This is a genomic window from Candidatus Pantoea symbiotica, from assembly GCF_056491525.1.
Map to the genome: position 1 here is coordinate 576,715 of NZ_JBSZHR010000002.1, position 230,686 is coordinate 807,400.

197 protein-coding genes, 3 tRNA genes, 3 rRNA genes and 1 pseudogene (2 of these 204 running past the window's edge) are annotated in these 230,686 nt (G+C 55.0%); 129 read left to right on the plus strand and 75 right to left on the minus strand.

Annotation, left to right across the window (positions count from 1 at the left end):
• The 3 genes from ACXIZX_RS03205 to ACXIZX_RS03215 form a co-directional block, all read left to right on the plus strand.
• Positions 1 to 911, plus strand: partial view of an invasin domain 3-containing protein gene (locus ACXIZX_RS03205; protein ID WP_479403582.1) — the 3' end only. The gene continues 3,910 nt to the left of window position 1, outside the view; 911 of the gene's 4,821 nt are visible here — the last part of the coding sequence; its start codon lies off the left edge, out of view; it ends in the stop codon at positions 909 to 911.
• A gap of 222 nt (positions 912 to 1,133) precedes the next feature.
• Positions 1,134 to 2,291, plus strand: a complete 1,158-nt coding sequence (locus ACXIZX_RS03210; protein ID WP_061718082.1) for a CdaR family transcriptional regulator — start codon at positions 1,134 to 1,136, stop codon at positions 2,289 to 2,291.
• Positions 2,291 to 3,520 carry an alginate lyase family protein gene (locus tag ACXIZX_RS03215; RefSeq protein ID WP_479403583.1) on the plus strand — a complete coding sequence of 410 codons (1,230 nt, stop codon included), beginning with the start codon at positions 2,291 to 2,293 and terminating at the stop codon, positions 3,518 to 3,520. The genes ACXIZX_RS03210 and ACXIZX_RS03215 overlap by 1 nt, the downstream gene beginning before the upstream one ends.
• Positions 3,521 to 3,561: 41 nt before the next feature.
• Here ACXIZX_RS03215 and ACXIZX_RS03220 read toward each other — a convergent pair whose 3' ends face one another.
• The 4 genes from ACXIZX_RS03220 to map form a co-directional block, all read right to left on the minus strand.
• A complete protein-coding gene (locus tag ACXIZX_RS03220; protein WP_008108490.1) occupies positions 3,562 to 3,951 on the minus strand; it encodes a DUF3461 family protein in 390 nt (129 codons plus the stop codon).
• Between the two features lie 293 nt (positions 3,952 to 4,244).
• On the minus strand, positions 4,245 to 5,069 hold the full coding sequence (gene dapD, locus ACXIZX_RS03225; RefSeq protein ID WP_008108489.1) for a 2,3,4,5-tetrahydropyridine-2,6-dicarboxylate N-succinyltransferase: 825 nt from the start codon (positions 5,067 to 5,069) through the stop codon (positions 4,245 to 4,247).
• 187 nt (positions 5,070 to 5,256) lie between these two features.
• Positions 5,257 to 7,911 (minus strand): bifunctional uridylyltransferase/uridylyl-removing protein GlnD, encoded by a 2,655-nt coding sequence (glnD, locus tag ACXIZX_RS03230; protein WP_479404839.1) that lies wholly within the window; start codon positions 7,909 to 7,911, stop codon positions 5,257 to 5,259.
• 70 nt (positions 7,912 to 7,981) lie between these two features.
• Positions 7,982 to 8,776: a type I methionyl aminopeptidase gene (map, locus tag ACXIZX_RS03235; RefSeq protein ID WP_008108487.1), complete on the minus strand. Its 795-nt coding sequence runs from the start codon at positions 8,774 to 8,776 to the stop codon at positions 7,982 to 7,984.
• 318 nt (positions 8,777 to 9,094) lie between these two features.
• Between map and rpsB the strand changes: the two genes are divergently transcribed.
• The 21 genes from rpsB to ACXIZX_RS03340 all read left to right on the plus strand — a co-directional run bounded on the left by rpsB (position 9,095) and on the right by ACXIZX_RS03340 (position 33,341).
• Entirely contained in the window at positions 9,095 to 9,814 is a 720-nt protein-coding gene (gene rpsB / locus ACXIZX_RS03240) for a 30S ribosomal protein S2 (protein ID WP_007893898.1), read from the plus strand.
• 182 nt (positions 9,815 to 9,996) lie between these two features.
• Positions 9,997 to 10,848, plus strand: a complete 852-nt coding sequence (gene tsf, locus ACXIZX_RS03245; RefSeq protein WP_179452004.1) for a translation elongation factor Ts — start codon at positions 9,997 to 9,999, stop codon at positions 10,846 to 10,848.
• A 154-nt stretch (positions 10,849 to 11,002) separates the two neighbouring features.
• Positions 11,003 to 11,728, plus strand: coding sequence for a UMP kinase (gene pyrH, locus ACXIZX_RS03250; RefSeq protein WP_007893903.1), 726 nt, complete (start codon positions 11,003 to 11,005; stop codon positions 11,726 to 11,728).
• A gap of 142 nt (positions 11,729 to 11,870) precedes the next feature.
• Entirely contained in the window at positions 11,871 to 12,428 is a 558-nt protein-coding gene (gene frr, locus ACXIZX_RS03255; RefSeq protein ID WP_036649587.1) for a ribosome recycling factor, read from the plus strand.
• 114 nt (positions 12,429 to 12,542) lie between these two features.
• The gene (gene ispC, locus ACXIZX_RS03260; protein ID WP_193372753.1) at positions 12,543 to 13,745 is read left to right on the plus strand and encodes a 1-deoxy-D-xylulose-5-phosphate reductoisomerase; all 1,203 of its coding nucleotides are present in this window, start codon (positions 12,543 to 12,545) and stop codon (positions 13,743 to 13,745) included.
• Between the two features lie 166 nt (positions 13,746 to 13,911).
• Entirely contained in the window at positions 13,912 to 14,664 is a 753-nt protein-coding gene (gene ispU / locus ACXIZX_RS03265) for a (2E,6E)-farnesyl-diphosphate-specific ditrans,polycis-undecaprenyl-diphosphate synthase (protein ID WP_007893909.1), read from the plus strand.
• Positions 14,665 to 14,682: 18 nt separating this feature from the next.
• A complete protein-coding gene (gene cdsA, locus ACXIZX_RS03270; RefSeq protein ID WP_008108481.1) occupies positions 14,683 to 15,540 on the plus strand; it encodes a phosphatidate cytidylyltransferase in 858 nt (285 codons plus the stop codon).
• A 12-nt stretch (positions 15,541 to 15,552) separates the two neighbouring features.
• Positions 15,553 to 16,902: a sigma E protease regulator RseP gene (gene rseP / locus ACXIZX_RS03275; protein ID WP_008108480.1), complete on the plus strand. Its 1,350-nt coding sequence runs from the start codon at positions 15,553 to 15,555 to the stop codon at positions 16,900 to 16,902.
• Positions 16,903 to 16,953: 51 nt separating this feature from the next.
• A complete protein-coding gene (gene bamA, locus ACXIZX_RS03280; RefSeq protein WP_008108479.1) occupies positions 16,954 to 19,365 on the plus strand; it encodes an outer membrane protein assembly factor BamA in 2,412 nt (803 codons plus the stop codon).
• A gap of 95 nt (positions 19,366 to 19,460) precedes the next feature.
• Positions 19,461 to 19,961 (plus strand): OmpH family outer membrane protein, encoded by a 501-nt coding sequence (locus tag ACXIZX_RS03285; protein ID WP_007893920.1) that lies wholly within the window; start codon positions 19,461 to 19,463, stop codon positions 19,959 to 19,961.
• Between the two features lie 3 nt (positions 19,962 to 19,964).
• Positions 19,965 to 20,990, plus strand: a complete 1,026-nt coding sequence (gene lpxD / locus ACXIZX_RS03290; protein ID WP_479403584.1) for a UDP-3-O-(3-hydroxymyristoyl)glucosamine N-acyltransferase — start codon at positions 19,965 to 19,967, stop codon at positions 20,988 to 20,990.
• Between the two features lie 190 nt (positions 20,991 to 21,180).
• On the plus strand, positions 21,181 to 21,636 hold the full coding sequence (gene fabZ, locus ACXIZX_RS03295) for a 3-hydroxyacyl-ACP dehydratase FabZ (RefSeq protein ID WP_007893924.1): 456 nt from the start codon (positions 21,181 to 21,183) through the stop codon (positions 21,634 to 21,636).
• Positions 21,637 to 21,639: 3 nt separating this feature from the next.
• The gene (lpxA, locus tag ACXIZX_RS03300) at positions 21,640 to 22,428 is read left to right on the plus strand and encodes an acyl-ACP--UDP-N-acetylglucosamine O-acyltransferase (RefSeq protein ID WP_101762042.1); all 789 of its coding nucleotides are present in this window, start codon (positions 21,640 to 21,642) and stop codon (positions 22,426 to 22,428) included.
• 3 nt (positions 22,429 to 22,431) lie between these two features.
• A complete protein-coding gene (lpxB, locus tag ACXIZX_RS03305; protein WP_008108475.1) occupies positions 22,432 to 23,580 on the plus strand; it encodes a lipid-A-disaccharide synthase in 1,149 nt (382 codons plus the stop codon).
• A complete protein-coding gene (gene rnhB / locus ACXIZX_RS03310) occupies positions 23,573 to 24,199 on the plus strand; it encodes a ribonuclease HII (protein WP_179452007.1) in 627 nt (208 codons plus the stop codon). Before lpxB ends, rnhB begins: the two co-directional genes overlap by 8 nt.
• A gap of 31 nt (positions 24,200 to 24,230) precedes the next feature.
• The gene (gene dnaE / locus ACXIZX_RS03315) at positions 24,231 to 27,713 is read left to right on the plus strand and encodes a DNA polymerase III subunit alpha (RefSeq protein WP_179452008.1); all 3,483 of its coding nucleotides are present in this window, start codon (positions 24,231 to 24,233) and stop codon (positions 27,711 to 27,713) included.
• Between the two features lie 12 nt (positions 27,714 to 27,725).
• Positions 27,726 to 28,685, plus strand: a complete 960-nt coding sequence (accA, locus tag ACXIZX_RS03320; protein ID WP_179452009.1) for an acetyl-CoA carboxylase carboxyl transferase subunit alpha — start codon at positions 27,726 to 27,728, stop codon at positions 28,683 to 28,685.
• Between the two features lie 374 nt (positions 28,686 to 29,059).
• On the plus strand, positions 29,060 to 31,207 hold the full coding sequence (locus tag ACXIZX_RS03325; RefSeq protein ID WP_179452010.1) for a lysine decarboxylase LdcC: 2,148 nt from the start codon (positions 29,060 to 29,062) through the stop codon (positions 31,205 to 31,207).
• 65 nt (positions 31,208 to 31,272) lie between these two features.
• Positions 31,273 to 31,662 (plus strand): VOC family protein, encoded by a 390-nt coding sequence (locus tag ACXIZX_RS03330; protein WP_008108470.1) that lies wholly within the window; start codon positions 31,273 to 31,275, stop codon positions 31,660 to 31,662.
• Between the two features lie 54 nt (positions 31,663 to 31,716).
• Positions 31,717 to 33,018, plus strand: coding sequence for a tRNA lysidine(34) synthetase TilS (gene tilS / locus ACXIZX_RS03335; protein WP_479403585.1), 1,302 nt, complete (start codon positions 31,717 to 31,719; stop codon positions 33,016 to 33,018).
• 14 nt (positions 33,019 to 33,032) lie between these two features.
• On the plus strand, positions 33,033 to 33,341 hold the full coding sequence (locus ACXIZX_RS03340; RefSeq protein WP_479404840.1) for a c-type cytochrome: 309 nt from the start codon (positions 33,033 to 33,035) through the stop codon (positions 33,339 to 33,341).
• A 39-nt stretch (positions 33,342 to 33,380) separates the two neighbouring features.
• On the opposite strand, the gene rof is transcribed toward ACXIZX_RS03340, so the two are convergent.
• Both rof and ACXIZX_RS03350 read right to left on the minus strand, forming a co-directional pair.
• On the minus strand, positions 33,381 to 33,644 hold the full coding sequence (gene rof, locus ACXIZX_RS03345) for a Rho-binding antiterminator (protein ID WP_008108461.1): 264 nt from the start codon (positions 33,642 to 33,644) through the stop codon (positions 33,381 to 33,383).
• Positions 33,631 to 33,831: a YaeP family protein gene (locus tag ACXIZX_RS03350; protein ID WP_036622231.1), complete on the minus strand. Its 201-nt coding sequence runs from the start codon at positions 33,829 to 33,831 to the stop codon at positions 33,631 to 33,633. The genes rof and ACXIZX_RS03350 overlap by 14 nt, the downstream gene beginning before the upstream one ends.
• 214 nt (positions 33,832 to 34,045) lie before the next feature.
• On the opposite strand from ACXIZX_RS03350, the gene arfB reads away from it, so the two are divergent.
• Positions 34,046 to 34,456: an alternative ribosome rescue aminoacyl-tRNA hydrolase ArfB gene (arfB, locus tag ACXIZX_RS03355; protein ID WP_008108459.1), complete on the plus strand. Its 411-nt coding sequence runs from the start codon at positions 34,046 to 34,048 to the stop codon at positions 34,454 to 34,456.
• A gap of 30 nt (positions 34,457 to 34,486) precedes the next feature.
• Here arfB and proS read toward each other — a convergent pair whose 3' ends face one another.
• The 6 genes from proS to metN form a co-directional block, all read right to left on the minus strand.
• The gene (gene proS, locus ACXIZX_RS03360; RefSeq protein ID WP_154154053.1) at positions 34,487 to 36,205 is read right to left on the minus strand and encodes a proline--tRNA ligase; all 1,719 of its coding nucleotides are present in this window, start codon (positions 36,203 to 36,205) and stop codon (positions 34,487 to 34,489) included.
• 89 nt (positions 36,206 to 36,294) lie between these two features.
• Complete coding sequence (gene tsaA / locus ACXIZX_RS03365; protein ID WP_479403586.1) at positions 36,295 to 37,002, minus strand: tRNA (N6-threonylcarbamoyladenosine(37)-N6)-methyltransferase TrmO; 708 nt, start codon at positions 37,000 to 37,002, stop codon at positions 36,295 to 36,297.
• Entirely contained in the window at positions 36,999 to 37,400 is a 402-nt protein-coding gene (rcsF, locus tag ACXIZX_RS03370; protein WP_061718072.1) for an Rcs stress response system protein RcsF, read from the minus strand. Before rcsF ends, tsaA begins: the two co-directional genes overlap by 4 nt.
• 128 nt (positions 37,401 to 37,528) lie before the next feature.
• Entirely contained in the window at positions 37,529 to 38,344 is an 816-nt protein-coding gene (locus ACXIZX_RS03375; protein WP_008108451.1) for a MetQ/NlpA family lipoprotein, read from the minus strand.
• A gap of 37 nt (positions 38,345 to 38,381) precedes the next feature.
• A complete protein-coding gene (locus ACXIZX_RS03380) occupies positions 38,382 to 39,035 on the minus strand; it encodes a methionine ABC transporter permease MetI (protein ID WP_008108449.1) in 654 nt (217 codons plus the stop codon).
• A complete protein-coding gene (gene metN / locus ACXIZX_RS03385; RefSeq protein WP_479403587.1) occupies positions 39,028 to 40,059 on the minus strand; it encodes a methionine ABC transporter ATP-binding protein MetN in 1,032 nt (343 codons plus the stop codon). Before metN ends, ACXIZX_RS03380 begins: the two co-directional genes overlap by 8 nt.
• Positions 40,060 to 40,246: 187 nt before the next feature.
• Here metN and gmhB point away from each other — a divergent pair, with 187 nt between their 5' ends.
• The 7 genes from gmhB to dkgB all read left to right on the plus strand — a co-directional run bounded on the left by gmhB (position 40,247) and on the right by dkgB (position 47,412).
• A complete protein-coding gene (gmhB, locus tag ACXIZX_RS03390; RefSeq protein WP_008108445.1) occupies positions 40,247 to 40,807 on the plus strand; it encodes a D-glycero-beta-D-manno-heptose 1,7-bisphosphate 7-phosphatase in 561 nt (186 codons plus the stop codon).
• Positions 40,808 to 41,215: 408 nt separating this feature from the next.
• Positions 41,216 to 42,755, plus strand: a 16S ribosomal RNA gene (locus ACXIZX_RS03395).
• 89 nt (positions 42,756 to 42,844) lie between these two features.
• Positions 42,845 to 42,919 (plus strand) — tRNA-Glu (locus ACXIZX_RS03400).
• Between the two features lie 213 nt (positions 42,920 to 43,132).
• Positions 43,133 to 46,039, plus strand: a 23S ribosomal RNA gene (locus tag ACXIZX_RS03405).
• A 105-nt stretch (positions 46,040 to 46,144) separates the two neighbouring features.
• A 5S ribosomal RNA gene (gene rrf / locus ACXIZX_RS03410) occupies positions 46,145 to 46,260 on the plus strand.
• Together the 16S, 23S and 5S rRNA genes with 2 tRNA genes alongside form the textbook arrangement of a ribosomal RNA operon.
• 102 nt (positions 46,261 to 46,362) lie before the next feature.
• Positions 46,363 to 46,439 (plus strand) — tRNA-Asp (locus ACXIZX_RS03415).
• A gap of 169 nt (positions 46,440 to 46,608) precedes the next feature.
• Positions 46,609 to 47,412 (plus strand): 2,5-didehydrogluconate reductase DkgB, encoded by an 804-nt coding sequence (gene dkgB / locus ACXIZX_RS03420; protein WP_479403588.1) that lies wholly within the window; start codon positions 46,609 to 46,611, stop codon positions 47,410 to 47,412.
• Positions 47,413 to 47,427: 15 nt separating this feature from the next.
• On the opposite strand, the gene yafC is transcribed toward dkgB, so the two are convergent.
• The gene (gene yafC, locus ACXIZX_RS03425) at positions 47,428 to 48,336 is read right to left on the minus strand and encodes a DNA-binding transcriptional regulator YafC (protein ID WP_479403589.1); all 909 of its coding nucleotides are present in this window, start codon (positions 48,334 to 48,336) and stop codon (positions 47,428 to 47,430) included.
• A 99-nt stretch (positions 48,337 to 48,435) separates the two neighbouring features.
• Between yafC and ACXIZX_RS03430 the strand changes: the two genes are divergently transcribed.
• Together ACXIZX_RS03430 and ACXIZX_RS03435 are read left to right on the plus strand one after the other, a co-directional pair.
• Complete coding sequence (locus tag ACXIZX_RS03430; RefSeq protein ID WP_479403590.1) at positions 48,436 to 49,614, plus strand: MFS transporter; 1,179 nt, start codon at positions 48,436 to 48,438, stop codon at positions 49,612 to 49,614.
• Positions 49,615 to 49,762: 148 nt separating this feature from the next.
• Positions 49,763 to 50,566 carry an endonuclease/exonuclease/phosphatase family protein gene (locus ACXIZX_RS03435; protein ID WP_008105211.1) on the plus strand — a complete coding sequence of 268 codons (804 nt, stop codon included), beginning with the start codon at positions 49,763 to 49,765 and terminating at the stop codon, positions 50,564 to 50,566.
• Positions 50,567 to 50,705: 139 nt separating this feature from the next.
• Here the strand turns inward: ACXIZX_RS03435 and mltD are convergent, their stop codons facing one another.
• Both mltD and gloB read right to left on the minus strand, forming a co-directional pair.
• Positions 50,706 to 52,079 carry a murein transglycosylase D gene (gene mltD, locus ACXIZX_RS03440; protein ID WP_479403591.1) on the minus strand — a complete coding sequence of 458 codons (1,374 nt, stop codon included), beginning with the start codon at positions 52,077 to 52,079 and terminating at the stop codon, positions 50,706 to 50,708.
• Positions 52,080 to 52,150: 71 nt separating this feature from the next.
• Positions 52,151 to 52,906, minus strand: coding sequence for a hydroxyacylglutathione hydrolase (gene gloB / locus ACXIZX_RS03445; protein ID WP_479403592.1), 756 nt, complete (start codon positions 52,904 to 52,906; stop codon positions 52,151 to 52,153).
• Between the two features lie 40 nt (positions 52,907 to 52,946).
• Between gloB and ACXIZX_RS03450 the strand changes: the two genes are divergently transcribed.
• Positions 52,947 to 53,681 carry a class I SAM-dependent methyltransferase gene (locus ACXIZX_RS03450; RefSeq protein ID WP_061723590.1) on the plus strand — a complete coding sequence of 245 codons (735 nt, stop codon included), beginning with the start codon at positions 52,947 to 52,949 and terminating at the stop codon, positions 53,679 to 53,681.
• Here ACXIZX_RS03450 and rnhA read toward each other — a convergent pair.
• Positions 53,666 to 54,233 (minus strand): annotated as a pseudogene (rnhA, locus tag ACXIZX_RS03455) (ribonuclease HI). The gene ACXIZX_RS03450 and the pseudogene rnhA sit on opposite strands and share 16 nt — an antisense overlap.
• Here rnhA and dnaQ point away from each other — a divergent pair.
• Positions 54,187 to 54,918, plus strand: a complete 732-nt coding sequence (gene dnaQ, locus ACXIZX_RS03460) for a DNA polymerase III subunit epsilon (protein WP_154183866.1) — start codon at positions 54,187 to 54,189, stop codon at positions 54,916 to 54,918. The pseudogene rnhA and the gene dnaQ overlap by 47 nt on opposite strands.
• 134 nt (positions 54,919 to 55,052) lie before the next feature.
• Positions 55,053 to 55,129: transfer RNA gene (locus tag ACXIZX_RS03465), tRNA-Asp, on the plus strand.
• 91 nt (positions 55,130 to 55,220) lie between these two features.
• Here the strand turns inward: ACXIZX_RS03465 and ACXIZX_RS03470 are convergent.
• Positions 55,221 to 56,714 carry an NCS1 family nucleobase:cation symporter-1 gene (locus ACXIZX_RS03470; protein ID WP_179451772.1) on the minus strand — a complete coding sequence of 498 codons (1,494 nt, stop codon included), beginning with the start codon at positions 56,712 to 56,714 and terminating at the stop codon, positions 55,221 to 55,223.
• Between the two features lie 145 nt (positions 56,715 to 56,859).
• On the opposite strand from ACXIZX_RS03470, the gene ACXIZX_RS03475 reads away from it, so the two are divergent.
• From ACXIZX_RS03475 to puuE, 3 genes are read left to right on the plus strand one after another with little or no spacing between them, the layout of a single operon-like run.
• The gene (locus ACXIZX_RS03475; RefSeq protein WP_008105218.1) at positions 56,860 to 57,582 is read left to right on the plus strand and encodes a GntR family transcriptional regulator; all 723 of its coding nucleotides are present in this window, start codon (positions 56,860 to 56,862) and stop codon (positions 57,580 to 57,582) included.
• On the plus strand, positions 57,579 to 58,310 hold the full coding sequence (gene hpxA / locus ACXIZX_RS03480) for an allantoin racemase (protein ID WP_479403593.1): 732 nt from the start codon (positions 57,579 to 57,581) through the stop codon (positions 58,308 to 58,310). Before ACXIZX_RS03475 ends, hpxA begins: the two co-directional genes overlap by 4 nt.
• Before the next feature lie 29 nt (positions 58,311 to 58,339).
• Positions 58,340 to 59,299, plus strand: coding sequence for an allantoinase PuuE (gene puuE, locus ACXIZX_RS03485; RefSeq protein WP_179451770.1), 960 nt, complete (start codon positions 58,340 to 58,342; stop codon positions 59,297 to 59,299).
• A gap of 592 nt (positions 59,300 to 59,891) precedes the next feature.
• On the opposite strand, the gene hpxZ is transcribed toward puuE, so the two are convergent.
• Genes hpxZ through ACXIZX_RS03505 form a run of 4 tightly spaced genes read right to left on the minus strand, consistent with a single transcriptional unit; the run spans position 59,892 to position 63,456 of the window.
• Positions 59,892 to 60,275 carry an oxalurate catabolism protein HpxZ gene (hpxZ, locus tag ACXIZX_RS03490; protein ID WP_479403594.1) on the minus strand — a complete coding sequence of 128 codons (384 nt, stop codon included), beginning with the start codon at positions 60,273 to 60,275 and terminating at the stop codon, positions 59,892 to 59,894.
• A 2-nt stretch (positions 60,276 to 60,277) separates the two neighbouring features.
• Positions 60,278 to 61,675 (minus strand): AtzE family amidohydrolase, encoded by a 1,398-nt coding sequence (locus ACXIZX_RS03495; protein ID WP_479403595.1) that lies wholly within the window; start codon positions 61,673 to 61,675, stop codon positions 60,278 to 60,280.
• On the minus strand, positions 61,672 to 61,857 hold the full coding sequence (hpxX, locus tag ACXIZX_RS03500) for an oxalurate catabolism protein HpxX (protein WP_061723592.1): 186 nt from the start codon (positions 61,855 to 61,857) through the stop codon (positions 61,672 to 61,674). The genes ACXIZX_RS03495 and hpxX overlap by 4 nt, the downstream gene beginning before the upstream one ends.
• Before the next feature lie 12 nt (positions 61,858 to 61,869).
• Positions 61,870 to 63,456: a gamma-glutamyltransferase family protein gene (locus ACXIZX_RS03505; RefSeq protein ID WP_479403596.1), complete on the minus strand. Its 1,587-nt coding sequence runs from the start codon at positions 63,454 to 63,456 to the stop codon at positions 61,870 to 61,872.
• A gap of 226 nt (positions 63,457 to 63,682) precedes the next feature.
• Here ACXIZX_RS03505 and hpxU point away from each other — a divergent pair, with 226 nt between their 5' ends.
• The 11 genes from hpxU (at position 63,683) to ACXIZX_RS03560 (ending at position 74,495) form a co-directional block, all read left to right on the plus strand.
• Positions 63,683 to 64,522, plus strand: coding sequence for a MurR/RpiR family transcriptional regulator HpxU (hpxU, locus tag ACXIZX_RS03510; RefSeq protein ID WP_479404841.1), 840 nt, complete (start codon positions 63,683 to 63,685; stop codon positions 64,520 to 64,522).
• Positions 64,523 to 64,714: 192 nt separating this feature from the next.
• Complete coding sequence (locus ACXIZX_RS03515) at positions 64,715 to 65,500, plus strand: transporter substrate-binding domain-containing protein (protein ID WP_008105226.1); 786 nt, start codon at positions 64,715 to 64,717, stop codon at positions 65,498 to 65,500.
• A 3-nt stretch (positions 65,501 to 65,503) separates the two neighbouring features.
• Positions 65,504 to 66,169, plus strand: a complete 666-nt coding sequence (locus ACXIZX_RS03520; RefSeq protein ID WP_061717544.1) for an amino acid ABC transporter permease — start codon at positions 65,504 to 65,506, stop codon at positions 66,167 to 66,169.
• A complete protein-coding gene (locus tag ACXIZX_RS03525; RefSeq protein ID WP_061717543.1) occupies positions 66,169 to 66,825 on the plus strand; it encodes an amino acid ABC transporter permease in 657 nt (218 codons plus the stop codon). Before ACXIZX_RS03520 ends, ACXIZX_RS03525 begins: the two co-directional genes overlap by 1 nt.
• Positions 66,806 to 67,537: an amino acid ABC transporter ATP-binding protein gene (locus ACXIZX_RS03530; protein WP_479403597.1), complete on the plus strand. Its 732-nt coding sequence runs from the start codon at positions 66,806 to 66,808 to the stop codon at positions 67,535 to 67,537. Before ACXIZX_RS03525 ends, ACXIZX_RS03530 begins: the two co-directional genes overlap by 20 nt.
• A 21-nt stretch (positions 67,538 to 67,558) precedes the next feature.
• Positions 67,559 to 68,794 carry a pyridoxal-phosphate-dependent aminotransferase family protein gene (locus tag ACXIZX_RS03535; protein ID WP_479403598.1) on the plus strand — a complete coding sequence of 412 codons (1,236 nt, stop codon included), beginning with the start codon at positions 67,559 to 67,561 and terminating at the stop codon, positions 68,792 to 68,794.
• Entirely contained in the window at positions 68,791 to 70,056 is a 1,266-nt protein-coding gene (gene hpxK / locus ACXIZX_RS03540; RefSeq protein ID WP_479403599.1) for an allantoate amidohydrolase, read from the plus strand. Before ACXIZX_RS03535 ends, hpxK begins: the two co-directional genes overlap by 4 nt.
• Positions 70,057 to 70,058: 2 nt before the next feature.
• Positions 70,059 to 70,553, plus strand: a complete 495-nt coding sequence (uraD, locus tag ACXIZX_RS03545) for a 2-oxo-4-hydroxy-4-carboxy-5-ureidoimidazoline decarboxylase (protein WP_479403600.1) — start codon at positions 70,059 to 70,061, stop codon at positions 70,551 to 70,553.
• Positions 70,550 to 70,885: a hydroxyisourate hydrolase gene (uraH, locus tag ACXIZX_RS03550; RefSeq protein ID WP_479403601.1), complete on the plus strand. Its 336-nt coding sequence runs from the start codon at positions 70,550 to 70,552 to the stop codon at positions 70,883 to 70,885. Before uraD ends, uraH begins: the two co-directional genes overlap by 4 nt.
• A gap of 270 nt (positions 70,886 to 71,155) precedes the next feature.
• Positions 71,156 to 73,354: a catalase/peroxidase HPI gene (katG, locus tag ACXIZX_RS03555; RefSeq protein ID WP_154195080.1), complete on the plus strand. Its 2,199-nt coding sequence runs from the start codon at positions 71,156 to 71,158 to the stop codon at positions 73,352 to 73,354.
• Positions 73,355 to 73,634: 280 nt separating this feature from the next.
• On the plus strand, positions 73,635 to 74,495 hold the full coding sequence (locus ACXIZX_RS03560; RefSeq protein ID WP_479404842.1) for a flagellin N-terminal helical domain-containing protein: 861 nt from the start codon (positions 73,635 to 73,637) through the stop codon (positions 74,493 to 74,495).
• Between the two features lie 36 nt (positions 74,496 to 74,531).
• Here the strand turns inward: ACXIZX_RS03560 and ACXIZX_RS03565 are convergent, their stop codons facing one another.
• The 7 genes from ACXIZX_RS03565 to fadE all read right to left on the minus strand — a co-directional run bounded on the left by ACXIZX_RS03565 (position 74,532) and on the right by fadE (position 98,951).
• Entirely contained in the window at positions 74,532 to 75,299 is a 768-nt protein-coding gene (locus ACXIZX_RS03565; RefSeq protein ID WP_479403602.1) for an amidohydrolase, read from the minus strand.
• The gene (locus ACXIZX_RS03570) at positions 75,287 to 76,447 is read right to left on the minus strand and encodes a pyridoxal phosphate-dependent aminotransferase (RefSeq protein ID WP_479403603.1); all 1,161 of its coding nucleotides are present in this window, start codon (positions 76,445 to 76,447) and stop codon (positions 75,287 to 75,289) included. The genes ACXIZX_RS03565 and ACXIZX_RS03570 overlap by 13 nt, the downstream gene beginning before the upstream one ends.
• A gap of 285 nt (positions 76,448 to 76,732) precedes the next feature.
• A complete protein-coding gene (locus ACXIZX_RS03575) occupies positions 76,733 to 83,305 on the minus strand; it encodes an Ig-like domain-containing protein (RefSeq protein ID WP_479403604.1) in 6,573 nt (2,190 codons plus the stop codon).
• Positions 83,306 to 83,484: 179 nt separating this feature from the next.
• On the minus strand, positions 83,485 to 87,129 hold the full coding sequence (locus ACXIZX_RS03580; RefSeq protein WP_479403605.1) for a hypothetical protein: 3,645 nt from the start codon (positions 87,127 to 87,129) through the stop codon (positions 83,485 to 83,487).
• 168 nt (positions 87,130 to 87,297) lie between these two features.
• Positions 87,298 to 91,305, minus strand: a complete 4,008-nt coding sequence (locus ACXIZX_RS03585; RefSeq protein WP_479403606.1) for a hypothetical protein — start codon at positions 91,303 to 91,305, stop codon at positions 87,298 to 87,300.
• 174 nt (positions 91,306 to 91,479) lie between these two features.
• Entirely contained in the window at positions 91,480 to 96,342 is a 4,863-nt protein-coding gene (locus ACXIZX_RS03590; protein ID WP_479403607.1) for an Ig-like domain-containing protein, read from the minus strand.
• A gap of 161 nt (positions 96,343 to 96,503) precedes the next feature.
• On the minus strand, positions 96,504 to 98,951 hold the full coding sequence (gene fadE / locus ACXIZX_RS03595) for an acyl-CoA dehydrogenase FadE (protein ID WP_154183154.1): 2,448 nt from the start codon (positions 98,949 to 98,951) through the stop codon (positions 96,504 to 96,506).
• A gap of 243 nt (positions 98,952 to 99,194) precedes the next feature.
• Here fadE and lpcA point away from each other — a divergent pair, with 243 nt between their 5' ends.
• Entirely contained in the window at positions 99,195 to 99,773 is a 579-nt protein-coding gene (lpcA, locus tag ACXIZX_RS03600) for a D-sedoheptulose 7-phosphate isomerase (protein ID WP_061717531.1), read from the plus strand.
• 51 nt (positions 99,774 to 99,824) lie between these two features.
• Positions 99,825 to 100,592, plus strand: coding sequence for a class II glutamine amidotransferase (locus ACXIZX_RS03605; RefSeq protein WP_008108933.1), 768 nt, complete (start codon positions 99,825 to 99,827; stop codon positions 100,590 to 100,592).
• Here the strand turns inward: ACXIZX_RS03605 and dpaA are convergent.
• Positions 100,563 to 101,306: a peptidoglycan meso-diaminopimelic acid protein amidase gene (gene dpaA, locus ACXIZX_RS03610; protein ID WP_479403608.1), complete on the minus strand. Its 744-nt coding sequence runs from the start codon at positions 101,304 to 101,306 to the stop codon at positions 100,563 to 100,565. The genes ACXIZX_RS03605 and dpaA overlap by 30 nt on opposite strands.
• 244 nt (positions 101,307 to 101,550) lie before the next feature.
• On the opposite strand from dpaA, the gene dinB reads away from it, so the two are divergent.
• Positions 101,551 to 102,606 (plus strand): DNA polymerase IV, encoded by a 1,056-nt coding sequence (dinB, locus tag ACXIZX_RS03615; protein WP_154153766.1) that lies wholly within the window; start codon positions 101,551 to 101,553, stop codon positions 102,604 to 102,606.
• Between the two features lie 46 nt (positions 102,607 to 102,652).
• Here dinB and pepD read toward each other — a convergent pair whose 3' ends face one another.
• The gene (gene pepD / locus ACXIZX_RS03620) at positions 102,653 to 104,113 is read right to left on the minus strand and encodes a beta-Ala-His dipeptidase (RefSeq protein WP_479404843.1); all 1,461 of its coding nucleotides are present in this window, start codon (positions 104,111 to 104,113) and stop codon (positions 102,653 to 102,655) included.
• 255 nt (positions 104,114 to 104,368) lie between these two features.
• Here pepD and gpt point away from each other — a divergent pair, with 255 nt between their 5' ends.
• The 3 genes from gpt to crl all read left to right on the plus strand — a co-directional run bounded on the left by gpt (position 104,369) and on the right by crl (position 106,704).
• Positions 104,369 to 104,830 carry a xanthine phosphoribosyltransferase gene (gene gpt, locus ACXIZX_RS03625; protein WP_008108942.1) on the plus strand — a complete coding sequence of 154 codons (462 nt, stop codon included), beginning with the start codon at positions 104,369 to 104,371 and terminating at the stop codon, positions 104,828 to 104,830.
• Between the two features lie 121 nt (positions 104,831 to 104,951).
• Positions 104,952 to 106,199, plus strand: a complete 1,248-nt coding sequence (gene frsA, locus ACXIZX_RS03630) for an esterase FrsA (RefSeq protein ID WP_154153760.1) — start codon at positions 104,952 to 104,954, stop codon at positions 106,197 to 106,199.
• A gap of 103 nt (positions 106,200 to 106,302) precedes the next feature.
• Positions 106,303 to 106,704 (plus strand): sigma factor-binding protein Crl, encoded by a 402-nt coding sequence (gene crl / locus ACXIZX_RS03635; RefSeq protein ID WP_008108946.1) that lies wholly within the window; start codon positions 106,303 to 106,305, stop codon positions 106,702 to 106,704.
• A gap of 87 nt (positions 106,705 to 106,791) precedes the next feature.
• Here crl and ompC read toward each other — a convergent pair whose 3' ends face one another.
• The gene (gene ompC, locus ACXIZX_RS03640) at positions 106,792 to 107,883 is read right to left on the minus strand and encodes a porin OmpC (protein ID WP_008108948.1); all 1,092 of its coding nucleotides are present in this window, start codon (positions 107,881 to 107,883) and stop codon (positions 106,792 to 106,794) included.
• 246 nt (positions 107,884 to 108,129) lie between these two features.
• Here ompC and proB point away from each other — a divergent pair, with 246 nt between their 5' ends.
• The 3 genes from proB to ACXIZX_RS03655 all read left to right on the plus strand — a co-directional run bounded on the left by proB (position 108,130) and on the right by ACXIZX_RS03655 (position 111,582).
• Positions 108,130 to 109,233, plus strand: coding sequence for a glutamate 5-kinase (gene proB / locus ACXIZX_RS03645; RefSeq protein ID WP_008108950.1), 1,104 nt, complete (start codon positions 108,130 to 108,132; stop codon positions 109,231 to 109,233).
• Between the two features lie 10 nt (positions 109,234 to 109,243).
• A complete protein-coding gene (proA, locus tag ACXIZX_RS03650) occupies positions 109,244 to 110,497 on the plus strand; it encodes a glutamate-5-semialdehyde dehydrogenase (RefSeq protein WP_479404844.1) in 1,254 nt (417 codons plus the stop codon).
• Positions 110,498 to 110,850: 353 nt separating this feature from the next.
• Positions 110,851 to 111,582: a S24 family peptidase gene (locus ACXIZX_RS03655; protein ID WP_008108954.1), complete on the plus strand. Its 732-nt coding sequence runs from the start codon at positions 110,851 to 110,853 to the stop codon at positions 111,580 to 111,582.
• A gap of 73 nt (positions 111,583 to 111,655) precedes the next feature.
• Here the strand turns inward: ACXIZX_RS03655 and ACXIZX_RS03660 are convergent, their stop codons facing one another.
• Positions 111,656 to 111,955 carry a hypothetical protein gene (locus ACXIZX_RS03660; RefSeq protein ID WP_154191670.1) on the minus strand — a complete coding sequence of 100 codons (300 nt, stop codon included), beginning with the start codon at positions 111,953 to 111,955 and terminating at the stop codon, positions 111,656 to 111,658.
• A gap of 42 nt (positions 111,956 to 111,997) precedes the next feature.
• On the opposite strand from ACXIZX_RS03660, the gene ACXIZX_RS03665 reads away from it, so the two are divergent.
• The 7 genes from ACXIZX_RS03665 (at position 111,998) to ACXIZX_RS03695 (ending at position 116,381) form a co-directional block, all read left to right on the plus strand.
• A complete protein-coding gene (locus tag ACXIZX_RS03665) occupies positions 111,998 to 112,276 on the plus strand; it encodes a transcriptional antitermination N peptide (RefSeq protein ID WP_179451755.1) in 279 nt (92 codons plus the stop codon).
• Between the two features lie 182 nt (positions 112,277 to 112,458).
• Positions 112,459 to 112,926: a lysozyme family protein gene (locus ACXIZX_RS03670; RefSeq protein WP_061717525.1), complete on the plus strand. Its 468-nt coding sequence runs from the start codon at positions 112,459 to 112,461 to the stop codon at positions 112,924 to 112,926.
• Positions 112,923 to 113,273, plus strand: a complete 351-nt coding sequence (locus ACXIZX_RS03675; RefSeq protein WP_008108960.1) for a DUF7940 domain-containing protein — start codon at positions 112,923 to 112,925, stop codon at positions 113,271 to 113,273. The genes ACXIZX_RS03670 and ACXIZX_RS03675 overlap by 4 nt, the downstream gene beginning before the upstream one ends.
• Positions 113,270 to 113,563, plus strand: coding sequence for a hypothetical protein (locus tag ACXIZX_RS03680; protein WP_061717524.1), 294 nt, complete (start codon positions 113,270 to 113,272; stop codon positions 113,561 to 113,563). The genes ACXIZX_RS03675 and ACXIZX_RS03680 overlap by 4 nt, the downstream gene beginning before the upstream one ends.
• Before the next feature lie 202 nt (positions 113,564 to 113,765).
• Positions 113,766 to 115,511, plus strand: coding sequence for a glycosyl hydrolase family 28-related protein (locus tag ACXIZX_RS03685; protein WP_179451754.1), 1,746 nt, complete (start codon positions 113,766 to 113,768; stop codon positions 115,509 to 115,511).
• A 175-nt stretch (positions 115,512 to 115,686) separates the two neighbouring features.
• Positions 115,687 to 115,980 carry a type I toxin-antitoxin system antitoxin YafN gene (gene yafN, locus ACXIZX_RS03690; protein ID WP_179451753.1) on the plus strand — a complete coding sequence of 98 codons (294 nt, stop codon included), beginning with the start codon at positions 115,687 to 115,689 and terminating at the stop codon, positions 115,978 to 115,980.
• Positions 115,977 to 116,381, plus strand: coding sequence for a type II toxin-antitoxin system YafO family toxin (locus ACXIZX_RS03695; protein WP_218889167.1), 405 nt, complete (start codon positions 115,977 to 115,979; stop codon positions 116,379 to 116,381). The genes yafN and ACXIZX_RS03695 overlap by 4 nt, the downstream gene beginning before the upstream one ends.
• Before the next feature lie 575 nt (positions 116,382 to 116,956).
• On the opposite strand, the gene ACXIZX_RS03700 is transcribed toward ACXIZX_RS03695, so the two are convergent.
• The 5 genes from ACXIZX_RS03700 to ACXIZX_RS03720 all read right to left on the minus strand — a co-directional run bounded on the left by ACXIZX_RS03700 (position 116,957) and on the right by ACXIZX_RS03720 (position 123,448).
• Positions 116,957 to 118,027, minus strand: coding sequence for an ABC transporter ATP-binding protein (locus ACXIZX_RS03700; RefSeq protein WP_179451752.1), 1,071 nt, complete (start codon positions 118,025 to 118,027; stop codon positions 116,957 to 116,959).
• On the minus strand, positions 118,020 to 119,789 hold the full coding sequence (locus ACXIZX_RS03705) for an ABC transporter permease (RefSeq protein ID WP_008108966.1): 1,770 nt from the start codon (positions 119,787 to 119,789) through the stop codon (positions 118,020 to 118,022). Before ACXIZX_RS03705 ends, ACXIZX_RS03700 begins: the two co-directional genes overlap by 8 nt.
• Before the next feature lie 74 nt (positions 119,790 to 119,863).
• Positions 119,864 to 120,952 carry an ABC transporter substrate-binding protein gene (locus ACXIZX_RS03710; RefSeq protein WP_179451751.1) on the minus strand — a complete coding sequence of 363 codons (1,089 nt, stop codon included), beginning with the start codon at positions 120,950 to 120,952 and terminating at the stop codon, positions 119,864 to 119,866.
• Positions 120,953 to 121,122: 170 nt separating this feature from the next.
• Positions 121,123 to 121,815, minus strand: coding sequence for a response regulator (locus ACXIZX_RS03715; protein ID WP_179451750.1), 693 nt, complete (start codon positions 121,813 to 121,815; stop codon positions 121,123 to 121,125).
• Complete coding sequence (locus ACXIZX_RS03720; protein WP_179451749.1) at positions 121,808 to 123,448, minus strand: ATP-binding protein; 1,641 nt, start codon at positions 123,446 to 123,448, stop codon at positions 121,808 to 121,810. Before ACXIZX_RS03720 ends, ACXIZX_RS03715 begins: the two co-directional genes overlap by 8 nt.
• A gap of 1,024 nt (positions 123,449 to 124,472) precedes the next feature.
• On the opposite strand from ACXIZX_RS03720, the gene ACXIZX_RS03725 reads away from it, so the two are divergent.
• From ACXIZX_RS03725 to ACXIZX_RS03740, 4 genes are all read left to right on the plus strand, one after another.
• Complete coding sequence (locus tag ACXIZX_RS03725; RefSeq protein WP_479403609.1) at positions 124,473 to 125,450, plus strand: glycosyltransferase family 2 protein; 978 nt, start codon at positions 124,473 to 124,475, stop codon at positions 125,448 to 125,450.
• A 16-nt stretch (positions 125,451 to 125,466) separates the two neighbouring features.
• Positions 125,467 to 126,774 (plus strand): oligosaccharide flippase family protein, encoded by a 1,308-nt coding sequence (locus ACXIZX_RS03730; RefSeq protein WP_179451747.1) that lies wholly within the window; start codon positions 125,467 to 125,469, stop codon positions 126,772 to 126,774.
• Positions 126,771 to 127,766, plus strand: coding sequence for a glycosyltransferase family 2 protein (locus ACXIZX_RS03735; RefSeq protein ID WP_008108972.1), 996 nt, complete (start codon positions 126,771 to 126,773; stop codon positions 127,764 to 127,766). Before ACXIZX_RS03730 ends, ACXIZX_RS03735 begins: the two co-directional genes overlap by 4 nt.
• A gap of 379 nt (positions 127,767 to 128,145) precedes the next feature.
• Entirely contained in the window at positions 128,146 to 129,435 is a 1,290-nt protein-coding gene (locus ACXIZX_RS03740) for an HAAAP family serine/threonine permease (RefSeq protein WP_479403610.1), read from the plus strand.
• A gap of 741 nt (positions 129,436 to 130,176) precedes the next feature.
• Here ACXIZX_RS03740 and ACXIZX_RS03745 read toward each other — a convergent pair.
• The 3 genes from ACXIZX_RS03745 to dbpA all read right to left on the minus strand — a co-directional run bounded on the left by ACXIZX_RS03745 (position 130,177) and on the right by dbpA (position 134,547).
• Entirely contained in the window at positions 130,177 to 131,733 is a 1,557-nt protein-coding gene (locus ACXIZX_RS03745; protein ID WP_008109601.1) for a methyl-accepting chemotaxis protein, read from the minus strand.
• 331 nt (positions 131,734 to 132,064) lie between these two features.
• Positions 132,065 to 133,027 (minus strand): chemotaxis protein, encoded by a 963-nt coding sequence (locus ACXIZX_RS03750; protein WP_008105989.1) that lies wholly within the window; start codon positions 133,025 to 133,027, stop codon positions 132,065 to 132,067.
• Positions 133,028 to 133,167: 140 nt separating this feature from the next.
• The gene (gene dbpA / locus ACXIZX_RS03755) at positions 133,168 to 134,547 is read right to left on the minus strand and encodes an ATP-dependent RNA helicase DbpA (RefSeq protein ID WP_479403611.1); all 1,380 of its coding nucleotides are present in this window, start codon (positions 134,545 to 134,547) and stop codon (positions 133,168 to 133,170) included.
• Positions 134,548 to 134,945: 398 nt separating this feature from the next.
• Here dbpA and ACXIZX_RS03760 point away from each other — a divergent pair, with 398 nt between their 5' ends.
• Entirely contained in the window at positions 134,946 to 135,143 is a 198-nt protein-coding gene (locus ACXIZX_RS03760) for a hypothetical protein (protein ID WP_008105993.1), read from the plus strand.
• A gap of 206 nt (positions 135,144 to 135,349) precedes the next feature.
• On the opposite strand, the gene ACXIZX_RS03765 is transcribed toward ACXIZX_RS03760, so the two are convergent.
• Together ACXIZX_RS03765 and ACXIZX_RS03770 are read right to left on the minus strand one after the other, a co-directional pair.
• The gene (locus ACXIZX_RS03765; RefSeq protein WP_479403612.1) at positions 135,350 to 136,711 is read right to left on the minus strand and encodes an amidohydrolase family protein; all 1,362 of its coding nucleotides are present in this window, start codon (positions 136,709 to 136,711) and stop codon (positions 135,350 to 135,352) included.
• Positions 136,712 to 136,799: 88 nt separating this feature from the next.
• Complete coding sequence (locus ACXIZX_RS03770) at positions 136,800 to 137,660, minus strand: LysR family transcriptional regulator (protein ID WP_008105998.1); 861 nt, start codon at positions 137,658 to 137,660, stop codon at positions 136,800 to 136,802.
• Between the two features lie 87 nt (positions 137,661 to 137,747).
• Between ACXIZX_RS03770 and ACXIZX_RS03775 the strand changes: the two genes are divergently transcribed.
• The 5 genes from ACXIZX_RS03775 to yniD all read left to right on the plus strand — a co-directional run bounded on the left by ACXIZX_RS03775 (position 137,748) and on the right by yniD (position 141,732).
• Positions 137,748 to 138,920 carry a cyanate transporter gene (locus ACXIZX_RS03775; protein ID WP_479403613.1) on the plus strand — a complete coding sequence of 391 codons (1,173 nt, stop codon included), beginning with the start codon at positions 137,748 to 137,750 and terminating at the stop codon, positions 138,918 to 138,920.
• A 176-nt stretch (positions 138,921 to 139,096) separates the two neighbouring features.
• Entirely contained in the window at positions 139,097 to 139,840 is a 744-nt protein-coding gene (gene lldR, locus ACXIZX_RS03780) for a transcriptional regulator LldR (RefSeq protein ID WP_479403614.1), read from the plus strand.
• A gap of 23 nt (positions 139,841 to 139,863) precedes the next feature.
• Positions 139,864 to 141,054, plus strand: a complete 1,191-nt coding sequence (gene lldD, locus ACXIZX_RS03785; RefSeq protein WP_479403615.1) for an FMN-dependent L-lactate dehydrogenase LldD — start codon at positions 139,864 to 139,866, stop codon at positions 141,052 to 141,054.
• A gap of 62 nt (positions 141,055 to 141,116) precedes the next feature.
• Positions 141,117 to 141,545: an OsmC family protein gene (locus ACXIZX_RS03790; protein ID WP_008106008.1), complete on the plus strand. Its 429-nt coding sequence runs from the start codon at positions 141,117 to 141,119 to the stop codon at positions 141,543 to 141,545.
• A 79-nt stretch (positions 141,546 to 141,624) separates the two neighbouring features.
• Entirely contained in the window at positions 141,625 to 141,732 is a 108-nt protein-coding gene (gene yniD / locus ACXIZX_RS03795; RefSeq protein ID WP_021507251.1) for a small membrane protein YniD, read from the plus strand.
• 114 nt (positions 141,733 to 141,846) lie between these two features.
• Here the strand turns inward: yniD and ACXIZX_RS03800 are convergent, their stop codons facing one another.
• Positions 141,847 to 142,080 (minus strand): hypothetical protein, encoded by a 234-nt coding sequence (locus ACXIZX_RS03800; RefSeq protein ID WP_008106011.1) that lies wholly within the window; start codon positions 142,078 to 142,080, stop codon positions 141,847 to 141,849.
• Between the two features lie 111 nt (positions 142,081 to 142,191).
• Complete coding sequence (locus ACXIZX_RS03805; protein WP_007887091.1) at positions 142,192 to 142,362, minus strand: hypothetical protein; 171 nt, start codon at positions 142,360 to 142,362, stop codon at positions 142,192 to 142,194.
• A 213-nt stretch (positions 142,363 to 142,575) separates the two neighbouring features.
• On the opposite strand from ACXIZX_RS03805, the gene ACXIZX_RS03810 reads away from it, so the two are divergent.
• On the plus strand, positions 142,576 to 142,743 hold the full coding sequence (locus ACXIZX_RS03810; protein ID WP_179451740.1) for a hypothetical protein: 168 nt from the start codon (positions 142,576 to 142,578) through the stop codon (positions 142,741 to 142,743).
• Between the two features lie 33 nt (positions 142,744 to 142,776).
• Here the strand turns inward: ACXIZX_RS03810 and ACXIZX_RS03815 are convergent, their stop codons facing one another.
• Positions 142,777 to 143,157, minus strand: a complete 381-nt coding sequence (locus tag ACXIZX_RS03815; protein WP_479403616.1) for a winged helix-turn-helix transcriptional regulator — start codon at positions 143,155 to 143,157, stop codon at positions 142,777 to 142,779.
• 99 nt (positions 143,158 to 143,256) lie between these two features.
• Here ACXIZX_RS03815 and ACXIZX_RS03820 point away from each other — a divergent pair, with 99 nt between their 5' ends.
• On the plus strand, positions 143,257 to 143,988 hold the full coding sequence (locus tag ACXIZX_RS03820; protein ID WP_479403617.1) for an SDR family NAD(P)-dependent oxidoreductase: 732 nt from the start codon (positions 143,257 to 143,259) through the stop codon (positions 143,986 to 143,988).
• A 41-nt stretch (positions 143,989 to 144,029) separates the two neighbouring features.
• On the opposite strand, the gene ACXIZX_RS03825 is transcribed toward ACXIZX_RS03820, so the two are convergent.
• A complete protein-coding gene (locus tag ACXIZX_RS03825) occupies positions 144,030 to 144,677 on the minus strand; it encodes a lysostaphin resistance A-like protein (RefSeq protein WP_479403618.1) in 648 nt (215 codons plus the stop codon).
• A gap of 218 nt (positions 144,678 to 144,895) precedes the next feature.
• On the opposite strand from ACXIZX_RS03825, the gene ACXIZX_RS03830 reads away from it, so the two are divergent.
• The 3 genes from ACXIZX_RS03830 (at position 144,896) to ACXIZX_RS03840 (ending at position 148,620) form a co-directional block, all read left to right on the plus strand.
• A complete protein-coding gene (locus ACXIZX_RS03830; protein ID WP_479403619.1) occupies positions 144,896 to 147,484 on the plus strand; it encodes a bifunctional diguanylate cyclase/phosphodiesterase in 2,589 nt (862 codons plus the stop codon).
• A gap of 347 nt (positions 147,485 to 147,831) precedes the next feature.
• Positions 147,832 to 148,131 carry an I78 family peptidase inhibitor gene (locus tag ACXIZX_RS03835; protein WP_179451736.1) on the plus strand — a complete coding sequence of 100 codons (300 nt, stop codon included), beginning with the start codon at positions 147,832 to 147,834 and terminating at the stop codon, positions 148,129 to 148,131.
• A gap of 171 nt (positions 148,132 to 148,302) precedes the next feature.
• Complete coding sequence (locus ACXIZX_RS03840) at positions 148,303 to 148,620, plus strand: hypothetical protein (RefSeq protein ID WP_008106025.1); 318 nt, start codon at positions 148,303 to 148,305, stop codon at positions 148,618 to 148,620.
• 12 nt (positions 148,621 to 148,632) lie between these two features.
• Here ACXIZX_RS03840 and ACXIZX_RS03845 read toward each other — a convergent pair whose 3' ends face one another.
• A complete protein-coding gene (locus tag ACXIZX_RS03845) occupies positions 148,633 to 148,884 on the minus strand; it encodes a biofilm development regulator YmgB/AriR family protein (protein WP_008106027.1) in 252 nt (83 codons plus the stop codon).
• 392 nt (positions 148,885 to 149,276) lie between these two features.
• Between ACXIZX_RS03845 and ACXIZX_RS03850 the strand changes: the two genes are divergently transcribed.
• Positions 149,277 to 150,581, plus strand: a complete 1,305-nt coding sequence (locus ACXIZX_RS03850; RefSeq protein WP_479403620.1) for a multidrug efflux MFS transporter — start codon at positions 149,277 to 149,279, stop codon at positions 150,579 to 150,581.
• On the opposite strand, the gene ACXIZX_RS03855 is transcribed toward ACXIZX_RS03850, so the two are convergent.
• Entirely contained in the window at positions 150,520 to 153,600 is a 3,081-nt protein-coding gene (locus tag ACXIZX_RS03855) for a beta-galactosidase (RefSeq protein ID WP_479403621.1), read from the minus strand. The genes ACXIZX_RS03850 and ACXIZX_RS03855 overlap by 62 nt on opposite strands.
• Before the next feature lie 253 nt (positions 153,601 to 153,853).
• On the opposite strand from ACXIZX_RS03855, the gene ACXIZX_RS03860 reads away from it, so the two are divergent.
• The 7 genes from ACXIZX_RS03860 to ACXIZX_RS03890 all read left to right on the plus strand — a co-directional run bounded on the left by ACXIZX_RS03860 (position 153,854) and on the right by ACXIZX_RS03890 (position 160,368).
• Complete coding sequence (locus ACXIZX_RS03860) at positions 153,854 to 153,997, plus strand: hypothetical protein (RefSeq protein ID WP_008106033.1); 144 nt, start codon at positions 153,854 to 153,856, stop codon at positions 153,995 to 153,997.
• A 312-nt stretch (positions 153,998 to 154,309) separates the two neighbouring features.
• Positions 154,310 to 154,564 (plus strand): anti-adapter protein IraP, encoded by a 255-nt coding sequence (gene iraP / locus ACXIZX_RS03865; protein ID WP_008106035.1) that lies wholly within the window; start codon positions 154,310 to 154,312, stop codon positions 154,562 to 154,564.
• A 102-nt stretch (positions 154,565 to 154,666) separates the two neighbouring features.
• Entirely contained in the window at positions 154,667 to 154,969 is a 303-nt protein-coding gene (locus tag ACXIZX_RS03870; RefSeq protein ID WP_008106038.1) for a PsiF family protein, read from the plus strand.
• A gap of 286 nt (positions 154,970 to 155,255) precedes the next feature.
• Positions 155,256 to 156,779 carry a sodium:solute symporter family protein gene (locus ACXIZX_RS03875; RefSeq protein WP_061717499.1) on the plus strand — a complete coding sequence of 508 codons (1,524 nt, stop codon included), beginning with the start codon at positions 155,256 to 155,258 and terminating at the stop codon, positions 156,777 to 156,779.
• A 1-nt stretch (position 156,780) separates the two neighbouring features.
• On the plus strand, positions 156,781 to 157,554 hold the full coding sequence (locus ACXIZX_RS03880; protein WP_479403622.1) for a glucosamine-6-phosphate deaminase: 774 nt from the start codon (positions 156,781 to 156,783) through the stop codon (positions 157,552 to 157,554).
• The gene (locus ACXIZX_RS03885) at positions 157,547 to 158,716 is read left to right on the plus strand and encodes an N-acetylglucosamine-6-phosphate deacetylase (protein ID WP_479403623.1); all 1,170 of its coding nucleotides are present in this window, start codon (positions 157,547 to 157,549) and stop codon (positions 158,714 to 158,716) included. The genes ACXIZX_RS03880 and ACXIZX_RS03885 overlap by 8 nt, the downstream gene beginning before the upstream one ends.
• A gap of 125 nt (positions 158,717 to 158,841) precedes the next feature.
• Positions 158,842 to 160,368, plus strand: a complete 1,527-nt coding sequence (locus ACXIZX_RS03890; protein ID WP_479403624.1) for an FAD-dependent oxidoreductase — start codon at positions 158,842 to 158,844, stop codon at positions 160,366 to 160,368.
• A 46-nt stretch (positions 160,369 to 160,414) separates the two neighbouring features.
• Here the strand turns inward: ACXIZX_RS03890 and proC are convergent, their stop codons facing one another.
• A complete protein-coding gene (gene proC, locus ACXIZX_RS03895; protein WP_479404845.1) occupies positions 160,415 to 161,227 on the minus strand; it encodes a pyrroline-5-carboxylate reductase in 813 nt (270 codons plus the stop codon).
• 147 nt (positions 161,228 to 161,374) lie between these two features.
• On the opposite strand from proC, the gene ACXIZX_RS03900 reads away from it, so the two are divergent.
• Positions 161,375 to 161,818 (plus strand): YaiI/YqxD family protein, encoded by a 444-nt coding sequence (locus tag ACXIZX_RS03900; protein ID WP_008106050.1) that lies wholly within the window; start codon positions 161,375 to 161,377, stop codon positions 161,816 to 161,818.
• Here the strand turns inward: ACXIZX_RS03900 and ACXIZX_RS03905 are convergent, their stop codons facing one another.
• Complete coding sequence (locus ACXIZX_RS03905) at positions 161,819 to 162,511, minus strand: DUF2076 domain-containing protein (RefSeq protein ID WP_179451729.1); 693 nt, start codon at positions 162,509 to 162,511, stop codon at positions 161,819 to 161,821. It lies immediately after the preceding gene.
• 283 nt (positions 162,512 to 162,794) lie between these two features.
• Between ACXIZX_RS03905 and aroL the strand changes: the two genes are divergently transcribed.
• From aroL to ppnP, 7 genes are all read left to right on the plus strand, one after another.
• On the plus strand, positions 162,795 to 163,319 hold the full coding sequence (gene aroL, locus ACXIZX_RS03910; protein WP_008106055.1) for a shikimate kinase AroL: 525 nt from the start codon (positions 162,795 to 162,797) through the stop codon (positions 163,317 to 163,319).
• 108 nt (positions 163,320 to 163,427) lie between these two features.
• A complete protein-coding gene (locus ACXIZX_RS03915; protein WP_008106056.1) occupies positions 163,428 to 163,619 on the plus strand; it encodes a YaiA family protein in 192 nt (63 codons plus the stop codon).
• Positions 163,620 to 163,976: 357 nt separating this feature from the next.
• Entirely contained in the window at positions 163,977 to 164,729 is a 753-nt protein-coding gene (locus tag ACXIZX_RS03920) for an IclR family transcriptional regulator (RefSeq protein WP_154191709.1), read from the plus strand.
• Positions 164,730 to 164,917: 188 nt separating this feature from the next.
• Positions 164,918 to 166,477: an OPT/YSL family transporter gene (locus ACXIZX_RS03925; protein WP_479403625.1), complete on the plus strand. Its 1,560-nt coding sequence runs from the start codon at positions 164,918 to 164,920 to the stop codon at positions 166,475 to 166,477.
• A 15-nt stretch (positions 166,478 to 166,492) separates the two neighbouring features.
• Positions 166,493 to 167,425, plus strand: a complete 933-nt coding sequence (locus ACXIZX_RS03930; protein ID WP_061717490.1) for a DUF1177 domain-containing protein — start codon at positions 166,493 to 166,495, stop codon at positions 167,423 to 167,425.
• Between the two features lie 2 nt (positions 167,426 to 167,427).
• Positions 167,428 to 168,105 carry an AroM family protein gene (locus ACXIZX_RS03935; RefSeq protein WP_479404846.1) on the plus strand — a complete coding sequence of 226 codons (678 nt, stop codon included), beginning with the start codon at positions 167,428 to 167,430 and terminating at the stop codon, positions 168,103 to 168,105.
• 104 nt (positions 168,106 to 168,209) lie between these two features.
• Positions 168,210 to 168,494, plus strand: coding sequence for a pyrimidine/purine nucleoside phosphorylase (gene ppnP / locus ACXIZX_RS03940; protein WP_008106067.1), 285 nt, complete (start codon positions 168,210 to 168,212; stop codon positions 168,492 to 168,494).
• Between the two features lie 153 nt (positions 168,495 to 168,647).
• On the opposite strand, the gene rdgC is transcribed toward ppnP, so the two are convergent.
• Entirely contained in the window at positions 168,648 to 169,559 is a 912-nt protein-coding gene (gene rdgC / locus ACXIZX_RS03945; RefSeq protein ID WP_008106069.1) for a recombination-associated protein RdgC, read from the minus strand.
• 145 nt (positions 169,560 to 169,704) lie between these two features.
• Between rdgC and mak the strand changes: the two genes are divergently transcribed.
• On the plus strand, positions 169,705 to 170,616 hold the full coding sequence (gene mak, locus ACXIZX_RS03950) for a fructokinase (RefSeq protein WP_008106071.1): 912 nt from the start codon (positions 169,705 to 169,707) through the stop codon (positions 170,614 to 170,616).
• Between the two features lie 54 nt (positions 170,617 to 170,670).
• Here mak and eat read toward each other — a convergent pair whose 3' ends face one another.
• The gene (eat, locus tag ACXIZX_RS03955) at positions 170,671 to 172,035 is read right to left on the minus strand and encodes an ethanolamine permease (RefSeq protein WP_061717487.1); all 1,365 of its coding nucleotides are present in this window, start codon (positions 172,033 to 172,035) and stop codon (positions 170,671 to 170,673) included.
• A gap of 259 nt (positions 172,036 to 172,294) precedes the next feature.
• On the opposite strand from eat, the gene ACXIZX_RS03960 reads away from it, so the two are divergent.
• Both ACXIZX_RS03960 and qhpR read left to right on the plus strand, forming a co-directional pair.
• Positions 172,295 to 173,299 (plus strand): phosphotransferase enzyme family protein, encoded by a 1,005-nt coding sequence (locus ACXIZX_RS03960; RefSeq protein WP_479403626.1) that lies wholly within the window; start codon positions 172,295 to 172,297, stop codon positions 173,297 to 173,299.
• A 151-nt stretch (positions 173,300 to 173,450) separates the two neighbouring features.
• Entirely contained in the window at positions 173,451 to 174,542 is a 1,092-nt protein-coding gene (qhpR, locus tag ACXIZX_RS03965) for an AraC-like transcriptional regulator QhpR (RefSeq protein ID WP_312663729.1), read from the plus strand.
• Here qhpR and ACXIZX_RS03970 read toward each other — a convergent pair.
• Positions 174,472 to 174,891 (minus strand): cell envelope integrity TolA family protein, encoded by a 420-nt coding sequence (locus tag ACXIZX_RS03970; protein WP_479403627.1) that lies wholly within the window; start codon positions 174,889 to 174,891, stop codon positions 174,472 to 174,474. The two genes, qhpR and ACXIZX_RS03970, sit on opposite strands and share 71 nt — an antisense overlap.
• A 154-nt stretch (positions 174,892 to 175,045) precedes the next feature.
• Between ACXIZX_RS03970 and ACXIZX_RS03975 the strand changes: the two genes are divergently transcribed.
• The 3 genes from ACXIZX_RS03975 to ACXIZX_RS03985 are packed head-to-tail and all read left to right on the plus strand — an operon-like array spanning position 175,046 to position 176,744.
• Complete coding sequence (locus ACXIZX_RS03975) at positions 175,046 to 175,723, plus strand: CsgG/HfaB family protein (RefSeq protein WP_154153655.1); 678 nt, start codon at positions 175,046 to 175,048, stop codon at positions 175,721 to 175,723.
• Between the two features lie 11 nt (positions 175,724 to 175,734).
• A complete protein-coding gene (locus ACXIZX_RS03980) occupies positions 175,735 to 176,094 on the plus strand; it encodes a DUF4810 domain-containing protein (protein ID WP_154153651.1) in 360 nt (119 codons plus the stop codon).
• Complete coding sequence (locus tag ACXIZX_RS03985; protein ID WP_479403628.1) at positions 176,091 to 176,744, plus strand: DUF799 domain-containing protein; 654 nt, start codon at positions 176,091 to 176,093, stop codon at positions 176,742 to 176,744. Before ACXIZX_RS03980 ends, ACXIZX_RS03985 begins: the two co-directional genes overlap by 4 nt.
• A 77-nt stretch (positions 176,745 to 176,821) precedes the next feature.
• On the opposite strand, the gene ACXIZX_RS03990 is transcribed toward ACXIZX_RS03985, so the two are convergent.
• Together ACXIZX_RS03990 and sbcD are read right to left on the minus strand one after the other, a co-directional pair.
• Positions 176,822 to 180,499 (minus strand): SbcC/MukB-like Walker B domain-containing protein, encoded by a 3,678-nt coding sequence (locus ACXIZX_RS03990; protein WP_479403629.1) that lies wholly within the window; start codon positions 180,497 to 180,499, stop codon positions 176,822 to 176,824.
• Entirely contained in the window at positions 180,496 to 181,701 is a 1,206-nt protein-coding gene (gene sbcD, locus ACXIZX_RS03995; protein ID WP_479403630.1) for an exonuclease subunit SbcD, read from the minus strand. Before sbcD ends, ACXIZX_RS03990 begins: the two co-directional genes overlap by 4 nt.
• Before the next feature lie 197 nt (positions 181,702 to 181,898).
• Between sbcD and phoB the strand changes: the two genes are divergently transcribed.
• The 6 genes from phoB to proY all read left to right on the plus strand — a co-directional run bounded on the left by phoB (position 181,899) and on the right by proY (position 189,786).
• Entirely contained in the window at positions 181,899 to 182,588 is a 690-nt protein-coding gene (gene phoB, locus ACXIZX_RS04000) for a phosphate response regulator transcription factor PhoB (RefSeq protein ID WP_007887040.1), read from the plus strand.
• A 20-nt stretch (positions 182,589 to 182,608) separates the two neighbouring features.
• Positions 182,609 to 183,919 carry a phosphate regulon sensor histidine kinase PhoR gene (phoR, locus tag ACXIZX_RS04005; protein ID WP_008106091.1) on the plus strand — a complete coding sequence of 437 codons (1,311 nt, stop codon included), beginning with the start codon at positions 182,609 to 182,611 and terminating at the stop codon, positions 183,917 to 183,919.
• A 526-nt stretch (positions 183,920 to 184,445) separates the two neighbouring features.
• Positions 184,446 to 185,372, plus strand: coding sequence for a PstS family phosphate ABC transporter substrate-binding protein (locus ACXIZX_RS04010; protein ID WP_479403631.1), 927 nt, complete (start codon positions 184,446 to 184,448; stop codon positions 185,370 to 185,372).
• Between the two features lie 165 nt (positions 185,373 to 185,537).
• Positions 185,538 to 186,641 (plus strand): cobalamin-independent methionine synthase II family protein, encoded by a 1,104-nt coding sequence (locus ACXIZX_RS04015; RefSeq protein WP_479403632.1) that lies wholly within the window; start codon positions 185,538 to 185,540, stop codon positions 186,639 to 186,641.
• 402 nt (positions 186,642 to 187,043) lie between these two features.
• Positions 187,044 to 188,363: a branched-chain amino acid transporter carrier protein BrnQ gene (gene brnQ, locus ACXIZX_RS04020; RefSeq protein WP_061717476.1), complete on the plus strand. Its 1,320-nt coding sequence runs from the start codon at positions 187,044 to 187,046 to the stop codon at positions 188,361 to 188,363.
• A gap of 67 nt (positions 188,364 to 188,430) precedes the next feature.
• Positions 188,431 to 189,786: a proline-specific permease ProY gene (gene proY / locus ACXIZX_RS04025; protein ID WP_008104005.1), complete on the plus strand. Its 1,356-nt coding sequence runs from the start codon at positions 188,431 to 188,433 to the stop codon at positions 189,784 to 189,786.
• 328 nt (positions 189,787 to 190,114) lie between these two features.
• On the opposite strand, the gene ACXIZX_RS04030 is transcribed toward proY, so the two are convergent.
• From ACXIZX_RS04030 to ACXIZX_RS04040, 3 genes are all read right to left on the minus strand, one after another.
• Positions 190,115 to 190,924: an inositol monophosphatase family protein gene (locus tag ACXIZX_RS04030; RefSeq protein ID WP_479403633.1), complete on the minus strand. Its 810-nt coding sequence runs from the start codon at positions 190,922 to 190,924 to the stop codon at positions 190,115 to 190,117.
• Between the two features lie 191 nt (positions 190,925 to 191,115).
• On the minus strand, positions 191,116 to 192,366 hold the full coding sequence (locus ACXIZX_RS04035) for a mechanosensitive ion channel family protein (protein WP_479403634.1): 1,251 nt from the start codon (positions 192,364 to 192,366) through the stop codon (positions 191,116 to 191,118).
• 92 nt (positions 192,367 to 192,458) lie between these two features.
• Positions 192,459 to 193,040 carry an ACP phosphodiesterase gene (locus ACXIZX_RS04040; RefSeq protein ID WP_479403635.1) on the minus strand — a complete coding sequence of 194 codons (582 nt, stop codon included), beginning with the start codon at positions 193,038 to 193,040 and terminating at the stop codon, positions 192,459 to 192,461.
• A 230-nt stretch (positions 193,041 to 193,270) separates the two neighbouring features.
• Here ACXIZX_RS04040 and queA point away from each other — a divergent pair, with 230 nt between their 5' ends.
• Genes queA through secF form a run of 5 tightly spaced genes read left to right on the plus strand, consistent with a single transcriptional unit; the run spans position 193,271 to position 198,713 of the window.
• A complete protein-coding gene (gene queA / locus ACXIZX_RS04045) occupies positions 193,271 to 194,341 on the plus strand; it encodes a tRNA preQ1(34) S-adenosylmethionine ribosyltransferase-isomerase QueA (RefSeq protein ID WP_061717470.1) in 1,071 nt (356 codons plus the stop codon).
• A gap of 38 nt (positions 194,342 to 194,379) precedes the next feature.
• Positions 194,380 to 195,504 carry a tRNA guanosine(34) transglycosylase Tgt gene (tgt, locus tag ACXIZX_RS04050; protein ID WP_061717469.1) on the plus strand — a complete coding sequence of 375 codons (1,125 nt, stop codon included), beginning with the start codon at positions 194,380 to 194,382 and terminating at the stop codon, positions 195,502 to 195,504.
• Positions 195,505 to 195,528: 24 nt separating this feature from the next.
• Positions 195,529 to 195,861, plus strand: coding sequence for a preprotein translocase subunit YajC (yajC, locus tag ACXIZX_RS04055; RefSeq protein ID WP_008103990.1), 333 nt, complete (start codon positions 195,529 to 195,531; stop codon positions 195,859 to 195,861).
• 25 nt (positions 195,862 to 195,886) lie between these two features.
• Entirely contained in the window at positions 195,887 to 197,734 is a 1,848-nt protein-coding gene (gene secD / locus ACXIZX_RS04060; RefSeq protein ID WP_071531647.1) for a protein translocase subunit SecD, read from the plus strand.
• A gap of 10 nt (positions 197,735 to 197,744) precedes the next feature.
• The gene (gene secF / locus ACXIZX_RS04065) at positions 197,745 to 198,713 is read left to right on the plus strand and encodes a protein translocase subunit SecF (protein WP_008103986.1); all 969 of its coding nucleotides are present in this window, start codon (positions 197,745 to 197,747) and stop codon (positions 198,711 to 198,713) included.
• Positions 198,714 to 198,834: 121 nt separating this feature from the next.
• On the opposite strand, the gene ACXIZX_RS04070 is transcribed toward secF, so the two are convergent.
• Complete coding sequence (locus ACXIZX_RS04070) at positions 198,835 to 199,398, minus strand: SadB/YajI family lipoprotein (protein ID WP_179451714.1); 564 nt, start codon at positions 199,396 to 199,398, stop codon at positions 198,835 to 198,837.
• Between the two features lie 14 nt (positions 199,399 to 199,412).
• Positions 199,413 to 199,853, minus strand: coding sequence for a peptidoglycan-binding protein LysM (gene lysM, locus ACXIZX_RS04075; RefSeq protein ID WP_008103980.1), 441 nt, complete (start codon positions 199,851 to 199,853; stop codon positions 199,413 to 199,415).
• 206 nt (positions 199,854 to 200,059) lie between these two features.
• Between lysM and nrdR the strand changes: the two genes are divergently transcribed.
• The 5 genes from nrdR to thiL all read left to right on the plus strand — a co-directional run bounded on the left by nrdR (position 200,060) and on the right by thiL (position 203,638).
• On the plus strand, positions 200,060 to 200,509 hold the full coding sequence (nrdR, locus tag ACXIZX_RS04080; protein WP_008103978.1) for a transcriptional regulator NrdR: 450 nt from the start codon (positions 200,060 to 200,062) through the stop codon (positions 200,507 to 200,509).
• A gap of 3 nt (positions 200,510 to 200,512) precedes the next feature.
• Entirely contained in the window at positions 200,513 to 201,616 is a 1,104-nt protein-coding gene (ribD, locus tag ACXIZX_RS04085) for a bifunctional diaminohydroxyphosphoribosylaminopyrimidine deaminase/5-amino-6-(5-phosphoribosylamino)uracil reductase RibD (protein ID WP_479403636.1), read from the plus strand.
• 88 nt (positions 201,617 to 201,704) lie between these two features.
• Positions 201,705 to 202,175 carry a 6,7-dimethyl-8-ribityllumazine synthase gene (gene ribH / locus ACXIZX_RS04090; RefSeq protein WP_008103973.1) on the plus strand — a complete coding sequence of 157 codons (471 nt, stop codon included), beginning with the start codon at positions 201,705 to 201,707 and terminating at the stop codon, positions 202,173 to 202,175.
• 19 nt (positions 202,176 to 202,194) lie between these two features.
• Positions 202,195 to 202,614 (plus strand): transcription antitermination factor NusB, encoded by a 420-nt coding sequence (nusB, locus tag ACXIZX_RS04095; RefSeq protein WP_007887007.1) that lies wholly within the window; start codon positions 202,195 to 202,197, stop codon positions 202,612 to 202,614.
• Between the two features lie 46 nt (positions 202,615 to 202,660).
• Entirely contained in the window at positions 202,661 to 203,638 is a 978-nt protein-coding gene (thiL, locus tag ACXIZX_RS04100) for a thiamine-phosphate kinase (protein ID WP_061717466.1), read from the plus strand.
• A gap of 63 nt (positions 203,639 to 203,701) precedes the next feature.
• Here thiL and ACXIZX_RS04105 read toward each other — a convergent pair whose 3' ends face one another.
• From ACXIZX_RS04105 to xseB, 4 genes are all read right to left on the minus strand, one after another.
• The gene (locus ACXIZX_RS04105) at positions 203,702 to 204,676 is read right to left on the minus strand and encodes an aldo/keto reductase (protein WP_479403637.1); all 975 of its coding nucleotides are present in this window, start codon (positions 204,674 to 204,676) and stop codon (positions 203,702 to 203,704) included.
• A 92-nt stretch (positions 204,677 to 204,768) separates the two neighbouring features.
• Positions 204,769 to 206,634, minus strand: a complete 1,866-nt coding sequence (gene dxs / locus ACXIZX_RS04110; protein WP_061717464.1) for a 1-deoxy-D-xylulose-5-phosphate synthase — start codon at positions 206,632 to 206,634, stop codon at positions 204,769 to 204,771.
• A 19-nt stretch (positions 206,635 to 206,653) separates the two neighbouring features.
• Positions 206,654 to 207,553, minus strand: a complete 900-nt coding sequence (ispA, locus tag ACXIZX_RS04115) for a (2E,6E)-farnesyl diphosphate synthase (RefSeq protein WP_008103965.1) — start codon at positions 207,551 to 207,553, stop codon at positions 206,654 to 206,656.
• Positions 207,553 to 207,795, minus strand: coding sequence for an exodeoxyribonuclease VII small subunit (gene xseB, locus ACXIZX_RS04120; RefSeq protein ID WP_176971261.1), 243 nt, complete (start codon positions 207,793 to 207,795; stop codon positions 207,553 to 207,555). Before xseB ends, ispA begins: the two co-directional genes overlap by 1 nt.
• A gap of 236 nt (positions 207,796 to 208,031) precedes the next feature.
• On the opposite strand from xseB, the gene thiI reads away from it, so the two are divergent.
• Positions 208,032 to 209,480, plus strand: a complete 1,449-nt coding sequence (thiI, locus tag ACXIZX_RS04125) for a tRNA uracil 4-sulfurtransferase ThiI (RefSeq protein WP_154153612.1) — start codon at positions 208,032 to 208,034, stop codon at positions 209,478 to 209,480.
• A gap of 35 nt (positions 209,481 to 209,515) precedes the next feature.
• Here the strand turns inward: thiI and yajL are convergent, their stop codons facing one another.
• Positions 209,516 to 210,124 (minus strand): protein deglycase YajL, encoded by a 609-nt coding sequence (gene yajL / locus ACXIZX_RS04130; RefSeq protein ID WP_479403638.1) that lies wholly within the window; start codon positions 210,122 to 210,124, stop codon positions 209,516 to 209,518.
• Positions 210,078 to 210,998: a 2-dehydropantoate 2-reductase gene (gene panE / locus ACXIZX_RS04135; protein WP_479403639.1), complete on the minus strand. Its 921-nt coding sequence runs from the start codon at positions 210,996 to 210,998 to the stop codon at positions 210,078 to 210,080. Before panE ends, yajL begins: the two co-directional genes overlap by 47 nt.
• A 125-nt stretch (positions 210,999 to 211,123) precedes the next feature.
• Here panE and ACXIZX_RS04140 point away from each other — a divergent pair, with 125 nt between their 5' ends.
• Positions 211,124 to 211,615 carry a YajQ family cyclic di-GMP-binding protein gene (locus ACXIZX_RS04140; protein WP_008103954.1) on the plus strand — a complete coding sequence of 164 codons (492 nt, stop codon included), beginning with the start codon at positions 211,124 to 211,126 and terminating at the stop codon, positions 211,613 to 211,615.
• Here the strand turns inward: ACXIZX_RS04140 and ACXIZX_RS04145 are convergent.
• On the minus strand, positions 211,612 to 213,384 hold the full coding sequence (locus ACXIZX_RS04145; protein WP_479403640.1) for a sigma-54-dependent Fis family transcriptional regulator: 1,773 nt from the start codon (positions 213,382 to 213,384) through the stop codon (positions 211,612 to 211,614). The genes ACXIZX_RS04140 and ACXIZX_RS04145 overlap by 4 nt on opposite strands.
• Before the next feature lie 275 nt (positions 213,385 to 213,659).
• Between ACXIZX_RS04145 and exaC the strand changes: the two genes are divergently transcribed.
• Both exaC and adhP read left to right on the plus strand, forming a co-directional pair.
• Positions 213,660 to 215,180 (plus strand): acetaldehyde dehydrogenase ExaC, encoded by a 1,521-nt coding sequence (exaC, locus tag ACXIZX_RS04150; RefSeq protein ID WP_154153606.1) that lies wholly within the window; start codon positions 213,660 to 213,662, stop codon positions 215,178 to 215,180.
• 30 nt (positions 215,181 to 215,210) lie between these two features.
• A complete protein-coding gene (gene adhP / locus ACXIZX_RS04155) occupies positions 215,211 to 216,251 on the plus strand; it encodes an alcohol dehydrogenase AdhP (protein ID WP_061717460.1) in 1,041 nt (346 codons plus the stop codon).
• A 33-nt stretch (positions 216,252 to 216,284) separates the two neighbouring features.
• Here the strand turns inward: adhP and ACXIZX_RS04160 are convergent, their stop codons facing one another.
• The 8 genes from ACXIZX_RS04160 to ACXIZX_RS04195 all read right to left on the minus strand — a co-directional run bounded on the left by ACXIZX_RS04160 (position 216,285) and on the right by ACXIZX_RS04195 (position 225,091).
• Positions 216,285 to 217,649, minus strand: coding sequence for an MFS transporter (locus tag ACXIZX_RS04160; protein WP_008103947.1), 1,365 nt, complete (start codon positions 217,647 to 217,649; stop codon positions 216,285 to 216,287).
• Positions 217,650 to 217,779: 130 nt separating this feature from the next.
• On the minus strand, positions 217,780 to 218,667 hold the full coding sequence (gene cyoE / locus ACXIZX_RS04165; RefSeq protein WP_008103945.1) for a heme o synthase: 888 nt from the start codon (positions 218,665 to 218,667) through the stop codon (positions 217,780 to 217,782).
• 11 nt (positions 218,668 to 218,678) lie between these two features.
• The gene (locus tag ACXIZX_RS04170) at positions 218,679 to 219,008 is read right to left on the minus strand and encodes a cytochrome o ubiquinol oxidase subunit IV (RefSeq protein WP_007886986.1); all 330 of its coding nucleotides are present in this window, start codon (positions 219,006 to 219,008) and stop codon (positions 218,679 to 218,681) included.
• Positions 219,008 to 219,622, minus strand: a complete 615-nt coding sequence (locus ACXIZX_RS04175) for a cytochrome o ubiquinol oxidase subunit III (protein WP_007886985.1) — start codon at positions 219,620 to 219,622, stop codon at positions 219,008 to 219,010. Before ACXIZX_RS04175 ends, ACXIZX_RS04170 begins: the two co-directional genes overlap by 1 nt.
• Complete coding sequence (cyoB, locus tag ACXIZX_RS04180; protein WP_008103943.1) at positions 219,622 to 221,604, minus strand: cytochrome o ubiquinol oxidase subunit I; 1,983 nt, start codon at positions 221,602 to 221,604, stop codon at positions 219,622 to 219,624. Before cyoB ends, ACXIZX_RS04175 begins: the two co-directional genes overlap by 1 nt.
• Before the next feature lie 4 nt (positions 221,605 to 221,608).
• On the minus strand, positions 221,609 to 222,535 hold the full coding sequence (cyoA, locus tag ACXIZX_RS04185) for a cytochrome o ubiquinol oxidase subunit II (protein WP_008103941.1): 927 nt from the start codon (positions 222,533 to 222,535) through the stop codon (positions 221,609 to 221,611).
• 435 nt (positions 222,536 to 222,970) lie between these two features.
• Positions 222,971 to 224,458, minus strand: a complete 1,488-nt coding sequence (gene ampG / locus ACXIZX_RS04190; protein WP_277965849.1) for a muropeptide MFS transporter AmpG — start codon at positions 224,456 to 224,458, stop codon at positions 222,971 to 222,973.
• Between the two features lie 54 nt (positions 224,459 to 224,512).
• Positions 224,513 to 225,091 carry a lipoprotein gene (locus ACXIZX_RS04195; protein WP_007886975.1) on the minus strand — a complete coding sequence of 193 codons (579 nt, stop codon included), beginning with the start codon at positions 225,089 to 225,091 and terminating at the stop codon, positions 224,513 to 224,515.
• 267 nt (positions 225,092 to 225,358) lie between these two features.
• Between ACXIZX_RS04195 and bolA the strand changes: the two genes are divergently transcribed.
• The 5 genes from bolA to lon all read left to right on the plus strand — a co-directional run.
• Positions 225,359 to 225,673 (plus strand): transcriptional regulator BolA, encoded by a 315-nt coding sequence (gene bolA / locus ACXIZX_RS04200; protein WP_008103937.1) that lies wholly within the window; start codon positions 225,359 to 225,361, stop codon positions 225,671 to 225,673.
• Between the two features lie 302 nt (positions 225,674 to 225,975).
• Entirely contained in the window at positions 225,976 to 227,280 is a 1,305-nt protein-coding gene (gene tig, locus ACXIZX_RS04205; RefSeq protein WP_008103935.1) for a trigger factor, read from the plus strand.
• A gap of 335 nt (positions 227,281 to 227,615) precedes the next feature.
• Entirely contained in the window at positions 227,616 to 228,239 is a 624-nt protein-coding gene (gene clpP, locus ACXIZX_RS04210) for an ATP-dependent Clp endopeptidase proteolytic subunit ClpP (protein ID WP_008103933.1), read from the plus strand.
• Between the two features lie 129 nt (positions 228,240 to 228,368).
• The gene (gene clpX, locus ACXIZX_RS04215; protein ID WP_008103932.1) at positions 228,369 to 229,640 is read left to right on the plus strand and encodes an ATP-dependent protease ATP-binding subunit ClpX; all 1,272 of its coding nucleotides are present in this window, start codon (positions 228,369 to 228,371) and stop codon (positions 229,638 to 229,640) included.
• 188 nt (positions 229,641 to 229,828) lie between these two features.
• Positions 229,829 to 230,686 carry the 5' end (the start) of an endopeptidase La gene (lon, locus tag ACXIZX_RS04220; protein ID WP_008103930.1) on the plus strand. Its footprint extends 1,497 nt past the window's final position, so 858 of the gene's 2,355 nt are visible here — the first part of the coding sequence; the start codon lies at positions 229,829 to 229,831; the stop codon falls past the right edge of the window.

Consider the following 230,686-nt stretch of genomic DNA (forward strand, 5'->3'; position numbering starts at 1 on the left):
AGAACATCACGTTCAGCACTAGCCTACCAGGCAGCACACTGAGCAGCGTGACAGACAATGGTGATGGTACCTACAGTGCGACCCTGAGCAGTACTTGGGCAGGCACCGTAGATATCTCGGTTTACCTGGGAGGAACGAGCTTCCATGTTTATACCGGCAGCGTGAAGGTGAAGCCGGTTCCAGTTGATTTGACGTGGGCGATTGATAGCCAGCGTAAAAATATCGGCGACACTATACAACTCACCATTACCGCGAAACGCAAAGGCACCAATACCCTTGCGCCTAACACGAGAATTTCGTTTGCGGCAGTAAATGTGGTTAACCGACAAAATGCAGCTGTTACCAGTGGTGAATTGGTACTTAATGGCAGTGCAATATCAGCTTATCAGGGGGTGACTAACGGAAGTGGCCAGTTGGCGATTGCAGTAACTGATCCTGCTGGTACTGGGGTGAAAACTACATTGCAGGCCAAATCAGAGAATGGTGATAGCGAGAATCAGGATGTGATCTTTAATGTCATAACCAGCCCGGATACTGCTTCGGCCAATATGTGGGGACATATGACAGATGCGTTAACGGCTAATGGTATGACTTTCCGACGTCCTTATTTAACTTCAGAGAAGGCGGGTAGTAGCAAGTATGAAGAAAATAATGAGAGCTGGAGTACTTATTCTTATGTTGATGCCACAGCAATGTGTACGGTAGCGACTGAAAGTCAAATGACTCAGTTTTATCAGGCTTATCCTGCAGGTGGTATAAATACGCAACATGGTTGGCCAATATTAAGCGTTTACCGTACATCAACGCGAGATGTTGGGGGACAGCATTTGTACATTTATATGAGTACGGGGAGAACGGCATATTCAGCGAATAGTGATAATTTATATTACAAAGTGAGTTGTAAGTTATAAAAATTAATTATTTCTGGAGATAATTTCGTTATTTCCAATGAAGATGAAAAAACCGGCTTATGGCCGGTTTTTTTCATTTTAAAAAAGTCAGGTTAGTTGATGTGTAGAATGTGAAGCTTGCCACAAATAATGCATTCTTCTCACGGCTATGTGCAGTTGCACAATGTCAGCGCCTTAACGGATGCGTATTCTGTCTGTTCGTCCTTATCTCCGGAGTGTTTGATGGCCACCTATCATCTCGATGCGCGACTGGCTCAGGATATTGTTGCCCGCACCATGCAAATTATTGATAGCAATGTCAACGTGATGGATGCGCGTGGCCGCATCATCGGCAGTGGCGATCGTGAACGTATTGGCGAATTGCACGAAGGCGCGCTGCTGGTGCTGTCACAAGGCCGCGTGGTGGACATCGACGAAGCGGTGGCAAAACATCTGCACGGCGTGCGTCCCGGCATCAATTTACCGTTGCGTATTGATGGCGACATCGTCGGCGTAATCGGTTTGACCGGCCAACCCGCAACGCTGCGTCATTACGGCGAGTTGGTGTGTATGACCGCTGAAATGATGCTGGAGCAGGCGCGTTTGCTGCATATGTTGGCGCAGGACAGCCGCTTGCGTGAAGAGCTGGTGCTGAATCTGGTACGCAGCGAAACCTTATCGCCAGCGCTGAGCGAATGGGCGCAGCGGCTCGGCATCGATCTCAATCAGCCGCGCGTGGTGGCGGTGGTGGAAGTGGACAGCGGCCAGCTTGGCGTCGATAGCGCCATGTCCGAGCTTCAGCAGTTGCAAACGCTGCTGACCACGCCGGAGCGCGACAACCTGATTGCGATTGTTTCACTCACCGAAATGGTGGTGCTGAAACCGGCACTGAATGCGCATGGCCGCTACGATCAGGACGATCATCGTCGTCGCGTGGATCAACTGCTGCAACGCATGAAAGAGAGCGGACAGGTGCGGATGCGTATCGCGCTCGGCAACTACTTTACTGGTCCCGGCAGCATCGCGCGTTCGTACCGTACCGCGCGCACCACCATGATGGTGGGCAAACAGCGCATGCCGGAACAGCGCAGCTATTTTTATCAGGATCTGGTGCTGCCAGTGCTGCTCGACAGTTTACGCGGCGGCTGGCAGGCCAACGAACTGGCGCGCCCGCTGGCGAAGCTGAAAAGCATGGATAACAATGGTTTGCTGCGGCGTACATTGGTGGCGTGGTTTAGCCATAATGTGCAACCCAGCGCTACGGCGCGCGCGCTGTTTATTCACCGCAACACGCTGGAGTATCGCCTCAATCGTATTTCCGAGCTCACCGGTCTCGATCTGGGCAACTTCGACGATCGTTTGCTGCTGTATGTAGCGCTACAACTGGATGAGCAAAGTTAATGAGGAACCTGTGGATTACGCTGCTGTGGCTGTATAGCGTGCTAAGTGTGGCTAACGATCCGGCTTTCCTCTCTTTAAACGATCTTCAGCGGATTAAGCAGCAGCTAGCACATCATCAAGCTGCGCCGCCCACGATCGATGCCTGGCATCAGTTAAAGCAGCAGGCGGATAACGCGCTGAAACACCCCAATCCCAGCGTCACCGATAAAGGTTTGCTGCCGCCGAGCGGCTCGAAGCAGGATTATTTAAGCCTGAGCGCCTATTGGTGGCCGGACGACAGCAGCGCCGACGGCTTGCCGTGGCAGCGTCGCGACGGTGAAGTGAATCCCGCCAGTAAGAATGAACAAAGTGATGGTGTGCGGCTGGCGCGCTTTACTGCTGATTTTCAGGCACTGACGCTGGCCTGGTATTTCTCTGGCGATCAACGTTATGCCGATAAAGCGCTAGCGATGATGCGCCACTGGTTTATCGATCCCGCCAGCCGCATGCATCCGAATCTAAACTTTGCACAAGGCATTCCGGGCCGATCCGCAGGCCGCCATGATGGCGTGCTGGATGGACGCTACTTTGCCACGCGCGTGGTGGATGCGCTGACTTTGCTGCGTAGTGCGCCCGGTTGGCAGCCAGCCGATCAGCAGGCGATGCATTTTTGGTTTAGCGAGTATCTGCAATGGCTGCGGCACAATCCTTTAGCGCTACAAGAAGCGGCGGCGGCGAATAATCATGGCAGTTGGTATTGCACGCAGGTGGCGGGCATTGCCTGGTATCTGGGCGATCGTGAGACGGTTAAAGCGATGGTGGAATTGGCGCGCAGTAAAATTGCGCTGCAAATCCGTGCCGATGGCAGCCAGCCCGCCGAGTTAGCGCGCACGCGATCCTTCCATTACAGCTACTTCAATCTGCAGGCGCTTACTGCATTGGCGCAGTTGGCCGGTAAAGCGGGATTGGGTGATTTATGGCATAGCAGCCAACAGCAAAGCGGCACGTTGCTGGCTGCGGTGGACATGATGGCGCCGTACAGCGATGCCAGTAAAGTCTGGCCGTGGAAGAACCGCGATCGGGTGAGCCAGCGCATCATTCCGCTGCTTTCAATGGCTGATAACAGTTTGCAGCAGCCGCGTTATCAGCAGTGGATCAGGCAGACGCAATGGAAAGATCAAAGCAGCGGGGCGGTGATGCAGGCACAGCGCGATACCTGGCTGCTTTCACTGCCTTATCAGCAGCCATAAAAAAGGCCAGCATTAGCTGGCCTGTTAGCATAAGCGAACAATTATTTATTGCGGGTCAGCTGGTCGAGGTCTGATTCGATCTCAGCGATCTTGTTAGAGACCACGCTTTCCAGATGGCGCAGATCCGCCAGAATTTTACGCTTCAGATCCACTTCAACCTGGTCGCGCTGGCAAATCTGGTCCAGCTCATCGATCACGTAACGCAGGTTCGGGCTGATTTCCTGCACTTCTTTGTAACCCTGGCTGGTGTGATCGGCGACTACGGTTTTGCGCTGACGTGGATATTTGAATTTCACGCTTTTAGCGAAGAATTCACCTTTGTCTTTGCGGAAGTAAATTTTAAGAATGTCGTTGTTAGCTTCCTGACGCAGGCTGTAACGGTCGATGTCTTCAGGAGAGCTGATACCTAAGCTTTTCAGGTTGTCGTACATAGCGTTTATATTCCATCTAAGAGTGGGTGAGCGCGCAGGACTATCATCATCATTCGGGATGCAGCAGAAACGCGGCAACCGGAACGCTTACGGCATACTTAATCAACTGTAGACACAAAAACCGGGATGAACAGTGCGCGACCGGAGTTAACTTGGCGCGGATTATGAACTGTTTGAAAAATAAACGCACGTGTTAATTCGCGGCGCGAAACAGGTAATTCAGGCGGGAGTGTAAACAAATAATTACGGGCCTGTAGCCAGGCCCGTCGGGAAGATTTACAGGCAGGAAAAACTTAGTCGATGCTGCGCAGCAGTTCGTTAATGCCTGTTTTGCTGAGGGTTTTAGCGTCAACTTTCTTCACGATCACCGCGCAGTACAGGCTGTAGCTACCGTCTTTTGACGGCAGGTTGCCTGAAACCACCACGGAACCCGCCGGTACGCGACCGTAATGCACTTCGCCGGTTTCGCGGTCAAAGATTTTGGTGCTCTGGCCGATGTAAACGCCCATTGAGATCACTGAACCTTCTTCAACAATGACGCCTTCAACGATTTCTGAACGTGCGCCGATGAAGCAGTTATCTTCGATGATGGTTGGATTCGCCTGCAGCGGCTCCAGCACGCCACCGATACCCACGCCGCCAGACAGGTGAACGTTTTTACCGATCTGCGCGCAAGAACCCACTGTCGCCCAGGTATCAACCATGGTGCCTTCATCAACGTAAGCGCCGATGTTGACGTAAGAAGGCATCAACACGGTGTTACGCGCGATGAATGCGCCCTGACGCACAGCGGCCGGTGGCACTACGCGGAAACCGGCGTTTTTGAAACGCGCTTCATCCCAGCCAGCAAACTTCATTGGCACTTTGTCGTAGAAGCGAGTTTCAGAACCTTCCATGACCTGGTTGTCGTTGATGCGGAACGACAACAGCACCGCTTTCTTCAGCCACTGATGCGTTACCCACTCACCGTTGATCTTTTCAGACACGCGCAGTTCACCGCTATCCAGCAGGCCGATAACCTGGGTGATAGCATCGCGGGTCGCGCTATCTACGCTAGATGGCGTGATGTCGGCGCGGCGCTCAAAGGCAGATTCGATAACGCTCTGTAACTGTTGCATATTTATTTCCTGATTCTGTCAAAGCGGAATGCACGCCAAATGGCGTACATAGTTAAATTACCTGGCAAGCATCATTCATGATGCAGGAAGGCGGCGACGCAGCGAATCCCCGGGAGCATACATCAGTATGTGACCGGGGTGAGCGAGGAAAGCCAACGCACCTGCAACGTGAAGGATGAAAGCCAGGTCACAGTTTATCGTTTGGATTAAGGGCCTCTGTCAACCTCTGTTGCAACACATTGCGCATTTCTACCCCAAGTGCACGCCGCTCACTATCGGCCAGGATGAAAAGATCCTCAACCCGTTCACCAATCGTACTGATGCGTGCGCCATGCAGCGAAACCCCCAAATCAGCGAACACTTCACCCACGCGCGCCAGCAGGCCGGGCTGATCGAGCGCGACCAATTCCAGATAGCTGCGGCGGTCGGTGTGCGTCGGCAGGAAATTGACTTCGGTATCGACACTGAAATGTTTGAGGCGCGCGGACTGACGGCGCGTACGCGGCGGCACCCAGTCGTTTTGCGTGATGGCTTGTTCCAGCGCCTGAATGATCAGCGGATGGCGATCGGCGGCCAGCGGGCTGCCATCTGGCTCCAGCACAATAAAGGTGTCCATTGCCATGCCATCGCGGCTGGTAAAGATCTGCGCATCATGCACGCTAAGATTACGGCGATCCAACTCGCCGGCGACCGCTGCAAACAGGTGCGGGCGATCCGGGCTCCAGATAAAGATTTCGGTACCGCCGCGCGTGGCCTGCGGGCTGACCAGCACCAGCGGTTTGTTGAGATCGTGATGAATCAAATGGCGCGCATGCCAGGCGAGCTGATTCGGCGTGTGGCGCAGGAAATAGTCGGCGCGGCAACGGCTCCAGATATGGTGCAAACGCTCTTCGTCGAGGTTTTCCATGCGCAGCAGCGCCAGTGCTTGCAAGCGATGATGACGTACGCGTTCGCGCAGATCCGGGCTATTTTCCATGCCGCGGCGCAGCTGTTTTTCGGTGGCGAAGAACAGCTCACGCAACAGGCTCTGCTTCCAGCTGTTCCACAAGCTTTCATTGGTGGCGCAGATATCGGAAACCGTCAGGCACGCTAAATAGCGCAGGCGGTTTTCGTTCTGCATCACTTCGGCGAACTGCTGAATTACAGTCGGATCCTGAATGTCGCGGCGCTGCGCGGTGACTGACATCAATAAATGATGGCGAACCAGCCAGGCAACCAGCTGCGTTTCACGGGAGTTGAGGCCGTGTAATTCGGCAAAGTCGAGCGCATCCTGCGCGCCGAGAATCGAGTGATCGCCGTTGCGGCCTTTGGCGATATCGTGCAGTAGCGCGGCCATCAGCAGCAGTTCCGGTTGCGGCAGACGCGGCCAGAGTTCAACGCACAGCGGATGCATCGGGCGCGTGGCCTCGTCGGCAAAACTTTCCAGCTTTTGCAGCACGCGAATGGTGTGCTCATCCACCGTGTAAGCGTGGAACAGATCGAACTGCATCTGGCCGACGATGTTGCCCCACAGCGGCGTATACGCCCACAACACGCTGTGACGATGCATCGGCACCAGCGCGCGCTTTACCGCGCCCGGATGACGCAGAATCGCCATAAAGGTTTCACGCGCTTCAGGAATCTGGCACAGCGGCTGTTTCAGATGGCGGCGCGCATAGCGCAACTGCCGCAGCGTGGTGGAGTAAATACCTTTGATATTTTCGTTACGCACCATCACGTAGAACATACGCAGGATAGCTTGCGGCTCACGTTCAAACAGCGTGAGATCGCGCAGGTCAATGAGGTCACCGCGAATCTGGAAGTCATCATCAATATTGCGCGGCTTTTCGGTGGTCGACAGCGCCAGAATCGCTTCATCGAACAGCTGCAGCAGCATCTGATTGAGTTCGCCGATGCGGCGCGTAACGCGGTAGAAGTCCTTCATCATGCGCTCAACCGGCTCGTTAACCTCGCCCAGATAGTTGAGGCGTTGAGCGACGGTCAGCTGGCGATCGAACAGCAGGCGGTTGTCATAACGCGGCAGCGTTAAGTGCAGCGCAAAACGAATGCGCCACAAAAATTCCTGACACTCGTTGATTTCATTGCGTTCCGCTTCGGTGATAAAGCCGAATCCGACCATTTCATCCATGGTGGTGGCGCCAAAGTGACGGCGCGCCACCCATTGCAGCGTGTGAATGTCGCGCAGGCCGCCGGGGCTGCTTTTAATATCCGGCTCGAGGTTGTAGCTGGTGCCGTGATAGCGCTGGTGGCGCTCCTGCTGCTCTTCAATTTTGGCGGCGAAGAAGCGCGACGACGGCCAGAAGCCATCGCTGAAGATGTTCTTTTGCAGTTCGAGAAACAGCGCTACATCGCCGGTGAGCATGCGCGATTCGATAAGATTGGTGGCGACCGTAAGATCGGATAAGCCTTCCAGCAGGCACTCTTCCAGCGTACGTACGCTATGACCGACTTCCAGCTTCAAATCCCACATCAGCGTTAGCAGCTCGCTGGTGCGCTGCGCGGCTGCGTCATCCAGCGGCTGGCGGCTGAGGATCAGTACATCAATATCGGAGAGCGGATGCAGTTCGCCGCGACCATAGCCGCCAACGGCAACCAGCGCGATCTCTTTCATCTGGTCGAAACCAAAGAAGCGCCACAGGCGACGCAATAAGCGGTCAATAAACAGCGTGCGTGCATCAATCAGGGATTCGATATCGGTGCCCGCATCAAATGCGATGCCAAGATGCTGCTGGAATTGCTCAAGATACTGTTTGAGCTTGTCGCGCGTCAGGGCGTCATCGGGCCAGCTGGCGGGGGAATCGGTCAGGCCTTTGTGTACTGCTTCGGTCACGCTACCACTCATCAACATGCCTCTTCATTACGCACATAAAAAAGGCCAGCTATAAGCCGGCCTGGTACTGTCAGCGAGATGACTACGCGACGTTTTCGAGCACCGCTGGAATGGTGTCGTCTTCACGCAGCGTCAGAATCTCACAGCCGTTTTCTGTCACCACAATAGTATGCTCATACTGCGCGGACAAGCTGCGATCTTTGGTTTTCACGGTCCAGCCATCCTTCATGGTACGGATGCGGTAATCACCGGCATTGACCATCGGTTCGATGGTAAAGGTCATGCCTGCTTGCAACACTACGCCGCTGTCATCCGCGTCGTAATGCAGGACCTGCGGCTCTTCATGGAAGCCTTTACCGATGCCGTGACCGCAATATTCACGCACCACTGAGAAATCTTGCGCTTCGACATACTGCTGAATCGCACGGCCCAGCTCACGCAGACGAATTCCCGGCTTCACCAGACGCAACGCGATATAGAGACTTTCTTGAGTAACGCGACACAGGCGCTCGCCCTGAATGGTCGCTTTACCGACGATGAACATTTTTGAGGTATCGCCGTGATACTCATCCTTGATCACCGTGACATCGACGTTAACCACATCGCCATCTTTCAGCACGCGATCGTCGCTCGGAATACCGTGACAGACCACTTCATTCACCGAAATACACACCGATTTCGGGAAGCCGTGATAGCCGAGGCAGGCGGAAATCGCCTGCTGCTTCTGCGTGATGTGTTCGTGGCAGAGACGATCCAGTTCACCGGTGGTGACGCCAGGCACCACGTGCGGTGCAATCATCTCCAGCACTTCAGCCGCAAGACGGCCCGCAACGCGCATTTTTTCGATTTCTTCAGGGGTTTTAATTGAAATAGCCATTAAATTAATCCGCAATCGTCGAAATTTTCGACAATAATGAGTTCTGTGGCAGTCATGTTAGCAGCCAGCAAAAGGGCTGCCAAATGGCGATTGTCTGCGCCTGCGGCGCTCAACTACTATTGGCGTATTCCTGCGCATTGTGGTATAAAGCGCGCCGACGATTCTCTGTCACCGACGTTTGGCTGGCAGGAAACGCATAAAACTCATTATGTGTACTAAAACACACATGTATCGACACATACGCCGGGGTGCCTTGAAAGAGGTCGGTCGTATGGGATACATGGAGGCCCAACCCCAAATCAAACTTTAGAGGTAATCATGGCAACTGTTTCAATGCGCGACATGCTCAAGGCTGGTGTTCACTTTGGTCACCAGACCCGTTACTGGAACCCGAAAATGAAGCCATTCATCTTCGGCGCACGTAACAAGGTTCACATCATCAACCTCGAGCAGACTGTGCCAATGTTCAACGACGCTCTGGCTGAGTTGAAAAAGATCTCTTCCCGTAAAGGTAAGATTCTGATCGTTGGTACTAAGCGCGCTGCTGCCGAAGCGGTTAAAGAGTCAGCTCTGAGCTGCGACCAGTTCTTCGTAAACCACCGCTGGTTGGGTGGCATGCTGACTAACTGGAAAACCGTTCGTCAGTCAATCAAACGCCTGAAAGATCTTGAGTCTCAGTCTCAGGACGGTACTTTCGACAAACTGACCAAGAAAGAAGCGCTGATGCGCACTCGCGAACTGGCCAAGCTGGAAAACAGCCTGGGCGGTATCAAAGATATGGGCGGTCTGCCGGATGCACTGTTCGTTGTTGACGCTGATCACGAGCACATCGCTATCAAAGAAGCAAACAACCTGGGTATCCCAGTATTTGCTATCGTTGATACCAACTCTGATCCAGACGGCGTTGACTTCGTTATCCCAGGTAACGACGATGCGATCCGTGCTGTAAGCCTGTACCTGACTGCCGTTGCCACTACCGTGCGCGAAGGCCGTTCACAGGATCTGGCTGAGCAGGCTGAAGAAGCTGCTGAAGCTTAATAAGGTTCGCTCTTTCTGAGAGCCCTTAGACATCAGATGTTATCTGTTAAGGGGGCCGTTCAGGCCCCTTTATTTTATCTAAGTCTGTCACGCTCACTGCAGAGCGAGCGGGGCAGAGTAAATTTTCCGCAACAAGTTTCTGACAGTGTGTGAGCACACAGAGACGAATCGAGGATTCTGGAATGGCTGATATTACCGCTGCATTGGTAAAAGAACTGCGTGAGCGTACTGGCGCAGGCATGATGGACTGCAAAAAAGCGCTGACCGAAGCGAACGGCGACATCGAGCTGGCGATTGAGAACATGCGCAAATCTGGCGCAATCAAAGCCGCTAAGAAAGCAGGCAACGTTGCTGCTGATGGCGTGATCAAAACCAAAATCGCTGACGGCTTCGCGGCGATCCTGGAAGTAAACTGCCAGACCGACTTCGTTGCTAAAGATGGCGGTTTCCAGACGTTTGCTGACAAGGTTCTGGATGCAGCTGTCGCTGGCAAAGTTACCGATGTGGAAGTTCTGAAAGCGCAGTTCGAAGAAGAACGCGTAGCGCTGGTTACGAAAATCGGTGAGAACATCAACATCCGTCGTGTTGCTATCCTGGAAGGCGCTGAGCTGAACAGCTATCAGCATGGCGCACGTATCGGTGTGGTTGTTTCTACCACCGGTGCTGACGAAGAACTGAGCAAGCAAGTTGCTATGCACATCGCTGCAAGCAAGCCAGAGTTCGTTAAGCCAGAAGACGTGTCTGCAGACGTGGTTGAGAAAGAGTACCAGGTTCAGCTGGACATCGCCATGCAGTCTGGCAAGCCAAAAGAAATCGCAGAGAAAATGGTTGAAGGCCGCATGAAGAAATTCACCGGCGAAGTTTCTCTGACCGGTCAGGCTTTCGTTATCGATCCAAGCAAAACCGTTGGCCAGGCGTTGAAAGAGAAAAACGCTGACGTCATCAACTTCATCCGCTTCGAAGTGGGTGAAGGCATTGAGAAAGTTGAAGCTGACTTCGCAGCAGAAGTTGCTGCAATGTCCAAACAGTCTTAATGGTCCGAAAGAACCGCCACAAGGCGGTTCTTTTTTGTCTGCGATTTAGTGCAGCACTTTCAGTCTCATCCCAATAGCTTTTCTCGCGGGCTTTGCGGATGATCGACCAGATTTTACTTCTCCTTTTCATCATATCTTCCAGGAAGAACTGACCATGGCGACCAACGCAAAACCTGTATATCAACGTATCCTGCTAAAACTGAGTGGCGAAGCACTGCAAGGTGCCGAAGGTTTTGGCATCGACGCGAGCGTGCTTGACCGCATGGCGCAAGAGGTTAAAGAGCTGGTTGAATTGGGCATTCAGGTGGGTGTGGTTATTGGTGGCGGTAACCTGTTCCGCGGCGCAGGTCTGGCCCAGGCGGGCATGAACCGTGTGGTCGGCGACCATATGGGCATGCTGGCAACAGTAATGAATGGCCTGGCAATGCGTGATGCGCTGCACCGTGCATATGTCAATGCGCGCTTGATGTCAGCGATTCCGCTGAACGGCGTGTGTGACAACTACAGCTGGGCAGAAGCGATCAGCCTGCTGCGCAATAACCGCGTCGTGATCTTTGCGGCCGGTACTGGCAACCCGTTCTTTACCACTGACTCTGCAGCTTGTCTGCGCGGCATCGAAATCGAAGCCGACGTGGTACTGAAAGCCACCAAAGTAGACGGCGTCTACTCTGAAGATCCGGTGAAAAACCCGGATGCCACGCTTTATGACCAACTGAGCTATGCAGAAGTGTTGGATAAAGAGCTCAAAGTGATGGATCTCGCCGCCTTTACGCTGGCGCGTGATCACAAACTGCCTATCCGCGTCTTCAACATGAACAAGCCTGGCGCGTTGCGTCGCGTCGTGATGGGTGAAAAAGAAGGCACCCTGATTACGCATTAATACCCGACGCACGTTAAAATAAGGTATATTCTTTTGCCGCGATGCTCCGGCATCGCGCAGCAATTAGGATGATCGATGTTTATCGATACCGCTTCCGGTTAGCCCGGAAATGGCCAGGTCAACCGAATTCAAGGGTTTCAACGTGATTAACGACATTAAAAAAGATGCAGACACGCGCATGGAAAAATGTGTGGATGCATTTAAAAACAACATCAGCAAAATCCGCACCGGCCGTGCTTCACCTTCACTGCTCGACGGCATTGTGGTTCCTTATTACGGTACACCTACGCCGCTGCGTCAGCTGGCTAGCGTGACGGTAGAGGATTCACGTACGTTGAAAATCAACGTATTTGATCGCTCGCTGAGCGCTGCTGTTGAGAAAGCGATTATGACGTCTGATTTGGGTCTGAACCCAAGCTCAGCCGGTAGCGATATTCGTGTGCCGCTGCCAGCGCTGACCGAAGAGCGTCGTAAAGATCTGATCAAGATCGTACGTGGCGAAGCTGAGCAGGGCCGTGTCTCTGTACGTAACGTCCGTCGTGACGCGAACGACAAGATCAAAGCGCTGCTGAAAGACAAAGAGATCAGCGAAGACGACGAACGTCGTACGCAGGATGAGATCCAGAAAATGACCGATGCGCACATCAAGAGTGTTGATGCGGCATTGGCCGATAAAGAAAAGGAACTGATGGACTTCTAATTCCATCAACTGCTTTTCAAAACGCCGTTCAGAGACGTGTTCGACTCTGGCGGCGTTTTACATTGTGTCCGGCGCCGTTGCGGGCACCCTCCACGACTTCACAGGGATAGCATGATGAAGCGATTAACTCTGCTGGGTTCGACCGGCTCCATTGGTACCAGCACGCTGGCGGTGATTGCCGCAAATCCTGAACTTTATCAGGTGACCGCGCTGGTGGCCGGCCAGAATGTGGCGTTGATGGCTGAGCAATGCCTGCAATTCCAACCTCGCTATGCTGCGATGTCCGACGAGAAATCTGCACAAGCGCTGCGTGAGCGACTGAAAGCACTCAACGTTAATACCGAAGTGCTCTCCGGCGTTCAGGCAGCCTGCGAACTGGCCGCGCTGGATGATGTGGATCAGGTGATGGCGGCGATTGTTGGCGCCTCAGGTTTACAGCCTACCATGGCTGCAATTCGTGCCGGCAAAACCGTGCTGCTGGCCAACAAAGAATCGCTTGTCACATGCGGCCGTCTGTTTATGGAGGCGGTACGCCAACATCAGGTGCAATTGCTACCCGTCGATAGTGAGCACAACGCCATTTTTCAGAGTTTACCCGCTTCCATACAGCATCAGTTGGGGTACGCTGATCTGCGGGGGAACGGCATCGAGTCGATTCTCCTTACGGGATCGGGTGGTCCTTTTCGTGACACGCCATTAGCCGATTTAGCCGGTATGTCGCCGGATCAGGCTTGTGCGCATCCGAACTGGTCAATGGGGCGTAAAATCTCCGTTGATTCGGCCACCATGATGAATAAAGGTCTTGAATACATTGAAGCCCGCTGGCTGTTTAATGCGACTGACGCGCAGATGGAGGTGATCCTGCATCCGCAGTCTGTTATCCATTCGATGGTGCGTTATTGCGACGGCAGCGTGCTGGCGCAACTGGGCTCTCCGGATATGCGGACGCCTATCGCGCACAGCATGGCATGGCCAGCACGTATCTCTGCGGGCGTAACGCCGCTCGACTTCACTCGCATGAAGTCGTTGACGTTTGCCGAGCCGGACTACGAGCGCTATCCCTGCCTGAAGCTTGCGATTGATGCCTGTGCTACAGGCCAGGCCGCGACGACCTCGCTGAATGCAGCGAATGAAGTGGCGGTGGCAGCTTTTCTGCAGCACCAGATTCGTTTTACCGATATCGCCGCCATCAACAGCGAAGTGCTGGCGACCCTGAGTTGTCAGGAGCCAGGCAGCATTGACGAGGTGATGGAGATCGATCGGTTAGCGCGCGTGCGTGCCAATGAATTGTTGCCGCGCTTTCGTTTAGCAGGTTGATAGTTCCCGCTATTTGTTCGCTCTGGGTGAAAATGGTATAGTCGCTCGCTCGCGTTTCACAGCCCGACATTGTTTCGATGTCATCTGGCGTGTTTGCCGGAGTTTGCTGCAGGCGCAATGTATTCAGAAACCACAGCATTTCTGATGAAAGGAATTATTACGCGTTATGTCGTCCAACAATCACAACACAATCGATGACGAGTCGTACTGCACGCCACGTCACGTGGCCATCATTATGGATGGTAATGGTCGCTGGGCAAAAAATCAGGGCAAACTGCGTATTTCAGGCCACAAAGCCGGGGTAAAATCAGTACGCCGGGCTGTCAGCTTTGCGGTTAGCCATAAACTGGAGGCGCTCACGCTTTATGCGTTCAGTAGTGAAAACTGGAGCCGTCCGATTCAGGAAGTGACAGCATTAATGGAGTTGTTTGTCTGGGCGCTCGACAGCGAAGTTAAAAGCCTGCACAAGCACAATGTGCGTCTGCGCATTATTGGTGATATCAGCCGTTTCAATAACCGTATTCAGGAACGCATTCGCCGCGCCGAGGAACTGACTCAGCAAAATAATGGACTGACCCTTAACATTGCTGCCAACTATGGCGGCCGTTGGGATATTATCCAGGGTGCCAGAAAATTGGCCGAACAGGTTCAGGAAGGTTTATTGCGTCCTGACCAGATTACCGAAGAAAGCCTGGCTCCGTATCTGTGTATGCAGGAGCTGGCGCCAGTGGATTTAGTGATAAGGACCGGGGGAGAGCATCGGATTAGCAACTTCCTGCTGTGGCAAATCGCCTATGCTGAGTTTTGGTTTACCGATGTTCTTTGGCCTGATTTTGATGAAAACGTTTTTGAAGGTGCACTGAATGCATTCTCTACGCGGGAGCGACGCTATGGCGGTACTGCACCAGGCGGCGCCTAAGCAATTTGGGGGTAACCTTTGCTGAAGTCTCGTCTGATTACCGCGTTAATTTTGATTCCGCTGGTGATCGCTGCACTGTTCTGGTTACCCCTGTCCGGTTTTGCGATTATCACTATCATCATCTGCATGCTTGCCGCCTGGGAATGGGGGCAGTTTGCCGGCATGAAAACGCGTCAGCAACGTATCTGGCTCGCCGTGCTATGCGGTCTGTTGCTGTCCGCGATGCTTTTTACTCTTGAACCCTATCAACGCAATCTGCACCAATTCCAGATGGAAGGCTCGCTCTGGGCATCGCTGGGATGGTGGATTGTTGCGCTCATCTTAGTGCTGTTCTATCCGGCTTCTGCTGCATTGTGGCGTCATTCACGTGCGCTGCGCCTGTTGTTTGGTGTGCTCACCTTGATTCCGTTCTTCTGGGGCATGATGGCGCTGCGTCAGTATCATTACGATACCGATCATTTCGCGGGCGCATGGTGGCTGCTGTTCGTGATGTTCCTCGTCTGGGGCGCAGATTCTGGTGCTTACATGTTTGGTCGCCTGTTTGGCAAACACAAGCTGGCTCCGAAAGTCTCTCCGGGTAAAACCTGGGAAGGTTTCTTCGGTGGCCTGTTGTCATCTGCCATCATCGCCTGGCTGTTTGCCCTGCTGGCACCGCTTTCGGTGGCGCCGGGCACGCTGATCATCTGCGCAGTAATTGCCACGCTGGCATCGGTATTGGGCGACCTGACAGAAAGTATGTTTAAGCGTGAAGCGGGTATTAAAGACAGCGGTAACTTGATTCCGGGGCACGGTGGTATTCTCGATCGTATTGATAGCCTGACTGCTGCGGTGCCGGTGTTTGCCTGCCTGCTGCTGTTGGTGTTCCGCACCCTCTGAGGATAGCCGACGATGTTGAGTATACTCTGGAGTTTTGCCGCCTTTATCGTGGCGCTGGGCGTGCTGATTACCGTGCACGAGTTTGGCCATTTCTGGGTGGCGCGCCGCTGCGGTGTCAAAGTCGAACGTTTCTCGATTGGCTTTGGTAAAGCGCTGTGGCGTCGCAGCGATCGTCAGGGCACCGAATATGTCATCGCGCTGATTCCTCTCGGCGGCTACGTCAAAATGCTCGACGAACGCGTTGAGAGCGTTCCCGCTGAACTGCGTCATCAAGCCTTCAATAATAAAACCGTGCTGCAGCGTGCTTCGATCATCGCAGCCGGTCCTATCGCCAACTTCATCTTTGCCATCTTCGCTTACTGGGTCGTGTTTATTCACGGCGTGCCGGGTGTACGTCCCGTAGTTGGTGAAATTCTGAACGGTTCCGTCGCTGCCGAAGCGCAAATTACCTCCGGTATGGAACTTAAAGCGGTAGATGGTATCGAAACGCCTGATTGGGATGCTGTGCGTATGGCGCTGATCGGTAAAATCGGCGACAGCGATGCCACGCTTACCGTCTCGCAATTTGGCGAAGAAGCCACGCAGCAAAAGCAATTAAATTTGCGCGATTGGCAATTTGAGCCTGATAAACAGGATCCGGTGGTCGCTTTAGGTATTCGTCCACGTGGGCCGCAGATTGAAACGACCTTAGCTGAAGTTCAGGCAAACTCACCGGCAAGCAATGCTGGTTTGCAAGCGGGCGATAGGATCGTTAAAGTCGATGGTCAGCCATTGTCTCAGTGGCAGGCTTTTGCGGCACAGGTGCGGGATAATCCGGGCAAAAACATGGCGCTAGATATCGAGCGCAACGGCGAACCTGTGGCGTTGACGTTAACGCCGGAAGCGAAACCGGGCAAGGAAGCGGAAGGCTTCGCGGGTGTAATACCGCGTGTGATTCCGCTGCCTGATGAGTACAAAACGGTAAGGCAGTATGGGCCTTTTGCGGCGATCGGCGAAGCCAGTGTAAAAACCTGGCAGTTGATGAAGCTAACAGTCTCCATGCTGGGCAAGTTGATAATCGGGGATGTGAAGCTGAATAACTTGAGCGGGCCGATTTCGATCGCGCAGGGTGCCGGGTTGTCAGCAGAGTACGGGGTGATTTATTACCTGATGTTCCTGGCGCTTATCAGCGTCAACCTGGGCATCATTAACCTGTTCCCTCTGCCGGTTTTAGATGGTGGTCATCTGCTCTTTCTGGCGATCGAAAAGATCAAAGGTGGACCGGTGTCCGAGCGAGTTCAGGACTTTAGTTATCGCATTGGCTCAATCTTGCTAGTGCTGTTAATGGGGCTTGCACTTTTCAATGATTTCTCTCGTCTGTAATAGCTGGAACGCATACAGACGCGGGATGTGTTAGGAAAACGCATAACAACGATGGCGATGAAAAAGTTGCTCATAGCGTCGCTGCTGTTTAGCAGCGCCACCGTTTACGGTGCAGACGATTTCGTAGTGAAGGACATTCATTTCGAAGGTCTCCAGCGAGTCGCCGTCGGCGCGGCTCTGCTCAGCATGCCGGTACGTGTCGGTGATACGGTGAATGACGATGATGTCAGAAACACCATTCGCTCACTGTTCGCCACCGGTAACTTTGAAGATGTGCAGGTTCTGCGTGACGGTACAACCCTGATTGTTCAGGTGAAAGAGCGTCCGACCATTGCCAACATCACTTTCTCCGGCAACAAAGCGGTGAAAGAAGATCAGCTGAAACAGAACCTCGAAGCTTCTGGCGTGCGCGTTGGCGAAGCGCTGGACCGCACCACGCTCTCTTCAATCGAGAAGGGCCTGGAAGACTTCTACTACAGCGTCGGTAAATACACCGCCAGCGTCAAAGCCATTGCTACGCCGCTGCCGCGCAACCGTGTGGATCTCAAATTCGTCTTCCAGGAAGGCGTTTCAGCACAGATCCAGCAGATCAACATCGTCGGCAATAAAGCGTTTAGCTCTGACGAACTGATCTCACGCTTCTCACTGCGTGATGAAGTGCCATGGTGGAACGTGGTGGGCGATCGCAAATACCAGAAGCAGAAGTTAGCGGGCGATCTCGAAACCCTGCGCAGCTTCTATCTGGATCGCGGTTATGCGCGTTTCAACATCGATTCAACGCAGGTGAGCCTGACGCCAGATAAGAAAGGCATCTACATCACCGTGAACATCAACGAAGGCGATCAGTACAAGATTGCCGGCGTGATCGTGAACGGCAGCATGGCGGGCCATTCTGCTGAAATCGAAAAGATGACCAGAATTCCAGCGGGTGAGCTGTATAACGGCACCAAAGTCACCCAAATGGAAGATGACATCAAGAAATTGCTGGGCCGCTACGGTTACGCCTATCCGCGCGTAATGACGCAGCCAGAAATTAATGATGCTGACAAAACCGTCAAGCTGCATATCAACGTAGATGCGGGCAACCGTTACTACGTGCGTAAAGTGCGCTTTGAAGGTAACGACACCTCAAAAGATTCAGTGCTGCGCCGTGAAATGCGTCAGATGGAAGGTGCCTGGTTGGGCAGCGACCTCGTCGATCAGGGTAAAGAGCGTCTGAATCGTACCGGTTACTTCGAAACCGTGGATGTGGATACGCAGCGCGTTCCAGGTGCACCAGACCAGGTTGATGTGGTCTACAAGGTGAAAGAGCGTAACACCGGTACCTTCAACTTTGGTGTCGGTTACGGTACTGAAAGTGGCGTGAGCTTCCAGGTGGGTGTGACCCAGGAAAACTGGCTCGGCACCGGTAACACCGTTGGCATCAGCGGTACCAAAAACGATTACCAGACCTATGCTGAGTTCTCGCTGACCGATCCGTACTTCACAGTCGACGGTGTGAGCCTTGGCGGTCGTTTGTTCTATAACGACTTTAAAGCCGATGACGCGGATCTGTCTGACTATACCAACAAAAGTTATGGTCTCGACGGTACGCTGGGCTTCCCGGTCAACGAAAACAACACCCTGCGTGTTGGTTTAGGTTACGTGCATAACGACCTGTCCAACATGCGTCCACAGGTGGCGATGTGGCGTTATCTGGATTCAGTCGGTCGTCATCAGGGCTTGAATGATGATGGTGATTTCTCTGCAGATGATTTCACCTTCAACTACGGTTGGACCTATAACACCTTAGACCGCGGCTTCTTCCCAACGCGCGGTAACCGTACCAACCTGAACGGTAAAGTGACGATTCCAGGCTCTGATAACGCGTTCTACAAAGCGACATTGGATAGCCAGCAATATGTGCCGCTGAACCGCGATGGTACGTGGGTAGTATTAGGCCGTGGCCGTGTTGGATATGGTGACGGACTTAATGGTAAAGAGATGCCGTTCTATGAGAACTTCTACGGCGGTGGTTCGAGCACAGTTCGTGGCTTCCAGTCCAATACCATTGGTCCTAAAGCTGCGTATCTGAACGATGGCTCGTCAACCTGTAATCTCTCAGATCCAAACGGCGTCTGTAAGTCGGATGATGCGGTTGGTGGTAACGCCATGGCGATTGCCAGCCTTGAGCTGATCACGCCAACGCCGTTCCTGAGCGAGAAGTATGCGAATTCCGTGCGTACTTCGGTGTTTATGGATGCCGGTACCGTTTGGGATACCAAATGGCAGAACACCGCGGAAACACGCGCGGCGGGTGTGCCAGATTACAGCGATCCTAATAACATTCGCGTCTCTGCCGGTGTGGCACTGCAGTGGATGTCGCCGTTAGGACCGCTGGTATTCTCATACGCCCAGCCGATGAAGAAAGTCGAGGGAGACAAGTCAGAGCAATTCCAGTTTAACATTGGTAAAACCTGGTAAGGCTCTGAGCAGGGAAGTGAAAATACCGTCTTGCACGCGTGCTGCCTGATAATGCGGCACGCTGCAAACACACACGTTGAGGTAAGGAGTTTATAGTGAAAAAGTTGTTCTGTGCTGCTGCTCTGGGTGTTGCGTTAGCTGCTTCTGCGGGTGCCCAAGCGGCTGATAAAGTTGCCGTCGTGAACCTGAGCCAGGTTTTCCAGCAGTCTCCGCAGCGTGCTGCTGTTGCTAAACAGCTTGAAGGTGAATTCCAGAGCCGCGCCTCTGACCTCCAGTCTCAGCAGCAGAAGATCCAGCAAGAAATTCAGGATCTGCAGCGTAATGCATCGACCATGAAAGCGAGCGACCGCACCAAGAAAGAGAAGCAAATCTCTTCTGAGCGTGCTGCCTTTGAACAAAAAGCACAGGCTTTTGACAAAGACAACCAAACTCGTCAGATGCAGGAGCGTAACAAGCTGCTGGCTAAAATCCAGACCGCTGTTCAGTCTGTAGCGAAAAGCGAAGGTTACGATCTGGTTCTGGACTCTCAGGCCGTGCTGTACTCTTCTTCTGATGCTAAAGACATCACTGCTGACGTTGTAAAACAGGTTAAATAATTGATGTCATCAATTCGACTGGCTGATTTAGCCCAGCAGTTGGATGCAGAATTGCACGGAGATGGCGATATCGTCATCTCCGGCATTGCTTCTATGCAATCCGCCACAACTGGCCAAATCACTTTTCTTGCAAACAGCCGCTACCGCGAGCAGCTCGCTACTATCCAGGCTTCAGCCGTGGTGCTGACGGAAGCGGATCTGGAGTGGTGTAAAACGGCCGCCCTGGTGGTGAAAAATCCTTACTTAACTTATGCCCGCATGGCACAACTGCTGGACACCACGCCGCAGCCCGCGCAGAATATCGCGCCCAGCGCGGTGATCGATGCAACGGCTAAGCTGGGTAAGAATGTTTCGGTAGGCGCAAATGCGGTGATCGAGTCCGGCGTAGAGCTGGGTGACGACGTCGTTATTGGCGCAGGATGTTTTGTTGGTAAGCAGACGCGCATCGGTCGCGGCTCACGTTTGTGGGCTAACGTCACGATTTATCACGAAATCCATATTGGTCAGGATTGTCTGATTCAGTCCGGCACCGTCATTGGTGCTGATGGTTTCGGCTATGCTAACGATCGCGGCAATTGGGTGAAAATCCCGCAGCTGGGTACCGTAGTGATTGGTGATCGGGTAGAAATTGGTGCCTGTACCACCATCGATCGCGGCGCGCTGGATAACACTCTGATCGGCAATGGTGTTATCATAGATAACCAGTGTCAGATTGCGCACAACGTCGTGATTGGTGATAACACCGCAGTTGCGGGTGGTGTGATCATGGCGGGTAGTCTGAAGATTGGACGTTACTGTATGATTGGCGGCGCCAGCGTCATTAACGGCCATATGGAAATCTGTGACAAAGTGACCGTAACGGGCATGGGCATGGTAATGCGCCCCATCACAGAGCCAGGCGTGTATTCGTCGGGAATTCCACTGCAACCCAACAAAACCTGGCGTAAAACAGCAGCGCTGGTGATGAACATCGATGAAATAAGCAAACGCTTAAAAGCCATCGAACGTAAGGTCGACAAAGACGACTAAACGCATCCCACGCTACTCGCTTTCATAACAAGAAGTGTATTTTCTGCCACCTTGGCTAACCCGAGAATGGCAGCAGGTATCGTAAGAAAGCGAAACGCCCCGAACTAATTTGCGGCCTGCGGAAGATCATTTTGATCGGTGCAGGCCGTGTTATTGTTGCCATCAGATTTTTTAGGACAGGAAGAGTATTTTGACTACTGAAACGCATACTCTGAAAATTGAAGAGATTTTAGAACTGCTGCCACACCGCTATCCTTTCTTGCTGGTTGATCGCGTGCTGGATTTTGAAGAGCATAAATATCTGCGCGCGGTGAAGAACGTTTCTGTTAACGAACCGTTTTTCCAGGGACATTTCCCTGGTAAGCCGATTTTCCCAGGCGTTCTGATTCTGGAAGCGATGGCGCAAGCGACCGGCATTCTGGCGTTCAAAAGCGTTGGAAAACTGGAACCAGGCGAACTCTATTACTTCGCTGGTATCGATGAAGCACGTTTCAAACGTCCGGTTGTGCCGGGCGATCAGATGATCATGGAAGTGACCTTCGAGAAAACCCGTCGTGGTCTGACGCGCTTTAAAGGCGTGGCGACCGTGGACGGCAAAATTGTCTGTGAAGCGACCATGATGTGTGCCCGTAGCCGGGAGGCATAATAAGTGATTGATTCAACCGCCAATATCCATCCCAGTTCTGTCATTGAAGAGGGTGCCGTTATCGGCGCCAATGTTCACATCGGTCCGTTCTGCTTTATCGGTGCCAATGTGGAAATTGGTGAAGGAACGGTTCTCAAATCGCACGTGGTGGTGAACGGCCATACGCGTATCGGCAAAGACAATCAGATCTACCAGTTCGCTTCCATTGGTGAAGTGAACCAGGACCTGAAATATGCGGGCGAACCGACGCGCGTTGAAATTGGCGATCGTAACCGCATCCGCGAGAGCGTGACCATTCATCGTGGCACCACGCAGGGCGGCAATGTGACCAAAGTCGGCAGCGATAACCTGCTGATGGTGAATGCTCACATCGCGCATGACTGCGTGATCGGCAATCGCTGCATCTTTGCTAACAATGCCACGCTGGGCGGTCACGTCACCGTTGATGATTTTGCAATTATCGGCGGCATGACGGCGGTACATCAGTGGTGCACCATTGGTGCTCACGTGATGGTTGGCGGTTGTTCAGGCGTCGCGCAGGATGTGCCGCCTTATGTCATTGCGCAGGGCAACCACGCAACGCCATACGGTATCAACATCGAAGGTCTGAAGCGTCGCGGCTTTAGCAAAGAAGCGCTGCATGCCATTCGCAACGCGTACAAACTGCTGTACCGCAGCGGCAAAACGCTGGATGAAGTGAAACCAGAGATTGAAGAGCTGGCGAAACAACACAGCGAAGTGCAGCCTTTCTATGACTTCTTTGCCCGTTCTACGCGTGGATTGATTCGTTAATCCATGTCAGCGCGTCCCCTAACGATTGCCCTGGTCGCCGGAGAAACCTCCGGCGATATTCTTGGTGCAGGTCTCATCCGTGCGTTAAAAGCGCGCCATCCTGATGCGCGCTTTGTTGGCGTGGCCGGTCCGCTGATGCAGGCCGAAGGCTGCGAAGCCTGGTATGAGATGGAAGAGCTGGCGGTGATGGGCATCGTCGAAGTGCTGGGACGCCTGCGGCGTCTGCTGAAAATTCGTCGTGACCTGACGCAGCGCTTCACCGAACTCAAGCCGGATGTGTTTGTCGGCATTGATGCGCCGGATTTCAACATTACGTTGGAAGGGAGCCTCAAGCGCGCGGGCATTCGCACAATTCATTACGTCAGCCCTTCCGTTTGGGCGTGGCGTCAAAAGCGCGTATTCAAAATCGGCCGCAACACTAATCTGGTGCTGGCATTCCTGCCGTTTGAAAAAGCGTTCTACGATCGTTTTAACGTACCGTGCCGCTTTATCGGCCACACCATGGCTGATGCGATGCCGCTACAGCCCGATAAGCTGGCGGCGCGCCGCGAGTTAGGTATTGCTGAAGAGGCGATTTGCCTTGGCTTGTTGCCGGGCAGTCGTGGTGCGGAAGTGGAAATGCTCAGCGCCGATTTCCTGCGCGCCGCGCAGTTGCTGCGTCAGCGCTATCCAACGCTGGAAATCGTGGTGCCGCTGGTGAACGCCAAACGCCGCGAGCAGTTTGAGCAGATCAAAGCGCAAGTTGCGCCTGAACTGCCGATGCATTTGTTGGATGGCAAAGGTCGTCAGGCGATGCTGGCCAGCGATGCCGCTATTCTTGCATCTGGCACCGCCGCGCTGGAGTGCATGCTGGCGAAATGCCCGATGGTGGTTGGCTATCGTATGAAGCCGTCGACCTTCTGGCTGGCAAAACGTTTGGTAAAAACGCCGTATGTTTCCCTGCCAAATCTGTTAGCCGGTCGCGAGCTGGTGAAAGAGTTGCTGCAGGACGAATGTCAGCCCGAAGCGTTAGCTGCGGCGCTGGAGCCGCTACTGCACGCGGGCCCTGAGCGCGAAGCGCTGCTGAAAACCTTCACCGAGCTGCATCAACAGATTCGCTGGAATGCCGATGAGCAGGCGGCGGATGCGGTACTGGAGATCATCAATGGCTGAATTTATCTATCCCAACGCGCAGCTGATTGCTGGCGTTGATGAAGTCGGACGCGGCCCGCTGGTTGGCGCAGTGGTGACGGCGGCGGTGATCCTTGATCCCGCCAACCCGATTGTCGGACTGGCCGACTCGAAAAAGCTCTCCGATAAGCGTCGTCTGGCGCTGTATGACGAGATCAAAGAGAAGGCGCTGGCCTGGAGTCTTGGCCGAGCCGAGCCAGAAGAGATCGATCAGCTCAATATTTTGCATGCCACCATGCTGGCGATGCAGCGCGCGGTCGCGGGTTTGCACATTGCGCCGGACTTCGTTCTGATCGATGGTAACCGTTGTCCCGCGCTGCCGATGCCCTCGCAGGCGGTGGTGAAGGGCGATAGCCTGGTGAAAGAGATCAGTGCTGCTTCGATCATCGCCAAAGTCACGCGCGATCGTGAAATGGCCGAGCTGGATCTGCTGTTCCCGCAATATGGCTTTGCGCAACACAAAGGTTATCCAACCGCGCTGCATATGGAAAAGCTGACGCAGCACGGCGCCACACCTCATCATCGTCGCAGCTTTGCGCCGGTGCGTAACGCCTTGATTGATGCTGACGTGCTGGCAGCCCGCCAGCCAACTACGCTTTAATAGCCTGACGCTGTTTTAACCGGAAACTGATATGGCTGAACCTCGTTTTATACATCTGCGCGTCCACAGCGATTACTCCATGGTTGATGGTCTGGCGAAAACCGGACCTTTAGTCAAAAAGGCGGCTGCGCTGGGCATGCCGGCGATCGCGATTACCGATTACATCAACCTGTGCGGGCTGGTGCGTTTTTACGGTAGTGCGCATGGCGCGGGGATCAAGCCGATTGTTGGTGCTGACTTCCAGGTCGCCAGTGACTTGATGGGCGATGAGCTGACGCAGTTAACTCTGCTGGCGGCCAATAACACCGGTTATCAAAACCTGACCTTGCTGATTTCGCGTGCGTATCAGCGTGGTTACGGCATTGCGGGCCCCATCATCGATCGTGACTGGCTGCTGGAGCTGGGCGAAGGCCTGATTCTGCTGTCTGGCGGACGTCGTGGCGATGTGGGCCGCAGTCTGCTGCGCGGCAATAGCGCGATGGTCGCGCAGTGTTTGAGCTTCTATCAGGAACACTTCCCGAATCGCTATTATCTCGAATTGATGCGCACCGGTCGCGCCGATGAAGAGGCCTATCTGCATGGTGCCGTCGAACTGGCAATTGCCGAAGGTATTCCCGTCGTTGCCACCAACGAAGTGTGCTTCCTCAATGAAGAAGATTTTGATGCGCATGAAATCCGCGTGGCGATTCATGACGGCTACACGCTGGACGATCCCAAGCGTCCGCGCAATTACAGTCCTCAGCAATATATGCGCAGTGAAGAGGAGATGTGCGAGCTGTTCTCGGACATCCCGGAAGCGCTGGAAAATAGCGTAGAGATTGCTAAGCGCTGTAACGTGACGGTGCGCCTCGGCGAGTATTTCCTGCCGCAGTTCCCCACCGGTGATATGAGCACCGAAGACTTCCTCGTGGCGAAGTCGCGCGAAGGCCTGGAAGAGCGTATGGAATTCCTCTTCCCGGATCCGGCGGTGCGCGCTGAAAAACGCGTGGAATATGATGAACGTCTGGAGATTGAACTCACTGTTATCAACCAGATGGGCTTCCCCGGCTACTTCCTGATCGTGATGGAGTTTATCCAGTGGTCGAAGGACAACGGTATTCCCGTTGGTCCAGGCCGTGGTTCGGGTGCCGGTTCATTAGTGGCGTATGCGCTGAAAATTACCGATATCGATCCGCTGGAATTTGACCTGCTGTTCGAACGCTTCCTGAACCCGGAACGTGTCTCGATGCCCGATTTCGACGTCGACTTCTGCATGGAGAAACGCGATCAGGTGATCGATCACGTGGCCGATATGTATGGACGTGATGCGGTATCGCAGATCATTACGTTCGGTACCATGGCAGCGAAAGCGGTTATTCGCGATGTGGGACGTGTACTCGGCCATCCGTACGGTTTTGTTGATCGTATCTCTAAGCTGATCCCGCCCGATCCTGGCATGACGCTGGAGAAAGCCTTCCTGGCTGAACCGCAGCTGCCGGAGATCTACGAGGCAGATGAAGAGGTGAAAGCGCTGATCGACATGGCGCGGAAACTGGAAGGTGTCACGCGTAATGCCGGTAAACACGCCGGTGGTGTGGTGATCTCGCCGACCAAAATCACCGATTTTGCGCCGCTGTACTGCGATGAAAACGGGCAATTCCCGGTTACCCAGTTTGATAAGAATGACGTGGAATATGCTGGGCTGGTGAAGTTTGACTTCCTCGGCCTGCGTACGCTTACCATCATCGACTGGGCGCTAAAGATGATTAACCCGCGCCGTGAAAAGCAGGGTTTGCCACCGATTGATATCGCCGCCATCCCGCTGGAAGACAAAAAAAGCTTCGATATGCTGCAGCGCTCGGAAACTACTGCGGTGTTCCAGCTTGAATCGCGCGGCATGAAAGATTTGATCAAACGTCTGAAGCCTGACTGCTTCGAAGATATGATCGCACTGGTGGCGCTGTTCCGTCCGGGACCGCTGCAATCGGGCATGGTAGATAACTTCATCGACCGTAAGCACGGCCGCGAAGAGATTTCTTATCCGGATATTCAGTGGCAGCACGAAACCCTGAAACCGGTGCTGGAGCCGACCTACGGCATCATTCTGTATCAGGAACAGGTGATGCAGATCGCGCAGGTGCTGTCGGGTTACACGCTGGGCGGCGCGGACATGTTGCGTCGTGCGATGGGTAAAAAGAAACCGGAAGAGATGGCGAAGCAGCGTTCGGTGTTCCAGGACGGTGCGGAGAAGATGGGCGTCGACGGCGAACTGTCGATGAAAATCTTCGATCTGGTAGAGAAGTTCGCCGGCTATGGCTTTAACAAGTCGCACTCCGCTGCTTACGCATTGGTTTCTTACCAAACGCTGTGGCTGAAAGCGCACTATCCGGCAGAGTTCATGGCGGCCGTAATGACCGCCGATATGGATAACACTGAGAAAGTGGTTGGCCTGGTTGACGAATGCTGGCGCATGGGCCTCAAAGTGCTGCCGCCAGACATCAATTCAGGACTCTACCCGTTTCACGTTAACGATGAAGGTGAGATCGTGTACGGCATCGGCGCGATCAAAGGCGTGGGTGAAGGTCCGATCGAAGCAATCATTGAAGCGCGTAATGAAGGCGGTTACTTCAAAGAGCTATTTGATCTCTGTGCTCGCACCGACACCAAAAAGATTAACCGTCGCGTGATGGAAAAACTGATCATGTCGGGCGCGTTCGATCGTCTCGGCCCGCATCGCGCGGCCTTGATGAGTGCGCTTGGCGATGCCTTAAAAGCGGCCGATCAGCATGCCAAAGCCGAAGCCATCGGCCAGGCCGATATGTTTGGCGTGCTGGCGGAAGAGCCGGAGCAGGTGGAGAAATCCTACGCCAGCATCACGCCGTGGCCTGAACAAATTCAACTGGATGGCGAACGTGAGACCTTGGGTCTGTATCTCACCGGACATCCAATTAATCAGTATTTGAAAGAAATTGAGCGTTACGTCGGCGGCATGCGCCTGAAAGACATGCATCCGACAGATCGTGGTAAAGTAACCGTTGCGGCGGGGCTGGTGATTGCCGCCCGCGTGATGGTTACTAAACGCGGCAACCGAATTGGTATTTGTACGATTGACGATCGTTCTGGTCGTCTTGAAGTGATGTTATTTACCGATGCGTTAGATAAATACCAGCAGTTGCTGGAGAAGGACCGTATCCTGATCGTCAGTGGACAGGTCAGCTTTGATGACTTTAGCGGTGGCCTTAAAATGACCGCTCGGGAAGTTATGGACATCGACGAAGCGCGGGAAAAATACGCGCGCGGACTTGCTATCTCGCTGACGGACAGGCAAATTGATGACCAGCTTTTAAACCGTCTCCGCCAGTCTCTGGAGCCTCATCGCTCCGGGACCATTCCGGTGCATCTCTACTATCAGAGAGCCGATGCGCGAGCGAAGCTACGCTTTGGTGCAGCGTGGCGTATTTCGCCCAGCGATCGTTTACTCAACGATTTGCGGTCGTTAGTAGGATCGGAGCAGGTGGAACTGGAGTTTGACTAAAACAGGAACATTATGAGTCTTAATTACCTGGATTTTGAACAGCCAATCGCAGAGCTTGAAGCGAAAATCGACTCGTTAAAATCGATTGGCCGTTCGGATGAGAAACACGATATTAATTTGGATGAGGAAGTGCAGCGTCTGCGCGAAAAAAGCGTTGAGCTAACCCGTAAAATCTTCTCCGATTTAGGCGCATGGCAAGTGGCGCAACTCGCGCGTCATCCGCTGCGTCCTTATACACTGGACTATATCCGCAACGCGTTTGATGATTTCGACGAACTGGCTGGCGACCGTGCTTATGCCGATGATAAAGCGATTGTCGGCGGTATTGCCCGTCTTGACGGTCGTCCAGTGATGATCATTGGTCATCAGAAAGGTCGCGAAACCAAAGAGAAAATCCGTCGTAACTTCGGTATGCCGGCACCAGAAGGCTACCGCAAAGCGCTGCGTCTGATGGAAATGGCTGAACGTTTTAAGATGCCGCTGATCACCTTCATCGACACGCCGGGTGCTTATCCGGGCGTGGGTGCAGAAGAGCGCGGTCAATCTGAAGCGATCGCCCGCAACCTGCGTGAAATGTCTGGCCTGAAAATTCCGGTGATTTGTACCGTAATCGGCGAAGGCGGTTCCGGTGGTGCGCTGGCCATCGGCGTGGGCGATAAAGTCAATATGCTGCAGTACAGCACCTATTCGGTTATTTCACCGGAAGGTTGTGCGTCGATTCTATGGAAAAGCGCCGACAAAGCACCGCTGGCTGCGGAAGCGATGGGTATCACAGCTGAGCGTCTGAAAGAGCTGAAGCTGATCGATTCCATCATTCCTGAGCCGCTGGGTGGCGCGCATCGTCATCCAGTTGATATCGCTGTCAGCTTGAAAAAGCAACTGTTAGCGGATCTGGCCGATCTCGATGTGCTGAGCACCGAAGAGTTGCTCAACCGTCGCTATCAGCGCCTGATGAACTACGGTTACGCTTGATACATCAAACTGAAGCAAGAAGCGGACCTCGGTCCGCTTTTTTTATGTCTAACGTACACCATCCTGACCAGCCATTCGTAGGGTAGCCATTCATGGCTACCTGGTCGACGATTTCGCTGTGACTTCGGTGCAAGGTCCAGAAAAGACCAGCCCGATCGCAAAGAATAACTGCATCCGTGCAGATCGGCCTCGCCATCCATGGCTCGGATGCTTTGCTCTTCGGGCTGGTCTTTCCTGTCCCCTCAGGCTTTATCATGGCTTTTCTGGAACATTAGCATTCGGTTGCAATTACTCAACAGCAGAGCATTCCAGGTTTATCCGCGCGCGCTTTTCGCTATCCTTATTCAGTGCCACAACACCACAGGAGGTGAGCATTGAATATTATTGCGATCATGGGACCGCACGGCGCTTTCTACAAAGATGAGCCTATTCGCGAACTGGATGCTGCCCTTAAGCTGCAAGGCTTCCAAACCGTTTACCCCAATAATGCCAGCGACCTGCTGAAGTTGATTGAACACAATCCGCGTATCTGCGGAGTGATTTTTGACTGGGACGATTACAGTCTGGCGCTGTGTAGCGACATCAATCAGCTCAATGAATATCTGCCGCTGTATGCCTTCATCAACACCCATTCGCAAATGGATGTCAGCATCAACGAGATGCGCATGGCGCTGCACTTCTTCGAATATGCCTTGAGCGCTGCCGATGACATCGCGCTGCATATTCGTCAGTACACCGATGAGTACATCGATAACATAACGCCGCCGCTGACCAAAGCGTTGTTCACCTACGTCAAAGAGGGCAAATACACCTTCTGTACGCCAGGTCACATGGGCGGCAGCGCGTTCCAGAAAAGCCCGGTGGGCAGCTTGTTTTATGACTTCTTCGGCTCGAACACCTTAAAAGCGGATGTCTCGATCTCGGTAACGGAATTGGGTTCGTTGCTCGATCACACCGGCCCGCATCTGGAAGCGGAGGAGTACGTCGCGCGCACCTTTGGCGCCGAGCAAAGCTATATGGTGACCAACGGCACCTCGACCTCGAACAAAATCGTCGGCATGTATGCGGCGCCTGCGGGCAGCACGGTGCTGATAGACCGTAACTGCCATAAATCGCTGACCCATTTGCTGATGATGAGCGACATCATCCCGATCTGGCTCAAACCGACGCGCAACGCGCTGGGCATTTTGGGCGGCATTCCACAGCGTGAGTTTACGCGTGACAGCATCCAGCAAAAGGTCAACGCCACGCCGCGCGCCAGCTGGCCGGTGCATGCGGTGATCACCAACTCAACCTATGATGGCCTGCTGTATAACACGCAGTTCATCAAACAGACGCTGGATGTGCCATCAATCCACTTCGATTCTGCGTGGGTGCCGTACACCAATTTCCATCCAATTTATGCCGGTAAAAGCGGCATGAGCGGCGACCGTATTCCCGGCAAAGTGATCTATGAAACGCAATCGACGCACAAACTGCTGGCGGCGTTCTCGCAGGCTTCGCTAATTCATATCAAAGGTGATTACGACGAGCACACCTTTAACGAAGCCTACATGATGCATACCACCACATCGCCGAGCTACGCGATTGTCTCGTCGATTGAAACTGCAGCGGCGATGCTGCGCGGTAATCCGGGTAAGCGATTGATCAACCGCTCGGTTGAACGTGCGCTGCATTTCCGTCGTGAAATTCAGCGCTTACGGGAAGAGTGCGAAGGCTGGTTCTTTGATATCTGGCAGCCGGAGCAGGTCGATCAAGCCGAATGCTGGCCGATCCAGCCGGGCGAAGAAGATTGGCACGGTTTCACTCATGCTGATCGCGATCACATGTATCTCGATCCGATCAAAGTCACCATTCTGACGCCGGGCATGAGCGAGCTGGGCAAGATGGCGGAAGAGGGCATTCCAGCCGCGCTGGTGGCTAAGTTCCTCGATCAGCGCGGTATCGTGGTGGAGAAAACCGGGCCGTACAATCTACTTTTTCTGTTCAGCATCGGTATTGATAAAACCAAAGCGATGAGCGTGCTGCGTGGGCTGACGGAGTTTAAGCGCGCATACGATCTCAATCTGCGGGTGAAAAACATGCTGCCGGATCTCTATGCTGAAGATCCCGACTTCTACCGCAATATGCGCATTCAAACGCTGGCGCAGGGCATTCATCAGTTGATCCTGCAACACGATCTGCCGCGCCTGATGTTGAAAGCGTTCGACGTGCTGCCGGAGATGAAGATGACGCCGCATCAGGCATTCCAGCGCCAGGTAAAAGGTCAGGTGGAAACGGTGGATATTCGCGAGCTGGTGGGTCGCATTTCTGCCAACATGATTCTGCCGTACCCGCCAGGCGTGCCGGTGGTGATGCCGGGCGAGATGATTACGGAACAGAGCCGTTCCGTGCTCGATTTTCTGCTGATGCTCTGCACTATTGGTCGACACTATCCCGGCTTCGAAACCGATATTCACGGTGCAACGCTGACGGAAGATGGCCGCTATCTGGTGCGCGTATTGCGTGAAGAAGTCGGATAATCACCTCTTTCCAACGCCGCTTTTGCCACGTAGGGTAAGCGGCTTATGTGAAAACCGGAGTCGCTATGCTGCAGATAAAACAGATCCACCACATCGCCATTATTGCCACCGATTATCAGCGCAGTAAGGCGTTTTACTGTGATGTGCTGGGTTTTGAATTGTTGGGTGAATATTACCGCGCCGAGCGCGACTCGTGGAAAGGCGATCTCGGCCTTAACGGGGTTTACACCATCGAGCTGTTCTCTTTCCCATCGCCGCCGCCACGCGTCAGTGGGCCGGAAGCCTGCGGCCTGCGCCATCTGGCGTTTTGTGTTGAGGATGTTGAGCAGTCAATTGCGGCGCTGGCGGAGAAGGGCGTGACGTGCGAGCCGATTCGTATTGATGCGTTAACCGGTAAAGCCTGCACCTTCTTCCCCGATCCGGACGGTTTGCCGCTGGAGCTGTATCAGGCGTAAACTAGCGTCCGCCGCGAGCCGCAATTCGGTGGCTCGCCCGGACGGAACGCGCTCATGTCTTTATCTCATCTTGCTTCGCTGCTGACACCCGACGCTGGCTATGTGCTGGCGTTCAGTGGCGGACTCGATTCCACTGTGCTGCTGCATCAATTGGTCTGCTGGCAACGTCAGCAGCCAGCATTGCGTGTGCGCGCGTTACACGTCCATCATGGTCTGAGCCCGAATGCCGATAGCTGGGCGCTGCATTGTCAGCATGTTTGCCAGCAGTGGCAGATTCCCTGTGAAGTGCTGCATGTGCAGGTTGATGGTCGCGCCAACGGCATTGAAGCGGCCGCCCGCGAGGCGCGCTATCAGGCGCTGTTTCAGCAGCTGCAACTCGGTGAGCACTTACTTACCGCTCAACACCTCGACGACCAGGCGGAAACGCTGCTGCTGGCGTTAAAACGCGGCAGCGGACCGGCGGGTTTGGCCGCGATGCCGCCGCAGCGCAGCGTTGGCGATCATTGGCATCTGCGTCCGTTGCTCGACGTTAGCCGTCAGCAACTGGAAAACTACGCTGCCGATCATCAGCTGCGCTGGATTGAAGATGAAAGCAACGCCGATAGCCGCTATGACCGCAACTTCCTGCGTCAGCAGGTTCTGCCGTTGCTGCAGGCCCGCTGGCCGCACTTCAGCGCCGCCAGCGCTCGCAGCGCCGCGCTCTGTGGTGAGCAAGAGCAACTACTCGACGAGTTGCTGGCGGAACAGCTGGCGCAGCTTAGCGATGCGCAGGGCGCGCTGCACTTCCCACCGTTAATGAACATGAGTGAAGCGCGGCGTCATGCGCTGTTACGCCGCTGGATTGCCCAACAGGGCGGCGCGATGCCTTCGCGTGAGGCGCTGAAACGCATCACCGATGAAGTCATCAACAGCCGTGAGGATGCTAAACCCTGTTTGCGCTTCAGCGCTTTTGAGCTGCGCCGCTATCGGCAGAAACTCTATTGGTTAACGCCACAGCCTTCACTTAGTCAGCACTCGCTAACCTGGCAAGACCGCACACAGCCGCTCGATTTACCGGCCGGTTTAGGTTCGCTGCAGGCGAATGCGTGGATTGCCGAGCTGCGTCAGCCTGCAGCGGATGAAACGATCACGGTCCGCTTCCAGGCGCAGGGTTATTATCACTTGCAGGGGCGCGCAGGTGGCCGCGAGATGAAGAAGCTATGGCAAGAGTTGGGCGTTGCGCCCTGGCTGCGCGAACGTATCCCGTTGATTTACTTTAACCAGACGCTAATTAGCGCGCCGGGGTTGTTTATTACCTGTGAAGGCGCTGCCAGCAATGAGCAAGGCTGGCAGGCGATCTGGTCACCACAACAATAAAATGGAGAGCAATGATGAAACTTTGGATGGCAGCGACGTTATTCGCTGCGGCGCTGCCGGTGTTGGCCGACGGCGATGTCAATGCAGGCGCGCAAAAAGCGGCAAGCTGCATGGCGTGTCACGGTGCCGAGGGCAAAAGCGCGGTGCCGCTCTATCCTAATCTGGCCGGGCAGCATGCGCCTTATCTGCTGCATTCACTGCAAGCTTATAAAAAAGGCGAGCGTAGCGGTGGCCAGGCGGAAGTGATGAAAGCGTTTGTGGCAGGATTGAGCGATCAGGATATGGCAGATTTATCGGCGTATTACAGTTCGTTAAAGCCTTAAGCGAGGTGGGCGGGATGTGAGTCCCGCCCGAGAGAGGTTTTACTCGTCTTCGCTAACGACGACGGTGCCCAGCTCCGGATGGGTGAAGCTGGCGATGTGGTCGAGCCGCACTTCGCGGGTCTCGCCTGAGAGATCGACGGCAAGGTACTCAACGTTTTTACGTGAGACCATGTCCACGGCTTTCGCCTTGAGCTGATCGCCGTTTTTTAACTCTAACGACAGCGTCCAGTTTTTTTGGCAGGCGAGTTCGAGGTTGTCGTAATCATCGCAGTTGATGGGTTTATAGGCTTCATTCGTCAACATAGTCGCTCACCAATAAGTTTGCAGCGGCATACGCTGCTTGTTCCCTGAGAGAAGAGTTTAGCGCAGAATCAGCGGCAATATCGTTGAGAGCCTTCAACGCACAACCTATGGCGTCTGGCACATACCCAAGGTCGCCGCTACCAATTTCGGCATACTTCTGGCGAACTAACTCACAATACTTTTGCACATACACCTCCTCAGCAGAGTTGATACTCTGGATGATAGGCGACTATATCACAGGAATTTCATGGAAATCAGCCCGGTCGTCACGGGAATGATGCAAGGAAATGGGCAAAAGTGACATTTCGCGCTGGTCTCATGCACGCAGCGTGCGCACAAAAGGTTAAGTTGATGAACAGGTTATTACAGGACGCAACGTCGAGCCAAACGGCAGGTGACAGATGATTGTGCTGTCTCGATCGGTTTCACTTGCAGATAATGAAGTGGAGCTCAGTGCCATCCGTGCGCAAGGTGCCGGTGGCCAGCATGTGAATAAAACCTCCACGGCGATTCACCTGCGGTTTGATATCCATGCATCGTCGCTGCCGCCGTTCTACAAAGAGCGACTGCTGGCGGCGAGCCATCATTTGATCACCGCAGAGGGTGTGGTGATTATCAAAGCGCAGGAGCATCGCAGCCAGGAAATGAATCGGGAAGCGGCCGTGCAGCGGCTGATTAATCTGATTCAGGAGTTAACCACGGTGGAAAAGGTTCGGCGTGCAACCAAACCCACGCACGGCTCCAAAGTGAGGCGGCTGGAAGGTAAAACCCGGCGCAGTAACGTGAAGGCGATGCGCGGAAAGGTGCAATAAAAAACGCCTCCAGTTGGAGGCGTTTTAGCGTTACTTGTTCAGGGCTTTCGCCAGGAAGTCGACGATGTCATGTTGCTTAATCATCTGCTTCTCGCTGGCGGTACGCGCCTTGTACTCGATCTCTTCGTTATCGAGATTACGATCGCCAATCACGATGGTGTGCGGCACGCCAATCAGCTCCATATCCGCAAACATCACGCCTGGACGCTCTTTGCGGTCATCCAGAATCACGTCAATGCCTTTGGCACGCAGCGTGTTGTACAGCTCTTCAGCCAACTGCTGCACACGGAAAGACTTGTGCATGTTCATTGGCAGAATCGCTACTTCAAACGGTGCTAATGCTGCAGGCCAGATGATACCGCGCTCGTCATTGTTCTGCTCAATCGCAGCCGCTACAACACGCGTGATACCGATACCGTAGCAGCCCATGGTCATCACCTGGTTACGACCATCTTCGCCTTGTACTGCCGCTTTCATCGCTTCGGAGTACTTGGTACCCAACTGGAAGATGTGGCCTACTTCGATACCGCGTTTAATCTGCAGCGTGCCTTTGCCGTCTGGGCTTGGATCGCCTTCCACTACGTTACGGATATCTTCCACACGTGGTTCTGGCAGATCGCGTCCCCAGTTGATGCCGCTCAAATGCTTGCCATCAATGTTAGCGCCGGCGCAGAAGTCGCTGGTTTTCGCCACGGTACGATCGGCGATCACTGGCATGGTTAAACCGACCGGGCCGAGTGAGCCTGGACCGGCACCGAGCAGCGCGCGAATTTGTTCTTCGCTCGCCATCTCCAGCGGTTCAGCGACGATATCCAGCTTCTCGGCTTTGATTTCGTTCAACTGATGATCGCCGCGCAGCAGCAGGGCAACCAGCGTATGGCCGCTCTCTTCGCTGGCTTTGACGAACAGCGTCTTAACGGTTTTTTCAATCGGCAGCTGATGTTGCTCGACCAGCTCAGCGATAGTCTTAGCGTTTGGCGTATCGAACTGCGTCATGGCGGCTGTTGCCTGCGGACGCTCGCCAGCCGGCGCTAAGGCTTCGGCTTTCTCAATGTTGGCCGCGTAATCGGATTCGCTGGAGAAGATCACGTCATCTTCACCGCTCAGCGCCAGCACCTGGAATTCATGTGATGCGCTGCCGCCGATAGAACCGGTGTCAGCTTGTACGGCGCGGAAATCCAGGCCCATACGGCTGAAGCTTTGGCTATAAGCGCGGTACATCGCGTCATAGGTTTCCTGCAGCGATTCCTGCGTGGTATGGAACGAGTAAGCATCTTTCATGATGAACTCGCGTGAACGCATCACACCAAAACGCGGGCGCACTTCATCGCGGAATTTGGTCTGGATCTGATACAGATTGATCGGCAACTGCTTGTAAGAGCTCAGCTCGTTGCGGATCAGATCGGTGACCACTTCTTCGTGGGTTGGACCCAGCACGAAGGGACGTTCGTGACGATCTTTAACGCGCAGCAGCTCCGGGCCGTACTGCTCCCAACGGCCGCTCTCTTCCCACAGATCGGCAGGCTGAACCACCGGCATGGAGATCTCAATCGCACCGGCGTTGTTCATCTCTTCACGCACGATGTTTTCAACTTTTCGCAGCACGCGAATACCGGTCGGCAACCAGGTGTAAAGACCAGAAGCCAGTTTGCGGATCATGCCGGCGCGCAGCATCAGCTGGTGGCTGATCACTTCTGCATCGGAAGGTGTCTCCTTCAGAGTGGAGAGCAGATATTGAGTAGTACGCATTGATTACGATTCCATTTATACGGAAGGAGACTGACAAAATTTTTCTGGCGGCTAGTGTACCAGCGAGAACAATCACTCAAAAGCGCGTTTTAACGGGGATCGAGGGCGATCACCTCGGTTCCTGCCGCATCAATGCGCCAGCGCACGTTAAAGTCGAGTAGCCAGGCGGCATATTCACGATCTTCGGTCTCACCTTTACGGTAAGCCGGACGCGGATCCTGCGCCAGCACCTCAATGATGAAACGCGCTAACTGCGGATAGGTTTTCTGCTGCTGTTGAAGCTGACTCTGCGCCAGCGGCGAAAAGCGTACCGGCATACTGGCATCAGGTGCCGCCTGCGCAAATCCGGCGCGCGCATCTGGCAGCGCTTCGGCAAATGGCAGATAAGGTTTGATATCCACCACCGGCGTGCCATCGACTAAATCGAGGCTGCCGAGCTGCAAGATTACCTGCTGCTTCTCGCAGCGAATGCCTTTTAACTCAACCAGCGACATGCCGACAGGATTGGGGCGGAAGGTTGAACGGGTGGCAAACACGCCCATACGCGCATTGCCGCCGAGGCGCGGTGGACGTACGGTCGGACGCCAGCCACCTTCCATGGTTTGGTGAAACACAAACAGCACCCACAAATGACTGAATTCTTCGAGCCCGCGCACCGCTTCCGGCTGATTATAAGGCGGCAGCAGATGCAGCTCGCCGCCGCCGTCCTGCACCAGACCGGGCTGGCGCGGGACGGCAAACTTCTCTTTCCACGGCGAACGAATCACGCCGATTTGCGCGAAGGCAAAGTCACTCATTGATTCGAGACTTTCAGTGCAGAGCCCTGACAAATGGCCTGGCGATAGCATCCCGGCGTGCTGGTGACAATTTCACACTTATGCAGCAGGACAGCATTGGCTTTCATGCCAGCCGCTCGGATCTGCAGGCGCTTACGCGCAGTGTTGATGTTAGGAGGCGAATCCTGGCTGCTGCTCTGGCAATCTTCAGCGGACACTTCGCCCAAATCGCGGAACGGGTTGCTGACCAGATCGGCCGCATCGGTGTAGATCTTCACCGGCGCAGGACGTGGAGTCGGTTTGCGTTCTGGCTCGCTGGATGCCTGTTGCGGGCGAGAAGGAGCACTGCTTATCGGGTGATATTCACGCACACACCCGGTTAGCATCAATGCCAACAAGCAGAGCGGTAAAAAACGCATGGCAACATCCTCAAGTAATAAAAAGTGGCGTTATTGAAACAAGGACGACAATAAATAACAAGTCAGGTGCAATTTATGGCAAAAGAAAGGGCGGCCGAAGCCGCCCTGCAAGGCATGAAAGGTGAAAATTACCAGCCTTTCACTGCGCCGCCGTTGAAGATCTTGTTGGCCGCTTCAGACACTTCGTCTGACTGGTAAGCCTCAACAAACTTCTTCACGTTCTCAGCGTCTTTGTTGTCTTCACGGGTCACGATCAGGTTCACGTAAGGTGAATCTTTGTCTTCCACGAAGATGCCATCTTTCGCTGGCGTCAGACCAATCTGGCTAGCGTAAGTGGTGTTGATCACCGCCAGAGCGATCTGCTGATCGTCAAGTGAACGTGGCAGCTGCGGCGCTTCCAGCTCAACAATCTTCAGTTTTTTCGGGTTCTCGGTGATATCCAGTGAAGTTGGCAGCAGACCAACGCCATCTTTCAGCTTGATCAGGCCCACTTTCTGCAGCAGCAGCAGAGAACGTCCCAGGTTGGTTGGATCGTTCGGGATGGCGATCTGTGAACCGTCCTGCAGCTCATCCAGTGATTTGATTTTCTTCGAATAGCCGGCGATTGGGTAAACGAAGGTGTTCGCCACCGCAGTCAGCTTGTAGCCGCGATCTTTGATCTGCTGATCCAGATACGGTTTGTGCTGGAAGGCGTTAGCGTCGATATCACCTTTGCTCAGCGCTTCGTTTGGCAACACGTAATCGTTAAAGGTCACCAGCTCAACGTCGAGACCATATTTCTCTTTCGCCACTTTCACCGCAGTTTCAGCAACCTGCTGCTCAGCACCGACGATCACACCCACTTTAATGTGGTTTGGATCTTTTGCTTTCTGATCGCATCCTGCCAGCGCAATTGCGCCAATCAGAGCACCCACAGCGGCAATCTTTTTAAATGTAAAAGACATATCCCTTCCTTAATAGAGGACTATCGATGTTGCTTGCTTACTTATGGGACACAGCACGTACGATGCGGTCGCCACAGAATTGGATTAAATAGACCAGCACAACCAGCAGAACCAGCACGGTGTTCATCACAGTCGCGTTATAGCCGATGTAACCGTATTGGTAGCCAATCTGACCCAAACCGCCAGCGCCAACCGCTCCGCCCATTGCGGAGTAGCCAACCAGCGTAATCAGGGTAATTGTAGCGGCATTCACCAGACCTGGCAGCGCTTCCGGCAGCAGGACTTTACGCACGATTTGCAGTGGCGTGGCGCCCATGGCGCGTGATGCTTCGATCAAACCGGTTGGCAGCTCCAGCAGGGCGTTTTCCACCATACGTGCAATAAACGGCGCGGCGCCCACAGTCAGCGGCACGATAGCGGCTTGCAGGCCAATCGAGGTTCCGACGATGGCGCGGGTGAACGGAATCATCCACACCAGCAGGATAATGAACGGAATCGAACGGAAGATATTCACCAGCGCCGACAGCACGCGATAAAGCGCGTTGTTGGCCAGAATCTGGCCGGGACGCGTCACATACAGCAGCACGCCCACCGGAAGACCGAGGACAAAACCAAAGAAACCAGAGACAAAGGTCATCATCAGCGTTTCCCAGACGCCGCGCGTCAGTAACCACATCATCGCTTCAGACATAACCCAACACCTCTACTTTCACATGATTTTCTTTCAGCCAGGCAATTGCGGCTTGTGTATCTGCTTCACTGCCATCCATCTCAGCCAGCATGATGCCGAACTTCACGCCACCGGCGTAATCCATCTGCGCACTGATAATGTTGTTATTAACGTTGAAGCGACGGGCCGCTTCAGACAGCAGCGGAGCATCAACCGATTTGCCGGTGAATTCCAGGCGCAGCAGCGGCACGCTTTCGGCCGTTGCCTGTGGCGCCATGCGTTGCTGGTAATCGTCGGGGATATCCAGATGCAGCGTTGACTGAATGAATTGCTGCGCCAGTGGCGTTTTAGGATGCGAGAACACTTCGCTCACGCTGTCTTTCTCTATTAACTCTCCATTGCTGATGACCGCAACCTGATCGCAGATGCGTTTCACCACATCCATTTCATGGGTGATCAATAGAATGGTAATGCCGAGACGACGGTTTATGTCTTTCAGCAGCTCCAGAATCGAACGCGTGGTGGCAGGATCCAGTGCGCTGGTGGCTTCATCACACAGCAGCACTTTTGGATTGCTTGCCAGTGCACGGGCAATCGCGACACGCTGCTTTTGTCCGCCAGAAAGATTTGCTGGCCAGCTATCATGCTTGTCAGATAATCCCACCAGATCCAGCAATTCGCTAACGCGCTTCTTTATCTGTTCGCGTGAAAGATTGCCCAACTCCAATGGCAGCGCCACGTTGCCGGAGACGGTGCGGGAGTTCATCAGGTTAAAGTGCTGGAAAATCATGCCAATCTGGCGGCGTGCCAGCGTCAATTGACCAGATGAAAGGGTAGTTAACTCCTGGCCATCAACCAGCACGCGTCCAGACGTTGGGCGCTCCAGCAGATTGACGCAGCGAATCAATGTACTTTTACCGGCACCGGATGAACCGATGACGCCGTAGATCTGACCTGCAGGCACGTGCAGGCTGACGTTGGACAGCGCCTGAATGATGCGTGAACCTTGCTGGAACACTTTGGTGATATTTTCGAGTTTAATCATTAGTTTATTTATTATCGTGTTGCATAGTCCGTGGTGTATCGGGCTTCACTCAGCAGGGCTGTGCGAAATTTGGATGGATGTTAAGGCATCCAGACGGCTAAATCAATGGAAGTCATTCAAACTGCCATTCTCTCGCTATACGCAATCATGCGATACTTAGCGACACATTTTCAGCAGGAGTTTCTACGTGGCGAATAAAGTCCCGGCTATTTTTCTTGATCGTGATGGCACATTGAATGTCGATCACGGCTATGTTCATGAAATCGATAATTTCGAGTTCATTGATGGCACCATCGAAGCGTTACAGGCGCTGAAGAAGATGGGCTATGCGCTGGTACTGGTGACGAACCAGTCGGGCATTGCGCGTGGCATGTTTACCGAAGATCAGTTTATGCAGCTCACCGAATGGATGGATTGGTCGCTGGCCGATCGCGATGTTGATCTGGATGGCATCTATTTCTGTCCGCATCTGCCCGATGCCACAGTAGAAGCGTATCGCCAGCAGTGTGATTGCCGTAAGCCGCAGCCGGGCATGTTGCTCTCCGCGCAGCAGCATCTGGATATCGATATGGCTTCTTCTTATATGGTAGGCGACAAAATAGAAGATATGCAGGCGGCGTTAGCTGCGGGTGTAGGTACGAAAGTACTGGTACGCAGCGGTAAGCCGGTAACGCCAGAAGGCGAAGCAGCGGCAGATTGGGTGATTAATAGTCTGGCAGAGCTGCCTGCACGCATCAAAAAGGCCTAAAAACGGGCCTTTTGCGCAAATTTCAAGCGAACGGCAAAAAACTTGAAATTTGCACTTGTCAGTTCCGAATAACTCCCTATAATGCGCCACCACTGAGACGGCAAAGCGGCAACGCAGACGGCTCAGCAGGGAGTGAAGAAATTCATCCCGCCGGATGAAAACGCTGAAAAAAGTGTTTGACTCCGAAGGAGAGTAGCGTAGTATACGCCACCTCGCGACAGACGGTTCAGCCGCTGCTCGCAACGCTCTTTAACAATTTATCAGACAATCTGTGTGGGCACTCGCAGGATTGATATCAGCGTCTCCGGACGTAAAAAATATCAAAGCCTCACGAGTGAACACATAATGAAATTCATTATGACGTTTTACAGATGAGCACCGCTGAACTTGTTTCAGCAAATCAAACTTAAATTGAAGAGTTTGATCATGGCTCAGATTGAACGCTGGCGGCAGGCCTAACACATGCAAGTCGAACGGTAGCACAGAGAGCTTGCTCTCGGGTGACGAGTGGCGGACGGGTGAGTAATGTCTGGGAAACTGCCCGATGGAGGGGGATAACTACTGGAAACGGTAGCTAATACCGCATAACGTCGCAAGACCAAAGTGGGGGACCTTCGGGCCTCACACCATCGGATGTGCCCAGATGGGATTAGCTAGTAGGTGGGGTAATGGCTCACCTAGGCGACGATCCCTAGCTGGTCTGAGAGGATGACCAGCCACACTGGAACTGAGACACGGTCCAGACTCCTACGGGAGGCAGCAGTGGGGAATATTGCACAATGGGCGCAAGCCTGATGCAGCCATGCCGCGTGTATGAAGAAGGCCTTCGGGTTGTAAAGTACTTTCAGCGGGGAGGAAGGCGGTGGAGTTAATAACTTCACCGATTGACGTTACCCGCAGAAGAAGCACCGGCTAACTCCGTGCCAGCAGCCGCGGTAATACGGAGGGTGCAAGCGTTAATCGGAATTACTGGGCGTAAAGCGCACGCAGGCGGTCTGTCAAGTCGGATGTGAAATCCCCGGGCTTAACCTGGGAACTGCATTCGAAACTGGCAGGCTAGAGTCTTGTAGAGGGGGGTAGAATTCCAGGTGTAGCGGTGAAATGCGTAGAGATCTGGAGGAATACCGGTGGCGAAGGCGGCCCCCTGGACAAAGACTGACGCTCAGGTGCGAAAGCGTGGGGAGCAAACAGGATTAGATACCCTGGTAGTCCACGCCGTAAACGATGTCGACTTGGAGGTTGTTCCCTTGAGGAGTGGCTTCCGGAGCTAACGCGTTAAGTCGACCGCCTGGGGAGTACGGCCGCAAGGTTAAAACTCAAATGAATTGACGGGGGCCCGCACAAGCGGTGGAGCATGTGGTTTAATTCGATGCAACGCGAAGAACCTTACCTACTCTTGACATCCAGAGAACTTAGCAGAGATGCTTTGGTGCCTTCGGGAACTCTGAGACAGGTGCTGCATGGCTGTCGTCAGCTCGTGTTGTGAAATGTTGGGTTAAGTCCCGCAACGAGCGCAACCCTTATCCTTTGTTGCCAGCGGTTCGGCCGGGAACTCAAAGGAGACTGCCAGTGATAAACTGGAGGAAGGTGGGGATGACGTCAAGTCATCATGGCCCTTACGAGTAGGGCTACACACGTGCTACAATGGCGCATACAAAGAGAAGCGACCTCGCGAGAGCAAGCGGACCTCATAAAGTGCGTCGTAGTCCGGATCGGAGTCTGCAACTCGACTCCGTGAAGTCGGAATCGCTAGTAATCGTAGATCAGAATGCTACGGTGAATACGTTCCCGGGCCTTGTACACACCGCCCGTCACACCATGGGAGTGGGTTGCAAAAGAAGTAGGTAGCTTAACCTTCGGGAGGGCGCTTACCACTTTGTGATTCATGACTGGGGTGAAGTCGTAACAAGGTAACCGTAGGGGAACCTGCGGTTGGATCACCTCCTTACCTGAAGATACCTTCCCGCGCAGTGCTCACACAGATTGTCTGATAAAAAGTAATGAGCAAGACGGCTGCGAAGTCGTGACACTACTCGTGTCCCCTTCGTCTAGCGGTTAGGACTCCGCCCTTTCACGGCGGCAACAGGGGTTCGAATCCCCTAGGGGACGCCACTTGCTTGGTGACAGGTGAAAGGTGTCTCCACGAAGTATCTCAAAACTGACTTAACCGTCATGTTTGAGATATTGCTCTTTAACAATCCGGAACAAGCTGAAAATTGAAACGACGTATCGTATTCATTCTCCGTAATAAGAATGAAGCTGCGATATGTTCGAGTCTCTCAATGCCTGCAGTCTGCAGCGTTGCAAAACGCCTGTGGGTTGTGAGGTTAAGCGACTAAGCGTACACGGTGGATGCCCTGGCAGTCAGAGGCGATGAAGGACGTGCTAATCTGCGTAAAGCGTCGGTAAGGTGATATGAACCGCTACAGCCGACGATGTCCGAATGGGGAAACCCGGTGCACTCAGTGCATCATCGCAACATGAATACATAGTGTTGCGAGGCGAACCTGGGGAACTGAAACATCTAAGTACCCAGAGGAAAAGAAATCAACCGAGATTCCCCCAGTAGCGGCGAGCGAACGGGGAACAGCCCAGAACCTGAATCAGTTTGTGCGTTAGTGGAAGCGTCTGGAAAGTCGCGCGATACCGGGTGATAGCCCCGTACACGAAAGTGCACATACTGTGAGTTCGAAGAGTAGGGCGGGACACGTGGTATCCTGTCTGAATATGGGGGGACCATCCTCCAAGGCTAAATACTCCTGACTGACCGATAGTGAACCAGTACCGTGAGGGAAAGGCGAAAAGAACCCCGGCGAGGGGAGTGAAACAGAACCTGAAACCGTGTACGTACAAGCAGTGGGAGCCTCATTTATGGGGTGACTGCGTACCTTTTGTATAATGGGTCAGCGACTTATATTCTGTAGCAAGGTTAACCGTATAGGGGAGCCGCAGGGAAACCGAGTCTTAACTGGGCGTTAAGTTGCAGGGTATAGACCCGAAACCCGGTGATCTAGCCATGGGCAGGTTGAAGGTTGGGTAACACTAACTGGAGGACCGAACCGACTAATGTTGAAAAATTAGCGGATGACTTGTGGCTGGGGGTGAAAGGCCAATCAAACCGGGAGATAGCTGGTTCTCCCCGAAAGCTATTTAGGTAGCGCCTCGTGAACTCATCTTCGGGGGTAGAGCACTGTTTCGGCTAGGGGGCCATCCCGGCTTACCAACCCGATGCAAACTGCGAATACCGAAGAATGTTATCACGGGAGACACACGGCGGGTGCTAACGTCCGTCGTGAAGAGGGAAACAACCCAGACCGCCAGCTAAGGTCCCAAAGTCATGGTTAAGTGGGAAACGATGTGGGAAGGCACAGACAGCCAGGATGTTGGCTTAGAAGCAGCCATCATTTAAAGAAAGCGTAATAGCTCACTGGTCGAGTCGGCCTGCGCGGAAGATGTAACGGGGCTAAACCATGCACCGAAGCTGCGGCAGCGACGCTTAGGCGTTGTTGGGTAGGGGAGCGTTCTGTAAGCCGTTGAAGGTGTCCTGTGAGGGGTGCTGGAGGTATCAGAAGTGCGAATGCTGACATAAGTAACGATAAAGCGGGTGAAAAGCCCGCTCGCCGGAAGACCAAGGGTTCCTGTTCAACGTTAATCGGAGCAGGGTGAGTCGACCCCTAAGGCGAGGCTGAAAAGCGTAGTCGATGGGATGCAGGTTAATATTCCTGCACTTGGTGTTACTGCGAAGGGGGGACGGAGAAGGCTAGGTTATCCGGGCGACGGTTGTCCCGGTTTAAGCGTGTAGGCTGATATCTTTGGTAAATCCGGGATATCTTAAGGCTGAGGCGTGATGACGAGCCACCACGGTGGTGAAGTAACTGATGCCCTGCTTCCAGGAAAAGCCTCTAAGCTCCAGGTAACACGAAATCGTACCCCAAACCGACACAGGTGGTCAGGTAGAGAATACCAAGGCGCTTGAGAGAACTCGGGTGAAGGAACTAGGCAAAATGGTGCCGTAACTTCGGGAGAAGGCACGCTGGCGCGTAGGTAGAGGGACTTGCTCCCCGAGCCGAAGCCAGTCGAAGATACCAGCTGGCTGCAACTGTTTATTAAAAACACAGCACTGTGCAAACACGAAAGTGGACGTATACGGTGTGACGCCTGCCCGGTGCCGGAAGGTTAATTGATGGGGTTATCCGCAAGGAGAAGCTCTTGATCGAAGCCCCGGTAAACGGCGGCCGTAACTATAACGGTCCTAAGGTAGCGAAATTCCTTGTCGGGTAAGTTCCGACCTGCACGAATGGCGTAATGATGGCCAGGCTGTCTCCACCCGAGACTCAGTGAAATTGAAATCGCTGTGAAGATGCAGTGTACCCGCGGCAAGACGGAAAGACCCCGTGAACCTTTACTATAGCTTGACACTGAACATTGAGCCTTGATGTGTAGGATAGGTGGGAGGCTTTGAAGCGTGGACGCCAGTCTGCGTGGAGCCAACCTTGAAATACCACCCTTTAATGTTTGATGTTCTAACGTAGGCCCGTGATCCGGGCTGCGGACAGTGTCTGGTGGGTAGTTTGACTGGGGCGGTCTCCTCCCAAAGAGTAACGGAGGAGCACGAAGGTTGGCTAATCCTGGTCGGACATCAGGAGGTTAGTGCAATGGCATAAGCCAGCTTGACTGCGAGAGTGACGGCTCGAGCAGGTGCGAAAGCAGGTCATAGTGATCCGGTGGTTCTGAATGGAAGGGCCATCGCTCAACGGATAAAAGGTACTCCGGGGATAACAGGCTGATACCGCCCAAGAGTTCATATCGACGGCGGTGTTTGGCACCTCGATGTCGGCTCATCACATCCTGGGGCTGAAGTAGGTCCCAAGGGTACGGCTGTTCGCCGTTTAAAGTGGTACGCGAGCTGGGTTTAGAACGTCGTGAGACAGTTCGGTCCCTATCTGCCGTGGGCGCTGGAGAATTGAGGGGGGTTGCTCCTAGTACGAGAGGACCGGAGTGAACGCACCACTGGTGTTCGGGTTGTCATGCCAATGGCATTGCCCGGTAGCTAAGTGCGGAAAAGATAAGTGCTGAAAGCATCTAAGCACGAAACTTGCCCCGAGATGAGTTCTCCCTGACTCCTTGAGAGTCCTGAAGGGACGTTGAAGACTACGACGTTGATAGGCCGGATGTGTAAGCGCAGCGATGCGTTGAGCTAACCGGTACTAATGACCCGTGAGGCTTAACCTTACAACGCCAGAGGCGTTTTGGTCTGAGAGACCGGATATTTTCAGCTTGTTTACGGATTAAAGAATCAGCGGAAGCGGATGTTATTCGTTTTTGCAGCAGAATTTGCCTGGCGGCTTTAGCGCGGTGGTCCCACCTGACCCCATGCCGAACTCAGAAGTGAAACGCCGTAGCGCCGATGGTAGTGTGGGGTCTCCCCATGCGAGAGTAGGGAACTGCCAGGCATCAATTTAAGACCCGCTATCGGGTTGTGACCTTCCCAGTGACGCGGGAAGGGCGAAACACCTGACATCAGAACGATTGTCTGATATCAGTACAGAATCGGTGGAGCGGTAGTTCAGTTGGTTAGAATACCTGCCTGTCACGCAGGGGGTCGCGGGTTCGAGCCCCGTCCGTTCCGCCACTTAATTGATAAGCCCTGACTGAAAAGTCAGGGCTTTTTCATGTTTGCAATTCCGCTATAATTGTTGATAAAAAATCAAAATTCTTCTGCTTATAAGCGGATTTTTCAGCAACAATAAACCTGCCAGAATAGTTCCCATCGAAACATAACGCTATCCGATGAGGAAATCATGACAATTCCCGCCTTTGGTTTAGGTACTTTCCGTCTGCAAGAAGATGTTGTAATCCATTCAGTTAAAACTGCTCTGGAACTTGGCTATCGCACAATTGATACCGCGCAAATCTATGAAAATGAGGCGGCTGTAGGTCAGGCGATTGCTGAGAGTGGCGTAGCATGTGACGACTTGTTCGTTACCACCAAAATCTGGATTGAGAATCTTGATGCTGAGAAGTTGATTCCCAGCTTGAAAGAGAGCTTGGCAAAACTGCGCACCGATTATGTCGATCTCACCTTGATCCACTGGCCTTCTCCAGAAGGGGCGATATCGGTGAAAGAGAGCATGTTGGCATTGATGGCAGCAAAAGAAGCAGGCCTGACGCGTCAGATTGGTATCTCAAACTTCCCAATCGCCTTGATGAAAGAGGCGATTGACGCGGTTGGTGCGGAAAATATTGCCACTAACCAGATTGAGCTGCATCCTTTCCTGCAGAATCGTCAGGTGGTTGATTTCGCTCAAAAGAATGGTATTCACATCACTTCTTACATGACATTAGCTTATGGCGAGGCGCTGAAGGATCAGGTAATCAACGCAATTGCACAGAAGCACAAAGCTACTCCAGCTCAGGTGGTTCTGGCATGGGCGATGAAGTTAGGTTACGCGGTGATCCCGTCATCCACCAAACGTGAAAACCTGGCGAGCAACAAGGCAGCAGTTGATCTGCAGCTAGATGATCAAGATATGGCAAATATTGCCGCGCTGGATCGTCAGCAGCGTTTAGTGAGTCCTGAAGGTCTGGCACCAGACTGGGATTGATCGCTACTTACCTCTTCAGCCCTGCACTCGCCAGGGCTGATCTTTAACCCATTCACTTAGAAAATCGATAAACGCCCGAACGCGCTGACTAACTCCCAAGTCGCTGTAATAGACCGCGTTAAAGGGCATCTCGACTGGAACGCGATGTTCAGCTAGCAGTTCAATAAAAGTGCCATCCGCTATCTCTTTATCCACCATAAAATCTGATAAACACGCGATACCTTGATCGCCTAGCACTAGCTGTTTGAGCGTTTCGCCGCTGTTAGATGACATACCCGGCGTGATGTCATAAAGCTCGCCACCTTCCTCTGCGACAGGCCAGCGATTTAAGCGTGGCGTTTCAACGAAGCCAAGGCATTCATGCTGTACTAAATCTGCTGCCGATGCTGGTACACCATATTTCGCCAGATAAGCCGGCGTCGCCACTAATTTGCGATAGCTAATAAAGAGCAGACGAGCGCGCAATGTGGAATCCGTCAAGTTGCCGGCGCGAATCGCCACATCGACTTTACGTTCGATGAGGTTAATAAAGCTCTCCGAAGAGATCAGCGATAGCGTGACGTCTGGATAGCGCTCACGAAAGGGTTTAATCATCGGCAGCAACAGATGCAGAATCACGGGCGTAGCTGCATCAATACGTAGCACTCCCTGAGGCGCCAGCTGACGCTCAATCAACTCGCTCTCGGCGGTCGACATTTCCTGCATCAACTTTTGTACGCGGCGAAAATAGTGCTCGCCTTCATGAGTGAGCGCTAGCTGACGCGTAGTACGCGTCAAGAGCGAGACACCCAGCTTGTTCTCCAGCTTTTTAACCGTGCGGCTTACTGCTGAATTGGCCATCTGCAACTGTTCTGCTGCACGACTAAAGCTGCCGCTCTCCACCACAGCGATAAACACCTTAAGCTCATCTGACGATGCCTTCATTATCCCTCCAAAAGCAAAAGTCTATTCTCACTTTGCATCTTTTTGTCATTAAAGCATGAGGCAATACTAACGCCCATCAAAACTTCATGGGAGTTAATCATGCCACTTGCACTTTGGGCGCTGACAATCAGTGCCTATGCGATCGGAACGACAGAATTTGTTATTGTCGGGCTGATCCCAACCATCGCTGAACAACTCAGTATTACGCTGCCTTCCGCAGGAATGCTGGTCTCTATTTATGCTTTGGGCGTTGCCGTTGGCGCGCCGGTGTTGACTGCTTTGACCGGTAAGTTAGCGCGTAAGCAATTATTAATGGGATTGATGGTGCTCTTTACCGTTGGCAATCTGGTTGCCTGGTTGGCACCAAACTATGAAACGCTGGTCATTGCCCGACTGCTTACCGGCCTGGCTCACGGTGTGTTCTTCTCTGTCGGCTCGACGATAGCGACCAGCCTCGTGAGCAAAGAGAAGGCGGCGAGTGCCATTGCCATCATGTTTGGCGGTTTGACCGTAGCGTTGGTAACTGGCGTGCCGTTGGGTACGCTCATCGGGCAACACTTTGGCTGGCGTGAAAGTTTCCTGGCTGTGTCATTGCTGGGCATCATCGCTCTGGTGGCAAGCCAACTGCTTATCCCGCGTAACATTGCTCAACCACCGGTAACAACGCTGGCCCAGCAGGCTCGCGTGATGATCAATCCACGTCTGCTGCTGATTTATGCGATTACCGCACTGGGTTATGGTGGCGTATTTACTGCCTTCACATTTCTTGCGCCAATGATGCAGTCGCTGGCTGGCTTTTCACCTACCGCAGTGAGTGTGATTTTGCTGGGTTATGGGGTGTCGGTCGCTATCGGCAATATCTGGGGCGGTAAGTTGGCCGATCGCCGTGGCGCGGTTCCTGCTTTAACACTGATCTTTATGGCGCTGGCCATTTTACTGATGGTGTTCCAGTTCACCGCCAGCATGCACTTTATGTCAGTGGCAACAGTATTAGTTATGGGCATCTTCGCCTTTGCTAACGTGCCGGGTTTGCAGGTTTATGTGGTGCAGAAAGCTGAACATTATGCGCCAGGCGCGGTAGATGTTGCATCAGGCCTCAATATTGCGGCCTTCAATATCGGTATCGCTCTGGGTTCCACGGTAGGTGGTTATATTGTCGAGCATTATGGGCTGGCACAGACACCGTGGGTTGGTGCGGTGATTGTGCTTGGCGCGCTGCTGCTGGTGCGATTGAGTGGTCAACTCGACAAACCTCAAACGGCGATAGCGATGGAATAGCACGCGCAAAAGCCTGCCAACTGGCAGGCTTTTGCATTGGTATGCTGTGAGGCGAATTCCGACAATCAAGAACACCAATTGAAACCCCGCGCTAAAATCCCTATAACAGTCAGGTGAAGTACGAGTCGTAAACCAGTCAGGCGGGAAAGTGCGGAAAAAAACTTATTCAATGCGTTATGTAGCAGGTCAGCCAGCAGAGCGGATCTTTCCGCCGGGGGCAATGCTGCATCTTGGGCAGGCATTACCGCCTGGCGCACCTTTGCCAGCCGATCCCACACTGCGAGTCTTAGTCTGGAATATCTTCAAGCAACAACGCGCAGACTGGATGTCGGTGCTGCAAGGTTTTGGCAAAGATGCCCACCTTGTTCTACTGCAGGAGGCGCAAGCTACACCCGAACTGGTCAAATTCGCCACCAGTAACTATCTCGCGGCCGATCAGGTGCCAGCCTTTGTTCTACCGCAACATCCTTCTGGCGTCATGACGCTGGCATCTGCGCATCCTGTTTATTGCTGCCCACTTCGCGAGCGTGAACCGTTGCTGCGTTTAGCCAAATCTGCGCTGGTCACGGCATATCCGTTGCCGACTGGCGAAATGCTGATGGTAGTAAATATCCATGCAGTCAATTTCAGTCTCGGTGTCGATGTCTACAGCAAACAACTCGGGCCGATTGGCGAACAGATTCAGCATCATCGCGGCCCGGTGATCATGGCGGGGGATTTTAACGCCTGGAGTCGTCAGCGTATGAATGCGCTGTATCGCTTTGCGCGGGAGATGTCACTGCGTGAAGTGAACTTCACCGATGACCATCGTCGCAAAGCTTTCGGTCGCCCACTGGATTTCGTTTTCTACCGCGATATGAAGGTCAGTGAGGCTTCAGTGCTGGTGACGCGCGCATCAGATCACAATCCGCTATTGGTTGAGTTCAACTCTCTCTACGGTATCGAGCGTTAAGCCAATACGCTCTAGCTCCCATCTAGCAACAATCGAAGTCATACTGCGAAGGGTAAGTTAGTGCCTGAACAGGCGATATGCAGAATTTAGCGGAAGCAGAAAATGAAAAAGGCTGACAAAAGTCAGCCTTTTCGGGGCATTAGGTATCAGGTGTTGCGCTATTATTCACAAACAGCGTGAGCTTGTCGCCCGGCTGAATGTCTTTAGCATCACTGTTCCAGCGCATAACATCTTTGGTATTCACACCGTGACGTTTTGCAATACTGGCAAAAGAATCACCCTTACGTACACGGTAGGTGATGCTGTTGCCGTTATCAGCCAATTGCGTGCTCGCTTTGCCGCTCACGGTCAGAGTCTGACCGGTACGAACAGAAGCGCTGCGCAGATTGTTCTGCTGTTTCAGTGCACTGACGCTTACGCCAAGCTTGCTGGCAATACCAGACAAGGTGTCGCCTTTGCGTACCGTGTAGCTGTTTCCTGCCGCGCTGACTTTCGCCATCTCGGTAGGCTGCACGGAAGCGATATCACCTGAAGCCAGTGAATCGCGCAACTTAGCAACGTTGGACTTCGGCACCATAATGTAGTGCGGTCCATTTGGCGCTGTGGCTCCGTTTTTATAACCGGCATTAAATGTCTTCAGCTTGCTGAGAGACATACCGGCCATATCGGCGGCCTGCGTCAGTTCAATCTGCTGTCCCACCTCTACGCGAGCTAATGCACGGCTCTCGTTCGGGGTCGGCAGTTTGATACCGTAACGCTTGTTGTTCTTGAGAATCTCACTCAAGGCCAACATTTTAGGTACGTAAACCGTAGTCTCGCGTGGCAGCGATAAATTCCAGAAGTCAGTCGGCTTACCGCGCGCCTTATTCTGTTTCATCGCCTTCAGCACACGTCCTTCACCGCTGTTGTAGGCGGCGATGGTCAGTAACCAGTCACCGTCAAACATACCGTTCAGACGCTGCATCATATCCAGCGCTACTTTGGTCGAGGCCACCACATCGCGGCGTCCGTCGTACCATTGGTTCTGTTTCAAACCATAGTTTTTGCCCGTTTGTGCAACAATCTGCCAAATGCCGGCGGCATTCGCAGAAGATGTTGCGTGTGGGTCAAAAGCGCTCTCCACTATGGGTAGCAGTACCAGTTCCATCGGCATTTTACGTTTCTGTATCTGCTCGACTATCCAGTACATGTACGGCTCTGCCCGTAATGTTACATCGTGGAGATAGCTCTTATTTTTTAAAAATTTTGTTTTTTGTTCGCGGATCCGGCTGTTTTCCGGAATCCCCATCTTCAACTCGTCACTAATGTGATTCCAGAGATCAGTATCTTCTGCGAGGCTTGTTCCATCATCCTGCCATCGCGGCGACAACAATCGATCTCCGTACTTTCCATTTTCACCTTGACCAGCTGAAGACAGACTCTGGGCATGCTGTACGGGGATATTGGCGTCATTCCTTGATGCCTGACATCCCATCAGCAAGACCGAGGCGAGTAAGATCGCTTTAGCCTTCATGTGTGTGTCAATAGTTCGCTTAAAAGACGAGCAACTATACGTGACGGTCCACCACAACACAACCTCAAATATCAAAAGCGGTCTTTCTTCTCGCGTAGATCGGCGAAAGTTTGCCATAATGCTGACGATGACACATTAGTGCCTAAAGCCTGTTGTAAATCAGCGTCTTGCGTGCGTAAAAATAAATTTATTTCCCGCTCTAAGGCCAGTTTTGTCGGTAAAGTAATGCGGTTTTCTGCGCGTAAGTCCTTAATTTGCTGATACCTTGCCAAAATTTTAGGGTCATGGGGCAGAATAGCCGCAGCAAACTTCATATTGGATAAAGTGTACTCATGCGCACAGCAAACAAGAGTATCTGCAGGGAGTTGATTAAGCTTTTGAAATGATTCGAACATTTGTTTTGCGGTGCCTTCAAATAAACGTCCGCAGCCACCGGAAAACATCGTGTCTCCACAGAAAAGATAAGGAGAGCTGAAATATGAGATATGTCCTAAAGTGTGACCAGGTGTTGCGATGACACGGAAATTAAGCCCAAGAACTGTAAATTCATCGCCTTCGGCCACAATATGCTTTGCCCCTTTATCTGCAGTTTCCTGTGGACCGAAAACCGCCAAATCGGGATAGTGCTGCAACAGCTCATCCACGCCGCCGACGTGATCGTGATGATGATGCGTCAGAAAAATCGCCACGGGTTGCCAATGATTAGCCCTGATTTTATCCAGCACCGGCTGTGCTTCGCCGGGATCGACAATCAGACAGTTATTGTCATCGTCCGTCAGTGTCCAGATGTAGTTATCCTGCAATGCGGGAATGCTGGTAAGATTCATAAACACCTCTCAGGTCGTAGAAAAAGGAAAATGGTAGAGCATGAAGCCGGCTAAAACACGCCAAATCCTGACTGCACCGCGCTCCTGGCGCGATATGCCAATGGGAGACTATTTTCGCGACGCGCTCACTCAGCAACTGCAGCCTTATCTCGGGAAGCTGTATGGCTTTCATATGCTTAAAATTGGCAGCCTCAGCGCAGAAATCAACACCAGCCAGTGTGCCATATCGCATCAGGTGAATGTGGGCATTGAGGGCGATGAGTTACAGGTTATCGCCAATAACACACAATTACCCTTTGAATCTAAATCAGTTGATGCCTGTTTGCTGGCGCACACGCTGGCGTGGAGTCAGGATCCGCATCGTGTGTTGCGCGAGGTGGATCGGGTATTGATCGATGATGGCTGGATGATCATCAGCGGCTTCAATCCTTTCAGTCTATTAGGGATCAGCAAAGGCATTCCGGGATTACACTCGCGCGCGCCGTGGAGTGGACGCATGTTCAGCCAGGTTCGTCTGCTCGACTGGCTGGGCCTGCTGAATTATGAAGTAGTGTACCGTACCCGTTTTCAGGTGGTGCCGTGGCATCGGCAGGGCGGCAGGGTGATCAGCGCGCATTTACCGGCGCTCGGTTGTTTGAACATTGTGGTGGCACGTAAACGCACGTTCCCGTTAACGCCCACCAAAATGAAGAAGAATCTGAGCCAAAGCCAGCTACGTCAAACGGTTAACGTTACGCGCCAGTTTCGTGAAGTGAAGGATCAGGATTCAACCTGATAGCCGATATCATCCTGGGTAGGATTTCCCGCGGCGCTGCGCGCCAGTTCGTCGCAGCGTTCGTTCTCCGGATGCCCCGCGTGACCTTTTACCCATTCCCACTTAATTTCATGGTTGCTGAGCGCCACATCGAGGCGTTTCCACAGATCGACATTTTTTACCGGTTTTTTATCGGCGGTTTTCCAGCCGCGCTTCTTCCAGTTGTGGATCCAGCTAGTGATGCCTTGACGAACATATTGGCTGTCGGTGCTAAGCACCACCTCACACGGCTGTTTTAACGCTTCAAGCGCCACGATAGCCGCCATCATCTCCATGCGATTGTTGGTGGTGAGGCGATAACCCGTACTGAACTCTTTTTCATGCGCACCATACCGCAAAATGGCGCCGTAGCCGCCGGGACCGGGATTGCCCAGGCAAGATCCATCGGTGAATATTTCTACCTGTTTGCGCATCTCTGGTAGACTTCCTTCTGACAAAACGCCAAGTCTGACATAAAACGAGTCCTATGAGCACTGCAAATAACCGCCAGATCGTCCTCGATACCGAAACCACCGGCATGAACATGATCGGTGTGCATTATGAAGGACATCGCATCATTGAAATTGGTGCGGTTGAGGTGATCAACCGTCGCCTGACCGGCAACAACTTCCACATGTATCTGAAGCCCGATCGGCTGGTGGATCCGGAAGCGTTCGGCGTTCACGGTATCGCCGACGAATTCCTCGCCGATAAGCCGATGTTTGCGGATATCGCCGACGAATTCCTTGAGTACATCCGTGGCGCGGAGCTGGTGATCCATAACGCATCGTTCGATATCGGCTTTATGGATTACGAATTCGGCATGCTGAAGCGGGATATCGGCAAAACCGAAACCTTCTGCCAGATCACCGATAGCCTGGCGATGGCGCGTAAGATGTATCCCGGCAAGCGCAACAGCCTCGATGCGTTGTGCAACCGTTATGAGATAGACAACAGCAAGCGTACGCTGCACGGCGCACTGCTCGATGCCGAGATTCTGGCCGAAGTGTTCCTGATGATGACCGGCGGTCAGACTTCGCTGGCCTTTTCACTCGATGGTGAGCAGAACAATCAGGGCGGCGGTGAGAACATTCAGCGGATAGTGCGCCCGAGTTCAGGTCTGCGCGTGGTCAGCGCCAGCGATGAAGAGATTATTGCGCACGAAGGTCGTCTGGATTTAGTGCAAAAGAAGGGCGGTAGCTGCCTGTGGCGTGTGTAAAACGGCTGATTTTGCGTGGAAAATCGACGTTAAGCTGAAAAAAACGCCAAACGAAACATTCCCACATAAAAAGCGTTGACGGGTACGAGAGCTGCTATTAATATGCGCCTCGTTCTCGACGGGGAACAAAGCGCGGAGCGGTAGTTCAGTTGGTTAGAATACCTGCCTGTCACGCAGGGGGTCGCGGGTTCGAGCCCCGTCCGTTCCGCCAATCTATTTAAAGAAGCCGATGCAGATATGCATCGGCTTTTTGCTTTTTACAAACCGGCGTAGGGTCGCCATTCATGGCGACCATTACCAACTTAATCCTTCTGCACCGCCACCGTCGCGCGATACGCCGCCACAGACTCTTCGCGGTCCGCGCGCGCCAGCCAGCGATAGCAGCCCGCACCCAGCGCCACGCCGATAAACCAGCTAAAGTTCGCCACCGCATGCAGTGAAGGAATGAAGCTGATCACCAGACAAATGCCCACCGACGGCAGCAGCGCAGCAATTGCTTTCGGGTTGAAGCCGCCGCGATACCAGTAACGTCCTTTTGGCGTGTCATCAAACAGATCATCAACATAGACTTTGCTGCGTTTAATCAGATAGAAATCAGCCACCAGGATGCCGAACAACGGCCCAATGAACGAGCCCAATACATCCAGCGTGTAGTGAATCAGTTCTGGCGACTGAAACAGGTTCCACGGCGTCAGTAACACCGAGCCGACTGCAGCAATCATGCCACCCGTACGGAAGCTGATTTTCTGCGGCGAGCAGTTAGAGAAGTCGAATGCCGGCGAGACAAAGTTCGCCACGATGTTAATACCGATGGTGGCGATAATCATGGTCAACAGGCCAATCGCCACCGCCACGTCGTTACCCACCATGCTGACGGTCTCAATCGGATCGGTGATCATTCTGCCGAACAGCGATTGGGTACCGGAAACAATCACTACGGTGACAATCGAGAACAGCAAGAAGTTGAACGGTAAGCCCCAGCGGTTGCCGCGACGAATTTCGCCCATGCTTTTGCCGTAACGTGAGAAGTCACCAAAATTCAGCAGCGGACCGGAGAAGTAAGAGACCACCAGCGCAGTGGCGGTGATCATCTGCCAGGTTTGCTCGCCGGTGCTCAACTGCTTGCTGGCCAGCGTGAAGGAGATACCGTCAAAACCGGTTTTGTATACAATCCAGCCCGCCAGCGCCACCATCACCACGTACACCGCCGGACCGGCGACATCGATAAAGCGTTTGATCGCGCTCATGCCGTGCCAAAACACCATCGCCTGCAGCAACCACATCACGCCGAAACAGCACCAGCCCAACTGTGATAAGCCGAGCCAGCTGCTTTGCGTCATGCTGCTCAGGGCTGGGAAGAACTTCAGCAGCACCAGCATCAGCGCATTAGCCGCCAGATAAGTCTGGATGCCGTACCACGCGAAAGCGATCAGCCCGCGGATAATCGCCGGGATATTCGCGCCGAACACACCAAATGCCTGACGCGAAATCACCGCGTAGGGCACGCCCGCCATCTGGCTCGGTTTGGCCACCAGATTGGCGCAGAGCTGCACAATGCAGATGCCCACTAACAAGCACAGCAGCACCTGCCAGCTCGCCAGCCCAAGGGTAAAGAAGCTGGCGGCCACCACATAGCCGCCCATGCTGTGCACGTCCGACATCCAGAAAGAAAAGATGTTGTACCACGACCAGTTCTGGTCGCGCGTCGGCGCCAGATCTTCGTTACACAGGCGTGGACTGTATTGCGCGTTGGCTTCAGAGGCCACCGCAGAGGTCACTTCAGAATGATTTGGCATGAAACCTGCTCCTCTCTACATCATGGAATAATAATCACATCGTGAAACGGTATTGCAGGATCCAGGCCAGAATTGATTTCTTGTATACAAAAAATTAATTTCACGTATACGATGTGCAGCACACAGTCACTTACCGGAGCAGGTAATGAAGAGTGAAACAGGCCAGAAAACGGCTGCCGATCTGAACGATCGCGATGAACCTATCTATCAGGCGCTGCTGACCGCCATCGTTGAGCATCAGTTGCCGCCGGGCAGTAAATTGCCGGAAGAAGCGTTATCAGACGTCTTCGGCGTGAGCCGCACCGGCATCCGCAAGGTGCTGCAGCGCCTCGCCGCGGTGCAAATGATCACCTTGTCGCCCCGACGTGGTGCACAGGTGGCGACGCCGGGCGTTGATGAAGCCCGCGACATCTTTGCCACCCGCAGTTTATTAGAGTGCGCCAATTTGCCAGCGGTGCTGAGCCACGTACAGGCACCGCACTTAGCGGCGCTTGGCGTGCTAATTGAAGAAGAGCAGCAAGCACACGACCAGCACGATGGTGCTGCCGCGATTCGTCTCTCCGCCGCTTTTCATATTCAGCTGCAGGCGATCTCCGGTAACGAAGTGCTCACCGATATGGTGACGCGCCTGACGCAGCGTTCGTCGTTGGTGATCGCCGCTTACGGTGCACCGTGGCAGCGCGGCTGCCGTTGCGATCATCACGATCGGCTGGTGGATCTGCTGCGGCAAAAAGATCTGCCGGCGTTGACTGCCGCACTACAGCATCACTTCGAACACATTGTTGCCAGCCTGCACTTTGAGCGCAGCGGCGAAACCTTGCCTGATTTCACCCGGTTATTTGCCGGTAACAAAGGAGCGGCATCATGAGCCTGATTCAGGTCATCAATCCGAACACCAGCTTAGCGATGACGGAAACCATTGGCGCCGCCGCGCGCACCGTTGCCGCGCCGGGCACCGAGATTCTGGCGGTGTGTCCAACGCACGGCGTGGAATCGATTGAAGGTCATTTTGATGAAGCCATCGCAGCAATTGGCGTGCTGGAGCAGGTGAAGCGCGGCAAAGCGCAAGGCGTGAGCGGCCATATCATTGCTTGCTTCGGCGATCCGGGATTGCTGGCGGCGCGTGAACTGGCGAGCGGGCCGGTGATTGGCATCGCGGAAGCGGCCATGCACACCGCCACGCTGGTGGCGACGCGCTTTTCGATTGTCACCACCTTGCCGCGTACGTTGGTGATAGCGCGCCATCTGCTGCAGCAATATGGCTTCACTCACCATTGCGCTGCGCTGCACGCCATCGATCTGCCGGTGCTGGCGCTGGAAGACGGCAGCGGCGTGGCGCAGGAGAAAGTACGTCAGCGCTGCATTCAGGCCAAACGCGAAGATGGCAGCGGCGCGATTGTGTTGGGCTGTGGCGGCATGGCCACGCTGGCGCAGGATCTCACTAAAGAGCTGGGCATTCCGGTGATCGACGGCGTCAGCGCCGCAGTAAAAATGGTGGAGTCGTTGGTGGCGTTAGGCTTTGGCACCAGCAAGCACGGCGATCTCGATTATCCCCTCGAAAAACCGCTCAGCGGAGTCTTTCAGCACCTAAACTAACCACTGGTTGAGCGACAGGAACTTACAGAATGAATGATGTATCTGGAAAGAAAGAGTACAGCTTCAACAAAAACTATCCACGCGATCTGATCGGCTATGCCGGCAACCCGCCGCATGCGCAGTGGCCGGGCAAAGCGCGCGTCGCGGTGCAGTTTGTTCTTAATTACGAAGAGGGTGCCGAGAACAACGTGTTGCATGGCGACGCCGGTTCCGAGCAGTTTCTTTCCGATATTATCGGTGCGGCCAGTTACGCCGATCGTCATATGTCGATGGATTCGCTGTATGAATACGGCTCGCGCGCCGGGTTCTGGCGCATCCACAATGAGTTTCAAAAACGCGGTTTGCCGCTGACGGTATTTGGCGTGGCGATGGCGCTGGCACGTCATCCGGACATCGTCGAAGCGATTAAAGCGGCGGATTACGACGTGGTGAGCCACGGCTGGCGCTGGATCCACTATCAGGCGATGGACGCCAAAACCGAGCGCCAGCACATGCAACAGGCGGTGGACGTGTTAACCGATCTGTTCGGTAAAGCGCCAACCGGCTGGTACACCGGCCGCGATAGCCCAAACACCCGACGTTTAGTGGTCGAGCAGGGCGGTTTCAGCTATGACAGCGACTATTACGGCGACGATTTACCGTTCTGGACGCAAGTCACTTGTCAGGACGGCACGGTCAAACCGCACCTCATCATCCCTTACACGCTGGAGTGCAACGACATGCGCTTCGCCTCGCCGCAGGGCTTCAACACCGCGGAGCAGTTCTTTACCTATCTGCGCGACACCTTTGATGTGCTGTACGAAGAGGGCGAAACCGCACCGAAGATGATGTCGATTGGCATGCACTGTCGTTTGCTGGGACGTCCGGGGAAATTCCGTGGCTTGCAGCGCTTCCTCGATCACATTCAGCAGCATGAAGATGTGTGGGTGTGTACGCGGCAGCAGATCGCCGATCACTGGATCGAAACGCATCCGGCACCAACATCCTGAGTTTGTAGGGTCGCCATTTATGGCGTAATGCTTGTCAGTTAAGAAAGCATGTTGCTTTGAATAGGTAGCTGGCTCTGCCACATCTGCTGCGTCACGGGCCGTCCTCGCGCCGCTTACGCGGTACCTTCGGCTTCCACGTTGTGCCAACGGACCGTTCGCGGATCGGCCGTCCTGGCCGGCCCCGAACTGCCTCACGCATCCATGCGTGAGGCTCCTGGCCCAACGTAAAAGCCTCAGCGCTGCGAATAGCCCTTATGCCGCAGCAGACGCGTCAGCGCCTCTGGCAAAAGTGCCCTTTTCAACAACACGCACTGAAGCTTGGGAGCAGGCCGGGGACGCTTTTGGGCAGGCAATCCGCAGCGCTGAACGAAGCGAGGAAGCCAGGAGAGCCCGCAGGACGCGGGCGAAAGGCGGAGCCGGGACAAGGATGTCCCGTCTCCGCCGGTCCGTCAGGCAGACGAGCGAAGTGAAGGTACCGCATAAGCGGCGCGAGGACCGCCGGAGCAAAAGTGGCATCGGCCTGCGCAATCGGCGTTGGCTTATCTGACGAGCATTACGCCATATATGGCGACCGATTTATCCCGCTAACAGCTCAAATCATCAAACTCACCTGCGCCGCGACAATCCGCCAGCCGCACGGCAATCGCACCCACGTCTGCTGCTGGCGTCCAATCTTCTCCACGCCTTCACGCGTAAACTCGGTGCTGCACACCGCATAGTCATCGCCAAAAGTGGTAATCACCGTATTACGTAACTCGCGCTCCAACCCTTTCGGCGGACGTGCCGCGCGAAAAGCGCGAATCTCATCAATGCCATACAGATTCTCGCCCGCGCCCAAACGCACGGTGCGTTTGTCGTGCCAGAACAGCTCATCCAGCACCTCAACGTCATTGCTGATCAACGCCTGCTCGTAGCGGTAAAAGGCGGCGGTGACTTCGGCGAGCACTGCCGGGCGATCGATATGTTCAGGTGTCATCTTCAGGCATCCATTAAGGTGGTTTGTGGCAGCGTCAGCCCTTGCTGTTGCAGCGCCCAGGCGGCGCGCAGTGCCAGATGTTCTTTAAACGGTGCGGCGATCAGCTGTAAACCAATCGGCAAGCCGCTGGCGGTTTGCAGCGGCACGGTACAGACCGGTAAGCCAAGGAACGAAATCGGCTGGGTCAGCATGCCCATGCTGGCGCGCGTCGGCAAATGCTGGCCGTTGATGTGAATGGTTTCCTGGCCGATGGTGGTGGCGGTACACGGTGTGGCGGGTGCAATCAGCACATCGAACTGCTCAAACAGCGGCAGCACCTGCTGCTGGAAGTGACGGCGGAAACGCTGCGCCTGCACGTACCACGCCGAGGGCAGCATCGCTCCGGCCAGCAAGCGTTCACGTGAGTTGGGCTCGAACTGCTCGGGCTGCGTGCGCAGCATAGGCAAGTAATGATTACCGCCTTCTGCGGCGGTCATGATAAAGGCCGCCGAACGGGCGATCTCTGCATTCGGTAAAGTCACTTCGTCGATTGCCTGCAGTGCTTTAGCCGCAACGGCCACGGCGGCGCGCGCTTCATCGCTGCACCAGGTTGAGAAGAACCCGCCGAGTACCGCGCTGCGCACGCCTTCTGCGCCCTTGTTAAGCCCGGCGCTGGCTGGCGCAACGGGCTGCGCGGCCTGGAAGGCATCGCTGGCGTCGGCACCTTGCAAGGTGTCGTACACCAGGCTCAAATCTTCAACCGAACGGGCAAATGGGCCGATGTGATCGAGGCTGGCGACAAACGGATGGCTGCCGCTGCGCGACAGGCGGCCAAAGGTCGGTTTCAGGCCGAAGATGCCGCACAACGAAGCGGGCACGCGGATCGAGCCGTTGGTGTCGGTGCCGAGCGAGAAGTGCACCAAACCCGCCGCCACCGCCGCTGCCGAACCGCCGGACGATCCGCCCGCCACGCGGGTTAAATCGCGCGGGTTGTGCGTCGCGCCGTAATGGGTGTTTTCGGTGGTAAAACCGTACGCATAGGCATCCATATTCAGCATGCCGGAGAGCAGCGCGCCAGACTGACGCAGTTTGCTCACCGCCCACGCATCCTCGCGGGCCGCCGCGCGTTCGCTGAACATGCTGGCTCCAGCTAAGGTGCTGTGTCCGGCGACATCAAACAGGTTTTTCACCGCGTAAGGAATGGCGGCTAACGGCGGCAAGGTTTCGCCGCGCTGGCGCTGCTGATCGATCTGATCGGCTTCGCGCAGCATGCGCTGACCGGTGACTTCGGTCCAGGCGTTGATCGCCGGATTATGTTGTTCAATCGCCGCGAGCGTATGTTGCGCGATATCGCGGGCGCTGATCTCGCCCTGGCTCAGCGCCTGCTGCAGGGCGTTAATCGATAATGACGACAGTTTCATGGATGAAAGACTCCCGCCACTTCCAGTCGATCGTCGAGCGGCAGCGCCATCAGCGGCTCGGCCATTGCGGCGATGCGGTTGAACTGCGTCAGCAGCTCGGCGCGACGCGCATCATCCAGCTCCAGCGCCAGAATCTGCTCCATTTGGGCGATATAGGTGGCCCAGTCCGGTTGTGAACTCATCAATTATCTCCGTTAGAAACCGGCGGCGCTGCCGTTGCTGCGCGGATCGAACGCGCCTTCCAGCATGCCGTTGTTGTGTCTGACGATCGCACCTGCATGGCCGACCACTTCACTGAAATCGGGTAGCAGTTCAACCTCATGGCCGAGTGCGCGCAGCTGCTGCACCGTTTCCGGTGCGATGCGCGCTTCAAGCTTGAGCGAATCGGATGATTGTCCCCATGTGCGACCCAGCAGCCAGCGCGGCGCGCTCACCGCCTGTTGCAGCGGATGCCCCTGAATCACGTGACGGGTGAAAATCGCCGCCTGGGTTTGCGGTTGGCCGTCGCCGCCCATCGAACCGTACACCATGGTGCGGCCATCTTTGAGACGCGCGGCGGCGGGATTAAGGGTATGGAACGGCTGTTTGCCCGGCTGCAGCGCCAGCAAATGATCGGGCTGCAGGCTGAAAGCGGCCCCCCGGTTTTGCCAGGTGATGCCGGTGCCAGGCAGTACCACGCCGCTGCCGAATTCGTGATAGACGCTCTGGATAAACGAAACGGCCAGCCCGCTGCTGTCCATCACGCCCATCCACACGGTGTCGCCCGGTCCGCGCCCGGTGCCCCACGCAGCGGCTTGATGCTCGTCCACCTGCGCCGCCAGCGTGCTGAGATGTTCAGCATCCAGCAGGCTCTGTACATCAATGTCGATGTGGCGCGGATCGGTGATGTGCTTGTCGCGCAGCGCAAAGGCTTTTTTGGTGGCTTCGACGATGCGGTGCACGGTTTGTGCTTCATTGGCGTCAGCCATATTAAGTCGATCGGTAATGCCGAGGATCGCCAGCGACACCAAACCCTGCGTCGGCGGCGTCATGTTCCAGATATCGCCTTCACTGTGCGCCAGATGCAGCGGCGTGCAGCGGCGGGCTTTATGCGTCTGCAAATCTTCCAGCGTGATTGGCATCCCCAGCGCGCTCATTTCGCGCGCCAGATGGTGCGCCAGTTCACCGCGATAAAAACTTTCGAGTCCGTGATCGCACAGCATGCTGAGCGTGTTCGCCAGCGCCGGTTGGGTGAAGCGGCTGCCTGCAACCGGAACGCTGCCGTCCGGTAAAAAGGTGGCGGCAAAACCGGGTTGATGCTGTAACTCATGCTGTTTGGCGGCGGTAGCGGCGGCCTGCGAGGCGGTGACCGGAATCCCGTCGGCGGCATAGCGAATCGCATCGCGCAGCAAGCGGGTTAATGGCAGTGGCGTAGCGCCGAGTTCCTGCGCCAGCGTCAATGCTTCCTGCCAACCGCTCACGGTGCCGGCAACGGTTAGGGCGGCTTTGGGTCCGCGATGCGGAATATGCGTTTCGCCGTGATAGAAATCGAGATGCGCCAGTGAACCGGCCGCGCCGCTGGCGTCAATGGCGATGGGATCGCCGTTTGGCGGTACCACCAGCCAGAAGCCGTCGCCACCCAAACCGTTCATGTGCGGGTAAACCACGGCGATAGTGGCAGCGGCGGCCACCATCGCTTCCAGCGCGTTGCCGCCTTCGCGTAGTACCGCTAAAGCGCTTTCGCTGGCGAGATGATGGGGCGTAACGGCCATGCCTAACGGCGCCATGTTGCTCTGTATCATAGTGATTGTTTCTCTTGTTCTCTTTTAAGCACTCTGTTTAATCACCGCACATTCCGTAGCGGCGCGATTTATCGCGCAATAAATTGCGCCGCTACGGAATGTGCGAATTCGTGAACATCTGCAAATACTGCATAAATCTAAGCAAGAGCTGTTCCAGTTTTGGTCGGACATCAATCTGGATCGATTTATGCTAGCTTGTGGTGAAACGAAAGTTACAGGACCGATGATGAAACAACTTGATGAACGCCTTCGTAGTCACTATCCGCAACTGTCGCCGCAGGAGCAGCGCATTGCCGACTTCGTGTTTGACCATTTTGATGACCTGATCAGCTACAACAGCGCCGAGCTGGCGCGGCTGAGCGGCGTGTCGAAGGCGACGGTTAGCCGTTTGTTCAAGCGTCTCGGTTACGAGAAATACAAGGACATGCGCGATGAGCTGCGCATCCTGCGCCAGAGCGGCATGCCGCTCACCGACAATCGTGATGCGGTGCAGGGCAACACCTTGCTGTCGCGCCATTATAAGCAGGAGATGGCGAATCTGACGCAGTGGGTTAACAGCATCGATCCGCAGCAGTTTGGCGAGGTGATTAGTGCGCTGGGCGCGGCAAAACGGGTGTTTATCATCGGCATGCGTAACGCCTATCCGGTGGCGCTGCACCTGCGTCAGCAGCTGATGCAGGCGCGTACGCAGGTGCATGTGCTGCCGCAGCCGGGCCAGACGCTGGGCGAAGAGCTGGTGGATATCACGCCCGACGATATCGTGGTGGTGATGGCGTTTCGTCGCCGTCCACGCATCATTCGTCCGCTGATGCAGCAGCTGCAGCAGAGCAACATCCCGGTGCTGGCGCTGTGTGAGCCGCAGGCGCAGGGGATTATCACGCTGGCGCGCTGGCAGCTTTGTGCGCCACTCGACAGCGTTTCCGCCTTTGATAGCTACGCCTCCGCCATGAGTCTGGTTAACCTGCTGGCGAATGCGTTGCTGCATGAAATGTTGTCGCAGGGCCGTCAGCGCATCCATCAAATTGCCGATCTTTATCAACATCTCGACGAGCTGGAACACCGATAACGGGCGCCATCATGGTGCAGTGCACTATTTTTGATCGTTAATCCCAACGGGCGCAATGCCCGTTTTTGCTGCCAGTAACGCGGTAAATTCACGTTTTTTCTCCTTTCTTCTCCCAGCACTGCGGTTGGCACATTAGTTGCAGAATGATTCGTCAAGAATCTTTTGTTTCACGTAAACTCACCGGGGTGCATAATGAAAAAAGTATTATTAGCGGTAGCGGGCGCGGCATTGCTGATGGCGCAGGTCGGGAGTGCGATGGCCGATCAGCTGCAGGATATCCAGAAGCGCGGCGTGATCCGGGTGGCGGTTCCGCAGGATTTCCCGCCGTTCGGTTCCGTGGGTACTGACCTGCAACCGCAGGGCTACGATATCGACATGGCGAAGTATCTCGCCAAACAGATGAAACTGAAGTTGCAGCTGGTGCCGGTTTCCAGCGCCAACCGCGTGCCGTATCTGCAGACCGATAAAGTCGATCTGGTGATCTCCAGCATGGGCAAAAACGCCGAGCGCGAAAAAGTGATCGATTTCACCCAAGCGTATGCGCCGTTCTTCCTCGGCGTATTTGGTCCGAAAGGTGAAACCCTGAAAGATGCGGCAGCGCTGAGCGGAAAATCCATCGGCGTCACGCGCGGTGCAGTGGAAGATATGGTGTTGAGCGATATCGCGCCTAAAGACGCCCAGGTGAAGCGTTACGAAGATAACAACACCACGTTGTCGGCCTACCTTTCCGGACAAGTGCAGTACGTTGCCACCGGTAACCTGGTTGTCGCCGCCATTGCGCGTCAGAACGCAGCAAAAGCACCGGTTGCCCAGTTCATGCTGAAAGATTCACCGTGCTACATCGGCCTGAAAAAAGATGAGCCGGCGCTGAAAGAGAAAGTGAATGCGCTGATTGAGCAGGGCATCAAAGACGGCACGCTGAACAAGCTGTCGGAAGAGTGGCTGAAAGCGCCGTTGCCAGCCAACCTCGGCGCATAAAGCATGGCGCAACTTAACTTTGCCGATCTCTGGCCGCACTGGCCAGAGTTGCTGGCCGGATTATGGGTCACGATTCAGATCACCGTACTCGCCACCGTGGGCGGCGTCAGCCTCGGGATTCTCGGCGCAGCATTGCGCAGCGGTAAACCGAGCTGGGCGAGCCGCATCTGGGGCCTGTATGTCGAGCTGATCCGCAATACGCCGTTTGTGGTGCAGCTGTTTTTTATCGTGTTTGGTTTGCCCAATTTGGGTCTGAAACTGACGGCGGGCGAAGCGGCGCTGTTGGCGATGTTGATTAACCTGGGCGCTTACAGCACCGAAATTATTCGCGCCGGGATTCAGGTGACGCCGCGCGGCCAGTGGGAAGCGGGGCGCGTGCTGGGATTGACCCGCACGCAAACCTTTATCCGCGTAGTGCTGCCGCCGTCGCTGCAGCGCATTTATCCTGCGCTGGTCAGCCAATGCATCATTGTGATGCTCGGTTCATCGGTGGTGTCGCAGGTGTCGTACGAAGAGTTGACCTTCGCCGCCAACCTGATTCAGTCGCGCACCTTTTTGAGTTTTGAAGTCTATTTCGTGACCACGCTGATCTATCTGGCGTTGTCGATTGCCATGCGCCAACTGCTGCTGGCGCTGGGACGTAAATGGTTGGGAGCGCAGCCGGCATGATGACGCAATTTACCGACTGGGACATCCTGCGCAACCTGCTGCTGGCAGCGCGCTGGACAATTTTACTCTCGCTGGTGGCATTTTTTGGCGGCACGCTGGTGACTTTACCGCTGCTGTTTATGCGCCTGCTGAAACGCAAATGGCCGATGCGCCTGGTGCGCGCTTACACCGAGCTGTTTCAGGGCACGCCGCTGCTGATGCAGCTGTTCCTCGCTTTCTTCGGCGTCGGCTTGTTCGGCATCGATGTAGCGCCATGGACCGCCGCCTCGCTGGCCTTAACGCTCTACACCAGCGCGTTTTTGCTGGATATCTGGTACGGCAGCATTCGCGCCCTGCCAAAAGGGCAGTGGGAAGCGTCGCGCTGTCTCGGCCTGACCTTTGGTCAAACGCTGTTTCGCGTGGTGGCGCCGCAGGCGATTCGCATCGCTATCGCGCCTACGGTTGGGTTTGCCGTGCAGGTGATCAAAGGCACCGCGCTGGCTTCGATTATCGGTTTCGTCGAGCTGACCAAAGCCGGCACCATTTTGAATAACGTGACGTATGAGCCGTTCAAGGTGTTTGGCCTGGTGGCGCTCGGTTACTTCCTGATGTGTTATCCGCTGTCGCGTTACAGCCAGTACCTGGAGAAAAAATTCAATGCCGCTCATCACCATTAATCAGGTACAGAAGTACTACGGCGACAACCACGTCTTGAAAGGTGTGGATCTCGATGTCGATCACGGCGAAGTGATCTCGATTATCGGCCGCAGCGGATCGGGCAAAAGTACCTTGCTGCGCTGCATGAACGGGCTTGAAGGCTATCAGGAAGGCAGCATCAAACTCGGCGGCATGACGATTACCGACCGCGAATCGCAGGCGCGTGAAATCAGCCGCTCGGTCGGCATGGTGTTCCAGAACTTCAACCTGTTCCCGCACATGACGGCGCTGGAAAACGTGATGCTGGCGCCGCGCCGCGTGTTGAAGAAAAACCAAGCCGAATGCCGTGAACTGGCAACGCAGATGCTGGAGAAAGTCGGCCTTGGTGAGCGTATCAATTACTACCCGGCCAATCTGTCAGGCGGTCAGCAGCAGCGCGTGGCGATTGCCCGTGCGCTGGCGATGCAGCCCAAAGTTTTACTCTGTGACGAGATCACCTCCGCGCTCGATCCCGAGCTGGTCGGCGAAGTGCTGAAAGTGCTGGAGCAGCTGGCCGCCGAAGGCATGACGCTGATTCTCGTCACCCATGAAATGAACTTCGCCCGCGACGTGGGCGATCGCGTGGTCTTTATGCATCAGGGGCGCGTCTGGGAACAGGGCGACAGTAGAACGCTGTTCGCCAATCCGCAAACGGCGGAGCTGAAGCAATTTATCTCCACGGTCCGCCTCTAAGTTTTCTTTAAGGAATACAACATGGATATCAGCCAATTTTCGCAAATCAATCCGCCCCAGCGTCTACTGATGGGACCGGGCCCGATCAACGCCGATCCGCGCGTGCTGCGCGCCATGTCGAGCCAGCTGATTGGCCAGTACGATCCGGCGATGACGCACTACATGAACGAAGTGATGGCGCTGTACCGTGGCGTATTCCGCACTGAAAACCGCTGGACGATGCTGATCGACGGCACTTCACGCGCCGGTATCGAAGCGATTCTGCTGTCGGCGATCCGTCCGGGCGACAAAGTGCTGGTGCCGGTATTTGGCCGTTTCGGTCATTTGCTGTGTGAAATCGCCCGCCGCTGCCGCGCGGAAGTGCACACCATTGAAGTGCCGTGGGGCGAAGTGTTTACGCCGGATCAGATCGAAGACGCGATCATAAAAGTGCAGCCGCGCCTGCTGCTGACCGTGCAGGGCGATACGTCCACCACCATGCTGCAGCCGCTGGAAGAGCTGGGCGCGATCTGCCAGAAATATGGCGTGCTGTTCTATACCGATGCCACCGCGTCGCTCGGCGGCAATGCGCTGAAAACCGATGCGTGGGGCCTGGATGCGGTATCGGCTGGCATGCAGAAGTGCCTCGGCGGACCGTCCGGCACCTCGCCGATCACCCTGAGCCCGCAGATGGAAGCGGTGATCCGCAAGCGCAAATGCGTGGAAGAGGGCATCCGCACCGCCGATCATCAGGATGGCGATGACGAGATGATCTACTCCAACTATTTCGATCTCGGCATGATCATGGATTACTGGGGCCCGGAACGCCTTAATCACCACACTGAAGCCACTACCGCGCTGTTTGGCGCGCGTGAATGTGCGCGTCTGATGATGCAGGAAGGATTAGATAACGGCATCGCGCGCCACAAGCTGCACGGCGATGCGCTGCTGAAAGGCATTCAGGGCATGGGCCTCGAAACCTTTGGCGATTTAAAACACAAGATGAATAACGTGCTCGGCGTGGTGATCCCGCAGGGTGTGAATGGCGATCAGGTGCGTAAGCTGGTGCTGGAAGATTTCGGTATCGAGATCGGCACTTCGTTTGGTCCACTGCACGGCAAAGTGTGGCGCATCGGAACCATGGGTTACAACGCGCGTAAAGATTGCGTGATGATGACCTTAAGCGCGCTGGAAGCGGTGCTGAATCATGTGGGTTTCCGCACCACGCAAGGCGCAGCGATGCAGGCGGCGTGGGATCTTTACGGGAGCCGCGCATGAATAAAAGCCTGATGACCGCCAGCGAGGCGCAGATCGCCGCCGCTCGCGTCATGGCGCGCTGTGATGCGCTGGCTGAGATCAGTGAAAGCGAAGATGGCCTGACGCGCGTTTATCTGTCGCCGGAACAGCTGCGCGCCAACGCGTGCGTCGGCGATTGGATGCAGGCTGCGGGCATGACGACCTGGCAGGATGCGGTGGGCAACATTTGCGGTCGCTACGAAGCGGCGCAGCCGGGCGCGCAGGCGCTGCTGCTCGGTTCGCATCTGGATACGGTGCGCAACGCCGGTCGCTATGACGGCATGCTCGGCGTGTTAAGCGCTATCGAAACCGTGCAGTGGCTGCACGATCGGCAGCAGCGTTTACCGCTGGCGATTGAGATTGTCGGCTTCGGCGACGAAGAGGGCACGCGCTTCGGCATTACGCTGCTCGGCAGCCGTGGCATGACCGGCAGCTGGCCGGAAAGCTGGGTGACGCATCCGGATGGCAATGGCATCACGGTGGCGGAAGCGATGCAGGATGTCGGCTTCGATGCGGCGAAAATTCTCGATGCGGCGCGTGATGTCAATGAGATCGCCGCCTATCTGGAACTGCATATCGAGCAAGGTCCGTGCCTTGAGCAGGAAGATTTGGCGTTGGGCGTGGTGACGGCAATCAACGGCGCGCGTCGTCTGAATTGCAGTTTTATCGGTGAAGCCGGCCATGCGGGCACCGTGCCGATGACGCATCGCAAAGATGCGCTGGCCGCTGCCGCCGAATGGATGGTGTTTATTGAACACACCACGCAGGAGCATGATCCGCAGCTGGTGGCGACCGTCGGCACGCTGAGCTGCTTGCCGGGCGCGGTCAACGTGATTCCCGGTGAAGTACAGCTGTCGCTCGACGTGCGCGGTCCGCAGGATGAGCCGCTGGAGCGTTTGCTCTCCACGCTGCTCACTCAGGCGCAGGCGATTGCGCTGCGTCGCGGCTTAACCTTCAGCTCCAACACGTATTACCAGATTGCCGCCACCGCCTGTGATGCGTGCTTGCAGCAGGCGCTGAGCCACGCGGTTGAAACCGTGCAAGGGCGCAGCCTGTCGCTGCCAAGCGGCGCGGGACACGATGCGATTGCTATCGCCGAGCGCTGGCCGGTTGGCATGCTGTTTGTGCGCAACCATCGCGGCATCAGCCATCATCCGGCGGAATCGGTACAAACCGCTGATGTGGCGCTGGGCGTGCAGGCCTATCTGCAAGCGGTTTGCGATATTGCACGCGCGAAGGAATAACGATGGATTTGATCAGCTTTAATCAGTTGTCACCTGAAGCCGCGCAGGCGGCGATTGCCCACTGCGTGGCGATTCCCGGCTGGCAACAGGCGCTGGTGGCGGCACGGCCTTATGCCGACGTTGCGGCTTTGCAGGCAGAAGCCGATCGCCTGGCGCAGTGTTGGCAAGCCGCTGAGCTTGAGCAGGCGCTGAGTGCCCATCCGCGCATTGGCGACAAAGTGGCGGGCGCGGACAAAGAGGCCACGCTGTCGCGCAGTGAGCAGTCGGCTATGCAGCAGGCGGACGGTGCGTTGCAATTGGCGATGCTGGCGGGCAATCAAACCTATGAGCAGCGGTTTGGCCGAGTGTTTCTGATTCGCGCCAAAGGGCGCAGCGGCGAAGAGATGCTGGCGGAATTGCAGCGTCGGCTTAACAACGATGCAGCGAGTGAACAGCGTGAAGCGCTGGCGCAGCTGCGTGAAATTACCCTGTTGCGGCTAAAGGAGAGCATCACATGAGCACCATTACGACGCATATTCTCGATAACGCGCTGGGCAAACCGGCGATTGGCGTGGCGGTTTCGCTCGAGCAAAATAGCCCGGAAGGCTGGCTGCCGCTGGTGGAAGGGAAAACCGACAGCGACGGACGCATCAAAGATCTGACGCCCGAACCGCTGGCACCGGGTCATTATCGTTTGACGGCGGAGATCGGCGACTACTTTGCTGCCGAAGGGCGCGATGCGCTTTATGTGAGCGCGCAGATCGATTTTGTGATTGGTGCCGCAGGCAGCCATTATCATCTGCCGTTTCTTATCTCGCCGTGGTCGTGGTCGACCTATCGCGGCAGCTGATCCGCGTTTAATCACGGCCGGTGCGCATAAATGCGCACCCTACAAAACCGAAACCGGCCTATTGCCGCATAAATTCCCATATCTGGCCCTTGTAGGGTCGCCATTCATGGCGACCTGGTCCACACCCATTTTGCGAAGCGCATCACGCGCTGCGCTTGAAAGCCAGTAACTATCAAAACCTTCGGTTCATCCAAATATATTCTTGGCTAAAGTGCAGCTAATCTTAGTCGCATATAAGAAAGCAATGTGAAGCCAATGGAGCCGATAAACATGAGCACGCACGACAATAACGATAATGCAGCAGCCGCAGGTAAATGCCCCTTTCATCACGGGGCGTCTGAAGAGAAAAGTGTTCTGGCGCGCGGCGCCGGTGGCGGGACATCTAACCGCGACTGGTGGCCCAATATGTTACGCGTCGACCTGTTAAACCAGCACTCCAACCGTTCCAACCCACTTAGTGACAACTTCAACTACCGCGACGAATTCAGCAAGCTGGATTACTCCGCATTAAAAGCCGATATCCGCGCACTTCTCACCGATTCGCAATCCTGGTGGCCAGCCGACTGGGGCAGCTATATTGGGCTGTTCATTCGCATGGCGTGGCACAGCGCGGGTACCTATCGCACCATCGATGGTCGCGGCGGTTCTGGTCGTGGTCAGCAGCGTTTCGCTCCGCTGAACTCGTGGCCGGATAACGTCAGCCTCGATAAAGCGCGTCGCCTGCTGTGGCCGGTGAAGCAGAAGTACGGTCAGAAAATTTCCTGGGCCGATCTCTACATTCTGGCGGGCAACGTCTCGCTGGAAAACGCGGGATTCCGCACCTTCGGCTTTGGTGCCGGTCGTGAAGACGTGTGGGAACCGGATATGGATGTGGATTGGGGCCACGAAACCGAATGGCTGGCGCATCGCCATCCAGAAGCGCTTGCCAATGCACCGCTGGGCGCCACTGAAATGGGCCTGATCTACGTCAACCCCGAAGGTCCGGAAGCCAGCGGCGATCCTAAATCCGCAGCACCAGCAATTCGTGCCACCTTCGGCAACATGGGCATGAACGACGAAGAGATCGTGGCGCTGATTGCTGGCGGCCATACCTTGGGTAAAACCCACGGCGCGGCAGAAGCCAGCCACGTTGGCGTTGATCCGGAAGAGTCACCGATTGAAGCGCAGGGCCTTGGCTGGACCAGCAGCTACGGCAGCGGCGTAGGTAAAGATGCCATCACTTCGGGTCTGGAAGTGGTGTGGACGCAAACCCCAACGCAGTGGAGCAACTACTTCTTTGAGAACCTGTTCAAATACGAATGGGTACAGACGCACAGCCCAGCGGGCGCAATCCAGTTCGAAGCGGTTGATGCGGAAGCGATTATCCCGGATCCGTTTGATCCGGAGAAAAAACGTAAACCCACCATGCTGGTAACCGATCTGACGCTGCGTTTTGACGAAGAGTTCGGCAAGATTTCGCGCCGCTTCCTCAACGATCCGCAGGCGTTCAATGAAGCCTTTGCCCGCGCGTGGTTCAAACTGACGCACCGCGATATGGGACCAAAAGCGCGTTACATCGGTCCGGAAGTGCCGAAGGAAGATCTGCTGTGGCAGGATCCGTTACCGCAGGCGATTCATCAGCCAACGCCGGCCGATATCAGCGAGATTAAAGCGCGCATTGCTGCTTCAGGTTTGAGCGTCAGCCAGCTGGTTTCAGTGGCCTGGGCTTCAGCTTCAACCTTCCGTGGCGGCGACAAACGTGGCGGTGCCAACGGCGCGCGTCTGGCATTAGCGCCGCAAAAAGATTGGGCGGTGAATGCCAGCGTAATCAATGATGTGCTGCCAACCTTGCAGAAGATTCAGCAGGAATCAGGCAAAGCCTCGCTGGCCGATGTGATTGTGCTGGCGGGAAGCGTAGGTATCGAACTGGCCGCTTCAGCCGCTGGCGTGGCAACGCAAGTGCCGTTTACGCCGGGCCGTGTTGATGCGCGTCAGGATCAAACCGACGTTGAGTCGTTCAACTTCCTGCAGCCGCTGGCCGATGGTTTCCGCAACTATCGTCGCAGCCCGAAAGGTTCTTCAACCGAAACGTTGCTGTTAGATAAAGCACAGCAGCTGACGCTGAGCGCGCCAGAATTGACGGTGTTGATTGGTGGTCTGCGTGTTCTCGGCACTAACTTTGACGGCGGCCAGCACGGCGTGTTCACTGACCGCGTTGGCGTGCTGAGCAATGACTTCTTCGTCAATCTGCTCGACATGCGCACCGCGTGGAAAGCCACCGACGAAAGCGAAGAGCTGTTTGAAGGCCGCGATCGTCTGAACGGTGAAGTTAAGTTTAGCGCCACACGTGCCGACTTAGTGTTTGGATCGAACGCTATCCTGCGCGCGTTGGCCGAGGTTTATGCCAGCAGCGATGCGAAGCAGAAGTTCGTGACTGACTTCGTCGCCGCATGGACCAAAGTGATGAATCTGGATCGCTTCGAGCTGTAATCACCAGCAGAAGCTATTCAACTTCAAAGCAAGGCAGCCGAAAGTGGCTGCCTTATTTTTTGCTGTTATTTCACTTAATGTCGAGATTATTGAAATTTTACGCTAAAAAAACAGCGTAATAATGCTGCCTGCTCGGGCGAAAATCGTAAGACCTGACTCAAACCGGTTCTTAAAGGATTCGAACACTAAAATACGCTCACTCCTGTGACGCTCTTAAGTAGGTGCGCAAAAGGCCCACAACGGAGCAACAACAGTAGGATAAATAATTATGAAAATATCGATGTATACCAATGCTATAAGCATGACTTCAACTCGATCGCTGGGCAAAGCCACTGATGCGCTGAGCGTTGCCATGCAGCGTTTGGGAACCGGCAAACGTATTAACAGTGCGGCTGATGATGCGGCAGGTCTGCAAATCGCCACCCGCTTGCAGTCACAATCCAATGGCATGACCGTGGCGAAGCACAATATCGCGCGTTCGAGTGCGATGATGTCGCTGGGTGAAGGCGCGCTGGAAGAGGTGACCAACGTGCTGCAGCGCATGAAGGAGCTCTCTACTCAGGCAGCCGATGACAGTTTCAGCGCTGAAGATCGTAGTGCGATGCAGTCAGAGTACGACGCGTTGTTCAGCGAAATGGATAACATCATGCGTAATACTCGTTACGGATCTGAGCCGTTATTGCAGAGCGTGATCCCGCCGGAAGTAAAAGGCAAGTTCACTTCTACCGTGCAATTCCAGATTGGTAGCTCAAGTGATGAAGTGCTGAAAGTAAACCTGGATAGCAAGCTGCAGGGTTCTGTGGATGCGATGTTAAACCTGGTGACCGTTCCGGGTAACCCAGGTGCGCTGGAAGATGCGACAACGGCGAACGACAACATTGATCTTGTCAGTGAAGCGTTGGAAAAAGTGCAGTCAGTACGCAGTGATTTCGGTTCTAATATCAACCGTTTGCAGTACACCGACGCTAACCTAAGTAATATGCGCGACAACACCGATATTAACATCGGTACTATTGTCGATGCAGATTACGCCATGGAAGTGACGAAAATGACACGCATGAACATGCTGATGCAAAGCAGCCAGGCAATGTTAAATCAAGGCAATGGCATCGCGAAAATGGCGTTGAATTTGCTGGGATAGTGCATTGAAACGCAGGGAACATCTCCCTGCGTTGTTTTATAAGGTAAAGTTATCTGCGTCGCGCCATGCCGGAAAACGCTCACGGTAAGCTTGCAACTCTTCGAGTGACAACTCCGCATCCAGACGCGCGCGCGCAAACGGCTCGCCAGCCGCCAGAATCTCACCCTGTGGCGAAATGATCCGGCTATCCCCACTGTATTGATGCTGATTGCCATCGCTGCCGACGCGGTTACAACCTGCAACATAAGCCTGATTTTCAATGGCACGCGCTAACAGCAGCGACTGCCAGTGCAAGGCGCGCGGTGCCGGCCAGTTAGCGACATACAGCGCCAAATCATAATCATTGTGATTGCGGGAAAACACCGGGAAGCGAAGGTCGTAGCAAATTTGCGGCAGAATACGCCAGCCGCGCCACTCAAACACTTCACGCGTTTCGCCCGCCACATAATGCTGATGTTCATTGGCCATGCGGAACAGATGACGCTTGTCGTACTGATGCAGCGTGCCGTTCGGTTCGACCAGCAAGAAGCGGTTTACCGCGCCTTTTTCCGTCTGGATCGCCGCACTGCCGCCGACTAGCGCGTTGCTGGTTTGTGCGTGCGCGTGCAGCCAGGCGACGACTTGATCCTGCGGCAGCGAACTTTCGGCGGCTTCCATAGCAAAACCGGTGGTGAACATCTCCGGCAACAGAATGATGTCGCGGCCTTCAATGCCTTTCAGCACGCCATCGAAGTGACGCAGGTTGGCTGCGCCATCCATCCAGCTCAGGGTTTCCTGCAGAACGGTAATTTTTAAAGCTGACATAGGCGCTCCGCAGCGGCGTCGAGTGTCGCCTCTTGTTTGGCAAAGCACAGGCGAATCAGCTTGTGCGGGAAGGGTTCGGCGCAGAATACCGACAGCGGAATCGCCGCCACGCCGACTTCTTTGGTCAGCATCTGGCAGAAACTCACGTCATCCAGATCGGAAATCGCGCTGTAATCCACCAGCAGGAAATAAGTGCCTTCACACGGCAGCACCTTGAATCGGCTGGCGGAGAGCTTCTGAATAAAGCGATCGCGGCGCGCGCGGTAGAACTCTGGCAGTTCACGATAGTGCTCAGGTTCCTGACGCAGCATATCGGCAATCGCCAGTTGCGCCGGTGTGTTCACCGAGAAAGTCAGATACTGATGCACTTTGCGGATTTCAGCGCTGATCGCCGCCGGTGCGATGCAGTAACCCACTTTCCAGCCGGTCATGTGGAAGGTCTTGCCAAATGACGATACCGCAATCGAACGTTGACGCAGTTCAGCATGCGCCAATACGCTGGCGTGGCCCGCTTCGGCGAAACAGATGTGCTCATACACTTCATCGCTCAGCACATAGATTTCCTGCTCTGCAATTGCCTGCCACAGCTCGGCGTAATCGCTTTTGTGCCACACGGTAGCGGAAGGATTGTGTGGTGTGTTCAGAATCACTAAGCGGGTTTTGCTGCTCAGCAGGCTACGGAATTCGTGCCAGTCAACGCGGAAACCCGGCGGCTGCAGGGCGATGCGTTTTAACACGCCGCCCGCCAGCTGCACGGCAGGCGCGTAGCTGTCGTAGCTTGGGTCGAAGCAGATCACTTCGTCACCGGGACGCACCAGTGCGGTAATCGCGGCGTAGAGCGCTTCGGTCGCGCCTGCGGTGATGGTGATATCGCTGTTAACGTCAGGCGTGTGGTCGTAAAGCGCAGCGGTTTTCTCAACAATCGCTTCACGCAGTGGCAATGTTCCTATCATTGGAGCGTATTGATTGGCGCCCTGGCTGACGTGGAAGGCCAGACGTTGTTGCAGGTAGCGTGGGCCGTCGAAATCGGGGAAACCTTGCGAGAGATTGATGGCGTTGTATTGCTGCGCGAGTGCGCTCATTTGCGTAAAAATGGTGGTACCGAGCGCCGGTAATTTGCTCTCGGGGATCAGGTTGTGCTGCGTCATTGTTTATGGCCTTAAGCGCGAATGTCGTTGCGGAGTCACCTTGTGTTGTCGTCACTATAAACAGGATAACAATTCAGGGCAATCCAGACGCTTAGAGGTCCAAATCAATATTGGTCGTTATTATTGAGTTTTGCCGATTAGCGATGAAAATTGCTGGTGATTCTGCAGGGTGCGCATAAATGCGCACCCTACGAAAAACGCGCCAATCCTTTGTAGGGTCGCCATTTATGGTGACCGAAAGACGCTTAACTGACGAGCATTACGCTATTAATGGCGACCCGCACATTACATGAGTTCCGTTTTCAATCCGGCCTGAATCAAAATTTCAACATCTGAGTTTTGATTGTGCCACACGTGATACTCAACGCCTGAAGAGGTAATAGTGCCCTTGGCCACTACCCATTCGTTAGCATCAAAGTTTTCCAGCTGACGGGCCAAAATCGCGCTATCACCTTCGTTACCCTTCACCTGAATCTGCTTCTTATCATCATCAATGAACAGGGCATGCTGTCCCAGAGCCAGCACATCTTCGGCACTGAGTGTTAGCTGATTATCACCGTCGCCACTGAGATCAATGGTGTTGAGGGTAGATAAACTTTTTTGCAGTGCTGACAGATCAAGTGATTGATTGCTGCCGGTTATGTTCAGCGTGTTAATCGCCAGTGGAGCATTATCATCCAACGTTACGCCATGGATGCCACTTCCATCCCATTCGGCATTTACAGCAATGTCGTTGACGGAGAAGGTCGACTTGTTATCAATAACGATGGTGAATTGGGGTGACCACGCGCTGGTATTACCGGCTTGATCGGTGTACTGAATGCGGAAGTCCCAGGCTTCATCATATAAAGGTGTCGCCGGTGTCCAGAACCAACTCCCATTAATGGTATCGGCCTGCACGGTCGCTGTTCCTAACCAGGCACCATTATCAATGCCATATTGAATGGTTACCGTGGCCCCTTTTTCAACATGGCCTTCAAGGGTTGGCGTACGATCTTTGGTTTTACCGTAATGGCCTACGTAACCACCCCAATTATCCCAGGTGACAGATGCCGTTTCTATGGCGGGTGCGGTAGTAGATTTATCCAACACCACATTTTTACTCTGCTCAGCGAGAACATTATTTTTGCTGTCAGCGACCTGAAGCTTATATTGCCAGTTACCTGAGTGCGCAGCATTATCCCTTGCCGTCCATGTTGTACCGGTGACAGTGGCTTTAGACCAGGAAACGCCGTTCCAGAAGTTCAGGGTTTCACCTGCGCCCAGTGCTTTACTGAGCGTGCCCGTTACATTACGTCCTGCGGTTCCATCATTGGTAATGAAGTCGGTTTGGCTGGTACCCGTATCCTTATCCATTTGCGAAAGCTTGATGGTAACGTTATTGGCATAGATAAATTCCCAGTCAGCAGACGAGGAACTCAGGAAGGTTCCCACTCCCATTTTCACATTGATTTTATGTAAGCCGACACTCAGGCCACCCGCATATTCCCATTCCCAATCACCTTTGGCGTCAGCTTTAACACTATCGATACGAGTGGCGCCATCATAGATGTAAACCACACTTTTAGGGTGTGCTTTACCTGCAAATTCGGGACTCCAGTCTGCGCTAGTGGCACCTGAAGGAAGTGCGACATTTTTGACATCATCGAAGGCTTTCTCAATGGTCGGTGGCGCAACGATGGTTATGGGGTAATAAACCTCTGGAGATATTCCGTGAATAGCAACAAATACATCACCAGGCGGAATGATCACAGTAGGCTTCCATTCCCATTGGCCATCACTGGACACGATTACAGTACCTTGGTCTAACGCTCTCGAGTTTTTATCCACGATATATACGTCGATTTTTTTGTTGGGCGTTGCGGTACCTTTGATCGTCGGCTGCTGGTCATCAGAATATCCGTTCTCTGGCACTTTATCGCTGCCACCCACGTAATCCCAAACTTCGAAGCTTGCTTTAATTTCGAGTGTCACAGTTTGCTTCACTGGCACTGAAACATTCCCGGCGACATCAACAGTGCGCACCTGATATTCCCAGTTGCTGGTGTGTACTTTATCATCGGTGAACCGCCATGCCGCCGAGCCATATAGCGTGGCTTCCTTCCAGGTTTTCCCGCCATCAAGCGAGTATTCAACCCTATCACCTGAGCTGTGTGGCTTAGCGAGTGAACCGTGAACCAGGCGATTTTTACTGCCATCGCTGGTTATCCAGTCTCGAGCTCCCACGCCATCATCTTTCTCCATATATTCAAATTTTGGATTGTTATCTGAAGGCGTGATGTCATAAATGACCTGGAACTCTTTCTCCGGCGAGAAATTCCCATCAGCATCAACAACGCGCAATTTATAGATCCAGTCGGCTGTGTGCGCGGTCGCATCCTGTGCTTTCCAGTTCTTACCGGTGACAGTGGCATTAATCCAGGCGCTGCCATTCCAGAACTGCAGCGTTTCACCAGCGACGAGTTTGCGGCTGATCTTGCCTACAACTTCACGGTTGGCTGAGCCATCATTGGTTATCAGGTCGGTCTGACTGATACCGGTATCTTTCTCCATGCTCGTGAGCGTGAAGGTGATCGGCTGAATGTTGATGTACTCAAAGTCCCACGGAGGGGAGAAGTCGCTCTGGAAGGCGTCTTTCTCCATTTTCACCGTGATGCTGTGCTTGCCGACGCTCATGCCTGTGGCATGTTCCCACTCCCAGGCTCCATTGGTATCCGCTGTGACGCTGCTTATCAGCTTGCCGTTGTCGTAGATATAGACAAGGCTGCCCGCTAGCGCTTTGCCATACAAACGTGGCGCGCTGTCATCGGTGGTTGCGCCGTTAGTCAGCCATTCTGAGGTTTGCCCGGCGTCATCAAAGGCTTTTTCAATGGTTGGGCCTTCAACGAGATTGAAAGTGTAAATCGCTGATTCAGCGCCTGATTTCTGACTTATTGCGATTACTTCCGTTTTACCCAGCGGCCATGGCGTGGGTGATGTCCATTCCCAGTTACCTTTGCTGTCCACAACAGGATAAGGTTTGGCAAATATATGCCCGGTTCCCGTTCCACTTTTATCCAGCAGGAATATAAAAATCTTATCCCCCGGTGTACCCGTACCTTTGAGCCTTGGGGTAAGGTCATCCGAATAACCATTCTGCAGCACGACATTACTGCCACCTACGTCATCCCAAACTTCAGTAATAGCTGGAGCTGCGTCGCCAAGTATCACGCTTTGTTTAACCGGCGTGGTGGTATTCCCCGCGATATCGGTGATGCGCACCTGATATTCCCAGTTGGTGGTATGCGCGTTGTTATCGGTAAAGCTCCAGAAGAGATTGTTTACCGTCAGCGGGTGCCAGGTCTTACCGCCATCGAGCGAGTACTCGGCGATATCACCGGTGTCGAGTTTTTTGTCAAAGATGCCTGATACGCTGCGTCCGGCGCTGCCATCGGATGTCTGCCAGTCGCCAGTTGTGCCATTGTCTTTACTCATCTCAACAAAGAACGCCTGAACAGCTGAAGGCGTGGTGTCCAGAACGACCTGGAAATCCTGCTCTGGCGATACGTCACCGAGGCTGTTGACCACGCGCAGTTTGTATTCCCAGTCGGCGCTGTGGGCCGTGGCGTCCTGCGCTTTCCAGCTCATGCCGGTAACGGATGCGTTGACCCAGGCGCTGCCATTCCAGAACTGCAGCGTTTCTGACGCGGAGAGCGCGCGGCTGAGCGTGCCGGTGACTTCGCGGTTGGCTGAACCATCGTTGGTGATGAAGTCGGTCTGGCTGCTGCCGGTGTCCTTCTGCATGCTGGTAAGGGTAAAGCTGACCGGCTGCATGCTGACGTATTCAAATTCCCACGGCTGCGAGAAGTCGCTCTGGAACGCGCCTTTCTCCATTTTCACCGTGATGCTGTGCCTGCCGACGCTCATGCCGGTGGCGTGTTCCCACTCCCAAGCTCCGCTGGCGTCTGCGGTAACGCTGTCAATCAGTGAACCGTTGTCGTAGATATAAACCAGGCTGTCAGGCAGCGCTTTACCGTACAGGCGCGGGGAGCTGTCATCGGTGGCATCGCCGTTAGCCAGCCAGTCTTTGTTCTGGCCGACATCATCAAAGGCTTTATCAACGGTTGGGCCACTGACCAGAGTGATGGTGACCGGTGCTGAAATTAAAATTGGGTCCAGGCTGACGAGGTCAAAAGAGACTTCCCCCAGTGGTAACGGTGTTACAGGCGTAAATTCCCACGTCCCGTCGGCATTAACAATAACCGAACCAATGCTGTCTATAGGACTGCCATTATAAACAGCATAAACATGTAACAGCTGGCCCGGATGAGCGATGCCTTTTAGTGTTGGCGTAAGGTCATCGGAATAACCGTTATCAGGCACTAAATCGTTACCACCAACGTTATCCCATACCTCGATTATTGTCGGGACAACATATTCTAACGTCACCGCCTGTTTCGCCGGAGTAGTCACGTTGCCGGCAATATCGGTGATACGCACCTGATATTCCCAGTCACCAGTGTGCACACTGCCGTCGTTAAAGCTCCAGCTGTTGTCAGCGGCGACGCTGAGTGTCAGCCAGGTCTTACCGCCATCGAGTGAGTACTCTGCGATGTCTCCGGCGCTCAGCGCTTTGTTCAGCGTGCCGTGTACGGTGCGCCCGGCGCTGCCGTCGGTGGTTTTCCAGTCTCGAGTATCTCTACCGTCATCTTTGGTCATGTGATCGAAGGTGACCTGCACGTCAGATGGCGTGGTGTCTAATACCACCTGAAAATCCTGCTCTGGCGATACGTCACCGAGGCTGTTGACCACGCGCAGTTTGTATTCCCAGTCGGCGCTGTGCGCCGTGGCGTCCTGCGCTTTCCAGCTCATGCCGGTAACGGAGGCGTTGACCCAGGCGCTGCCGTTCCAGAACTGCAGCGTTTCCGTAGCGGAGAGTGCGCGGCTGAGCGTGCCGGTGACTTCGCGATTGGCTGAACCATCTTTGGTAATGAAGTCGGTCTGGCTGCTGCCGGTATCCTTCTGCATGCTGGTAAGGGTAAAGCTGACCGGCTGCATGCTGACGTATTCAAATTCCCACTGCTGCGAGAAGTCGCTCTGGAACGCGCCTTTCTCCATTTTCACCGTGATGCTGTGCCTGCCGACGCTCATGCCGGTGGCGTGCTCCCACTCCCAGGCACCGCTGGCGTCTGCGGTAACGCTGTCAATCAGTGAACCGTTGTCGTAGATATAAACCAGGCTGTCAGGCAGCGCTTTACCGTACAGGCGCGGGGAGCTGTCATCGGTGGCATCGCCGTTAGCCAGCCAGTCGGTATTCTGCCCGGCATTATCAAAGGCTTTATCGACGGTTGGGGCAGATACCAGGTTGAGCGTAACGGGATCCGAAGCCAGTCCTGTCTTTGTCACCATATCAAAGGTAATTTCACCCAGCTGTAGTGCTGTTGATGGCGTCCACTCCCATGTGCCGTCTGCTTTGACGAGCACCGATCCTATTTTTTTGCTGTTGCTTTCGTTGCTGTAAAAGGCATAAACATCGAGCGTGGCTCCGGGCTGTCCGGTGCCTTTCAACGTTGGCATGAGATCGTCGGAATAACCGTTATTAGCGACCAGATCGTTACCGCCGTGGTTGTCCCACATTTCAGTAATGACGGGCATAATTTCAGCCAGCGTCACCGTCTGTGTGATCGGCACGGTAACGTTGCCGGCGATATCGGTAATGCGCACCTGATATTCCCAGTCGCTGGTGTAAGCGGCGTTATCGTTAAAGCTCCAGCTGTTGTCGGCAGCGACGCTGAGCGCCAGCCAGGTTTTACCGCCGTCGAGTGAGTATTCAATGATGTCGCCAGCGCTCAGCGCTTTGTTCAGAGAGCCATATACCGTGCGTCCGGCGCTGCCGTCGGTGGTTTCCCAGTCACGCGCATCGGTACCATCGTCCTTATCCATATGCCCGAAGGTAACCAGCACGTCGGATGGCGTGGTATCCAGCACTACCTGATGACTCTGCTCCGGCGTGGCATTGCCTGCCGCATCAACGACACGTAATTTGTACTCCCAGTCGGCGCTGTGCACGGTATCGTCCTGCGCCTGCCAGTTCATGCCGGTTACGGTGGCATCGACCCACTTGCTGCCGTCCCAGAACTGCAGAGTTTCGGAGGCGGCGAGGGCGCGGCTCAGCGTACCTTCCACGCTGCGTCCTTCAGAGCCGTCTTTGGTGATAAAGTCGCTGCCGCTGCTGCCGGAGTCTTTGTCCATGCGGTCAAAAGTGAATCCAACCGGTATCAAACCTGCGGAGGTCCAGCTTACGTTATCGATGTGGAAGCCGTAGTCACCGACACCCGGCTCATCGCCAGTGATGAGCTCTGCGCGGGCAATTAACATACCGGCGGGGGCGGTGAAGCTGAGGGTCTTGATATCAAATTGTTTGGCGGTGACGGAGCCGGTGTAGAAGAGCTTTTCACTGCCAATAAGGTTGCCATCAGCATCGTAAAAGTTAATCACCGTACTGTGGTTATGCAGGGCAAAGTAATCAAAGCTAAATTCGGACATGCCCTGAGAGCCAAGGCTGAAGTTGATGGTGCTTTTTTCACCCACCAGCAGGGTTTTGGAGTTGTAGCCGTACCAGTTGAATTCGGCGATTTCAAGGCGACTATTGTGATTCTGGATGATCAAACCCGTCTCAGTTTCGAGCTGGGCGCCGATGGCTACCTTCTGTACGCGCTCTTCATCAAAGCTTTCCCCGATCGGCGAGGCAGAGGCCAGCAACGTAGCATCGGTTACCGGTGCGGCGGAAACGGCCGGATCAAGGATATCGCTGGATGACTGAGGCAGTTCATCCTGCTCGGTACCGTAAGGGTTGTAACGATTCTTTTTGAAATCCATTTTCTTAACCATTGAATTGAGATAATGGCCGGTATCCTAAACAGGCAAAAAAAATACGCCGTACAGACATGTCTGTTATCCGGACAATATATTTTTGCGCGGGAGACTTAAGAAATGGCGAAGAGGGTAAAAGAGAATACGCGCAGTGGAAGAGGTTCCTGCTGCGCGTAGTGGCGTGATTAGTGATTGATTAGATTGGTTGTTACGCCGCTCTGTACCAGCAGTTCAGCATCGAGCGCGCTGTGCTGCCAGACGGCGTAAGTCACACCACCGACCGTAACGTTGCCGCTGCTGCTCCAGTCGCCAACATCACTTTTGTCGGGCAGGAGATCTGAGAGGTTTATTTTGTCGCCGGCATTGCCTTTCACCACCATCTGCACGTTGCCTGAGATGTTGAACAGATCTTTGCCGCCCTGTTGCAGAATATCGCCCAGCGACAGGTTGAGGGTGTTATTGCCGCTGCCGGTAATATCGATCACCTCCATTGACTGAATCTTGCCGAGGAAAGAGGTGAGATCCAGCGTCTGATTCGCCCCTGCCAGCTTCAGCGTATCGATGCCGCCGTTGCCGTTGAATATCTCAATTTTGCTCAGGTCGCTGACCTTATTAACGATGAAGATATTATCCAGGTTATCACCCACGGAAATAATGTCGCCGTTAAGCACGGTCTGAGTTGTTTCAGTCGACACAATCTTATCGTCATAAACCCAGAAGTTCAGGTTATCAATAGCCAGAACATCACCTGAAGTTGCCGGAATAAATTTTATGGAGGTAAATTCTTTTCCTGCTGGCAGATCTACTGTCAGATATTGGTATTTACCATTGCGCATGTAGGCAGTGTAGTTATAGGCCAATTTTCCATCATCATAGAATTCAACTCTAATATCCCCGAGCGTTAAATCTTTAATCTCGAAGGTCATTTTATTGCTTTTTTTACCATGATTTAGCATCAACGTTACAGGATCTCCCACGCAGGTTATACCCAGTGTATTGGTGGGATATTGCATGCCCTGTTCTTTAGCAATACCAGTAATTCCATGATTAGCCGATGAGCCAGACCAAATAATGCTGAACAAACCAAAGTCATAGGCTTTATTTTTGACCGGATGATTAAAAGCCTTCTGATCTTCAAAATCGAAGATCAGCGGCGTACGGGAGAAGTAGTCCGACACGTTGCCGTGCGCGTCCATGAAGGCGGCGCGGTACTCCGCCGACAGGCGGCTGTTGGCCGGCAGCGTAACGACGGCCTGGCCCGCCTGGATATCGGCAGCGGTCAGGGTGTAAAAGGCGTTTTTGCCGTCGATGTGGACGATAATCCTGTCGCCGGCCACCACGCCGCTGTTCTTCAGGCTGACGGTCAGCCTGTCGCCTTCGCGGTTAATCAAATCCGGATGATCAGGCGGCGTGGCGTCCATGCGCACCTGATGCGGCGTGCCTTCGTAGGTGTTGCCCGCGCGGTCGGTGATGCGCGTCTGTACCGTCCAGTCTGCGCCGTGGTCTTCGTTATCCTGCCAGCTCCACCTGTTGCCATCAGTCAGGGCGTCGTGCCAGGTGAGGCCGCCGTCGGTGGTGACCTCCACGCGCGCGCCGGTTTCCGCGGCGGCGAAGGTGCCCCAGTAAATGCGCCCGGCGCGGCCGTCGCTGGTGTAAAGGTTCTGCACGTCCAGCCCGCTGTCTTTGCCCATCCCGGCGAGAGCGGCGGCGTCCGGCAGCACGAGGTCGAGCACCACGTTCTGCGTCTGCTCGTGGAACGGGACGCCGCCGGGGTTGAGGACGCGCAGTTTGTACTGCCAGTCGGCGGCGTGGGCGGCGTCGTCCAGCGCGCTCCAGCTGAGGCCGCTGACGCTGACGCTGACCCAGCGCTGGCCGTCCCACATCTCCAGCGTCTCGCCCGCGCTGAGAGCGCGGCTGAGGGTGCCTTCGACAAGGCGCCCGGCGCTGCCGTCATTGGTGATGAAGTCGGTGGCGCTGATGCCGGAGTCTTTGTCCATGCGCTCGAAGGTGAGGCTGACCGGCGGCGGCGGGAGCAGCACGGCGGTCTGGCTGACCGGGGCGGCAATATTGCCGGCGACGTCGTGGATGCGCACGAGATAAACCCAGTCCTGGCCGTGGGGGGCGGGGTCGGTGAAGGACCAGCCGAGGCCGTTCAGGGAGGCGATCTGCCAGCTGACGCCGCCGTCGAGAGAGTATTCGACGACGTCGCCGGGGCTGAGCGCGCGGTCAAGTTTTCCGCTGACGAGGCGTCCGGCGGAGCCGTCGCTGGTGCGCCAGTCGCCGGCGATGCCGTCATCCTTCTCCATGTAATCAAAGGTGACCCGCACCGGTGAGGGCGGGGTGAGCAGCACGTCCTGATGCTGGTCCTCAAGCGTGCTGCCGGTGGCGTCGACCACGCGCAGCCTGTAAGTCCAGCTGCCGCCGTGCGCCGCGTCGTCCTGCGCCTGCCAGTTGAGGCCGGTTGCGGTGGCATTCACCCACGCGGTGCCGTTCCAGAACTGCAGGGTTTCGCCGGCGTTGAGCTCGCGGCTCAGCGTGCCTTCGACCCGGCGGCCGGCGGAGCCGTCGCGGGTGATGAAGTCGCTGTCGCTGGCGCCGGTGTCTTTTTCCATGCGGTCAAAGGAGAGGGTGATGTCGAGCGGCAGCAGGACCACGTCCTGCACCGCCGGAGCGGCGACGTTGCCGGCGATATCGGTGAAGCGTATCAGATACTGCCAGTCGGCGTTGTGGTCGTCGGGGTCGGTGAAGGACCAGTCCAGCCCATTCAGGGTGAGCGTATGCCAGGTTTTGCCGCCGTCGTACGAGTATTCGGCGACGTCACCGGCGTCGGGCGTGCGGTCGAGCGAGCCGCTGACGAGGCGGCCAGCGGAGCCGTCGGCGGTGCGCCAGTCGTCCGCGACGCCGTCGTCCCTGCTCATGCGCGCGAAGATAACCTGCACCGGCGGCGGCGTGACGTCGAGCACCACCTGATGGCTCTGCTCCGGCGTGGCGTTGCCGGCGGCGTCCACCACGCGCAGCCTGTACTCCCAGTCGGCGGCGTGCGCGGTGCCGTCCTGCGCCTGCCAGCGTATGCCGTTCACGCTGGCGGCCACCCACCTGCTGCCGTCCCAGAATTCCAGCGTTTCGTTCGCGCTGAGGGCGCGGCTCAGGGTGCCTTCCACCTGGCGCCCGGCGGAGCCGTCTTTGGTAATGAAGTCGGTGGCGCTGGTGCCGGTGTCCTTCTGCATCAGGTCAAAGGTGAAGTTCACCGGCAGCGGGCCGGCGGCGGCCCACCTGACGTTGTCGACGTGGAAGCCGTAGTCGCCGACGGCGGGCTCGTCGCCGGTGACCAGCTCGGCGCGGGCAATCTGCGTGCCTGCCGGAGCGGTAAAGCTCAGGGTTTTAATGACGAACTGTTTGGCGGTGACGGAGCCGGTGTAGAGCAGCTTTTCGGAGCCAATCAGGGTGCCGTTAACGTCGTAAAAGTTCATCACGGTGGTGTGGTTGTGCAGGGCAAAGTAGTCGAAGCTGAATTCGGACATGCCCTGGGCGCCGAGGGTGAAGTTGATGGTGCTCTTTTCACCCACCTGCAGCGTCTTAGAGTTGTAGCCAAACCAGTTGAACTCGGCGATTTCGAGGCGGCTGTTGTGGTTCTGGATAATCAGGCCGGCCTGGGTCTCGAGCAGGGAGCCGCTGCTGATCTTCTGACTGCGTTCGGCGTCGAAGCGCTCTTCCGGGACCGCCGTAGCCGGTGCGGCGGAAAGGGTTGCTGTGCGGCTGGTTATGGGCTGATAAGGCAGTTCATCCTGTTCCGTGCCGTAAGCGTTGGAGCGGTTTTTTCTGAAATCCATTTTTCCTGACCATTAGATAGAGGTAATGAGCGTTATCCTAAGTAATGAGAGGAGATGTGCCGTACAGACCTGTCTGATTGCCGGTGGGTATATTTTTAAGGTGCAAGCTTAAGATATGAGAAATGATAATAATGTAGCGAAACAGAGCTTCGCTACATTTAGGGATGATCAGTGATTGATAAGGGTTGTCGTTACACCACTTTGTACCAGCAGTTCAGCGTCGATCGCGCTGTGCTGCCAGACGGCGTACACCACGCCGCCGACAGTAACATTGCCGCTGCTGCTCCAGTCGCCAACGTCGCCATTATCCGGTAGTAAATCGGAGAGGTTAACCTTATCCCCGGCGTTGCCTTTCACCACCATCTGCACGTTGCCCGACAAGTTGAACAGATCTTTGCTGCCCTGCTGCAGGACATCACCCAGAGAAAGGGATAGGGTATTATTGCCGGTTCCGGTCAGATTAATGATCTCAGTTGACTGAATTTTTCCAGCTAATGCGGTCAGATCCAGATTGATGTTTTTACCGGTAAGTTGCAGCGTATCAATGCCGCCCTGACCACGCAGGAAAAAGTCATTGCTGTTAAAATAGCTGGCATCACTGAGCTGGAATACATCATCGCTGTCGCTGCCCATATAAAGGGTGTTTTGATTGATTATTTGAAGATGTAAAGGTGCTTCCGTATAGCTCTGAGGGATATAATCAACATAACTTAATTTAACATCATCAAGCCATACATAAGACCATTGTGAATAGTTTAACGTAAACTTGAGTGATGAAAATACTTCTCCATAGGGCAATTCAAACGCAATGGTTGTGATGTCAGCCGATTGCGTACCTGCCTGAGTTAATGTTCTCACTACCTTTCCTGCGGCATCGTAAAACGTAGCCGTGATAGTTTCATGGAGATTTAGATCACCCACCAGGAAGGATATTCTGTTTGCAGGTTTATTATTCTTTAAATCGATTTTATATGAGGTGTCGCCGCCACCATTAGCGATTTCAAGTGCCATGCTGGTCGGTGGCTTACCTATTCCACCTTGGTTCGTGTTACCAAACCGATTTTTAAACTCGCCATTAGAAACAGAAAGAGCTTTGAGGGTAAATGCATCAAAAATAAATTCATCACCTGTTTTTATTGCAGTGGCACTTTTTTTATTGAAACTTTCAAGATATTCACTCTTTAATTCCGGCTTTAATACTCTCCAGTTTGAATTGTTTCCTACCATATCAATATAGCTAGCGCGTATATCCTTTGGATTACCCACTTGAGATGAGTCCAGAGCAACAATGGCCTTTCCTGATGCAATATCTGCGGCAGATAAATTAACCACTACTGATTTGCCATCAATCATAAATTGCAGAGTTTCACCCGTTACCGCCGTGGCTGGCAGTGTTGCTGCAAGCTGTTTTCCGTCCCATGTAATCTCAGGCGCATCAACATTAACCCTATGATAGTGCAATGTTTGTTGCTGTTCTTTACCGAAACTATTCGCATTGGCAACTCGCGCTTTAATCACCCAGTCAGCGTTGTGAATGCCGTTATCGACCGCAAACCATTTTTTGCCGTCATGTTGGGCGTCATGCCAGGTTACACCATCATCGAATGACACCTGCACTTTTTCACCAGGTTTAAGCGCTTCACTGATAGAACCATGAACCAGTCGCCCAGCCGCGCCATCTCGTGTCAGGAAGTCCGCGTCACGAGCCGCAAAACCACTGTCCTTAGATACGGCATCAATAGTGACTTCAGCCAGCACGGACTCAAGCATTGCCTGCTGCTTATGGGGCGATGAGATGTTCCCCGCCACGTCCGTGATACGGACTTGATATTCCCAATCGGCAGAATGTTCAATATCGTCAACAAATGACCAGTTAACACCGTTAACGGTCAGTGTCTTCCAGGTCATGCCGCCATCGAGGGAGTATTCAATAAGGTCACCAGCACTGAGCGCTTTGCTAAGAGTTCCGTAAACGGTTCGGCCTGCGCTGCCATCGCTGGTACGCCAGTCGTTAGCGATACCGTCATCTTTCTCCATGCGCTCAAAATGGATCTGCACATCGGACGCGGTGGTATCAAGCAATACATTCTGCAGTTGGTCATGAACCGTTGTGCCCGCAGCGTCAACGACGCGCACCCAATAATCCCAGCGACTGTGGTGCTCAATATTGTCCTGTGCCTGCCATGTCAGACCGTTCACGGTGGCCACTACCCATTGAGTACCATCCCAGAACTCCAGCTTTTCGCCCGGATTAAGCAGGCGGCTGAGCGTGCCTTCCACCTGACGACCGGCGGAGCCGTCGCGGGTGATGAAGTCGTTGTCGCTGATTCCAGTATCTTTTTCCATGCGGGTAAAGGTGAGGCTGATAGCGCCGGGTAGCAGTAACACATCCTGAGTGACCGGAGCCGCGACGTTGCCGGCGATATCAGTGATGCGCACCTGATATTGCCAGTCTACGGCATGTGCACCGCCGTCGGTGAAGGACCAGTTGAGGCCGTTCAGGGTGAGCTTATGCCAGGTTGTGCCGCCATCCAGCGAGTACTCAATGAGGTCGCCGGGGTTGAGCGCGCGGTCAAGCTTTCCGCTAACGAGGCGGCCAGAAGAGCCATCGGTGGTTTGCCAGTCGTCCGCAATGCCGTCGTCTTTACTCATGCGTTCAAAGATAATCTGCACGTCGGACGGCGTAACGTCGAGCACCACCTGCTGGCTCTGCTCCGGCGTGGTGTTGCCGGCGGCATCCACTACGCGCAGCCTATATTCCCAGTCGGCGGCATGCGCGGTGTTGTCCGGCGCCTGCCAGGTCAGGCCGCTGACGATGGCATTTACCCATTTTGAACCGTCCCAGAACTGCAGGGTTTCGGAGGCGGCGAGGGTGCGGCTCATCGTACCTTCCACCTGGCGCCCGGCGGAACCGTCTTTGGTGATGAAATCCGTGTCGCTGCTGCCGGTGTCCTTCTCCATCAAGTCGAAGGTGAAGGTGATATCGCCTGGCAGCAGGACCACATCCTGCACCGCCGGAGCGGCGACGTTGCCGGCGATATCGGTGAAGCGTATCAGATACTGCCAGTCGGCGTTGTGGCCGTCGGGGTCGGTGAAGGACCAGTCCAGCCCGTTCAGGGTGAGCGTATGCCAGGTTTTGCCGCCGTCGTACGAGTATTCGGCGACGTCACCGGCGTCGGGCGTGCGGTCAAGCGAGCCGCTGACGAGGCGGCCGGCGGAGCCGTCGGCGGTGCGCCAGTCGTCCGCGACGCCGTCGTCCTTGCTCATGCGCTCGAAGATAACCTGCACCGGCGGCGGCGTGACGTCGAGCACCACCTGATGGCTCTGCTCCGGCGTGGCGTTGCCGGCGGCGTCCACCACGCGCAGCCTGTACTCCCAGTCGGCGGCGTGCGCGGTGCCGTCCTGCGCCTGCCAGCGCATGCCGTTCACGCTGGCGGCCACCCACCTGCTGCCGTCCCAGAACTCCAGCGTTTCGTTCGCGCTGAGGGCGCGGCTCAGGGTGCCTTCCACCTGGCGCCCGGCGGAGCCGTCTTTGGTAATGAAGTCGGTGGCGCTGGTGCCGGTGTCCTTCTGCATCCGGTCAAAGGTGAAGTTCACCGGCAGCGGGCCGGCGGCGGCCCACCTGACGTTGTCGACGTGGAAGCCGTAGTCGCCGACGGCGGGCTCGTCGCCGGTAACCAGCTCGGCGCGGGCAATCTGAGTGCCGGACGGGGCGGTGAAGCTCAGGGTTTTAATGACGAACTGTTTGGCGGTGACGGAGCCGGTGTAGAGCAGCTTTTCGGAGCCAATCAGGGTGCCGTTAACGTCGTAAAAGTTCATCACGGTGGTGTGGTTGTGCAGGGCAAAGTAGTCGAAGCTGAATTCGGACATGCCCTGGGCGCCGAGGGTGAAGTTGATGGTGCTCTTTTCACCGACCTGCAGCGTCTTAGAGTTGTAGCCAAACCAGTTGAACTCGGCGATTTCGAGGCGGCTGTTGTGGTTCTGGATAATCAGGCCGGCCTGGGTCTCGAGCAGGGAGCCGCTGCCGATCTTCTGACTGCGTTCGGCGTCGAAGCGCTCTTCCGGAACGGCTGCGGGCGCTGCTGCCATAACGGCAGTGGAGACGGAGGTCTGCGCCACGGGCAGTTCGTCCTGCTCCGTGCCGTAAGGGTTATAGCGGTTTTTTTTAAAATCCATTTTTCCTGACCATTAAGTAGAGGTAATGGTCGCTATCCTAAAGAGGACAGGAAATAGCGCGGTCCAGACATGTCTGGTATCAGGCAAAAATATTTTTGCGGCGGGGACTTAAGAAATGGCGGGGAAGGAAAATTAGAACGCGCAGCGGGAGGTTTCCCACCGCGCGTGGCATGATTAATGATTAATTACGTTGGTGGTGACGCCGCTCTGCACCAGCAGTTCAGCGTCAAGCGCACTGTGCTGCCAGACGGTGTAGACTACCCCGCCGACCGTAACATTGCCGCTGCTGCTCCAGTCGCCAACGTCGCCATTATCCGGTAGCAGATCGGAGAGGTTAACCTTATCCCCGGCGTTGCCTTTCACCACCATCTGCACGTTGCCGGACATATTTAACAGATCTTTGCTGCCCTGCTGCAGAATATCGCCCAGCGACAGATTGAGGGTGTTATTGCCGCTGCCGGTAATATCAATCACCTCCATCGACTGGATTTTGCTGAGGAAACTAGTGAGATCCAGCGTCTGATTCGCACCTGAGAGTTTCAGCGTATCAATGCCACCGTTGCCGTTGAGCATCTCGATTTTGCTCAGGTCGCTGACGTTATGCACCACAAAAATGTTGTCCAAATTATCGCCCACGGAAATGAGATCGTCTTTTACTATGTTCTGAACGGTCTCGGTTGGCAGTATCTTATTTGTCGAAGAGTGGAAATTAAAATTGTCCACCTCATATTCATCGGAGGAGCCTCCAGGAAAAATTATGCTGGTGAATTTTTTTCCAGCAGGCAAGGTAATTGTCACAGTTTGGGAACCACTCTTAGTGTTAGTAATTCTGTGAGTGTGGATTTTTGTCGCGCCGTCATAAAATTCCAGATCCATACTGGTTCGGTTTAATCCCCCAATAAAGAAAGAAACCTTATTGCTTTTAAAACCGTTATTGAGTTCCATCTTCATCGCAGAACGCCCATCATTAAGCAGCTCATGTGAATCCCAATTAACAATACCATTAAAATTACTATTACCTGACCATGTAAGACTAACCAGGCCAATGTCATAAGTCTTTCCGGCGGTTACGCCCTGGAATAACGGAGCATCTTCAAAATCAACAATATATTCCTTACGAGAGTAATAGTCCGATATGTTGCCGTGTATATCCATAAAGGCGGCGCGATATTCTGCCGACAGCGGGATGTTAGCAGGCAGCGTGATGACGGCCTGACCCGCCAAAATATCGGCATTGGTTAAGGTATAGAATGCATTCTTATTATTGATATGCACGATTATCTTATCGCCTGCCACCACGTTACTGTCTTTCAGGCTGACAGTCAGGTAATTGCCTTCCCGATTAATCATCTCCGGTGCATTAGGCTGCGTGGTATCCAGTTGCACTTGATGCATGGCGCCTTCGGTGCTCTTTCCGGACTTATTTGTGACGCGCGTCTGCAGCGTCCAGTCTGCAGTGTGCGCCGCGCTGTCCTGCCATAGCCATTTGTTGCCGTCAATCAGCGCCTCGTGCCAGGTGAGTCCACCGTCGGTGGTAACTTCAACCCGTGCGCCGATGTCTGTTTCGTCGAAAGTTCCCCAGTAGATGCGCCCTGAGCGCCCATCGTTGGTGAACAGGTTATGTGAGTCCAACCCGCTGTCTTTGCCCATACTGGACAGCAGAGCCTCCTCTGGTGGCGGTCCTTCAAGCACAACTTGCTGCTTTTGCTCGATAATTTCATTATTGCTGAGGTCAGTAACGCGTAACTTGTATTCCCAGTCGGCGTTGTGCTCGGTGTTATCCTGTGCCTGCCAGACCAGTCCGTCCACAGCGGCGAGAACCCAGGCTTTACCGTTCCAGAATTCAAGTTTTTCGCTTGGGAAAAGGAGGCGGCTTAGCGTGCCTTCAACCTTACGTCCGGCGGAACCGTCCTCCGTGATGAAGTCGGTGGCGCTGCCGCCGGTATCCTTATCCATGCGGGTGAAGGTGAGGGATATGTCGGTGGCGAGCAGCGCCACGTTCTGAGTCACCGGCGCGGCGACGTTGCCGGCGACGTCGGTGATGCGCACCTGATACTGCCAGCCTTTGTCATGGGCATCCGGGTCGGTGAAGGACCACGCCAGTCCGTTCAGTGTGACGAGCCGCCAGGTGAGGCCGCCGTCGAGCGAGAACTCAACGACGTCACCGGCGTTCAGCGCGCGGTCAAGCCTGCCGGACACGGTGCGCCCGGCGCTGCCGTCGGAGGTTTTCCAGTCGCCAGGGGTGCCGTCGTCCTTCTCCATGCGCTCGAAGGTGATGTTCACGGCAGACGGCGTGACGTCGAGCACCACGCTCTGTGCCTTCTCGTGCAGGGCCTTGCCGACGTCGTCGGTGATGCGGACTTTATACTGCCAAGTGGCCGCGTGCGACGTCGTGTCCTGCGCCTGCCACGTCATGCCGCTCACGGTGGCGCTGACCCAGGCCGTGCCGTTCCAGAACTCAAGCTTCTCGCCCGGCTCCAGCGCGCGGCTGAGGGTGCCCTCGACCTGGCGTCCGGCGGTGCCGTCTTTGGTGATGAAGTCGCTTGTGCTGCTGCCGGTGTCTTTATCCATGCGCTCAAACGTCGCCTGCACGGGCAGCGGCTGGATGAGTGTCACATTCTGGGCGAGGTCCTGCAGGGTGCTGCCCGTGCTGTCGGTAACGCGCAGCTTGTACTGCCAGCTGACCGGGTGCAGGCGGTCGTCCTGAGCCTGCCAGGTTGTGCCGTTCACGGTGGCGTTAATCCACTGCACGCCGTTCCAGAACTTCAGGGTTTCGCCCGGCAGGAGAGCGCGGCTCATTGTACCTTCGACCAGGCGTCCGGCGGAGCCGTCCTTCGTGATGAAGTCGGTATCGCTGTCGCCGGTGTCCTTATCCATGCGGGTAAAGGTGAGGCTGATGGCGGTGGTGAGCAGCACCACTTCCTGCACCACCGGTGCAGCGACGTTGCCGGCGACGTCGGTGATGCGCACCTGATACTGCCAGTCTTCGCTGTGCGCGCTGCCGTCGGTGAAGCTCCAGCTCAGGCCGCTTACGGTGAGCTTCAGCCAGGTGGCACCTCCGTCGAGGGAGTACTCGATGACGTCGCCAGGGCTGAGCGTGCGGTCAAGCTTACCACTGACGGTGCGCCCGGCGGAGCCGTCGGTGGTTTGCCAGTCGTCCGCCATGCCGTCGTCTTTACCCATGCGTTCAAAAATAACCTGAACGTCAGAAGGCGTGACGTCGAGCACCACTTCCTGAGTCTGTTCGTGAAGAGTGCTACCGGCGACGTCGGTGATACGCAGCTTATACTGCCAGGTATCGCCGTGCGCACTGGTATCCTGTGCTTGCCAGATCATACCGTTGGCTGTGGCCTTCAGCCAGGCGGAGCCGTTCCAGAACTCCAGGGTTTCATCCGGCTCCAGAGTGCGGCTGAGCGTCCCCTGTACGAGGCGTCCGGCGGAACCGTCTCTGGTGATGAAGTCGGTACCACTGCTACCGGAATCTTTCTCCATTCGCTCAAAAGTGGCCTGAATGGGGAGAGAAGGGGTGAGCACTACATCCTGGTGCCGATCTTCCAGCGTACTACCGGAGGCGTTAATCACGCGTACTTTGTAGGTCCAGCTGCTGCCGTGCGCGGTGTCATCTTGTGCATGCCAGCGCAGGCCGTTGGCGGTGGCCTCCACCCACTGGGTGCCATTCCAGAACTCCAGTTTTTCACCCGGTTCTAGCAGACGGCTGAGGTTACCTTCCACAATGCGTCCGGCAGATCCGTCTTTAGTGATGAAGTCGGTTGCGTTGGGCCCGGTATCCTTATCCATGCGGTCAAAGCTGAGGCGTACCGGAGGTGGCAGCAGCACCACATCCTGCACCGCAGGAACGGCGACGTTGCCGGCGACATCGGTGATGCGCACCTGATACTGCCAGTCGGCTTTATGACCGTCCGGGTCGGTGAAGGACCAGTCCAGCCCGTTCAGGGTGAGTTTGTGCCAGGTTTTACCGCCGTCGGTGGAGTATTCGGCGACGTCGCCGGCGTCGGGCGCGCGGTCAAGCTTACCGCTGACGGTGCGGCCGGCACTGCCGTCGGTGGTTTTCCAGTCGTCGGCGATGCCGTCGTCTTTGCCCATGCGCTCAAAGATAACCTGCACCGGTGATGGTGTGACGTCGAGCACCACCTTCTGGCTCTGTTCTTGAGTGGTTTTACCGGTGTTATCGACCACGCGCAGTTTGTATTCCCAGTCTGCGGCGTGGGCGATAGCGTCTTGAGCCTGCCAGGTCAGACCGCTGACGCTGGCGGTCACCCATTTCGAGCCGTCCCAGAACTCCAGCGTTTCGTTCGCGCTGAGTTCGCGGCTCAGGGTGCCGTTTACCTGGCGACCGGCGGAGCCGTCGTTAGTGATGAAGTCGGCGGCGCTGGCGCCGGAGTCCTTCTGCATCTGGTCGAAGGTGATGTTAACCGGCAGCAGATTGGATGCACTCCACCTGACGTTGTCGATGTGGAAGCCGTAGTCGCCGACGGAGGGCTCGTCGCCGGTGACCAACTCGGCGCGGGCAATCTGGGTGCCGGACGGGGCGGTGAAGGTCAGGGTTTTGATGACGAACTGTTTGGCGGTGACGGAGCCGGTGTAGAGCAGCTTCTCGGAGCCAATCAGGTTGCCGGCGGCGTCGTAGAAGTTCATCACGGTGGTGTGGTTGTGCAGGGCAAAGTAGTCGAAGCTGAACTCGGACATGCCCTGCGCGCCGAGAGTGAAGGCGATGGTGCTTTTTTCGCCGACCAGCAGGGTTTTGGAGTTGTAGCCGAACCAGTTGTACTCGGATACTTCGAGGCGGCTGTTGTGGTTCTGGATAATCAGGCCGGCCTGGGTTTCGAGCTGCGTACCGGTGCTGATCTTCTGCAAGCGCTCGGCGTCAAAGCTCTCTTCGGGGGTTGCGGCGGTGGTTGCTGCATACGCGCTGACGTGCGCGTCGAAGACGGTCTGTGTGTGCGTATCAGAAAGCGGCTGCGGCAGTTCGTCCTGCTCCGTGCCGTAAGGGTTATGGCGGTTTTTCCTGGAATCCATTTGTCTGAACCATTATTGATGAGGTAATGGCCGGTATCCTAAAGAGGCGGGAAAATAGCGCCGTGCAGATATGTCTGATATGCAATGAAAATATTTTTACTACCAGAGCTTAAGAAATGGAAAAGTGAAGAGGCAGCGAATTTCTTCGCTGCCTGAGGATATTACGCCGCTTCACTTGCGCGGGACGGTTTACCTGCTTTGGGTTGAACGGGCACTGCCAGCGCTTCCGGCGCAAAATCATCGACGTTAATCGCTTTCAGGCGGCTGGCTTCAGCACGGATCAGCACCTGCGCTTCGCTCTCATCAATCCAGCCCTCTTTCAGACCACGCTGCGCCAGCGCATCCAATCGGGTGAACGACAGGTGTTTTTTCTGCTGCTGGCATAGACGATCGTGAATCACTTCGGCGGCCATCACATCCTGCAGCGCCTGCTCCAGCTGACCCGCCGGATTATGTGCGCTTGGTGCCAGATACTGGCCACGGCCCAAGCGGGTACGCGTCGCGGAAGGCAATTGCAGCAGTTTCGCCAGTTTGTGATCCAGTTTATCGGATGGTGCCGGGCAGTGATGACCACCGGCGAAAATCACCAATCGCAGCGCACCGGCCACCATGCGGTTCGGGAAGTTGCGCAGTAAATCATCCATCGCCACTTCGGCCTGATGCAGCGCATCCTGTACGCCCCAATGTACCAGCGGCAAATCAGCTTCGTTGCGGCCTTCGTCCTCATAGCGTTTCAACGTAGCCGACGCCAGATACATCTGGCTCAACACATCGCCGAGACGCGCCGAGATGCGTTCACGACGTTTCAGGCTGCCGCCCAGCACCGCCATCGACACATCTGACAGCAGCGCGAGGTTGGCACTCAAACGGTTGATATGCTGATAGTAGCGGCGCGTGGCGTCGCGGGTTGGCGTGGCGCTGGTGCGACCGCCGGTTAAGCCCAGCCACAGGCTGCGCACTTTATTGCTGCCAACGTGGCCAATATGGCTGAATAGCGCGCGATCAAAAGTCACCAAATCGTTTTTCGCTGCGGCATTCATCTCTTCCAGCACCCAAGGATGGCAACGGATGGCGCCCTGGCCGAAGATAATCATGCTACGTGTCAGGATGTTAGCGCCTTCTACGGTGATGGCGATTGGTGCGCCCTGATAAGCACGCGCCAGGAAGTTGTTTTCGCCCAGCATAATGCCTTTACCGCCAGCGATATCCATCGCGTCGATAATGGCGCGCTGACCGCGATGGGTGCAGTGATACTTCACAATCGCCGACAGCACCGCCGGTTTTTCACCGAGCATAATGCCGCTAGTGATCAGCGTCGCGGCAGCGTCCATCACGTAAGCGTTACCGGCAATGCGCGCCAGAGGCTCTTCGATCCCTTCCATTTTACCGATAGATACTTTGAACTGACGGCGGATGTGCGCATACGCACCGGTCGCCAGCGCAATGCTTTTCACGCTGCCGGTTGAGTTCGAAGGCAGCGTAATACCGCGACCCACTGACAGACACTCCACCAGCATGCGCCAGCCTTGACCGGCCATTGACGGGCCGCCAATGATGAAATCGATCGGTACGAAGATGTCTTTACCGCGCGTCGGACCGTTCTGGAACGGCACATTAAGCGGGAAGTGGCGCTGGCCAATCTCTACGCCAGGCGTGTGCGTTGGGATCAGTGCGCAAGTGATGCCGAGCTCTTCGGTATCGCCCAGCAGATGATCCGGATCGGAGAGTTTGAACGCCAGACCCAACACGGTGGCGATCGGTGCCAGCGTTATATAGCGCTTGTTCCAGGTGAGGCGCATGCCCAGCACTTGCTGACCTTGCCATTCACCCATACATACCACGCCGGTATCGGGAATCGCGCCGGCATCCGATCCCGCTTCCGGGCTGGTCAAGGCAAAACAAGGGATCTCATCACCGCGCGCCAGACGTGGCAGGTAATGATCTTTCTGCTCATCGGTACCGTAATGTTGCAGCAATTCGCCTGGGCCGAGTGAGTTGGGTACGCCGACGGTGATCGCCAGAATGCCAGAGACGCCCGCCAGTTTCTGCAGCACACGCGCCTGCGCATAAGCGGAGAACTCGAGGCCGCCATACTCTTTCTTGATGATCATGGCGAAGAAGCGATGCTGTTTCAGATACGCCCACAACTCCGGTGGCAAATCGGCCATTTCATGGGTGATTTCGAAGTCGTTCGCCATGCGGCACGCTTCTTCCACCGGGCCATCAATAAAGGCTTGCTCCTCTTCGGTCAGGCGCGGCTGCGGGTAGTTATGCAGCTTCTGCCAGTCCGGTTTGCCGCGAAACAGATCGCCTTCCCACCATGTGGTGCCGGCGTCGATCGCCTCTTTTTCGGTGCGTGACATAGGCGGCATCACTTTCTGGAAGCTGTGCAGCGCCGGTTTGGAGAACATGCTGCGGCGCATCACTGGCAGGTTGAACGGCAGCAGAATGATCGCTAGCGGCAGCAGCATCCACGGTGTCCACACGTCAGCGGCCGCCAGCGCGCCAGTCCACAGCAGCAGAATCACGCTGCTCAGCTGAAGAGAAATTTGGTGGTAGAACAACACGCTAAGCAGGATTAGCGTCGCAACGATTGAGGCAACCAACATAATGAACCACTCCATAAGTAGTAAGAGGTCTGACCTGTTATGGGTGTAGGTTTAGAATATGGGGCAAAATTTATCAATCTGTTTACATCGCAATTACAACACATCTCACAAATTCGTTGCACGATGCGCAACAACTGCCAAACTTCCTCAAAGCGCCGCGCTTTTACTGAATGCAGGCGCTTTGCGGCGTAGCCCCATTCCGTTAAACTTGCCGGGTCAATCTTTCCTCTAAAGGACATCCCTATGTATCAGGACATTATTCGCTCAGAACTCAATGAAGCAGCCGATACGCTTAACAACTTCCTGAGTGACGAAGCCAACATTCACGCGATTCAGCGCGCCGCAGTGCTGCTGGCCGACAGCTTCAAAGCGGGCGGCAAGGTGCTCTCCTGCGGTAACGGCGGCTCGCACTGCGATGCCATGCATTTTGCTGAAGAGCTGACTGGGCGCTATCGTGAAAACCGTCCTGGCTACCCGGCGATTGCCATTTCTGATGTCAGCCATCTCTCTTGCGTCAGCAACGATTTTGGCTACGACTATGTGTTCTCGCGCTATATCGAAGCGGTTGGTCGCGAAGGTGATGTGCTGTTGGGCCTCTCAACCTCCGGTAACTCCGCCAACATCATCAAAGCGGTGGAAGCTGCGCGCGCGAAAGGCATGAAAGTGATTACTCTGACCGGTAAAGATGGCGGCAAGATGGCAGGTTCAGCGGATATTGAAATTCGCGTGCCGCACTTTGGCTATGCCGACCGCATTCAGGAGATTCATATCAAAGTGATCCACATCCTGATGCTGTTGATTGAAAAAGAGATGGTTAAGTAATGATGCGTTCCTCTCGCCGTGTGCGAGAGGATCTAACTTAAGGCGGTTGCTATGTGCGAATTGCTCGGGATGAGCGCCAATGTCCCCACGGACATCTGTTTCAGTTTTACCGGTCTGGTGCAGCGTGGCGGTGGAACCGGGCCGCACAAAGATGGTTGGGGCATCACGTTCTACGAAGGAAAAGGGTGCCGCACCTTCAAAGATCCGCAGCCGAGCTTTAACTCGCCGATTGCCCGTTTGGTGCAGGAATACCCGATCAAATCGCATTCCGTGGTGGCGCATATCCGCCAGGCGAATCGCGGGGAAGTGTCGCTTGAGAATACTCATCCGTTCACGCGTGAGCTGTGGGGCCGCAACTGGACCTACGCACACAATGGCCAGCTTAAAGGTTATCGTCAGTTGGATACCGGGCCATTCCGCCCAATTGGTGAAACCGACAGCGAGAAAGCGTTCTGCTGGATGCTGCACAAACTGACCGAGCGCTATCCACGCACGCCGGGCAACTGGCCAGCGGTGTTCCGCTACATTGCCGAGCTGGCAGCAGAAATGCGTGAGAAGGGCGTGTTTAACATGCTGTTATCGGATGGGCGCTACCTGATGGCGTTTTGTTCGACCAATCTCTACTGGATTACGCGCCGTGCGCCGTTTGGCAAAGCCACGCTGCTCGATCAGGATGTGGAGATTGATTTTCAGCAGCAGACGACGCCGCAGGATGTGGTGACGGTGATTGCCACGCAACCGCTGACAGGCAATGAAACCTGGCACCGGATAGTGCCAGGCGAGTGGGCATTATTTTGCCTGGGTGAGCGCCAGGAATGATTTCGAGGCAGCATCCGGTGTAGCGATCACCGGCGTGCTGTTCACCGCATATTGGCCGGTGGCCGTCACATTCACCGTTGGCGGCACACGGTACTTGGCAAAGTACGCATAGCCCGGCTGCAGTTCACGCCAGAAGTTAATGTAGGTCGAGTATTTATGACGCTGCATATTGCTGTCGGTCATACGGAACGGATAGATGTTGACCTGAATTTCTTGCTGACCATTGCGCAATGCGGCGTTGGTGTAGGTGAAGATCTCATCCATTGACGCATTGGTCATCGCGTAGCAACCAATCGATACGCAATCACCGTGAATCATTAAATAGTTACCGTCATAACCTTTAGCGCGATCGTATTGATTCGGGAAACCGGTGTTAATAGCGCGATAGAAACGGCTATCCGGTTTCAACTGATTCAGCTTGACGTTATAAAAGCCTTCCGGACTTTTGAAATCGCCCTGACGACGTTTAGGTCCTAAACCGCCAGAGAAATTACAGATGCGATAGCTGTCCAGCAGACGATATTCATTACCGATTTTGCCGTACAGTTCCAGCGTACGCTCTTCCTTGAAAATCTGAATAAAAACGGGGGTGCCAATTAGTTGTTTCTTTAACTCTTTGCTCACCGGAGCCAGCGGTTGCGTAGGCTCGGGGTTAATTGCCCAGCTAAGGACTGGCATAAGAATCATCGCAAGCGTTAATGCGATTCTGCCCATTCTGTAGATACCTTGAATTGAAGAGAGACGATGACGCTGAGCGTCCGGGTATTGCATTATCGGAAATATCCGCTATCGCAGCGCAACATTAACATTGTCTGGCTTTTAATCAAGCCAGTGTCCGAGAAAATGGCGCGTTCCTAAAAGGAATACGACCACTAATTTGTAAACTTTAATCTCTCTCTCAACAATTATTGCCGATATTTTTCGCTGCTGTATACTTATCCAGTGCTCAGGAGGGCGTATGCGCAAAATTATTCATGTCGATATGGACTGCTTTTACGCAGCGGTTGAGATGCGCGACGATCCCTCTTTACGTGATATTCCGATCGCCATTGGCGGCAGTCGCGTGCAGCGTGGTGTGATCAGTACTGCTAACTATCCAGCCCGCAAATATGGCGTGCGCAGCGCAATGCCGACCGGCATGGCGCTCAAACTTTGCCCGCATCTGCGGCTGCTGCCTGGCCGCTTCGATGCCTATAAAGAAGCCTCCCGCCAAATCCGCGACATCTTCTCGCGTTACACCTCGCTGATTGAACCGCTCTCACTGGATGAAGCCTATCTGGATGTTACCGATAGCCTGCATTGCCACGGTTCGGCGACCTTAATGGCGCAGGCGATTCGCGCTGATATTCTGCGTGAAACCGGGTTAACCGCTTCAGCCGGGATCGCGCCGATCAAGTTCCTCGCCAAGATCGCCTCCGATCTCAACAAACCCAACGGGCAATATGTGATAACGCCTGACGCGATGTCCGATTTTTTACTCACGCTGCCGCTGAGCAAAATTCCTGGCGTCGGTAAAGTGGCGACCAAAAAGCTGGAAGAGATGGGATTGCGTACCTGCGCTGATGTGCAGCGTGCCGATCTGGCTTTGCTGCTCAAACGCTTTGGCAAGTTTGGCCGCATCTTGTGGGAGCGCAGCAACGGCGTTGATGAGCGCAATGTGGTGGTTGAGCGCGAACGCAAATCGCTTGGCGTTGAACGCACGCTAATGGAAGACATTCACAGCTGGGAGCAGTGTCTGGAGATTATTGATTTTCTCTATGCTGAGTTGGATCGCCGCTTAACCGCCATCAAGCCGGATAAACAGATCGCCCGGCAAGGTGTGAAACTCAAGTTCAATGATTTCCAGCAAACCACGCAGGAGCATGTCTGGTCGGTGCTGAATAAAGAAGACATGATCACGATTGCACGTCAGGCGTGGGACGAACGCAGAGCAGGGCGCGGCGTACGGCTGGTGGGATTGCATGTCACGATGGTGGATCCTCAGCTGGAGCGGCAGTTGGTGCTGGGGTTGTAGGCATAAAAAACCCGACCGAAGCCGGGTTTGTCGCGAAATTCAAAACTTACGCTTTTTCTGGCACCACGCTGAGCAGCGCAGTCAGCAGTTTCCAGTACAGACCCACGCTTTCAATGTGAACCTGCTCATCCGGCGAATGCGGGCCGGTGATGGTTGGGCCAATCGAAACCATATCCATGTTCGGATACGGTTTTTTGAACAGACCACACTCCAGACCGGCGTGAATCACCTGAATGTTCGGCGTTTTGCCAAACAGCGCTTCGTAGGTTTTACGCGTCAGCGCCATCACCGGTGAATCGGCATCAGGCTGCCAGCCCGGATAGCCGCCTTTTGGTGCGCTTTTCGCCCCGGCCAGTTCGGCCAGCGAGGTCAGAACTTCAACCACCCAATCTTTGCCGGTATCGATCAGTGAACGAATCAGGCAGATGATTTCGGCATTGCTCTGGTCCATAGTCACCACGCCAACGTTGAGCGAGGTTTCCACCACGCCTTTCGCCACGTCGGAGTTACGGATCACACCGTTTGGTGTGGCGTTGAGCAGGTTGAGGAAACGATCGCGGCTGTCAGCGTTCAGCGCCTGGCCTTGATGCGCCAGCGACTCAGCGACAACGGCGATGTTCTTCTCTTTCACGCCCAGTTCGTTCAGCAGCGTTGCCTGGAAATGGGCCGCAGCCGATTTCAGTTCGTCAACTTTATGGCTGTCGATCGCCAGCGTAGCGAAAGCTTCACGCGGGATAGCGTTACGCAGCGTACCGCCGGTAAATTCGATCAAACGCACATCGAGTTCACGCGCGTGTAGCGCGAGGAAGCGTGCCAGCAGTTTGTTGGCGTTGCCGAGACCATGATGAATGTCGGCACCGGAGTGACCGCCTTTCAGGCCTTTCAGCGTCAGCTTCAGGGTTTCATAGCCCGCAGGAATCGCTTCACGCGTCAGTGGTAAGGTGGTGATGAAGTCGATACCACCGGCGCAACCCATGTAGATCTCACCTTCCTCTTCCGAGTCGGTGTTGATCAGAATGTCGGCCTGCAGCCAGTTCGGCTGTAAACCAAAGGCGCCGTCCATCCCCGATTCTTCGGTCATGGTCAGCAGCACTTCAATCGGACCGTGGATCAGGCTGTTGTCAGCCAGCACCGCCAGCGCAGACGCCATACCAATGCCGTTATCCGCGCCCAGCGTGGTGCCGCGTGCTTTCACCCATTCGCCATCAACATACGGCTGAATCGGATCTTTGGTGAAGTCGTGCACCGTGTCATTGTTCTTCTGCGGCACCATATCGAGGTGCGCCTGCAGCGCCACCGGCGTGCGTTTTTCCATACCGGCGGTAGCGGGTTTACGAATCAGGATGTTGCCAACCTGATCGCGCTCAACCCAAAAACCTTGCTCTTTTGCCCAGCCGACAATGTATTCGGCCAGTGCTTCTTCGTGGTAAGAAGGGTGCGGAATGGAACAGATTTTGGCAAAAATATTCCACAGCGGTTGGGGTGAAAGTTGCGACAATTCAGACACCATGCATCTCCTGTGTCAGCGTGGCGGACAGACCGCACGCACGCGGGTTTCCAGTAAAAATCGTCGTCAGAACATCTGACGTGATGGGCCTGAGAATATCACTGTTTCTCGCCGGGTGCGTAATCAGGCGCGCTAAAAACCTGCAACCAGTAAGACAGATGCTGGTTTTTAAGGCGTCAGATCCTTATAATCTCGCGCAACCTTTTCCCCCTTGCATATTTTTTAAGCCAAGTTTCTTGGCCGGGATTCCTTTATATGAGCGAAAAATACGTCGTAACCTGGGACATGTTGCAAATCCATGCCCGTAAACTTGCCCAGCGCCTGCTTCCTGTGGAACAGTGGAAAGGTATCATCGCGGTAAGCCGTGGTGGTCTGGTTCCGGCATCGCTGCTGGCGCGTGAACTCGGTATTCGCTACGTCGATACCGTGTGCATCTCCAGCTACGATCACGATCATCAGCGCGAAATGAAAGTGCTGAAGCGTGCCGAAGGCGACGGTGAAGGCTTCATCGTGATTGACGACCTGGTGGATACCGGCGGCACCGCGCAAGCGATTCGCGATATGTATCCAAAAGCGCGTTTCTGCACCATCTTCGCCAAGCCAGCTGGTCGTGCGCTGGTGGACGACTATATTGTCGATATCCCGCAGAACACCTGGATCGAGCAGCCTTGGGACATGGGCGTGGTCTACATCCCGCCAATCGTCAAAGGCGCCTGATTGATGCATCGCAAACAACGCCCGGTTATGCCGGGCGTTGTGCTTTCTGCGCCTCGCGCGCGTATCACGGGTGCAGTACACTCTTAGCCATCGCCACGTTGTTGGCAGGAGAATAGCTGAGATGTCTGATAAAAACCTGAGCGAAGAACTGTTCAAACCGCGTTTTAAACACCCGGAAACCTCCTCATTAGTGCACCGCCAGCATCACGCCGCCGTGCAGGTGCATAACGCCCTCGAAGGCGATACGCAGCGCGGCTGGTATCGCATGCTGAACAAGCTGTTGTGGACGTGGCGCGGGTTGTCGCCGCAGGAGATCAGCGAAGTGCTGGCGCGTATTGCAGTGAGCGAGTTCGAACGCACCAATGAAGCCTTGCTCGATACCGTGATTGGTTATCGCGGTGGCAACTGGAATTATGAGTGGTCGAAGCAGGCGGCCATCTGGCAGCAGCGCGCGTTAGAAAGCGAGAACCATGACGACGCAGGCCAGCATTGGCTGCACGCTGCCAATCTATTCAGCCTCGCGGCTTATCCTTACATTAAAGGCGATGAGCTGGCGGATCAGGCGCAGGTGCTGGCCAATCGCGCCTACGAAGAGGCCACGCAGCGTCTGCCGGGCGAACTGAAATCCCTGACCTTCCCAATGAGCGGCGGCAGTCCGGTAACGGGCTTCCTGCACATGCCTGCGCAGGCCGAAGCGCCATATCCCACGGTGCTGCTGTGCGGCGGCCTTGATTCGCTGCAGAGCGATCACTATCGCCTGTTCCACGACTATCTCGCGCCGCGCGGCATCGCCATGCTGACGCTGGATATGCCGTCGGTAGGATTCAGTAGCAAATGGATGCTCAATCAGGATACCAGCCAGGTGCATCAGCAGGTGCTGCGTGAACTGAGCAATGTGCCGTGGATCGATCACACTCGCGTGGCGCTGCTGGGCTACCGTTTCGGTGCCAATGTGGCGACGCGTCTGGCCTATCTGGAAGTGCCGCGAGTCCGCGCGGTGGCGACGCTGGGTGCGATGGTGCACAGCGTGTTTGTCGATGCGCAACAACAGCAGCAATTGCCGGATATGTATATGGATATGCTGGCGAGCCGCCTGGGGATGTCTTCTACTTCCGACAGCAATCTGCGCATTGAGCTCAATCGCTACTCCCTAAAAGTGCAAGGCTTACTCGGCCGCCGCACGCCCACGCCGATGCTGGCGGCTTATTGGCCGGATGATATTTTCGGTCCGGAAGCGGACGCGCAGTTGATCGCTAACTCATCCTCGCAGGGCAAGACGCTGGCGATTCCGGCCAAGCCGGTTTTTGCCAGTTTTGACAAAGCGCTGAATCAAATTTGTGACTGGCTGGAAAAACAGTTGAAAAGCTAGCTGGCGAAATCCCTGAACTCTGCTACTACTTATATCCGGGATTTTCCATTTTTAGGTTTAATGGAAAGCTGGAAGTGCAATTTAAAGGGTTAAGGGAAAATAGATGACATTACCGAGTGGTCACCCCCGTAGTCGCCTGCTTAAGCGCTTCACCGAATTGGGGCCGTATATCCGTGAAGGCAAATGTGAAGAGACACGCTTTTTCTTCGATTGCCTGGCTGCGTGTGTCAACGTCAAGCCTGCACCAGAGCTGCGTGAGTTTTGGGGCTGGTGGATGACGCTGGAAGCCTATGAAGATCACTTCACTTACGAATATCATTTTGGCCTGTTTGATAAAGCGGGTGATTGGGGCGCGGCAACCATCAAAGGCAAAGAGAACAATGCCAAAGTGGAAAGCACGCTGCGTAATTTCCATGAGCGCTTGAAAGCGATGCTGCTGGAACAGAAACTCGATCTGCGACCGGCGGAAGGCTTTAAAGAAGAGCCGGTGAAACTGAGCGCCTGATGAGTATTTAAGGGTTTAAACAGGAAAGAGCCGGTGATGAGCCGGCTCTTTTTTTATAGACACAGCGAGGGTACAGCTACAGCTAAATCAGAACTGGTAGGTTAAGCCAACCGCCACAACGTCATCGTTGTTCAGGTTCAGCTTGTTGTTGTCATCCAGCTGGTTGATTTTGTAATCCACGAAGGTCGACATGTTTTTGTTGAAGTAGTAAGTCATGCCCACGTCGATGTATTTAACCAGATCCTCGTCACCAATCCCTTCGATGTCTTTGCCTTTGGTCTGGATATAGCCAAGGGACGGACGCAGGCCGAAGTCGAACTGATACTGCGCGACCACTTCGAAGTTCTGCGCTTTGTTAGCAAAACCACGGGTGCCGATTGGCGTCATGTTGCGGGTTTCGGTGTAGATAGAAGCCAGGTAGATGCTGTTAGCGTCATACTTGATACCCGCGCCCCATGATTCCGCTTTATCACCGCTACCCAGCGCTTGCAGCTGCTGCTGGTTAGTACGGTCAGAAGAGGTGATGGCAGACATCAGGCTGATGCCGGTGTCAGCGATGGTGTAACCCAGTGACGCACCGTAACCGTCGCCGTTCTGACGAGAAGTATCGGTGATGCTGCCACGGGCGTTGGCGCTGGTAGAGTCGTTTTTGCCCTGATATTGCAGCGCGAAGCGCAGGCCATCAACCAGACCAAAGAAGTTGCTGTTGCGGTAAGTGGCCACGCCAGTTGCACGCGCAGTCATGAAGTTATCGGTACGCGCCGTACCGTCACCGCCGAACTCTGGGAATACGTCAGTCCAGGCTTCTACGTCGTACAGCACGCCGTAGTTACGACCGTAGTCGAATGAACCGTATTGACCGAATTTCAGACCGGCAAAGCCCAGACGGGTTTTGTTGCCTGCGTTGGCGTCTGAACCTTCAGAGTTGTTTACGTTGTACTGATATTCCCACTGACCGTAACCGGTCATCAGGTCATTAATCTGCGTCTGGCCTTTGAAACCGATACGCACGTAAGATTTGTCGCCGTCGCTTGACGCGTTATCGCTGAAGTAGTGTTCAGCTTTAACACGGCCGTAGAAGTCCAGTTTATTACCATCTTTGTTATAAACTTCTGCGGCGTTTGCGGTGGAAGCCAGTGCCAGCGCTGATACAACTAATGCCAGTGTGCTCTTCTTCATTTTGCTATCAATCCCAATGAGTAAAATTTGTTGTACCCGTGAAAGGTTTTGTAAAACACGGAACTTTTTACCGGTAGGTGATGAAAGTTTTATGACAGTTTTTCGGATTTCTTGTTAATCGCGAACTTTTGGTCTACCGCATTGTCAGGGGATTTTTGTGCTTTTCCCCTTGCTGTTGTTGGCTTCCTTGCTCACTCCTGATAAAACGTCCCTTCGCAGATTTTTTTCTTACATGGCAGGAAAAACATGAGTGGCAGTCAGACCCTTGTGGTCAAGTTGGGTACTAGCGTCCTCACCGGCGGTTCGCGTCGGCTGAATCGGGCGCACATGGTGGAGTTGGTTCGTCAGTGTGCGCAGTTGCACGCGGCAGGCCATCGCATTGTTATCGTCACCTCTGGCGCAATTGCTGCCGGACGCGAACACCTTGGTTACCCCGAACTGCCACCTACCATCGCCTCAAAGCAGCTGTTGGCTGCGGTGGGGCAGAGCCGTTTGATCCAGCTGTGGGAACAACTGTTCTCGATTTACGGCATTCACATCGGGCAGATGCTGCTGACGCGCGCCGATATGGAAGACCGTGAACGTTTCCTCTACGCGCGTGACATGCTGCGCGCGCTGCTCGACAACCACATCGTGCCGGTGATTAACGAGAACGATGCGGTGGCGACCGCCGAAATTAAAGTGGGCGACAACGACAATCTGTCGGCGCTGGCGGCAATGCTCGGTGGCGCAGATAAGCTGCTGCTGCTGACCGATCAGCAAGGGCTGTTTACCGCCGATCCGCGCACCAATCCAGAAGCGGAGTTGATCAGCGACGTGCACCAGATTGACGATGCGTTACGCACGCTCGCGGGCGGCAGCGTGTCTGGCCTCGGAACCGGCGGCATGGCGACCAAACTGCAGGCGGCGGACGTCGCTTGTCGCGCGGGGATCGATGTGATCATCGCCGCTGGCAGTCGTCCGGACGTGATCAGCGATGTGCTGCATGGCAAACCGGTCGGCACGCGTTTCCACGCGCAGCAGTCGCCGCTGGAGAACCGTAAGCGCTGGATCTTTGGCGCACCGCCGGCAGGCGAAATCACCATTGATGATGGCGCGCTGGCCGCGATGCTGGAGCGCGGCAGTTCGCTGCTGCCAAAAGGCATCCGTGACGTGCAGGGCAATTTCTCGCGCGGTGAAGTGATCCGTATTCGCAACCTGCAAGGGCGTGATATCGCCCACGGCGTCACGCGCTATAACAGCGATGCCATGCGCATGATTGCCGGTCATCACAGCCAGGAAATCGGCGAGATCCTCGGTTACGAATATGGCCCGGTAGCGGTACACCGCGACGACATGATCGTCAGTTAAGGAGCGGATGATGTTAGAAGAGATGGGTAAAGCGGCGCGTGCTGCGTCGTACAAACTGGCGGAACTCTCCACCGAACAAAAAAATCAGGTGCTGCTGAGTATCGCCGATCGTCTTGAAGCGGAAAGCGCGGACATCCTGGCGGCGAACGAGCAGGATCTGGCGGATGCGCGCCAAAACGGCATGAGCGAAGCGCTGCTCGATCGCCTGACGCTCAACCCGCAGCGCCTGAAAGGCATTGCCGATGACGTGCGTCAGGTGTGTCGTTTGGCCGATCCGGTTGGTCAGCTGATTGACGGCGGCCAGCTCGATAGCGGCCTGCGCATTGAACGTCGTCGCGTGCCGCTCGGCGTGGTTGGCGTGATTTATGAAGCACGTCCTAACGTGACTGTTGATGTGGCATCGCTGTGCCTGAAAACCGGCAACGCGGCGATTCTGCGCGGCGGCAAAGAGACCTATCGCACCAACGCCGCCACGGTGCGCGTGATCCAGAATGCGCTGACCCAGCACGGTTTACCGGCGGGCGCGGTGCAGGCGATTGAAAACCCGGATCGCGAGCTGGTGAATCAGCTACTGAAGCTCGATCGCTACGTCGATATGCTGATCCCACGCGGCGGCGCGGGTTTGCACAAGCTGTGCCGTGAAAACTCCACCATTCCGGTAATCACCGGCGGCATCGGCGTGTGCCATCTCTATCTCGATGAAACCATGGAGACTGAGGCGGCGCTGGAAGTGATCGTTAATGCCAAGAAGCAGCGTCCAAGCGCCTGCAACTCGCTCGAAACCTTGCTGATCCATCGCGATCAGGCGGACAACTTCATTCCTGCCTTCCTGCAGCGCATGGCACAGGAGAAGATTGCGCTGCACGCCGACGAAAATGTGCTGGCGCTGCTGCAAAACGGTGCCGCCGAGGTGGTAGCGGTGAAAGCAGAAAATTATGATGACGAATGGTTGTCCAACGATCTGAACGTCAAGCTGGTGGCGGATATCGGTGAAGCCATCGCGCATATCCGTGAACACGGCACGCAGCACTCTGATGGCATTCTGACGCGCAGCATTGGCAACGCCAATCGCTTCGTCAACCAGGTTGACTCATCGGCGGTATACGTTAACGCCAGCACACGCTTCACCGACGGCGGTCAGTTTGGCCTTGGGGCCGAAGTGGCGGTGAGCACGCAGAAGCTGCACGCGCGCGGTCCAATGGGACTTGAAGCGTTGACCACCTACAAATGGATTGGGTGGGGCGACGATACGCTGCGTCGTTAATGTTCGCCTCTGCATGACAATGGGCACCGAAAACGGTGCCCATTTTTTTTGCTTTCGATCCACTCATTCCAAGAGCTTTTTGATTTATTTCTGTCATCTATGGCGGGCTCGCGGCTTTTCACCCATTTTTTCCTTTAGATGCTGGTCTTATAGCTACAGAACAATCCTGAAAACCCCTGTCAGAACAAGCGATATAGCACTGAACACTGGTTTCGGCCTAAGCGAAAGGGATAATGATTGTCCAGCTTCATTGATAAAAGCGGTTGGGTAGTAAACTGCCGGTAATATAAAATGAACTGGTAGCAAAAATGAAAATAACATTCAGTCTTTTACTGAAGGCAGATTATTAACTGATGGTTAAAAAAGAGAGTACGAGACAAGCATTCACTGCCAGGCTGATTGCCGCATGCGAAAGCGCGGGAATTGTCGGACATGGACGAAACAAACAGGTTGCGCTTGCGCTGCAAGAGAGGGGATGCAAGATCTCAACGCCGGGGGTGTGGAAATGGTTTAACGGACAATCGATACCTGATGATAATAATTTACTGGCGCTTAGCCAGTTACTCGACGTGCGCGTTGAGTGGCTGCAATTTGGCATGGAAAAACCGGCCGCTTTGCTAACGCAGCGCAGTTTGGTGAATCCACAGCATCTGTTTCGCGTTGAAAGTTTGGATATCGGCCAGCACGGCGTGCGCAGTAGTTCTACGCGCGATGAACTGGTGGAGACCATTCAAGCCATTGAATATGGGCTGGAAGAGGCGCGGGTGCTGTTTAACGGCCGCCCGGCCGAGAATATTCGCCTCATCGCACTCAATAGCGATTCGATGGCTGGCACCTTTGCGCCGCGCGATCAGCTGTTTGTCGATATCAGCGTGCATCGCTTCGACGGCGATGGCATTTATCTGTTCACGCTTGACGATCAGCTCTATCTCAAACGCCTGCAACTTCAGCACAAAAAAGTCGCAGTGATCTCCGATAACAAGCGCTATGAAACCTGGTATCTCACGCTGGAAGAAGCCAGGACGCTGCAAGTGGTGGCGCGGGTGATCATGAGCCAGGCGCGGGATTATCAAATTCTAGGCTGATCACAAAACGCCAGATTGCGACAAAAAAATATTTTGGCTGAAATCATAAATTTAACTGATGGTAAATAAAAAATTAACCATTGGTGTTTGCCAATGCATTAGAACCTGTTAATAATTTGAGCATGGATGGACAACATATCTGCTCACGGATGAGCCCGCTCTTAAACAATTGAGGCGCTGCACAAGCGCGATACATACCATCCAAAGTTAGTGAACTTTGGGATGGGGTGGATACGCACTTTGCAGCGTTGTCAGTTGCCCTCTGTTTTTCACTCTCCTCTACTTCACCCTGGCCGCGAATGCAGCCGGGTGAGTTGACGTCGAGTATTTTCCAGAGGAACAGCGAACGCGTCGGCATCAGCCGCATCGCCATGCCTGCCACCCCATCGCCAAAGACTCATTAACAGGAGGAGTTATGGCGATTATCCAGTACGGGAAGTCAGTATTTACCGGCAATGCACGCACGCGCCGCCATCGGCGACGCCAGTCCCTCAGCCGCCTTAAGCGCAGCATCGATAGCGCACTCGGCATCGAATACGAAAATGTCACCCTGCGTACTGCTGAGCGTATCTGCCAGCGCCAGACGCTGTCGCGCGTTGATTGCGCCGTGTTAGCGCCCGTTCGCGTTCAGCAGGAACAGGCGAGCGCTGATAACTGCTGTTTGCCCCATGTTTATTTGTACGCCGTGCGCTAAACCTGCATCACTTTCCCCAGTTTTAAACGGAACGTTTCATTGTTGCTCACTGTTTAACCATTCTTGAGCGTTTCGCTTATCTGACAACGCGCTCAATGTTTTAAACGATCAGCAAGATTTATGTTTTTTGCCGTTTTGCGCAGCCATTTTCGGACTGTTGCGCCCGTCAAAGAGGAATTTCTATGAGCCAGATTATTGCCATCCTGAATTTTGAAGAGGGTTACCGCGAAGCGCCTTATCTCGACACGCAGGGTTTCCCCACGGTCGCGGGCGGCATTCGCATTGGCCCCAAAGGTGCCTCGCTCAGCAACTACATCTTCCAGGTGCCGCGTCCGGTGGGCGATGTGTGGAAGCAGTGCATTGTCGAGGGCAAGGTGCAGCAGATGCATCAACGTGCGCTGGTGCAGCAGGCGCTGGCCAAATGCAATGAAGCGCGCTGCGATGTGCTGATCAGCATGGGCTATCAACTGGGTATTGATGGATTGGCGATGTTCCGCGGCATGCTCACCGCGATTACCCAGGGCGACTTCAACAGTGCGGCGAACGCCATGCTCGATAGCCTGTGGGCGCGTCAAACTTCGGGCCGCGCGCGGCGCCATGCCGAAGTAATGCGCAGCGGCACCTACGACATCTATCGGGGGCTGCTATGAATCTGAAATTGTTGATTTTTATCATTGCGGTGCTGCTGGTGATCATTGTGGTGTTGATCATGCAGCGCTTTACCACGCTGGAGTTCGTCAAACATGCGCGGCTGTTATTCAAAACCTGGTCGGTGTGGCTGGCGTCGCTTGGTTCGATGCTCAGCGCTTGGGTGCAATCGTTTCCCAGCGCTGCGCTTGATGCCTGGAACAGCATGCCACCCGATGTGAAAGAGATTCTGCCGCACAACTATTTGGGGCTGATTGGTGCCTTTATGGTGGCGATGGGCGTGATTGCTCAGTTCGTCCGCCAGAAAGGCCTTAACCAGCAGAAAATCGCCATGGAGGAAAAAGCATGACACTTCTCACCACATTGCTCGGCGGCAGCTGGCATTGGCTGGCCGCGCTGGCGGGCGTGATTGCCGCGCTGGTCGCCAGCTACTTCGGTGGCAAGAAAATCGGCAAGGTGCAGCAAGCATCCAAATCCGCCGTCGAGCGCGCCGATAAAGCCGCGGCGCAAGCGGTAGCGGTTAACCAGCAGCAGCAACAGCTGCGCGAGGAGGCCAAACGTGTGGAAGCCAGCAACCTTAATCTTGATGACGCTGCTGCTCGCGACAAGTTGCAGCAGTCGAAATATCACCAGCCCTGAAGCCCCCGTCGTCATCGACTCAGCCTGTACCCTTTTTTCCCCGATTTACACCCACGGCAATGACGCCGAGCGCATGGACATTCGCACCGTGCGCGCCATCAACAATCACAACGATCTTTGGGATCAGCACTGCGGCCAACCGGCTCACTAACGCTGCTCTCTTGCATTTGCATTACCTACCCGAAAAGCCGAGGAGGCTATAATGATCGAAGTTAACTCTTACGCAGAACTGCGCACCACTGTTCCGGCCAAAAACGGCGATCTGGCATTCTTACGTCGCTACAACGCGGACTCCACCTTTCACGGTGGCGGTGATTTTACCGGTTTTATCGGCACCACAACGGCGGTTGAAGATGGCGGTACGCTGGTGATCGGTAACGGTTTTTACTGGAAACGCGTGATTAACGATCCGTCGGATATCAACGTGTATCACTTCGGTGCCAAAGGCGATGGTTACGCCAACGATACCGATGCCTTTAATCGCATGCTGGCGTGGACGCAAAACTATTCGGGCAATATCACCGCGTTGCCGGTGCGTTTCCCAGGCGGTAAATTCCTGATCAGCCCGATCGACATCAGCGGCACCGAGCGCGCCTTCTTCGGTTTGCAAGGTGATGATGTGGAGCTGGGTTCGCTGCCGCGTACCACCATTATTTCCGACAAAAGTGCCAACACGGTGTTCAAGGTGAAGGCGCGTCGTACCTCCATTCGAGGTATCGCGTGGAACGGCCAGGCATCCGCCGATATCACCACCAACAAAAGCACCATTACCTCCGATATGTGCAGCAACGTGCAGCCGTTCTTCGAAAACACCTGCATCGAAGGTACCACCGTCAATATCTACTGTTTCCGCGCGCAGAATAACGGCGGTACGGTGATTAAAGTGCTGGATACCCTCGACAGTAAATTCGACCAGATTTACACCCTGTATACCTATGCGCGCGTGTTTGATGTTGGCTGGTCAAACTCGCCGAAAGGCGCGTGGGATCACTCCACGGCGATTGAGCTGTGTAACTGTAACTTCCAGACCGGTTATGGCGACGCCACGCTCTTCATGCCGCGTGTGACGCAGGGGATTATTCGCAACGTGTGGATCGAACACACGCGTAATCCGGGCGATCTCTCTGACGGCGGCTGGACGGTAGATACGCTGAACATTGAGGATTGCGGCACGCCGTTGAATCTCAACAATGCGCGCGTGGTGATCCGCCAGCTCAACCTGCAATCCGGTGCGAAACTCAGTCTGGATGCCGCCGCCGGACGTTGGTTGTCCACCTTTGAATATGGCTATCGTCGCGACGAAAACTACGGCACCTTCATGACCGGATCGCTGCGCGCGGGCTATTACAGCGGCTACAAAATTACCAATAACACCGATACCGATAACTGGTACCGCGTCGGGCAGCTGTTCTTCCCGAACGCCAATCAGCAGTGGGTGATGGAGTTTATTGGTAAAGCGGATGCCACCCAGCCCACCGGCACCGCCGGTTCGCCGGTCAACGTGGCGGCGACCGGTAAAACCTGGGTCAATCTGCAGCGCCTGGAAACGGTGTGGGCCGATGCCTATCACATGGGGCAACCTGCGGTGCTGGATATTCGCTACAGCCGCGTCGGCACCACCTATGCGGCGGTGTGGGTAAAACTGCGCGCCAACAGTGGCGATACCATGCTGAACCTGAAATGTACCGGTCCAACGCGTTTTGATACCGGTTCCTGCTCGCTGTTCCAGCAGGACTTCTCGGTGGTGACCGATACCACCAAGCTGGGCGGTTTCAAACCGGCGGCACGTTTTGGTCTGCATAACGGATTGGCGGGAATTGGGGCGAATGAGAAAGGGGTGCTAACCGTCGCGACGGCAGCCGGCACGCCGACCAACGCCACCGCGCCGACGGGCTTTGTGCTGGTCAACATTAACGGTGTCGATCGTAAACTTCCTTATTACGATTGAGGGCTGGCATCTTTTTGGCGAGGCTTCGGCCTCGCTTTTTTTGTTTTAGACGGAATAACGGCATTTTTACTTTAAGTCCGTTAAATCACCTCCGTATAATTTTTAAACACAAAAATTGATGTACACTTTGATGTGCATTATGCTGTGTTTAATAAATATGATGAGAGGTAATTTTATGGAACGCATTCTCGCAGAAAAATCGATAAACATTACTGAGTTGAGGAAAAATCCCGCTAAGTATTTCATTGATGAGCCGGTTGCCGTTCTCTCCAATAACCGACCCGCAGGTTATATGATCAGTGCTGAGGTGTTTGAAGAGCTTATTGATCTGTTGGAAGAGAAACAGGGAAAGGTGCATACCGTGGCGCGATTCAGACCCAACGCTAACCGCTTAAGTGATATTGCGGAGAGTGGAGAGAAACTGCTGCAAGGCGCTTCTGACAAGGATTTGACAGAGTTCACCGAATGAGCATAAGGGTTTTTAAATCAACCTTGATCCGCCAGCAATTGAGTCCGGAAGAGCTTGATGATTTGGCGGCGGATTTTCTTTCCTACAAAAAAGACGGAGAGTTGCCCGATACATTTGGTCGGGATGCTCTTTATGATGATGACCGAACCTACCCATTGGTAAAAGAAGAACAGGTGGCTCACATTCATCTTGCCGATGCGGAGGCACCTTTTCCCAAATTCTTACGTCAGTTCAAACGCACCAGCGATCAGGCCCATTTGGTTTATTGCCGGGGTGCGATGGATGCAGATGCCTATTTACTGATGATCATCCTAAAACCCGAAGCGCATAAAATGGCGCGCAATAATAACAATATGCACAAGATCGGAATGATGGCCGAAGCGTTCAGGATGAAGTATTAAGTTATTGAAATTCCCTCAATGCTTTTCAGTTAAGAAATCATTTTGCTTTAAATCTGGTGCGGGCGCTGACACATTTGCTGCGTCACGGGCTGTCCTCGCGCCGCTATCGCGGTACCTTCGGCTTTCACATTGTGCCTGACGGACCGTTCGGGGATCGGCCGTCCTGGCCGGCCCCGAACTGCCTCACGCATCCATGCGTGAGGCTCCTGGCCCAACGTAAAAGCCTCAGCGCTGCGAATAGCCCTTTTGCCGCAGCAGACGCGCCAGCGCCTCTGGCAAATGTGCCCTTTTCAATAACACGCACGGAAGTTTCAAAGCAGGCCGGGGCCGCTTTTGGGCCGGCAATCCGCAGCGCTGAACGAAGCGAGGAAGCCAGGAGAGCCCGCAGGACGCGGGCGAAAGGCGAAGCCGGGACATGGAAGTCCCGTCTTCGCCGGTCCGTCAGGCAGACGAGCGAAGTGAAGGTACCGCGCTAGCGGCGCGAGGACCGCCGGACCAAAAGTGACCCCGGCCAGCGCTTTCATCGTCGGATTAACAAACGAACATTAAGATATGCATCGTGACCCGTTGGTCCTTTACCCTTTCGGGAAGATCCACACATGGTTTTCCGGCAACGCCAGATGGCAGTGCTGCGGATCGCGCACCTCGGTGCCGTAGGCGCGAATCACAAAATCATCGCCTGAGGTGCGGAACAAATATTCCCAGCGATCGCCGAGATACATGCTGGTGAGCAGCGGCAGTTCCAGCTGATTTTCGCCCGGCCCTTCAACCAGTTTCACGCGCTCGACGCGGATCACCGCCGTGGCTTCCTGGCCGTTTTGCACGCCCGCGCCCGCCAATCCCCACAACGCCCAGCCTTTGCCCTCGATGCGCGCTTTGCCGTCGCGCAGCTCGGTGATTTTGCCGTGCAGCCGGTTGTTGCTGCCCATGAACTCGGCGGTGAACAGGGTTTTCGGCGAGCCGTACATCTCCTGCGGCGTGCCTTGCTGTTCGATTTTGCCGTTATTGAGCAGCAAAATACGGTCGGAAATCGCCATCGCCTCATTTTGATCGTGCGTCACCATCAACGCCGATAAGCCCAGCTTGATGATCAGCTCACGCAGGAACACGCGCGCCTCTTCGCGCAGTTTGGCATCAAGGTTTGATAACGGTTCATCCAGTAGGATCACCGGTGGGTTGTACACCAGCGCACGGCCAATCGCCACGCGCTGCTGCTGACCGCCAGAAAGCTGGTGCGGATGGCGTTTGCCAAGGTGGCCGAGGCCAAGCTGGTTCAACACATCCTGCACGCGTTGGGTGATCTCCGCTGTCGCCACTTTGCGCAGCTTCAGCGGATAGGCCACGTTCTCAAACACGGTTTTGTGCGGCCACAGCGCGTAGGACTGGAACACCAATCCCAGATTACGTTCTTCCGCTGGGATCTCACTGCGCGGCGTGCCGGCGTAAACCGTGTTGTTGCCAATCACAATGGTGCCCTGAGTCGGCTTCTCCAGCCCGGCGACCGCGCGTAGCAGCGTAGTTTTACCGCTGCCGGACGGCCCAAGCAGGGAAACCACTTCGCCGCGCTGCAAATTCATCGACACGCCTTTCAGCACCGGATTGTCGCCGTACGTTAAGTGCAGGTTCTCGACCGATAATTCAATCATGTAATTTGACTCCAAATCGCAGGGCAATACCCAATCCAACCACGACCAGCAGGATATTAATAAAGGAGAGTGCGGCAACGATATCAATCGCGCCCGCCGCCCACAGGGAAACCAGCATTGAGCCGATGGTTTCCGTGCCGGGCGAAAGCAGATACACGCCGGTGGAATATTCGCGCTCGAAAATCAGGAACATCAGCAACCATGAGCCAATCAGGCCGTAGCGTGATAACGGAATGGTGACGTGACGCGTGATCTGTCCGCGCGTAGCGCCGGTGCTGCGCGCCGCCTCTTCCAGTTCCGGCCCCACTTGTAATAGCGTTGAGGAGATCAGGCGCAGACCATACGCCATCCACACCACGGTGTAGGCCAGCCACACGCTGAAGATGGTGCTGCGCAGCGAACGCAGCCAGACGATCAGGTGATCGCGCAGCCACTGCGACCAGACGAAATCCGATAGCCAGCCCGATTTGAGCGAGTTATCCAGCCACATCGGCAGGAACAGGAACACCCAGAGAAACGCCAGACCGGCCAGCAAACCCGGCACCGCACGCGGCACCAGCACGCTGTAATCGAGGAAGCGCGTAGTGTTATCGGGTTTACGGTGCATGGCGATACCAATAAACAGATAACAACCCACCGCCAGCGCGCCGCCGATCACGCCGATCGCCATTGAGTTGACGATTGCGCGCAGCAGGTTGGGCTGCGCCCAGATGGTCTGGAAGGTCTTGATCGACAGCTCATCCCAGATCGAAACGCCAACGCCCCAGTTAGAGATAAACGCACGCAGCACCACGCCCAGCAGCGGCACGCCAATGGTCACCGTCAGCCAGAACGCCACGACTGCGCCCGCCACCCAGCGCCATTTGCCCAGCGGCAGCGCACGCGCCTGCGAAGCTTTACCTTTTACGGTGACAAAGCGATTGGCGGTGCGCATCAGGCGGCGTTGCAGCATCACCAGCGGAATGGTGATACAGATCAGCACTACCGCCACCGCAGCCATCAGGTGATAAGACGGCGTGCCGAGTTTATTGGTCAGCTGATAGAGATAGGTGGCCAGTACCATGTTGCCTTCGGGATCGCCCAGCACCAGCATCAAACCGAACACTTCCAGCCCAAGGAAGAACAGCAGCACGATGGCATACAGAATTGACGGGCGTACCATCGGCAAACTTACCGCCGTCATCACCTGCAACGGCGAAGCACCCGAAATACGCGCGGCTTCTTCCACATCCGATCCCACGCTGCGCAGGGCGGAAGAGATATACAGATAGGCGTGCGGGACGTGCGTCAGGCCAGCGATCACCACGATGCTCGACATGTCGTAGATATTCCACGGCACGAACCCGAGTAGTGATTGCGCCCACAGCGAGAAGAATCCCACCGGGCCCGCCGCCACCACATAACCAAAGCCCAGCACCATCGGCGAGACAAAAATTGGCACGAGGATCAGCGGCTCAATGATGCGTCTGCCGGGTAAATCGGTACGCACCATCAGGAACGCCAGAATACCGCCCAGCGGAATGGCGATGATCACCAGCCCAAAGGCGAGAATAAATCCGCTGCGCAGCGCTTTGTAGAAGTCGGGATCGGTGAAAATAAATTCAAACGATTCCAGGCTCCACTCTTTCGACGGCGCAAAGAACGGCGCGGACAAGAAACTTTGTATGACGATAAACGACAGCGGAACGTAGATAACCAGCGCGGTTATCAGCACCACAACGCCGCGCGGCAGGCTTTGCCACTTTCTATGCAATGCACGCATATTGAGACCCTGAATGGCGAAATCAGATAAGAGAAAGCTGAGCGCGGCGCAGTCGCCGCGCTTGATAACGGCGGTTATTTACCGGCGGCTTCGCGCCACTGTTTGATGTAATCCAGACGTTTTTTCGGTTGCAGATATTCCAGCAGGCTTTCATCAACCGGGATCGGTTTCAGCGCGTTGCCCAACATTTTGGTCATACCATCAATGTCGTTTTTGCCTTCAATATCGTTGCGCAGGGAAGGGATGTCGGCCTGATTAGCCAGAATGCTTTGTCCTTTCTCAGACAGCACATAATCGAGCCACAGTTTGGCGGCATGGCTGTTTTGCGCTTGCTGGCTGATGAACGAAACGCGTGACAGCACCAGCGTGTAATCCTTCGGATAAGAGATGCCCAGCGACGGATCGGTTTTAGCGCGCGCTTCAGCGTAAGAACCGAGGATGTTGAAGCCGATCAGGTTTTCACCGGATGAAACCCTTTCCATCATGGTGCCGGTGGAGGACTGCACGGCTAAACCGCCTTTCGCCACGTCGGCCAGCGTTTTGAAGTAGTTGGGATCGGCTTTGTAATCCTGCACTGAAAGCATGAAACCAAGTCCCGATTTCTCAATATCGTAAGTGGTAACTTTGCTCTTGAATTTGTCGGTCTGGCTGGCGATCAGTTTGGCCAGCGCGGCGTGCGAATCAGGCACATCACCGGCCGGGATCAGACGTTTGTTATAGATGAACACCACCGGTTCGTAGGTGGTGCCGTAGGCTTTGTTGTTCCACACCGCCCACTTCGGCAGCTGCGCCAGTTCAGGTGATTTGTACTCCTGCGCGTAGTCGGTCGCCAGCTTCAGACCGGTATCCATTGAGGAGCTCCACACCACGTCGCCGCTGGTGCCGCCCGAGGCTTGTTCGCTGATAAAACGGTTGTACAGCTCGGTGCTGTTCATATCGTTATATTCAACTTTGATGCCGGGATAGGTTTCTTCAAAACCTTTGATCAGCGGCCCCGCAGCTTTGGTATCAGTGGTGGAGTAAACCACCACTTTGCCTTCTTTGGTGGCGGCATCAATCACGCTTTGATAATCCGCTGGATAGCCTTGCGGCGGGGCAGCAACCGCTGACATAGACACAAAAACAGTTGCAGCAATCAGAGACAGAGGGAAAGTGTTCGACATTATAATTAACCTTTTAGTTACATTTGAGGAACTAAAGGTCAACATAGCCTATCGACTTTTCCACACAAGAGGTGACGGATTGTTATCTTCACGAAGTGTGATTGTTGGCGTCGTTTAGGCAATTAACACCATAAAAACCACGACAGGCCGCGCGCGAGATCTGCGCCAGATCACAGGATTTTGCGGTACAGCCGTCGCGGATGGCCGATGTTGCCGTACTGCATTTCGACGCCAATAAAACCGATCTCCACGCAATATTCCAGGTAGCGACGACCGGTGGTTTTACTGATGCCAACGCGCTCAACCACCTGTTCAACTGACCAGCTACTTTCCGGTGCAGCGCTAAAAAAGCTCTTCACCCGATCCAGCGTAATGGTTTCAATCCCTTTGGTCGAAGGCGCTGACGGCGCATCACTGGTTGGCAAATTAAACAGCTTATCCAGCGCCTGCTGATCAACGTTTTTCATCTGGCGCATGGTCTGCACCTGCAGCATAAAGCGTTCCAGCGAGGCGCGCAGACGATGGAAAAACACCGGTTTCAGCAGGTAGTCGAATGCGCCGCTGCGCATCGCGTGGCTACAGGTTTGCATGTCGCTGGCGGCGGTGATGAAAATCACCGAGCACTCAAAGCGTTTCAGCAGCGGATCGTCAATCAGCGTAACGCCCTGACCATCCGGCAAATAGTTATCGAGCAGCAGCAGCCGTGGCTGGTGTAACGCAATCAACTCGCGCGCCTGCGCCAGCGTGGCGGCGATGCCGACCACGCGCAGATGAAAGTTCTGCTCAATATATTCACGATGCAGATCGGCCAGATGCGGCTCATCTTCCACAATCACCACATCAAGCGGCTTAGCATTATTCATGAGAAAGTCCTGTTAACGCGGCGGGCTGGAACGGGATAAACACCGAGAAAATGGTGCCCTGCGGTGAGTTGTCGCTGATCTCAATGCTGCCGCCTGCCTGCTTCACATAACCCGCCGCCAGATAGAGGCCGATGCCGTGTTCTGCACCAAGCATATCGTCGCCACTGGAAGGTTTACTGGTGACGCCTTGCTCAAACAAGTGCGGTTTGATGCTGTCATCGATGCCGCAACCCTGATCGGCCACTTCGATTAACAGCTCCTGATTACGACCGGAAATATATAACTCAACCGGTGTCGCGGGCTTTCTGGCGTTGAGCGTGGCGTCCACCGCGTTATCCAGCAGGTTGCCGATCACCGACATCAACGCCGTTTCACTCAGCGCGGCAGGAATGCGGGTTAGCTGGCAGGCGGGGTCAAATTTCAGCTCGACGCCTTTTTCCCGCGCGCTAACATATTTCCCCAGCAGCAGCCCACACAGTGCGGGCGAGGTGAAGCGCGCCGAGACAAAATCCAGCACCTGCTGCGCGCCAGCAGATTGCGCATGGATGTAGCGCATCGCGTCGTCATAGCGCTGCATCTGCAGCAGGCCGACCAGCGTGGCGGTCCAGTTCAGCTGTTCATGCCGCATTATGCGTAAATTGTCCGCGTAGCGTTTTACCTGGCTGAGCTGGCTGCTCAATGTGTTGATGTCGTTTTTATCGCGGAAGCTGCACACCCAGCCGCCTGGCTCGCCGGGTTCCAGCTCAATCGCTACCCGGTTAACGATCACCTGACGCTGATTGAGCACGGTGATGTGGTCGTGGGTTTTCACCTCATGCTGGCTTAAAAACGCCGGATGGATTTGCAGCACCTGATCCAGCGGTTTCCCCAGCAGTTCACTCTCACTCTGCTGGATATCCAGCAACTCACGCGCAGCGCGGTTAATGAGAATCAGCTGCCGCTCCGCATTCACCGCAAACACACCTTCATACATCGCTTCCAGCAGCGCTTTTTGTTGCAGCACCAGCAGGGCGATATCTTTCGGCTCCAGCCAGAACATCTGTTTTTTTAGGTTGCGGCTAAACATCCACGAAAAGATAAACAGCAGCAGCAACAGCGCCACACCATACAAGCTGGCCTGCCACAGCAGGCTGACGTTGATATTGGCAATATAGGAGGTGAGATAACCCACTGAGACAATGCCAATTACCTGATGCTGCGCATTAAAGATCGGCGCCTTACTGCGGAGCGACACGCCGATGCCGCCTTTGCGCACCGAGATGATGGTTTTGCCCTGCAGCACTTCGGCATTGTCGCCGCCAATCATCGGTAAATTGAGGCGCTCCGGTGATTCCGAGTGATAGAGATGCTGTTCTTGCGTGTCGCCAATCACGATGTAGCTGGCATCGCTTTGGTTACGCAGCGGCTGGATCAACGCCGCGATACCGGCGATATCGCGGCGCGCCACTTTCTCCGCCAGACCGGGCATCAGCGCAATCTCACTGGCCTGGACCCGCGCGCGCTGCCCCAAATCGTGATGCAGTTGACGATCGATAAAATGAAACAGAATGGTGCCCAGCAAGGCGAGTAGCAGGCAGGAAAATAGCACCAGCGACAGGAAGAGTTTTACCTGGAAAGATAATCTGCGTTTCATACAACCTGCAGTAAAGGAAAACTGGAGAGAGGCATGGCTGGAGACTAGCACGCGAAAATGCGTGCTGTGACAGGCTAACATCAGAGTTGTGAACTGGCTTCAATCCCGGCGCGGCTTAGGCGCTGGTTTCTGTTGGCACGATGTCAGAGATATTCCCATCTTATTCCTGGTGATCGCCTGCTGCGGCGCTAATCAATGAATAAAAAACCAATTCACCACGGCTAATCTATGCGCCGCTATTTAATCCATCCTTTCTCTGAGTAAATTCCGTTTTAACCCGGCAGCCATTGACCTTATAACCCCGAGTGGTGAGAATGCCGGGAAAAGTTTTGAATTAGATCGCAAATTTTGGGCATCAAGCCTCTTGCAGTGCGGCTGCGATAGCCGTACTGAATTAACGCCACTTGCACTTATCGGCGCGCGAATGACGCGCCAGCGTTATTAAAGTGCAGGGCATACAGCAAATATCGTTAATGTCGTGACGTTCGTTGAGAAGGCCCGTCTTTGGATGCACCTTCTCAGCCCCGGTCGGCATTTCTTGTTTTTGGTGATGAGCACGATAAAGACGCCAGCGTTTTTTAACGTTCATTACCAGGCAGATAAAAATTTAATTTAAGTACGTCATGATTGGCGTGGTAATGGCGTTAAGCCAAATTACCAAAAGAAAAAACGTAACTGGCTGAAAATTAACTGAACTCTTATGAGCGCAGCGCAGCCTCTTTACGCCAAAAATAGGGGTTTCACTGTGGTCAGTATACAGGTAGCTGCAAGCCTGGGGCGGTAGCCTGCCTTGTTTAGCTGACGAAAACAGAATGAAACTGCACGGTTTATTTGGCGATTATCTTATTTAGTGAACTTTTTAGAGAGAATTAAAGGCCAGTTTTATTTGACCTGAGGAAACTCTGAAATAGACAAGCAACAAATGTTAAGCCGGGCGCAAGCAACGCGCAGTGTTAATCACTGCAATGTTCATAGATTACTTTTTTCGCCCGCAACTTTTACTCCGACAGAGTCCAGAGGTTATATGCAAAATCCCGTTAACGACGTTTTAATCAGCGTCATCGTGCCGGTGTATAACGCCGCGGCGTATCTGGAACGATGCATTGATAGCCTGCTTCAGCAGGAAGAGAGCCGTTTTGAAGTGATATTTATTAACGACGGCTCCAGCGATAACTCGCTCGCGATATTACAGAATTACGCCCATTACCCGCATTTTCATATCATCGACCAAGCCAATGGCGGCGTCTCGTCGGCGCGCAATCAGGGCATTCGTGCCTCGCGCGGCAAACTGCTGTGCTTTTTAGACGCCGATGATTTTCTGCCAGCCAGCGCGTTTGCCACCTATGTGCGGCTGATGCAAAACAACATCGCGATGGTGGTCGGCGAATCGCAGCACTTCACGCCGCAAGGCGAGCCGCTCGATTTCCCGGCCAACACCACTGACGCGCGCCAGCTGACCGCTTCGGCGGCGATCAACGATCTGCTCTATTTCAATCCGCGTCACGGTATCTGCGACAAGGTGTTTCGTGGTGATGTGATTCGTCAGCATCAGCTCAGTTTTAACGAAGAGATTTATAACTTCGAAGATCTGCTGTTCGTGATCAATTACCTGCATCTGCAACAGGATCGTCAGGTGATCTTCACCCAGCAAGTGGTTTATCACTATGTGGAATCCACCAACTCCGCCACGCGATCGGCATTACGGGAAAAGCATTTCTCCTTTGCGCGCTCGTTTAATGGCATGCAGGCGTTTTTATCCGCCCAGCATAATCGCTGTTATTACCATCTCTATTTAAAAGTCACCTCATCTTATATCTATAAAGCGCTGCACAGCGACGGATTCAGCCGCGCCTTTATTGATGAATATATCTCGCTCTACCGCCGCAGCTTTAAGTCCTATTTCACATCAGGATTGATGCTCAATCCGTGGAGCCTGTACTTTGCGCTGTTTTTTGTCAGTCCACGACTGGTATCGCGTCTGCGCCGCCTGGCACAGAAATAAACGCTGAGGTTAAGTTGTGAAAGATAAATTAAAAAACTCCATGTGGATGATCGCTGAAAAGCTGATTGCGGTATTCGGCCTGATATTTGTCACCTCCTATGTGGCTAAATACGTTGGGCCCACCACTTTCGGCATTATCTCGATCTCGATGCTGGTATTTCAGTTCATTCAAAGCATCGCGCTAATGGGCAGCGATGTGATTCTGCTGAAACGCTTATCGCAAAATCATCACTCTGGCATGCGCTTAATGATGGCGACCTTTCTGCTGGTGCTGGTGATTTATGGCGTGCTGGCGGCCAGCGGCATGTTGATTATGGGCGAAGAGTGGAGCGCTGAAGCGCTGGTGTTTATCTGCGCGGCGGCGATTGCCTGTCTTTTCTCTTCGCTCGATTTGGTCAATATCTACAACGAGGCGATGCTCAATGCGCGCCTGAATGTGATCGCCAATCTGGTGGGTTTGGCCATCAGTTTAACCGTGCGCTTCTTTATTTCGTATTACGGACTGGATCCGCAGCTATTATCGATTCCTATCGTGCTGGCGACCTTTATTCCGTTTGCCATCAAGCTGGCGATATTCCTGAAATATCATCGTCAGGTGCCGATTCCGGCACTGCGCCAGATGAAGAAATATTCACGCTATATGGTGGCGTCAGGTATTTCACTGGTGTTTTCCGTAATTGCGGTGGCAATTTATACCCGCGTCAATCAAATCAGCGTGTCGTATTTCCTTGGCGTGAAAGAGGCAGGAATTTTCTCCGTTGCGCTGACGCTCGCTACCGCGTGGGTATTTTTACCCAATGCGTTGCTGGCTTCCTTTTTCCCAGCGTTCTTTGCCGAGCGTGACGATCGGCAATCAATTATCAAAGCGCAGAAATTACATCTGCTGGTGATTGGTGTCTCTTCGCTGGTGATTCTGGCGATTTGGTTATTGTCCGGATGGTTTATCCGGGACTTCTACGGTGCGGAGTATCTCGATGCGGTAGCGCCAACGCTGTTACTCAGCGTCGGTGCGATGTGCGCGGTGCTGAGCAGCGTGATGGATCGTTTCATTATTAAGTACAACGGATATCGCTATTTAGTGAAGAAAACCTTCGTGGTGTTATTAATTTGCGTGGCCTCCTCTTTATTATTGGTTCCTTACTTCGGTTTAAATGGCGCGGCCATGAGCGTGGTAGTAACCGAGTTTTTATCGTTCTCCCTGCTTAATTACTTTTTCCCTGCTCAACCGGTAATGCGTATTCACCAAATCTTTATCAACCCCAGGAAACTATGGCTGTTATTCAACAATATCAAAACCTCAGACAGTAAAGAGAGTTTATCATGAATGAAAAACCACTATTTAGTCTTATCATTCCCGTCTATAACTCACAAAAAACCATTAAACGTACCTTGCTGAGCGTGCTTAAACAGACGTTCAGCAGTTACGAAGTGATTGTGGTTAATGATGGTAGCAGCGATACAACCGCAAATATTCTGCAGGAGTTCAGCGCATATTCGCAGGTCACGGTAATTCACCAAATCAATGCCGGTGTCAGCGCTGCTCGAAACAGCGGAATGCAGCAGGCCAGCGGTGAATATGTGTTATTCCTTGATGCGGATGATTGGGTGGACGATAACTTCCTGATGATCTTCAAACAGAATCTCGATGCCTGGCCAGCGGAGTCTGTCGATTTGATGGTGGGAAACCTCAACGACAACCGCGTAGGCAAAGTGTCGCAGGCGGGCTTCTTCAGCAACGAGGACATTCCTTATGTGCTTGGTGAGCTGGAGATGAGTGATAACATCGGTTATCTGCATAACAAATGTTATCGCCGTCAGATTATTGAGGAGCTGAACCTGCGCTTTTTGGAAGGTATCTCCATGAGCGAGGATTTGTTGTTTAACCTTAAATTCTTCAGCTGTATTAGCAATTTCCTGGTCACGCCGGGCGCTGCTTATCATTATGAAGATGTGGAGGGTTCATTATCGAAGCGTAAAGTGCAATACAGCGAACTGAAAGTGCGTAAACAGTTTCTCACCGCACTGTATGATTCGATCATCAGTAAATATCAGTCCAGCAATCTCGATTATTTCCTCAAGGGCATTTCCAAACGTGTGCTCGCGCTGGATATGCAAATCGTGACCGCTATGTATCACTCTTCGTTTTCACCTGCGGATATTGCCCAGGAAATTAATGAAATAAAGCGGGGTAAATACTCAAAAGGTATTTTCATTCTGCTGAATAAAAATGAAAAATTGAAGTACATGATTATGAATTTGAATACACTCACAGCGTACTATTTTCTTTATGCACTCTACAGGATGCGCGCATTCTGATTTGAAATTCTCCCGGTGTTAGTCTCTGGACGCATTTGTTGTACAGAGGCTAGTTGCCGGGGGAGTTTCACCCGATGTTATCAGCTCTACCCGTGGCAACAGCCCAGCGTTGCCACACCTTTCCACTCTCCGCACGTCTTTCTGCACACTCTCCGTTTCTCCTTCTTGCACTCATCCCGCGTCTCATGTCAAATAGCGCCCCATGCAATCGATTGCGCGCATGTTTCGTGCATTTAGTGCGGCGTAAAACATCAGGATGCGTGAATTTCATCTCATGAAGCGTCATCCTTTGCGTTCCGGCCGGGCGGAGCAGCCTGCCATGATTAGCAGCCATCCTTGTGGCTGCGTGTTGATAAAGCTTGAAATTCTGGAGAGACAGATGGACAACTCACAAACCGGTACGCTTGGCACCGTTGAGACGGCGGCTAAGGGCTGGCGTAAGAGTGATACCGTGTGGATGCTGGGTCTGTACGGTACGGCGATTGGTGCGGGCGTGCTTTTTCTGCCGATTAACGCCGGTGCAGGCGGGCTGATTCCGCTGATTATCATGGCGATTCTTGCCTTCCCGATGACCTATTACGCGCACCGCGCGTTAACGCGCTTTGTACTCTCCGGTAAAAATCCCGGCGAAGACATCACCGAAGTGGTGGAAGAGCACTTCGGCGTGGGCGCTGGCAAGGTCATCACTTTGCTCTACTTCTTTGCCATCTATCCGATCCTGCTGATGTACAGCGTGGCGATCACCAATACCGTCGATAGCTTTATCGTGCATCAGCTGGGGCTGGTTTCGCCGCCGCGTGTGCTGCTGTCGCTGATTCTGATCATCGGCATGATGACGGTGGTGCGCTTTGGCGAGCAGATGATTGTGAAAGCGATGAGCATTCTGGTGTTCCCGTTTGTGGCGGTGCTGATGCTGCTGGCGGCTTATCTGGTGCCGCACTGGCATGGCGCGGCGCTGGAAACGTTATCGTTAAACGCGAATGTAAGCGGCCACGGCATTCTAATGACGCTATGGCTGGCGATTCCGGTGATGGTGTTCTCCTTTAACCATTCGCCGATCATCTCCTCTTTTGCCGTGGCTAAGCGCGATGAGTACGGCACAGGCGCGGAGAAGAAGTGTTCGCGCATTCTGGCAAACGCCCATCTACTGATGGTAGTGACGGTGATGTTCTTTGTCTTCAGCTGCGTGCTGAGCCTGTCGCCCGCCGATCTGCAGGCGGCGAAAGATCAGAACATCACCATTCTGTCTTACTTAGCCAACCACTTTAATGTGCCGATGATTGCGTGGATGGGGCCGATTGTTGCGATGGTAGCGATCACCAAATCATTCCTTGGGCATTATCTGGGAGCGCGTGAAGGTTTTAACGGCATGGTGGTGAAGTCACTGCGTAGTCGCGGAAAAACCGTCACGCCGCAGCGCCTGAATCGCCTGACCACCGCGTTTATGCTGCTGACCACCTGGCTGGTGGCGACGCTGAACCCCAGTATTCTGGGCATGATTGAAACGCTGGGCGGGCCGATCATTGCGATGATTCTGTTCCTGATGCCGATGTACGCCATCCAGAAAGTGCCGGCGATGCGTCAGTACAGCGGGAAGATCAGTAACGTGTTTGTGGTGATTGTCGGCGTGCTGGCGATTTCGTCGATTGCCTGGTCGCTGGTGAGTTAGCATTGTAGGGTCGCCATTCATGGCGCTCAGTTAAGCATTGAGCGACTTTCGTTCGCCATGTGCTGAGGCAGTTGCAGCACCTTCGTGCGGCGACCGAGCAGAGAGCGCCTGGCCGCGCCCTCTGCACTCCCGGGCCTTGCGCCAGCCCAACCCGCCGCTGCGCGGTACCTTCACTCATTCACGATTCCTGACGGACCGGTGTCGATTCGCTCTTGCTCAGCGCCACCTCTCGCCGCATCCATGCGGCTCGCCCTGGAATCCCTCATTCGCTCAGCGGTTTGGGATGTCGCCTCAACACCGTCGCTGCAGCAGCCGTGCCTATTCTTAACTCAAAATCGCTATAAATCCCGTAGGGTCGCCATTCATGGCGACCTGGTACGCATGAATGCGCACCCGACGAAAAACCATTTTGGGCAATGTCATCGCAGGCGGCGGTGTGGGGCGCCATCCGCAGCGCCGAGCGCAGAGTGACGGCCAGGATGAGCCGACAGGACGTCGGCGAAAGCGCGGCATGAGCCAGGAAGGCGAATCCGAGCGGTCCGTCAGGCCGGAGGGATAAGCGAGGGAACAGCGAGGACGGCGCAAGGCGCGGATTGCTAAGGTCCGCGCCTTCGGACCTTAGCCCGGCCGCCTGCTTCACGCATTCTGAAACTGCCAGATGCTTAGCGGGCGGAACCCCTGCGATGTCAGCGCGCTGCTTATCTGACAAGCATTACGCCATTCATGGCGACCTGTTTATCTTTACACCGCCGCCGTTTTAAACACACTCATCGACTGCGCCAGACGATCGGCCTGTTCCTGCAACGCCTGCGACGCCGCTGAGGCTTCCTGCACCAACGCGGCATTCTGCTGCGTCACCGCTTCCATCTGCGTAATCGCCGAGTTGATCTCGCTAATCCCGCTGCTCTGCTCGCTGCTGGCAATGGTGATTTCGCTCATGATATCCGCCACGCTTTTCACGCTGTTAACCACTTCACCAATGGTTGAACCGGCGTGCGTCACCAGACGGCTACCTTCATCAACCTGCGCCACAGAATCTTCGATCAACACCTTAATCTCTTTCGCCGCAGACGCCGAACGCGCCGCCAGATTACGCACTTCGGTGGCCACCACGGCGAAACCACGGCCTTGTTCACCGGCGCGTGCGGCTTCGACGGCGGCGTTAAGAGAAAGAATGTTGGTCTGGAAAGCAATGGAGTCGATCACGCTGATAATATCGACGATCTTCTTCGAAGAGAGCGTAATCGCTTCCATCTTCTCGATCACCTGTTCCATCACCACACCGCCTTGCTTCGCCACGTTGGAGGTATTGGCCACCAGCTGATTGGCTTCACGCGCGTTCTCGGCGTTGTGCTTGACGGTGGCGGTCATCTGTTCCATCGCTGAAGCGGTCTCTTCCAGCGAGCTGGCCTGCTGTTCGGTACGCGACGAAAGATCGATGTTGCCGCTGGAGATCTGATTTGATGCCACGGCGATGGTATCGGAACCGGCGCGTACATCGGAAACGATGGTCAGCAAGTTGTCGTTCATCGCCTGCAGCGCCTGCATCAGCACCGCCGTTTCATCTTTACCGCTCACTTCTATATGTGAACTCAGATCGCCTGCCGCCACTTTCCCGGCGATTTCCACCGCTTCATTCAGCGGACGCACAATCGAACGCGTCAGCATAAAACCGAGCACGATGGCGGCCGCAATGGCGATGGCGGAGAAGATCAGCGTCATCTCAATGGCTGATGAGCCGTTATCAATAATTCGTGCGCCTTCCTGCTCCAACTGCTGTGACTGCGAGTTAGCAAATGCCACGGCGCTATCGAGAAAGGCATTCTGCGTGCTGGTAATGGATTTCAGCACATAGGCGCTGGCGGCATCAGCATCGCCCGCACGTACCAGATCCAGCAGCTCTTTCTTCTCGGCTTCAAACTTGTCGCTGGCGGCTAACAGACCGGCAATCTTCTTTTTACCCACTTCAGTCACCTGCACCGCTTTGATTTTATTCATCGCGCTGTTGGTTTTATCGGTGGCGTCCGCCAATTGCTGGTAGCGTTTTTCGTTGAATTGCGGGCGCGTGGTATCAATTACGATGCCACGCAGATATTTGATCTGTTCGTTCACGCCGTCACGCACGTCAAAGCCGAGGCGTACTTTCATATAGCGATCTTCAACGATCGAGGTAATGCCGGTTTTGATGTTATTGATTTTGGTAATCGACGTGACGCCGACGATGACCAACAGTGCCACCACTAAACCAAAGGCGATGCCCAGACGGACGCCGACCTTCATATTTTTTAAGCTCAACATTGGATCTCCCCGTAATGCCAAAAATTGATGTTTTCAAGACGGACAAGCAGGCAAGGCGCCCGCATCAGGTTGATGTTTTGTAAGATGAAAATCGTTGCGCAGCGTGACAAAACTGGTATGGCAGCACCGGCGCAAGCGCTATCAGTTATCGGTTGTTAATGTTTTAACTTTAATTTTTTAGAGGTACGTCACAGAAAGGTTAATGGTATTGAAGTTGATTTTTTGTTGGATCTAAACGTGAAGGGTTTTGCGGTCGCCATAAATGGCGACCCTACGACATATGGGCAGGGTTTTCGTAAGGTGCGCATTTATGCGCACCTGGATATGGTAATTAACGCGGCTTTTTCAGCACGCCGTGAATGACATTCGACAGCTCGTTGATTTCGAACTTCGCCACGTAACCATCGGCGCCGACTTTACGCACGTGATCTTCGTTGGCGCTGCCGGAGAGCGACGAGTGGATCACCACCGGAATCTGGCGCAGGTTGTTATCGCGCTTGATGTTGCGCGTTAAGGTAAAGCCATCCATTTCCGGCATTTCGAGATCGGTCAGCACCAGTGCGATTTTGTCGTGGATCGACTCACCGTTGGCTGCCGCTTCTTTCTGCATCTCGTTAATTTTGATCCAGGCTTCCAAACCGGTGTTATGCATAATCGCCGGGATGCCCATGCTTTTCAGGCCTTGCTCCAGCAGCTGACGCGCCACTTTGGAATCTTCCGCCACAATCGCCACCTGACCTGGCTTCAGATTGAAGTCTTTGGCGGTCTCTGCGCTCGGCTCAACGCCGCGCACCGAAGGAATGATGTCATACAGAATCTGCTCAACGTCCAGCACCATCGCCAGATTGTTGCTCTGACCATCGGTATCCAGACAGGCAATGCTGGTGATGTTGCGGCTGCCGATGCCCGCTTCAGCGGTATGCACCTGGCTCCAGTCGAGACGCACAATGTTCTCCACCGATTCCACGGCAAACGCCTGGGTGCTGCGTGCATATTCGGTCACCAGCAGCAGGTTAAGTCCGGTTTCCGGTTTGCAGCCGGTCACGGCAGGCAGATCGATAACCGGAATAAACTGGCCGCGAATACTCGCCATGCCGAGCAGCGGCGATTGCATGCCCGCGGCGCGGGTGATGGTTGGCATCGGCACGATTTCACGCAGTTTAAACACGTTGATGCCGTACAGCTCAGATTTGCCTTTCAGCTGATCGGAACCCAGTCGGAACAACAGCAGTTCGAATTTATTGGAAAGCGCAAGGTTGGCGCGTTCATCGATCTCTTTCTGAAAATTATCCATCATGGCCTCGGAGCAGATCTGGGCTGGGTAAAGGGCAGGGCAATATCGCCATGATTAACTTATCGGCAGAAGAGAAAAAAAATGAAGGGGAGATAACGGAAATTTTAGCGTGAGGGCGATCGCCCTCACGCGGGTAAGATTTACTTCAACAGAATGGCGCGCACGCTTTTGCCTTTGATCTTGCCCTCTTTCAGCTTGATCAGCGCTTTCTTAGCCTGAGCGGCGTCGATAGCCACATAGGCGTGCGTCGCAGTCATATCGATCTTGCCGATCTGATCGCCGCTGAAACCGGCTTCACCGGTCAATGCACCCAGAATATCGCCGGGACGGATTTTGGCTTTGCGGCCACCATCAATGCACAACGTCATTTTGGTTGCTGGCAGCGATTTGGCGCCGGTGCCTTTCAGCGTGCTGGAGGAAACCCAGTTGAGCTTCTGCTGCAGATACTCTTCCAGCGCATTGGCGCGCACCATTTCGTCGGGGGCGACAAAGCTCACCGCCAGACCTTTTTCACCGGCGCGACCGGTACGGCCAATACGGTGAATGTGCACTTCCGGATCCCACGCCAGCTGGAAATTCACCACCAGCGCCAGCGACTTGATATCCAGACCGCGTGCAGCGACATCGGTGGCAATCAATACGCGGATGCTGCCGTTGGCGAAGCGAATCAGCACGCGCTCACGATCGCGCTGCTCGAGATCGCCATGCAGCGCTAACGCACTGATATCACGTTCATTCAACGCGGCGGCAACGTCGTCACATTCGCGCTTGGTGTTACAGAACACTACGCAGGAGGCCGGTTGCTGCTGACTGAGCAGCGCGCCGAGCAGGCTATGACGCTCTTTGGCGCTGGCTTCAATAAACTGCTGCTCGATGGTCGGTAACTCGGTTTTGTCTTCGGTGGCGACCGCCAGCGCATCGCGTTGAAAACGCTGGCTAAGGCTGGCGATGGTATCCGGCCAGGTCGCAGAGAACAGCAGCGTCTGGCGCGTTTCCGGCGTAAAGCCAATGATCGCTTCCATATCGTCGCGGAAGCCCATCTCCAGCATGCGGTCCGCTTCATCCAGCACCAGCGTTTGCAGCTGGCTGAGATCGAGGTTGTCGCGCTTCAGATGATCGAGCAAACGGCCCGGCGTGCCGACCACAATGTGAGGCGCATGCACTAAGGAATCGCGCTGCGCGCTCATTGGCTGGCCGCCGCACAGCGTCAGAATTTTGATATTGCGGGTAAAACGCGCCAGCTGGCGCAGCACGTTGCTGACCTGATCGGCCAGTTCACGCGTCGGGCACAGAATCAGCGCCTGAGTGTGGAACTGGCTGTTATCAATGCGATTCAGCAAACCCACGCCAAAGGCGGCGGTTTTACCACTGCCGGTTTTCGCCTGCGCACGCACATCGCGCCCTTCCAGAATAGCGGGCAGGGAAGCGGCCTGAATCGGCGTCATGGCGTCGAAACCCATCTCGCGCAGGTTATCGAGTTGGCTGGCGGGCAGTTGCGTCAGGGTAGAAAAAGCAGTCACGGGAAAGTCTCTAATTGCGGGTAGGATTGCGGCGGTCAGTCTGGCAGAAAGGGGCGTGATCGGCAATGGCAAAAGCGCCGCTGGTTCCTGCCTGAAATCAGTTAGCGTTATACCAGACTTGTCTCTTTTTTAGGCATTCAATGGTGCGAAGTTCTAATGCTTTTAAGGTTGATTTAATCATGAGAAGTTGCGTTAAAAAAAGACATCTTTAACGAAAAGGGAGAATTAGCGTGATGAAACAACTGTTATCACGCTTTTTGGCACCCTTTTTAGAGGTGTCTCGCTAATGAATGGCTGCGGTTAGGTAAAATTCTGATTAAAACGAATGGCTGATTTGCTTTATATTTAGCGCGCCATTTGGCTAATTATTAAAAACCCATAATATTTCAGAGGTCATTTTGAGTCATTCTGTCCAGGGACAAAACGAAGACATTCTGAAAATCGTCGGCCGCGCCGTGTTAACGCTGCATGTGCATGGAGAAACCTTATCCTCGGATAAAGTGAGTTCCATGATTGCCTGTTATGCGGAAGAAGAGCCTGTCAGTGACGATGAAAACCAGCGGCTGTACGCGCTGGCGATTCAGATGCTTTCGTAAAATCCAGCACTCATCGGGTGTGCGCATGCCGCCCTGTTTATGTCGTACGTAAAGCCTCCTTACGGAGGCTTTTTTGTTGGTGCCTTTAGCCACAAGCTGCATATCATCGTAGCGGCGCAATTTATTGCGCCATGTCGTGAAGGGCGCGATGCCGCCATTAAGACGCGCGATAAATCGCGCCGCTACGGGAATGTGCGTTTTTCGGCTTACGCACTGAACACGGGTAATCCGCGGTGGAAGGTGGCGCGTATCGGGGAGATGCGGGCGACGGCTTCGGCGGAGCAGCTGGCATCGACCAGCATCATGCTGGCTTCATCGTCGACCTTCGGCCATTGGCGTTCGCCCTGATTCGACAGCGGCAAAATCCCGCCGGTGGCGATATGCAGCGCGCGGCTCAAGCCGAACTCATCGGAACCGCGATACAGCTGCGCGTACAAGTTGGCTTTTTCCAGCATGCTGCCGGTGCCAAACGGTGACCAGTGATCGATCACGCTGTCGGTGCCAGTCATCACCGTGATGCCCGCCGCCTGCAACTGCGGCAGCGGCATGGTCAGTTTGCCAATCGGAATGGTCGAGGCCACGCTCATCTGCTGCTCGGCCATGCCGGCAATCATCTGATCCAGCGCTTTGCCTTCCAGCGTGCCAAGCGCAAATCCGTGGCTCAGCGTCACTTTGCCCTTCAGCTGCGGATTTTTCGCGATGGTATCGATCATGTACTGAATCGCCGCCACGCCGGATGGCGAGGTTTCATGCAGATGGATATCCACGCCGCGCTGGAAATCGAGGGCGATCTGGAACATTGCATCCAGCGATGCCTGCATCGCGCCATCCACGTTGGTGGGATCGAGTCCGCCGACAAACTGCACGCCCATCTGCATCGCTTCGCGCATCAAGCCATCGACCTTCGAGTGCAGCAAACCGTGCTGCGGGAAGGCAACGATTTCACACGGAAATTCCGGATGATTCGCCAGCGCCAGCTTGAGGTGCTCAAGGCTTTTCAGGCCGCTGACCGGATCGATATTGCAGTGGCTGCGCGCTTCGGTGGTGCCTTTGCTGTGCAGCAAACCAATGATCGCTTCGGCACGCGCCTGCGAGGTCGGCAGCAGTTGCGGGATCAGCACCTGTTCGCGCGCAATCATATCCATAATGGTTTTACCCTGACGCGGACGCGGTGCTTCCCACGGGCCACCGTAAAAGGTTTTGTCGAGATGGATATGCATGTCGCGGGTGCGCGGCAGCAGCAGGGCGCCGTTGGCGTCCCATTGTGGCAAGGCGGCGTTGCGCGCTTTGCCTGCGGCATCAATTGCCGCGAAAGTGCCGTCTTTGATAGTGATGTCGTACAGCGCGGTACGCGTGGCAATCACCTCTTTACCGTCGCGCTCAAAGCCCTCTTCGAGACGGACATTGAGCAGTTGATAGTGGGCAACGCGCGGTGGCGGCGTGTGCGGCTGCGTGCTGTTGGCGAGCAGCGGTGAAGCGGGCGCAGCGTAGCTGATGCCGGCGGCCAGCAAGCTACCGGCGGCGGTCAGGCTAAGGAATTCGCGACGGCTGGGAGAGGTCAGTTGCATCAGAGGTTCCATCAAATGAGAAACGCTTAATCTGGCAAAACTCAACGCAGCGCGCTGCGATATTTGCCACTGGTTAGCAGTGGAAAAATCACTGCCATTGCAACTGGCAAAAGGTCACCAGCGCGGCGGCTAACGCCTGCTGCAGATCGTCCTGCGGCGCACGGCAAAACAGCGCCAGTTCAAAATGGTTGATGCTGGGTAAACCATCGGCTTCGCCTAATACGCGATGTTCAGGCAAGCGGCAGCTGGCGGGCAGCAGCGTTAAGCCTAATCCGGCGGCGCTGGCGCTGGCGAGCGCCACCAAACTGGAGCTGCTGTAGCTGATGCGCCAGCTGCGGCCAAGGCTATCCAGCGTCTGCGCCATCTCTTCGCGATACAAACCGAGCTGCGGGAATACCACCAGCGGCACCGGCGTTTGCTCAAAACAGGGATGTGCGGCGCTGTCCAGCCACAGCAGCGGTTCGGGGCGCGCAGCCAGCGGACGTTCGCCGCCCGGCTGCTTGATCAGCATGATATCGAGCTCCTCGCGCTGCCAGGCGCGATGCAGATCGACATACATGCCGCTCATCACATCGAGGCGCAGTTGCGGATGTTCGCGGCTAAATTCGGCCAGCAAACCGGCGGTTGGCGCGGCGAAATCTTCCGGCACGCCGAGGCGCAGCACGCCGTCACGCCATTTATCGCTCAGCACATCATGCGCTTCTCCGTTCAGCGCGATGATGCGGCGCGCATAGCCCAGCAGTTTCTCGCCCTCTTCAGTGAGCGCCACCTGATGCGACGTGCGCTGCAGCAGCGGTTTGCCAATCATTTCTTCCAGCCGACGTACCTGCTGGCTGACGGTGGATTGCGATAGATGCACACGATCGGCGGCGCGGGTAAAGCTGGCGGTTTCGCACACTGCGACAAAACTCAGCAGTTGCTGCGGGGTAAACATCGGCTGACGATTCATTTTTCCACTGGTCGTTATGGTGTTATTTCATTTCCAAATAGTAACCACTGCTGCGATGCTGACAACCTCTTTGCAGCAGGATTGTGTATGAATCGACATTATGACGGATTAACGCTCGGCGCTTTGGTGTTGGCTGGGCTGAATATGCGACCGTTACTCACTTCTATTAGTCCATTACTCGGCCAGCTTCGCCAGGCAATGGGACTCTCTTCACTGGCGGCCTCGCTGCTGCCTGCGGTACCGATGGTGATGATGGGCGCGGTCGCGCTGCTGAGCGCTTCGCTGATGCAGCGTGTGCCGCTGCAACGCTTACTGCTGGCCGGATTGACGCTGCTGCTGCTGGCGCTGGCGGCGCGTGGCGTGATCCACAGCGGCAGTTGGCTGGTGGTTAGCGCCTTGTTTGGCGGGCTCGGCGTGGGCGTGGTGCAGATGGCGATGCCGGGCCTGATTCGTCAGCGCTTTGCGCAGCGCAGCGCGCCAGTCACCGGATTGTGGGCAGGCGCGTTGATGGGCGGCGGCGGTTTGGGGGCGGCGTTATCGCCGTGGCTCAGCGATCATTTTGGCTGGTCGCTGGCGCTGACCGGCTGGGCGCTGCCGGTGCTGCTGGCGATTGGATTATGGTTGTATGTGCGCGTGCCAACCGCTGCCAGCACGGAAAATGTTGCGCTGCCGTCGCTGTGGCGCACGCCGCGCGCCTGGACGCTGGCGATCAGTTTTGGCCTGGTGAACGGCGGTTACGCCACCTGTGTTGCCTGGCTGCCGGATGCTTATCATCATCTTGGCTGGTCGGCGCAGGCTGGCGGGTCGCTGCTTGGCGCGATGATTCTGTGCCAGGTTGCGGGTGCGCTGCTGATGCCGCTGCTGGCACGCAAGGCGGATCGGCGTCCGCAGCTGATTATCAGCCTGGTTTGCCAGCTGATCGGTATGAGCGGTTTTCTGTTTGCCCCGCTGTTCGCGCCGTGGCTGTGGGCGGCAATTGCCGGATTTGGACTGGGCGCGGCGTTTCCGCTGGCGATGGTGCTGGCGCTCGATCACCTGCCGCATCCGCAGGCCGGTGCGCGGCTGGTGGCGTTTATGCAGGGCGCAGGTTTTATCATCGCGGGTTGCATGCCGTTTATCGCCGGTCAACTGCAGGCGTTGACCCACAGTTTCTCCAGCGTCTGGCTAATGCAGACGGCGGTGACCGTCGGACTGATCGTGCTGAATCTGCGCTTTCACCCACGCAGTTATGGTCGGGCCTTTGGTCGGACTACGGTGTAATTGGTCCTACCGCATTGCGCAATTGTGGCCGCGTCGTCACATAACATGAAAAATCCTGCCTGTTTCGTTGCATCGAAATAACAAAGCATTAACCATTCTCCTCCACGAAGCCCGCCACGCTGCATTTTGGTCCTACCAATTTAGCGTGGCGGGCGTGCTTCACACAGGATAATGCGATGACCGAAAACACGCTGCGGGCGCGGCTCTGCGCCTGGATCACAGAGCACCAGCTGGAGCCGGGCATGCGCTTGCCGTCCGAACGCGCGCTGGCGGCGGAGTTCGGTTCGTCGCGTTCGTCACTGCGCGAGGCGATCCAGCAACTGATCAGCAGCGGCGTGTTAATCAGTAAACGCGGCGGCGGCACCTGGCTACGTCAGCCGCAGCAGCCATGGTCGGAACAGCGCATCGTTGAGCCGATTCGCCAGCTGCTGGCGGAGGATCCCGATTATCGTTATGACATCCTTGAAGCGCGCCACGCGATAGAAGCCAGCACCGCGTGGCATGCGGCGTTGCGCGCCACCGAATCGGACAAAGAGAAGCTGAGCTTAGCCTTTGATGCGCTGCTGAAGATTAAGCACAGCGACGATGCCGATCTCGCGGCGCAGGCCGATCTGCGTTTTCACCTCGCCATCGCCGAAGCCTCGCACAACGTGGTGCTGCTGCAGACCATGCGCGGCTTTTTCGCTCTGCTGCAATCTTCGGTGCTGCACAGCCGCCAGCGCATGTATACCCATCCGGTGATTTTCAATCGTCTTAACGAACAGCATCAGGCGATATTTGATGCGGTGATGACCGGTGACGCGGAAGCGGCGCGCCAGGCGGCGATGGATCACCTCGGTTTTGTTCACACCACCATGAAAACCCTGCATGAAGATGAGGCGCGCCAGGCGCGCATTACGCGTCTGCCGGGCCACCAATGACCTCAGCACAAGGAAAATAAGGGATGATCATTTCTGCTGCCAGTGACTATCGCGCCGCGGCGCAACGCATCTTGCCACCGTTCTTGTTTCACTATCTGGATGGCGGCGCCTACGCCGAGCACACGCTGAAGCGCAATGTCGCCGATCTCTCCGACGTGGCGCTGCGCCAGCGCGTGTTGAAAAACATGTCGGAGTTGAGTCTTGAGACCAAACTGTTCAACGAAACTCTATCGATGCCGGTGGCATTAGCGCCGGTCGGCTTATGCGGCATGTATGCGCGACGCGGTGAAGTGCAGGCGGCGCGCGCGGCGGCGCTGAAAGGGATTCCGTTTACGCTTTCCACCGTGTCAGTTTGCCCAATAGAAGAAGTGGCACCGGCAATAAATCGTCCGATGTGGTTCCAGCTCTATGTGCTGCGCGATCGTGGCTTTATGCGCAATGCACTGGAGCGCGCCAAAGCCGCCGGCTGTACCACGCTGGTGTTCACCGTCGATATGCCGACGCCGGGCGCACGCTATCGTGATGCGCACTCCGGCATGAGCGGCCCAAATGCGCCGCTGCGTCGTTACTGGCAGGCGGCAACGCATCCGCAATGGGCGTGGGACGTCGGTTTACATGGGCGTCCGCACGATCTCGGCAATATCTCCACTTATCTCGGCAAACCGACCGGGCTGGAAGATTACATTGGCTGGCTGGCGAACAACTTCGACCCGTCAATTTCCTGGAAAGATCTGGAGTGGATTCGTGAATTCTGGGATGGCCCGATGGTTATCAAAGGCATTCTTGACGCGGAAGATGCGCGCGATGCGGTGCGTTTTGGTGCCGATGGCATTGTGGTGTCGAATCACGGCGGGCGTCAGCTGGATGGCGTGCTGTCGTCGGCGCGCGCGTTGCCAGCGATTGCCGATGCGGTAAAAGGCGATATCACGATTCTCGCCGACAGCGGCATTCGCAGCGGGTTGGATGTGGTGCGCATGATCTCCCTCGGCGCTGACAGCGTGCTGCTGGGACGCGCGTTTGTCTATGCGCTGGCAACGCACGGTCAGCGCGGCGTCGAAAATCTGCTCAATTTGATTGAGAAAGAGATGAAAGTGGCGATGACGCTGACCGGCGCGAAATCGATCAAAGAGATTACCCAGGCTTCGCTGGTGCAGGCTAACGCGCTGTTGAGCGAGGCGGGCTTGAGTCCGGCACGTCCTCGCGCGGTGAGCTAATCCAGCAGAATGAGTCATGTTGTCTATACTCAGTACCTGTCGAACACAACAGGAGGAATGACATGACCATTCATAAGAAAGGATCGGCCCATTGGGAAGGCGACATTAAAGGCAAAGGTAAGGTAAGTACCGAAAGCGGCGTGTTGAACAATCAACCTTATGGTTTCAATACCCGTTTTGAAGGCGAGAAGGGTACCAACCCGGAAGAGCTGATTGGTGCCGCGCATGCCGCTTGCTTCTCCATGGCGTTGTCATTGATGTTGGGCAATGAAGGGCATCCGCCAACAAGCATTGATACCACCGCTGATGTGTCGCTGGATAAAAAGGGCGACGGTTTTGCCATTACTAAAATCGCACTGACCAGCGCCATCGTCTTGCCGGGTATTGATGAGGCGAAGTTTGATGAGATTATCCAGAAAGCCAAAGCGGGCTGCCCGGTATCTCAGGTACTGAATGCTGAAATCACGCTCGACTACACGCTGAATAAATAATCGCCCAAATGGGTGACCAGCGTTAGAATCAACGGTGCGCCTTAGGGCGCATCGTTGCTTTCTGTCGTCTGGAGGATGCGTGGCAAAAAAACTGGCTGCAACCAAACACTGGAAAATGATCGTGGTGCTGTTGTGCATCTGCGGGGCGCTGATGCTGATTCGCTGGGCGGCGATGATATGGGGATGAAGGAGTGGATCAGCAGTCACAAGCTTGGTGTGTTAGTGATGGTGATTTTGGTACTGGAGTTACTGCATTATCTGCTCACGGCGTCGTGGTTCCCATGGCAGATTGGCTAATCAATCAGGCGAACTCACCGTCTGTCTGGCGTACGTTACGCACGCTGCTGCGCGCAATGCGATAGGCCTTGCGTGGATCGCCCGCCACGAACTCAAAAGTGGGCGAGAAATAGAATGGCAGCCAGCCGCCGAAGCCGCTCTCCCATTCCCAACGTACGGGGCAGGGCCAGAGAATGCCATCATACAAAATGTAGTAAACCCAGCGTCCGTTTGGACGACGGGGGCGAGATGTTTTCATTGGATTCACAACGGTGATAGTGAAAAGCAGCTTATATTTTGAACGCTACAACCCATTCTTGCAATGCCGTTTGGCTAATATTTGCGCGACTGTAATAAAACTGGCACCGAATTAACGGTGCACTTCGCCACAAAGTAAGACCACGTTTGGCCGGACTTTATGGATGCGGTCGGCCATTTGCTCACAGGCCACTTTGGTCGGATAGATACGCTCTGAAACCGGTAAGGCATCACAGGCATCATGCCCACACGCGCTCACTAACAAAACAAAACCAATCAGCATAATCAGACTCCTTTAACACCTTCTCGCTGGTACGGAATGTGTGGCTGGTCGTTCCCTTTTTTTGATCCAGTATAGCTAAACGCGTTGAGAGTCAATTATCACCCTGAGCGGCTTTCGTGTCCGGCTTGTAAGATTATACGCATCGCGGCGCGCAACCGTAGCTCAATCTGGGCTAAACTATGCGGCCCTGATAAAAACGATGAGTGAATTAACATGTCGAACGAAATTGCCCAGCCAGCCAGCAACCCAAAACAAGCCGCCTTGCAGCTGGTGATTGAACTGGTGCGCGCCGGAAAACTGAGCCCGCTGCAGGGTGATGCTTCTAACATGATTTCGATCTACGAACAGTTCAAAAACCATTTCGAAGCGGAACAAGCGTAATTTTTTTGCCAGCGGTCGCCATGAATGGCGACCCTACGCGGGCTCATCTGCGTGGGTGCGATCGTACTCTTCCTGCGCACGTTCCAGTGATGGACCATGCTCCAGCGCCCAGTCATACAGCGCGATAAACGGTTGTTGCAGCGTCTGCGCCAGCGGCGTCAGGCTGTATTCCATACCGATTGGCGCTGTGTTTAACACTTCACGATTCACCAGCCCATTGCGCTCCAGCCGCTTTAACGCATCCGCCAACGCTTTGTGGGTGATGCCATCCAACCGACGACGAATCTCGTTAAAACGCGACGGCTTAGTACAAAGCACGGTGAGAATTAAAATCGACCATTTATTGGTGATGTGCTCCAGCACCGGCCGGGTTTTTCCTACATCTCTCAAGCTGTTACCGTCGATCTCCGCCATGGCGATATACTCCGCGATATCTGGTATAAACAAAGTGCGTAATTGTTATTAAGTATAAAATATATACCATCGGCTTTCTACCCAAACAGGAGAGAGCAGATGAGCAGACTGGATAAAAAAGTGGCGGTGGTGCTGGGCGGTGCAAAGGGAATTGGTCTGGCGATCAGCCAGCGTTTCGCCAGTGAAGGCGCGACAACCTGGTTTACATCGCGCCGCGATGAAGAGTTACAGGCCGCCAGCAGCAGCATCACCGGCAACGCGCATCCGCTGCGTGCCGATGTGAGCCAACAGAGTGAACTAACGCGCATTATCGAGACGATCAGGCGCGAATCCGGCCAGCTGGATGTGTTGGTGATCAACGCTGGCATGGCGGAGTACGCCACCATTGATGAGATTAGCACCGGGCATTTTGACCAAATCTTCGGCCTTAATGTGCGCTCGCCGGTGTTTGCCCTGCAGGCAGCATTGCCGCTGCTGAAGCCCGGCGCCAGCGTGGTATTGATTGGTTCAATTGCCGATGTGATTGGCACTCAGGGTTACGGCGTCTACAGCGCCAGCAAAGCCGCGCTGCGATCCTTTGCCCGCACCTGGACGCGCGAGCTCTCTGCGCGCGGCATCCGCATTAACGTGGTGGCGCCCGGCCCGATCGATACCGATATGATGCAGGCGGCTTCTGAAGAGGTGCGCAACGGCATCACCAGCACTATTCCGCTCAGCAGAATGGGCAACCCCGAAGAAGTGGCCAACGTCGCGCTGTTCCTCGCCAGTGACGAGAGCAGCTACATTGCAGGCGCAGAAATCTGTGTGGATGGCGGTTTGACGCAGGTGTGAGGATCGTGCACGGCCATCTCAGGATGGCTGTTTTTGTACGATTAGGCGAAATACCAGGCGGGCAGGATAGCGATCAAATTATTCAGCGTGTGCAGGAAAATCGGCAGCGCCAGACTATTACTGCGCAAACGCGCATAGCACAGCAGCAGGGAAAACAGCGTTAAGGCGACCAGCGTTTCCCAGTGCACATATTGAGTGTGCATCACGGCGAACAGCAGGGAAGTGAGCAGCATGCAGGCAAAACGACTTCTCGGCGCCCACAGCAGAAAACCTTGCAGTAAAAATCCGCGGAACAGCACTTCTTCAAACACCGGCGCCAGCAATACAGCGGTGAGCAGCAGAATCAGCATCGAGCTGCGTCCCTGCTGCGATTGCGCAATCAGCCAGCCTTCCGGTTGCAGAAACTGCGTCTGCGCCACCATCAATGCAAACAGCAAACCGATAAACAGCAGCGCCTGTATTGGGCGCACATACCCCAGCGGAATGTCGCTGCGACGCTGGCAGTAAAAACGGTACAGCGGATAGATCACCGCAAACTCCACCAGGCAAAGCACCGGCATCAGCAAGCCGTTGGTGCGCAGCATCCCGTAATTGGGAAACAGCGTAACCAACATGGTCACAAGGTAATAGACCACAAAGCTACCAACGTAAAACAGCGTCAACGTAACTTTGTCGGATTGGGTGTCCATAGGCGACTCAGCGAGCAGAGGAGAGCGCATAGTAGCAACGCCGATCATCGCTGTCGAGGTGGCGTGCTGCACATTTGCGCTGCTCAAATATTCCACCAACAAGACTAAATCTGCGGCACTCGGGGCCGATAACCTTTCAAACCCTTACAGGGTGGAGATGTGCGCAGTCTGCGTTGTCATCCGCCTTTTTTGCTGCCTGTATTTCGCGAGCATTGCGCATGAATTCTGAGTTTCACCGGCACGCGGCACTGGCCGCCAGGGCCAACATGGAAGCACACACGGTACGGGTAACGCGGCGCAGCCTGCGCACCTTGTCCTCGCTGCTGTTTGGCGTGCTGCTTCTCTCGGTAGTGATGGTGCTGGTTATCGCCCATCGACAAAATATCGACGCCATCCAGCAGGATGCCAATTTGCTGCGTCAGGCGTGGCAGCAACAGCAGCAGGAGATGATCGTCGATGCGCGCGATTATGCAAACTGGGGCGAAGGCTGGAAAAATCTGCATCTGACGGTCAATAAGGTTTGGGCGTGGGATGAAGAGAACTTTGGTCCGGGGCTCTACAAGGAGTATCACTACGATGGCGTGTTCGTGGTGGATGGCAAGGGAAAAACCCGTTACGCGGTGATTCGCGGCAAATTAACCGATGTCACGTTAGAAAGCTGGTTAGGTGCACAAAGTGACCTTTTAGTGAGCACAGCACGTACGCTGCATGATGCCGTGGCACGCAATGCCAAGGTGGAGAACCATCCGGCCATTTTGGTAGCCGCGCCGATTACGCCGGGCAAAGTGCCGGATTTGCCCACTATTCCCGGCCCCGCTTCGGTGATGGTGTTCGTTAACATTTTTAGCCCAGACAAACTGCAAGCGTTGGGCAAATCCCTGAATGTGATTGAGCCGCGTATCGCCAGCGGTTTAAACGATGCGCTGTTTGAACCTCGGCTGGTGGAGCCGGTGCTGCAGGGCGAACCGCTGGTGCTGCGCTGGCAGCCAAAAAATCCAGGCTTCGGCGTGATCTGGCTGATGATGCCGCTGCTGCTGTTCACCGCGCTGGCGGTGGCGCTGGTGACGCGTCGCGTGCTGCGTCATGCGCTGCATAATGCGGTGATCTCCGATCGGCGCTTTGAAATGCTAGCGATCAGTCAGCGTGAATTAGCCAACAGCGAAGAGCGTTTTCGCGATCTGGCTGAAGCAGCCTCGGACTGGATCTGGGAAATCGACGATCAGGGCCGTCTCTGCTATCTCTCCTCACGCTTTGCGGCGGTTACCGGCCATGAAGTGAAAAGCTGGATGGGGCGTCCGCTCGATCAACTGCTGAGTCATCCCAGCCATTCACTGGTCTCGTGGCTGATGCGTCAGGGCGAAGAGGTGCAGCATGTGCCGTTGCGCTGCCAGTTTATGTCGGCGAATGGCGAGCGACGCATTGGGCAGTTAATGGCGAAAGCCATTCGGCGTAACGGCCTGCGCTCGGGATTTCGCGGCACGGTATCGGATATCACTCACGAAGTGGACGCTGAAGCGCGCATTCAGTTTCTGTCACGTCATGACATGCTGACTGGCCTCGCGAACCGCATGCAGCTGCAGGAGTATTTAACTGCGTATCTGGAGAGCGTTAGCGAGAATGATCCGCTGTTTGTCATCAGTTTCGATCTCGATCAGTTCAAACCGATCAACGATACGTGGGGCCACGCGGTTGGTGATGAGGTGCTGAATGAGATCTCAAAACGGCTGAAAAGCCTGCTGGCACCGAATGAACTGGCGGCCCGACTCGGCGGCGATGCCTTTATTTTGCTGCTGCGCGAAAGTACGCGCGCTGGCGTCGAATATCGCTGTCGTGCGCTGCAGCGCATGGTGCATCAACCGATCATCAGCGGCTCGCATCAGATCAGCCTTACCGCCAGCATGGGCATCGTTTCGGCACCGCAGGATGCGGCGCATCCGGAAGCGCTGTTACGCCTGGCCGATATTGCGTTGGCTCAGGCGCGCAGTGCCGGACGCGATCAGTGGGTGTGGTACTCCAGCGATATGGCCAACCATCTGCAGTCAAAACGCGACATGGTGCAGGCGATTGAAGCTGCGCTGCACAATCACGCCTTCACGCTGCATTATCAGCCGCGCTATCAGCTACAAAGTGGGCAACTGGCCGGTGCGGAAGCGCTGATTCGCTGGCAGATAGCCGACGATCAATGGATCACGCCCGATCGCTTTATTCCGTTAGCGGAAGAGAATGGCCTGATTGCGGCGATCAGCGATTGGGTGCTGATGCGCGCTTGCGTGGACGCCCGCGACTGGGGCGAGCAGCGCTATGTTTCCGTCAACATTTCGCCGGTTGAGTTTCGTAATAACGATCTGGTGCAGCGCGTGGCGCATGCGCTGGAGGTGAGTGGATTACCGGCCACGCGGCTGGAACTGGAGATCACTGAAAACGTCACTTTTGAAAATCCTGATCGCGCACTGGAGATCATGCAAGGCCTGCGCACGCTTGGCGTGCGGCTGACGGTGGATGATTTTGGTACCGGCTATGCGGCGTTGGGTTATCTGAAAACCTTCCCGTTCAACGGTCTGAAGATCGATCGTTCATGGATGAAGGAGTTCCCGGAATCGCAGCAGGCGCAATCGGTGGTCGCGGGTATTGTCGGTCTGGCACGCGCGTTTGCGCTGACCATTACCGCAGAAGGGATTGAAACCGAAGCACAGCTGAAAGAGCTTAAAGCGCTGTCGTGCGAGGAAGGGCAGGGGTATTTCCTGGGGCGGCCTATGCCGCTGGCGGCGTTTAATGCGCGGTTGCAGGAAGAGGAAACCGTCAATTAATTTTGCACACATTGTAGCGGCGCAATTCATTGCGCGATAAATCGCGCCGCTACGAAATGTGCGGTGGCTTATTAACGCACTCTGATCGCAACAAACGTCATCAGCGCCGCAAAGCCAACAAAAATCACCAGTTCCATAACGCCTCCTAACTAAGAAAATTCTTAGTTAATTGTAGTGTTCCGACGCGTGATGTTTAGACAGTGCGTGCGATTAATCCTAACTTTTGAGAGGAAGATCGTGCTCTAAAGGGAATTTATGCGACCAATCTGCTGTAAATATTTCCGCTTCACGGTCACGCTTTGCTACTCTCAAAAACCGGTTGTCTATTAATCCAGGAGGAGAAACTTGTGACCCATTATGGAAAAGCGCTACTGGTAACGGCCTTATTTGCCCTCAGCGCCTGCCAGTCCGCCAGCAAACCTGACACCAGCGCTGCTGCCAGCCACGATCCGGAAACCGATCAGTGCGGCGCATCGCAATATCAAAACTACGTTGGTCAGCCATTATCAACGCTCGACAGCAAACGCTTCGCGGTACCGGTGCGCGCCATTCCGTGGAATTCAGCGGTAACGATGGATTTCAATCTGCGTCGGGTGAATTTCGCGGCGGATCAAAGCGGTAAGATTTCCCGGGTGTACTGCGGATAACACTAAAACGACATTGCATTGTCATCTGGCTGTCACAGCGCCGGGCGAGGATAACTGCGCACTACGGAGATTTCCTCGTCACTCTCGAATATGCAATGCTCGTCTTATTTCTTCCCGCTTCGGCGGGAATTTTTTTATCTTTCGGCCTATAAGGCTGATAGAGGAGTGATGATGAGAAAGAGTGCAAAATTGCTGCTGTTAACGCTGATGTTAAGCCCGCTGGCGCAGGCATCGAGCGAAGCGGCGTGGCAGCAAAACGACAAGAACATGCAGCAAAGCTGTCTCAAGGCCAGCGGCCTGAAGTCAGTGAAAGTGGTGGGCAAGCCGATTCAGTATGACGATAGCGTGGGCTTTGATGCGCTACTGCTGGAAGGTCGCTATCCGCAAAAACATATGAAGAACCAGGTCGGGCGCGAACTCTGCCTGTACCAGCGTCAAAGCGGTAAGGCGTTTGTCAGCGAAGCCGACCATCTGCGTACGGTAAAATAATGGCGTGGGCCGCTAGTTCTGCGGCCCCGATTCCAGCAGTTTTGCCAGTAAGTTGCGATAGCTTTGCAGCTGCTGTTCATCCCCTTCAAATTCCAGCTTATCAATCACGCGCGCAATAATCGCTTTGCTGGTGGCAGGCTGTCCGTCATCCATCAGTTCGCGCATAATCGCCGCTAACATGTCGCTCTCATGCGGTGCATGCCAGGCTGGGCTATTGAAGTAGTCGGTAATCGCCCGACTGGCGCTGTTTGGCTGGGTTCTCATAGCTGACCTCCGCAGAGACAACGATGCCCACCGCCGGATAATGGCAGCATGGGGAAATAAAGGTTAATCATGCGGACTGTCCAGAACAGACAGCGCGTCGCCAGTGATGACTGGTGGTTTTTTAAACATAGATGCGGTGTGGAATATTGTCAGTAACGTGTAGACATATTTTTTCACGTTTGCCTGCAGTAGCGATGCGCTTATCTTGCGGCAATCATTGTTTCAGCACATAAAGACACTAAAAAACGGCCCTCTGACATGATTTGCTGTGAGCAGAATCACGCTCGACAGTGTAAAACTGCGTTTTTTCGCCCATGCCATGTTTTGCCGTCCGGTAATGTTATGAGATTGTTAGACTGAACCCTCGTTTCATTCTTCTGATGCCCGCGCCCATGCTACGCTCCATCGAGTCCTGGAAAGTTAATCTGATATCCGTCTGGTTTGGCTGCTTTTTTACCGGCCTCGCCATCAGTCAGATCATTCCCTTCCTGCCGCTGTACGTTGAAGAACTCGGGATTCGTGGCGGTAACGCGCTCAGCGTTTGGTCTGGACTCACTTTCAGCGTCACCTTCATTGTTTCTGCCGCCGTCGCGCCGTTGTGGGGCAGCCTTGCCGACCGCAAAGGGCGCAAGCTGATGCTGCTGCGCGCCTCGTTCGGCATGGGCGCGGTGATTCTGCTGCAGGCGTTTGTCACCCAGGCGTGGCAGCTATTGCTGCTGCGCGCGCTAATGGGCCTCACTTCCGGCTATATTCCCAATGCGATGGCGCTGGTGGCGGCGCAAGTACCGCGCGAACGCAGCGGCTGGGCGCTGAGTTGTGTCTCCACCGGGCAGATCAGCGGCGTGATCCTCGGGCCGATGATTGGCGGTTTGCTGGCGGACTGGCTCGGTTTGCGCATGGTGTTTATCGTCACGGCGGTGCTGCTGATGGTGAGCTTCCTCGTCACCTTGTTCCTGATAAAAGAGACCGGTTATACGCCGGTTAGCAAACAGGACAAGCTGAGCGGGCGCGAAGTGTTTCGCAGCCTCGATAATCCGCGCTTAATGATCTGCCTGTTCTTCACCACCATGGTGATTCAGATGTGTAACGGCTCGGTGAATCCGATCCTGACGCTGTTTGTGCGCGAGCTGGCACCGAATGCGCAGAACATCGCGTTTCTCAGCGGGGTGATTGCCGCGCTGCCAGGCGTATCGGCGCTGATCTCCGCGCCACGGCTGGGTAAACTCGGCGATCGTATTGGCACGCAACGCATTCTGATCGCCACCATGATTGTGTCGTTGCTGCTGCTGGTGGCGATGTCGTTTGTCACCAGCGCGACGCAGTTGGGCGTGCTGCGTTTCCTATTGGGATTTGCCGATGGCGCGATGATGCCAGCGGTGCAAACGCTGCTGGTACGGCATTCACGCGATAACGTCACCGGGCGTATTTTCGGCTACAACCAATCGTTTATGTATCTGGGGAATGTGGCGGGTCCGCTGCTGGGCGCGGCGGTATCGGCGGCAACCGGCTATCGCTGGGTGTTCTTCGCCACGGCGATGGTGGTGTTGGTCAACGTGATCTTCCTGCGCCGTTTCTATCGCCGCCCGAAAACCACGCTGACTCCGCCTGTGAGCCAGCGTGACAGTGCGGAAAAACCTACTGACGCAACGTCAGCGCGTAGTGCCAGCGCTGCTGAGAAAGCAAAAACTCCGGGCTAACGCTTGGACTCCATGAATCGTCACCGCCGACGCCCATGTGGAAGCCGTCGAGGTGCAGCCAGCAGCCATCCTCTGGCTGCAATAAGTGACGATGCGAGGTTTCACGCAGCTGTTCAAGGCTGTAGTGACTGAGCGAGAAGGCGAAGTCGCCGCTCACCTGCAAGCCATTGCTTTGTAACTGACGCGTGCCGCAGCGCAAGCCATTCTCACTGGGGAACACATACGCGGTGTTGAGCGCCGCCAGCGGCAGCTGCCAGCGTGAGAACTGCGCCGCCAGTTGGCGATCCGGATAGTTCTCGTGCGGGCCTAAACCGAGCCAGCTCACCTGCTGCGGCGACTTGACCAGTTGGCAGCGCAGTCCGATGCGTGCCGGCGGCGGCAGACCGGCGGCCTGTTCCACATTGATGCTGATGGACAACTCGCCGTTAGCATTGATTTGATAGCGTTTGTGGCTGGTGAAAGCCAGTTGCCCGTTAGCTTGCCACTGATGCCAGGTTTCAATCAGCACGCTATGTTTCAGGCTATCGACCTGCATATCCACCAACACCGCATCCAACTCATCGTAGCCCGCACGCTTCCAGCGCTCGACCCACGCATTGGGATCAACATTGGCGGCTTCGCTGGTGCCGATATCATTATCAATCGGCGCACGAATAAAGCACTCCTGCAGCGGCGTGAGCAGCGTTTCTTCATCATCGACAAACCATTGCACCAGCTCGCCGCTGCGGCGCGAGAAGTGCCAGCGCTGCTGCGGCAGCACCACCGCCACCAGATCGTGATTGGCGATCAGTTCTGGCGCGGTAACACCGGTCTCTACAACGCGCACCGGCAGCGCAGCGGGCAGCGGCCACTGATCCCAGGCAACGCGCGCATCCGCTTCGGACCACGGCGTGGCGTTGACCTGATGCACCGCGAGATTCAGCCACGCGTTGCCCTGCAAATCGTCACTGGCCGGCAGCGTAAACGTCTGTCTGCCTTGTGCGGCGAGATCGAGTGGCAGTTCACCGCTGACGATGGCAACGCCATCCTGCTCAATCGACCAGCGCAGCACTTCGTTATCGCTGCGGCGGAACAGATATTCGCTGCTGACGGTAAAGCGATACGGCTCGTTAGCGTCACGCTGAAACTGGAAGAACTGCTGCGCGCGCTGGGCTTCAAACAGCGCCGGATGCGGGGAGCGGTCGGCAAAAACCAGCCCGTTCATGCAGAACTGGCGATCGTTTGGCGTATCGCCAAAATCCCCGCCGTAGGCTTGCCAGGCTTCGCCGTTATCGTCATAGCGCGTCAGGCTTTGATCAACCCAATCCCAGACGAAGCCGCCCTGCAAGCGCGGGAACTGGCGGAAGGCCTGCCAGTATTTAGCGAAGCCGCCAAAGCTGTTGCCCATTGCGTGCGCATATTCGCACAGGATCAGCGGACGCGTTTCGCCCGGCAGACCAATCCATTTTTTCAGCGACCATTTGGGTACCGCCGGGAAAGGCTGATCCTGATCGACGCGCGCGTACATCGGGCAGACGATATCGGTGGCGGCCGTGTTGGCGCCGCCGCCTTCGTACTGCACCGGACGCGTCGGATCGCTGCTTTTCACCCATTGATAGAGTGCATCATGGGTGCTGCCGTGACCGGATTCGTTGCCCAATGACCAGATGATGATGCAGGCATGATTGCGATCGCGCTGCACCATGCGCGTGACGCGCTCGCTGTAGGCGGCGAACCAGCGCGGATCGTTGGAGAGACGATTCATGGGTTGCATGCCGTGCGTTTCGATATTGGCTTCATCCACCACATACAAACCGTATTGATCGCACAGGCGATACCACAGCGGATGATTAGGGTAGTGCGCGCAGCGCACGGCGTTGAAGTTGTGGCGCTTCATCAGCTCGATGTCGCGGCGCATGCTGGCTTCATCCACCACCTGGCCGTTTTCCGGGTGATGTTCATGGCGGTTCACACCGCGAATCAGCAGCGGCTTGCCGTTCAGGCACAGTTGCCCTTTTTCAATGCTGACGCGGCGGAAACCGACGTCATAAGCTTCGGCTTCAAGCACGTTGCCATTTTCATCCAGCAGCGTCACCACCGCGCGATAAAGATGCGGCGTTTCGGCGCTCCACAGCAGCGGCTGGTTGACCGGCAAGATCAGCAGGGCGCGTTCAGGATAATGTCCGCGCTCGTCGATGATGTCGCTGCCTGGTGCCTGTTCCTGCTCGCCAATGCAGTTCTCGCCGCGCCACAAGCTGACGCGCAAGCGGCATTGCGCGGGCTGACGATCGCCAGCGTGGATTTTGACGCTGACGCGCAGATCGCCGCGCAGGTATTCCGGGCTCAGCGCGGTTTCGATCTGCACATCGGCCAGTTGCGTTTCCGGCTTATGCAGCAAGCTGACATCACGGAAGATGCCGCTCATGCGCCACATATCCTGATCTTCCAGATAGCTGCCATCGCTCCAGCGCAACACCATCACGGCTAAACGGTTCTGGCCGGGCTGCAACGCGTTGCTGAGATCAAATTCGGCGGGCAGGCGGCTGTCTTGCGAATAACCGATCCACTGGCCGTTACACCACAGGAAGAAGGCCGAATTCACGCCATCAAAGATAATGCGCGTCTGGCCCTGTTGCAGCCAGTTAGCATCGACTTTAAATGTGAGCGAATAACATCCGGTGGGATTCTCTTGCGGCACTAATGGCGGCGTGACCGGAATCGGATACTGCACGTTGGTATAAATCGGCGCGTCAACACCGTGCAACTGCCAGTTAGCGGGCACCGGCAGGGCATCGGCGCCGGGCAGATCCTGCATTAGCCAACTTTGTGGCACCGCTTCAGGCTGCGTGAAGTAGCTGAAGGTCCATTGGCCGTTCAATGATTGGCGCGAAGGCGAGGGGCGATCGTCGCGCGCGCTGGTTTCATCGCGCCAGCTGGCAAATGGCGGATGCGCATCCAGCCGATTAAGGCTGGTGATCACCGGGTTTTCCCAGTCACGGCGCGCCAGAATTTCACTCAGGGATACAGCAGATAAGCTCATGATGAGATCTCATTTATTGTAATGCGCTCACATTGCGCGAAATTGCATCGGCTGTAAAGCGCTCGACAGCAATTTTGCGCAGCGCGTTGGCATCAATCGACGCCGCCTGTGTGATGTTTTTGCTGCTTTAGTGCCAGTGAATTGTTAAGCGTGGTGAGCAGAGATGAATAGCGCCGTGTTGCGGAGAATTCTGTATTGTCGCGCCCGATGCGGCCTCATACACTCAGCCCGATTTCACCATTCCGAGGTAATTATGGTCCGTATTATTAAAATCGCCGCAGTTGTGGCACTGGTCACCGCGCTGAGCGGTTGTATTTTCCCACCTCCGGGCGGCGGCGGTTGGGGCGGCGGTCATGGTGGCGGCGGTCCGGGACGCGGCTTTATGGGGCCTCATTAATACCCGTCATACTTCAAGCTGCAGGTGCGTTGGCTGCGTGCATTCACCTTCAGTCACTTACTAAAGTAAGCTCCTGAGGATGATTGCACTTGCCGCCTTCCTGCAACTCGAATTATTTAGGGTATAGGTGAGCGAAACGTTTCAATTAACCATTAGGCGTTCAAAGAAACGTTTCGCTATTACATATTGAAATCTAGCCGGTTTTTTTATTCTGCCGTTTGGCTGTTTTTTTCTGAAAACCCTTAAAAATCCTTGTTGTTTTATTCTGCGCAATGCTAACGTCTGTTTTTCTTCTCTCATTGAGCTTGTCGCATGAAAAACCTGATTGCGGAACTCCTTCTAAAGCTGGCTGAAAAAGAAGAAGAGTCTAAAGAATTAGTGGTTCAGGTTGAGGCGTTAGAAATCGTGTTAACCGCGATGCTGCGCAAACTGAATCCCGAACAATTCCACGACATTGAGGCCGCTATTAAATTAGCCATGCCGCCCGTCGCCCCCGCTGCTGAAACGCCCGATACCACCATGCTGCGTAATTACGTAGAGAAGTTGCTGCATCATCCCCGCGTTTGACGGCTATCGCCTGTTTTTTCAGGCGAATGTCATTATCGATTTCTCGTATTTGCTTATTCCGTGCCATGCTTAGGTGGCAATAATGCTATGGAGAATCCGGTAATGAAATCGTGTCTTTTGGCAATAATGACAGCAGGCTTGCTGATCGCAGGCGGTGCAAGTGCGGCTGAGAAAACTGCACAGCAGGAAAAAATGACCATGTGTAACCAGAGCGCCGGTACACAAAATCTGAAAGGTGATGCGCGTAAAAGCTTTATGAGTGACTGCCTGAAAAAAGACAGCAAAATGGGCAATATGACGCCGCAACAAATGAAGATGAAAACCTGTAATGCTGATGCGGGCGATAAAAAGCTCACCGGCGATGCACGTAAAACGTTTATGAGTTCGTGCCTGAAGAAAAGCTGATTTAATTAACGGTTAGCCCCGTTTTATTAAATCGAGCCTGCTGGAAAAGTAATAAGGGTTCATGTTTAGCGTGAACCCTTTTTTTATTGCTGTAAGCTGCAGCGCAGTGGTATTCAATTTTACTTATCACGTCAGAGGAAAAACTCATATCACGATCCTCATCACAAAACTGCACCGATAACGCTGCCAGGATGCTTTAGTCCTAATTGATGACTAATTGTTCTAAACGCCTAATCCCCGCGAAGCCGGACCGTTCGTTGGGCAGCCTTTACCTGTGGAGTCTGCTATGAATGTGCTTGATTATGCTGTGATGGCGCTTTATGCGCTGATGATTGTGGCTATAACCTTGTGGGCGATGCGCAAGGTGGGCAGCACGCGTGATTTCTTTGCCGCCGGCGGCAAAATGCCGTGGTGGCTGTCGGGCGTGTCGCATCATATGTCGGGCTACAGCGCGGCGGTGTTTGTCGCCTATGCGGCGGTGGCCTACAACATGGGCATCACCATCTATTTTTGGTGGGCGTTTCCCATCGCTATCGCGGTGTTGATCGGTTCACGCCTGTTCGCGCCGCGCTGGGCGCGCTTGCGTATCTATATGAACATCGAATCGCCGATGGAATATCTCGCCACGCGCTACAACTTGCCCACGCAAATGGTGCTGGCGTGGAGCGGGGTGCTGCTGAAAACATTCGACGTCGGTGCGAAGTGGGCGGCGATTGCGGTGATAATTAACGTCTTCACCGGACTCGATCCGCTGATTGGCATCTGTGTTTCCGGCGCGCTGAGTTTGTTTTACACCGTGATGGGCGGATTGTGGGCAGATGCCTGCAACGACTTCGGCCAGTTCGTGGTGCAGTTTGTCGCCGCGATTGTGATGGTGGTCGCGGTGGCGGTGCATCTCGGCGGTTTTGCTGAGCTGTTCACCATCTGGCAGAAGCTGCCGTCAACCCACACGCAGATCATTCAGGAGCCCTATAGCATCGGCTTTATTCTCGCCTATTTTGTCATCTACACGCTGAGCTACAACGGCGGTACCTGGAATCTGGCGCAGCGCTTTATTGCCGCGCCCGCTGGACGCGATGCGCGCAAAGCAGCACGCCTCTCCGCCGCGCTCTATCTGATCTGGCCGCTGATTCTGTTCTGGCCAATGTGGGCGGCGCCGCTTTTGTTCCCAAATCTCAGCGATCCGTCGCGATCCTATTCGATGATGGCGATGGAACTGCTGCCGAATGGCTTAGTCGGTTTGGTGCTGGTGGCGATGTTTACTCACACGCTGTCGATGACCTCTTCGGATGCCAACGCCATTACTGCCGTGGTGACGCGCGATATCCTGCCCGGCATGCTGCCGAAACGCTTTCAGCGCGGTAAAAGCTCGCTGCTGGTGGCGCGGCTCACCGCTTTTCTCTTCATTATCACCACGCTGGTGATTGCCATGAACGCCAGTCACTTCGGCGGCGTGCTGTCGCTGCTGATCATCTGGTTTGGCGGCTTGGTCGGTCCAATCTCCATTCCGATGTTATTGGGTTTGCTGCCGGCGTTTCGTCGCAGCGGCAGCGCCGCCGCACTGGTGAGTTGGGCGATTGGCGTCGGCACCTTCTTCTGCGTGAAATTCATCTTTACCGATGTCAGCACCGCCACCGTGGTGGCCGCGCCGGTGATGTCTTCACTGGTGCTGTTCGTGGTGATGGGCTGGCTGCGCCGCGCGCCAGTGCGCCCGGAAGTGGATCAGCTGCTGAATGCACTCAATCAGGATCAGGATGCGCCCGCCGCACAGCGCTGGGCGCACAAAAGCAACGTCTCTCAGGAGGGATAACATGACGCTACTACAACAGGGAACCCGAGATCGCTTACGCATCAAACGCTTCGCCAGCCGCGCGGCGTTGGGTGCGGATGCGGCGCAAGATGTAGCCGCATTTCTGCGTCAACGGCTGAGTGAACAGCAAGTGGTGCGCATGGTGTTTGCCGCAGCGCCCTCGCAAAACGAGTTTCTCGCCGCGCTGGTTGCGGCAAAGGATATCGACTGGTCGCGTATTCACGCCTTCCATATGGATGAGTACATCGGGCTGGAGCCAGATGCGCCGCAGCGCTTTAGTCACTTTTTACGCCAGAAACTGTTTGATGTGGTGCAGCCTGGCGACGTTAATTTGATGCCATCTTGCGGCGATCCAGCAGAAATTTGTGCGGATTACGCTAAAAAACTTAATGCCGCACCGATTGATGCGGTGTGCCTCGGTATTGGCGAGAACGGCCATTTAGCCTTCAACGATCCGCCGGTGGCCGACTTCAGCGATCCACTCACTGTGAAAGTAGTGCAACTGGATGATGCCTGCCGCCAGCAGCAGGTCAACGATGGCTGTTTCGCCACTTTCGCTGCGGTACCGACACATGCTGTGACGCTAACGATCCCCGCCTTGATGAGTGGATCGCGGTTGTTCTGCATGGTGCCGGGCGCCACTAAACGTGCGGCGGTGCGGGCAACGCTTGATGATGCGATCTCCACCGCCTGTCCGGCGACGTGTCTGCGCCAGCATGCCGACTGCACGCTCTATACCGACAGCGATGCCTGCCCGGAGGTGACGTTTGACTAACCTCATTTTGCGCGGCCGTGATTACCGCACGTTGCAACCGATTGAGCTGGAAATTGAGCACGGCACCATCATTGATGTGCGCGCGCTGAGCGAACTGGAAGAGGAGGTTATCCTCGCGCCGGGCTTGGTCGATCTGCAGGTCAACGGCTTTCAGGGCGTCGATTTCAACCATTTTCCCTTTAGCGAAGAGGATGTGCTGCACGCCACGCGCGCGCTGTGGCAGCAGGGCGTCACCAGTTTTTTGCCGACGGTGATCACCGCCATGCCGGAGGAGATTGCGCAGGCGATGCAGCGACTTGCCAGCGCCTGCCAGCATCATCCTGACGTGGCACGCGCCGTGCCCGGTTTTCATCTGGAAGGACCGTTTCTGTCGCCTGAAGATGGGCCGCGCGGCGCGCATCCGCGCGAGGCGATTCGCGCACCGGATATCGCGCTGTTCGACAGCTGGCAGCAAGCAGCGCAGCAGCATATTCGCCTGCTGACGCTGTCACCGGAATGGCCGCACAGCGATGCGCTGATCAAGCATTGTGTGGCGCAGCAGGTGCGCGTCGCCATTGGGCACACTTCCGCTACGCCAGAGCAAATTCATGCGGCGGTTGACGCGGGTGCCACGCTCTCCACTCATCTCGGCAACGGCGCGCATCTGCAACTGCCGCGCCATCCCAATTACATCTGGCAGCAGCTGGCTGAAGATGCGCTGACGGCTACCTTGATTGCCGATGGCGATCATCTGCCGGCGGACGTGTTGAAAGTGTTTCTGCGTGCCAAAGGCGAGCAGGCGCTGCTGGTCAGTGACGTCACTTCGTTTGCCGGGCAGCCGCCGGGCATCTATGACACGGCGATTGGTGGCCGCGTGCAGCTCAGCGCCAGCGGACGCCTGAGCATCGCCGATGCGCCGCAACTGCTGGCGGGATCGGCGCGGAGTTTACTTGATGGCGTGAATTTCCTGCTGCGTCAGCAGCTGGCGACGCTGGCGCAGGCGATTGAGATGGCCTCCATACGTCCGGCGCGCCAGCTCAATCTGCCGCAGCAGCAAGGTTTAGCCTGCGGCGCTCCCGCCGATGTGTTGCTGCTTGCTGCTCAGCCCGATGGCAGCGTGGCGTTACGCGGCTGTGTGAAGCAAGGCGCTGCGGTGTGGAGTGAAAACGCAGATTATCTTTAGCGATTAAACAACGACTTACCTCTCGCTGCGCTTTGTTGTTGCGGACAAATCACCATGCTTTGCCAGGCTTACTCTTTGTAGGGATTTGCTGTTTACATCAAAAACCAGAAGAAAGGAGGCCTAACGTGAGCTATCAAACTGTCGTGGAACTCAAGTCGCTGGCGCAGCGCAAACCTACCAAATTTACCGTCGGCGACACCGATGTGGTGTTGATTCGTGATGATGAGCGTGTGCAGGCGTTTCAGGCCAAATGTCCGCACGCCGGTGCGCCGTTAGAGCAGGGCGCAGTGTGTGGCGACAAGCTGATCTGTCCGTGGCACAAAGCGGTATTTCAGCTGCAGGATGGGCAGATGTGCGAGCCGCTGGCGCTGGCGAATCTGAAGCGTTATCCGGTGCGCATTGAACAAGGCAAAGTGCTGGTTAGCCCGCAGGCGATGTCGCCCGCCAGTGCGCCTTCTGCACAAGGCGAGTCGCCGGTTTGCGTGATTCTCGGCTCGGGCGCGGCGGGCAGCGCGGCGATCTGGACGCTGCGCGATGAAGGTTTTAGCGGGCACATCGTGCTGATTGAGCGGGAATCGGCTGCGCCTTACGATCGCACCGCGCTGAGCAAATTTGTGCCATCAGGCAAAATGGCGATTGAAGATGTACCGAAGCTGCTGAAGCAGGATGTGCTGGGCACGGTGGAACGGATTCAGGGCGATGTCGAGCAGCTCAAAGCACTTGAGCAAACGCTGATCCTCAAAGGCGGCCAGCAGGTGAAGTTTGACCAACTGCTGATTGCCAGCGGCAGCGTGCCGCAAGCGCTGGATATACCGGGTAACGATCTCGACGGCGTGCATCTGCTGCGCTCGCTCAATCAGGCCGATGAACTGCTAAAGGAAGTCGATAAGACCGAGCAGTTGGTGATTATCGGCAACAGTTTTATTGGCATGGAGATGGCGGGATCGCTGCGTAATCGTGATGTTGATGTCACGGTGATTGCGCGCCATCCGCTGCCGTTTGCTAAACAGTTTGGCGAAGAAATTGGCCGCCATTTTTACGATCTGCATCGCAGCAACGGCGTGAAGTTTGTCGAAGGCGATCCGGTGGCGCTGGAAGGCGAGGGCAAAGTGAAAGCCGTGCGCCTGAAAAGTGGCAAAAAAGTCGATGCCAGTTTGGTGCTGTTTGGTACTGGTGTGGTGCCGGCGACATCATTCATCCACGATCTGCCGCTGGAAGAGGATGGCAGTTTGCTCACCGACAGCCAGCTGCGCGTAGCCGATAACATCTGGGTGGCCGGTGATATCGCCAGTTATCCGTCGGTGCATGGCCCACAACGCATTGAGCACTATCGCGTGGCGCATCAACAAGGACGCATCGCGGCGATGAATATGTTAGGCAAACAGATTCTGTATGACCGCGTGCCGTTCTTCTGGACTGCGCATTACGGGACGCGTTATGAGTATTTAGGGCATGCGGAAGAGTGGGATAATTACCGGCTGCTGGGATCGCTGCAGAATAAGCAGTTTATCGCTTTCTATTGTCAGGAAGGGATGATTGCGGCGGTATGTTCTGCCGGACTGTATACGCTGACGGCAGCGCTGGTGCAGGAGATGCAGCAGCCCATGACGCTGGCGCAGGGTATTGCGTTGTATGAGGCATATCAGGGGTAGAATCGGTGTTCAAAGGTCGCCATGAATGGCGACCCTACAACTACGATCACTGCTTACTCAACGCCTCTGACTTCGCCATACACTGCTGCATCGCGTTAATCACCGCCGCGCGGAAGCCTTTCTCTTCCAGCACTTTCACCGCTTCGATGGTGGTGCCGCCTGGCGAGCACACCATATCTTTTAGCTCGCCCGGATGCTTACCGGTTTCCAGCACCATCTGCGCCGAGCCTTTTACCGCCTGCGCCGCGAACTGATATGCCTGCGCACGCGGCATGCCGCCGAGCACCGCTGCATCGGCCATCGCTTCGATAAACATAAACACATACGCTGGCGCTGAACCGCTCACGCCAACCACCGCGTGAATCAGGTATTCATTCACCACCGCCGCTTTGCCGAAGCTCTCGAAAATCCCCACCACTTCATCCACTTCATGCGCTTCCACCAGCACGTTTGGCGTCACGGAGGTCATGCCTTCGTTCACCAGCGAGGGCGTATTGGGCATCACGCGGATGATTTTGCGATCGTGGCCGAGAACCGACGCCAGAGAATCCAGCGTCACGCCTGCCGCAATCGAGACCACCAGCACATCTTTCTTCAGCTGGCCGGCAAGATCTTTCAGCACTTTGAGAATCACATTAGGTTTCACCGCGCCAAACAGGATATCTACTTCACGCGCCAGACTTTCCACGCTATCTGCAGCGGTCACGCCATACTGCTGCGCCATCGCCTGATTGGTGGCGGGCTTACGGTCGAATACCCAGATATTGGGGGGGGCGATCTGCCCGCTGTTGACCAGTCCGCTAATAATGGCTTTCGCCATATTGCCGCAGCCGACAAACCCGATTTTCTTCTCCAGCATCGCTTTATCCTCTAAGTGGTTCATTTTCTGTGGGGGTAAGCTTACGTCAGCAGGGATTAATAACAAGGCGGGCGGCCAGCAAAAACAGTTGCGATTCTGCCGCAGCACGGCAAGATCAGCCTCATTGCCGGTTAAGAAGGATTCATCATGTCGATTTGGGTTGATGCAGATGCCTGTCCCAATGTCATCAAAGAAGTGCTGTACCGCGCGGCCGAGCGCACCAAAGTTACCGTGACTTTTGTCGCCAACCAGCCGCTGCGCGTGCCGCCGTCGCCGTGGCTGAAAACGCTACAGGTCGCTGCGGGGTTTGATGTGGCGGATAACGAGATTGTGAAACGGGTGCAGCCTGGCGAGCTGGTGATCACCGGCGATATTCCGCTGGCGGCGGAAGTGCTGGAGAAGGGTGCTGCGGCGTTGAATCCGCGCGGAGAACGTTACTCGACAGACACTATTCGTCAGCGCTTAACTATGCGTGACTTTATGGAGACGATGCGCGCCAGCGGGATTCAGAGTGGCGGCCCGTCGACCTTAAGCCAACGCGACCGCCAATTGTTTGCTAACGAACTGGATAAGTGGTTACGTCAGCGCTAATCAGACGAAGCTGTCATCGTCATCGTAGTCACCGCCAAAATCGCCGAAATCATTGTTATCCGCAACGTTGTTATCCCAACCCGAATTATCGTTGTTGAGGAACGCGTTGTTGCTGTCGTTGCCATTAAAGGTGTCGAGGCTGTTATCCACCTGCGGCAGCGCCGGTTCGTTGATGATGTTAACGATCTCTTCCGGCTGTGAATGGTGGAACATGCTGGTCAGCATATCCGCCATCACCACGCCGCCCGCCACACCAACTGCCGTTTGCAACGCGCCGCCGAGGAAACCGGTGCCGCGTGCCGCTGGTGCGGCATATTGCTGTTGTGGCGGTGGCGCATACTGCTGTTGCGGTTGCGGCGGTGGATTACCCCACGCCGGTTGCTGTTGCGCTGCCGGGCGCGATCCGCCACCAAACAGGCTTGAGAGAAAACCGCCGCTGCTCTGCTGCGGTGCCTGTTGCTGCTGCGCCTGCGCCAGACGATTTTCCAGATCCGTAACCTGCGCGTTGAGTTTTTTCAACGCCGCTTCCTGAATCAGGATCGCCTGCGACATGTAATAAGGCGCGCCGGGCTGATTCTGTAAATGCTGTTTGATTAACTGCTCTGCGCCAGCATCACGCGGGCCGCTTTGCGTTTCAGCCTGTTTCAGTCGGCTGAACAGATTTTCAATAAGTTGTTGTTCTTCGCTTTGCATGGGGAACCCTCCTTTAAGGTATGCCTCATATATGAGGGCGCGACTAAAGAAAGTAAATCAGCGGCCTGGTAAGGAAATGTTGGCCGCTGTTACATTTGGCCCGATGCACGATTCATGCATTGTTTTTCGCTGGCTTTTCAAACGGCTAGCTTAAGATGTGACTGAAATACGCGTAAATCGTGCCTCGCGGGTGGCTGATAAAATAAAATCCAGGTATTATGCGACGCATTATTGACCTGATGACGTTGCCCGCGCGGCACATTACGGCGGAGGATGAGCCCGGATGTCATTACCCATCTATCTGATCGGCGCACGCGGTTGCGGTAAAACCACTGTTGGCAAGGCGCTGTCACAAGCGCTGGGCTATGCCTTTAACGATACCGATCACTATCTGCAACTCACTACGCAACGCAGCGTGGCGGAGATTGTGGCGTCTGAAGGGTGGGATAGTTTTCGCGCCCGCGAAACGGAATCGCTGCGTGCGGTCACCGCGCCGAATACGGTCATCGCCACTGGTGGCGGCATGGTGCTGGCTGAAGTGAACTGTCGCTTTATGCGCGAACACGGTCAGGTGATTTGGCTGAATGCGCCCTCAGAAGTGCTGGCCGATCGTCTGGAGCATCAGCCGGAAGCAGCGCAGCGTCCCACCTTGACCGGCCGCCCGATTGCCGAAGAGATGGGCGATATCCTGCGTGAGCGTGCCCATCTGTATCGCCAAACCGCGCATCATGAAGTCAACGCGATGCAATCGCCCGATCGCGTGGTTGAGCAAATTTTGCAATCGCTCTCTCTGGCGCGCGCCAGCTAAACCCTCAGATTTCTCTCTGTTTTTTTGCAGCGATCCTCAGTTGTCTATACTTAGCGTTAGGCAGAGGATCACCGCTGTCTGTGGACAACTGATAGAAGAGGGAAAACGATGCCAACTAAACCACCCTATCCGCGCGTCGCGCGTATTGTCGCCGTTGAAAAAGGTTCGGCGGATCAAACCGTCACCTGGTATGAATTACGTGCCGACCATCCCAAACCCGATACGTTAATTAGCGAACACAAAACCGAAGCCGAAGCGCAAGATGCAAAAGAGCGCTATGAAGATGCCGGTAAAGATTAACTTTACCCGTCATATTTCAAGCTGCCGGTGCGTTGGCTGCATGTGTTCACCCCAGTCACTTACCTAAGTAAGCTCCTGGGGATTCACACATTTGCCGCCTTCCTGCAGCTTGAACTATTTAGGGTAAAGAATCTCCGCCTAAAAACTGCAATATTCCAAAAAAGTTACACACTTTCCTGCTGAATATTTAACTCACCTGATTACGTCATTTATTTCCCACTTCACGCCGTATTTTATTCTGCCTTAAATTCCCTCAGAAACGTCCGGCTTAAAATTTGCACTTGACCGCAAAAGCGTAGCGCTTTACTTTCTAGTTATTGATAGAGGAACTCAGTTCCATATAGTGAAACCGTCGCCATGACCACACTCGAAAATGCCTCCGCCGTACTGAAGCTGTTTCAGCGCTTTGGCGTGACGCAGGGCCATCCAGGCTTAACCTTTACCGAGGTGGTGGATGCGTTGGGCTTGCCGAAAAGTACGGTATCGCGCCTGCTGGCGACCATGGAAAGTGAAGGCTTACTTGAGCGTGACACCGAAAGCCGCTGCTTCCAGATTGGTCGCGTGCTGCTGTCGGTGGCGGGTCACTATCTGTCGACGCCGTTAGTGGATAGCGCGTCGGCGCCGATGGCGCGTCTGGCGGCCAGCAGCGGCTGCATGGGCTATATCTCGGTGCTGGATGGCGACGATGTGCTGGTGATGCGCATGTATCACGGCCGTTTCTTCACCCAACTGGTGACGCCGCCGGGCACGCGAGTTTCATTAACCGGCACCTCGACCGGACGCGTGCTGCTGGCGCAGCTCAGTGATGAAGAAGTTCGCGATCGTTTTGCCAGCAACTGGCAGGCGGCGTCGATGAATTCGCCGCTGAGTGTGGATGCCTTATGCCAGGAGTTAGCCGTGATTCGCCAGCAAGGCTGGGCACTGGCGCGCAATGAGACGCTGCCAGGCATCAGCTCGTTAGCGGTTGCGGTAACCAATAAACATCGCGGTGAAAGTGCCGCGCTTTGTCTCTCGTTTTTATCGCAAGAAGCGGCGCCCGGTTATCCGGAGATGCTGCTCAGCGAACTACGCGCAACGGCTGCACTGATGGCCGAAAAGTACGGCGCATAATCCTGTCTAAACAGGAAACCCTATTTTAGTTTTGAAGGCGTTTATTCGCGCCACACCAGGGAAATAGCAGGTCTTCGGACCTGCTTATTTCAATAATCAGGGAACGATTAATATAAAAACGTTGATGTCCCGCGTGTCGGGCGCTGCGAATTAACGCGTTTTCTACAGGGTGAAAATACGGGGATCTTATGCGTCAAAATAATCCAATAAAAAGTGTTGGCGTCGCCTTAATGCTGGTTCTGCTATCCGTTGCAGGCGCCATCATTGGGGTTCAGCTTATTACCACCATTGGGGTGACACCCAATACCTCTATTATCGGCGCGCTGTTTGCCATGCTGCTGGCGCGTATTCCACTGCAATGGTTTCGTCGCTATCGCTCCATTGAAGTCCAAAATCTCGCGCAAACCGCCATCTCTTCTGCCACCTTCGGTGCCGCCAACAGCCTGCTGATGCCAATCGCGGTGCCGTGGGCGCTGGGCGAGCCGCAGCTGGTGCTGCCGCTGTTTGTCGGCGTCAGCGCGGCGATGCTGCTCGATGCTTATTTACTCTATCGCCTATTTGATACGCGCGTCTTCCCGGCCAGCAATGCATGGCCGCCGGGAGTGGCAGCAGCCGAAGCGATCAAAGCCGGTGATAAAGGCGGTCGTCAGGCATGGTTGCTGGTGGTGGGCATTGTCGGCGGCATCGTCGGTTCGATGCTGAAGATCCCCATGTCGGCATTTGGTACCGCGTTTATCGGCAATATCTGGGCGTTGAGCATGCTCGGTATTGGTTTCCTGCTGCGTGCTTACGCGCAACCGGTTGCTGGCATTGATATCAACGCGCTCTATATTCCGCACGGCGTGATGGTTGGTGCCGGTTTGGTGGCGTTGATTCAGGTGGTGCAGGTGATTCGCAGCTGCCGCAATGATCAGGTCAACGTCAGCCGCAGCGACAACGAAGTGAAACGCTCGCTGGGTTTCGGCACCGTCGGCTACATCGTCATCTCCACGCTGCTGGCGCTGGCGGGCGGCTTGTGGAGCCAGATGGGCCTGCCGATGCTGGTGCTGTTTATCCTCTACGCCGCCTTTGCTGCCTTCGTGCATGAACTGATTGTCGGTATCGCCGCCATGCACTCAGGCTGGTTCCCGGCCTTTGCGGTTGCGCTGATTACTTTGATTCTCGGCATTCTGCTCGGCTTCCCGCCGCTGGCGTTGTGCCTGCTGTGCGGCTTTACTGCCGCCACCGGCCCAGCGTTTGCCGATATGGGTTATGACCTGAAAGCCGGCTTTATCCTGCGCGGCAACGGTGCCGATGTGCAGCAAGAGCTGTGGGGTCGCCGCATCCAGTTGATCGCCGCGATGATCGCCTTTGTGATCTGTATTCCCGTGGTGTGGTATGCGCACACGATTTTCTTTGCCGAGAATCTGCTGCCGCCGGTGGCGCGCGTCTATGCCAAAACCATTCAGGCCGGAGCCGAGCCGGGTATCGCTGGAAATCTGCTGATGTGGGCGATTCCGGGCGCCATCATTCAGTTGATCGGCGGACCGAAGCGTCAGCTTGGTGTGTTGCTGGCGACCGGTTTATTGATCAACAACGCCGCTGCGGGTTGGGCGGTGATGGTGGGCATCGCGCTGCGCATCATCATCCTGCGCGTGTGGGGCGAGCGTGGACGTTCACCGATGGAGGTGATGGCCGCTGGATTTATCGCGGGCGACGCGCTCTACAGCTTCTTCCATTCACTCTTTGCCAGTGGCACCAAGAAATAATCCAGGGAATTCATTATGAGTTTACAGCAGACACTGCAGGTCTTTGAGTTACTCGATAGCGCTTACATTGATGGCCAACAGGTAGTTGATCTGTTCGCGGCCTATCCGGGCGTCACCGCCAGCACGAAACGCGTCACCGGGCCAAAAGGGCGGACCGATTTCGTCCGCATCGACATTCCCGGTGCGCAGGGCAAAAGCAACGGCGGCAACGCGCCAACGCTTGGCATCATTGGGCGTCTTGGCGGTATTGGTGCGCGTCCAACGCGTATTGGGATGGTGTCAGACGCCGATGGCGCGGTCGCAGCGGTGAGCAGTGCGCTGAAGCTGGCGCAGATGCAAACCAAAGGCGACGTGCTGGCCGGTGATGTGATCATCACGACCCACATCTGCCCGGATGCGCCAACCCGTCCTCACGAACCGGTCGATTTCATGGATTCACCGTGCGACGACATCACCATGAATGACAACGAAGTGATTGCGGGTGTCGATGCGATTTTGTCGATCGATACCACTAAAGGTAACCGCATCCTCAATCACAAAGGCTACGCGCTGTCGCCGACGGTGAAAGAGGGTTACATCCTGCGCGTGTCAGAAGATCTGCTGCGCATTATGGAGATGACCAGCGGCAAACCGGCGGTCACCTTCCCGATCACCACGCAGGACATCACGCCATACGGCAACGGGGTTTATCACCTCAACAGTATTTTACAGCCTTCCACCGCGACGGATGTGCCGGTTGTAGGCGTTGCGATCTGCGCCGAATCGGTGGTGCCGGGCTGCGGTACCGGCGCGAGCCACGAAGTGGATATCGCCTTGGCGGTGAAGTTTGCGGTGGAAGTGGCGAAAGAGTTCGGGCGTGAAACCTGTCACTTCTACGACGCGCAAGAGTACGCTCTGCTGCTCTCTTTGTATGGTAGTCTCAGCCATCTGCGCACCCGGAAAGCCTGATGATGAATATCTCCCTGGTCACACTGACGATTGGTCAATCACCGCGCAGCGACATTCTGCCGCTGCTGCTGGAACATCTGCCTGCCGATGAGGTGGCGCATGCCGGTTTACTCGACGGTTTGACGCTGACCGAAGTCGAGCAGCAGTATGCGCCCGCGCCGGGCGAAACGGTGCTGGTGTCGCGCATGATCAGCGGCGAGCAGGTGCGCCTGTCGGGACCAAAAGTGGAGCAGGGACTGCAACGTAAGATCGACGCGCTGGAAGAGCAGGGCTACGACACCATTCTGCTGCTGTGCACCGGCGAATTTGGCACGCTGAAAACGCAATCCGCCTTGCTGCTGGAGCCGGATCGCATCATCCCGCCGCTGGTTAAGGCGATTGTGCAACAACACAAAGTCGGCATTGTGGTGCCGGTGGAAGAGCAGATTGCCGAGCAGGCCAACAAGTGGCGCAATCTGGATACGCCGCCGTGCTTTGCCGTCGCCAGTCCCTATCTGGCGGAGCAGGCCGATTTGGTGGAAGCGGGATTGTCGCTGCAGGAGCAGGGCGCGGATGTGGTGGTGCTGGATTGCATCGGCTATCACCAGAAGCACCGTGATTTCCTGCAGAAAATGCTGGGCATTCCGGTACTGCTCTCGAACGTGCTGGTTGCCAAGCTGGCGGCAGAATTGATCGTCTAATGCGGACAGATCACAAGTTGCGATCTGTGGCGCTAATTCGCGTGACAGATCAGCGAGTTCCTTAGTAATCTGCCAGTCACGATAATGTGCTGTGAGGAAGTAATATGCTCAATACAAGTGAGTATTTCGACGGAAAAGTGAAATCCATTGGTTTCGACAGCGTGACCATTGGCCGTGCCAGCGTTGGCGTGATGGCGGAAGGTGAATACACCTTCGGCACCAACCAACCGGAAGAGATGACGGTGGTGAGCGGCGCGCTGAAAGTGCTGCTGCCGGGTGAAACCGAGTGGAAATGGTACGAAGCCGGCGCTGTGTTCAGCGTGCCAGGCCAGAGCGAATTCCATCTGCAGGTGGCCGAGCCTTCATCTTATCTGTGCCGCTACCTCTAAACTCAACCTTTAGAAGATCTTAAACCTGCAACTCTCTGTGAAGCGCAGGTTTTTTTACTGCTGAGCAATAGGTGCGCATGAATGCGCACCCTACGAAAATCCGCGCAGGTCTGTCGTAGGGTCGCCATTCATGGCGACCTGGTTCGAGGGGAGTTAACGCTTCGCTTCGCCGCCTAACGCTTCGACCAGATTACTGATCAGCGCGGCCAGTTCGCTGGTCATCAGAATGAAATCCGCATCGAAACGCTGGGCGAAATCGTCGCGGTCGATGTCATCATTCTGCTCACGCAGCGTGTCGCTGAACTTCAAACGCTTGACTGAAGCATCATCAGCGATGACGAACTGAATGCGTTCCTGCCAGTCGAGCGCCAGTTTGGTGACCACTTTACCGGCTTCAATGTGCGTGGCGATCTCGTCAGAAATTAGGTCCTGCTTCTTACAGCGGATCACGCCGCCATCTTCCAGCATCGCTTTCAGCTCAGCTTCATCCATTAAGGCGAAACCGGCTGGCAGTTCACCTGAGCGCACCCATTCGGTCAGCGTCAGCTCGATCGGATTCTCCAGCGTTAACGGAACCACCGGCAGCGAACCGAGGCTTTTACGCAGCAATGCCAGCGTATCTTCGGCTTTCTTGGCGCTGGCGCAATCGACGATGATCAGGTTGTTAACGGTGTCGATCCACATATAAGTCTGGCTGAAACGGCTAAACGCGCGTGGCAGCAGGCTGTGCAGCACTTCATCTTTCAGCGAATCTTTCTCGGTTTTCTTCAGCTTGCGGCTCTGTTCCGCTTCCAGCTTGTCGATTTTGGCTTCCAGCGCCTGCTTCACCACCGGCGACGGCAGAATTTTCTGCTCGGTGCGCGCGCAAATCACCATCTGACCGTTGATTTCATGCGTCAGCGCTTCGCTGCGGTTGCCCATCGGTGAAACCCAGCCGGTTTTCGCCATATCCTGGCTGCCGCACGGCGAGAAGGTGAAGGCGTCGAGCTGCTTTTCCAGATCGTCTGCGGACAGCGGAATGTCACGATTCAGACGATAAACCATCATATTTTTAAACCACAACATCGGGATTCCTTACCGTGGGTGCGATCGAGCGCACAAGTCTCAAAGTCAGCGCGCATGATAGCGAAACATCGGATTGGTTTCATTGCCTTTCCCGATTCAGCCTTCTACTGTATTTGTCACCAGAACGAATAATGAGGAATAAATCGTGCGCATCGGGATTGATTTAGGCGGTACCAAAATTGAAGTGATTGCACTGTCTGATCAGGGTCAGGAGCTGTTTCGTCATCGCGTTAACACGCCGCGTGACGACTACGCTGCCACGGTTCAGGCGATTGTCGATTTAGTGCTGCTGGCAGAAGAGAAAACCGGCCAGCAGGGCACGGTCGGCATCGGCATTCCCGGCACGATTTCACCCTATACGCAGCGGGTGAAAAACGCCAACTCCACCTGGCTAAACGGTCAGCCGCTGGATAAGGATTTAGCGCAGGCGCTGAATCGTGACGTGCGTATCGCCAACGACGCGAATTGTCTGGCGGTTTCCGAAGCGGTGGATGGCGCGGGCGCGGGTCAGCCGCTGGTGTTCGCGGTGATTATTGGCACCGGATCGGGCGCGGGCGTAGCGATTGGCGGTGAGTCGCGCATTGGCGGTAACGGCAATGCCGGTGAGTGGGGCCACAATCCGCTGCCGTGGATGGACGAAGATGAACTGCGCCATCGCGCGGAAGTGCCCTGTTATTGCGGCTTGCAGGGCTGCATTGAGACCTTTGTATCGGGCACCGGTTTCGCTATCGATTATCAGCGTCTGAGCGGTAAAGCGCTGAAAGGCGCGGAGATCATCAAGCTGATTGAGCAGCAGGATCCGGTGGCGGAATTGGCGATGAATCGCTACGAAATGCGCCTGGCGAAATCGCTGGCGCAGGTGGTGAATCTGCTTGATCCCGATGTGATTGTGCTGGGCGGCGGCATGAGTAATAACGATCGCCTGTATCAAACCGTGCCAGCACTGATGAAGCAGTGGGTTTTTGGCCGCGAATGTGAAACGCCGGTGCTGAAGGCGGTGCACGGAGATTCGAGCGGTGTGCGCGGTGCTGCGTGGTTGTGGCCGGTTAAGGCGTGAGTTGATGTAAAAAGGTCGCCATAAATGGCGACCCTACAAAACCCCCTGCTAACATTACTCACCCACTAACATCGAATCCTGCGGCGCGTTATCGCGCTGGGCTTTGGTGGCCAGGAAGTAGACATATCCCACCGCCATAATCGCCACAAACAGGCCGCCAATCACCGGGTTAAACCACAGCATCGCTACGAGACACACCAGCGACAGCACCAGCGCAATGCCTGGCACAATCGGATAGCCCGGCGCACGGAAGCTGCGTTCCATCTCTGGCGCAGTGCGGCGCAGTTTAAACAGGCTCAGCATACTCATCAGATACATCACAATCGCCCCAAACACCGCCATGGTGATCATCGCGGCGGTCAGCGTCATGCCTTGCAGATTGATAAAGCCATCGCTGTAGATGGCGGCGATGCCAATCAAACCACCGGCGATAATCGCACGGTGCGGCGTCTGGAAGCGCGATAGCTTGGCCAGACTCTGTGGCAGATAACCGGCGCGGGCGAGGGCGAAGAACTGGCGCGAATAGCCGAGAATAATGCCGTGGAAGCTGGCAATCAGCCCAAACAGACCAATCCACACCAGCATGTGCATCCAGTTGGAGTTTTCACCGACAATCATCTTCATTGCCTGCGGCAGCGGATCGTTGATGTCCGACAGCTTGCGCCAGTCGCCAGCGCCACCGGCCAGCAGCATCACGCCAATCGCCAGCACCACCAGCGTCAGAATGCCGGTGATGTAGGCTTTGGGAATGGTGCGCTTCGGATCTTTGGCCTCTTCGGCCGCCATCGCCGCACCTTCAATCGCCAGGAAGAACCAGATGGCGAACGGAATCGCGGCGAAGATGCCTGACATCGCGGGCATGCCGAAGTGATCGCTGCCCGCCCAGCCGTTAGCGGCAAAGTTGGCAATGCTGAAGCCCGGCGAAACCACGCCCATAAACACCAGCAGCTCCAGAACCGCCAGCACCGTGACCACCAATTCGAACATCGCCGCCAATTTGACGCCGAGAATGTTCAACGTCATGAAGACGATATAGGCGCCAACCGCAGCAGTTTTCGGATTGAGATCGGGATATTGCACGTTGAGGTAAGCGCCAATCGCCATGGCAATAGCCGGCGGTGCGAATACGAACTCAATCAGCGTGGCGAGGCCAGCGATCAAGCCGCCGGTTTCACCGAACGCGCGGCGGCTATAGGCAAACGGGCCGCCCGCATGCGGAATCGCGGTGGTCAGTTCGGTAAAGCTGAAAATGAAGCAGGTATACATGGTGGCGATCATCGCGGTGGTGATGAGAAATCCCAGCGTGCCCGCCACGCCCCAGCCGTAACTCCAGCCAAAATATTCCCCGGAAATCACCAGTCCAACCGCAATGCCCCACAAATGCAGGGTGCCCAGCGTGGGTTTGAGCTTATTCGTCATCGTCTTTTCCCCGTCGTCATTGTTGGTGCGGCAGCTTCACCGCGCTTTTTTATCTTTGCGCTACAGTGAAGAGATAATGCCGCTGGCTGGCGCGGGAAAACTTGACGCGGGCGCAGTGAGTTTTGTCCTCCACGGTCAACTCTGAGGCAAGAAAAGTGCCAGATGCACGCTGCGGTCAACTTTGGGTTGTCTGCGGTCAAGCAGTCAGGACGACGTCATCCCATGCTGATACCACTTGCTTGATGCTGGAGATTGATGAATGAGTGCCGAACAATCCGATACCTTAACCGATGCTGAAATCACCCTGCTGGCGCATCAGGCGCTGGCCAGTTATCCCGCGGCACTGCGCGGCGAACTGAAGCTGCTGTGCCGCTCGGAAAATGCCACCTTCCTGTTGCAGGCGGCGGGCAAACGCTACGCGCTGCGTCTGCATCGTCCTAACTATCACAGCAAAGCGGACATTCAGAGCGAGCTGCTGTGGCTGGATGCGCTGCGTGACATCGGCATCATGGTGCCGCAGGCGATCCCGGCCAGCGATGGCGCAACTGTGCTGACGCTGCCGATGGCAAACGGCGCAGAGCGTTATGCGGTACTGTTCCATTGGATCGAAGGTGACATGCCCACCACCGATGTCGATCCCAAAGCGTTTCAGCAGCTTGGTCACATCACCGCGCGTCTGCATCAGCACAGCCGCAGCTGGCAGAAACCGGCCGGTTTCCAGCGCATCATCTGGGATCATCACACCATGGTCAGCGATAATAGCCATTGGGGACGCTGGCAGGATGCGCCGAACCTCAATCCGGCCGATCACGGCATTGTCGCCGAAGCGGTGGCGCGCGTCGGGCAAGAGCTGCAAGGCTTCGGCAAAGGGGCGGATCGTTATGGTTTGATCCACGCCGATCTTCGTCTGACCAATCTGCTGCTGCATAAAGGCGAAACGCGGGTGATCGATTTTGATGACTGCGGACTCGGCTGGTATCTGCACGATCTGGCGGCGGCGATCAGTTTTGTTGAGCATCATCCGCGCGCCGCCGAATGGGTGGATAACTGGATCCTCGGCTACGAAAAAGTGGCGCATATCAGCGATGAAGAGATGGCGCTGGTGCCGACGCTGCTGATCCAGCGCCGTATTCAGATGACGGCGTGGATGGGATCGCACGCGGAAACGGAAATGGCGCTGAGTCTCGGGCCGCGCTGGGCCGATCACTCGGTGCGCCTCTGCCGACGTTATCTGGAAACCAATCAGCTGCCGGTCGGCGTTTGATGCACCAGCAGTGAGCAGCTTTGCGCTGTTGCGGCGCAATTGAGGTCGCCATTAATGGCGACCCTACGACGAAATCCGCAAATGACTCGCCTGGTACGAAAATTGCTGGAATCCTCCACCTGTTTCACTCGCGCCACACGCAGAGGTTCCGATGCAATCACTCATCACACCCACTGAAGCCTTCAGCGCCTTGTCCGTCAGCGCCAGCAATCGCGGCGTTTTGGCGGCGGCCGCCACTGGACTGAGCGGATTTATCACTGACAAAGGCGGCGATGTCGATCGCATCTTTGGCATCAGCGGCATTAACTCCGAACTGCTGGCGAGCCCCACGCTGAGCCTGGGTTTAGTGAACTACTGTCGCGTGATGGAAGAAGCGGCGCGTCATTCCGGTTTTGATAACTTCGGTTTGCATTACGGCAAGCAGTTCAAACCGCAGTCATTAGGCTTGATTGGATATATCGGCCTCTGTTCACCGACGCTGGAGCAGGCGCTGCATAACGTGGTGAATGCGTTTCCGTGGCATCAGCACGACACGCTGACGCGGCTGGTGGACAAAGGCGAGTGCTGGCGGCTCGATTATCAGGTGCGCCACGGCGCGATCCTGTCACGACGTCAGGATGCGGAGCTAACGCTCGGCATGTTCCTTAACTTGATCCGCCACGTCGCCGGCAAAAACTGGGCGCCGCGCGAAGTGCATTTCGAACATCCGCGTCCGGAACAGTGGCACGAGCACTGCAAAGTGTTTGATGCGCCGGTGTGGTTTGATCAACCGTTCAACTCATTGTTGATCCCGAAACGCGATCTGCTGCGAACCATGCCGGAACAGGATCCGATGTTGCTGATGGTGATGCAGGATGCCATTCGCCGCCTGAACAGCTCTGCCAGCCTGCAGAGCGTGGTGGAACAGGCGCGATCGCAGGTGAATTTGTCGCTGATGCAGGGCGAACCGGTGCTGGAAGAGATTGCGGAAAAAATGGGCTTGTCGAGCTGGTCGCTGCAACGGCGGCTGCGCGAAGAGGGCATCAGTTTCACCGCGCTGGTGGACAAGGTGCGCTGCGAGATGGCAACGCACTATCTGCAACAGAAGCAGCTGCCGATTTCAGAGATGGCGCTGCTGCTCGGCTATTCCGAAGTCAGCGCCTTTTCCCGCGCCTTCCGCCGCTGGTTTGGCATTAGCCCGCGCCAGTGGCGTCAGGATGGCTCGGCGTCGCCGGGGCAAAACCGAACCACGCTGGCTGGTTAATCTCTGGCGGCGGCGGTAAATCTTTGCTTTGACCAATCAACTGCCATGCGCGCAGACACAGCGTTTCGTCGCCTTGCGTCTGCGTCACCGCGTAGCGCCCGCTGTTTTGCCACTCGAGCCGCACCAGACATTGCTGACCGGCATAACGCCGCGCATCGCGGAAATGCTGGTTGAGCTGATGCTGCATCTCATCAGCCCATTTGCAGGATGCGCTACCCGGCGCACTCTGCGGCTGGCACAGATTGACGATGCTATCCTGTTGCTTTGGCTGAGAATGCTGACAAGCGCTGAGCGCCACAACAATCATTAACCCGCCCAATAATCCCGCCATTCGATTAATTAAATTCATTAATGTGCCTGTATTTTCACTAAAGATCCTTTACCTCACTGCCGACAGTCTACAGACCGACTCAACCAATGCTATGGCATTACTCTGACTGTCGGCAGAACCAGAATTTGCCGCAGCCTCGCGGCTTTATCCCCTTTTGATTCATGGATTAGAAATGCAGAAAAAATATGCCTTTGCGGCACTCTCCTTGTTAAGCGCCACGCTGCTCAGCGGCTGCGCGACCGAATCGTCACGCGCGATTGAAGCACCACAGGTGCGTGCGGCCAGCCAGCCCGCGTATCAGGGCGTGCGCAGCCCGATTGCGGTTGGCCAGTTTGATAACCGCTCCTCCTACATGAACGGCATCTTCTCTGATGGCGTTGATCGTCTTGGCAATCAGTCGAAAACCATTTTGGTCACGCACCTGCAGCAGACCAATCGCTTCAACGTGCTGGATCGCAGCAACCTGAAAGAGTTGCAGCAGGAAGCGGGCTTTAAGAAGAGCGAGCAGAACATCAAAGGTGCGACTTACATCATCACCGGCGATATCACTGAATTTGGTCGCAAAGAAGTGGGCGATCAGCAGCTGTGGGGCATTTTGGGGCGCGGTAAAAACCAGATCGCCTATGCCAAAGTCAACCTGAATGTGGTGGATGTCACCACTTCAGAAGTGGTGTACAGCGCGCAGGGCGCGGGTGAATTCAAGCTGTCAGCGCGTGAGATCGTTGGCTTCGGCGGCACCGCCAGCTATGACTCAACCCTGAACGGTAAAGTGATGGATCTGGCGATTCGTGAAGCGGTGGATCATTTAGTCGATGGCATTAACAGCGGCGCATGGCGTCCGGCGAAATAAGGATATTGAGCATGAAAATGTTGCAACTGAGTGCGGCGCTGATCGCTGCGGGCGTGCTGGCAGGCTGTGCGCCAAAAGGGCCGGAACCGATCTATTACTGGGGCGATTATCAGCAGCAGATCTACAGCTACTACAAAAAAGATAGCGACCCGCAGAAGCAGATCGAAGCACTGAATCTGGATATTGAAAAAGCCAAATCGGTCAACAAACCGGTCGCGCCGGGCCTGCACGCGCAGCTCGGTTTGCTGTACGCCAAAACCGGAGATACCGATAAAGCCTTCGGCCAGTTTGCCACCGAGAAACAGCTGTTCCCGGAATCTGCGCCATACATGGACTTTCTGATGAAGAAAAAACAAGGAGTTGCCCAGTGAAAAAGCTGATTGTTTCTTTAGGCGTGCTGGCCGCGCTGCTGTTGACCGGCTGCGCGCACAAAAAACCTTACGATTACAGCGCCTTCCGCGCCAGCAAGCCAGCCTCAATTCTGGTATTGCCTGCGGATAACCGCGCGCCGGATGTGAATGCGGCGAACAGCTTCACCTCGCTGGTAACGCGTCCGCTGGCGGAAGCGGGCTATTACGTGTTCCCGGTGGCGGTGGTGGATGAAACCTTCCAGCAAAACGGTTTAACCAACGGCCACGAAATTCAGGCTGTCAGCCCGCAGCGTCTGCACGACATCTTCCACGCCGACAGCGCGCTGTACATTTCGGTGACCGATTACGGCAGCAGCTATCAGGTGATCCAGAGTGTGACCAAGGTGTCGGCGACGGCGCGTCTGGTGGATCTGCGCAGCGGTAAAGAGATTTGGCAAGGCATTGCCACCGCCAGTGACGCGGAAGATGGCAACAACAATAACGGCGGCATTATTGGCATGTTGGTGTCAGCGGCAATCAAGCAGATTGCCAGCAATGTGACGGATAAGGCACACACCATCGCCGGTGTGACCAGCGCCCGTCTGCTGGCGCAGAACGAGCAGGGCGGTTTGCTGGTCGGCCCACGTTATAAGTTGGCAACAGTGAGATAAAAAACCGGTGCGCATGAATGCGCACCCTACGAAAACCCGCCGAAGCACCGTAGGGTCGCCATTCATGGCGACCTGATTTATTCCCCTGGCAACTCCAGCTTGCTGTAACCCAGCCCGTTCATCTTGCGGACGCGGATCTGTACCGGAATACGCTCTTTCATCGCTTCTACATGGCTGATCACGCCGATGGTTTTGCCGCTGGCGTTCAGGGCATCGAGCGCATCCAGCGCGGTGTCCAGCGTCTCGGCATCCAGCGTGCCGAAGCCTTCGTCGAGGAACAGCGATTCGATGCGCGTTTTATGACTCACCAAATCCGACAGCGCTAACGCCAGCGCCAGGCTGACGAGGAAACTCTCGCCGCCCGACAGCGTGCGCGTATCGCGCGTGGCGTCGGCCTGCCAGGTATCCACCACTTCCAGCTCCAGCTCTTCACTGACGCGGCGTTGCAACAGATAGCGACCGTGCAGGCGATCAAGCTGACGGTTCGCCAGCCACACCAGATGATCGAGCGTCAGGCCTTGCGCGAAGCGGCGGAATTTATCGCCTTTGGCCGAACCCACCAGATCGTTCAGGCGGCCCAACTGCGCCAGCTCTACTTCATCGGTAGCGATTTGCGTCAGCAACGATTGTTGCTGTGAACGCAGTTGCGCATCGCTGTGCAACTGCTGCTGCGCTTCGCCCTGTTGACGGGCATTGTCACGTAAAGTCACGCGCAGTTGTTCCAGCTGTTGCTGAATAGTGGCGGCGACTTCATCGCTGAGATCGGCCGGTCGCTGCTGCTGATGCGCCATCCAACGCTGCGTGAGCTGCTCGCTGAGAGTAAGCTGCTGCTGGCGCTGCTGATCGAGCGTCTGCAACTGTTGGCGCAGCTGCTGCACCTCGCGCTCATCCAGCAGGGCGGCACGCAGCGCCGTTTCATCCGCAAAATCACTCTGCTGCAGCGCGGCGAGGAAGGCGCTTTCGGCTGCGGCAGCGCGCTCACGTAAGGTGAGTTGCTGCGCCGCGATCTGCTCACATTGGCCATTCAGGCTGTGCAGCGAGCTTTGCGCCTGCTGCCACTGCTGTAGCTGTTGCGCCAGCGCTTGTTCACACTGTTGCAGCGCGGCGTGCTGCTGCTGTCGGGCTTCCGCCACCCGACGATCGCCAAACAGCTGCTGACGCTGTTCTTGCTGCTGCTGGCGCTGCTGTTGCAGCGCGCTGAGCGTCTGCTGCAGCTCATCGAGCCGCTGCTGTTCACGCGCCAGATTCTGCTGCAGGCTGCTACGCTCACTCTCGGCTTTCGCCAGCTGCGGCTGCAACTCGCCGTGTAAGCGCTCATTTTCCTGCCATGCGCTCCAGCGCTGCTGTAGCGTGAGGAGCCAGCTTTCCCGCTCAGCCGCGTCTGGCAAACTGAGCTGATGCTGCGCCAACTGTTGTTCCAGCTGCTGCGCCAGTTGCTGCATGGCGCTGCGTTCGCTGGCTTCGCGCTGGCTGATTTCATCCAGCGTTTGCTGTGTGCTGGCGATCTGTTGAAGCGCCAGCTGCTGCTGATTTTGATGTTGTTGCCACAGCTGCTGCTGTTGCAGATGTGCATCCTTCGCCTGCTGCAGCGCACGCGCGGCGTTTTCCCGCGTCTGCAGCTGCTGTTGCTGCGTTTGTTCCTGCGCATCCTGCTGTTGTTGCCACTGCGCAAAATCGTCCTGTTGCTCCAGCGTGCAGGTAAGTGCCAGCTCACCGCTCAGCGCTTGCCACTGGGTGTTGACCGTTGCCAGTTGCTGGTCGTAATCAGCGATCTCCTGCTGCAACGCCTGCTGCTGTTGCAGCGACAGCTTCTGCTGCTCACCTTTAGCGGTGCCGGACTCTTTCAGCTGCGCCACGCGCGTTTCCAGCTCAGTTAAACGCTGCTGATTGGCACCGGGCTCAAGCTGCTGATATTGCGCGATAGCCGGATGCTGACACGAGCCGCACAGCGGGCAGGGCTGATCCGGCTGCAATTTGGCACGTTCGTCGGCCAGCTGAGCGATGGTGCGCTCCAGCTCGCAGATTTTGCGCACATCGAGCAGCGCTTGATGTTCCCGCTTGTACTCTTCTCGCAGCGCCTGCAACGCCTGTTCGGCTTCCTGATGCTGCTGCTGAAGCAGCGCCAGTTTCTGCAGTCGCTGCAAGCGCTGTGGCTGCAGCGCGCGCCACTGCGCGGCGAGCAGGCTGAGCTGCTGGCGTGCGGCACGTTGCGTTTGATGTTGTGTAAGGTATGCACGCAGCTGTGCGCTGCTAATCTCCGCCTCAAGCGAAGTCAGTGCTTGCTCCGCTTGCAGACGCTGCTGCGCGGCCTGAGTTTCGGCTTGCTGCAACGGTTGCGCTGCCTGTTCACGCTGAGCCTGCGCCTGTTGATGCTGCTCCAGCTGGCTGCGCTGCTGTTGCTGCTGCGCGATGAGCTGCGTCAGCGTCTGCTCGCGCTCATCCAGCCGGGCGATCTCCGCCTGCCAGCGCGTCAGTTCTGCGCCCCAATCGGCGACGGCGGCTTCACGGGCGCGGAATTCCTGCTGCTGCGCCAGCTGCTGTTGTAAACGTTCACTTACCTGCTGTTGCTGGCTCAGCGCGGTTTGGCAGGTTTGCAGCGCCTGTTGCTGCTGCAGATGCAGCCGCTGCTGTTCATCCAGTTGCTGCGAGAGGGTGGTAATGCGTTGATCGAGCGGGATAACCTGCTCGATCAGCAGCATTTCGAGCTGCTGCTGTTGTTGTAACGCCTGCTCGCGCGCCTGCTGCGCGGCCTGATAATGGCTTTCGCCCTGTTGCAGCGCGGTTTTGGCCTGCTGCTGTTGGGCCTGCAGCTGCTGCGATTGCTGTTCCAGCGTGCGGAGATCGCCCTGCAGCTGTTCGCGCTGCTGTAGCTTCTCGCGCAGTTTTTCTGCCGGTTCGGCCCGCGCCAGCCGCTGACGATCGCCATCCGCCTGCTGCCACGCCTGTTGCGCGGCAAGCAGCGTCTGTTCGGCCTGTTGCTGTTCCTGCGTCAGCTGTTGCTGCTGCACCAGCCATTGTTGCTGATGCTGCGCCAGCGTCAGCTGTTCGCTCAGCGATTTCTCCTGAACGGCGAGTTCTGCCAACTGCTGCGTCAGCTCTGCACGGCGCGCTTCATCAAGCAGCGACATACCACCGGCGCGGGCGCGCAGCGTATCCAGCTCGCTGCGTGCGGTGCGCCAGCGTTCGTAGATCTGCACGGAGATTTGTCCGTAGATTTCGGTGCCGGTCAGCTCTTCCAGCAATTCGGCGCGTTCGCCGGGTTTGGCATTCAGGAAGGCGGCAAACTGGCCTTGCGACAACATCATTGAGCGGGTAAAACGGGCGAAATCGAGTCCCGACAGGGTTTCAATCGCTTTTAGCTTGTCGCCAACTTTATCAGCGATGATCTGATTATCCGCGACGCGCGCCAGCTCGACGCGCGGTGCCTGCAGCTTGCCGTCGGCCTGACCGCGCGCGCGGTTCTGGCTCCAGAAGGCGCGCCAGGCTTCGCCTTTGATCTCAAACTCCACTTCTGCCAGACACTCGGCGGTGTCGCGTGTGATCAGCTCATTCTGGGTTTGCGACAGCGTGCCGAGACGTGGCGTTTGGTGATAGAGCGCCAGACAAATCGCATCGAGTAAGGTGGTTTTGCCCGCGCCGGTGGCGCCGGTAATGGCAAACAATCCGTTGCTGGCAAAGGGCTCACGGCGGAAATCGATAAACCATTCGCCGCGCAGCGCATTGAGGTTTTTAAAACGTAGCGTCAATATTTTCATGCAGATGGATTCTCCAGCGCGGCAAGCTGGGTGCGGAATAGCTGCGTTAACTGCTCGGCCTGCTCGGCATCTAGCTGATCTTCCTGCGCCAGTCGGCGGGCAAACACTTCTTCCACTTTTAATTCGCTCAGGGTTTCGTTCTCCAGCCGCTCGAGGCTGCGCTGCCGCTGTTCGCGGCTGCGGCGCACCAGCAGCACTTCTACCGGCAGATTTTCGGTCAGCGCTTCAATGCGACGCTGCAGATCGCTGAGATATTCCTGCGTGGTGATCTCAATATCCAGCCAGGTTGGCAGCTCACTGGTGCTTTCGCTGAACTGCGCCAGCTGATGTTCAATTTCCGCCATCGAGCCTTTCAGCATCTGCATCGGCTGGAAGTGCGGAATGGTCAGTGGCGTCACTTCCTTGAGCTTGTCGCCAAATTCCAGCAGGAAGACGCTTTTCTCGCGGCCAAGCTCATCAAAACTGAGCGGAATTGGTGAGCCGCTGTAACGAATATGTTCGCTGTTGGCGATGCGCTGGGCGCGATGGATGTGACCGAGCGCGATGTAATCCGCTGGTGGAAACGCCTGCGCCGGGAAGGCATCCAACGTGCCAATATAGATGTCACGTACCGAATCGCTTTTAGTGACGCCAACGGTGGTGAGATGGCCGGTGGCGATAATCGGCAGCGCGCTGTTCATTGACTGCGCGGCGGCAAAGCAGTGTTGGTAATGCTGCTCAATCGCCTCCAGCAGCGAGATCTGCTTCTCGCGGCCGGATTGGCCGGCCTGGCTGCGCAGAATGTCGCGCGGTCGCAAATAAGGAATGGCGCACAGCAGCGCACCCGGCGCGCCATCGCGCTGCTTCAGGGTTAACACCTGTTGCTCGGCCTGCGGTGTGGCGCTGGTGATCACCTGCGTATTCAGGCAGGCCAGCAGCTCGCGCGATTCATTCAGCGTCGCCACCGAATCGTGATTGCCCGCCAGCACCACCAATTGGCAGCCGCTTGGCTGCAGCGCCACCACAAAACGGTTAAACATTTCACGCGCGTAGCTCGGCGGCGAACCGGTATCAAACAGATCACCAGCGATAATCAGCGCATCCACCTGATGCTGCACAATCTGATCCAGCAGCCAGTCGAGAAACGCCTGATGTTCCCGCGCGCGACTTTTGCTGTAAAAGAACTGACCGAGATGCCAGTCAGCGGTGTGAATGATGCGCATGTTTGCTCCGTGCTCTGTTTAGCGAAGGCGAATTATAACCACTTAAGATCACAAAGAAAAAAAGCAGATTTTTATTGTCACATTTCTGTTTTTTATCTATCTATCTTAGGGCGGCTTTTTCATAAAAGTGTCACAAAACTGACGCATAATGGCGCCGCAAATCCCAGTGACACGTTGTCACACTAGCAGGAGTTACAATGGCTAAGCGCATTTTGGTTGTGGAAGACGAAGCTCCCATCCGTGAAATGTTATGTTTCGTGCTGGAACAGAATGATTACCAGCCTATTGAGGCGGAAGATTATGACAGCGCGATTGGTAAGCTGATCGAACCCTGGCCTGATTTGATTCTGCTGGACTGGATGTTGCCCGGCGGCAGCGGAATTCAGTTTATTAAGCATTTGAAGCGTGAAGCCATGACGCGCGACATCCCGGTGATGATGCTGACGGCGCGCGGTGAAGAAGAGGATCGCGTGCGCGGTCTGGAAGTGGGCGCGGATGATTACATCACCAAGCCATTCTCACCCAAAGAGCTGATGGCGCGTATCAAAGCGGTGATGCGCCGTATTTCACCGATGGCGGTGGAAGAGGTGATCGAGATGCAGGGCCTGAGCCTTGATCCTTCCTCACATCGCGTGATGTCAGAAACCACGCCGCTGGAGATGGGGCCGACCGAGTACAAACTGCTGCACTTCTTTATGACGCACCCGGAACGCGTGTACAGCCGCGAACAGCTGCTGAACCACGTTTGGGGCACCAATGTGTATGTCGAAGATCGCACCGTCGATGTGCATATTCGCCGTTTACGTAAAGCGCTGGAATTGACCGGCCACGATCGCATGGTTCAAACCGTTCGCGGAACAGGGTATCGTTTCTCTGCCCGCTACTAAACGTAAACGGAGTTTTTACCGTGCTGGAACGACTCTCCTGGAAGAGATTGTTGACCGAGCTGGCGCTGGTCTGTTTACCTGCGCTGGTGTTGGGTCTGTTGTTCGGATATCTGCCGTGGCTGCTGCTGATTGCGGTGACCGGCGTGATGTTCTGGCACTTCAGAAATTTAATGCGTCTGTCGCACTGGCTGTGGGTCGATCGTTCAATGACGCCGCCCACCGGACGCGGCAGCTGGGAACCGCTGTTTTATGGCCTGTATCAGATGCAGTTACGCAACCGGCGTCGTCGCCGCGAGTTGGGCAATCTGATCAAACGTTTCCGCAGCGGTGCCGAATCGCTGCCGGATGCGGTGGTGCTGACCACCGAAGAGGGCACCATTTTCTGGTGCAACGGTTTGGCGCAGCAGCATCTTGGCTTGCGCTGGCCGGAAGATAATGGCCAGAACATCCTCAATTTACTGCGTTATCCTGAATTCTCCCGCTATATCCGCCAGCGCAAGTTTGATACGCCGCTGACGCAGATCCTCAATAATCAGCATCATATGGAATTCCGCGTGATGCCTTACAGCGAAGGTCAGTGGCTGATGGTGGCGCGTGATGTCACCCAAATGCACCAGCTGGAAGGCGCGCGACGCAACTTCTTTGCCAACGTCAGTCATGAACTGCGCACGCCGCTAACGGTGTTGCAGGGCTATCTGGAAATGATGGACGACGCGGTGATGAACGAGCGCACGCGCAGCAAGGCGTTGCACACCATGCAAGAGCAAACGCGCCGCATGGACAGCCTGGTGAAACAGCTGCTGACCTTGTCGCGTATCGAAGCGGCGCCAGCCATCGATCTGAAAGAGACGGTGGATGTGCCGGGCATGCTGCTGCTGTTGCAGCGTGAAGCGGAAACGCTGAGCCAGGGACGTCACACCATCCATTTCCATACCGATCCGCATCTGAAAGTGTTCGGCAATGATGAGCAGTTGCGTAGCGCCATTTCCAACCTGGTCTACAACGCGGTGAATCACACGCCGGATGGCACGCGCATCGACATCAGTTGGCTGCGTACCAAACAAGGCGCGCAGTTTAAGGTGTGCGATGACGGGCCGGGCATCAGCGAACAGCATCTGCCGCGCCTTACCGAACGTTTCTATCGCGTGGACAAAGCGCGTTCACGTGCCACCGGCGGCAGCGGTTTGGGGCTGGCAATCGTGAAACATGCGCTGGGCCATCATAATGCGCGGCTCGAGATCACCAGCGTGCCGCATCAGGAAACCTGTTTCAGCTTCCTGCTGCCGCCAAGGTTGATTGTGGCTAGCGCTCTGCAAGAGCGGGTTAATTAAGGTTTGCACATCCATTGCGTGATGCCGCTCAGTTAAGCACAGAGCATCTTTCGTTCGCCCTAAGCTGAGGTAGTTGCAGCACCCTTGTGCGGCGACCGAGCAGAGAGCGCCTGGCCGCGCCCTCTGCACTCCCGGGCCTTGCGCCAGCCCAACCCGCCGCTGCGCGGTACCTTCACTCAATCACGATTCCTGACGGACCGGCGGCGATTCGCTCCTGCTCAGCGCCACCTCTCGCCGCATCCATGCGGCTCGCCCTGGAATCCCTCATTCGTTCAGCGAGTTAGGATGTCGCCTCAACACCCGCGCTGCACCATCAAGGCATAATTTTGACTCGCCATCGCTACAAGTCTCGTAGGGTCGCCATTCATGGCGACCTGGTGCGCATAAATGCGCACCCTACGGGATTTTCGTAGGGTTGCCATTTATGGCGACCGATTCACCCCTCACTGACAACCTTTACGCAATTTATTGCGCGATAAATCACGCCGCTCCAGAATAGGCGTCTCATTAAATTGCGGAATCGCCAATGAAATCGCTGTTGATCTCCCTCTTGCTGCTTTGCTCTGCTTTGGCACACAGCCAGCAAACCATGCTAACCGGCAATCTGAGCAGCGTCGGATCGGATACGCTGGGTTATCTGATGACCTTGTGGGGCGAGGATTTTAGCCGCCAGTCGCCGGGCGTGAACGTTCAGGTGCAGGCGGCGGGATCGTCTACCGCACCGACCGCTCTGGCCGCCGGTGCTGCCCAGCTTGGCGCGATGAGCCGCCCGATGCAGATCGACGAACGTCAACTTTTCATCGCGCGTTACGGCTATCCGCCGCTGGCGGTGCCGGTGGCGATGGATGCGCTGGTGGTGGTGGTCAATCAGGACAATCCGCTGCCGCGCATCGCGCCGCAACAACTCGATGCGCTGTACTCCATTACGCGCCTGTGCGGCGGACAGCAGGTGCCGCAGCGCTGGGGCGATCTCGGTTTGAGCGACAGCCAATGGGCAACGCGCAGCATCCAGCGTTATGGACGTAACTCGGCGTCGGGCACATGGGGTTTCTTCAAGCAGCAGGCGCTGTGTAAAGGCGATTTCCGTGCTGACGTCGCTGAATTCCCCGGTTCCGCTGCGGTAGTGCAAGCCGTTGCCGCCACGCCTAACAGCATCGGTTACGCCAGTTTTGGCTTTCATCTCAGCGGCGTGAAAATGCTGCCGGTGGTCACGACGAACGGCGACAGCGTGATGCCGGATACCGAATCCATTCGCAGCGGCCGCTATCCGTGGTCGCGCCCGCTTTATATTTACGTCAACAAAGCGCCCGGCAAACCACTGCCGCCGCTGGTGAATGCCTTTCTGCATCAGGTGTTGTCGCCACAAGGCCAGCGTCGGGTGAGCGAAGCTGGCTATTTGCCGTTGTCAGATAGCCAGATGGCGCAAGCGCGGGCGGCAATTGAGGGAAATTGAAGAACGTGCATCTGAACATGAAATAGTTTCATGTAAGCTGAATTTTCTTCCGTTGCCGAAATTGTAACAGCGTGGCATTCTTCTTGGACATATAGCCGTCCAGATGGCTGAAATAACCCAGCGAAATTATACCCTGACGCAACTAAGCGTCAGCCAGGAGATAAGATGCCACGTCATAACCCGTTCCGCGCCGATACCGTCGGCAGTTTTCTGCGTCCCGCTGCCATCAAGCAGGCGCGTGTGCAGTTTGCCAATGGTGACATCAATGCTGATCAACTGCGTCAGGTGGAAGATCGTGAAATCCGTCATGTGGTGGAGCAGCAGCGCGCCAACGGTCTGCAGATCGTTACCGATGGTGAATTCCGTCGCGCATGGTGGCACTTTGACTTCTTCGGCGATCTGCACGGCGTTGAGCTGTTCGAAGCGGAGCAGGGCATTCAGTTCAATGGCGTGCAGACCAAAGCGCACGGCGTGAAAGTCACCGGTAAAGTGGCCTTTAATCCCAATCACCCAATGCTGGATCATTTCCGCTTCCTGCAAAGCGTAGCGGGCGATGCGGTTGCCAAGATGACCATTCCCAGCCCAAGCGTGCTGCACTTCCGCGGTGGCCGTAAGGTGATCGATGCTACGGTTTATCCTGATTTGAAAGACTATTTCGCTGATCTGGCACAAACCTACAAAGATGCCATCAAAGCCTTTTACGATGCCGGCTGCCGTTATCTGCAGCTGGATGACACGGTATGGGCCTATCTGTGCTCTGCCGAACAGCAGCAGCAAATCCGCGAACGCGGTGAAGATCCGCAGGAACTGGCGCGCATCTATGCTGAGGTGCTGAACACCGCGCTGGAAGGCAAGCCAGAGGATTTGACCGTCGGGCTGCATGTGTGTCGCGGCAACTTCCGCTCAACCTGGATCTCCGAAGGTGGCTATGAGCCGGTAGCTGAAGTGCTGTTTGGCGGCGTGAATATCGATGCCTTCTACCTTGAGTATGACAACGAACGTTCCGGTGGCTTCGAGCCGCTGCGCTTCCTCAAGCCTGGCCATCAGCAAGTGGTGCTGGGTTTGATCACCACCAAAACCGGCGAGCTGGAAGATGCGGAACAGGTTAAAGCGCGTCTGCAGGAAGCCTCGCAGTTCGTCAGCCTCGATCAAATCTGCCTCAGCCCGCAGTGTGGTTTTGCGTCTACTGAAGAGGGCAACAGCCTGAGCGAAGAGCAGCAGTGGCAGAAGATTCGTCTGGTGGTCGATATAGCAAGAACAGTCTGGTAATTCCGTAAAGTTAGCCAAACAGGCGCGTAAATCGCGCCTTTTGTGCATCTGCAGGTCGATTTATGCAAAGAGATCTCCCGCGCTGAGGAAACTTTTAGCAAATCATCTGAGGTGTTTTCCTACAATTCCACCGTGATTCACTGCTTTCTCCCACTATCTTGTTATATCCTTCTGGTTTTCCGATCCCGTATTGCCTTTCTTCGCTATAAACGTTCTAATTTGCGCCGTTGTCGATTTATCCCTCTGCGAACAGAAGAAAAGTAGATTAAATCACCTGCGCTTTAACGATTAGTCCCGCATAACACGCTGGTCTTGCCGAATAAGTCCTTGTTTTAGCGCATCCAGAGGACAACACGAACTCAACTTCCACCGCAACATCAGCTACAGGCAGTACAGAAGTTTATGACACATCGTTTAACCTCCAAGGATATCCTGGCGCTGGGCTTCATGACGTTTGCCCTGTTCGTTGGCGCAGGAAATATCATCTTCCCACCGATGGTGGGGATTCAGTCTGGCGAACACGTTTGGATTGCGGCCTTCGGCTTCCTGATTACCGCTGTTGGCTTACCGGTGATCACCGTTATCGCGCTGGCGCGCGTGGGCGGCGGCATTGATGCGCTGAGCTCACCGATTGGTAAAGCCGCAGGTTTGTTGCTGGCGACCGTTTGCTACCTGGCTGTTGGCCCGCTGTTTGCCACACCGCGTACTGCCACCGTTTCCTTTGCCGTTGGTATTGCACCGCTGACCGGCGATGGCGCGCTGCCGCTGTTCATCTACAGCCTGATTTACTTCGCGCTGGTGATTGGCATCTCGCTGTATCCGGGCAAACTGCTGGATACCGTAGGCCACTTCCTCGCACCGCTGAAAATTCTGGCGCTGATTGTGCTCGGCGTTGCCGTACTGATCTGGCCTGCCGGTGGCGTTTCGCCGGGCACCGAAGAGTATCAGCGTGCCGCCTTCTCCAGCGGTTTCGTCAATGGTTATCTGACCATGGATACGTTGGGTGCGCTGGTGTTCGGTATCGTTATCGTCAATGCTGCGCGTTCACGCGGTGTTGAAGATGCCAAACTGCTGACGCGCTACACCATGCTGGCGGGCATCATCGCCGGTATCGGTTTGACGCTGATTTACCTGACGCTGTTCAAGCTCGGTAACGATAGCGGCGCATTAGTGGCGCAGAGCGCCAACGGTGCTGAGATTCTGCATGCTTACGTGCAGCAGACCTTCGGCGGCATGGGCAGCTTCTTCCTCGCCGCGCTGATCTTCGTCGCCTGCATGGTGACGGCGGTGGGCCTGACCTGCGCCTGTGCAGAATTCTTTGCGCAATACGTTCCGCTGTCGTATAAAACGCTGGTATTTATTCTGGGTCTGTTCTCAATGGTGGTGTCGAACCTCGGCCTGAGCCATCTGATTCAGATCTCGATTCCGGTGCTGACGGCGATTTATCCGCCATGCATCGTGCTGGTGGTCCTGAGCTTCACGCTGAAGTTCTGGAACAAAAGTTCGCGTATCATCGCGCCGACCATGCTGGTAAGCCTGCTGTTCGGTATCGTTGATGCCATCAAAACCACCAGCTTTAAAGATGTGTTGCCGCTGTTCAGTCAGCATCTGCCGCTGGCCGATCAGGGACTTTCCTGGTTGCCGCCATCGCTGGCGATGCTGGTGATTGCCGCGGTGGTTGATCGGGCAAAAGGACGTGAGCAGGTCGCAGTTCATCAGTAAGCGACATTGCTGTTAATTCCAACCACGGGCTTGCCCGTGGTTTTTCATTTTCAAGGTACTGAGTGTTATGCAAGAAACCAATAAGCTCAAACGCGGACTGAGCACGCGCCACATTCGCTTTATGGCGCTGGGATCGGCGATTGGCACCGGGCTGTTTTACGGCTCGGCGGATGCCATTAAAATGGCAGGCCCAAGCGTGCTGCTGGCGTACATTATCGGCGGTGCGGTGGCGTACATCATCATGCGTGCGCTGGGTGAAATGTCAGTCAACAACCCGCAGGCCAGCTCATTCTCGCGCTATGCGCAGGATTATCTTGGCCCGCTGGCGGGTTACATCACCGGCTGGACCTACTGTTTTGAAATCCTGATTGTGGCGATTGCCGACGTAACGGCTTTTGGTATCTACATGGGCGTGTGGTTCCCCGATGTGCCGCATTGGATTTGGGTGCTGAGCGTGGTGCTGATTATCGGCGCCATCAACCTGATGAGCGTGAAAGTGTTTGGCGAAGTGGAGTTCTGGTTCTCCTTCTTCAAAGTCGCCACCATCATCATCATGATCATCGCCGGCTTCGGCATGATTTTCTGGGGCATCGGCAACGGCGGCCAGCCGACCGGCATTCACAATCTGTGGACTAATGGCGGCTTCTTCGCGCACGGTATCGTCGGCATGCTGCTGTCACTGCAGATGGTGATGTTTGCCTACGGCGGGATTGAGATTATCGGCATTACCGCCGGTGAAGCGGAAGATCCGAAGACCTCGATTCCACGCGCCATCAACTCTGTACCGATGCGTATTCTGGTGTTCTACGTTGGTACGCTGTTCGTCATCATGTCGATTTATCCGTGGAATCAGGTGGGCACTTCAGGCAGTCCGTTCGTGCTGACCTTCCAGCATTTGGGCATTGCGGCGGCGGCATCGATCCTTAACTTCGTGGTGCTGACGGCGTCGCTGTCGGCGATTAACAGCGATGTGTTTGGCGTGGGGCGTATGCTGCACGGCATGGCGCAGCAGGGCCACGCACCGAAGGTATTCCAGAAGGTCTCGAATCGCGGGATTCCGTGGGTGACCGTTTTGGTGATGATGCTGGCGATGTTGATCGCGGTGTATCTCAACTACCTGATGCCGGAGAAAGTGTTCCTGGTCATCGCCTCGCTGGCGACCTTTGCTACCGTTTGGGTGTGGATCATGATTCTGCTGTCGCAGATCGCCTTCCGCCGTAAGATTGGTAAAGAGCAAGCCGGCAAGCTGGATTTTGCCATGCCGGGCGGCAGTACAACCGCATGGTTTGGCGTGCTGTTCCTGGCGTTTATTATTGGGCTGATTGGTTACTTCCCGGATACGCGCGTATCGCTGTACGTTGGTTTCGGCTGGATTGCGCTGCTGTTGCTGGCATGGCCGCTGGTGAAAAAGCGTAAAAGCTAATGTTATTGTAAGGTCGCCATTTATGGCGACCTTTTTATATATGACGATTTCAAAATAAAAATAATAACGCCATCCCCAAAGAATATAACGCACAAAAAAATATCTCGGCGCATCCTGGCGCCGAAAAGAACAACAAAAAAGGAGAAAATGAGTATTACTAAGGGATGTTTGACTTGAGCAGCATATCGTATTTTTATTGTTGCCGGGATGTTCGAAAAAAAAATAGAAAAGTCTCAATTCGGAATAGAATATTACTTACAGCGCGCTTAAGTAATTTTGCTTGAAGGTTAAGTTCGCATAAATTAACCAACTTAACCCAATGTGAAAATTATAATGACAAATGCGTAGGCAACAGCGCTTTTAGCTGCGGATAAATAACTGCATTGGCCAGCAGCACCGGATTGCCGTTCTGCAAACCGTGATTAGCCAGATAATCGTTGGTGATGCCGCCCGCTTCACGCATCAGCACAATACCCGGTAAGCCATCCCACGGATTCATATGCGCTTCGTAGTAACCAATTAATCGACCCGCCGCCGCCCACGCACTCATCAACGCACCCGAACCGTTACGGATAAACATGCCGCCCTGCGCCAGTAATGCGCTGATAAAAGTGGTGAGAGGTTCAATCGGTTGGCTGTTGGAGCTGCTGAGACCAAGCAATCCCTGATCGAGCTGCTGCGCGCTGTGCGCCTGAATGCGTTTATCATTTACCCAGGCGCCTTTGCCTCGGCAGGCGTGAAAGGTTTCATGATGATTGGGATCGCACACCACGCCGATTACTGCTTCGTTTTCACAAACAATCGCCAGCGAAACGCACCAGTTGTGCAAGCCGTTAAGGAAGCTGCTGGTGCCATCAATCGGATCGATTACCCAGATAAAGCGTGCGCCAGAGGTTTCTCCGCCGCTCTCTTCGCCCAGCACCGCATCGTCAGGAAAGCGTTCGTGGATCAGATGCTTGACCAATTCCTCAACGTTGCGATCGGCTTCGCTGACCACATCCTGCAGATCTTTCTTATGCTCAACCACTAATTGATGACGTTGCTGATACCAGGATAAAGCCCGGCTGGCGGCGGTTTTGGCAACATCACAGGCGAAATGATAACGTGCGTCGAGTTCGGTAAGCGAAGCTGATGACATCTTTCCCTCTTATGATTTCTAGGCTGGCGAAGCGACAACAGACGCCAAAAATGGCGTATTGGCTGTGTGACGGACTTAACAAAAGTTAAGAAAGGTTTCATTAAGCCGTAGATGTTCGCGCGTGACAAGAGGGGAAGAAGTCCCGCCAGTGAAATTTTTATTTTCACTGGCGGGTTATGCGGGATGAAGCGTTAGTGGCGAGTTTTCACGCCAATCTGGCGCATGTCATTACCGGTTGGCGATTGGTGTACACGCAGACCAAAGGTCGGCAGAACCGCATATATATGGTCGAAGATATCCGCTTGAATATTTTCATACTCCGCCCATACCGTGGTGTTGGTGAATACGTATACCTCAACAGGTAAACCGTTTTCACCCGGTGCTAACTGACGCACCATTAACGTCATCTCTTTATGAATGCGCGGATGTTGTTCCAGCCAGCTTTGCAACCAGACGCGGAAGGTGCCGACGTTAGTCAGACGACGACCATTGAGCGGCGAATCCAAATCACAGCCGAGCTGCGCATTCCACGCGGCCACTTCTTCGCTTTTGCTATTCAGATAGGGCGTGAGCAGATGCGCACTTTTCAACTGCTGCATCATGGCGTCATCAAGGAAAGTGATGCTGGTGGTATCGATATTAATGCTGCGTTTAATGCGACGTCCGCCGGATTCCGACATGCCGCGCCAGTTTTTAAAGGAATCGGAAATTAAAGCATAAGCCGGAATGGTCACAATGGTGTTATCCCAGTTGCGCACTTTTACCGTGGTTAAAGAAATATCGATAACCGCACCGTCCGCGCCATATTTCGGCATTTCCAACCAGTCATTCATTTTCAGCATATTATTAGCCGCCAACTGAATACCGGCCACCAGACCGAGAATTGGATCTTTAAATACCAGCATCAGCACCGCCGTCATGGCACCGAGACCGGTGATCAATACGCCAGGCGATTTACCCAACAGCAGCGAAATAATCATGATCACCATTAAAATGGCAGCGATCAATTTCACGCTCTGGATAATACCGCGCAGCGGTAATTGCTGTGCCAGCATGCTGTTTGCGCTGAGCTGCTGCAGCAGATCCAGCAGCGAGAACAGCATCAGCAGAGCGAAGATCATCATCCACAGCTGGGCGAAAATCAGCAGCGCAGGATAGATCTGAGAACTGTCGTGCAGGAACAGTTCGGTCTGTAATTTGAATAGCACGCCTTGCATCAGCCATACGCTGCGGCTAAACAGGCGGCTGTTAATCAGCGTCTTCGGCCACTGACGGCTGCTTTTCTCGGTAGAACGACGCAGCAGCGGCAAAATGGCGCGGTGCAGAATGGCATGAGTGATTAACGAGATGGCAAAGATAATGGCAATCACTATCCCTAACGCCATGATGTGCGTGTAACTAAGACCGGCTTCTGCGAGCCGGTTTGCAATAAGATGCTGCATGAGATTTCCCTAAGTGTGACGAAGATTAAGGCCACGAAGGGTAGGGGATGGGAAATTTCCCGTCCAACAGACGGGTCTTGAATTACCTAATATTACAATTTCTGCGCCCGCGCGGCGGTCATTAAGCGCGGATAAAACTGAAAGAACAGCGGCTCAAGCTGATCATAGTGATCAACAAAATCCTGATAGGAATCGCGCAGCGCGGCCAGACGCGGACGGCGGTGCGCCATGCCGTTTAGCACCCGCGCCAGCCGCGTCGGTTCGGCATAGTGCTCAAACCAGCGTTCGCGCCACATCACTGCATTCAGTTCGATAAAACCTTCCGGCGTGCCCGCCAGTTGCGGCACGATGTCTTGTTCAGCCGCTTCGGTAAACGCCACCAGCGATTGCGTCGGGTGAATTTTCTCCCAGTGCAACGCGAGGAAGTGGTCCCAAATCACGTCCAGCGTGATGGGCGCCACGCGGCGTGTTTCCGGGCGAAACAGCTCACGCGCTATACGTACTTCGGGCAGATTATCGGTTAACACATCGAGGCGACGATGCATGGCAATGCCATCCACCACCGGCGCAGGCCATTGTGATTGCACGTTGCCGCGCACGAAATCGGCCATGAGATTGCCCAGCAGAGAGCTGTTAGCCAGCTGCGCCAGGTGAAGGTGAGCGAGAAAGTTCATGGCGCACATTATATACACGTCATACTTCAAGTTACAGGTGCGTTGGCTGCTCTCGTTCACCCAAATCACTTACTAAAGTAAGCTCATCGGGCTTCTCTCGTTTGCCGCCTTCCTGCACCTCGAATTATTTTGTGTAAAAGCAGAATCACAGAAACTCAGCCAGTTGTTCAGAATTTGCCGCTTTTCCGCTAGACTATGCCGCCTGATTTTAAGTCCTGAAGAAGTGAAGCATGCGCGTAGCCGATTTTACCTTTGAGTTGCCAGAATCCTTAATCGCCCACTATCCGCAGGCGCAGCGAAGCGGTTGCCGCTTGCTGTCGCTGGATGGTCCAAGCGGCGCATTAAGCCACGGCGTATTTACAGACGTGATGGATAAGCTCAATCCGGGCGATCTGCTGGTGTTCAATAACACCCGCGTGATTCCGGCGCGCGTCTTTGGCCGTAAAGCCAGCGGCGGGAAAATCGAGATGCTGGTTGAGCGCATGCTGGACGACAAACGCGTGTTGGCGCACGTGCGCGCTTCTAAAGCGCCCAAGCCGGGCGCAGAGTTGCTGCTGGGCGATGACGAAAGCGTCAAAGCCACGATGGTGGCGCGTCATGACACGCTGTTCGAAATCGCCTTCGAAGACGATCGCGCGGTGCTGGATATTCTCAACAGCGTTGGCCATATGCCGCTGCCGCCTTATATCGATCGTCCGGATGAAGATGCTGACCGTGAGCTTTACCAAACCGTGTATGGCGTGCGTCCCGGCGCCGTCGCCGCGCCGACCGCCGGTTTGCACTTTGACGAGCCGCTGCTGGAGGCGCTGAAAGCCAAAGGCGTTGAGATGGCGTTCGTCACGCTGCACGTCGGCGCAGGGACTTTCCAGCCGGTACGTGTGGAAACCATCGAAGATCACATCATGCACGCCGAATACGCGGAAGTGCCGCAGGATGTGGTGGATGCGGTGCTGGCGTGTAAAGCGCGCGGCAATAAAGTGGTTGCCGTGGGCACTACCTCAGTGCGCTCGCTGGAGAGCGCCGCGAAGGCCAGCCAGGACGCGCTGATTGCCCCGTTCTTCGATGACACGCAGATTTTCATCTATCCCGGCTATCACTATCAGGTGATCGATGCGCTGATCACCAACTTCCACCTGCCGGAATCGACCCTGATTATGCTGGTTTCGGCTTTTGCCGGTTATCAACACACCATGGCGGCTTATCACAGCGCGGTGGCAGAGCAGTACCGTTTCTTTAGCTACGGGGATGCGATGTACATCACCCGTAATCCACAGGCACCTGACGAAACCGTTGGGGCTTAATAATCAGACTGTTTCTCTGATTATCTAATGAGGTTAATGTGAAATTTGAATTAGATACTACCGACGGGCGCGCGCGCCGTGGCCGTCTGGTCTTTGATCGTGGCGTAGTTGAAACCCCGGCATTTATGCCCGTGGGCACCTACGGCACGGTGAAAGGCATGACGCCGGAAGAAGTGAAAGAGACCGGCGCGCAGATCCTGCTCGGCAACACCTTCCACCTGTGGCTGCGCCCAGGTCAGGAGATCATGAAACTGCACGGCGACCTGCACGATTTCATGAACTGGCAAGGGCCGATCCTTACCGATTCCGGCGGCTTCCAGGTGTTCAGCCTCGGCGATATTCGCAAGATCACCGAAGCGGGCGTGCATTTCCGTAACCCGATCAACGGCGACCCGATTTTCCTCGATCCGGAAAAGTCGATGGAGATCCAGTTCGATCTCGGCTCTGACGTAGTCATGATCTTCGACGAATGTACGCCATATCCGGCGGATTGGGATTACGCCAAACGTTCGATGGAGATGTCATTACGTTGGGCACAACGCAGCCGTGACCGCTTCGATTCGCTCGGCAATAAAAATGCATTATTCGGCATTATTCAGGGCGGTGTTTACGAAGATTTACGAGATGTCTCAGTTAAAGGTCTGGTAGAGATTGGCTTTGATGGGTACGCTGTGGGCGGCCTGGCGGTGGGTGAACCTAAAGAGGACATGCACCGAATCCTGGAGCACGTCTGTCCGCAAATTCCGCAAGACAAACCGCGTTATTTGATGGGCGTCGGCAAGCCAGAAGATCTGGTGGAAGGCGTTCGCCGCGGTATCGATATGTTTGACTGCGTTATGCCAACGCGCAATGCGCGTAATGGTCATCTGTTTGTTACGGATGGCGTGGTGAAAATTCGTAATGCCCGGTATAAAGATGACACCGCAACGCTTGATGCAGAGTGTGATTGTTACACCTGTCGCAATTATAGCCGCGCCTACTTGCATCATCTTGATCGCTGTAACGAAATACTGGGCGCACGCCTGAATACGATTCACAATCTGCGCTATTACCAGCGTTTGATGGCCGGTTTACGTAAGGCTATCGAAGAGGGTAAATTAGAGCACTTTGTTAGCGAGTTCTACCAACGGACGGGGAAGGCGGTTCCTCCGCTGAACGTCTGATAATTCATCAATGAGGGAAATTTAATGAGCTTTTTCATTTCTGACGCCGTAGCCGCAGCAGGCGCACCGTCTCAGGGAAGTCCGTATTCTCTGGTGATCATGCTGGTGGTATTTGGTCTGATCTTCTACTTCATGATTCTGCGTCCGCAGCAGAAGCGTACTAAAGATCACAAGAAGCTGATGGATTCCATCTCTAAAGGTGATGAAGTGCTGACCAGCGGTGGTTTAGTTGGCCGTGTGACCAAAGTGGCAGAAACTGGCTATGTTTCTATTGCCCTGAACGACACCACTGAAGTAGTTGTTAAACGTGATTTCGTGGCCGCCGTTCTGCCGAAAGGTACTTTGAAGGCGCTGTAATTTTTTCTTCCCGAAGGGAACTGCCGTGTTAAACCGTTATCCTTTGTGGAAGTACATCATGCTGGTCGTCGTGATTCTCGTCGGCCTGCTCTATGCGCTTCCTAACCTTTATGGTGAGGATCCGGCCGTTCAGATCACTGGTGCGCGCGGTGGCGCCGCCAGTGAGCAAACGTTGGATCAGATCCAGACCGTATTAAAACAAGACAATATCGAGAGCAAATCCCTCGCTCTGGAAAATGGTGCCATTTTGGCCCGCTTTGCAACGCAGGATGTGCAGCTGCGCGCGCGTGATGCTATCACCACCGCGCTGGGCGAAGACTACATTGTGGCACTCAACCTCGCGCCGGCAACCCCTCGCTGGCTGAGCATGCTGGCCGCGGAACCGATGAAACTCGGTCTTGATCTGCGCGGCGGCGTTCACTTCCTGATGGAAGTGGATATGGATACGGCTCTGGGCAAACTGCAAGAGCAGAACGCCGACAGCCTGCGCAGCGATCTGCGCGACAAAAGCATTCCGTATACCACCGTTAATAAAATCGCGAACTATGGCGTTGAAGTGCGTTTCCGTGACGGCGCCAGCCGTGACGCGGCAATCAGCTACTTGTCTACTCGCCACCGCGATCTGGTGATCTCAAGCCAGGGCAGCGATTCACTGCGTGCGGTGATGAGCGATGCGCGTCTGAGCGAAGCGCGTGAATATGCGGTGCAGCAAAACATTACCATTCTGCGTAACCGTGTGAACCAGCTCGGCGTTGCCGAACCGCTGGTGCAGCGTCAGGGTTCTGACCGCATCGTGGTCGAGCTGCCAGGTATTCAGGACACCGCGCGCGCTAAAGAGATTCTGGGCGCAACCGCCACGCTGGAATTCCGTCTGGTTAACACCAGCGTAGATCCAACCGCAGCGGCCAGCGGCCGAGTGCCAGGCGATTCGGAAGTGAAGAAAACCCGCGAAGGGCAGCCAGTGGTGCTGTACAAGCGTGTGATTCTGACCGGTGATCACATCACCGATTCCACGTCGAGCATGGATGAGTACAACCAGCCGCAGGTGAACATTTCACTGGATGGCGCAGGCGGCAACATGATGTCGAACTTCACCAAGGACAACATCGGTAAGCCGATGGCGACCCTGTTTGTGGAGTACAAAGACAGCGGTAAGAAAGATGCCAACGGCCGTTCGATTCTGGTGAAACAGGAAGAAGTGATTAACGTGGCGAACATTCAGTCGCGCCTCGGTAATAGCTTCCGTATCACCGGCATCAACAATCCAAACGAAGCACGTCAGCTGTCGCTGCTGCTGCGCGCGGGTGCGTTGATTGCACCAATCCAGATTGTAGAAGAGCGTACTATCGGCCCAACCATGGGTCAGCAGAACATCACACAAGGCCTCGAAGCCTGCCTGTGGGGTTTGATCGCATCCATCCTGTTCATGGTGGTGTTCTACAAGAAGTTTGGTCTTATCGCGACCAGCGCACTGCTGTGTAACCTGGTGCTGATTGTCGGCATCATGTCACTGCTTCCAGGCGCAACGCTCACCATGCCGGGTATTGCCGGTATCGTGTTGACGCTGGCGGTTGCGGTCGATGCTAACGTGTTGATTAACGAACGTATTAAAGAAGAGTTGCGTAACGGACGCTCGGTACAACAGGCGATTCATGAAGGCTATAAAGGCGCCTTCTCCAGTATCGTCGACGCCAACGTCACTACGCTGATTAAAGTCATCATTCTTTATGCGGTCGGTACCGGTTCAATCAAAGGCTTTGCGATTACTACCGCTATCGGTATCGCAACCTCGATGTTTACCGCTATCGTCGGCACCCGTGCCATCGTTAACCTGGTGTACGGCGGCAAACGCATCAACAAGCTGTCTATCTGAGGAGTGCGTTGTGGCACAGGAATATAGTATTGAGCAGCTAAACCACGGGCGTAAAGTCGTCGACTTTATGCGCTGGGATAAGCTGGCTTTCATCATCTCCGGTTTGCTGATTGTGGCGTCAATCGCCATCGTTGGTGTCAAAGGCTTCAACTGGGGCCTCGACTTTACCGGCGGAACGGTGATTGAGATTAACCTGGAAAAACCGGCGGATCTCGACGCGCTGCGTGAAGGTTTGGTGAAGGCGGGCTTTGAAGAGCCGCTGGTGCAGAACTTTGGTAGCAGCCGCGACGTGATGGTGCGTATGCCTCCGGCGACCGGCAATGCCGGTACCGAATTGGGCAACAAAGTGCTGGCGTCAATCAGCCAGACCACCCAGCAGAACGCCACCGTGAAGCGTGTCGAGTTCGTTGGCCCAAGCGTGGGCAGCGACTTGGCTCAGGCGGGCGCAATGGCGCTGCTGTCGGCGTTGATTGCGATTTTAATCTACATCGGCTTCCGCTTTGAGTGGCGTTTGGCGCTCGGCACCGTACTGGCGCTGGCGCACGATGTGATCATCACCTGCGGAATTCTGGCGCTGTCACGGGTTGAAATTGATCTGACGATTGTCGCCTCGCTGATGTCGGTGATTGGTTACTCGCTTAACGATAAGATCGTGGTCTCTGACCGTATTCGTGAGAACTTCCGCAAGATTCGCCGCGGTTCTTCTTACGACATCACCAACGTGTCGCTGACCCAAACGCTGAGCCGTACCTTGATTACCTCCATCACTACGCTGGCGATGATCATGATCCTGTTCGTGTTTGGTGGTGCGTTGCTGAAAGGCTTCTCACTGACCATGCTGATCGGTGTCACCATCGGTACCATTTCATCGATTTATGTCTCTTCAGCGCTGGCGCTGAAACTGGGCATGAAGCGTGAACATATGCTGGTGCAGAAAGTGGAAAAAGAGGGCGCAGATCAGCCTTCGATTCTGCCGTAACGCTAAGTCAGAAAGTAAACGGGCTGCCAGTGGCAGCCCGTTTTTTTATGCCTGTCGATCAGGACATCGTGCACAGAGGTCACCATAAATGGCGACCCTAAAATGCGTGTAGCGTAGGTATTCAAGGCGCGGTTTTATTTACCGCTGTGCCTTCCACATCGTGCACGCGCACGTAGCCGAGTTGATCAGGGGTTAAGCCGCTGAGTCGCAGCGGCACGCTAACCGAACTGCGTGGCATTAACTCGGCGGGAACGTCGATAGTCTGGCTCAGGCTGCCCGCGTTAAGCGGTTTGCCGCTGGCCGGATCCATTTCGCCCCAAACCACGGTAGCACGCAGCGCCGGAACAGGCTGATCATCGGTCGAGCGGATATTCAGATTAGCGCGACTGCCGCTAGCTTCACCCGCCACCTGCGAGAGTGACAAGCGCAATTTACCCAGCTGCGTCTGCAGTTCCACCGGCGTATTGGCTTGCGGCAACAGCCACGCGCCTTGGGTGGATTGGCTGTTCAGCTGTCCCTGAATCTCCAGCGCCGTTGCCTGATTGGTCAGCTTGCGCATCTGCTGATTAAGCTGACTCACTTCCTGATGCAACTCTTTGACCTGCGGTGAAACCGGCGTTGAACTGCAACCACTGAGAACCAGCAAAGAGAGTGCTGCCGGAGCCCAAAACGTCCTGATCGTCATGCAATGTCCTTTCTTTATTCGGGAATTCGTAAAACCTGGCCAGGGTAGATCTTATCAGGATGCGTCAGCATTGGCTTGTTCGCCTCGAAAATCTTGTTGTATTGATTAGGATTTCCGTAGACCTCTTTCGATACCGCACTCAAGGTATCGCCTTTTTTCACGGTGTAGAACTTCGCGGGCGTAGCAGCATCGCTGGTGGTGACCTTGTCATCGACCTTGGTGATCCCCGCGACGTTACCGGCGGCAACCAGAATCTTCTCTTTCAACTCCTGAGAAATGCCATCACCAGTTACCGTAACGGTATCGCCTTTCACATCAACCTTGACCTTATCGCTGTCGGGCAAACCGAGTTTGTTGATGTGATCCTGCAATTTCTTGCTGGCATCGTCGCCACCGCCACTCACGGCATCCCACAGTTTTTCTCCAGCATCTTTCACGAAATCAAACAGACCCATACATCCTCCAGATTTTTATGATGTTGGCCGCCTTGCTGGCGGCTCTCTAAGCGTAGTGGTTTTTTGACGAGGGAACATGAGGGAGATGTCTTGCATTTGGCTTAATGTCACAAATCGCGATTCACACATTATGTGCCACACACATACATTTTGTGGCGCGATCGCGCTACACTGTGTGGCCTATTTATCTCGCATCAGGAAGCCTCATGCATTGCCCATTCTGCTCCGCTGTGGACACCAAAGTGATTGATTCTCGTCTGGTTAGTGAAGGATCGTCGGTGCGTCGCCGTCGTCAGTGTCTGGTGTGTCATGAGCGTTTTACCACCTTTGAAGTAGCGGAGTTGGTGATGCCGCGCGTGGTGAAAAGCAATGATGTGCGTGAACCCTTCAATGAAGACAAGCTCAGCAGCGGCATGATCAAGGCGCTGGAAAAACGCCCGGTGAGCGCCGATGCGGTTGAGAGCGCGGTCAATCATATTAAAACCCAGCTGCGTGCCACCGGCGAACGCGAAGTGCCAAGCGCATTGATCGGCAATCTGGTGATGGATGAGCTGAAAAAGCTCGATAAAGTCGCCTACATTCGCTTTGCCTCGGTCTATCGCAGCTTCGAAGATATCCGCGATTTTGGTGAAGAGATCGCCCGCCTACAGGACTAATCCATGACTGACGAACGCTATATGGCGCGCGCGCTGGAACTGGCGCGCCGCGGACGCTTTACCACCACTCCTAATCCCAACGTCGGCTGCGTGATTGTGCGCGAGGGCGAGATTGTCGGCGAAGGCTGGCATCAGCGCGCCGGCGAACCGCATGCCGAAGTGCACGCGCTGCGTATGGCGGGCGAACGTGCCGCTGGCGCAACCGCGTATGTCACGCTGGAACCTTGCAGTCATCATGGACGTACGCCGCCGTGCTGCGATGCGCTGATTGCCGCTGGCGTGACGCGCGTAGTCGCCGCGATGCAGGATCCTAATCCGCAGGTGGCGGGACGTGGACTCTATCGTTTACAGCAGGCGGGCATCGACGTCAGTCATGGCCTGATGATGAACGAAGCGGAAGCGCTGAACCGGGGTTTTCTGAAACGCATGCGCACCGGATTTCCGTGGATCCAGCTAAAACTCGGCGCATCCCTTGATGGGCGCACCGCCATGGCGAGTGGCGAAAGTCAGTGGATCACCTCCGCAGCAGCAAGGCGCGATGTGCAACGTTTACGCGCTCAGAGTTCAGCTATTCTTAGCACCAGCGCCACCGTGTTAGCGGATAATCCATCGTTAACGGTGCGCTGGAGTGAATTAAACGAAGAAGTGCGTGCGCAGCTCGACGAAAGCCAGCTGCGCCAGCCGGTGCGTGTGGTGATTGATAGCCAACAGCGCGTCACGCCGCAGCACCGTTTGATTGACCAGCCGGGTGAAACCTGGCTGATGCGCAGCGAACCCGATGAGCTTACGTGGCCCGCCAGCGTGACTCAGATCGCCGTGCCGCAGCGTGGCGAACAGCTTGATCTGGTGGCAATGATGATGTTGCTCGGCCAGCGACAGATCAACAGCGTGTGGGTAGAAGCCGGTGCCGGTTTAGCGGGCGCGCTGCTGCAAGCGGGCTTGGTGGATGAGCTGATCGTTTACATGGCGCCGAAGCTGTTAGGTAATGCTGCTCGCGGCCTGTGTACGCTGCCGGGACTGGAACAGCTGGCCGATGCGCCGGCCCTGAATTTTAGCGATGTACGCCGGGTTGGCGAGGACCTGCGCCTGACGCTGACACCGCGTTGAAAGCGCGGAAAAGCCTGAGCGCGTCGCCAAAGAGTATGATAGAATCCGCCCCCTTCTGCGGGGCCATAAAACAACCCAAAGGATATGTATGAAAGTTATCGAAGCTCCTGTTGCCACGCCTGATGCAAACATTGCCATCGTAATTGCGCGTTTTAACAACTTCATTAATGACAGCCTGCTGGACGGCGCGATTGACGCACTTAAGCGCATCGGCCAGGTGAAAGCAGATAACATCACCGTTGTCTGGGTTCCGGGTGCATACGAACTGCCGCTGGCAGCACGCGCGCTGGCGAAAACCGGTAAGCACGACGCCATTGTTGCGTTGGGCACCGTGATCCGTGGCGGCACCGCACATTTCGAATATGTGGCCGGTGAAGCCAGCTCGGGCATTGCGCACGTCGCGATGACCAGCGAAATCCCGGTGACCTTCGGCGTGTTGACCACTGAAAATATCGAGCAGGCGATTGAACGCGCCGGCACGAAAGCAGGTAATAAAGGTGCCGAAGCGGCCCTGACTGCACTCGAAATGATCAACGTATTGAAAGCCATCAAAGCCTGATTTTTGTAAGGGGAATTTTGTGAAACCTGCTGCTCGTCGTCGCGCCCGTGAGTGCGCTGTCCAGGCGCTTTACTCCTGGCAGCTGTCCAAGAACGACATTGCCGATGTGGAATACCAGTTTCTGGCGGAACAAGACGTCAAAGACGTCGATATTAGCTATTTCCGCGAATTGCTGGCCGGTGTGGCGACTAACAGCGCGTACCTGGACGGTCTGATGAAACCTTACCTGTCGCGTCAGCTGGAAGAGCTGGGCCAGGTAGAAAAAGCCATCCTGCGTATTTCGCTGTATGAGCTGAGCAAGCGTTCTGATGTGCCGTATAAAGTGGCCATCAACGAAGGCATCGAGTTGGCAAAAGTGTTTGGTGCTGAAGACAGCCACAAATTCGTCAACGGTGTCCTCGACAAAGCTGCCCCGCAAATTCGACCGAATAAAAAATAGTCTTAAAGGCCGGTTTTCCGGCCTTTTTCTCATTGAGACCTGACTTATGTCTTGTGGTGAATTCGAACTGATCGCACGTTACTTTAACCGCGTCACCAGCTCCCGCCGCGATGTGGAGAAAGGAATTGGTGACGACTGCGCGTTACTCAACGTGCCAGAAAAACAGACACTTGCCATCAGCACCGACACGCTGGTTGCGGGCGTCCACTTCTTACGTGATATCCATCCCGCCGATCTCGGCTACAAAGCCGTCGCCGTTAACCTCAGCGATTTAGCCGCCATGGGCGCCGATCCGGCCTGGCTGACACTGGCATTAACGCTGCCTGAAATCGATGAAGAGTGGGTAGCGGCCTTTAGCGATAGCCTGTTTGAGCTGCTGGATTACTACGATATGCAGCTGATTGGCGGCGATACCACGCGCGGACCGCTGAGCATGACGCTCGGCATTCACGGTTTAGTGCCGGTGGGAAGGGCGCTAAAACGTTCGGGTGCGAAGCCCGGCGACTGGATTTTTGTTACCGGCACCTTGGGTGACAGCGCAGCCGGTTTGTCGCTGCTGCAGCATCGTCATCGCCTGAACGATCCGGCGGTGCACGAAGCGTTGATCAAACGCCATCTACGTCCGATGCCGCGCGTGCTGCAAGGCCAGGCGCTGCGTGGATTGGCGACCTCGGCGATCGATATCTCTGATGGCCTGATTTCCGATCTCGGCCATGTGCTGACCGCCAGCCGCGTTGGTGCGCGTATCAATCTCGACGCGTTACCACTTTCAGCAGCCTTGCGCGATCACTTCGAGCCTGAGCTGGTGTTGAAATGGGCGTTGAGCGGTGGCGAAGATTACGAGCTGTGCTTTACCGTGCCGGAAGTGAACCGTGGCGCGCTCGATGTGGCGTTGGGGCATTTTGGTGTGCCTTATACCTGCATTGGTCAGATTGCACCGGAATCGGAAGGGCTGAGTTTGCTGGAAAACGGCAAGCCGCGCAGCGTGGATGTGAAAGGGTTTGATCATTTCGGCGTGAAGTGAACGAGGTGGCCATGAATGGCCACCCTACAAAACGTCGCCATTTATGGCGACCTGGTTCCTCAATCACTCAAATCCCACCACCGGATGCGGTTGATACACCGTCTCCAGTTCGGCGATTTCATTCTCACTCAACTCCACATCCACCGCTTTTACCAGTTCGGCGAACTGCTGCTCGCGCGAGGCGCCAATAATCGGCGCGGTAACCGCTGGTTTATGTAATAGCCACGCCAGCGCCACCTGCGCGCGCGTCACGCCTTTATCGGCGGCAACGTTTGCCAGACGCTCGGCAATCGCCGCATCGTTCTCTTCGGTGCCGGTATACAGTTTCTCCATCACGTTATCCGATACCGAACGCGCGGTGGTTTCGCCCCACGGACGCGTGAGTTTACCGCGCGCCAGCGGGCTCCACGGCAGCACCGCGATCCCTTCGCTCTGACACAGCGGATGCATGTCATTCTCCTCTTCACGCTGAATCAGGTTGTACTGATCCTGCATGCTGACAAAGCGCGCCCAGTTGTTCTGCTTCTGCAGATCCAGCGCCTGAGCAAATTGCGATGCGTGCATCGATGATGCGCCGATGTAACGTGCCTTGCCGGATCTCACCACTTCGTGCAGCGCTTCCAGCGTCTCTTCAATCGGCGTGTCGTAATCCCAGCGATGGATTTGCAGCAGATCGACGTACTCCATGCCAAGGCGCGTCAGGCTGTCATCAATCGATTGCAGGATATTCTTGCGCGATAAACCTTGTGACAGATTGCTCAGGGGGAAATAGACCTTGGTGGCAACCACAACCTGATCGCGGCGGGCAAAATCGTTCAGCGCGCGGCCCACGATCTCTTCGCTGCTGCCATCGGAGTAGCTGTTGGCGGTATCGAAGAAGTTAATGCCGGCTTCCAGCGCCTGCTTGATCAGCGGTCGGCTGCTCTCTTCGGGCAGCGTCCACGCGTGGTTTCCGCGCGTGGGATCGCCATAAGTCATGCAGCCTAAACAGAGACGCGAAACCTGTAAGTCGGTCTGGCCTAAGGGAATGGTTTTCATGTATTTGGGCTCCTGCTCTTATGCTTGAGGGAAAATCGTTCCCTAAGCATAGCAGCAGGCTCGCTCACCGGGCGGTGAGCGAGTCGGGCAGATTACTGGGCGAGCCAGTCAGCGATTTGCTGCTGAATACCGGCGGCATCCAGCTGGTAATCCTGACGCACTTCTTCCTGCGTACCTTGTGGGATGAACTCATCCGGCAGGCCGAGGTTAAGTACCGGCACCCGCAGGCGTTTTGCCATCACGTACTCGTTAACGCCGCTACCGGCGCCGCCTTTGATGGCACCTTCTTCCAGCGTAACCAGCGAATCGTGGCTGGCTGACAGCTCGGCAATCAGTGCTTCATCGAGTGGCTTCACAAAACGCATATCCACCAGCGTGGCATTCAGCGCTTCCGCAGCGGCAGCGGCTTCTGGCAGTAAGGTACCAAAGTTAAGGATCGCCAGCTTTTCGCCGCGACGCTTCACGATGCCTTTGCCCAGCGGCAAGCTCGCCAGCGGTTCCAGCGTTGCGCCGGTTCCGGTGCCGCGCGGGTAACGCACCGCACTTGGGCCAGCCTGATAGTGATAACCGGTGTACAGCATCAGACGACATTCGTTTTCATCGCTTGGCGTCATGATCACCATCTCTGGCACGCAGCGTAAGAACGCGATATCGAATGCGCCCTGATGGGTTTGGCCATCCGCGCCGACAATGCCGCCGCGATCGATGGCAAACAGCACCGGCAATTTCTGGATGGCGACATCGTGGATCAGCTGATCGTAGGCGCGCTGCAGGAAGGTCGAGTAGATCGCCACAACCGGTTTGTAACCACCAATTGCCATGCCCGCTGCGAACGTCACGGCGTGCTGCTCGGCAATCGCCACATCAAAATATTGCTGCGGATAATCGCGCGAGTAGCTCACCATGCCGGAACCTTCGCGCATCGCTGGCGTTACCGCCATCAGGCGCGCATCGTCAGCGGCCATTTCGCTCAGCCAGTTGCCGAAGATTTTCGAGTAGCTTGGCAAGCCCGGCACGCTTTTCGGCAGCGCTAAGCTGGCGGGATCGAACTTCGGTACCGCATGCCAGGTGATCGGATCTTCTTCCGCCGGGGCATAACCTTTGCCCTTTTTGGTCATGATGTGCAGGAACTGCGGACCTTTCAGATCGCGCATGTTCTTCAGCGTGCTCACCAGCGTCAGCACGTCGTGGCCATCCACCGGGCCGATATAGTTAAAGCCCAGCTCTTCAAACAGCGTGCCCGGCACCACCATGCCTTTCAGGTGCTCTTCAGTGCGCTTCACCAGCTCTTTAATCGGCGGTAAACCGCCCAATACACGCTTGCCGCCTTCGCGCAGGCGTGAATAGGTTTTTCCGGACAGAATCTGTGCCAGACGATTGTTGAGTGCGCCGACGTTTTCGGAGATCGACATCTCGTTGTCGTTGAGGATCACCAGCATATCCGGCTTGATGTCACCGGCGTGGTTCATGGCTTCAAACGCCATGCCCGCCGTGATCGCGCCATCGCCAATGATACAGGCGGTGCGGCGGCCTTTGCCTTCACGCTCGGCGGCAACGGCCATGCCGAGACCGGCGCTGATTGAGGTGGAAGAGTGGCCCACGCTTAACACGTCGTACTCACTCTCACCGCGCCACGGGAACGGATGCAGGCCATTTTTCTGACGGATGGTGCCGATGCGATCGCGGCGTCCGGTCAGAATTTTGTGCGGATAAGCCTGATGGCCGACGTCCCACACCAGATGATCAAACGGGGTGTTATAAACATAATGCAGCGCCACTGTTAGCTCGACGACGCCCAGACCCGATGCAAAGTGGCCGGAAGAACGGCTCACGCTATCCAGCAGATACTGACGCAGTTCGTCACACAGCTCCGGAAGTTTTTCTTTCGGTAATAAACGTAATTCCTGAACCGTGTTGGCTAACGCCAGTGTCGGGTATTTTGCAATATCAAAACTCATCAGAGACTCATTATGAAAGTTATTTATCGCGTTCAATTATGAAGCTTGCCAGCGCTTGTAAGGCGATTGTGTTGTAAGACTGTGCCGCCAGAATATCGAGCGCGCCGAGCGCCTCTTGATAAAGATCCCAGGCTTTACTACGGGCATTTTCCAGCCCCATCAGTGCAGGATAGGTGCTTTTACCCAATGCCTGATCTGAGCCCTGTGTTTTCCCTAACACGGCGGTATCGCCGACCACATCGAGGATGTCATCCTGCACCTGAAACGCCAGTCCGATGGCGTTGGCGTAGGTATCCAGCACCGGCAACGCGGCGCGGCCACGCTCGCCGGCGGCTAATGCGCCAAGACGTACCGCTGCACGAATTAACGCGCCGGTTTTATGACGGTGAATCTGTTCCAGCTGCGCCAGATCGATACTTTTGCCTTCCGCCGCCAAATCCAACGCCTGACCGCCGCACATACCTGCCACGCCGCTGGCCTGCGCCAGTTCGGAAATCATCGCAATACGCGCTTCGGCGTTGACGCCAGGCATTGGCTGATCGGCCAGAATCGAAAAGGCCAGAGTTTGCAGAGCATCGCCGGCGAGAATCGCCGTGTCTTCACCATATTTTATATGGCAGGTTGGCTGCCCGCGGCGTAACGCATCGTCATCCATCGCCGGCAGATCGTCATGAATCAGGGAATAAGCATGGATGCATTCCACGGCAGCAGCCGGCACATCCAGGCTGGCCGCATCGGCCTTTAGCATTTCGCCTGTTGCGTACACCAGAAAGGGACGCAGACGTTTACCGCCTAATAATGCCCCATACTCCATGGCATTAACCAGAGGAGAACTCTGAAAAGGAAGTGGATCTATTAAGCGCGTCAAGGCCTGATTGACGCGTTGATGGTACGCGCTCAGCAGTTTAGCGAAATCCATTACTCATTTTCCGGGGTAAAAGGGGCGAGGGCGGCATCTTTCTCGTCGCTGAGCAGGATCTGCACGCGCTGCTCTGCCTGCTGCAGGGTTTGCTGACCGGTACGTGCCAATTGTACGCCGCGTTCGAATTCGTTCAGCGCCTGCTCCAGCGGCAGCTCGCCACTTTCCAGACGGCTGACAATCTGTTCCAGCTGCTGCAATGCGCTTTCAAAACTGGCAGGCGCTTCGGCTTTTTTCGGCATAATCAGTGTCGACTCACAGGTTAGGACATTATCTTGCAATCGGTCATGGTAGCCGACAGGGATTAATTAGCAAAATAATGAATGTGACTGCGGTTGCAGAAGCAGTCACCCAGCAAAGGTGATATACTTTTGCGCCTCGGATGCGGGGGCTCCTGAATCAACCCGCAATTATATGATTTTAACAGCTAAGTGCCGATGCTTTTAGCACTTATTTGCCCAAACGAACCCCTGTCGCCATGAAGTTTATCATCAAGCTGTTCCCAGAAATCACCATCAAAAGTCAGTCGGTGCGTCTGCGCTTTATCAAAATTCTCACCAGCAGCATTCGTAATATTCTGCGCACTGTCGATGAAGACATCAAAGTGGTGCGTCACTGGGACCACATCGAATTGCGTTCCAAAAATGAGTCGCTGCGTGAAACCATCGTTACCGAATTAACGCGCATTCCGGGTATTCACCATGTGCTGGCGGTGGAAGACCGCGCCTATACCGATATGCACGATATCTTCGAGCAGACGCTGGTATTGAACCGCGAGCGTCTGGAAGGCAAAAGCTTCTGCGTGCGCGTGAAGCGTCGCGGCAAGCACAGCTTCAGCTCACAGGACGTGGAACGCTACGTTGGCGGCGGCCTTAATCAGCACATCGCCAGCGCGCGCGTGCAGCTCAATCGCCCGGATGAAACGGTGAATCTGGAGATTGAAGACGATCGCCTGTTGCTGATCACCGCACGCTATGAAGGCTTAGGCGGTTTCCCGATTGGTACCCAGGAAGATGTTCTGTCACTGATTTCCGGTGGTTTCGACTCTGGCGTGTCGAGCTACATGCTGATGCGTCGCGGCTGCCGCGTGCATTACTGCTTCTTCAACCTTGGCGGTGCGGCACACGAGATTGGCGTGCGTCAGGTTGCGCATTACCTGTGGCAGCGCTTTGGTCGTTCGCACCGCGTACGTTTCGTGGCGATCAACTTCGAGCCGGTAGTGGGTGAGATTCTGGAGAAAGTAGACGACGGCCAAATGGGCGTGGTGCTGAAGCGCATGATGGTGCGTGCGGCGTCGATGGTGGCGGAACGTTACGGCGTGCAGGCGCTGGTGACCGGCGAAGCGCTGGGCCAGGTTTCCAGCCAGACGCTGACTAACCTGCGTTTGATCGATAACGCCTCCGATACGCTGATTCTGCGTCCGCTGATTTCCCATGACAAAGAGCACATCATTGATGTGGCGCGTAAGATCGGCACCGAAGATTTTGCCCGTACCATGCCAGAATATTGCGGCGTGATTTCGAAAAGCCCAACTGTTAAAGCGGTGAAGGGCAAGATCGAAGCGGAAGAGCAAAACTTCGATTTCGAGATTCTTAATCGCGTGGTGCAGGAAGCCAGCAACGTCGATATCCGTGAAATCGCTGAGCAGACGGAAGAAGAAGTGGTGGAAGTTGAAACCGTTGACTCTTTCACCAGCAACGACGTAGTACTGGATATCCGTTCGGCCGATGAGCAGGAAGCAAAGCCGCTGGAAGTTGAAGGCGTTGAGGTGAAAACCCTGGCGTTCTACAAACTCAGCACCCAGTTTGGCGATCTGGATCAGAGCAAAACTTGGCTGCTGTATTGTGATCGCGGTGTGATGAGTCGCCTGCAGGCGCTCTATCTGCACGAGCAGGGCTTCAAAAACGTAAAAGTTTATCGCCCGTAATAAGTAGGGTCGCCATTTATGGCGACCTCTGCCAATTAACTCTCTTCAAACTCCTGATAATTATAAATTCCCGCCGCCAGCACCAGCTGTGAAGCGACTTCACGCGCGGTCTCTTTATCCACCAGCAAATCAATCAGCTTCAACGCAAAATCAATCGCGGTGCCCGGTCCCTGGCTGGTCAGCAGATTAACGCGCGGATCCCACACCACGCGGCGCTCCATCCATTTACTGTCTGGAATGGTGTCACGCAGGCCGGGAAAACCGGTCATATTGCCGACGGGAAACAGATCGTGCGCGACCAAAACCGTGCCCGGCGCGGCACAAATCGCCGCCACAATTTTGCTGGAGAGATGGAACTGGCGCACGGTTTCCACCAGCAGCGGGCTGTCGCGGAAAGTTTCCGCGCCTTTCAAACCGCCGGGCAGTACAATCGCATCGTAGTCGTTATCCGCGACCTCAACCAACGGCGCATCCGCCAGCAGCCGCACACCGCGCGAACAGACGATCTCACGCGTGCCATCGCTCTCCACGCTGGCGGTGGTGACGCTTAATCCGCCGCGGACCAGCAAATCGATAGTGGTGACCGCTTCGGTCTCTTCACTTCCATGTGCCAGGCAAACCAGAACCGATGCGTTCGCGCTCATAGTGGGACTCCTTACGTTTAATCAGATCGTACAAACGGGTATTTTCCGGCAGTGAAATGCCCTGCGCGCGGGCTCGACGCAACAGGTAACCGGTGATGTAATCAATTTCGGTCAGGCGCTGCGCCCGCACATCCTGCAGCATCGATGAGGTATTGGCAGCGGTGCTATCGATCACGTCGTAAATAATGTCGCGCAGATTATCCACCGCCATGTGCTGGCCTTCGCGCTCCATCACCCAGGCGATCTCTTCGCACAGCATTGCTATTTGTTCCGGCCAGGCACGCAGCGCACCGTTCTGGCAATCGTGCTCAACGGTCATTGGATTGATTACGCAGTTGATGGCCAGCTTGCGCCAGCTGGCGGCGGCGATGTTGTCATGCCAGGCCACATCCGGCAGCGCCTGATGCAGAATATCGGCGATATCACTCAGCGCGGCGCTCTCGCGATTAGCTGGGCCAATGTGCGTGATGCCGTGCGCGATGTGTTTGATCACCGTGCCATCGCGCATCGCGGCATGTGTGGTGATGCCGCGCAGCAGCGGCTGACGCAGATCTTTCAACTCTTCCAGCGTTCCCATGCCGTTATGCAGCAGCAGAATCGGCGCGTGCGTCGGCAGCACGCTTTGCAGGTTTTTCACTGCAGGAGAAACCTGCGGCGCTTTGAGCGTCACCAGTAACAGCTGGCTTTCGGCGAGGAACAGCGGATCGTTGGCGATAAAGGTGTGATTGCTCACCAGGCCTTGTGGATCGACCACGTTGGCGGAGCAATACGGCTGCGGCACACGTAACCAACCCTGCACCTCATGTCCCTGACGGGCGAGAGCGGCGAGCCAAATTTGACCTAAGGCGCCACACCCCAACACGGTAATTTTCATTTTGCCTCCCGTGGGCGGGTTCCTGTTTTCACGTTACGAGTAAGTATAGCTTTCCATGTATCGTGTTTTATTAGCGCCACAAGACGCGTATTATGCATGTCACTTTAGTATCAGGAGAAGAAAAGATGCCATCTTTCGATATCGTTTCCGAAGTCGAATTGTCGGAAGTGCGAAATGCCGTGGAGAATGCGAGCCGCGAGATCTCAACCCGTTTCGATTTCCGTAACGTGAGCGCAACCATTGAGCTCAACGAAAAGAATGAGACCATCAAACTCAGCAGCGAATCTGATTTTCAGGTAAAGCAGCTGGTGGATATTCTGCGCGAAAAGCTGCTGAAGCGTGGCATTGAAGGCGCGGCGATTGAAGTGCCAGAAGAGATTGTGCACAGCGGTAAAAGCTGGTCGGTGGAAGCCAAGCTGAAGAAAGGTATCGAAAGCGATATCGCGAAAAAGCTGGTGAAGCTGATTAAAGATAGCAAGCTGAAAGTGCAGACGCAGATTCAGGGTGAAGAACTGCGCGTAACCGGTAAGTCACGCGACGATCTGCAAGGTGCGATGGCGCTGGTGCGCGGTGGCAACCTTGGTCAGCCTTTCCAGTTCAAAAACTTCCGCGACTAATCGCGTTTGTCGCGCGCCGCACGACGATAAAGCGTGCTGCGCGCGACGCCCAAGGCTTCCGCCGTTTTACTGATGTTGCCATTAAAGCGCTGCAGCGTTTCGCTGATCAATCGTTCATCATGACTCTGCCGATCGGGCTGTGGCGGCAACGCCGCGCGACGATACTCGGCCGGCAAATGCACCTCAGTTACTTCCTCACCTTCATCCGCCAGCGCCAGCAGCACGCGTAACAAGCTGCGCAATTGCCGCACGTTGCCCGGCCACGGCAGCTGTGCCAGTGCTGTTAATAAAGCAGGTGAAAGCTGAATATCTCGATCCGCGCCGCCGAGCTCCAGCCATAAACGGCTGATAAAACCCTCTACATCCGGCCAGTCGCGCAGTGGCGGAATGGTCATCGAGAATTCCTGCAGGCGATAGAGCAAATCTTCGCGGAATTCGCCTTCGGCAACGCGTTGTGCCAAATCGCGGTGCGTGGCGCTGATCACCGCAAAATTCACCGGCCAGCTGCGGCTGGAGCCGAGCGGCGCCACCTCTTTCTCCTGCAACACGCGTAGCAAGCGGGTTTGCAGCGCCAGCGGCATATCGCCAATTTCATCGAGAAACAGCACGCCGCCATCCGCTTCACGGATTTTGCCGATATAGCCATTCTTGCTCGCACCGGTGAACGCGCCAGGTTGATAGCCAAACAGCTCAGATTCAATCAACGCTTCGGGGATAGCCGCGCAGTTAATGGCCACGAATTTGCCTTCGCGCCAGCGACTCTGCTGATGCAGTGCACGGCTGACATACTCTTTGCCGCTGCCGGTTTCGCCGTGAATGCACAGTGAAACGCCGGCATTGAGCAGCCGCACCATCTTCTCGCCATCGCGACCCAGCGAGAAGGGCAGATCGCTGGCGGGTTCGCTCGGCGTGGCAAAATGGCTGCGCTGCGGCGCACGCAGGCGGAAATAGTAGCGCTGCGCGGCGTAATCGAGCGGAACGGGAATGGTGTTGGCTTGCTGCTGCTGTTGCGGGAACAGTTGCTGGAAGGTCACGCTGCCAAGTTGTTCGACGCTCAGCGCCAGTTCGCGCATCGCCAGACGATTAGCGGCAGTCAGAACATTGTCCGAGAACACCAGCAGCAGCTCATCGCTGGTATCGATGCCTTGTGGCTGCAGATGCAGGCTCATCAACCATTGCTGCGGGTGCAGGCTCTGTTTTACCCACAGGTATTCGATCTGTTTCGCCGCCGCTTTCACCCAATTAAAGGTTTGCGGATGCGGGAAGTGCGCCGGGCCGGAAATATCCAGCACGCCAGCAATTTGGCCGTTCGGCATTTGCAGCGGCATCGCCGCGCAGTACAAGCCTTGGTTGAGCGTCAGGAAGTGCTGATGACCTTCAATTTCGCAGCCGTCATCAATCGCCAGCGCGGTGCCAATCGCATTGGTGCCACGCCCGCATTCACTCCACAAATTGCCCGGAGCCAGCGCATAACGTTGGGCTTTTTCCATCGAAGGCATATCGCCAAAGGTATTAAGCACCAAACCGGTGGCATCCGACAGAATCACCACCGATTGCTTCTCGGCCAGTTTCTGCGCCAGCTGTTTGATCACTGGCTGCGCGAACTGCTGTAGCCCGGCATTGCTGGCGAGCACATCGGCCAGTTCACCCTGGCGAACACGAGGAAAATCATCGGCGGTGCGATCGAGACCATACAGCTGGCTACGAAACCAGGAGTCGCTTAACAGCGGATTGGCGTTAACGGCAGACGCGGATGGATTTCCCTGCATTGATGACCTCATGCCCAAGCGAAAGAGTTGCAGCATTGTAGCGGGTCGGTTTCTGTACTGTTGCGATACGCAACACAGATGGTGAACTTTTCTGCACAACATCTGCAAATCAAGCCGTGTGTGGGTTTATAACTTAATGATTAAATTTATATTTTTTCAAATGATCAGCTGATGAAAAAAGCTGGCACGCCCGCTGCAATAGCTCCTTTGACAGCACGTTCTCTGAATGGCGACTGAGCCTTCAGATTATCTGACCCTACATAAAGGAGTTTGCGATGCGTTATGCACATCCCGGCACGCCCGGCGCTTTGGTTTCATTTCAGGCGACTTACGGCAACTACATTGCGGGCAAATTCGTCGAGCCGCTCAGCGGCCAATACTTCACCAACACCTCGCCAGTGAATGGCAGCGATATCGCGCAGTTCCCGCGTTCGGATGCGCGCGATATCGATTTAGCGCTGGACGCGGCGCATCAGGCGGCCGATGCCTGGGGAAAAACCAGCGTGCAGCATCGCGCCAACATCCTGCTGCAGGTGGCGGATCGTATCGAGGCCAATCTTGAAAAACTGGCGGTGGCGGAGAGTTGGGATAACGGGAAACCGATCCGCGAAACCCTGAATGCCGATCTGCCGCTGGCGGTGGATCACTTCCGTTATTTCGCCGGTTGCCTGCGGGCGCAAGAGGGCAGCACTGCGGAGATCGATGAAACCACTGTTGCGTATCACTTCCATGAGCCGCTCGGCGTGGTTGGGCAGATCATTCCGTGGAACTTCCCGTTGTTAATGGCGGCGTGGAAATTGGCGCCGGCGCTGGCGGCGGGGAACTGTGTGGTGCTGAAACCGGCAGAACAGACGCCGCTGGGCATTACGCTGCTGATGGAGGTGATTGGCGATCTGTTCCCGGCTGGCGTGTTGAATGTGGTGCAGGGCTTTGGTCGTGAAGCGGGTGAAGCGCTGGCGACCAGTAAACGCATCGCCAAAATCGCCTTTACCGGTTCAACGCCAGTTGGTCGTCACATTATGGCCTGCGCTGCTGAAAACATCATTCCTTGTACCGTTGAGCTGGGCGGCAAGTCGCCGAATATCTACTTCGCCGATGTAATGGACGGCGAGGATGAGTTTATTGAGAAAGCGGTGGAAGGGTTAGTGCTCGGCTTCTTTAATCAGGGCGAAGTCTGTACCTGTCCGTCACGCGCTTTGATTCACGAATCGATCTATCAACCCTTTATGGATCGCGTGATGGCGAAGGTGGCCAACATTCGTCGTGGCGATCCGCTCGATACCGACACCATGATTGGCGCGCAGGCTTCGCGCCAGCAATTCGACAAAATCCTGTCATATATCAACATCGCTCGCGACGAAGGCGGTCAGATTCTCACCGGTGGCGATCGCGCTAGCGTGGCCGCAGAACTGAATGACGGATTCTACATTCAGCCGACCTTAATCAAAGGAACTAACCAGATGCGCTGTTTCCAGGAGGAAATTTTTGGACCGGTGATTGGTGTCACTACTTTTAAGGATGAAGCAGAAGCCCTCGCCATCGCCAATGAAACCCAGTTTGGCCTTGGCGCGGGCGTGTGGACGCGCGATACCAATCTGGCTTATCGCATGGGACGCGGCATAAAAGCCGGTCGCGTCTGGACCAACTGCTATCACATCTATCCCGCTCACGCGGCATTCGGCGGCTATAAGCAATCGGGTGTTGGCCGTGAGACGCACAAGATGGCGCTCAGCGCCTATCAACAAACCAAAAATCTGCTGGTCAGCTATGGCACCGCGCCTTTGGGCCTGTTCTAAGTCCGCATCCGATCAAATGGAGAGTGAAAGATGAATATGCAAATCAAAACCACCATGAAAGCCGCTGTTGTGAAGTCTTTTGGTGAACCGTTAGTGATTGAGCAGGTGCCGGTGCCGCAGGTCGGGCCGGGGCAGATTTTGGTGAAAATCGCGGCTACCGGCGTGTGCCATACCGATCTCCACGCAGCCGAAGGCGACTGGCCGATAAAACCTAATCCGCCGTTTATTCCGGGCCATGAAGGTGTGGGCCAGGTTGTGGCGCTGGGCGAGGGCGTTAAGCACCTGAAAATGGGCGATCGCGTTGGCGTACCGTGGCTCTATTCGGCGTGCGGCCACTGTGAACATTGTCTGGATAGCTGGGAAACGCTGTGTTTATCGCAGCAAAATGCCGGTTACTCAGTGAATGGCAGCTTCGCGGAATATTGCCTCGCCGATGCCAACTATGTCGGCATCATCCCGGATAACGTCGACTACAACGAAATCGCGCCGATCCTCTGTGCGGGCGTCACCGTGTATAAAGGGTTGAAAATGACCGACACCAAACCTGGCGATTGGGTGGTGATTTCGGGTATTGGTGGTTTAGGGCATATGGCGGTGCAGTACGCCGTGGCGATGGGCCTGAACGTGGCGGCGGTGGATATCGATGATGAGAAGCTTGAGTTTGCTAAACGTCTCGGTGCCAGCGTGGTAGCGAATGCGAAAAATGTCGATCCGGCCAAAGTGTTCCAGGAGAGTTTCGGCGGCGCGCATGGTGTGCTGGTGACGGCAGTTTCCCCGAAAGCGTTCGAACAGGCGATTGGTACGCTGCGTCGTGGCGGCACCATGGTGCTGAACGGCTTGCCGCCGGGCAAATTCGATCTGTCGATCTTCAATATGGTGCTGGATGGCATCACGGTGCGCGGTTCCATCGTGGGTACGCGCAAAGATCTGCAGGAAGCTCTGGATTTCGCCGGTCGTCACAAGGTGAAAGCCACCGTGGCGGTTGAACCGCTGACTAACATCAACGATATCTTCGCGCGTATGCACGCTGGCAAGATTGAAGGGCGTATTGTGGTGGATATGTCGCTGTAACAAAAAGCCCGACGCAGTGGTCGGGCTTGTCATTTAACAGCTGGCGAGCAGCGCTTCAAGTTCGACGCGGCTCGTCACTTTACTGTCGATTTTGATGTAGGCACTTTTCTCTTCCGGCACGATAAACACCGACGCCACGCCGGGCTGCGCTTTTAATCGTTTCTCAAGATTCGGCACCGCCAGCACCGCATCACTGAGCATAATGCGCAGGCTGCTGACGTACGGTGGTTCCTGCATCGACATTGCCACAAACAGCCAGGCAGCAGCGACAATCGCGCCGACCAGGAATACGGTTTGTGCATCTACATGACCATAGATCCATCCGCCCATGCTGCCGCCAATCGCCACGCCAATGAACTGGCTGGTGGAGTAGATGCCCATCGCGGTGCCTTTATAGCCCGGCGGCGACTCTTTACTGATCAGCGATGGCAGAATCGCTTCCATCAGGTTGAAGGCGAGGAAGAACAGCTGCACGCCAATCACCAGCGTCCAGAAGTGGCCTGCCGCGCCCCATAGTACGATTTCCGCGATGATGATGATCGCCACGCAGCCAACGAACACGCGCTTCATGCGGCGCTTCACTTCGGCATAGATAATGAAAGGCACTACGGCGACAAACGCCACCAGCATCGTCACCAGATAAACTTTCCAGTGTTCTGCCGCCGGTAAACCGGCTTGCTCAAACTGTCCCGGCAGCGCCACGAAGCTCGACATCAACAGAATGTGCAGGCAGAGAATGCCGATATTCAGTTTTAATAGTTTTGGATTGGTCAGCACCGCACGGATGCTGCCTTTCACCATGCCAGATTCGCGGTTCAATACGTGGTTCGGCGCATTCGGTACCACTAATAAGGTGATGACGATGCCAAGCGTCGCGAGGATAGCGATCATCCAGAACAGCGCATGCAAGCCGAGCGCGTGGGTGACAATCGGGCCAACTACCATGGCAATGGCAAAGGTAACGCCAAAGCTGATGCCGATAAACGCCATCGCTTTGGTGCGGTTCTGTTCACGGGTTAAGTCCGACAGCAACGCCATTACCGCAGCGGCGATCGCGCCGGAACCTTGTAATGCGCGGCCTAAAATCACGCCCCAAATGGTGTCGGAGGTGGCAGCAATAACACTGCCGAAAACGAACAGCAGCAGTCCGCCGACGATCAGTGGCTTACGGCCGACGCGATCGGAGAGCAGACCAAATGGAATCTGGAAGATGGCTTGTGCCAAACCATAGATACCGATTGCGAGACCAATCAGTGTTTCACTGGCGCCCTGTAACGCCATGCCGTACGTGGTGAGTACCGGCAAGACCATAAACATTCCCAGCATGCGCAGGGAAAAAACGGTACCTAAACCCCATGTAGCGCGAAGCTCTACTGGCGTCATTTTATTGTCGTTCATGTTTACCTCAAAATTATACTGCGCCCATTCTAGGCAGCAGGGCAGGGCGGGTAAAACATTTGTTCTTAAGCAGTGGTAACAAAAAGAAAGGGCGCGAAATTCGCGCCCTTTCTGGTTTTGCGGAGCTGAATTACCAGACGTAAGTCAGCAAATCTTTCGACGCTGGCGTCATGAAATCAACCGACATCATCACGCTCAGGGCGGTGATAGCGACAATCGAGAACACAAACAGTTTACGCGCCCAAACTTTGTCGTTTGAGGTTTTGTAACCAGAAAGTGCCATGCCGAGCCACCACACGCTAACGGCCGCAGCCACCACCAGATATTTGTAGCCCGCGTAACCGCCAAGGGTCAGCATCAGCGTGGCAATCATGAACGCCAGGATATATAGCGTAATATGATTTTTTGCCACTGAGATGCCTTTCACCACCGGCAGAACCGGAATGTTGGCAGCCTGGTAATCTTTAAAGCGGAAGATGGCAATCGCATAGGAGTGCGGCATCTGCCACAGGCTAAAGATAGCCAGTAAAATCAACGCGCCAGCATCAAACTGGTTGGTCACTGCGCAGTAGCCAATCACAGGCGGCGCAGCGCCAGAGAGACTACCAATCAGTGTGCCGTAGACAGAGTTACGCTTCATATAGAGGCTGTAAACGCCTACGTAAACCACGAAGCCCATCACCGCCAGCCACATGGCCAGCGGGTTAGCGCCGAAATACAGCAACGCAAAGCCAGCAATACCCAATGCGGTTGCATAAACCAGGCTTACTTTCGCCGAGATCAGGCCTTTGACCAGAACACGGTTCCGCGTTCTCTCCATTTTGATATCGATATCGCGGTCAATCACGTTGTTGAAAACACAACCTGATGCGACAACCAGCGATACGCCAACCAGCGAGGCGAGAAACAGGGTGTAATCAATGCTGCCTTTCGAAGCCAGCAGGAATCCACCGATCACAGAAATTAAATTGCCGAAAATAATTCCTGGTTTTGTTACTTGCAGGTATTGCTTAATCATTACGCGACTCTTTAGTGGGCCATCATGTTGTAGTTGAGGTTCCACATAATCCACAGTGAGCCTACAACAACAATCAAGATAATGAGTGCTGAGAAGACGATGGCCACCATGTTCCAGCCACCTTCTGATTTGCTGTCTAAGTGCAGGAAGTAGACGAGGTGAACCAGCACCTGAACTACCGCACACACCAGAACCACACCCAGAATAGTGCCGTGTGAAGCGCCGCCATCCATTACCATCCAGAACGGAATACCGGTCAGGATGATAGAGAGGACGAAGCCGATCATGTAAGACTTCACGCTACCGTGCGAAGCGCCATGTTCGTTAACAGAATGACTCATTACATGGCTCCCATCAGGTAGACAACGGTGAATACGCAGATCCAAACCACATCCAGGAAGTGCCAGAACAAGCTCAGGCACATGATACGGGTGCGGTTGGTTGCAGTCAGACCACGTTTAGAAATCTGGAACATCATCACTGCCATCCAGATCAGGCCAGAGGTCACGTGCAGACCGTGCGTGCCGACCAGCGTGAAGAACGCTGACAGGAAGCCGCTGCGATCAGGACCGAAGCCTTCTTTGATCAGGTGATGGAATTCATAGATTTCCATGCCGATAAAGCCAGCACCGAACAGGAAGGTCAGGGCTAACCAGCTGATGACCGAACCTTTGTTCTGGTTGTTCATCGCAATCACTGCCATTCCATAAGTAATGGAGCTGAGCAGCAGCAGCGCGGTTTCGACCAGAACGAACGGCAGTTCGAAGATGTCTTTACCTGCCGGGCCACCGGCAGTGTTATTGACCATTACTGCATAGGTCGCAAACAGGGTTGCGAAGATAATGCAGTCACTCATCAGGTAGATCCAGAAGCCAAAGACCTTATTGGCTCCTGCATCGTGATGCCCATGCTCCGCATGGGCGTCGTGGTGGTGTTTTGCAGTTTCAGTTGACATTATTTCAGACCTGCTTTGCTGATTTCGTCAAAGTGCTTCTTCTCGATCTGCTCGACTTCGGCAACCGGTACGTAGTAATCCACGTCTTCATCGAAGCTCTTCACAATCCAGGTCACGATAGTGCCCAGGAAGGTAAGGCCAGCCAGCCACCAAATGTGCCAGATCATAGCGAAACCGAAGACAGTCATCAGGGCCGCGATAACAATGGCTGCGCCGCTGTTTTTCGGCATATGAATTTCTTCATATTTTTCTGGCTGCTTGTACGCTTCGCCTTTCTCTTTCATTTCCCAGAACGCATCGCGCTCGTGGATATGAGGGATAACAGCAAAGTTGTAGAACGGCGGCGGTGAAGAGGTTGCCCACTCCAGCGTACGTCCACCCCACGGGTCACCGGTCAGGTCACGGTTCTGGTCGCGGTCACGCACAGAAACGTAGAACTGGGTAATCTGGCACAGGATACCGCAAGCGATCAGCGCCGCACCGCCTGCTGCAACGACCAGCAGTGAGTGGAACTGAGGATCGATGTCCTGGCTGATACGACGCGTCATACCCATGAAGCCCAGCGCATACAGCGGCATGAATGCCACGAAGAAGCCGATGATCCAGAACCAGAACGCGCGGATGCCCCATTTTTCATTCAGCGTGAAGCCGAATGCTTTCGGGAACCAGTAGGTCACGCCAGCCATACAACCGAACACCACACCACCGATAATCACGTTATGGAAGTGCGCGATCAGGAACAGGCTGTTGTGCAGAATGAAGTCCGCACCCGGAACCGCCAACAGAACACCTGTCATACCACCAATCGAGAAGGTAACCAGGAAGCCGATGGTCCACAGCATCGCTGAGTGGAACTCAACGCGACCCTGATACATGGTGAACAGCCAGTTGAAGATTTTCACGCCGGTCGGGATAGCGATGATCATCGTCATGATACCGAAGAAGGCGTTTACGTTCGCGCCCGCACCCATGGTGAAGAAGTGGTGCAGCCAAACGATGAACGACAAGACGGTAATCGCGATGGTCGCCCACACCAGAGAGGTGTAACCGAACAGACGCTTTTTAGAGAAGGTAGCAGTGACTTCAGCGAAGACACCAAACACCGGCAGAACCAGGATGTACACTTCCGGGTGACCCCAGACCCAAATCAGGTTGACGTACATCATCATGTTACCGCCCATTTCATTGGTGAAGAAATGGAAGCCAAGGTAACGGTCAAGCGTCAACAGTGCCAGCGTAACGGTCAGTACCGGGAACGCAGCGATGATCAGGACGTTAGTACACAGTGATGCCCAGGTGAATACCGGCATTTTGAACAGGTCCATGCCCGGCGCACGCATCTTCAGAATGGTAACGAAGAAGTTGATACCGGTCAGTGTCGTACCGATACCGGACAGCTGGAGACTCCAGATCCAGTAATCGACCCCGACGCCAGGACTGTACTCCGCACCCGAAAGCGGTGGATAAGCCAACCAGCCGGTCTGTGCGAACTCGCCCACACCCAGAGAGATGTTCACCAGGATCACACCGATCGCGGTAAACCAGAAGCTCAGGTTGTTCAGGAACGGGAAGGCAACGTCACGTGCACCGATTTGCAGCGGTACCGCGATGTTCATCAGACCTACCACGAATGGCATCGCCACGAAGAAGATCATGATCACGCCGTGAGCGGTGAAGATCTGGTCGTAGTGGTGCGGCGGTAGTATGCCGGCTTCCCCAGCGGAAGCCATCACTTGTTGGGTACGCATCATTACCGCATCGGCAAAGCCGCGCAGCAACATGACGAAAGCCATGATGATGTACATGATACCCAGTTTTTTGTGGTCGATAGAGGTGAACCATTCTGACCACAGGTACTGCCACTTACCAAAATAGGTAATCGCAGCAACCAGTGCCAGACCACCTAAGATGATAGCGGCGACCGTAACCACGATAATGGGTTCGTGGTATGGCACTGCATCCAGTGTTAATTTTCCGAACATCGTATTATTCCTCGGCTCCCGCGGAAGCGGCGTGACTCATGTCCATGCCTTTATGCTCTGGCATGTCCATCTTCCCGTGGCTCATCTTGAACTTATCAATAACTTGCTTGAACAGTTCTGGATTCGTCGTAGAGAAATATTCCACCGGGTGATTTTCGCTTGGCGTAGCCAGTTTCTCGAAATCATCCATGGTGTTCAGCGCGTTAGGTGCCGCTTTAACTTTGGCAACCCACTGCTGGAATTCCGCATCGTCTTTAGTTGCAATGGCTTTGAACTTCATGCCAGAGAAACCACGACCACTGAAGTTCGCAGAGATACCGTCAAATGTTCCTGGCTCGTTGGCGATCAGATGCAGTTTGGTCTGCATACCGGCCATCGCGTAGATCTGGCTGCCGAGAGTAGGAATAAAGAAGGAGTTCATCACGGAGTTGGAGGTGATCTTGAAGTTCACCGGAGTGTTTGCCGGGAAGGCAATCTGGTTAACGGTTGCAATACCCTGTTCCGGGTAAATGAACAGCCATTTCCAGTCCAGTGCCACTACGTCGATCTCAACCGGTTTAACGTCAGAAACCAGCGGTTTGCTCGGCTCCAGCGCGTGGGTTGATTTCCAGGTCAAAACGCCGAGGAAGATAATGATCAGGATCGGAATGGTCCAGACCACGGCTTCCACTTTGTTCGAGTGTGACCAGTTAGGGCTATAAGTTGCGTTAGTATTGGTTGCCCGATATTTCCAGGCAAAGAATACTGCCATGAAGACTGCCGGGATAACGACGATCATCATCAAGCCGAAAGCTGTCAGAATCAACGAACGTTGCTCCAGTGCAATCTGTCCTTTGGGATTTAACAACGCACTATCGCAGCCACTGAGTAATACAGCGCCTGCAATTAATGACAAAATCCCCAAACTTTTATTGTATTTACTGAGTCTCATTTAACGACCTCAATGACAAAGGGCTCTATTGTCGTTTAAGTGTGCGCGCATTTTACGGGAAGGTTTATGCAGTGTAAACCAGCTTAAGGATGTGTCAGAAGGCTGTTGACACCTTTTGCTAAGGGTGTCACAGATGTTACGCAGGGTGACAAATTATTAACTGCGACAAGCAGTTGGCATCAATATAACAAAAACCAATGGTAGAAACCGCAGAAAAATCAGGGAAAGTATAAACCGTACTCTTAATACTCATTTATTTAACATTTCTGCATCATTTTAGCGATGTCTTTTATACAAAGTAATTGCGCACCGGATTTAAATATTCGCCAGCAGTTGTTAATTTAATGTTTCTAATTCGCTTTAAAAAAAATGCTATTGGTAAAATCGGCGACTGATATTTTTTAGCCGATTATTTCGTCACGAAAATTGGCTTACTTAACCCAGATTTTCTCGCGCCGCTTTTTTTAATGCCAAACTATCCAAAATAACCCCGAGTGCGACAGCTAACAGCGCAAATGCCATTCCGACTTCAAACATCGGCGTGAGCAGCGCATTGATCTGCACAACTCCGCTAGCATTGAGTGCTAATGCCAGCAGCCACAATGCCAGCAAGCCGCAGCCGATGCTGAACAGACGCACTGTCCAGCGGTAACCTTGCGGCCACAAGCTGCGCATCACAAACTCCCCGCTCTGCTGCATGCTGTGCAAGGTGCCGCGACACAGCCACAACAGCAGCAATCCCGGTGCGCCAGCAAACACGGTGAAAGCATAGAAGGTCGGCCAGCCCCACAGTTCAACCAGCCAACCGGCAGCGGGACCGACGTAAACACGGCCCACGGCGGAGAGGGCAGAAAGCAGCGCGAACTGCGTTGCTGAGAAGGATTTATTGCACAGCGTCATCAACAACGCGACAAAAGCTGCAGTGCCCATGCCGCCACACAGATTTTCAATAAACACCGCGCTCGCCATGCTCCACAAATGCGGAGGCGTCACCGCCAGCAGCCAGTAAGCAAAGTTCGACACCGCTTGCAGCACGCCGAAAATCATCAAAGCGCGGAACAAACTCAGGCGCTGCATCAGCACGCCGCCGTACAGTGCGCCAATAATGGTGGCCAGCAGACCAAGCGTTTTGTTCACCAGGCCGACATCGCCAGCACTAAAACCGACGCCGCGAATCAGGAAGGTGGTAGTGAGCGAGGCGGCAAACGCATCGCCAAGCTTATAAAGGATAATCAGCGTGATCAGCAGCCAGGCGTTGTTACGCTGGAAAAAGTCTTTTAGCGGGAATGTCACGGCCTGGCGAAGCGAATGCGGTTCGCGCGCCGGCGTCACCGGTTCTTTCGCCAGCAACGTGGCGATCAGGCCCGGCACCATCAGCAGCGCCATCAGCCAGTAAGTGGCTTGCCAGCCGAGATAGCGATCCGCTAACCACAGCGCCAGTCCGCCCGAAATCAACATCGCCAGACGATAACCCAGCACGGTGATCGCTGCGCCGCTGCCGCGCTCTTCCGGCGGCAGCACATCGGTTTTCCAGGCATCAAACACGATATCCTGCGAAGCCGAACAGAAGGCAACCAGCACCGCCAGCGCAGCCAGCAGCGTTAAGTCACGCGAAGGTTGCATAAAGCCCATGGCGATAATGCCGCCAATCAGCGCCAGCTGCGTGACCAGCAGCCAGCCGCGACGGCGACCGAGAAATGGTGGCGTATAGCGATCCATCATCGGCGACCACAGGAACTTAAACACGTAAGCCTGGCCGACAAGGGAGAAGAAACCGATGGTTTTCAGGTCAACATTCTCTACCGTCATCCACGCCTGTAACGTCCCGGCGGTTAACGCCAGCGGTAAGCCTGAGGCAAAACCCAGCAGCAGCAGTACCGCCGCATTACGTTGGGTAAAAATACGCAGATAGTGAGATGTCATAGCCAACCTGAAATGAAGCCCGGCGAAACGTCGCCGGGCAAATTACTGCGGAAATTAGCGGGCGTTCTGCTTGATGAAGTTGTGAACGCTGGTGTCCTGCGCCATATCAGCAATCACGTCACTCAGCGTTGAGTTAACCGCGTTAGTGATCTTCGCGTTGGTGGCGGTAAACGCGCCTTCTACGCTGTAAGTCTGGCGATAGTTTTTCACCTGCTTGTTACCGTTTTTCGCGGTAGCTATGATGGAGATATCCGCCTTGGTGGTAATGCTGTAGCGCACGTTGCCTTGTGTCACATCCGCATACAGACCATTCACCACGATCTGCAGATCAACGGCACCGCTTGGGCCAATCATGTAGCCGCGCGACGTCATCTGCTTCTCCAACACTTCCTGCAGCAGGAAGCGCAGATCGCGGGATGGTGTCAGTGTGATCAACTGACCATCACGGTTCACTTTGGCCAGCGCCTGATCGGAACGTTGATCGGCACCGTTAACGCTGATGGTGACGCCCATCAGGCTTGGATCTTGCTGCGGCAGTTGGATCTTCGGTTGAATATCCAACGTGGTGTTGTTGCTGGCACAGCCGGCCAAAATAAAAGCAGCCAGCAGAGGGAATAACAGTTTTTTCAACATACTCATTCTCGTTAGCATATGGGTTGGTTTGCAAAACTGCGGCCATCATAGCATTGCGCAGCGGTGAAAAAAGCCCCGGGCCAATGGAAATTGATTGTAAAGGCTTTTTTCGGACAGGATGAAACGCCAGCCGGTTGACCTGCAAGATAAGCAGGTTACTATGCGCAGCGCTGGCGGATTTATTTACGGCCAAGCTGCGGAAGCGGTAAAAAACCTACTAATATTTAAACAGATGGGCACAGCGCTCGCCGGAAAGGAGTGTTAATCATGATTCGCGAACAAATAGAAGAAAAGTTGCGTAACGCTTTCGAGCCTGCACATCTTGAAGTGCATGATGAAAGCTACCGTCATAACGTGCCCGCCGGTTCTGAAAGTCACTTTAAAGTGGTGATTGTCAGCGATCGATTTACCGGTCAGCGCTTTCTACAACGTCATCGCGCTATTTATGGCGAACTGGCAACCGAATTAGCGGGCAGCGTACACGCGCTGGCACTGCATACTTACACGCAAAAAGAGTGGGATGGATTGCAGGATACGGTTTTGGCCTCACCGAATTGTCGCGGTGCTGGCACGCTTGCCTGAATTCCCCTCTACCTCATCCTCAAAAACGGCCTGCGGGCCGTTTTCTTTTCATTTATTACACTCAAACGCGATCTACGGCGCAAAAAAGCAGCAAAACCGCTAAAAAGTGGTGAGTTTGCAGCCTCGACTCATTCCAGCGATGCCGCTATAATGCTGCGTCTATTTTTCCGGAATGTCTTCGGGACGCTTCTGGTGACAGGGATTAGGTTCTGCCTGCAGAGGCCGTCCCGGTTGTTGGATACGGCGCATTTTATGTGTGGTGTCTGAAGTTGACCGAGCACGTGATTTTTTGAGGTAACAAGATGACAGTTTCAGTAGAAACCACTCAGGGTCTGGGCCGTCGCATTTCGATTACTGTTGCAGCTGACAGCATCGAAAGCGCAGTGAAGAAAGAACTGGTGGAAGTGGCTAAGAAAGTCCGTATCGACGGTTTCCGTAAAGGCAAAGTGCCGGCACACATCATTTCTCAGCGCTACGGTGCTTCTGTTCGCCAGGACGTGCTGGGCGAGCTGATGACGCGCAACTTCGTTGACGCCATCATCAAAGAGAAAATCAATCCGGCTGGCGCACCAAACTATGTGCCGGGCGAATATAAAGAAGGCGAAGACTTCACCTACGCGGTTGAGTTCGAAGTGTATCCAGAAGTTGAGCTGAAAGGCCTGGACGCAATCGAAGTCGAGAAGCCAGTAGTAGAAGTGACTGACGCTGACGTTGATACCATGCTGGAAACCCTGCAGAAGCAGCAGGCGACCTGGAAAGAGAGCGATGCAGCTGCGACAGCTGAAGATCGCGCTACCATCGACTTCAGTGGTTCTGTTGACGGCGAAGAGTTTGAAGGCGGCAAAGCCTCTGACTTCGTGCTGGCAATGGGCCAGGGTCGTATGATCCCAGGCTTCGAAGAGGGCGTTGTTGGCCATAAAGCCGGCGAAACCTTCACTATCGACGTGAAATTCCCAGACGATTACCACGCAGAAAACCTGAAAGGGAAAGATGCGAAGTTCGAAATCGTGCTGAAGAAAGTTGAAACCCGCGAACTGCCAGAGCTGACTGAAGAGTTCATCAAGCGCTTTGGCGTGGAAGATGGTTCAGTTGCCGGTCTGCGTGCAGAAGTGCGTAAGAACATGGATCGCGAGCTGAAAGGTGCTATCCGTAACCGCGTGAAGACTCAGGCAATCGACGGTCTGGTTAACGCCAACGACATCGACGTTCCGGTTGCGCTGATCGACAGCGAAATCGACGTTCTGCGTCGTCAGGCTGCACAGCGTTTTGGTGGCAACGAGAAGCAAGCGCTGGAACTGCCACGTGAACTGTTCGAAGAGCAGGCTAAACGTCGCGTAGTTGTGGGTCTGCTGTTGGGCGAAGTGATTCGCATCAACGAACTGCAGGCCGACGAAGATCGCGTTAAGACGCTGATCGAAGAGATGGCTTCTGCGTACGAAGATCCGCAGGAAGTGATCGAGTTCTACAGCAAGAACAGCGAGCTGATGAACAACATGCGCAACGTGGCTCTGGAAGAGCAAGCGGTTGAAGCGGTACTGGCGAAAGCGAAAGTGACCGATAAAGCCACTAACTTCCAGGAACTGATGAACCAGACCTCTGCGGCCTGATTCATTCGTTAACCGTTAGTGCTAAGCCCGTGACTGAAAAGTCGCGGGCTTTTTCGTTTCTGGCGTTAAGTACACTGATTTGTCCTCTATTTGCTTAATTAATCGGCAAATTATCCGCTAAGCTCTTTTTCCGTGTTAGCGAATGGGCAAAAGGTTGTTATGCTTGAAACAACTGGGCAGCATCCCCAGATACAGGGAGAATGCATGAAAACAGTGAGACTGACTGATTAACCGGGTTGTTATTTCGGTTTGAGACCGTGGCACGTAGTGTTTGCGCCTCGGCTTACGTAAAATCGGTACAGAATGTTGCCAATGAAATTTATCAGGAGACGGTAATGTCATACAGTGGCGATCGTGAATTTACTGCACCGCACATGGCGCTGGTGCCAATGGTGGTCGAACAAACCTCGCGCGGCGAGCGTTCTTACGACATCTACTCTCGCCTGCTCAAAGAGCGTGTGATCTTCCTGACCGGTCAGGTTGAAGATCATATGGCTAACCTGATCGTGGCGCAGATGCTGTTTCTGGAAGCTGAGAATCCTGAAAAAGACATTTACCTCTACATTAACTCGCCAGGCGGCGTGATTACTGCTGGGATGTCGATTTATGACACAATGAAGTTTATCAAGCCCGATGTCAGCACCATCTGTATGGGTCAGGCTTGTTCAATGGGTGCGTTCCTGCTGACCGCAGGCACCAAAGGCAAACGCTTCTGCCTGCCTAATTCACGTGTGATGATTCATCAGCCGTTGGGCGGCTATCAGGGCCAGGCGACGGATATCGAAATCCATGCGCGCGAAATTCTGAAAGTGAAGCAGCGCATGAATGAGTTGATGGCTGAGCACACCGGCAAATCGCTGGAAGAGATTGAACGCGACACCGAGCGCGATCGTTTCCTCTCTGCGAGCGAAGCGGTTGAGTATGGCTTGGTCGACTCAATCCTGACGCATCGCCAATAAGACACATCTGTCTGCCCCTTACGCTATAGTTAACGGGAAGCAGGCAGATGGGTTGAATGCATATCGGCCGTTGATGTACGGCCAGCGCCGTACAACAAATTTGGTCTGAGAAAGAAAAGAGGTTAGCTGATGACAGATAAGCGCAAAGACGGTTCAGGTAAGTTGCTGTACTGCTCTTTCTGCGGCAAAAGCCAGCATGAAGTCCGTAAGCTAATTGCCGGGCCGTCAGTGTACATTTGCGATGAGTGCGTTGATCTTTGCAACGACATCATTCGTGAAGAGATTAAGGAAGTTGCGCCGCATCGCGAGCGTAGCTCACTGCCGACGCCGCATGAAATCCGCCATCACCTTGATGATTATGTTATTGGTCAGGAAAGGGCGAAGAAAGTGTTGGCAGTAGCGGTATATAACCACTACAAACGCTTGCGTAATGGCGATACCAGCAACGGCATTGAACTGGGCAAAAGTAACATTTTGCTGATCGGTCCAACCGGTAGCGGTAAAACACTGTTGGCAGAAACGCTGGCGCGCTTGCTGGATGTGCCATTCACCATGGCGGATGCCACCACGCTGACCGAAGCGGGTTACGTGGGTGAAGACGTTGAAAACATCATCCAGAAGCTGCTGCAGAAGTGCGATTACGACGTGCAGAAAGCGCAGCGCGGCATTGTCTACATCGATGAAATCGACAAGATTTCTCGTAAGTCTGACAACCCGTCGATCACTCGTGACGTATCGGGCGAAGGCGTACAGCAAGCGCTGTTGAAATTGATTGAAGGCACCGTGGCTGCCGTACCGCCGCAGGGCGGACGCAAACATCCACAGCAGGAGTTCTTGCAGGTTGATACCTCCAAGATTCTGTTCATCTGTGGTGGCGCATTCGCCGGTCTCGATAAGGTGATTTCCCAGCGTGTTGAAACCGGATCCGGCATCGGCTTCGGCGCAACCGTGAAGGGCAAATCCCAGAAGGCGAGCGAAGGCGAATTGCTGTCGCAGGTTGAGCCAGAAGATCTGATCAAGTTTGGCCTGATTCCTGAGTTCATTGGTCGTCTGCCGGTTGTGGCAACGCTGAGCGAACTGAGTGAAGAAGCGCTGATTCAGATTCTGCGTGAGCCGAAGAACGCGCTGACCAAACAGTATCAGGCGCTGTTCAATCTGGAAGGTGTAGAACTGGAATTCCGCGACGAAGCCTTAACGGCGATCGCTAAAAAAGCGATGTCACGTAAAACCGGTGCGCGTGGTCTGCGTTCTATCGTTGAAGGTGCGTTACTTGAAACCATGTACGACCTTCCTTCAATGGATGACGTTGAAAAAGTAGTGATTGATGAATCAGTGATTGAAGGTCAATCCGAACCGATGTTGATTTATGGAAAGCATGAAGCCCAGGCTTCTGGTGAATAAATAAACAATCGCACCACGTTGTTATCTTAAAAAAGGGGAAAAATCTTTCCCCTTTTGTTTTTCTCTCGCCAGTGACATTGAATGTCGTACAAGCATCCCCATATACTCAATATCCTGTGGGTTTAACTGCAAAACCTCTATTGCGCGGTACCCATCACCTGGCGGACATTAAACTAAGAGAGAGCTCTATGAATCCTGAGCGTTCTGAACGCATTGAAATCCCCGTGTTGCCGTTGCGCGACGTGGTGGTTTATCCGCACATGGTAATTCCGTTGTTTGTTGGTCGGGAAAAATCGATTCGGTGCCTCGAAGCCGCGATGGATCATGATAAAAAGATCATGCTGGTTGCACAGAAAGAGGCTTCAACGGATGAACCTGGCATTAACGATCTCTTCTCAGTAGGGACCGTCGCTTCTGTATTGCAGATGCTGAAACTTCCAGACGGCACGGTAAAAGTGCTGGTTGAAGGTTTACAACGCGCGCACATCACCACGCTGGCTGATAATGGCGACCATTTCGTTGCCCAGGCCGAATACCTTGTCTCGCCAGAAATTGAAGAGCGCGAGCAGGAAGTGCTGGTACGCACGGCCATCAACCAGTTTGAAGGCTACATCAAGCTCAATAAAAAAATCCCACCTGAGGTCTTAACCTCCCTCAACAGCATCGACGATGCGGCCCGCCTGGCCGATACCGTCGCAGCGCATATGCCGCTGAAACTGGCTGATAAACAGTCCGTGCTGGAGATGTCCGACGTCAACGAACGTCTGGAATATCTGATGGCGATGATGGAATCAGAAATCGATCTGCTGCAGGTTGAGAAGCGTATTCGCAACCGCGTTAAAAAGCAGATGGAGAAAAGCCAGCGTGAGTACTATCTGAATGAGCAAATGAAAGCCATTCAGAAAGAGCTGGGCGAAATGGATGACGCGCCGGATGAGTACGAGGCGCTGAAACGTAAGATTGAAGCGGCCAAAATGCCGACCGAAGCGCGTGAAAAAGCTGAAGCTGAATTGCAGAAGCTGAAGATGATGTCGCCGATGTCTGCA

Coding starts and splice junctions, on each gene's coding strand:
- ACXIZX_RS03980 (WP_154153651.1), top strand. CDS start 175,735: ATGAAAATGTTGCAACTGAGTGCGGCGCTGATCGCTGCGGGCGTGCTG.
- adhP (WP_061717460.1), top strand. CDS start 215,211: ATGAATATGCAAATCAAAACCACCATGAAAGCCGCTGTTGTGAAGTCT.
- bamA (WP_008108479.1), top strand. CDS start 16,954: ATGGCGATGAAAAAGTTGCTCATAGCGTCGCTGCTGTTTAGCAGCGCC.
- ACXIZX_RS04070 (WP_179451714.1), bottom strand. CDS start 199,398: ATGACGATCAGGACGTTTTGGGCTCCGGCAGCACTCTCTTTGCTGGTT.
- ACXIZX_RS03880 (WP_479403622.1), top strand. CDS start 156,781: ATGACGCTACTACAACAGGGAACCCGAGATCGCTTACGCATCAAACGC.
- phoB (WP_007887040.1), top strand. CDS start 181,899: ATGGCTAAGCGCATTTTGGTTGTGGAAGACGAAGCTCCCATCCGTGAA.
- frsA (WP_154153760.1), top strand. CDS start 104,952: ATGTCTGATAAAAACCTGAGCGAAGAACTGTTCAAACCGCGTTTTAAA.
- tilS (WP_479403585.1), top strand. CDS start 31,717: ATGTCTTTATCTCATCTTGCTTCGCTGCTGACACCCGACGCTGGCTAT.
- metN (WP_479403587.1), bottom strand. CDS start 40,059: ATGATTAAACTCGAAAATATCACCAAAGTGTTCCAGCAAGGTTCACGC.
- ACXIZX_RS03875 (WP_061717499.1), top strand. CDS start 155,256: ATGAATGTGCTTGATTATGCTGTGATGGCGCTTTATGCGCTGATGATT.
- ACXIZX_RS03960 (WP_479403626.1), top strand. CDS start 172,295: ATGAGTGCCGAACAATCCGATACCTTAACCGATGCTGAAATCACCCTG.
- ACXIZX_RS04170 (WP_007886986.1), bottom strand. CDS start 219,008: ATGAGTCATTCTGTTAACGAACATGGCGCTTCGCACGGTAGCGTGAAG.
- aroL (WP_008106055.1), top strand. CDS start 162,795: ATGTCATTACCCATCTATCTGATCGGCGCACGCGGTTGCGGTAAAACC.
- lpxD (WP_479403584.1), top strand. CDS start 19,965: ATGTCATCAATTCGACTGGCTGATTTAGCCCAGCAGTTGGATGCAGAA.
- clpP (WP_008103933.1), top strand. CDS start 227,616: ATGTCATACAGTGGCGATCGTGAATTTACTGCACCGCACATGGCGCTG.
- ACXIZX_RS03815 (WP_479403616.1), bottom strand. CDS start 143,157: ATGGCGGAGATCGACGGTAACAGCTTGAGAGATGTAGGAAAAACCCGG.
- dnaE (WP_179452008.1), top strand. CDS start 24,231: ATGGCTGAACCTCGTTTTATACATCTGCGCGTCCACAGCGATTACTCC.
- rseP (WP_008108480.1), top strand. CDS start 15,553: ATGTTGAGTATACTCTGGAGTTTTGCCGCCTTTATCGTGGCGCTGGGC.
- ACXIZX_RS03565 (WP_479403602.1), bottom strand. CDS start 75,299: ATGTCAGCTTTAAAAATTACCGTTCTGCAGGAAACCCTGAGCTGGATG.
- ompC (WP_008108948.1), bottom strand. CDS start 107,883: ATGAAGAAGAGCACACTGGCATTAGTTGTATCAGCGCTGGCACTGGCT.
- glnD (WP_479404839.1), bottom strand. CDS start 7,911: ATGAGTGGTAGCGTGACCGAAGCAGTACACAAAGGCCTGACCGATTCC.
- ACXIZX_RS03215 (WP_479403583.1), top strand. CDS start 2,291: ATGAGGAACCTGTGGATTACGCTGCTGTGGCTGTATAGCGTGCTAAGT.
- ACXIZX_RS03680 (WP_061717524.1), top strand. CDS start 113,270: ATGACACTTCTCACCACATTGCTCGGCGGCAGCTGGCATTGGCTGGCC.
- hpxK (WP_479403599.1), top strand. CDS start 68,791: ATGAATAAAAGCCTGATGACCGCCAGCGAGGCGCAGATCGCCGCCGCT.
- ACXIZX_RS03855 (WP_479403621.1), bottom strand. CDS start 153,600: ATGAGCTTATCTGCTGTATCCCTGAGTGAAATTCTGGCGCGCCGTGAC.
- yafC (WP_479403589.1), bottom strand. CDS start 48,336: ATGAAGGCATCGTCAGATGAGCTTAAGGTGTTTATCGCTGTGGTGGAG.
- eat (WP_061717487.1), bottom strand. CDS start 172,035: ATGACGAATAAGCTCAAACCCACGCTGGGCACCCTGCATTTGTGGGGC.
- katG (WP_154195080.1), top strand. CDS start 71,156: ATGAGCACGCACGACAATAACGATAATGCAGCAGCCGCAGGTAAATGC.
- rcsF (WP_061718072.1), bottom strand. CDS start 37,400: ATGCGTTTTTTACCGCTCTGCTTGTTGGCATTGATGCTAACCGGGTGT.
- rpsB (WP_007893898.1), top strand. CDS start 9,095: ATGGCAACTGTTTCAATGCGCGACATGCTCAAGGCTGGTGTTCACTTT.
- cyoB (WP_008103943.1), bottom strand. CDS start 221,604: ATGTTCGGAAAATTAACACTGGATGCAGTGCCATACCACGAACCCATT.
- ACXIZX_RS04040 (WP_479403635.1), bottom strand. CDS start 193,040: ATGAACTTTCTCGCTCACCTTCACCTGGCGCAGCTGGCTAACAGCTCT.
- ACXIZX_RS03665 (WP_179451755.1), top strand. CDS start 111,998: ATGGCGATTATCCAGTACGGGAAGTCAGTATTTACCGGCAATGCACGC.
- dnaQ (WP_154183866.1), top strand. CDS start 54,187: ATGAGCACTGCAAATAACCGCCAGATCGTCCTCGATACCGAAACCACC.
- ACXIZX_RS03745 (WP_008109601.1), bottom strand. CDS start 131,733: ATGTTGAGCTTAAAAAATATGAAGGTCGGCGTCCGTCTGGGCATCGCC.
- ACXIZX_RS03900 (WP_008106050.1), top strand. CDS start 161,375: ATGTCGATTTGGGTTGATGCAGATGCCTGTCCCAATGTCATCAAAGAA.
- ACXIZX_RS03840 (WP_008106025.1), top strand. CDS start 148,303: ATGAGAAAGAGTGCAAAATTGCTGCTGTTAACGCTGATGTTAAGCCCG.
- ACXIZX_RS03535 (WP_479403598.1), top strand. CDS start 67,559: ATGGATATCAGCCAATTTTCGCAAATCAATCCGCCCCAGCGTCTACTG.
- ACXIZX_RS03430 (WP_479403590.1), top strand. CDS start 48,436: ATGCCACTTGCACTTTGGGCGCTGACAATCAGTGCCTATGCGATCGGA.
- mltD (WP_479403591.1), bottom strand. CDS start 52,079: ATGAAGGCTAAAGCGATCTTACTCGCCTCGGTCTTGCTGATGGGATGT.
- gloB (WP_479403592.1), bottom strand. CDS start 52,906: ATGAATCTTACCAGCATTCCCGCATTGCAGGATAACTACATCTGGACA.
- lldR (WP_479403614.1), top strand. CDS start 139,097: ATGACCGAAAACACGCTGCGGGCGCGGCTCTGCGCCTGGATCACAGAG.
- ACXIZX_RS03525 (WP_061717543.1), top strand. CDS start 66,169: ATGACGCAATTTACCGACTGGGACATCCTGCGCAACCTGCTGCTGGCA.
- ACXIZX_RS03720 (WP_179451749.1), bottom strand. CDS start 123,448: ATGAAACGCAGATTATCTTTCCAGGTAAAACTCTTCCTGTCGCTGGTG.
- ACXIZX_RS03845 (WP_008106027.1), bottom strand. CDS start 148,884: ATGAGAACCCAGCCAAACAGCGCCAGTCGGGCGATTACCGACTACTTC.
- ACXIZX_RS03375 (WP_008108451.1), bottom strand. CDS start 38,344: ATGTCTTTTACATTTAAAAAGATTGCCGCTGTGGGTGCTCTGATTGGC.
- cyoA (WP_008103941.1), bottom strand. CDS start 222,535: ATGAGACTCAGTAAATACAATAAAAGTTTGGGGATTTTGTCATTAATT.
- ACXIZX_RS03515 (WP_008105226.1), top strand. CDS start 64,715: ATGAAAAAAGTATTATTAGCGGTAGCGGGCGCGGCATTGCTGATGGCG.
- proY (WP_008104005.1), top strand. CDS start 188,431: ATGCAAGAAACCAATAAGCTCAAACGCGGACTGAGCACGCGCCACATT.
- ACXIZX_RS03860 (WP_008106033.1), top strand. CDS start 153,854: ATGGTCCGTATTATTAAAATCGCCGCAGTTGTGGCACTGGTCACCGCG.
- ACXIZX_RS03585 (WP_479403606.1), bottom strand. CDS start 91,305: ATGGATTTTAAAAAAAACCGCTATAACCCTTACGGCACGGAGCAGGAC.
- ACXIZX_RS03825 (WP_479403618.1), bottom strand. CDS start 144,677: ATGGACACCCAATCCGACAAAGTTACGTTGACGCTGTTTTACGTTGGT.
- ACXIZX_RS03570 (WP_479403603.1), bottom strand. CDS start 76,447: ATGACGCAGCACAACCTGATCCCCGAGAGCAAATTACCGGCGCTCGGT.
- ACXIZX_RS03700 (WP_179451752.1), bottom strand. CDS start 118,027: ATGATTGAATTATCGGTCGAGAACCTGCACTTAACGTACGGCGACAAT.
- sbcD (WP_479403630.1), bottom strand. CDS start 181,701: ATGCGCATCATTCACACCGCTGACTGGCATCTCGGTCAGTTCTTTTAC.
- ACXIZX_RS03715 (WP_179451750.1), bottom strand. CDS start 121,815: ATGAATAATGCTAAGCCGCTTGATGTGGTGATTGTGGAAGATGAGCCG.
- ACXIZX_RS03220 (WP_008108490.1), bottom strand. CDS start 3,951: ATGTACGACAACCTGAAAAGCTTAGGTATCAGCTCTCCTGAAGACATC.
- ACXIZX_RS03970 (WP_479403627.1), bottom strand. CDS start 174,891: ATGAATTTAATTAATCGAATGGCGGGATTATTGGGCGGGTTAATGATT.
- ACXIZX_RS03210 (WP_061718082.1), top strand. CDS start 1,134: ATGGCCACCTATCATCTCGATGCGCGACTGGCTCAGGATATTGTTGCC.
- pyrH (WP_007893903.1), top strand. CDS start 11,003: ATGGCGACCAACGCAAAACCTGTATATCAACGTATCCTGCTAAAACTG.
- crl (WP_008108946.1), top strand. CDS start 106,303: ATGACATTACCGAGTGGTCACCCCCGTAGTCGCCTGCTTAAGCGCTTC.
- hpxX (WP_061723592.1), bottom strand. CDS start 61,857: ATGAGTTCACAACCGGACTGGGCCACCTATATCGCCCAAATGGAGCAG.
- ACXIZX_RS03810 (WP_179451740.1), top strand. CDS start 142,576: ATGTCGAACGAAATTGCCCAGCCAGCCAGCAACCCAAAACAAGCCGCC.
- tsaA (WP_479403586.1), bottom strand. CDS start 37,002: ATGAGTGACTTTGCCTTCGCGCAAATCGGCGTGATTCGTTCGCCGTGG.
- proA (WP_479404844.1), top strand. CDS start 109,244: ATGTTAGAAGAGATGGGTAAAGCGGCGCGTGCTGCGTCGTACAAACTG.
- ACXIZX_RS03475 (WP_008105218.1), top strand. CDS start 56,860: ATGAAGAGTGAAACAGGCCAGAAAACGGCTGCCGATCTGAACGATCGC.
- ACXIZX_RS03505 (WP_479403596.1), bottom strand. CDS start 63,456: ATGATACAGAGCAACATGGCGCCGTTAGGCATGGCCGTTACGCCCCAT.
- ACXIZX_RS03935 (WP_479404846.1), top strand. CDS start 167,428: ATGAATATCTCCCTGGTCACACTGACGATTGGTCAATCACCGCGCAGC.
- ACXIZX_RS04010 (WP_479403631.1), top strand. CDS start 184,446: ATGAAATCGCTGTTGATCTCCCTCTTGCTGCTTTGCTCTGCTTTGGCA.
- hpxZ (WP_479403594.1), bottom strand. CDS start 60,275: ATGACACCTGAACATATCGATCGCCCGGCAGTGCTCGCCGAAGTCACC.
- rdgC (WP_008106069.1), bottom strand. CDS start 169,559: ATGTTGTGGTTTAAAAATATGATGGTTTATCGTCTGAATCGTGACATT.
- ACXIZX_RS03905 (WP_179451729.1), bottom strand. CDS start 162,511: ATGCAAAGCGAAGAACAACAACTTATTGAAAATCTGTTCAGCCGACTG.
- ACXIZX_RS03575 (WP_479403604.1), bottom strand. CDS start 83,305: ATGGATTTCAAAAAGAATCGTTACAACCCTTACGGTACCGAGCAGGAT.
- ACXIZX_RS03340 (WP_479404840.1), top strand. CDS start 33,033: ATGAAACTTTGGATGGCAGCGACGTTATTCGCTGCGGCGCTGCCGGTG.
- ACXIZX_RS03735 (WP_008108972.1), top strand. CDS start 126,771: ATGAATGAAAAACCACTATTTAGTCTTATCATTCCCGTCTATAACTCA.
- fadE (WP_154183154.1), bottom strand. CDS start 98,951: ATGTTGGTTGCCTCAATCGTTGCGACGCTAATCCTGCTTAGCGTGTTG.
- ACXIZX_RS03850 (WP_479403620.1), top strand. CDS start 149,277: ATGCTACGCTCCATCGAGTCCTGGAAAGTTAATCTGATATCCGTCTGG.
- ACXIZX_RS03470 (WP_179451772.1), bottom strand. CDS start 56,714: ATGCCAAATCATTCTGAAGTGACCTCTGCGGTGGCCTCTGAAGCCAAC.
- dkgB (WP_479403588.1), top strand. CDS start 46,609: ATGACAATTCCCGCCTTTGGTTTAGGTACTTTCCGTCTGCAAGAAGAT.
- dapD (WP_008108489.1), bottom strand. CDS start 5,069: ATGCAACAGTTACAGAGCGTTATCGAATCTGCCTTTGAGCGCCGCGCC.
- lysM (WP_008103980.1), bottom strand. CDS start 199,853: ATGGGTCTGTTTGATTTCGTGAAAGATGCTGGAGAAAAACTGTGGGAT.
- ACXIZX_RS03915 (WP_008106056.1), top strand. CDS start 163,428: ATGCCAACTAAACCACCCTATCCGCGCGTCGCGCGTATTGTCGCCGTT.
- ACXIZX_RS03990 (WP_479403629.1), bottom strand. CDS start 180,499: ATGAAAATATTGACGCTACGTTTTAAAAACCTCAATGCGCTGCGCGGC.
- ACXIZX_RS03580 (WP_479403605.1), bottom strand. CDS start 87,129: ATGGATTTCAGAAAAAACCGCTCCAACGCTTACGGCACGGAACAGGAT.
- ispA (WP_008103965.1), bottom strand. CDS start 207,553: ATGGATTTCGCTAAACTGCTGAGCGCGTACCATCAACGCGTCAATCAG.
- queA (WP_061717470.1), top strand. CDS start 193,271: ATGCGCGTAGCCGATTTTACCTTTGAGTTGCCAGAATCCTTAATCGCC.
- ACXIZX_RS04160 (WP_008103947.1), bottom strand. CDS start 217,649: ATGAACGACAATAAAATGACGCCAGTAGAGCTTCGCGCTACATGGGGT.
- ACXIZX_RS03770 (WP_008105998.1), bottom strand. CDS start 137,660: ATGAATCGTCAGCCGATGTTTACCCCGCAGCAACTGCTGAGTTTTGTC.
- rnhB (WP_179452007.1), top strand. CDS start 23,573: ATGGCTGAATTTATCTATCCCAACGCGCAGCTGATTGCTGGCGTTGAT.
- ACXIZX_RS04035 (WP_479403634.1), bottom strand. CDS start 192,366: ATGCAGCATCTTATTGCAAACCGGCTCGCAGAAGCCGGTCTTAGTTAC.
- exaC (WP_154153606.1), top strand. CDS start 213,660: ATGCGTTATGCACATCCCGGCACGCCCGGCGCTTTGGTTTCATTTCAG.
- rof (WP_008108461.1), bottom strand. CDS start 33,644: ATGTTGACGAATGAAGCCTATAAACCCATCAACTGCGATGATTACGAC.
- ACXIZX_RS04105 (WP_479403637.1), bottom strand. CDS start 204,676: ATGAAAACCATTCCCTTAGGCCAGACCGACTTACAGGTTTCGCGTCTC.
- ACXIZX_RS04015 (WP_479403632.1), top strand. CDS start 185,538: ATGCCACGTCATAACCCGTTCCGCGCCGATACCGTCGGCAGTTTTCTG.
- ispU (WP_007893909.1), top strand. CDS start 13,912: ATGTCGTCCAACAATCACAACACAATCGATGACGAGTCGTACTGCACG.
- qhpR (WP_312663729.1), top strand. CDS start 173,451: ATGCAATCACTCATCACACCCACTGAAGCCTTCAGCGCCTTGTCCGTC.
- ACXIZX_RS03920 (WP_154191709.1), top strand. CDS start 163,977: ATGACCACACTCGAAAATGCCTCCGCCGTACTGAAGCTGTTTCAGCGC.
- proB (WP_008108950.1), top strand. CDS start 108,130: ATGAGTGGCAGTCAGACCCTTGTGGTCAAGTTGGGTACTAGCGTCCTC.
- arfB (WP_008108459.1), top strand. CDS start 34,046: ATGATTGTGCTGTCTCGATCGGTTTCACTTGCAGATAATGAAGTGGAG.
- ACXIZX_RS03740 (WP_479403610.1), top strand. CDS start 128,146: ATGGACAACTCACAAACCGGTACGCTTGGCACCGTTGAGACGGCGGCT.
- ACXIZX_RS03605 (WP_008108933.1), top strand. CDS start 99,825: ATGTGCGAATTGCTCGGGATGAGCGCCAATGTCCCCACGGACATCTGT.
- panE (WP_479403639.1), bottom strand. CDS start 210,998: ATGAAAATTACCGTGTTGGGGTGTGGCGCCTTAGGTCAAATTTGGCTC.
- ACXIZX_RS03560 (WP_479404842.1), top strand. CDS start 73,635: ATGTATACCAATGCTATAAGCATGACTTCAACTCGATCGCTGGGCAAA.
- ppnP (WP_008106067.1), top strand. CDS start 168,210: ATGCTCAATACAAGTGAGTATTTCGACGGAAAAGTGAAATCCATTGGT.
- ampG (WP_277965849.1), bottom strand. CDS start 224,458: ATGACATCTCACTATCTGCGTATTTTTACCCAACGTAATGCGGCGGTA.
- hpxU (WP_479404841.1), top strand. CDS start 63,683: ATGAAACAACTTGATGAACGCCTTCGTAGTCACTATCCGCAACTGTCG.
- ACXIZX_RS03450 (WP_061723590.1), top strand. CDS start 52,947: ATGAAGCCGGCTAAAACACGCCAAATCCTGACTGCACCGCGCTCCTGG.
- ribD (WP_479403636.1), top strand. CDS start 200,513: ATGACTGACGAACGCTATATGGCGCGCGCGCTGGAACTGGCGCGCCGC.
- ACXIZX_RS03830 (WP_479403619.1), top strand. CDS start 144,896: ATGAATTCTGAGTTTCACCGGCACGCGGCACTGGCCGCCAGGGCCAAC.
- ACXIZX_RS03705 (WP_008108966.1), bottom strand. CDS start 119,789: ATGCGTGCATTGCATAGAAAGTGGCAAAGCCTGCCGCGCGGCGTTGTG.
- lpxB (WP_008108475.1), top strand. CDS start 22,432: ATGTCAGCGCGTCCCCTAACGATTGCCCTGGTCGCCGGAGAAACCTCC.
- xseB (WP_176971261.1), bottom strand. CDS start 207,795: ATGCCGAAAAAAGCCGAAGCGCCTGCCAGTTTTGAAAGCGCATTGCAG.
- nrdR (WP_008103978.1), top strand. CDS start 200,060: ATGCATTGCCCATTCTGCTCCGCTGTGGACACCAAAGTGATTGATTCT.
- ACXIZX_RS04145 (WP_479403640.1), bottom strand. CDS start 213,384: ATGCAGGGAAATCCATCCGCGTCTGCCGTTAACGCCAATCCGCTGTTA.
- proS (WP_154154053.1), bottom strand. CDS start 36,205: ATGCGTACTACTCAATATCTGCTCTCCACTCTGAAGGAGACACCTTCC.
- ACXIZX_RS03805 (WP_007887091.1), bottom strand. CDS start 142,362: ATGCTGATTGGTTTTGTTTTGTTAGTGAGCGCGTGTGGGCATGATGCC.
- thiL (WP_061717466.1), top strand. CDS start 202,661: ATGTCTTGTGGTGAATTCGAACTGATCGCACGTTACTTTAACCGCGTC.
- clpX (WP_008103932.1), top strand. CDS start 228,369: ATGACAGATAAGCGCAAAGACGGTTCAGGTAAGTTGCTGTACTGCTCT.
- tig (WP_008103935.1), top strand. CDS start 225,976: ATGACAGTTTCAGTAGAAACCACTCAGGGTCTGGGCCGTCGCATTTCG.
- yajL (WP_479403638.1), bottom strand. CDS start 210,124: ATGAGCGCGAACGCATCGGTTCTGGTTTGCCTGGCACATGGAAGTGAA.
- yajC (WP_008103990.1), top strand. CDS start 195,529: ATGAGCTTTTTCATTTCTGACGCCGTAGCCGCAGCAGGCGCACCGTCT.
- ACXIZX_RS03685 (WP_179451754.1), top strand. CDS start 113,766: ATGATCGAAGTTAACTCTTACGCAGAACTGCGCACCACTGTTCCGGCC.
- ACXIZX_RS03800 (WP_008106011.1), bottom strand. CDS start 142,080: ATGAAAACATCTCGCCCCCGTCGTCCAAACGGACGCTGGGTTTACTAC.
- ACXIZX_RS03655 (WP_008108954.1), top strand. CDS start 110,851: ATGGTTAAAAAAGAGAGTACGAGACAAGCATTCACTGCCAGGCTGATT.
- ACXIZX_RS03820 (WP_479403617.1), top strand. CDS start 143,257: ATGAGCAGACTGGATAAAAAAGTGGCGGTGGTGCTGGGCGGTGCAAAG.
- map (WP_008108487.1), bottom strand. CDS start 8,776: ATGGCTATTTCAATTAAAACCCCTGAAGAAATCGAAAAAATGCGCGTT.
- ACXIZX_RS04030 (WP_479403633.1), bottom strand. CDS start 190,924: ATGTCATCAGCTTCGCTTACCGAACTCGACGCACGTTATCATTTCGCC.
- ACXIZX_RS03660 (WP_154191670.1), bottom strand. CDS start 111,955: ATGGCGATGCGGCTGATGCCGACGCGTTCGCTGTTCCTCTGGAAAATA.
- ACXIZX_RS03710 (WP_179451751.1), bottom strand. CDS start 120,952: ATGTCGAACACTTTCCCTCTGTCTCTGATTGCTGCAACTGTTTTTGTG.
- ACXIZX_RS03590 (WP_479403607.1), bottom strand. CDS start 96,342: ATGGATTCCAGGAAAAACCGCCATAACCCTTACGGCACGGAGCAGGAC.
- ACXIZX_RS03775 (WP_479403613.1), top strand. CDS start 137,748: ATGAATCGACATTATGACGGATTAACGCTCGGCGCTTTGGTGTTGGCT.
- ACXIZX_RS03675 (WP_008108960.1), top strand. CDS start 112,923: ATGAATCTGAAATTGTTGATTTTTATCATTGCGGTGCTGCTGGTGATC.
- ACXIZX_RS03975 (WP_154153655.1), top strand. CDS start 175,046: ATGCAGAAAAAATATGCCTTTGCGGCACTCTCCTTGTTAAGCGCCACG.
- ACXIZX_RS03330 (WP_008108470.1), top strand. CDS start 31,273: ATGCTGCAGATAAAACAGATCCACCACATCGCCATTATTGCCACCGAT.
- ACXIZX_RS03695 (WP_218889167.1), top strand. CDS start 115,977: ATGAGCATAAGGGTTTTTAAATCAACCTTGATCCGCCAGCAATTGAGT.
- lldD (WP_479403615.1), top strand. CDS start 139,864: ATGATCATTTCTGCTGCCAGTGACTATCGCGCCGCGGCGCAACGCATC.
- ACXIZX_RS03520 (WP_061717544.1), top strand. CDS start 65,504: ATGGCGCAACTTAACTTTGCCGATCTCTGGCCGCACTGGCCAGAGTTG.
- ACXIZX_RS03495 (WP_479403595.1), bottom strand. CDS start 61,675: ATGAAACTGTCGTCATTATCGATTAACGCCCTGCAGCAGGCGCTGAGC.
- tsf (WP_179452004.1), top strand. CDS start 9,997: ATGGCTGATATTACCGCTGCATTGGTAAAAGAACTGCGTGAGCGTACT.
- ACXIZX_RS03380 (WP_008108449.1), bottom strand. CDS start 39,035: ATGTCTGAAGCGATGATGTGGTTACTGACGCGCGGCGTCTGGGAAACG.
- ACXIZX_RS03870 (WP_008106038.1), top strand. CDS start 154,667: ATGAAATCGTGTCTTTTGGCAATAATGACAGCAGGCTTGCTGATCGCA.
- proC (WP_479404845.1), bottom strand. CDS start 161,227: ATGCTGGAGAAGAAAATCGGGTTTGTCGGCTGCGGCAATATGGCGAAA.
- ACXIZX_RS03790 (WP_008106008.1), top strand. CDS start 141,117: ATGACCATTCATAAGAAAGGATCGGCCCATTGGGAAGGCGACATTAAA.
- puuE (WP_179451770.1), top strand. CDS start 58,340: ATGAATGATGTATCTGGAAAGAAAGAGTACAGCTTCAACAAAAACTAT.
- lpcA (WP_061717531.1), top strand. CDS start 99,195: ATGTATCAGGACATTATTCGCTCAGAACTCAATGAAGCAGCCGATACG.
- ACXIZX_RS04140 (WP_008103954.1), top strand. CDS start 211,124: ATGCCATCTTTCGATATCGTTTCCGAAGTCGAATTGTCGGAAGTGCGA.
- accA (WP_179452009.1), top strand. CDS start 27,726: ATGAGTCTTAATTACCTGGATTTTGAACAGCCAATCGCAGAGCTTGAA.
- ribH (WP_008103973.1), top strand. CDS start 201,705: ATGAAAGTTATCGAAGCTCCTGTTGCCACGCCTGATGCAAACATTGCC.
- ACXIZX_RS03930 (WP_061717490.1), top strand. CDS start 166,493: ATGAGTTTACAGCAGACACTGCAGGTCTTTGAGTTACTCGATAGCGCT.
- yafN (WP_179451753.1), top strand. CDS start 115,687: ATGGAACGCATTCTCGCAGAAAAATCGATAAACATTACTGAGTTGAGG.
- bolA (WP_008103937.1), top strand. CDS start 225,359: ATGATTCGCGAACAAATAGAAGAAAAGTTGCGTAACGCTTTCGAGCCT.
- uraD (WP_479403600.1), top strand. CDS start 70,059: ATGGATTTGATCAGCTTTAATCAGTTGTCACCTGAAGCCGCGCAGGCG.
- dpaA (WP_479403608.1), bottom strand. CDS start 101,306: ATGGGCAGAATCGCATTAACGCTTGCGATGATTCTTATGCCAGTCCTT.
- gpt (WP_008108942.1), top strand. CDS start 104,369: ATGAGCGAAAAATACGTCGTAACCTGGGACATGTTGCAAATCCATGCC.
- ACXIZX_RS04195 (WP_007886975.1), bottom strand. CDS start 225,091: ATGTTGAAAAAACTGTTATTCCCTCTGCTGGCTGCTTTTATTTTGGCC.
- brnQ (WP_061717476.1), top strand. CDS start 187,044: ATGACACATCGTTTAACCTCCAAGGATATCCTGGCGCTGGGCTTCATG.
- dinB (WP_154153766.1), top strand. CDS start 101,551: ATGCGCAAAATTATTCATGTCGATATGGACTGCTTTTACGCAGCGGTT.
- ACXIZX_RS03750 (WP_008105989.1), bottom strand. CDS start 133,027: ATGGATAATTTTCAGAAAGAGATCGATGAACGCGCCAACCTTGCGCTT.
- iraP (WP_008106035.1), top strand. CDS start 154,310: ATGAAAAACCTGATTGCGGAACTCCTTCTAAAGCTGGCTGAAAAAGAA.
- uraH (WP_479403601.1), top strand. CDS start 70,550: ATGAGCACCATTACGACGCATATTCTCGATAACGCGCTGGGCAAACCG.
- hpxA (WP_479403593.1), top strand. CDS start 57,579: ATGAGCCTGATTCAGGTCATCAATCCGAACACCAGCTTAGCGATGACG.
- dxs (WP_061717464.1), bottom strand. CDS start 206,634: ATGAGTTTTGATATTGCAAAATACCCGACACTGGCGTTAGCCAACACG.
- cyoE (WP_008103945.1), bottom strand. CDS start 218,667: ATGATTAAGCAATACCTGCAAGTAACAAAACCAGGAATTATTTTCGGC.
- ACXIZX_RS03765 (WP_479403612.1), bottom strand. CDS start 136,711: ATGCAACTGACCTCTCCCAGCCGTCGCGAATTCCTTAGCCTGACCGCC.
- ACXIZX_RS03725 (WP_479403609.1), top strand. CDS start 124,473: ATGCAAAATCCCGTTAACGACGTTTTAATCAGCGTCATCGTGCCGGTG.
- ispC (WP_193372753.1), top strand. CDS start 12,543: ATGAAGCGATTAACTCTGCTGGGTTCGACCGGCTCCATTGGTACCAGC.
- thiI (WP_154153612.1), top strand. CDS start 208,032: ATGAAGTTTATCATCAAGCTGTTCCCAGAAATCACCATCAAAAGTCAG.
- ACXIZX_RS03530 (WP_479403597.1), top strand. CDS start 66,806: ATGCCGCTCATCACCATTAATCAGGTACAGAAGTACTACGGCGACAAC.
- ACXIZX_RS03670 (WP_061717525.1), top strand. CDS start 112,459: ATGAGCCAGATTATTGCCATCCTGAATTTTGAAGAGGGTTACCGCGAA.
- ACXIZX_RS03925 (WP_479403625.1), top strand. CDS start 164,918: ATGCGTCAAAATAATCCAATAAAAAGTGTTGGCGTCGCCTTAATGCTG.
- ACXIZX_RS04175 (WP_007886985.1), bottom strand. CDS start 219,622: ATGTCAACTGAAACTGCAAAACACCACCACGACGCCCATGCGGAGCAT.